The sequence below is a fragment of the Magnetospira thiophila genome, assembly GCF_054657015.1.
Genome location: NZ_BAAHXF010000002.1, coordinates 564944 through 790855, shown reverse-complemented (window position 1 = coordinate 790855; position 225912 = coordinate 564944). Strand labels below are relative to the sequence as shown.

The following is a 225912-nucleotide window of genomic DNA, read 5'->3' as shown; positions in this document are numbered from 1 at the left end:
GACTCATTGCACTTTTACGGCTGGTCCTGCCGCTGGTCATTCTGGTCGGGGCGGGCCTGGTCGGCCTGCAAATGATGCAAACGTCTCCCAAGGCCGAGCGCAAGCCGCCGCAACGGATGGCCCGTCTGGTCGAGGTCCTGCCGGTGGAGGTGACGACACGGCGGGCGGTGGTCGAGGCCACGGGGACGGTTCGGGCGGCGCGCACGATTACCCTGCAACCCCGGATTTCAGGTCCGGTGATCGGGATCAGCCCGGAATTCCTGCCCGGCGGTCTGTTCACGGTCGGCGAAGAGATCCTGCGCATAGATGACACCGATTATGCCCTGGTGGTGCAACAGCGCCAGGCCGCCCTGGCCGAGGCGCAGGCCAACCACAGCATCGAACTGGGGCAACAGGCCATCGCCCGCAGCGAATTCAAGCTGCTCGGCAAGAACATAGGCAAGAATGAAAGCGGCCTGGTGCTGCGTGCGCCGCAATTGAGCAAGGTGGAAGCAGCTCTGCGAACGGCGGAATCCAGCCTCAAACAGGCCCGTCTGGAACTGTCCCGGGCCACCGTCACGGCCCCCTTCGACGCGGTGGTCGAAACCCGCGATGTGAACTTGGGGGCTCAGGTTACCCCTACCACCAAGCTCGCCACGTTGATCGGCACTGACCGTTATTGGGTCGAGGTGCCGGTGCCCACCGACCGCCTGAAGTGGCTGCATATTCCGCGCCGGGGCGAAGACCTGGGGTCCGAGGTCCGTATTTTCGACGAGGCGGCCTGGGGGGCGGGTGCCTACCGGACCGGTCGGGTGATCGGGATGCAAAGCGGCCTGGAAGAACAGGGGCGCATGGCCAAACTGCTGGTGGCGGTGGAGGACCCGCTGTCACTGAAACCGGAAAACGCCGGACAGCCGGTGCTGCTCATAGGGTCCTACGTGCGGGCCGAAATCCAGGGGGTGGAAATCGGCCCGGGAGCCGTCCTGCCGCGCCATCTGCTGCGCGATGACAATACCCTGTGGCTGATGGACGGCGACAACAAGTTGCAGATCCTGCCGGTGGAGTTGCTTTACAAGCAGCGGGACTGGGTGATGCTCAAGACGCCTTTGGATGCCGAAGCGCGGATCGTGTCGACCGATCTGGCCTCGCCAGTGGCCGGAATGCCGTTGCGTCTCCGGGGTGATCCATCATGAGCCATCCGTTACGGGATTCGGGTCCCATCGCCTGGATGGTGCACAATCATGTGACGCCCAATCTTGTAATGCTGGTCATGCTCATTGGCGGCGTGTTGATGGCTAGCCACATCAAGAAGGAAGTATTTCCTGAATTCGACATCGACACGATCCGCATTTCCGTCGCCTATCCCAACGCCAGCCCGGAGGAGGTGGAAAAGGGCATCGTGCTGCTGATCGAGTCCGCAGTGCGCGGTGTCGAAGGCATCAAGGAAGTCAATTCTACGGCCAGCGAAGGATCGGCGTCGGTGAGCCTCGATCTGCTGGAAAGCAGCGATCCCAAAACCGTGCTCGACGATGTGGAGCAGGAAATCAACCGCATCACCACCTTTCCCGAGGACAGCAAGGACCCAGTGGTGGGCCTGCTCTCTCGGCGTCGGGAAGTGTTGAACCTGGTGCTGTATGGAGAGGTGGCCGAGCGGATTCTACGCGACATCGCAGGCACGGTGCGTGACCGACTGCTGCAACAAGAAGGCATCAGCCAGATCGACTTTGAAGGGGCGCGCGACCACGAAGTTCAGGTCGAAATCCCACAGGCCAAGCTGCGCGCCTATGGCCTGACCATCGCCCAGGTGGCCGACCGCATCGGCGATACCGCCGTCGAGGTGCCGGGCGGGACTATCGAATCCCGGGCTGGGGATATTCTACTACGGGTCCAGAACCGTCGGGACTGGGCCAGAGAGTTCGCTGAACTGCCGATTATTTCGACGCCCGATGGGGCGGTGGTGCGCTTGGGTGATTTGGCTACGGTCCGGGATTCCCTGGAGGATTCCAACAGTTTCGCGGTCTACAACGGCAAACCGGCCATCGGCCTTGATATCTATCGGGTCGGCGATCAGACACCGATCAGCGTTTCCGATGCGGTCAAGGAGGCAATGGTCGATATCGCGGCCGAACTGCCGCCCGGGGTAGCCTATGATATCCGGCTCGACCGCTCCGATATCTATAAGCAGCGTCTACACCTGTTGCTGCGCAACGGGTTGGTGGGGCTGGGGCTGGTGCTGGTGCTGCTCGGCGTGTTTCTGGATTTCAAGCTGGCCTTCTGGGTCACCATGGGCATTCCGACGGCCTTTCTCGGCAGTTTCCTGCTGCTGCCGGGGCTGGATGCCTCGATCAACATGATATCCATGTTCGCCTTCATCATCGCCCTGGGGATTGTGGTCGATGATGCGATCATCGCCGGGGAAAACATCTATGAATACCGGCAGCGGGGCATGAGCTTCATCAAGGCGGCCATTCTTGGGGCGCAGGACATCACCGTCCCGATCAGCTTCGCCATTCTGACCAATGTGGTCGCCTTCATTCCGCTGTATTTCATTCCCGGCACCATGGGTAATATTTTCGGCATCATTCCGGTGGTCGTCATCACCACCTTTTTGGTTTCCTGGTTCGAGGCGCTGTTTATCCTGCCGACCCATTTGGCCTATTCCAAACGCGCCGACGGCAATGCGGTCAGCCGCTTCCTGGTGCGCCAGCAGGAAAAGGTGGCGGGCCTGCTGACTCTCTACGTGCGCACCGTCTATCAACCGCTGTTGCGGCTTTGCGTCGCCCATCGCTACATCACCGTCGCGGCGGGACTCTCGCTGCTGTTTCTGGTGCTCACCTATGCCCTGAGCGGTCGCATGGGGTTCATCCTGATGCCCCGGGTCGAGGCCGATTACGCCTATGTCTCGGCCTCCCTGCCGGTGGGCAGTCCGCTGGAAAAGGTGGTCGCCGTGCGGGATCGCCTGTTGACGGCGGCAGAACGCATGAGCGCCGCCCATGGGGGTAAGGATCTGGTCGAGGGCACCTTCTCGCGCATCGACGGCAACGAACTGTGGGTGCGGGTCTATCTGACCGACCCGGACTTGCGCCCGATCAGCACCACCGAGGCCACCAAACTGTGGCGCCAGGAGACGGGGCAAATCCCAGGGCTTGAGTTCATTAAGTTCCAAGCCGACCGGGGTGGGCCGGGGAGTGGGGCCGGGGTGACCGTGGAACTCAGCCATTCGGACGTCGGCGTTCTTGATCGCGCCGCTGCCGATTTGGCCCGGGCGTTGGAGGATTTCCCGGAAATTTCCGACGTCGATGACGGCTCGGCCTCGGGCAAGCGGCAAATCTCTTTTGCCCTGAAGAGCGAAGGGGTCAGCCTCGGACTGACCGATTACGACGTGGCCCGGCAGATCCGTGCCGCCTTTGTCGGGGTCGAGGCCCTGACCCAGCAGCGGGGCGACGACGAGGTCACCGTGCTGGTGCGCCTGCCGCGATCCGAACGCATCGCCGAACAGGATATCGAGGATTTCCTGGTGCGCACCCCGGCCGGAACCGACGTGCCGCTGCGGGAGGTGGCCCAGGTCTCCTGGGGCCGGGCCTATACCAGCATCAGCCGCCGGGATGGCCGCCGGGCGCTCCAGGTCAGCGCCGACGTGACGCCGTTGGATGCCAACCAGAAGATCAAGACCACCTTGAAAGAGGATATTCTGCCCGCCCTGCGTCGGGATTATCCGGGCCTGAGCAGCAGCTTCCAGGGCCGCGCGGCGAGCATGGCGGAAAGCGTCGACAGCCTGAAGGCCAGCTTCGTCTTCGCGCTGATCGCCATCTATGTGCTGCTGGCCATTCCGTTCCGCAGTTACGTGCAGCCGCTGATCGTCATGAGTGCCTTGCCGCTGGGCATCGTCGGGGCGATCCTCGGGCATTTGATCATGGGCTACAGTCTCAGCGTGGTGTCGATCATGGGGGTGATTGCCCTGTCCGGGGTGGTGATCAACGATTCCCTGGTGATGATCGACTATGCCAACCACCAGATGACCAAGGGACTGGATCACCGGGAAGCGATCATCCAGGCCGGGATGCGACGGTTCCGACCGATATTGCTCACCACCCTGACCACCTTCGGCGGCCTCGCCCCGATGATCTTCGAAACCTCCCGTCAGGCCCGCTTCATGGTGCCTATGGCGGTCTCCCTGGGCTTCGGGATTCTGTTCGCCACGGCGATCATTCTGGTCTTCGTGCCCAGCCTGTTCGCCATCGTCGAGGATATTCGGGATTTGCTGGAAGACCCGGCGACCGATCAAGCCCCGGAAATTGGTGCGGACGGCGGGACTTGAACCCGCATGACCCAAAGGTCGAGAGATTTTAAGGAAATAGTGCGAAATTGCAACTAATTGATTTTTAAAGGAAAAATATCCATGCCACGAATTGTGTGTCAAAAAGTGTGTCAGATAAATATAGCATGTGACATCACATATCCCTAAGAGGTATGCTTGACCTTTGAATTTTTACAGATTTCTTTCTATTGCTTACAAGAAACCTCCTTAAGCCTTCCTCACAAATTTCTTGCTCATGCGTAGATCCAATTATCACTTTTTTTATCGGATAAATATATTTTCGCATATTTCTTTTTTCACCAAACGGAATTGTCAAATATGGTACAATATTATTCCCAGAGCACCTAAATATTAAATCGCCATCTGGCCAAACACCAGGATTCTTAGCCTGCTCCTTCTCATTGGAATATCTATGATATACCAGCCTCCACTCCTTTTCTTCGGAATAAGATGGATGTTTAAACTGAGAAATCCAATAATGAAAAGAACCACCTATCATATCTGACATCCTACGTGCTTGTGTATGAGTGCGCATTCCGACGCAAAGCGGCCACTGATTCCGATCCAAAGCGGCCACTGATTCCGATTTAATCCGGCCACAGAGGTGGCCTGGGAAATTCAGACAGGGGGTTAAGTGGATTTTCTGCCTGAGAGCGGCGATGATGCCGTTGATCGGGAGGAACCATGACGAAGCGTACACGGCGGAACCACACAGCGGCTTTCAAGGCGAAGGTGGCTTTGGCGGCGATCAAGGGAGACAAGACGCTGGCCGAGTTGGCGCAGCAGTTTGATGTGCATCCGAACCAGATCACGACCTGGCGAGGGCAATTGCTGGAGGGGGCATCGGGGGTTTTCGGCGCGAGCCGATCCCAGGCGACGGTGCCGGTTGATCTGAAGGAGTTGCATGCCAAGATCGGCCAATTGACGTTGGAGAATGATTTTTTGGCCGGTGCGCTCGACAAGGCCGGCATGTTGAGCGTAAAGCGATGATCGACCGTGACCATGCCCTGCCGCTGAAACGGCAGGCGGAGGTGCTGCGGCTTAGTCGCGCCAGCCTCTATTACCAGCCCCGACCGGTGTCTGCCGCCGATCTGGCCATCATGCGTCGGATCGACGCATTGCACCTGGACTTTCCGTTCGCAGGCAGCCGGATGCTGCGCGATTTCCTGCGCAACGAGGGCGTTGAGATCGGCCGCGATCATGTCATCACGCTGATGCGGCGCATGGGGATCGAGGCCTTGTACCGGCGACCAAACACGTCAAAACCAGCAGCGGGACACAAGATCTATCCGTACCTGCTGCGCGGCCTACCCATCCTGCGTCCCAATCAGGTATGGGCGATGGACATTACCTACATCCCCATGGCGCGGGGGTTCGTCTATCTCTGTGTGGTGCTCGACTGGTGCAGCCGCCGGGTTCTGTCTTGGCGGGTGTCGATCACCATGACCGTGGATTTCTGTCTGGAAGCGGTCGAAGACGCGCTGGCCAAGTATGGCAAGCCGGAGATCTTCAACACCGACCAAGGCAGCCAGTTCACCAGTGCCCCATTCACCGGCCTGCTGCTGGACAACGGCATCGCCCTCAGCATGGATGGCAAAGGAGCTTGGCGGGATAACGTCTTTGTCGAACGGCTGTGGCGCTCGGTGAAGTACGAGGAGGTCTATCTTCGGGCCTACGACAGCGTTGGCGAGGCGCGGACCTCGCTCGGCCGCTATTTTGACTTCTACAATGGCAAGAGGCCACATTCGAGCCTCGGTCGGGTGCCGCCGGATAGGATCTACTTTGACAACCAGCCCCAGGCGGTGGCAGCATGACGTTCACTGCCGATGCGGGGCCCCACTCCAGTCGGGCTACGCCCTCCCTGCGTGAGGCCCCGCATCGGCGATACAACACGGCAACCGGCAGAGGCTCCACTTATCCAACGCCAAAAACTGTCTGAACAATCCCGGCCAGCTCTCCTGATCATTACGGGTCCATGCGGTATCGGCAAATCATGGCTCGCTTGCGCCTTGGGTCAAAAAGCTTGCAGAGATGATTATTCCGTCCTCTACAAACGCCTGCCCCGAATGTTCTCCGAATTGGAAATGGGTCGCGCCGATGGCCGTTACCCGCGTTTGTTTCGCGCCCTGACAAAACCAAACGTGCTGATCCTCGACGATTGGGGCCCGGAAAAACTCAACGCTGATCAGCGCCGCGATCTTATGGAAATCGTCGAAGAGCGTTACCAAAACGCCTCGATCCTGATCACCAGCCAACTGCCCGTCGATAAGTGGCACGACGTCATCGGCGAGCCCACCTTCGCCGACGCCATCCTCGATCGTATCGTCCACAACGCCCACAGGCTCGATCTCGACGGACCCTCAATGCGAAAGACCATGGCCGCCAAAACCATTGACCAGACCTAAGGAAAATGACATCAACAAATTACCCAACGGCGTCGATCACGCCGCCAAAAACGAGCCCAGGATAAAGTGGCCGTTTTGGATCGGAATGGGTGGCCGCTTTCCGTCGGAATCAGTGGCCGGTTTCATCGGAATGCGCATGTATGAGCATGACCACCTCCCTTCTTTATGGACAAGATCATACTGTCGCGCACAATATCAAATATCTCCCTAATTATTTTAAATTGTAAATTTTTATCATATATCATTCTTTGCATAATTGCCGTTTGCGTCAAATTCCTTACTAAGTTTTTATAGTCAAATTCAATAGAATACCCGGCCCCTTTGTTTCCATACCCTCGCCATTGGCTCAACAAATCGGCTTCTTCACAAAAGCAACAAACATATCCCTCTAATAGATGGATACCCTCAATATATCTCATAACAGATTCAAGGGCACACCTAATATCTTCATTATCTGTTTTTTGTAAATACTTTTCATATACGTTTCGGCAAATATCAACACCATAAACAAATTCTGAATAATCATTTAGAAATTTAATGTGCGTTGCCCATAGCTGTCCGGACTGAATAATACCAGTTAGACCTACAGCACTAGTATAATGGTATAAATTTTTTGGCCAATAAGGGTATATATCTTTAGAGAACTTATCAGATAAATACATATTTACCCCAAATGAATGAGGTATATCCAAGACCTTCCCCCTTTGTAATCCCCTAAGCATTTTAAAACCATACAAATAATGGTGCGGGCAGCCGGACTTGAACCGGCAAGACCAATAGGTCGGCAGATTTTCTTACCAACAGAGCTGGCCGGGATTGTTCAGACAGTTTTTGGCGTTGGATAAGTGGAGCCTCTGCCGGTTGCCGTGTTGTATCGCCGATGCGGGGCCTCACGCAGGGAGGGCGTAGCCCGACTGGAGTGGGGCCCCGCATCGGCAGTGAACGTCATGCTGCCACCGCCTGGGGCTGGTTGTCAAAGTAGATCCTATCCGGCGGCACCCGACCGAGGCTCGAATGTGGCCTCTTGCCATTGTAGAAGTCAAAATAGCGGCCGAGCGAGGTCCGCGCCTCGCCAACGCTGTCGTAGGCCCGAAGATAGACCTCCTCGTACTTCACCGAGCGCCACAGCCGTTCGACAAAGACGTTATCCCGCCAAGCTCCTTTGCCATCCATGCTGAGGGCGATGCCGTTGTCCAGCAGCAGGCCGGTGAATGGGGCACTGGTGAACTGGCTGCCTTGGTCGGTGTTGAAGATCTCCGGCTTGCCATACTTGGCCAGCGCGTCTTCGACCGCTTCCAGACAGAAATCCACGGTCATGGTGATCGACACCCGCCAAGACAGAACCCGGCGGCTGCACCAGTCGAGCACCACACAGAGATAGACGAACCCCCGCGCCATGGGGATGTAGGTAATGTCCATCGCCCATACCTGATTGGGACGCAGGATGGGTAGGCCGCGCAGCAGGTACGGATAGATCTTGTGTCCCGCTGCTGGTTTTGACGTGTTTGGTCGCCGGTACAAGGCCTCGATCCCCATGCGCCGCATCAGCGTGATGACATGATCGCGGCCGATCTCAACGCCCTCGTTGCGCAGGAAATCGCGCAGCATCCGGCTGCCTGCGAACGGAAAGTCCAGGTGCAATGCGTCGATCCGACGCATGATGGCCAGATCGGCGGCAGACACCGGTCGGGGCTGGTAATAGAGGCTGGCGCGACTAAGCCGCAGCACCTCCGCCTGCCGTTTCAGCGGCAGGGCATGGTCACGGTCGATCATCGCTTTACGCTCAACATGCCGGCCTTGTCGAGCGCACCGGCCAAAAAATCATTCTCCAACGTCAATTGGCCGATCTTGGCATGCAACTCCTTCAGATCAACCGGCACCGTCGCCTGGGATCGGCTCGCGCCGAAAACCCCCGATGCCCCCTCCAGCAATTGCCCTCGCCAGGTCGTGATCTGGTTCGGATGCACATCAAACTGCTGCGCCAACTCGGCCAGCGTCTTGTCTCCCTTGATCGCCGCCAAAGCCACCTTCGCCTTGAAAGCCGCTGTGTGGTTCCGCCGTGTACGCTTCGTCATGGTTCCTCCCGATCAACGGCATCATCGCCGCTCTCAGGCAGAAAATCCACTTAACCCCCTGTCTGAATTTCCCAGGCCACCTCTAACTACAACTTTCGTTGCCACCTTTCGGCGTTTGTGGTCTGGACTTTCTCTTCACCATAGCATCGCGCATTAGGTGCTGCCCGTCAAGTCTCTACACCTTCCCGCGAGAGGGGCTTGGCTCGAAATTGACACTGACCATGCCTTTAAGAATGGTGCGGACGGCGGGACTTGAACCCGCATGACCCAAAGGTCGAGAGATTTTAAGTCTCTTGTGTCTACCGATTTCACCACGTCCGCGAATCGTTTGGCATGATAAGCGGGCGAAGCGAGGGGGTCACCCCTGTTGATCAAAAAACGGCTTGTCGTAGACGATGATGTGATCGGTGAGCCAGAAGCGCACGAAATCGCGCATCAAAACGCGCGCGTCTTCCATGCTGGGTTCCTTGCGGAAGCGTTCGATGGTGCGGCGCAATTCGGCCAATAACCGGGCGTGGTCGCGGATGTGAGCCTGGGCGATGGCCGGGCTCACCTTGCCGAGTTGGTTTTCCTCATGCTCGAAATGAATTTTGGTGAAGCCGTAGATCTGCATGAAGCCGTCGAGAAATACCGTCTGGTCCATGTTGTCGGAAAGGCTGTTATAAAGTCGGTTCAGCAGATTGACCAGGGCCAGATGATGTTTGTCGATCGCCTCGTCATGGACCAGCAGGGAATCGTCCCAGGAAATCAACACATCCACCGGACTCTGGTCCAGAACCGCCCAATATTCCTGATCGCCGAGCAGTTCATGCTCGAAAACAGTCCGTTCCGCTTCGTCAATGAATTGATACATGAAGTCTTCACCGGGCGTATCGGCCAGCTTGGTCATTTGGCGGATGATGAAATTATGGTCGCTTTCGTGGCGTTCCCATCCGGCGAAACCAGCCGAACGAATGATGCTGATTTCAGTCTCAAAATGATCCTGTAACTGACTGATAAACAGATTTATTGCTGTTTTGAAGGTGTCCATGTCCTGATCCATGATCCAGGCATGGGACAACCTGCTGACCAAGCGAGAGAGTTCCGCATGGTGACGGTCGATGATCGCATTGCCGCTTTGCGGAAAAGTCTGACTGATACTCACGGCGACAAGTCTCCAGGCTACAAGGGCACAATTCCATACTCTTGATGGCCCACGCTAGGGTGGAATTACTCCCCCTGTGCTTCCCCTCATGGGCATGGACTATATGAAAAAAGCCGCGCGTTGTCCTGAAAAAAAATGCTTATTGGAATTAATAGATATAGTGATGGACTTCAGGTCATTGCCCGTAGTGGGATTTGTGGGCTACAAGGGGAGCTCGACAGGAGGCAAAGGGGTCGGACTGTTTCGGCCCCAACGAAAAGGGGAAGGGAACCATGAACGGATTTTTGAAGCTGATTTTCGCCCTGGTGCTGTTGGCCGTGGGGGCTGCCGGCGGTCTGCTGGTCGCCATGAACTCGTTCGAGATCAAGCAGACGGTGGTCATGCAGCAGGTCGCCGAGGGGCTGACGCCGGAGGATATCGAGCAGTCCTTGATGTCCAAGGCGGCCGAATTGAACATGAAATTCGTCGGCCACCAGCCGCTGTCCAAGGAGTTGAACAGTCGGGGCGTGGAGTCGCGGCAGCTTGATATCTACCAGTTCTGCAATCCCGAGGATGCGCGCAAAATGGTCGATGTGGACATGAGCTTCGCCGCCTATATGCCCTGCCGGATCATTCTGGTCGAGGACTCGCAGGGGCGGTTGTGGCTGGAGATGCTTGATCTGGACTTGATGATTCAGTTCGCCAAACTCGAAGGCGAGGTCCTGGAGATCGCCGTGCGGGTGCGCGATACCCTGACCGAGATCATGAATTCCGCCGCCAAGGGTGAATTCTGAGTATTCACACCCCTAAAGGCCAAAATAAAATATTTTATCAGTTGAGAGGGGCTTCGCGTGGCGAGGTCCCTCTTTTTTGTGTTAGACTTGCTGCTGTTCGGAGGAGTGCCCATATAAAAATAATACAGTAATACCGACATCATTTTAGGAGGTTTTACAAAATGCACAGGAAAATCATACCGGACATTGTGTCCTATCAGACGGCCTGCGCCCTGAGTCCCTCGGACAGCGCCATGGCTGCCGCAGAATGCATGTTGGCGCGCAACGTTGCCGCCTCGGTGGTCGTCGAGGAGGGCAAGCTGGTCGGCATCGTCACCGAGCGCGACCTGACCCGCAAGGTTCTGGCCGCCGGAATGGACGCCCGCAACACGCCGTTGCGGGATATCATGACCCCCAATCCCGATACCCTGGCGCCCGACGACTCGGCCTATAGCGCCCTGCGTCTGATGCAGACGCGGCACGTGCGACACCTGCCGGTGGTCGAGAACGGCCAGGTGGTGAGCATGGTCTCGATCCGTGATCTCTATGCCGCCATCACCGACGAGCTGGAGCACGATATCAAGGAAACCGAAGCCTATGTCTTTGGCGACCGCTACGGGGCCTGAGCGATGATCCTCAGGGCCTCGCGGGCGGCGGAGTCGAAGTCGATTTCGCCGCGCGCGACCCGGGTCAGCAGCGCTTCCCAGGTTTCGTTCCGGCTGTCGCGCAGGGCGTCGGTGAGGCGCTGACCGGCCAGCCCGGCGAGCAGGTGGCGGGTGCGGGCCTGCGGGTCGAGGCCGCGCGGGTGGGCTGTCAGCCAATCCCCGTGCGCGTCGATGGCTTCGACCAGTTCGGCCACCCCAGTGCCGTTGACGGCGCTGGTGATCCGCACCGGCGGGCTCCATTCGGCCCCGGTCATGGCCACCATGTCGCTCAGTTGCGCCGCCGTGGCCTGGGCCATCGGCTGGTCGGCCTTGTTGACCACCAGGATATCGGCAATTTCCAGAATGCCCGCCTTGACCGCCTGAATGTCGTCACCCATGCCCGGGGCGAGCACCACCAGACGGGTCTGGGCCAATCCGGCGATTTCCACTTCCGACTGACCGGCTCCGACCGTCTCGACGATGATGATCTCCCGGCCCGCCGCATCCATTACATCGACCACCCGCGCGGTGGTCCGGGACAGGCCGCCCACATGGCCGCGCGAGGCGAGGCTGCGGACGAAGACGCCGGGATCGCCCGCATGATCGGACATGCGCACCCGGTCGCCGAGCAAGGCCCCTCCGGAAAGCGGGCTGCTCGGGTCCACCGCGACCACGCCGACGGTGCGCCCCCGTTGCCGGTAGCGACCGACCAGGGCGGAGACCAACGTCGACTTTCCGGCCCCCGGCGACCCGGTGACGCCGATCACCCGCGCCCGGCCCAAATGGGGCTGAATCGCCGCCAGCACCGCCTGGGCGTCTGCGGTTTCGTTTTCCACCGCCGTGATGGCGCGGGCCAGGGCGGCGCGGTCTCCGGTGGTCAGGGCGGGCAGCCAACTGGGGGTCATGCCAATGTCTCCAACAGGCGGCGCAGGGCCTCGGTGCCGCCGTCCGGGCTGTCCGGATCGACCAGGGCCACCGGCAGGGGCAGGGATTCGTCGAGAGTCACCCCGACCAGGACGATCCCCCGGGCATCCTCCTGCAAGGCCACATCGGCCAATTGGTCCGCCGGCGGCATCCGCCCCAGATACACCACCTCCAGGCCGCCGTCGCGCAACGCCGAAGCCAAGACGCGCAACGCCGGATCATGATCATTACGCCCGGCCAGCAGCAGTTTGAGGGGAAGAGGGGACATGGGGGCTCCGAAGATTGTTCAACCCATTTTAGCGAAAGGGTGGTCGGAGGGCGAGGTCATTGGACCTCCCATCCCCATTCGTCCCGAGGAATCTCCGCCATCATGTCGGCGAAACCGTCCCAGGTGGGACCGCTGGGGTCGATATCCGGGTCGAGCAGGACCCGAAACCGGACGACCTCCTTACGAAACAGGCCGCCCGGAGTGCGTGGCTTTTCGAAGACCAAAGCGCGGCGGGCGTCGGGTTTGACATGGGGGGGGGAAATCCTCGGCCACCTGCACCATGCGCCGGTCCTCGGCGATGCGGATATATCGCGGATGTCCGTCGCGGGATTCCCATTGCCTTGCCGCTGCGACCAAGGCATCAATTTCCGTCAGCGTGAAGGCGGCCCGCCCGGCCGGATCGCAGGCACAGGCGGGACCGCTGATTTGGCGGACCATCAGCCGGGATAGTCGTAGGTCACGATGTCCTTGGCCCGGCGGCAGATTTCGCGCCCGTAATCGGTCCACAGCCCCTGGCCCCAGTAGCGATAGCAACTGGTCTGACTGCTCATCAGGTGGAACAGCGCCTTGCGGTAACGGTTTTCGTTGGTTGGGCTGTTTTTTGCCAGCACCCGTTCGTGGAAGGCGCTGCTGGCTTCCTCCATCGGGCCGAGCACATTGTCGTAGCCGCGCACCCAGGACAAATCGTTGGTCCAGGAGCCACCATCCATGTGGAAGCGGTGATCTTCCTTTTTGCAGGCCTCGATGACCTTGGCCAGTTTGTCCGGGCCGTCACCCGGCTTCATGCGATCCCAGATCATTTTCTGGAATACCGGCTGGGCGGCGGGCAGGTCGGCCTCGCCGATCCCGATGGAGGCCAGATATTCGAGATATTCCGACGGATTGACCATCGGCGTGCGGGAGCCCGAGGCTTCGCGCGCCACCTCCATGAACTTGCCGGGGAATTCGTTCATCATGACGCCGCCGTTCTCGCCGTCGGCAATCTGGGTGACCATCGGCGGCACCGATTTCCCGGCCAGATCCCAGCGCTCCAGGCTCAGGGCCTCGTAATAGGGCTGCATCTGGGCGACCAGCTTGGTATCGGAACCCTGGGTCTTGACGATGGCGATGATGCTCGCCGTCTCGCCCTTCGAGTTGGTGCAATCCAACCGGTGCGGCAGATGTTTCTGTTCCGGTCCCCAGCCGTTGGCCGGTTGCTCGATGGTATGTTCCTGCACCAGAACCCACTGATAGCCGCAATCGCGCAAGGTCTTGACGAATTCATAGGCCACGTCCGGGTGATTGGGCAGGGCCATTTCCGAAGGGGAAAAACCGCGCAACCGCTTCAGGGCATCGAGCCCGAACAGGGCGGCGAAATGATGCTGCCAAGCCTTCACATGCAGCCGATAGTCCTGGGCCGGAGTGGAGGGGGCCACCGCATGGCCCCAGGGCATCCCGAGCCATTCGACGCAGCGGGCGTAGTCCGGGTTGACGGTGATATTCTTCAGCGCATCGAGGACGTCATGGGCGCCCATCTGGCGCAGGCCATGGAACAGGGTGCCGGAATATTCCAGCATGATGCGCGGATTGTGACCCTCGCCCACGAGCTGTGGGATGAACTCCCCGATCCGTTTGTAGCACCACTGGAATCCGGGGGCGTTGTGATTATCGCCGATGTCCTGATGTCCCATCATGTCTTGCAGATTGCCGATGATCTCGGCGGTTTGCAGATCGCTGCCCCCCGCCGGGATCAACGGCTGGTGCATATGCAAGGCATTGGCGCAGCAGGATTTGATGGCCCCGAAATCGATGTGGCTGCTGGGCAGGAACGCAAAGTCGCGGCTGTCGGCGAGGGCCTTCTCGATGGTCGCTTCCTGGCCCGCGATATTGGGCAGGCCATCCACATATTCAGGCATGTGGGTCATGGGGGGCAGTCCTCCGAAGGGTTATTTGTGGCGGATGTGGTGATAGACGTCGATGTAATGTCCGGCCGGTTTGGTCCAGGACAGATCCTGTTTCATGCCGTTTTCGATGATCCAGCGGAACGCCTTGGGGTGATGGTTCCATAGGGCGATGGCGCGGTTGAGGGCTGATTCCACCCCAGGCGGGTCGGCCTGATGAAACACATAGCCGTTGCGATCATCCTGGGGGCGCTCCGAATAGTCCCAGTCGAACACCGTATCCACCAAGCCCCCCACATCGCGCACGATGGGCACCGTCCCGTAGCGCAGGGCGATCATCTGGGTCAGGCCGCAGGGCTCGAAGACGCTGGGCACCACCATCATGTCGGCCCCGGCATAGATCATGTGTGCCGCTTCTTCGTTGAAGGTCAGTTCCAGGTGACAATCCGGATTGTCGTTGATGTGGTTTTTCAGATCCTGGAATTCCCGCTGAATGGCCGGGTCGGGGCTCGATCCCAGAAGCACGAACTGCGCCCCATGGGCCAGCGAATGGAACAGCGCATGACGGATCAGCGGCAGACCCTTTTGCTGATCCAGTCGGCCCACGTAGGCGACGATGGGGCGGTAGGAGTCCTGAAGCATGAAGCGGTCGCGCAGGGCTTTTTTGTTGCCGTACTTACTATCAATATCCTGGGCGTCGTAGGGGCAGTGAATCAGCGGATCGGCGGCCGGATTCCACATCTCGTAGTCGAGGCCGTTGAGAATGCCGCCAAACCGTCCCTGGTGGATATGCAGAGCCTCGCCGAGGCCGAAACTCTGGTCTGTATGACGCACTTCCCAGGCGTGATTGGGCGATACGGTGGCGATGAAGTTGGAATAGACGATGCCGCCCTTGAGGAAGTTCAGGAAGGTCGGGTTGAAATCGCCCATGCGCTGGGGATCGAAATAATACTCGGGCCGACCCAGGCCGGTGGCGCGCAGGATTTCCGCGCCTTCGGTGCCCTGATGCTTGAAGTTGTGGATGGTCAGGCAGACCCGCAGATGCTCCAACCCGTGGTGGGCATAGATCTCGTAGAGCAGGACCGGAATGAGGGCGGTCTGCCAGTCATGCGCATGCAGCACGTCCGGGCGACGACCGCTCTGCAACAGGAATTCGAGGACCGCCTTGGAAAAGAAGGCCCAGCGGAAGGGCTCATCCCTGAAGCCGTAAAAACCGCCCCGATAGAAGTAGTTGTCCTCCGAGTGGGGCTCAATGAACAGACAGTTTCGACCGTGCACCTCGCCGGCCAGCACCGAACAATGGACGGCACCCTCGTACCAGGGAACCCAGAGGTCCGGCCGTTCCATGCGCAGATTGTCGATATGCTCGGTGCCCAGGTTGTCGTATTTGGGCAGGATGATTTCGACGTTGTGGCCCTGCGCCGCCAAGGCCGCGGACAGGCCATAAACCACGTCGGCCAGCCCGCCGACCTTGGCGATGGGGGCGCATTCCGAAGCCGCCATGACGATATCCAGGCTGGCTTTTGGGGGCGGGGGCGCGGCCTTTGCCTTGGGCGCGGCCTTGTGGCGGGGTTTGCGAGGCGTCGTTGTCATGGAGTCTTTCTGGAGGTCATTCGGGATGGATCAGGCTGTCGGCTTGTTTCAGGTGCGACAGGGCTACATCCAGGTCGGCTTCGCAGCGCGCCACCCAGGCCTCGCCCCAATAGACATTGCAACTGGTCTCGGCGCGCAGCAGATGCCACATGGCCTCTTCCAATTCCCGATGCAGGGCCGGGTCTTGCAGTCCCTTTTCGTAGGTGGTCCAGCGGGCGTCGTGAATGTTCTTGCTGATTTCCGGCAGTCGGGCCAGGGCGGCCTTCTGGGCCTCGGAGCCGGTCCATTGCAAGAATCCGTGCCCATGATGCCAGCCGGTGTTCCAGGCGCCGGTCCCGACGTTCACCTCGCCGTGGGTGCCGAAGCGGTCGATATAGTCGTCGATGAAGGTCGGGCGGATGGGGCCTTTGTCGGCGCGCGCTGATTCCATCAGAGGTTCATAGAATGCCCCCCAGAAGTTGGACCCCCAGGTGGTGTTGCGGAACCAGCCGCCGTTGTCGCCGTCGGTGCAGGTGGTGACCAGCGGTTCGAAATCGCACCAGCGGGTGCGTTCGACCAGTTCGTTTTCGAACCAGCCGAAATCCATGCCCGATTCCTGGGCGTCGGAGAGGTCCCGGTCGCGGACCACGACAACGATTTCTTCCCCCTCAAAACGGGCCACATGGGGGCGATAGCGCAGATCCTGCCAGGACATGGGGTCGCCGACCGGAGATACATGATCGCTGTCCACCAGCACATAGCGATAGCCCATGCGCTTGAGCAGCGGGATCAGTTCCATGGAGAATCCCATCTCGGGCGGCCAGAAGCCATTGAATCTGTCACGCCAGAACAGATGCCCGGCCAGCCCCTTCCAGCGTTCCAGATGTTCCTTGCGATCGGCTTCGGGGATCAGCGGCAGCACCGGGTGATAGAAGCCGGTGCCGAGGATATTGATGATCTTTTCGTTTTGCAGGTGCCACAGCAGCGCCCCGCAGTCGACCATTCCATAGACCCGTTCCTGGAAGGCGGCGTTGGACAGGGTTTCGAGCAGTGTGCCCGACAGCGACAGATGCACCCGGCCCACATCCTCCCAGCCCCACAGGGCGCGGGGAATGCGGTCCATGGAGAACAGGATTTCACGCGCCTCCCAGTTGGCCTCATCGAGCAGATGCTCGAGATTGCCGGAGGGCTGATGCAGATTGAGAACCAGGGCGTGATGAATGGTGGTCATGGCTCCCCCTTTCCAATGCGGCGGAATCATCGCATGATTCCGTCTGTTATGGCATTACATATTTTGCCCGTTCTCCAATGCCGTCAACATCGGTGCCAGATGATCGCGGTACTTTTCCCACCGACCGCTGGAACTTGTGAAGACCTTTTGCCGGGCCTGCCACTGGCTGGCCGTGCGAATGGGGCCTTGCGGGGACTTTTCCGCCGGAGTCCCCTCCAGGCCGCAGCGTTGGTAAAGCAAGGCGCTTTGGCCCGCCGGGTCGGCGACCAACTGGTCGTAGTCCACGCGAACGAGTCGACCGGGCAGGGCGCTTGACCAATGCGCCATGAAACGGCTGAAGCGGGCCATGTAGGTTCCGATTTCCGCCAAGTCGTAGCTGAACAGGTTGCCGCGGGCGAACATCTGCTGAAACAGCGACAGCCCCACATCGGGCAGGTCACGGGTGCAATAAATGATCGGGGCGCGTGGAAAGGTGATTGCGAGCAGGGGCAGATGCAGGGCATTGAGCGGCAGTTTGTCGGTGAAGCGACGGCTGCCTTCCGGTTGCGCCCGCTCAAGATAGGTTTCAGCCAGACTCAGCCAGCCGGAGTCGGGAAAGCTCTCGAAGCCCTTGGGATAGGGGTGGTCGATCCCCGATTGTTCGAGCGTTCGCAAGAGTGCGCGCTCGAATTCCACGAGTTCGCCCCCCGCCGTAATCTCGGGATGGCGGGCCAGAATCTGTTCAACCAGGGTGGTGCCGGAACGCGGCAAACCGACGATGAACAGCGGCGCGTCGGACGGGCTGCCCAGGGCGGCCAACCGTTGAATCCGCTCGGCCGGAAAGGCCGCCTCGATGCGCTCCATGTAGTCCATGTCGGAGGCCACGTCATAGCCGATTTGAGGGCGATAGAGGGCGTTGGCCTCCGTCCAGCAGGCCATGGCAAGATCGGCCTCGCCGCGATCATCATGAGCCTTGCCCAGAGCGAACAGGGCCGGGGAACGGATCTGCGGCGGATTTTGTGCCTCGGCCAGATCCCGCAGCGGCGCGATCAGGGAGTCATCCTCGGCAAAACGGGTGATCAGGGCCAGCCGCAGCAGGCACACCGCATGTCGGGGGTCGCGATGCAAGGCGATGGTCATGGCCTGCCGTGCGGCATCGAAGTCGCCCGCCTCGGCCAGCATCTCCCCGAGTCGGAAATGCGCCTCCGCCCAATCCGGGAAATCCTCGGCCAACCGCCGGGCCTCGGCCAGGGCGTCGTCGTGACGCCGGGTATCGGCGAGCAACCCGATCAGGGCAAGGCGCGCCGATGGGCCGACTTTCTGCTGCGAAGCGATGCGGCGCAGCACCGGTTCGGCCTGTTTCGGGCAGCCGATTTGGATCAGACCTTGGGCCAGTCCCAGCAAGGTGGCCGGATCGTCGGCGGCGCGGGCCAGCGCGGCCACGAAGGCCTTCTCGGCGGCCAGTGGTCGGCCCCGCTCGCGGCAGGCATGCCCCAGGCTGGAGTAGGGCAGAACCCACTCCGGGGCATAGATGGCGGCCCGCTGGAAATAGCCGATGCCCTCATCAAGCCGTTTTATCCGTTGTTCCACCTTGGCTTCGGCCAGTTGGCAACAGGCGACTCCGGCCAGATTGAGTATTTCCGGATCATTGGGGGCGCTGCCCAGAGCCTTGACGCAATGACGCAGGGCCTCGCCAGACGCGCCCCTGGCCAGTGCCTTTTGGGCCTGTTCGAACAGCTTGCGCAGCGGACGGGGACGGTCGGGCATAAAGGGGGAACTCCGATTATTTTTTGTTGCTTCTATTTAGACCCTATCGGATGTCATGAAAAGCTCATGGCCGATGCGGCTGGACGAGACCGTATCCTATAGCTTATAACAGCAAAATCTAAATAAGGCCGGTCAAGGGCCTGACTCATTCCGTATCTCTCACAGGGGAGGAGATCCAAACATGTTGAAGGGTAAAGTACTGGTCGCCCAAGGTGGTGGCCCGACCGCAGTGATCAATCAGTCGATGGTGGGCGTGGTGCAGGAAGCGCGGCGCATTCCCGGAGTGGAGCGCGTCTACGGTGCCCTGCATGGGGTGCGCGGAATCGTCGATGAGAATTTTCTCGATCTGACCCAGGAAACCGACGCCAATCTGGAAATGGTTGCCGCGACGCCGTCCTCGGCGCTGGGATCGACCCGCGACAAGCCGGATCTGGAGTATTGCAAGAACATTTTCAAGGTCTGCCAGGCGCATGGCATCGAGTCGTTTTTCTATTGCGGCGGCAATGACAGCTCCGACACCTGCCGGATCGTCGCCGAGGAAGCCGACAAGAGCGGCTATAACCTGCGCTGCGTGCATGTGCCGAAGACCATCGACAACGATCTGGTGATCAACGACCACACCCCGGGCTTCCCGTCTGCGGCCCGCTATGTGGCCTCCGCCTTTGCCGGTCTGAATCTGGACAACAAGGCGCTGCCGGGCGTTTTCTTAGGGATCGTCATGGGCCGTCATGCGGGCTTCATGACCGCCGCCGCCGCCGGTCTGACCCAGAATGCCGCCGATGGGCCGCACCTGATCTATCTGCCGGAGCGGACCTTCGACATGGACAAGTTCGTCACCGACGTGAAGACCACCTATGACAAGCACGGTCGTTGCGTGATCGCCGTCTCCGAAGGCATTCATGACGCTTCCGGCAATCCGATCATCACCCAGTTGATGAAGGAAGTGGAAAAGGACGCTCACGGCAACGTGCAGCTCTCTGGCACAGGTGCCCTGGGCGATCTGTTGGCCGACGCGGTGAAGGAAAAGACCGGCATCAAGCGGGTGCGGGCCGATACCCTGGGCTACATGCAACGCTCGTTCCTCGGCTGTGTGTCCGATGTGGATCAGCGGGAAGCCCGTCAGGTTGGTCAGCGGGCGGTGAATTTCGCCCACTACCTGGACCGCAGCGGCACCGTGACCATTCGCCGGGTTGGCGAATACCGGGTCGATTTCGTGCTCGACAAGCTCACCGATGTGGCCGCCAAGACCAAGGTCATGCCCGATGAATTCATCAATGCCGCCGGCAACGGCGTCACCCAGGAATTCATGCGCTATATCGTGCCGTTGCTGGGCTCCAACATCACGCCGGTGGCCTACCTGTCGCAGGAAAACAAGGTCGCCAAGATTCTCGGCTAATTCCGCGATCATACAAAACCAACGCCCCGTTCCCTCCCAGGAGCGGGGCGTTGTGCTTGGCAAGGCTTGATCTTCCGCGTCTGCTGTGGTCTATGCCGCTGATTGAGACTTCCTGGAGGACGACGGCGATGAATAGCGAGACCCGCAACGGCAATGGCCATCAACGACTGGTCCTGCGCCTGTCGTGCGAGAACCGCGTCGGTATCGTGGCCTCGGTGGCGCGGCTGATTGCCGATGTGGAAGGCAATATCCTCGATTCCTCGCAATTCGACGACCGCTCCACCGGTCGCTTTTTCATGCGCACGGTGTTCGAACTGGTCGGCGAGCACGGGCGTCCGGCGTTTCAGAACCGCTTTGCCCGCGAGGTGGCCAAGACGTTCGACATGTTCTGGTCGCTGCATGACGAGGCGGAAAAAGTCCGCACCCTGATCCTGGTCTCCAAGGGCGACCATTGCCTGGAGGATCTGCTGTATCGCAGCGGCAAGGGGACCTTGCCCATCGAGGTGACGGCGGTGGCGTCCAATCACCAGTCCCTGCGCCCCAACACCCAGTCACGCGGCATTCCGTTTCATTATCTGCCGATGGTCAATGGCGACAAGGCGGGGCAGGAAGCGCAAGTTCTGGGCCTGATGAAGGAAACCAAGTCGGATTTGTTGGTGTTGGCCCGCTATATGCAGATTCTTTCGCCGGAAATGTGCCGCCAATTGCGCGGCCGCTGCATCAATATCCACCATTCCTTCCTGCCCGGATTCAAGGGAGCCAAGCCCTATCACCGGGCCCATGACCGAGGCGTGAAGCTGATCGGGGCGACCGCCCACTACGTGACCGAGGACCTGGACGAAGGGCCGATCATTGCCCAGGCGGTGGAGCCGGTGAGCCATCGGGATTATCCCGAGGATCTGATTGCCATCGGTCGGGACATCGAAATCAAGGTGTTGTCGCAGGCGGTGCGCCTGCATGCGGAACAAAGAGTGTTTCTCAACGGGATCAAGACGGTCGTCCTTTAATTGTCGGGTAACCTTGAGGTGGGCATAATCGAGTTATGCGACTCTCAGCTTTCATAAGCGTGGCGGCATTGCTGCTGCTCGGGGCTTGCGGCACCGTCGATATGGAGCCGCGCCGGTCCGTGCGGGCCATGGGCGCTGTGGATCATGCGGGTTTTATCCATGCCACGGAAGTGAAAGTGGCGCGCGGCGATACGGTCTATGCCATATCCCGGCGGCACAAGGTGCCCATGCGGGCGATTATCGACGCCAATGGATTGCGCCCGCCCTATGCGCTGGCCATCGGTCAATGGCTGAAACTGCCGCGGGTCGCCGTGCATACGGTGGTGCGCGGCGATACCCTGGGCGGCATTTCCCGCATGTACGATACGGAATTGGCGACCGTGGCGCGACTCAACGGATTGCGTCCGCCCTATGTGATTTTTCCCGGCCAGCAACTGGCCCTGCCCAGTGGGGGGGAGGTGCCCGCGCCGACACGGGTGGCGGCGGTGACGGCATCCCGTCCGCCCAGCCTCAAGAGCGTCCCCGAAGCCCGCCCGCAGCCGGGGCAAAAGGTCACCATCACCCGGACCGCCCCGACGGCACCCCGGGCCGTCGAAACGCCGCCGCCGCAACGCTCGGGCAGTTTCATCTGGCCGGTGCACGGCACCTTGTTGTCCGGATACGGGAGCAAGGGTAAGGGGTTGCACAACGACGGCATCAATATTTCCGCGCCGCGTGGCGCACCGGTCAAGGCGGCGGAAAACGGGGTCGTGGTCTATGCGGGCAACGAGTTGAAGGGCTTCGGCAACCTGTTGCTGGTCAAGCATGACAAGGGCTGGGTGACCGCCTATGCCCATAATCAGAATCTGTTGGTCAAGCGCGGCGACAAGGTCACCAAGGGTCAGAAAATCGCCCGTGTCGGCTCGTCGGGCGGGGTCACCCAGCCGCAGCTGCATTTCGAATTGCGCAAGGGTAAGACCGCCATCGACCCGCTGAAATACCTGCCCCAGGCGGTGGCGGCGGTACCCTCCCCATTATTTGGACAGACGCAACTCTGACAGGTCGTTGGCCACCTCGTGAAACACGGCGGTCAGGGCGTCGGCGTTGGGAGCGTAGTGGTAATAGGGGGAGATGGGGCCGCTGGCCACCTGCTGCAACAGCACTTGCAGATCCGAGTTTTCGTAAGCGAATTGGATCACATAGATGATCACGCCGCTGGCCTTGATGTTGTTTGCCAGATCGAGCAGTCGGGCGTCCATGGCGTCCTGGGCCGCGCCGCTGGTGCCGAAGACGGCCTTGTACCCATCCCCATAACCGGCCACGTTTTGTCCGTCGGTCAGCAGCACGATGGCCCTTTGCAATTTGTAGTCGGGATCGGCCACCGCTTCGGTGAAGGGGGAGGCCGGGGTCAAAACGCGCCAGGCCCAGCCGAGACCGCCGGGAATGTTGGTCACCCCGTTGGGATACAGCAGGTCGTTCACCGCGCCCTGGATGGTCGCCTTGTCCTTTTGCAGTTCGGTGATGCCGTGGTTCAGACAGGGCGTGCATTCGCTATAGCCCGACGACATGGAGCAGGTACCGCCCGAGACCGGTTCGCCTTCCGGGCCGATGGGCTGCCAGGCCTCCCATTCGCCATTGGGCAGGATCGACGGCGGGTCCAATACGTCGGCGTCATTGTCGTCCAGCCCGTCATGCAGATAGCGGTTGAACACGCAGCCCTTCCAGTTGGAGGGCGGCGCAGACAGCAATGGTACCGGCGAATTGTTGGCCAGAAACACCTGCGATTGAGAGACCCCGGTTTCCGGGTTGATGAAGCTGGAGACCGCCTGGGTGGTGGTCGATGCGGCGTTAAAGGTTTCGCCATTGCGCATGACGTTGACCTTGCCGTTCCAGGGCACCAGCCCAATGTTGAGCAGATCCTTGCTGGAACTATTGCCGTACAGGATGTCGATCAGGTCGTTGGCGGCATTGCGGGCGGCGGTGATGCGCGTCACCCCACCGGTGTAGTTGCCCATGGAGCCGGACATGTCGATGGCCAACACTACGTCGAGGGCCTGCATCTGGCGGGTCACTTCGGCGAACCCTTCCACCGTCACGGTCTCGAATCCGAGCAGGCGCATGAACGAGGTCGGGACCACCGCAGCGGCGCTGAGGGTCAGTTTTTGCACTTCCTCATTGACGGTGATGACCGGGCCGGAAACCGTGGCATTCATGTATCCATCGGGGAAATTGGCTTTGAAAAACATGTTGATTTCGGCGTCTCGGGTGGTCTTGAAGTAGCTGCGTCCTCCGGCCAGGGCCGAGGCGTCGAGGGCCGAGGACAGTCGCGACTTGACCAGAAAGGCGCGTGAGGAATCGGTCGCCATGCCAACGATGCCGACCAGCGGCACAATGGCGAAGGCGAGAAAAATCACGCTGCCGCCCCGAAGGTCGCGTCCGAAGTGCCATAATTTGCCGAGAAATTTTTTCCACAGGCTCATGATCGCCACCCACACAAAGAGAGTGACTATTTTTTGCCTTATGGAGCACGGCTTCAATATAATTATATATCAATAAGTTAAGTAAAAAGTTGTGGAAAATTTTAGTTAAATCCCACTGTCTGGAATCAGTCGGTGCCGACGCCCAGGAGGGGGCGCGGGCGGGCGTTTGCGAAACAAGTGGATCAGGGCCATCCCGGCGATGAAGCCGCCCACATGGGCCCAGAAGGCGACCTCCGAGCCGCCGTCGCCGCCGGTGGCATTGACGAATTGCAGCAGGAACCACAATCCGAGGACGATCAGTGCCGGCAATCGGGCGGTCCAGAATATGATCACGATGGGAATCAGGACCAGAATGTTGGCCCGGGGATGGAGCATGATATAGGCGCCGAGGACACCGGAAACGGCCCCGCTGGCGCCGATCATCGGCCATTGGGATGTCGGGGCGACGGCCCCCTGCACAGCCGCCGCGAGGACGCCGCAGATCAGATAAAAGGCCAAGAACCTCCTGTGGCCCATGGCATCCTCGATGCTGGGGCCGAACACCCACAGATACAGCATGTTGCCGATCAGATGCCACCAGCCCCCATGCAGGAACTGGTAGGTCAGCAGGGTGACCGGCCAGGGTACAAGACTCAGTTCCGGGGGCAGGGCGCGACCGTCGAAGAACACGCCGGGAATGAATCCGAGTGCAAAGACTGCCTGATGCTCTTTTTGCCCGCTCAAACCCAATTGCCAGACAAACACGCTTACACAGACAACGATCAAAGCCACCGCGACGGCGGGTTTGAGGATTTTCGGCGTGTCGTCCTTCAGGGGAATCATGGCTGGACCTTTGGGATCGTCTCGTTGCCTCACCATAGCATAATGAAAGATATTCAAATAAATTTTAGGTAAATATGTATTCATTTTTTATCCAAAAGTAACAGCAAATAAACATTTTGCAAAATATGGAATATGAAATTATCGTTTATCCAGTAACCAAATGGTTACCGGAACATTCTTTGGAGGTAGACATGAAAACCCTTAGCAAATTCTTCCGTGATGACTCCGGCGCCACCGCCATTGAATATGGTTTGATCGCCGCCCTCGTCTCCGTGGCCGCCATTGGAGCCTTGACCGCCATGGGTGGCTCTCTGTCCGCCATGTTCACATCGGTTTCCGGTGAGCTGCAAACGGCGGTCGGAGGTGGCGTCTGATCTCTGCTGTCTTCCTTCTTCAGGAGGCGTTCCTTCCCGTGCTTCCGCACCCGATCCCCCGATCCCCTGGAGCGCCTCCTCGAAGAAACATTCCAAAAAGGTCTCGCGAGTTGCGAGGCTTTTTTTTGTAAGTATACATGGCATTTTATGTGGTTTTTATTCTTTATGTATTCAAATAAAAAACAATGTTGATCCTAAATAATAGATTCGAGTATCAAGTATTCTGCCTATAAAATATAAACAGTAACCAAATGGTTACCAGAATCCTTTTTGGAGGTAGATATGAAAACCCTTAGCAAATTCTTCCGTGATGACTCCGGCGCCACCGCCATTGAATATGGCCTGATCGCCGCCTTGGTCTCCGTGGCCGCCATTGGGGCCTTGACCGCCATGGGGGGCTCCCTGTCCGCCATGTTCACATCGGTTTCCGGTCAGTTGCAGACGGCCGTGGGCGGCGGCGTCTGATCGTCCAGCACTCCTCATTTCCGCGGCGATGCTCCTGCCCGACCCCGATCCCCCAGGAGCATCGCCCGGAATGAGCCCCCAAGGGCGATTTTCGTTATCAATTCTGGAGCCTCATTCCTTTCATTGAATCCTTTTCCGGCAAACCTCTGACCCCGAGAGACCCCGATGCCGATGTCATTGACCCCCGACTTTTTCATGATTGTCCTGTTTCTGAGCCTGGTGCTTGTGGCGGCGGGGCATGACGTGTCCCGTTACCGGATTCCCAACTGGATTTCGGTGGCCGTGCTTGTGCTTTATCCCGTGCATGTGTGGCTGTCTGTTTCCCCGGTGGACTGGGTCTGGTCCCTGGCCGTCGCCGGGGGTGTATTCGCCGTCGGGTTCGCCCTGTTCGCCTTTGGTCTGCTTGGCGGTGGCGACGTCAAACTGCTGGTCGCCGCCAGCCTGTGGGCCGGACCGCCGCTGATCCTCGACCTGCTGGTGGTGACCGCTTTGGCCGGTGGCGTCATGGCCCTGTTCCTGCTGTCTCCGGCCCGCTTGGTGCTGGCCTGGGGATTTGAGCAAGTCGGCTGGGCCGGGTTGCGCGACAAGATGATGACCGATGTTCTGCCCTATGGACTGGCCATCGCCGTTGGCGCCTTGGCCGTGGCCGTGCAATTGATCGAGGGAGGCCTGTCATGACCCTGCGCACCGTCATTCTGCTGGTTGCCGCGCTCGGCATAGCCACCTTTACCGCGCTGTTTGCCCGGGGCTGGATCAATGCCCAGAAAGCCGCCCTGTCGCCGCAAACCGTGATCGAGCAACAGACCACCGAAGCGGTCAACGTGCTGGTGGCCAAGGATGCCATCCCCGCCGGAACCTTCGTCAAGCCGGATCATTTGACCTGGCAGGCCTGGCCCGAAAGCGGCCTGACCGAGGCTTATTCGGTGCAGGGCAAGGTGGAAATGGCGCATTTCGAAGGGGCCGTGGCCCGCAGTTCCATCGCCCAGGGACAGCCGATCCTGTCCGCCCAGGTGGTGCATCCCGGTGAGCGGGGCTTCCTGGCCGCCGTGCTGACTCCCGGTCAACGGGCGGTTTCGGTGCCGGTCACCGCCACCTCGGGCATTTCCGGTTTCGTGTTTCCGGGTGATCGGGTGGACCTGTTGCTGACCGTCAAGTTCCAGAGCAAGGGCGGCGATGGCGATGTGCAGCGGCGCTTCGCCACCCGCACCTTGCAGGAAGACGTGCGCGTGTTGGCCATCGACCAGAAGGTCGAGCAAGTGGATGGCACGGTCAATGTGGCCAAGACCGCCACCGTCGAAGTCTCCGCCGATCAGGCCGAGCGAATTGCCCTGGCCCTGGAAATGGGGTCGATCTCCCTGAGTTTGCGCAGTCTCGCCAGACAGGATGAGGACGGCCAGCCTTTGGTTCCCCTGGCACGCACCGGCTACACCCTCGACGCCCAATTGTTTGGTGTGGTGGGGGGCAGTGGGCGCGGTCGGGAAGTGCATGTGCTGCGCGGCTCCAAATCCGAAACAGCAGCTTTTTAGAGGAGGGGGACATGAGCGCATTTTTCAAGATTTTCCTGTTGCTGATGTTGATCCTTCTGGGTGTTGAAGCCTCGGCGGCGCAACTGGTCTCGGTCTCCGACCGCCTGGTGGAATTGGAACTGAACAAGGGGCGTCTGATCCGTCTGGCCCGCCCGGCCGCCACGGTGTTCATCGCCGATCCGGAGATTGCCGACATCCAGGTCAAATCGCCGCGCCTGATCTATCTGCTGGCCCGCAAGCCGGGCGACACCACCCTGTATGCGGTGGATGACGCGGAAAAGGTCCTGGTCAACATGGATGTGCGGGTGAACCATAATCTGGAAGGCCTGCGCGATGCCATCACCCGCCTGCATCCGGGACTCGAGGTGACGGTCTCCAGCGTCAACGACTCCATCGTCATGAGCGGCATCGTCGGTTCGGCCTCGACGGCGGAAGATCTGCGCCGGTTGGCCGTCGGTTTTGCCGGGGACGAAAAGAAAGTCATCAACCGGATCGGCGTCAATGCCCCCAACCAGGTGAATCTGCGGGTTCGGGTGGCCGAGGTGTCGCGCGACATCGACAAGCAATTGGGGATCAATTGGAGTCTGCTCGGCAATATCGGCGGCATGGCCATCGGCTTGGCGACCACCAATCCGTTTACCGCCAACGTCACCCAACATACCCTGAATCTCTCCGGAAGCGCCGGACCGTTCAATATGAGCGCCGTTCTCGACGCCCTGGAAGAGGAGGGGCTGGTGACCGTGCTGGCGGAACCCAACCTGACCGCCATGTCCGGCGAGACCGCCAGTTTCCTGGCCGGGGGTGAATTCCCCATCATGGTGCCCCAGGGCACCGACCGTATCGTCATTGAATTCAAGAAGTTCGGCGTTTCCCTGGCTTTTACCCCGACCCTGGTCGGCAGCGACCGGATCAGCATGCACGTACGCCCGGAAGTCAGTCAGTTGTCGTCCACCGGCGCGGTGACCATTCCGGTCGGAACCGGGACCCTGACCGTCCCCGCCCTGACCACCCGGCGGGCCGAAACCACCGTCGAACTGGGCAGTGGTCAGAGCTTCGCCATCGCCGGGTTGCTGAAAAACAACGTCACCCATGACATTTCGAAATTTCCCGGTCTGGGCGATATTCCGATGCTGGGCCGCCTGTTCCAGTCTGACCGCTTCCAGCGCGAAGAGAGTGAGTTGGTGATTATCGTCACCCCCTATATCGTTGCACCCGTATCCCAACACAAATTGGCTTTGCCGACCGACGGCTTCCACGCGCCCAGCGATACGGAACGGATGCTGGTCGGCGGCACCCACAAGCGCAATCCCGAGACCGGTGCGCCGGTTACCGTGACCACCGGCGGTCATTCGCTGATTGGTCCGGTTGGCTTCCAGTTGGATTGAGGAGGGACAGATGAGCCCACAACGGATTTTGATGCGAACCACATGTGCCCTGTCCCTGCTGCTGTTCGGCGGTTGCCAGTCCCTGAAATCCCTGGCCCTGAGCGGGGCGGTCGCCGGGGGAGCCTATCTGATCGACCATGCGGAGACCGAGGATTGGCACAATGTGCCGCCGGAAAAGAAAGTGGCGGTGATCCCGGTGGAGATGGCCCATGACGTGGCTTTCGAAGCCAATGATGCCACCCTGATGGGGGCGGAGTTGGGCGCTCTGGACGATTTCCTCGCCCGTATCCGCCTGCAAGGCACCGATGAAGTCAGCGTCCAACCGGCGACGGCGCATGCCCTGTCGACGCGCCGGGCCGAGGCCGTGGCCGCCTATCTGGGGGCGCGCCGCGTCAATGCCCGCCTGGATGATGACTATGTGCGCCCCGGCGCATTGGATGTGGTGCGGGTGCAGGTGCGCCGTCATCTGGTGAGCTTGCCTGCCTGTCCCGATTGGACCGGCCGACCGGGCAACAATCTGGCCAATGGCAACAGCTCCAACTTCGGCTGCGCCACCGCCTCGAATCTGGGCCTGATGGTGGCCGACCCTCGGGATCTGGTGGCCGGTCGGGCCATCGGTCCGGCGGATGGGGAATATCTGGCTGCCGGTATCGACCGCTATCGCAAAGGGGAAACCACACCTTTGGACGGCAGCAATTCTTCCGCCGACTCGTCGGCCTCTGATTTGACCAGCGCCTTGGGCGGCCAATAGGGGGGGATGTCATGACCATGACGGCACTCAAGAAAACTTCCGCGCCGGAGACGACTTCCTGGATGGCTTTCGTCAGCGACGACGTGACCCGGCAGGCCCTGGTCGGCGTGGCTCGGGACCTGGGTTGGGCCGATGACTCGGTGCGGCGCGGCGATGCCGCCGAGGCGGTGCGGGTGCTGGCCGGAATGGCGACGCCGAAACTGCTGGTGCTCGATTTGTCCGGGGCACCTGATCCCATCGAGGAATTGGCGGCGCTGGCCGATCATTGCGATCCAGGCACCCGGGTCATTGCCCTGGGGACGGTCAATGACGTGAATCTCTATCGCCAGCTCATGGAGATGGGGATTGATGATTATCTGCTCAAGCCGCTGGCCGCCGAGGCGGTGCGGGCGGCGGTCGAGCGGGTCCTGCGGGAGCCGGAAACGCCCGCCGAAGAGGCGGCCAGCGACCTGGCCAGGCTGGTGCTGGTGGTCGGGGCACGGGGCGGCGTCGGGGCGACCACTGTGGCGGTCAATACCGCGTGGATACTGGCCCATGAGAAACAGCGTAAGGTCGCCCTGGTCGATCTGGACCTGTATTTCGGCACCACGGCCCTGGCGCTTGATCTGGAGCCCGGTCGCGGTTTTCGCGAGGCGCTGGAGAATCCCAGCCGCATCGACAGCCTGTTTATCGAGCGCTCCATGGTGCGGGAAAGCGACAACCTGTTCGTGCTCGATACGGAGGAACAGTTGGGCCAGGCCATTCTTCCCGATCCCACGGCCATCGACCAGTTGTTGGAAAAAATGCGCCAGTCGTTCGATCTGGTGGTGGTCGATCTGCCGCGCGAATCCTTGAGCAACACCTCGGCCCTGGCCGAGGCGGCGGAACTGGTTCTGGTGGCCGACCTGACTCTGGCCGGAATCCGCGACACCCTGCGCATTCATGAATTTCTGACCAAGGCCGCCCCGCAGGCCCGGCTGACCGTGGTCGCCAACCGGGTCGGGCTGCTGGGCAAGGGCGAGATGACGCGCGGCGAATTCGAGAAGGGGGCCGAGGTCTCCGTGGACGTGGTCCTGCCGTTCGATATCGGCGGCGTGTTGGAAAGCGCCAATCAGGGCAAGGCGGTGCCGGAGATCACCCACAAGGGCAAGGCGGTGGCCGGATTGCGTGAACTGAGCGCGCGGGTCCTGAACGAGTCCGCAGAGAGCACCGGGGCGGCGCCGGTCTGGCGTCGTCTGCTGGGACTGAAAGGGGGCCAATGATGTTCGGTCGTCGGCAATCGTCTGACAAGGTCGTGCCGTTGCGGATCGTCGGTTCACCGGCACCGGTTACGGTTCCCACGGTGCTCCCGGCGACGGATCGTGACGGACGCATTGAACAGGCCATCGAACTGGTCCTGCCGCGCCTGCGCAAGCGCCTGGAACTGGAAGACGTGAGCGATATGCCGCGCGCCAAGCTGGCCGCTCTGACCACCATCGTCCTGGAAGGCGAGACCACTGAATCGCCGCTGCAGGAAGATGAGATCCGAGATGCGGTGACGGTGCTGATCAATTTGATGCTCGACGAGACGGCGGCCAAACAGGCAGCTCCCAAGGAGGCCGTGGCGGACCCGGTCGGTCAGGCCAAGGAACGGGTGCAGGCCCTGTTGCTGGAGAAAATGGATGTGGGCAAGGCGGCCGAACTGCCGCGGGAGGAACTGGCGGCGCAGGTCAGTGAAATTGTCGGCGAGATCCTGGTCGAACAGAAGCTGCAACTCAATGGCGTCGAGCAGCGCGACCTAGTGACCCTGCTGCTCAATGACATGCTGGGGCTGGGGCCGCTGGAACCCTTGTTGGCCGACGAGGCGGTGACCGACATCATGGTCAATGGGCCGAAACAGGTTTATGTGGAGCGGCGTGGCAAGCTGGTGCTGTCCGATGTGACCTTCCGCGACAACGCCCATGTGATGAACGTGGCCTCGCGGATCGTCTCGCAGGTCGGGCGGCGGGTTGATGAATCGTCGCCGCTGGTGGATGCCCGGCTGGCCGACGGCTCGCGGGTCAACATCATCATTCCGCCGTTGGCCATCGACGGCCCGAGCATCTCCATTCGTAAGTTTGCCAAGCAGAAAATCACCCTCGAAGTGATGGAAAAAAATGGCAATTTGTCGCCCGCCATGGCGACGGTGCTGCGCATTGCCGCCCGCTCAAGGCTCAATATCCTGATTTCCGGCGGCACAGGTTCGGGTAAGACGACCCTGCTCAATGCCCTGTCGCGGATGATCGACCCGTCGGAGCGGGTGGTCACCATTGAGGATGCCGCCGAACTGCAATTGCAGCAGCCCCATGTGGTGCGTCTGGAAACCCGACCGCCGAACCTGGAAGGCCAGGGCGAGATCACCCAGCGGGAACTGGTCAAGAACTGCCTGCGCATGCGCCCGGACCGGATTATTCTCGGCGAAATCCGCGCCGGGGAGGCCCTGGACATGTTGCAGGCCATGAATACCGGCCATGATGGCTCGCTGGGCACCATCCACTCGAACACGCCGCGCGAGGCCCTGACCCGGCTGGAAAACATGGTTGCCATGACCGGCGTCAAGCTGCCCCACGAGGCGGTGCGCTCGCAGATTGCCAACGCGGTGCATCTGGTGGTGCAGATTTCGCGCATGCGCGACGGTATTCGGCGTTTGACCCAGGTCACCGAAATCGTCGGCATGGAAGGGGAGATCATTACCACCCAGGACCTATTCACCTTTGTGTACGAGGGCGAAGACGCCAACGGCAAGCTGTTCGGGAGCTATCAATCCAGCGGTCTGCGGCCGCACTTCCTGCAAAAGGCCAAGTATTTCGGCCTCGACCGGGCGTTGATGGAGGCCATGGGATGAGCGACGGTCTGTTCGTGATCTTTGGCGGTGTGTTGATCCTGGTGCTGCTCCTTGGCATGGCCTTGCGGGGCAACGACAGAGACCGCCTGCGGCGGCTCGATCAGGTGACCCGGCGGGCCAAGGGGGAATCTGTGCGTCGCCCGACCCAGGGCACGGTCAAAAAGACCGACTCCCAGGGCGCGATGCCCGGTCTGGATGGCCTAGTCCGGCGCTTCCTGCCGCGTCAATCCATGTTGCGGGCCCGCCTGGACCGGACCGGAAAAGCGATTTCATTCGGCGGCTATGTGGCGGTCAACATGCTGCTGTTTCTGGTGATTTTCGCCCTGGCGCGGGGTCTGTTCGGATTCTCCCTGGCCATCGCCCTGCCGGCCTCGGTGGCGGCGGGAATATGGCTGCCCCATTGGATGGTCGGACGCATGGCGGCGAAACGGATTGCCAAGTTCAACGCCCTGTTTCCCGATGCCATTGACCTGATCGTGCGCGGGTTGAAGTCCGGTCTGCCGGTCACCGAGTCCATTGGCGCCGTGGGGCGGGAGATGTCCGACCCGGTGGGCTGTGAATTCATCGGGGTGTTCGATTCCATGAAATTCGGGCGGACCCTGGAAGACGCCCTCTGGGAAGCGGCCCGCAAGCTCGATACGCCGGAATTCAAGTTCTTCGTCATCAGTTTGTCGGTGCAAAAGGAGACCGGCGGCAATCTGGCGGAGACCCTGGCCAATTTATCCGAGATCCTGCGCAAGCGGCGGCAGATGCGGCTCAAGATCAAGGCCATGTCCTCGGAGGCCAAGGCCAGCGCCATGATCCTGGGATCGCTGCCGTTCATCATGTTCGGCATCATTTCGGCGATGAACTGGGAGTATGAGCAGGCGCTGTTCACCGATCCGCGCGGCATGCTCATGCTCGGTGTCGGTGTCGGCATGATGGGATTGGGCATTGCCGTCATGGCGAAAATGGTGAGGTTCGAGATATGAACGATCTGAACGCCTTGTTGCCTTTCGCGGCGGAAGACCTGATCACCCTGTTGACCGGGGTGGCCGCCTTTGTTTCCGTGGTCGCAGTGTGGAACAGCCTGCGCATGGCCTCGCCGCTCAATGCCCGGGTGCGGGCCTTGAAGCTACAGCGCGAGGCCCTGAAGGCTGGGCTGCGGGTCCAGCGGGGACGCAAGGAACGTCAGGCCAAACGGGAAAACGCGGTCGGCCTGATGCGCAGCGTGGTCGAAAAGCTGCGTCTGCTGGGCACCCAGGAATCCGAAAAGGTGTCCCGCAAGCTGGCCGCCGCCGGGTGGCGGTCCAAGGACTCGCTGGTCATTTACATGTTCTTCAAGCTGGCGCTGCCGTTCGGTTTCGGGGGTTTGGCCGCCTTTGCCCTCTATGGGTTGGGGATCTGGGAAATGCCGCCGCTGGCCAAGCTGTTCGTCGCCTTGTTGGTCACCGTCATCGGGGCCTATCTGCCGGAAATCTATGTGCGCAACATGACTGATCGGCGGCGCAAGGCGTTGCGCATGGGGCTGCCGGATGCCTTGGACTTGCTGGTGATCTGTGCCGAGGCGGGGCTCAGCCTGGATGCGGCGCTGACCCGGGTGGCGCGGGAACTGCGTCAGGCGGCCCCGGAACTGGCCGACGAATTGAGTTTGACGGCGCTCGAACTGGGATTCCTGCCACAGCGACGCAAGGCCTTGGAGAACCTGGACATGCGCACCGACCTGGAGCAGATCCGCGCAGTGGTCAACACCTTGCTGCAAACGGAAAAATACGGCACCCCGTTGTCCCAGAGTTTGCGCGTGCTGGCCGCCGAATTCCGTGACGAACGGATGCTCCGGGCGGAGGAAAAGGCGGCCAAGCTGCCCGCCACCCTGACCGTTCCGTTGATCGTATTCATCCTGCCGACCCTGTTCATCGTGCTGTTAGGGCCGGCGATCATGAGCACCATCGACGGCCTGAGCGGACTATGACGATATTTCCATCGGGGATCGCGCTGTCGGGGTTGCGTGAACCGAAGACGCCGGGGGGTGAGGGGTCGCCTCCCGGCGTCACTTGTTTTATCTAGGCGTTGGCGGTCGTGCGGATGCAGTTGCGGCCGTCCTGCTTGGCCCGGTAGAGGGCGGCGTCGGCGCGGTCGATGACCGAGTCCATGTTGTCGCTCCCATGGGCCTCGGCGACACCGGCGCTGACGGTGATCGGCAAGCCGTCCGGCAATTGGGTGAGGGTGGCGCGTTCCATGGCCTGACGAATCTTTTCCGCCAGGATGGCGGCGGTTTCGAGAGTGCAGTTGTGGGCCAGCACGATCATTTCTTCACCGCCCCAGCGGCACAGCACGTCGGCCTCGCGCACGGTCTCCCGCATCACCCGGGCGATGCCCTGCAAGACCCGGTCGCCTTCCAGGTGACCAAGGGTATCGTTGACTCGCTTGAAGTGATCAACGTCGAACAGCAGGACGGAAAACGGCACATTGTCCCTCTGGTGGCGGGACAGGGCGCTTTTCAGGCTCTGTTCGAATACCTGGCGGTTGCCGATGCCGGTCAGTTCGTCGGTGGTCGCCATGACCACCAGCCGGGAATGGAACAGGTTCACCGTATAGGTGACGATCAGGATGGTGAGAACAATGACGCTCAGACCGACCAGGGTATTGGTCCATAATCCCCGTCGAAGCGTCTTGAGGGCCTCGGATTCCTGTTGCTCGACGACGACCCGCCAGCCCAGTTCGGGGATGTGGCGGGTGTTGAGCAGCATGGTCTCGCCGTTGCGCTGGTATTCGTAGAACCCGTGGTCAGTGGTCAGGATGTCCTCGGCGATGGCGGCGATTCCCTCGGCGTCGTGGATGTTGTCCTCGGTAATGACGGCCTCGGCGGAGCGCAGAGCGATGTGGCCCGTATCGTCGATGAAATAGATATGGCGCCCGAAGTGTTCCCGGTAGCGTTCCACCACCCGAGCCACCGAATTCAATTCCAGACCGACCCCGGTGGCGGCCAGAAACTGTCCGTCCGGGCCATGGACCTGGTGATTGATGAAGATGGTCACCGCGTCATTCTGTTGGGCGTTGATGTCCACGTTCAGTTCGTAGGGCTGGGTCATGTCGCGGACCCGGAAATACCAGGTATCTCGGGGCTCCTGCTCGGATACTACCTGGGAAATGCCACTGAAATGGTAGTAGTTGCGGGTTTTGTCGGAGACCAGAAAGCTGGTGAACAGGCCGTATTTGCGCCGGATGTCATCCAGATAATGAATGATCTTCCCGGGCTCCTGTTCGCCCTTCAGGAGCCAGTCCTTGACGAATGTATCGGTGGACATCAAGGAGGCGACAAAGACCGGCTGCAACAGATCGCGCTGAATTTCCGAATAGATATTGTTACTGGTCAGCGGCAATTCGTTGTCGATCAGCGCCTGACGCAGGCTGCTTTTGGAAATCTGATAACTGATGACGTTGGTCAGCAGAAAGCCGGCCACCAGAATCAGGGCAATGGTCGTGATGAGCGGCCCGCGGACCGATCCCGTGTTTTTCCACCAGGGCATGGGGATTGTTCAGCCTTATCCAGAAACGTGACTGCTGTACGATAGCCTGTTTGTGACGAAAGAGGAATGATTCATCAGGTTTGGGAGGTATGCGGGGCACGCAAGTCTTGACCTGGGAAGAACGGCCCCCCATGAATCAGTTTCCCGAGGATTCCGGGTCTCTATCCGTGGCACACGAGGCAGCAGGCATGAGCGACGATCTATTCCAGTCCAACCCCGCCACCAGCGGGGAGTATTCGGCCAAGGACATCGAGGTCCTGGAGGGGCTGGAGCCGGTGCGGCGTCGACCGGGCATGTATATCGGCGGCACCGACGAGCGGGCCTTGCATCATCTGGTGGCCGAGGTGCTGGACAATTCCATGGATGAGGCGGTGGCCGGTCATGCCAGCCGCATAGAGCTGGAACTGGGGCTCGACAACCGGGTGACCGTGCGCGACAACGGGCGCGGCATCCCGGTGGATAAACATCCGAAAATGCGCGACAAATCGGCCCTGGAAGTCATTCTCACCACTCTGCACTCGGGCGGCAAGTTCGGCGGCAAGGCCTACGAGACCTCCGGCGGGCTGCACGGGGTGGGCATTTCGGTGGTCAATGCCCTGTCCGAACAGCTGGAGGTGGAGGTGGCGCGGGACCGGGTGCTGTGGGCGCAGAGCTACGAACGCGGCAAACCTCTGACGAAATTGCGTAACGCCGGCGCGGTGCAGAATCGTCGCGGTACCACGATCATTTTTCAACCTGACACGCAGATTTTCGGCCATCGGCTGCATTTCAAGCCGTCCCTGCTGTACAAGCTGGCGCGCTCCAAGGCCTATCTGTTCCGGGGGGTGGAAATCCGCTGGTCCTGTGATCCGTCGCTGCTCAAGGATGAAGATACAACCCCGGCCCAGGCGACCCTGCATTTTCCCGGCGGACTCTCGGATTTTCTGGCTGCCAGTCTCGACGGGCGGGACATGGTCACCGCCACCCCGTTTGCCGGAACCGCCCTGTTCCCCGACGGGGCGGGCAAGATGGAATGGGCCATTGCCTGGCCCGAGGACGAGGACGGCTTTTTCAATTCCTATTGCAACACGGTGCCGACGCCGCAGGGGGGGACCCATGAAACCGGCCTGCGCACCGCCTTGTTGCGCGGCCTGCGCGCTTATGGGGAATTGGTCAACAACCGGCAGGCGGCCAAGATGAGTGCCGATGATCTGGTCGGCGGGGCCTGCATCATGCTGTCCGTGTTCATCCGCGAGCCGCAATTCCAGGGCCAGACCAAGGAAAAACTGGCCTCGGCTGAGGCCGCCCGACTGGTGGAAAATGCGCTGCGCGATCATTTCGACCATTGGCTCTCCGGCGATCCCGACACCGCCAAGGCTTTGTTGGAGCGCATCGTCGATCGGGCCAATGTGCGGCTGCGCAAGCGGCAGGACAAGGAGATGAAGCGGGCCTCGGCGACCAAGCGGCTGCGATTGCCGGGCAAGCTCGCCGACTGCGCGCGCTCCATCCAGCAGGGCACCGAGCTGTTCATCGTCGAGGGCGATTCCGCTGGCGGCTCGGCAAAACAGGCGCGGCGGCGCGATACCCAGGCGGTGCTGCCGTTGCGCGGCAAGATCCTCAATGTGGCCTCCGCCTCCGATGACAAGCTGCGCGGCAATCAGGAACTGTCCGATCTGATGGAGGCCCTGGGCTGCGGCACGCGGGAGGCCTATGACGAGGAAGCCCTGCGCTACGAAAAGATCATCATCATGACCGACGCCGATGTGGACGGCGCCCATATCGCCTCCCTGTTAATGACTTACTTCTTTAGGGAAATGCCGAAACTCATTGAAACGGGCCATCTTTATATTGCCCTGCCGCCATTGTTCCGGATCGCCCAGGGGGGCAAGGTGCTCTATGCCCGCGATGAGGCGCACAAGGAGGAACTGTTGGCCAAGGAGTTTTCCGGGCGCGGCAAGGTGGATATCTCGCGCTTCAAGGGATTGGGGGAAATGCCCCCGGCCCAGCTCAAGGAAACCACCATGGACCCGACCAGCCGGATTCTGCTCAAGGTCACCGTGCCCATGGGCCACAACGTCGAGGACATCGAGGAAGCCAAAGAGACCTCTGATCTGGTCGAACGGTTGATGGGCCGCAAGCCGGAAGCCCGCATGGCCTTCATCCAGGAACAGGCGAAATTCGTCGAGGACCTGGACGTCTAAAGCGTGCACATCCTGCTGACGCAGACCCCCGCTACATACAGGGTTGCCGCAGCTTCCTTTTTTGCGGAAGCTTTTAGACGGGGGGGGAAGTCTCTATGACTAAGCTAGGAGATAACATCAAGAGTATTCTGTGGCTGCAGTCGCCCCCATGCGTAGCGGGAGAAGCAGTCGATGACGGTCTGCAATAGACCCTTGCCGACGCCCTTCAGATGGCCGCCGAAGAAGGTGTCCACGGCCACCAAGTCTCCGGTGTGGCGCTAAGTGTCTGGTGAATACTGTCTCAGCACAGGAGGAAAGGGAAAGACGACCAGTCGTAGAAGAGCATACTTATATTTTTCTATCTCGTTAGATAGTGTCCTGCCCTTCAAAACCTTCAATGGCGCCTGTGGGTCATAACCGGCCGTCAGCATGGCGCGTCGTTGACACCCTATGGAGAGGATGTCTGCCTTAACGTAAGCATCCGCCCTATCTTTCAATTACCCACAAGTGTTTTTCCATTACCATATGCGGCTTCGAAGCCCATAACGAGGTCGGCGAGGCGGGAGAATCCCCGCCACAGGACGGTGGTTCCAGGCGGAGGGTCGTGTCGTCGGGCGAGGTAGCCGCCAAGGCGGGCGACGGCGACGATATAGAAATCGAGGTTACGCGCTTGGCCGGGGCGAGTGGCGGGCGCGGTGCGATCCAGGAGCGCCAATTCCGTGTCTGTGAAGACGGCCCGCGGCGTGCTCGCCGGTTCGGTACGGCGAAGCCACGTCATCCAGGAGATCCTCCAGGCCGTCACGCTGGCAAGCGCGATGCAATTGGCCAATCGGTCGGCAGTGCTGAGACGGATGTCTTCGATCCGGCATCCGGTCTTGAGGGTCTTGAAGAAGGTTTCGATACTCCAGCGCCGAGCGTACCAATCGAGCTTGTGGACGGCCTCCTCGAAGGAGGTTACGGCAAGGTTGGTGATCAGTTTCCACAGCAGCGGTTCCCGGTGGATGGGAGGATCGACCTCGATGGCATGGATGATCTGGAGCCGTTGATGTTCGTACTTTTTCTGTTTCCCAATTGGTGGACACACGGTCATGGTGGAGAACTTGATAGCCAGCTGGGCTTCCTGTGGCTGGCCGGTGGCATCCCGGAAGCGGATGAAATGCGTACCGCTGGGCTCGATCCCCTCCATTACCTGCGCGATCGTCGTCGCCCCGTCTTGGGCAAGCCGGTTGACGCAGGAGCGCACCAGGAAATGGGTGCCGAGTTCCCGGGCGAGGCTGAAGAGCTCATAGATATCGCTCTCCCGGTCACCGATATGGATGCACCGCTCGGGCGCGCCGATCAACTCGGTCGAAAGTCGAAGATTGTCGAGCCAGCGCATGCTCTCCTTCTGTTCGATCGGAACCCGTGTGGGATTGATCTTGCGTTTCAGAGCCTTCGTGCCTTTGAACTTGTCTCGCGACCAAAACCGCGCGGCGGCCAGCCCGAGCGGCAGGCCGTCGGGTGTAACGGCCAGGCTTACGTGCATGAGCATGCCGCAGATCGTATGCTGATGATGGCGCCCTTCCTTGGTTTTATGGCCGCAGGAGGTCTTCGTGAAACCGACTTTCTCGGGCTTGCTCCGTTTGAACGAGAATTCGGTGGTGTCCTGCAGCACGAGAATTGGTCCGTCTATGGCCTGTACCCGCAACGCGGTGGCCGCGAAGTGTCCCGCCAGGATCTTGTCCTCGCTGACATTCTCATTTGCAAAGAAGCGGTAAGCCGCCTTCGTATTCGCCCAGTCCTGGAACGCGGTGGGCAGCGATCCACCCGGTCGCTCTCCCATGGCAGCCAGCATCGCTCCCATCCGCCGGTTCAGCCGCGCATCACCCAGATCACAGCTTGCCGTTTCGTCATCCACCCACGATCCCATGTTTGCACCCTATACTGTGAGGTGCCCAACAACGAATCATGGCCGATTCCTGAGAGTCAAGCCTAAATGTGGCCCATCATCCATCAAGACCCACAAACTGTGGGTAATTTCAAGGGCCGTTACACCCGACGGCCTGCCGCTCGGGCTGGCCGCCGCGCGGTTTTGGTCGCGAGACAAGTTCAAAGGCACGAAGGCTCTGAAACGCAAGATCAATCCCACACGGGTTCCGATCGAACAGAAGGAGAGCATGCGCTGGCTCGACAATCTTCGACTTTCGACCGAGTTGATCGGCGCGCCCGAGCGGTGCATCCATATCGGTGACCGGGAGAGCGATATCTATGAGCTCTTCAGCCTCGCCCGGGAACTCGGCACCCATTTCCTGGTGCGCTCCTGCGTCAACCGGCTTGCCCAAGACGGGGCGACGACGATCGCGCAGGTAATGGAGGGGATCGAGCCCAGCGGTACGCATTTCATCCGCTTCCGGGATGCCACCGGCCAGCCACAGGAAGCCCAGCTGGCTATCAAGTTCTCCACCATGACCGTGTGTCCACCAATTGGGAAACAGAAAAAGTACGAACATCAACGGCTCCAGATCATCCATGCCATCGAGGTCGATCCTCCCATCCACCGGGAACCGCTGCTGTGGAAACTGATCACCAACCTTGCCGTAACCTCCTTCGAGGAGGCCGTCCACAAGCTCGATTGGTACGCTCGGCGCTGGAGTATCGAAACCTTCTTCAAGACCCTCAAGACCGGATGCCGGATCGAAGACATCCGTCTCAGCACTGCCGACCGATTGGCCAATTGCATCGCGCTTGCCAGCGTGACGGCCTGGAGGATCTCCTGGATGACGTGGCTTCGCCGTACCGAACCGGCGAGCACGCCGCGGGCCGTCTTCACAGACACGGAATTGGCGCTCCTGGATCGCACCGCGCCCGCCACTCGCCCCGGCCAAGCGCGTAACCTCGATTTCTATATCGTCGCCGTCGCCCGCCTTGGCGGCTACCTCGCCCGACGACACGACCCTCCGCCTGGAACCACCGTCCTGTGGCGGGGATTCTCCCGCCTCGCCGACCTCGTTATGGGCTTCGAAGCCGCATATGGTAATGGAAAAACACTTGTGGGTAATTGAAAGGCTCGACGAGGGGTTACGGTACAGACGGCGCAGCTTCTTGTGATTGACCTCGATCCCTTCCCGGGCCAGCAGCACATGCAGGCGGCGATAGCCGAACCGGCGGCGCTCCCGCGACAGGGCCCGCAGGCGCTCGCGCAGCGACCCGTCGTCGGGTCGCCGGGACCGGTAGCGGACCGAACTCCGATCCGCGCCAAGGACAGAACACGCCCGCCGCTCGCTCACCCCGTGCTCGGCTCGGAGGTGGGCGACGGCCTGCCGCCGGGCAGCGGGCGTCACCATTTTTTTGACGCCACATCCTTCAACATGGCGTTGTCCAACATCGCCTCGGCGAGCAGCTTCTTTAGCCGAGCGTTCTCGTCCTCCAGCATCTTCAGCCGCTTGGCGTCCGACACCTCCAGGCCGCCGAACTTGGCCTTCCACTTGTAGAACGTCCCCTCGCTGATCCCGTGACGGCGGCAAATGTCCGCTGTCTTCTGACCCGCCTCCTGCTCCTTCAAGATCCCGATGATCTGCTCTTCGCTGAACCGACTGCGCTTCATTGTCCGTCTCCTTCTCGGTCGACGGACTCTACCAAACTTTGGAGGAATTTCCGGGGCTCAGGTCACCTCCAACCCGTTGACCCGAGCCCGCCGGGCCATATAAGTCTGCTCATAACCCCAACCGGCTATTCAGCCGCAGGGATCGTGAAGTAGAACGTCGTTCCCTTTCCTGAGGCGCTTGAAACTCCAATTTTCCCACCGTTCCTCTCGACCAGTTCCTTGCACAAGATAAGACCCAAGCCGGTACCGGATTCTCCGTTGGTGCCATCGGTTGACTTGGCACCACTCATTTTAAATAGGTTCTCCAACCGATTCTCCGGAATCCCCACACCGGTATCAGAGACGGAAATTTTCACGATATCATGCTGTAGGGTTGCATGCACCGTGATGGCCCCACCTGCCTGAGTGAATTTGATGGCATTACTGATCAAATTACGGATTACCGTTTCGATCATGTTGGGGTCGGCAAAGGCCTGTTCTCCCGACAGGGTGGATGTCATTTTGATATGTTTGGTTTCTGCAGATGCGTTGAGGGCGTCCAGACATCGATGGATGATGTCTGCAAGTACGAAAGATTTGGGAGAGGGGTGCACACGTCCCATTTGAACTCTGGCCCATTCCAGAAGGTTTTCCAGAAGCTTGAAAAGCTTTTGACCGGACTGGTGAATGTGCGAGGCGTAGAGGGCAACCTTGCTCCGGTCCAATTCCTGGGCGCGCATTTCGAGTAATGAAGAGAAACCCAAAAGGGCATTGAACGGGCTTCTTAGATCGTGGGCGATAATCGAAAAGAGTTTGTCCTTTTCTGCGTTTAATTCGGTCAGTTCCAAATTCAGCATATTGAGAGTATGATTTTTCTTTGTCAGCTCTCTTTGGGCGTTGGCGACTTCATTATTCAAAGTGGAAAATTCTTTAAGGATGCTATCTTCGTCCTGTCGGGGCACATATTGTCGTTTGCTAAGTGTCCTTATGAAATTCGCCTGATCATTGTTGATTTTCATCAATTCCGCATACAGGTCAAATAGTTCCTCCGGTGCGGGAGAGAGCAGAAAGACGCTCGTGTTCTCCTCTTTATAACCGGAGACAAAAACCGTCTGGAGGGTGTCGTCCGCAACTTGGACATTGAGTTCCTGTGTGAATACGGAATGGCCGCTGAAAAGTTCCATCTGCACACTGAGCGCCTTCTCGACGGAGGTCGACGAGAACAATGTGCCGAACAGTCGACCCGTTATCGGGAAGTCCTCTTCGAACAGTCCCTGGTTTTCCATCGACACAACGATGCCATTCACATCACAGCGCAAGATCGCGCCCCGAGCTTTATGTTTGGCCCCAAAGGTCTTGGTCATCCTTTTCATTTCGTTTCTGCGGCAAGTGCGACGACTGCGCCAACGGCATCCACAGCATATGCATCGGCACCGGTCTTGCGCCAATCGCTCCCCCCCTCACCGAAGGCGTAACCGCCGACGATCACCCTGGTGCTATCGGCTCCGGGCGTGGACCGAACTGCCGCGACAATATCCCTGACGTATCCCACATGAAAAGGAATGGTCGCCGACAGTCCAAGAACATCGGCCTTGTTATCGACTACGGCAGATATGATGTTGTTCGTGGGCAGGTTGGCCCCTAGATAGATGGTATCCCATCCTTCCATTTCAACAAAATCGGCGACCATGCGCATGCCGATTTCATGAAGTTCGTCTCCGACGCAAGAGGCCACGAAGGTCTTGCCGGTCCTTTTACTTGCGAACACATAGGCATACAATTGTGACATCGCGAGTTGGGTCACGGCCGTGCCGTAATGTTCCTGAGCGACATTGATGTGCCCCAACTGCCACAGCCGACCGATTTCGCGCTGGACCGGTTGGAAGACATGCAGGTAAATCTCACGGATCGAGGTTGTGTTTTCCACAGCCGCAAGGATCATCTGCACGGCCTCGTCCCGTCGCCGCTCCAACAGGGCCGATAGATAACGCTGGGCCAGGTCGAGGAGTGGATTGCTATCAAGGAGATATGAGTCAGAACCGTTCGAGAGGTCAGGTAGTTTGGCCAAAGCTTGATCAATGGCGATCCGGGCGTGGGCATGTCTCTCCCCCGATAACATCTCGTCGGTCACTTCGCGCAGGATACGGAGATGCGCCGCCAAATGCTCGACGGTTATGCCCATGCCCTTCAGCAGGCCTTTTGTCCAAGAGGTATAGGAGACAAAGACATCGGGTCTTTCCTGATCGGCGGCTTCGAGTAGATATGCCACATGGAAACAGGCGTCTTGATAACATTTAACGCGACCCTCTGGGCCGAAACGCTTTTCCAGTTCGGGGTTCTGGGCATATTGGAGGTTGACCACAGCTTTGGCGATGGCCTCGCCTAGGTATCCGGAACTAACTAAAGGTTGTACGAGCATCTGACAAAAAACCTTATTGGGGTGCTCCAGCTAAGTCGAAACATGAGCATAGGACCTGATTTTTGTTTTTCCCTGAACCAGCTTCAGTCCCTTGGGGATGCCCAAATGCGCCTCGGCGTAATTGTGACCGTGATGCCAAGTCTCGTAAGACTCCTTGGTTTCCCAATAGGTCACAAGCATGAACTCGGCCGGATTGTCTTCGGCTCTCAACACATCCATGCGAATGAAACCAAGCGCGTCATCCACTTTATGGGGACGGTCTTTGAAGGCTCTCTCCACTTCCTTTTCCATGCCATTGGCCACCTCGAACTGACTCGTCACAATGTACACCACTTCAGTCCCCAGAATGAAAACCCACAATGCGCAATCGGAAGAAAGCGGCCACCCATTCCGACGGCAAGCGGCCACTTATAAGCCTGTAGCAAAATGGGCCATGACCTATCGAATGATGGCTGGATTTGGGCCATTTCGCAATTGTCATCAAATATATCGAACAGATGCCCTCAGTTTCGAGGCTTTTCTGTCGTTTCGCATCTTCCAAACGGACTCCGAGGGCAGGGTTACGGGTTGCGATGAAAGTACATCATTCGACAAACTGGGTGTACAGACATGAGCTGGTCCCACAATGTTGGACAGTTTGGCGGCTCGGTTAAGGTGTATTCCGCATTCTGATCATGCCGCCAATTCCCTATTTATCATATTTCCTTGTTGCTGTTGAGCCTGTGGGGATGTGGGTAAGCCGCGAGGCGTATCCATCATATCCACAGGCCCGCCGTCGCCGCCGATTTGGTAGGCTTCGGCGGGGGTGAGGCCACCCAGCGCCGAGTGGGGGCGCTCGGTGTTGTAGAAGCCGAACCAGTCGCCGATGATACGCTGCGCCTCGAAGCCGTCGGCCAGCTCTTGCAGGTAGACCGCCTCGTACTTCAGGGAACGCCACAGGCGCTCGATGAAGACGTTGTCCATGCAGCGACCCCGGCCGTCCATGGAGATTCTCACGCCGGCGTCCTTCAGAATGCTTGTGAAGGCGACACTGGTGAACTGGCTGCCCTGATCGGTATTGAAGATCTCCGGGGCGCCGTAGCGGGCCATGGCCTCCTTGAGGGTTTTGACGCAGAAGGCGGCATCCATGGTGTTGGACAGCCGCCAAGCCAAGACGTGGCGGCTTGCCCAGTCCATGATGGCGACCAGGTACAAGAAGCCCCGTTGAACCGGAATGTAGGTGATGTCGGCGCACCAGACCTGGTTCGGACGCTCGATGGCCAAGCCTTTCAGCAGGTACGGATAGACCCGGTGCTCCGGATGCGGAATGCTGGTCCTGGGGGCCTGGTAGATGGCCGACAGGCCCATCTTGCGCATCAGGCGGCGCACCCGGTGACGCCCGACGACGATCCCGTCGCGCCGCAGTTGCCGAGCCATCTGGCGGCTGCCGAAGAAGGGATACTTCAGGAACAACGCGTCGATGCGCCGCATCAGAGCCAGATTCTCAGGGCTCTCGCCCTTGGTCCGGTAATAGAACGAGGACCGGCTGATCGACAGGATCTCGCATTGGCGGCTCAAGCTCGGTCCGGGAACGTCGCGGCGCACCATCGCCTTGCGCTCCTCCCGGCTCATCGCTTGAGCCCTCTGGCCAAAAAATCCCGCTCCACCGTCAGTTGGCCGATCTTGGCATGAAGGTCGCGGACCTCTTCCTCATGGTCCCGCTTGTCACGCTCCGATCCATTCGAAAACACCTCGCCCAAACCTTCCACTGCTTGGCGCTTCCAGGTGCTGACCTGGTTCGGGTGGACCTTGTGCCGCGACGCAATCTCCTGGATCGTCTTGTCGCCCCGTAGCGCTTCCAGCGCTACCTTGGCCTTGAATTCCGACGTGAACGTCCGTCGCTTCGTCATCTCGTATTCCTCCGTAACTCGGGGAATACACCTTAACTCACTGTCCGATTTTCCGGGACCAGCTCAACAAGCTCATCCTTCGACAGGCTTCTGTTCGGATTACGGTGGATTACGCGATTACGGTGACGCTGCATTTTTTATCGGATTGCGGAGACGTCACCAGATAGGCGCAAGGCTGTCTGGGGGCTGAAAAAACTTGCCCCCATACTTCGAGACAGCCCTTCGGGCTTCCTCAGCATGAGGAGCCTGCTGTTTTCAGGTGAGGACGCGGCCGCGCGCCTCAGATTGCGGTGAATTACGGTCGTGCATCTCTTTATGCCCAGGGACCAACCCTGCTGGCGGGTCTCGAACCGGGCACACCATCTCGGACGACGGGTTCCGCAAACCATAGGCCTTGAGCGACCGAGAGCCGCTTGGCGGCCAAAATGTCCGCTCCCGGAACCTACCCCCTAGCGGAACTGATATGGACTCTCTATGATACGCCCGCCGCGTCGGAGTTGGGTTCCGGGCGGCGCCTGATTATTTAGGCATTGCAATTACTTCGTTGCGACACGATAAGGGGGTCGTAACACGACAAGCGGACGCGAGGTCATATGTTTTCCAAGCTGTTTGGTTTTCTCTCCGCCGATATGGCCATTGATTTGGGGACCGCCAATACCCTGGTCTACGTCAAGGGGCGCGGCATCGTTCTCAACGAACCGTCCGTGGTCGCCATCGCCGAGGTCAAGGGCCGCAAGCAGGTGCTCGCCGTCGGTGAAGAAGCCAAGCTGATGCTGGGACGCACGCCGGGCAATATCCAGGCCATCCGTCCGTTGCGCGACGGCGTTATCGCCGACTTCGAAATCGCCCATGAAATGATCAAGCATTTTATTCGCAAGGTGCATAACCGGCGCAGCTTCGCCAGCCCGCAGATGGTTGTCTGCGTGCCCTCGGGATCGACAGCGGTGGAACGACGCGCCATTCAGGAATCAGCGGAAAGCGCCGGAGCCCGTCGGGTCTACCTGATCGAGGAACCCATGGCGGCGGCCATCGGTGCAGGTCTGCCGGTGACCGAACCGACCGGCTCCATGGTCGTCGATATCGGCGGCGGCACCACCGAGGTGGCGGTGCTGTCCCTCGGCGGCATCGTCTATGCCCGCTCGGTGCGCGTCGGCGGCGACAAGATGGACGAAGCCATCATCGCCTATATCCGCCGCAATCATAACCTGCTGATCGGCGAAGGCTCCGCCGAACGCATCAAGGAAGAAATCGGCTCCGCCTGCCCGCCCGAAGACGGCGAAGGTGCGACCCTGGAAATCAAGGGCCGCGACCTGATGAACGGCGTGCCCAAGGAACTGGTGATCAGCGAGCGTCAGATCTCCGAAAGTCTCGCCGAACCAGTGGGCGCGATCATCGAGGCCGTCAAATCGGCACTCGAACACACGGCCCCGGAACTGGCCGCCGATATCGTCGATAAGGGGATCGTGCTGACCGGTGGCGGTGCGCTGCTCGGCAACATGGATTATGTGCTGCGCCATGCCACGGGCCTGCCGGTGTCGCTGGCCGATGACCCGCTGTCCTGTGTCGCCCTGGGGACCGGTCGGGCCTTGGAAGAAATGAAAACCTTGAAGAACGTCCTCACCACCATGTATTAAAAGGTATGTTAACGGTCTTCGGCCATAGTGCCCTTTGGTGAGAGGCTTCACCAAACGCAGAAGACGACGACGGGACGTCCATTTACATGGTGGGACAACGGCCGGGTTCGGCTCCTCGCATTATTGCCCTGAGGCATGTGGCTCAACGCTTTACCTACATCGCGTTGATTCTGGCCGCTTTTACCCTATTGATGCTGTCCAAGGCCGATACGGCGCTGGTGGAACGATTCCAGACGCAAGTGATCGACGCCTTCGCCCCCATCCTGGAAACGGTGGCCCGCCCGGTGGATGCGGTCAATAACATGATCGGCGAAATCCGCGAACTGGGTCGGTTGCGCGAAGAAAACGCTCGTCTGCGCGAGGAAAATACGCGCCTGCTGCAATGGCAGATGGTCGCCCGCAATTTGGAAAGCGAAAACCAGAGCCTGCGCGGGTTGGCTGAACTCGTGCCGCCCCCCGACGCCACTTTCGTGACGGCCCAGGTCATCGGCGATCAAGGCGGGGCCTTCGCCCATAGCCTGATCCTCAATGCCGGGGAACGCGATGGCGTTCGCAAGGGGCAGGCGGCGGTGACCGGCGACGGTCTGGTCGGTCGCGTCGCCAGCGTCGGACAACGGTCGTCCCGCATTCTGCTGATCACCGATTTGAACTCCCGCATTCCGGTTTTGGTGGAATCCACCCGCACCCGGGCCATTTTGGCTGGCGACAACCAGGACCGCCCCCGTCTGATGTATCTGCCCAACGGGGCCTCGGTCTCCCCCGGCGACCGGATCATCACCTCCGGCCATGCCGGGGCCCTGCCTCCCGGCGTGCCAGTGGGCATTATCGCTTCGGTCACCGACGGATTGGTTCAGGTCCAACCCTTTGTTGACCGCCATCGGCTGGAATATCTGCGGGTCGTCGATGTGGGGCTGACCGGCATCCTGCAATCCCACACCATCCCAAAGGCACCAGAGGACGAGACCCCATGAAGCCGTCCTTCTGGCAGCGTATGGACCAATTGGCGCGCCATCTGACGCCGTTCGGTTTGACGCTGCTGTTGGTGCTGTTGGGTGTCGTGCCGCTGCAAATCGAGGGCATGGCTCGTATTACACCCCTGTTGGCCTTGGCCTCGATCTATCATTGGGCGGTGTATCGGCCCGAGCTGCTTCCCCCCTGGTCGGTGCTCATTCTGGCGCTGATTCAGGATATTCTTGGTGGCCTGCCCCTGGGATTGAGCGGCCTGGTCTATCTTACCGTTCAGGGGGTGGTGGTGTGGCAGAACCGCTTTCTGGCCGGTAAATCCTTTCTCATCGTCTGGATGGGCCTTTCGTTGATTCTTGGCGCAGCGGCGCTACAGATGTGGGCGCTGCTATCGGCCTTTCATGGGGTGCTGCTGGACATGCAGGCTCTGAGCTACCAATATGTTGTCACGCTCGGTTTCTATCCGCTGCTGTCCTGGAGCCTGATCCGCTGGCAGCAGACCGTGTTGCGGCAGGAATGACGCCATGCATGGGGACAACGACCGCTTCAAGCTGTTTACCCGCCGTGCCGCCGTATTGGGTGGCGGACAGCTCCTGCTGCTCTCGACCCTGGTCGGGCGGATGTACTATCTGCAAGTCATGGAGGCCGAACGCTATGCCACCCTGGCCGAGGAAAACCGCATCTCCATGCGCCTCCTGCCGCCGCCGCGCGGGCGTATCCTCGATCACTATGGACGTCTGTTGGCGGAAAACCGGGAGAACTACCGGGTCCTGGTGGTGGCCGAACAGACTAACGACCTGAATGCCACCCTGGATGCCCTGGCGGCAATCATTCCCATTTCCGATCATGAGCGGCAGCGGGTGCTGCGCGAAGTGCGCCGCAAGCGCAGCTTTGTCCCGGTCACGGTCAAGGAGAACCTGTCCTGGCAGGACATGGCCCGCATTGAGGTCAATACCCCGGACCTGCCCGGTGCCCAGATTGACGTGGGGCAAACCCGTCACTATCCGCACGGCAAGGAACTGGCCCATATGTTGGGCTACGTGGCGGCGGTCTCCGAAGCGGAACAGACCGGCGACCCCTTGCTGCAACTGCCGGGCTTTCGCATCGGCAAGGCGGGACTGGAAAAAGTCTATGATCTGGCGTTGCGTGGCAGCGGCGGCACCAGCCAGGTGGAAGTCAATGCCTTTGGTCGCGTGATCAAGGAAATCGCCCGCAAGGAAGGACAGCCGGGCACCGAGATCTCGCTGACCATCGACATGGAGCTGCAAAAGCTGATGGCCGATCGGTTGGGCGAAGAAAGCGGCTCAGCAGTGGTCATTGATATTCATAGCGGAGCCATCATGGCGATGGTGTCGTCGCCCAGTTTCGACCCCAACGACTTCAACAAGGGGCTCTCGTCCAGCCAGTGGAAGGAACTGGTTTCCGACCCCCGATCTCCGCTCACCAACAAGGCCATTGCCGGACAATATGCACCCGGCTCGACGTTCAAGATGGTTGTTGCCCTGGCGGCCCTGGAACGGGGCATCATTTCGCCGGAGACCGAGGTCTTCTGTAACGGCCATACGACCCTCGGCAACGCCCGCTTCCATTGCTGGAAACGCGGCGGTCACGGCTCGGTCAATCTGCATCATGCGATCAAGCAATCCTGCGACGTCTATTTCTACGAAGTGGCCCGGCGCACCGGTATCGAGCGCATCGCGGCCATGGCCAGACGCCTGGGGCTGGGCAGCCGCCTGGACATCGACCTGCCCGGCGAACGAAGCGGTCTAGTGCCCTCCGACGAATGGAAAAGGGCGACCATCGGTGTGCCATGGCAACAGGGCGAAACCCTGATTTCCGGTATTGGCCAGGGTTACCTGCTGGCGACACCGCTGCAACTGGCCGTGATGACGGCCCGCCTCGCCAATGGCGGGGTAGAAGTGTCGCCGTTCCTGACCCGCTCCATCGTCACCCCGGATAAGATCATCGAGCGCGCACCGCCGAAACGAGACACCCTGGGACTGGTGCCCGGCCACCTGAAACTGGTGCGCGACGCCATGACGGCGGTGGTCAACGACATCCACGGGACGGCTTATCGCTCCCGCATACCCGAGGAAAACATGCAGATGGCCGGCAAGACCGGCACCGTACAGGTGCGCCGCATCAGCAAGGCGGAACGGGAATCCGGCGTCCTCAAGAACGAGGATTTACCCTGGAAAGATCGGGATCATGCCCTGTTCGTCGCCTTCGCCCCCGTCCATGCCCCACGCTATGCCATCAGTGTGGTGGTTGAGCATGGGGGCAGCGGCTCCGGCACGGCGGCCCCCATCGCTCGGGATATCATGCGCGAAACACTGCGCCGCGACCCGGCACGGTCCCTGCCGGTGGCCGGATCGCGCCCCCCGGAGAGCAGCACATGAGCCGCGAATTGTCCCAGAACGCCCGCATGTCCATCGGCGAGAAGCTGCTGCACATGAATTGGATGCTGGTTTTGCTGGTGAGTCTGGCTGCGGCGGCGGGAATCGGCATGCTCTATTCAGCGGCCAATGGGAACTGGAATCCCTGGGCCTCCCGTCAGGCCATCCGCTTTGCCATGGGCATGGCTCTGATGATTTCCGTTGCACTCATTGATATAAGATCCTGGCTGCGCTATGCCTACTGGCTGTATTTCATCTCTCTGGTGATGTTGGTCGCCGTGGAATTCATGGGCTTCATCGGTATGGGGGCGCAACGCTGGATCGACCTGGGCTTCATTACCCTGCAACCGTCCGAGGTGATGAAAATCGCCCTGGTGCTTGCCCTAGCCCGCTATTTTCACAGTATCAGTCTTGAGGATATCGGACGCCTGAGCATCCTGATTCCGCCGCTGCTGATAATCGCACTGCCGGCTGTTTTGGTGTTGCGCCAACCGGATTTGGGCACCACCTTGATGCTCGCCGCCACCGCCATCGTGGTGTTTTTCATGGCCGGGGTTCGAGCCTGGGTGTTCATTGTCGCCGGGCTCGTCACCCTGGGCAGCCTGCCCGTTGCCTGGAATATGTTGCACGACTACCAGCAAAGCCGGGTTCTGATTTTCCTTGATCCGGAACGCGACCCGCTGGGGGCCGGATATCACATCACCCAGTCGAAGATTGCCCTCGGGGCTGGCGGTCTGACCGGCAAGGGATTCATGCTCGGCACCCAGAGCCATTTGAGTTTCCTGCCCGAGAAACAGACAGACTTTATCTTCACCATGCTGGCAGAGGAATTCGGAATGCTCGGCGGCCTGTCGCTGCTGGGTCTGTATGTGATGATCCTGGCTTTTGGATTCGCCATCGCCCTGCGCTCGCGCAATCAGTTCGGACGGCTGGTGGCCATCGGCATCACCTCGACCTTCTTTTTGTACGTTTTTATCAATATCGCCATGGTCATGGGGCTCATTCCGGTGGTCGGCGTTCCCTTGCCGCTGATTTCCTACGGCGGCACGGCCATGCTCACCCTGATGCTCGGTTTTGGGCTGATCATGAGCGTCTATATCCACCGGGACGCGGTGATCGGGCCGCGCGGTTCGGCGTCGGAGTTTTAAGAGAAACGGACCGGCTTTCCCAGGGCGCGGGCCAAGGCGTCGGCCTGTTGTCGCACCTGGGCATGGGACATTTTCATCGTCAGCAGCAACGGCACATGAAACCGGGAGTCTGGATGAGTCAGCTCGACCCGGAAGCCGCGTCCGTCCCTCCTATAATGTACAGAGATGGGAATCACTGTTGCAGTCCACATTAAATGAGACACCTGATTGCGGTTACGCGGCCATGGCCGGTGTTCCGGTTTGTTCGGCCCTGACCTGGGCCGGTGTTTTGTGGCCATGGCGTTCGACGATCCAGCTTGGGCCGGGCGGTGGCGTTGCCGGGGTGGCCGGACTGGAATGAACTGGGCGAGGTCTTGACCTTGAGGGCCTGGGTGGAAGACCAATCCTCCACCGGCACATGGCGCAGGATCTGGTCGGTCCCATGTTGCGGGGTGTCCGGAGGCATCTTCCAGACCGCCTCCGTGTCGGCCTCGGCCTGCTTGAGAAGGTATTCCTGTTGCGCTCGGTCGCTCGGGTTACAGTGACAATGCATTTATTGATGCTTTGCCCGTTACCCCGCCATTCGCCTGGACGCCATGAGGAGTCCACTTGTCGCGTAGATGAGCCAATTTTTTGAAAATTTGCGGATTATTTTGAAAAGGAATTCAACGGAACGGATCAGCTGTTGGGTTTCTCCACCAACAGGCCGTCCTCCAGAGAAATGGTGCGGTCCATGCGGGCCGCAAGGGCCGGGTTGTGGGTGGCGATCAGGGCGGCGAGACCGGCGCCTCGGCACAGCTTCAACAGCATGTCGAACACATGGCCCGCCGTATGGGGGTCCAGGTTGCCGGTCGGTTCGTCGGCCAGCAACAGGCGCGGCGCGTTGGCCAGGGCGCGGGCGATGGCGACCCGTTGCTGCTCGCCGCCGGACAGCCGGGCCGGGCGATGTTCGGCGCGCTCCTCCAGGCCCATCATATGCAGCAACTGCTGTGCCCGTTGCTGGGCCTCGGCAAGCGGGAGATCGGCGATGCGCTGCGGGATGACGATGTTTTCCAGGGCCGAGAATTCCGGCAACAGGTAATGATACTGATAGACAAAGCCCAAATCGGTGCGGCGCAGGCGGGTGCGCTGTTCGTCGTTGAATTGGGCGCAGTCGTGGCCGTCGATGAGGATTTCGCCGCCGTCGGCGCGCTCCAGCAATCCGGCGATGTGCAAAAGGGTGGATTTACCGGCCCCGGACGGCCCGACCAGGGCGACGATTTCCCCCTCTCGGATGGTCAGGTTTGCCCCGCGCAGCACCTCCAGAATTCGCTCGCCCTGGACGAAGGTGCGCTGGATGCCGCGCAGTTCGAGAATGGGGGAAGTGTCATTCATAGCGCAGGGCCTCCACCGGATCGAGGCGGGCGGCCCGCCAGGCGGGGTAGAGGGTGGCCAGGAACGACAGCCCCAGCCCCATCATCACCACCGTGAAGACCTCCCAGTTATCCACCTTGGCCGGAAGCTTGGACAGGAAATAGATCTCGGCGTTGAACAGATCAGCCCCGGTGATGGCTTCGATAGCGCGCCGGATGCCTTCAATGTTCCAGCAGAATAACATCCCGAGCCAGAAGCCGACGAAGGTGCCGATGGTGCCGACGCTGGCCCCGGAGATGAAAAAGATGCGTAGGATCGAGGCGCGGCTGGCCCCCATGGTGCGCAGGATAGCGATGTCGCTGCCCTTGTCCTTCACCAGCATGATCATCGACGACACGATATTGAAGGCGGCGACGATAATAATCAGCGTGAGAATCAGGAACATCACATTGCGTTCGACCTGCAACGCACTGAAAAAGCTGTGATTCGTCTGTTGCCAATCATAGACGCGCCCCTGACCCACGGCGACCGCCGCGACTTCGGCCCGGGGGCGGCGCAGCTCGTAGGGGTCCTGAATCATCAACTCCAGGTGCGACACCCGGTTTTCCAGTTTGAAGTATTTCTGGGCCGCAGCCAGGGGCATGAAGACGAAGCTGGAATCGTATTCGTGCATCCCCACTTCAAAGGTGCCGACGATGCGATAGGCACGCATGCGCGGCACAGTACCAAAGGCGGTCACATTGCCCTTGGGTGAGATGAGGGTGATCCGGTCGCCGGTGGCCAGTCCCATCTTGCCCGCCAATCGGCTGCCGACCAGCACCGCGTCCGGCCCCTGGAAATCATCTAGACTGCCGGTGCGGATGTTATCGACGATCATCTTGCGTTTGCGGATGTCTTCCGGCCGCATGCCCCGGACCAGCGCTCCGTTGGCCAGACCGCGCCCGGTGGCCATGACCTGGCCCTCGATCACCGGGGCGACCAGGGTGACCCCTTCGACACCGGCGATGGCCTTGGTCAATTCGTCGTAGTTGGTCAGACCCTCCGGCCCGGCTTGCACGGTCATATGCCCGTTGAGGCCGAGAATGCGCGACAGCAGTTCCTCGCGGAACCCATTCATCACCGACATGACGATGATCAGGGTCGCCACGCCGAGGGCGATGCCGAGCAGCGAGAACCAGGCGATGACCGAAATGAACCCTTCCTGCCGCCGGGCGCGCAGGTAGCGCAACGCCAGCATCCATTCGAAGGGCTTGAAGATCCGCAGGGCCTGGGGCAGGGGGGGGAGGCGCATGTCAGCCCGCCAACCGGTCAAGCACGGCATCGAGGCTCAGTTCGTCGCGTTCGCCCGTCTTGCGGCTTTTCAGTTCGACCATGCCAGTTTTGAGGCCGCGCGGGCCGACCACTAACTGCCAGGGCAGGCCGATCAGGTCCATGTCGGCGAATTTCACCCCGGCCCGTTCGCTGCGGTCGTCGTACAGCACCTCGACGCCGCGCGCCTGCAAGTCCGTATAGAGTTTGTCGCAGGCGGCATCGCAGTCGGGGTCCCCGGCTTTCATATTGATCAGGCCCACATGGAACGGGGCCACCGCTTCCGGCCAAATGATGCCGTTGTCGTCGTGGGAGGCTTCGATGATGCCGCCGACCAGCCGTGATACGCCGATGCCGTAGGAGCCCATTTCCAGGGTGATTTCCTGACCGTCCGGCCCGGTGACTTTCGCCCCCAGCTTGGCCGAGTATTTGGTGCCGAAATAGAAGATATGACCGACCTCGATGCCACGGGCGCTGACCAGGGCGGCCCCCAGTTCGGCTTCCTTGGCCTTGTCGTGTTTTTCCTCGGTGGCGGCGTATTTGCCGGTATAGGTATCCACCGCCGCTTGCATGGCCGCCGGATCGTCGTAATCCAGGTTCCCGGCGCTCCAGTCCAGATCGAGCAATTCCTGATGGACGAACACCTGACTCTCGCCGGTGTCGGCCAGGATCAGGAACTCGTGCGACAGGTCGCCGCCGATGGGGCCGGTATCGGCCTGCATGGGAATGGCGGTCAGGCCCATGCGCGCAAAAGTCCTCAAGTAAGAGATGAACATCTTGTTGTAAGCATGGCGTGCACCTTCATAAGTGAGATCGAAGGAATAGCCGTCCTTCATCAGGAATTCGCGCCCGCGCATGACTCCGAAGCGGGGACGGATTTCGTCGCGGAACTTCCATTGGATATGGAACAGATTCTTGGGCAGTTCCTTGTAGGAGCGCACATTGTTGGCGAACAGGTCAGTAATCAATTCCTCATTGGTCGGGCCATAGAGCATCTCCCGCTCGTGACGATCCTTGAAGCGCAGCATCTCCGGGCCGTAGTCGTCGTAGCGCTCGGACTTCTGCCACAGTTCGGCCGGTTGGATGGTCGGCATCAGCAGTTCCTGCGCCCCGGCGGCTTCCTGTTCCCGGCGCACGATCTGTTCGATCTTGCGCAACACCCGCAGACCCATGGGCAGCCAGGTATAGATCCCGGCGGCAGACTGGCGCACCAGACCGGCCCGCAGCATCAACCGGTGGGAGACGATTTGCGCCTCGGCAGGGTTCTCTTTCAAGGTGGGGACGAAATAGCTGGACAGGCGCATGATGGTTCTCTTTCCCGCTCGCGGACGTCATTTCTTCGGGACTTATAAGCAAGCGACGGGGGCGTGGCAATGGAGCCTTAACTTCTTTCGGCTAGGGTTGGTCTTCGGTGAGATGTCCGTGTGGAAGGAAAACTGCCATGTCCGATCAAGAATCGCCTGCCGAAAAATGGTCCCCCGGTGCCTGGACAGCGGCCCGCTGCGCCCACTGGCGGCAGTTGGAGGGGGCGGCGCGCAACCGGTTCATGGAATGGGTGCATGACGAAGGTTGGCAGGGTAAATGCCATCCGAGCCAATTGCCCGGGCGCGAAACGGTGGCGGCGTGACTCAGGTCAGGCCGTTCTCCAACAGCAGCTTGCGCATCCGCCGATCTTTCTTGATGTGCCATTCCCGGCTCAGGGCCGCGCCCCGGTCGGGCAGGGACTCGGCATAGAGCAGCACCCACTGCCGCCCGCGGGTGGAACGCGCCCCGCTGCCGTTGTTATGGCGCGCCAGACGGGCGTCGAGGTCTGTGGTCCAGCCCACGTAGCTGCGCGGTCCGCCCGGACCCTCACTTCCCAGCACGTAGACAAAACAGGACAAGGCAAACCTCCCATGAACTGGGGGGGATCTTGCCGTGTTTGGCGGGCAGATTCTACCCATCTGACAGACTGCGAAACCAATGGTTCCGTCTTTGCAGGGGGTTGGAACTGGCACGGCAGATGCTTGAAAGGGAGGTGGGGAGAATCCGACAAGGAGACCGACCATGATCACCACCGGACATATCATCACCCAAGCGGCGCGACAGAATCCGCTGTTCAATCAGGCCAGAGTCCTGAACGGCGGCTGGGGACGTCCGACCCGCAGAAGGAGCCGGATCACCAGCGGACATATCGTCACCCCGGCGGCGCGCCAGAATCCCCTGTATCACCAGGAGCGCCCCAAGCCTGCCCGAAAAATATTGAGTTGGCTGCGCGCCTGTCTGGCTTGACGAGGCCCAGCCAAGAAAAAACCCGGCGAGACGCCGGGCTGAGTTGCTCTTGAGATGTCCGCTTTATGCCCCGATTCGCGCCGACCGGCTGTGACGGTCGTCATAGGGGCGACGGAAAAGCGTTATTTAATATCCAGTGCCTCGCGGACCACGCTGTCCAGCATCCCTTCGATTTCGAGCAGGGCCTGACGTGAGGCCAGATCGCTGCCACCCAGCGGCCGCCGATAGCCCACATGCACCGTGCCGGGCGAGTCGGGCAGGGTGTAGAGAACAATCACATAGGGGCAGAATATGATGTTGCTCGGGTCCGCTTCCATGGCGGCGCGGGAATAGTTGGCGGAACAGAATTGCAGCATTTCGGCCTCGGCGTAGATCTGTTTGCTGCTGCCCATGTCGCTGCCGGTGCGTTTCAGCATATCACCGATGCGGGCCACGTAATCGACCACCAACCCCTTGTTGGTGACGGCATTAACCACGTCCTGCTTGACGTCGGCGAAGCTCCCTTCCGTGCTATAGAACTGCTGTCCGTGTCCGCCCGCCATGGCCCCGTTGGAGATCAGAAATCCCAGAGACATCAGGCTGATGGCGAAAATCATGAGGCTGCGTTGCATTGTGTCCTCCCTTTGTAAGATCAAATTTTTTAGGGCATTTCATTTATTGATGCTTTCCCCGTCGTGTCGAATCTTATACCCGAATCCGCAGGCGTTCCAGGTCAAACCCTGGGGAGTCCCTGCGTTGCCTGCTTTCATGCCCCCATTCCAAAAACGCATGGCTGGTCTGCGGTTCTGTCTCTGGACCCTTTCCAAATACCCTATAAAACACCCGACATTACTGGATCTTAAGGATCGACACTGACGCTCTTTGTCGGTTCCTGAATAGGCGTCCCGTGGTCTTGTTGGCCGGGGAACGCTGTAGGCCCGTTGTTTGTGGGGCTTGACATACATTAGTCACCTCTTATATAAGTGTGTACTAATGTATGGGATCTGATGCTAACGGGAAGAGGCAGGGGAACAATGCGACGCAGCGACGTCAGCCGCATTTTGAGTCGTGCCGCCACCATTTTCGTGGTGATGGCAGCATTGATGGGAACGGAAGGGATTACTCCTGCCGATACCGCCAGTGCGTCAATTCCGACTGGCTTGGAAACCGAACTTCATTGTCTGGCCCTGAACGTTTATTGGGAGGCCCGCTCCGAACCGCTGGAAGGTCAGTTGGCGGTGGCCGGGGTGACTCTGAACCGGGCTCGCAGCGCAGAATTTCCCAGCACCATCTGTGGTGTCGTCATGCAGGGGGTGGGGAAGCGCAATCAGTGCCAGTTCTCCTGGTGGTGTGACGGCAAGAGCGACGAACCGACTGAGGAAAATGCTTGGAAGTTGGCCAAGATGGTCGCTCGCTACGCGCTTCATGCCAATGATCAGGACCCTTCCCGCGGGGCGCTGTTCTATCACGCCAGCTACGTGCAACCGGAGTGGGTCGCCAAGCTGAAACGGGTCCGCCAGATCGGCCATCACATTTTCTATCGCGACCCGACCACCAGCAAGCTGGACAACAGCTAACCGTCCTGGCGTTAAAAAGCGGTCCCACGACCCCCTGCATATTGACCTTCGCGCTCAAGTGACTACTGTATCTTCCCTGCGTACGCCAATTCATTGAGACGAGGGATCATGGTGTCGGGCGGGGCTCCTGTCGAAGACATTCGGGAAACACGACTGGCCGATGCGCTCGGCGAGCGATATCTGTCCTATGCCCTGTCCACCATCATGTCGCGGTCGCTGCCGGATGTGCGCGACGGTTTGAAGCCGGTGCATCGGCGGCTGCTGTTCGCCATGCGTCAATTGAAGCTCGACCCCAACACCGGTTTCAAGAAATGCGCCCGCATCGTCGGCGACGTGATGGGTAAGTTCCACCCGCACGGGGATCAGGCCATTTACGATGCCATGGTGCGGCTGGCCCAGGAATTCGCCCAACGCTATCCTCTGGTCGACGGGCAGGGCAATTTCGGCAATATCGACGGCGATAACGCGGCGGCCATGCGCTATACCGAGGCTCGGCTGACCGAAGTGGCCCAGGCGCTGCTCGAAGGCATCGACGAGGACACGGTGGATTTCCGCGCCACCTACGACGGCGAGGATAGCGAACCGGTGGTGTTGCCGGCGGCCTTTCCCAATCTGCTGGCCAACGGGGCGCAAGGTATCGCGGTCGGCATGGCGACCAACGTGCCGCCGCACAATGCCGGGGAACTGTGCGACGCCTTGATTCATCTGATCAAGCATCCCAATGCGGCGATTGAGACCCTTGTCGGCATGGTGCGCGGCCCGGATTTCCCCACCGGCGGCATTCTGGTCGATGCCCCCGAGAGCATCGTCGAGGCCTATCGCACCGGGCGCGGATCGTTTCGTCTGCGCGCCCGCTGGGACGTGGAGAAGCTGCGTCTCGGGATGTATCAGATCGTCATCACCGAAATTCCCTATCAGGTGCAGAAGTCCCGCCTGATCGAGAAAATCGCCGATTTGATGACCCAGCGCAAACTGCCGTTTCTGGCCGATGTGCGCGACGAATCGACCGAGGAGGTGCGCCTCATCCTGGAGCCGCGCAACCGCTCGGTGGAGCCGGAAGCCTTGATGGAACAGATGTTCCGGCTGACCGAACTGGAAGCGCGGATCGGCTTCAACATGAACCTGCTGGACGCCGAAAACACCCCGCGGGTGATGAATCTGCGCGACGCCTTGCAGGCCTTTCTCGACCACCGTCATGTGGTGCTGGTGCGGCGCTCTACCTATCGCCTGGAGAAGATCGCCCATCGGCTGCATATCCTCGAAGGCTACCTGATTGCCTTTTTGAATCTGGATGAGGTGATCCGCATCATCCGCGAGGAAGACAAGCCGAAACAGGAGCTGATGCGGGTCTTTGAGCTGACCGATATCCAGGCCGAGGCCATTCTCAACATGCGGCTGCGTCAGCTGCACAAGCTGGAAGAGATGGAACTGCGCCGGGAACATGCGGCGCTGTCGGCAGAAAAGGCCGATCTGGAAGATCTGCTCTCGGATGAGGAGCGTCGCTGGAAACGGCTGGCCGACGAGATTGCCGAGACCCGCAAGAAATTCGGTCAGAAAACCCAGTTGGGTCGTCGGCGCACTGAAATCGGCGCGCCGCCGAGCGCCACCGTGGTACCCCTGGAGGCGATGATCGAGCGCGAGCCGATTACCCTTCTGTGTTCCGAGAAAGGCTGGATTCGGGCCATGAAGGGCCATGTGGCCGACGTCTCGGAAGTCAAATACAAGGAAGGCGACCGGGAGAAGTTCGTGCTGCGCTGCGAGACCACCGACAAGCTGCTGGTCTTCGGCACCAACGGGCGATTCTATACCATTGGCTGCGACAAACTGCCGGGCGGGCGCGGCATGGGCGAACCCATGCGGCTGATGATCGACCTGCCCAACGAGCACGATATTTCGACTCTGTTGATTCATCGGGCAGACCGGATGCTGTTGGTTGCCTCCAGTGCCGGGCGCGGCTTTCAGATCGCCGAGAACGATGTGTTGGCGCAGACCAGGTCCGGCAAGCAGATTCTCAATCTGGGCCAGGGGGAAACGGCCCGGTTCTGCCTGCCCATCGAGGGGGACTCGGTGGCGGTGGTGGGCAAGAACCGCAAGCTGCTGGTTTTTGCGCTGGAAGAGTTACCGGTGATGGCGCGCGGGCGAGGGGTGATCCTGCAAAAGTATCGCGAGGGCGGCCTGTCCGACATCAAGACCTTCACCCTGGCCGACGGGCTGACCTGGATTCAGGGGGAGCGCACCCGCACCGAAACCGACCTCACTGCCTGGCGCGGCAAACGGGCGCAGGCGGGGCGTCAGACTCCCCATGGCTTCCCGCGTAACAACCGTTTTTCGTAAACATTGTGCGCTGCAAATGAATTTACCGCGACGGCAAAGACTGGTATGAAGATGGGCTGAGACAACAGCCAACAATCGAGGTTCCCATGCGCGCCGAAGCTCTTCACCCCACGTTGCTGTCCGCTGCTTTCCCGCTCCAGCGCCAGAATGCCCTGCTGCGCGGCCTGTTCCTGGCCTTTGTCGGCAGTCTGCTGCTGACCCTGTCGGCCAAGGTTCAGGTGCCGTTCTGGCCGGTGCCCATGACCATGCAGACCTTCATGGTGCTGCTGATCGGTGCCAGCTTCGGACCGCGCCTCGGCGTGGCGACCATCGGCCTGTATCTGCTGGAAGGTGCCCTCGGCCTGCCGGTGTTTGCCGGAACGCCAGAAAAAGGCATTGGCTTGGCCTATATGACCGGTCCGACCGGGGGGTATCTGCTGGGCTTCGTGCTGTCCGCTGCAACGGTCGGTCTGTTGGCCCAACGGGGCTGGGACCGGAGCTTCCTCGGCACCCTGGCTACCATGACCATTGGCACGGCGATCATTCTGCTGTGCGGAGTCACTTGGTTGAGTTCGTTGATTGGCTTCGAAAAGGCCCTTCAATTCGGCCTGACTCCGTTCCTGCTCGGGGCCGCCGCCAAGATCGCCCTGGCCGCCGTCGTGCTGCCCGGAGCCTGGCGTCTGCTGGCCCGCCTGCGCAGTTAACCGATTGCACATTCTGAAAAAGCCCGGCCTAGTGCCGGGCTTTTTTACGGCTATCCGAAGACCACTTTCGGCAGCCAGGTGGCCAGTTGCGGGAACAGGGCAAGCAGGGCGAGGCCGAGGATCTGGATCAGCACGAAGGGCAGCACGCCGCGATAGATGTGCATGGTCGTCACTTCCGGCGGGGCGACGCCGCGCAAATAGAACAGGGCGAAACCGAACGGCGGGGTGAGAAACGAGGTTTGCAGGTTCATCGCCATCATCACCCCGAGCCATACCGGATCGACGTTCATTTTCAGCAGGATCGGCGCGACGATGGGCACGACGACGAAAATGATCTCAATAAAGTCGAGGAAGAAGCCAAGAAAGAACATCACCAGCATCACCAGCAGCACCGCCCCGAAGGTCCCGCCGGGCAGGCTGGCCAGGAAGTCATGCACCATGTCATCGCCGTGAAAGCCGCGAAAAACCAGGGAAAACAGGGCGGCGCCGATGAGGATGACGAACACCATGGCAGTGATATCCAGGGTCGCCCGCATGACCTCCAGCAGGATGCCGGAGCGATGCACCCGCAGCAGACAGACGCCAGTGCCGTAAGTCACCGCGACCGCGGCGACGATGGCCGCGACGATGGCCAACTGGTCGCCGATGTCAATGATATCGCGTGCCACCCGCAGATCGGTGGTGAGGGACAGCACATACATCAGCGCCAGCGCCAGCACGGCCATCACCACCGGCCAGTTGCTGGTATTTTCCTGCCGCGCCCCGGCCAGCAGCAGCGCGCCGATACTGCCCACGGCGGCGGCCTCGGTGGGGGTCGCCACGCCTGCCAGGATGGAGCCCAGGACGGCGACGATCAAAATGATGGGCGGCAGCAGGGCACTGGCGATAAGGCGGAACATCTGGCCGTAGCTGATATCGCCCAGTTCCTCGATGGGAATGGCCGGCGAGCTTTCCGGTTTCCGCCAGGCCATGTAAATCTGATAGAGGATATAGAGCCCGACCAGCGACAGGCCGGGCAACAGGGCTCCGGCAAACAGATCGCCCACCGACACCGGCTCCGGTGAGTAATTGCCGAGGGTGCGTTGGGCGTCCTGATAGGCGTTTGAAATCTGATCGCCGAGTAGAATCAGGACGATGGATGGCGGAATGATCTGACCCAGGGTGCCTGCCGCTGAAATGGCACCACAGGCCAGTTTGGGGTCATAGCCCCGGCGCAGCATGGTCGGCAGGGACAGCAGGCCCATGGTGACCACGGTCGCCCCGACGATGCCGGTGGAGGCGGCCAGCAAGGCCCCGACGATAATCACCGAAATGCCCAGTCCGCCGCGCAACGGGCCGAACAGCCGCCCCATGGAATCGAGCAGTTCCTCGGCCACCTTCGAGCGTTCAAGCATGACGCCCATGAACACGAACAGCGGCACCGCGATCAGAACCTCGTTGGTCATATTGCCGAAGATCCGCTGCGGCATGAAAGACAGAAAGGAGAAATCCAGCTCGCCCACCCCGGCCCCGAGAGCAGCGAAAATCAGCGCCACGCCGGACAGGGTAAAAGCCACCGGAAAGCCGCCGAGCAGCAACCCGAAGGTGACCAGGAACATCAGCGCCGCGAGGACTTCATTCAGCGCCATAATCGTCCGTCCGCAGGGTGACCAGGGCGCGCAGGACCACCGAGATCCCTTGCAGGATCATCAGGGCCGCGAAGACCAGAATCACGGTTTTTAAGATATAGACCGCCTGGATGCCGCTGGTTTCCTTGGAGCCTTCCCAGACCATCCAGGAATCCACCGCATAGCCCCAGGAGGCCCAGAGAATGAGGCTGCAAACGGGAATCAGCAGAAATATCGTGCCCAGCAGATTGGACCAGGCCTTGAAGCGCTCCGAGGCCCCCCGGTAGAACACATCGACCCGCACATGGCCGTCCCGCAACAGGGTATAGGCGGCACCGGTCATGAACATGATGGCGTGCATGTAGATGATGGATTCCTGCATCCAGATGAAACCCAGGCCGAAAATATAGCGCAGCAGCACGACGACGAACTGCACCAGCACCATGAACAGGGTCAGCCAGGCCACCGTATGTCCGATGGCACGATTACAACGGTCGATCAGATCGGCGAGGGCATGCACCCGAGGGAACTCCTGGGAACGGGAATATACCCGGGGAAAGGCACCCCTTTCCCCGGAAAGACTTAAAAGCGGTCCTTACATGGCCCGGACGCGGCCATAGGGGCCTTCGCCGATGCCGTACCAGGCATTGGCTTTCTCGCGGTAGGCCTTGAAGCTCTGATAGACCTTGCCGGTCGTCTCGTCGGCGGCGGCCACCTCGGCCAAAACTTCCTCGGAGGCCTTGCGGACTTCCATCATGACCTCGTCGGAGAAGCTCTTCAGCACCACCCCATGTTCGTCGATCAGGGTGCGCAAGGCGTCGCCGTTACGGGCGTTGAACTCGGCGAACATGTTGTTGGCCTCGGCCATCATGGCGGCCTCGACGATCGCCTTGTGTTCGGTCGACAGGCTGTCCCAGACCCCCTTGTTCATGCCCGCAGAGAGTACGGTGCCCGGCTCGTGGAAGCCCGGGCTGTAGTAGAACTTGGCCACCTTGTAGAAGCCGAAGGCGAGGTCGTTCCACGGGCCAACCCATTCGGTGGCGTCGATGGCCCCCGATTGCAGGGACGGGAAAATCTCGCCGCCGGGCAGGGAGACCGCTGCCGCGCCAAGCTTGCGCAGCACTTCGCCGCCGAGACCGGGCATGCGGATTTTGAGGCCCTTGTAGTCCTCGACCGAATTGATTTCCTTGTTGAACCAACCGCCCATCTGGACGCCGGTATTGCCGGCGATGAACGGCTTGATGTTGAAGGGGGCGGACAGATCGTCCCACAGTTCCTGACCCCCGGCCTGATAGATCCAGCCACTCATTTCGTTGGCCATCAGGCCGAACGGCACTGCGGCGAAGAAGTTGAAGGCCTTGGACTTGCCCTGCCAGTAATATTCCGCCCCATGGTACATGTCGGCTTGACCGCCCGAGACCGCATCGAAGGAATCAAAGGCCTTGACCAGTTCTCCAGCGGCAAACAGCTTGACCGTCAGTTCCCCGCCGGTCATGGCGGTGATGCGGTCGGCGAGACGCTGCGCGCCGGTGCCCAGGCCGGGGAAATTCTTCGGCCAAGTGGTGACCATCTTCAGTTCGCGCTTCTGCTTCATGACCGCCGGGGCGGCTACCGGTTTTTTCTCTTCGGTTTTCTGTTCGCAGGCACTCAGGGCAAGGGCCCCGGCCCCCACGGCCAAACCGGTGGCGGCACCGGTGATGAATTCACGACGTTTCATGATTAACAACCTCCCAGCAACTGGATTTCAAAAACCCTCTCAGGGGCGGACGACGTTTGTTTTGTGTCGAAATTTTGCCAACACAATCAAACTTGTGCCTTGAGGATATCCGCAGCGGAGGGGAGTCGCAACCGAAAGCCGACGTCTATAGCAGACCGGTTTCCTCAATCCGCTGCCAGCCCTCGCCATACAGGGCTTCAAGCGGGCGGAAATTGGTCTTGTAGGCCATCTTGCGGGTCTCGGCGATCCAGTAGCCGAGATAGATATAAGGCCGCCCGGCAAAGCGGGCCTGCTCGATCAGCCACAACACCATATAGGTGCCCAGGCTGCGGCGTTCTTCCCCTTCGGCAAAGAAGCTGTAAACGGCGGAAAAGCCGTCGCCCATGTGATCGGTCAGGCATACCGCGACCAGACGATCATCTTCCGGGCGACGAAACTCGGCAATGAAGGTGTCGATGGGGCTGTCCTCGACCATCATCCGATAGTCGCGAAAGCTCATCCCCGCCATGTCGCCCTCGCTGTGACGGAGTTTCTGGTAGGCTGAAAACAGTCCGAACTGTTGCAGGGTGCCCTTGGCGGGCAGGATTTCCACATTCAAATCCCTATTGATCCGGATCAGCCGTCGCTGGGTCCGTGACGGCGTGAAATCGGCGACGACGATGCGGACCGGGACGCAGGCGCGGCAGGTGGGGCAGATCGGCGCATAGGCGATATTATGGCTGCGTCGGAATCCGGCCCGGGACAGGGCGTCGTGGAGAATAACGGACCGTTGGCCGGACAATTCGGTCACCAGTCGCCGCTCCATGCGCTCGGGCAGGTAAGGGCAAGGTAACGGTGCCGTGGTGTAAAAGAACTCCGGCCGATGATAGACGTTCTGTTTCATGCTGTTGTCAGAATACTCTGCGCCGGAACTTCTTTCAATCGGGGCCTTTATAGGTAACTGCGGCATAGTCGATCTTGTTGACGATCACCGAACCGGAGAGATAGTCGTGCAGACAGCGCCGCCGATCATTGAACAGCCCGATGACCAGGATCAGGGTCGATGTGGCGGCAATGGAACCGTAAAACAACAGGGTCTGAATGGCCGCCTGGAGGTAGTCGGGACGGCCGCCGTCCCAGCGCCGGACTTCGATTCCCAGGGCACGCATGCCAAGGGTGGCCGAGCGTTCGCCGCCGATCATCAGGGTATGATAGATCAGCGGAATCAGTATCAGGATGGCAAACAGGGGGGACAGCAGGCCGAAGGTGCCGACGGTGGCAAACAATGAAATCACCCAGCCGCCGACCATCAGGCCGACGATGATAGCCCCATCCAGAAAGAAGGCCAGCAGCCGCTTGAACACAATGCCGTCGTAGAAATCCGGATACTTGAGCGGGTCGGGGGCCTGATCGGACCAGCGCGGGTCGGCGCCTTCGAGGCTGGGGAGGGTGGTGGTCATGGTCTGTCCCATTCCAAGTGAGCTTTCCATGGATATATCATGCTTCGAGCGGATTTCCATGGCACAGGGCCGGGCGAGCCGCCTTGACGCGACGGAATCCATATCGCAATGTGCGACGGTCAGGCCAAGGAGCAAACGCATGGACCCGCGGACCTTCCGCAATACCCTCGGGCATTTCGCCACCGGAATTACTGTGGTGACGGCCAAAACCGCCAATGGAACCCCCGTCGGCGTGACCGTCAATGCCTTCAGTTCGTTGTCCCTGGATCCGCCTCTGGTGTTGATCTGTCTGGCCGACAAAACCGCTGACCTGGAGACCTTTCTGGCCGGAGGACCCTTCAACATCAGTATCCTGCGCGACGATCAGGCGGAAATTTCCACCCTGTTCGCCAAGCGGGACCGGGACAAGTTCGAGACCACGTCCTGGACCGAAGCGCCCAACGGCGTGCCGGTGATCGACGGCTGTCTGGCCCATCTGCAATGCCGCATGGTCAGTCACCAGAGCGGCGGTGACCATGTCATTGTCATCGGTCAGGTGGAGGAGACCAGCTACGATCCGGCCGGTCAGCCGCTGCTGTATTTTCGCGCCGGTTACGAACAGTTGGCCTGATTATTCCTCCACCGCATGGGACGCCGGCAGGACCATGGTCGCAGCCACCGCATCCACCGAGGTGTTGGCCAGTTGCCGCGCCGGGCAACCGGCCTCGCGCAGCTTTGCCAATAGGATGCCCGTGTGATCCGGTCCCCGGGTTTCCACCACCACATCCAGTTCCGTGGCCTTGACCGGCACGTCGTGGAACAGCCGTTGGTGCTGGATTTCGATGATGTTTCCCCCTGAATCCCCAATGGCCCGGGCCACCTCGGCCAGTTGCCCCGGGCGGTCGGGAATGCTGATCCGCAGCCGCACCAGCCGTCCGGTGCGGGCCAGTCCGCGCATGAGAATAGAGGCCAGCAGGCGGGAATCGATGTTGCCGCCGGAAATCACCAAGCCGCAACAGAGCCCCTTGAACTGCTCCTTGTATTTGATCAGGGCGGCCAGGGGCGCGGCTCCGGCCCCTTCGGCGACGGTTTTTTCCACTTCAAGAAGGAGCTGCACGGCGCTTTCCATCTCGGCCTCGCCCACGATCAGGATGTCATCGACCCACTGCCGGGCGATTTCGAGGGTCCGTTTGCCTGGAGTCTTGACGGCGATTCCCTCGGCGATGGTGGCACCGCCCTCCGCCGGGGCGCCGCCTTTGAGCGCCGCGTGCATGGAGGGATAGAACGAGGCTTCGACACCGATGATGCGGATGTTCGGTCGCAACGCCTTGGCGGCAATGGCGATGCCCGCGATCAGTCCGCCGCCGCCCACCGGCACGAGGATCACGTCCAATTCCGGCTGGTCATGGAGCATTTCCAGGGCGATGGTGCCCTGTCCGGCGATCACCGCCTCGTCGTCGAACGGATGCACGAAGACCAGATTTTCCGCCTCGGCCATTTGTTCCGCATGGGCCGTGGTCTGGTTCAGGGTGTCCCCGTGCAGGACCACGCGCGCCCCCAGCACTTCAGTCTGGGCCACTTTGACGAAAGGGGTGTCGCGGGGCATGACGATGGTCGCCGGAATGCCCATGAGCTTGGCATGGCGGGCGACGCCCTGAGCATGGTTGCCCGCCGACATGGCAATGACGCCCCTGGCCCGTTGCTCTTCGGTCAGGCTGGTCAGTTTGACCAGCGCCCCGCGCTCCTTGAACGACGCCGTATATTGCAGATTTTCCAGTTTCAGGAACACATTGGCACCGCTTATGTTGGACAACAGCTGCGAATCGACCAGCGGGGTGCGGACGATTTTTCCACTCAGGGTCCGGGCGGCGGCTTGAATGCGGGAGATGTTGAGGGTCACGGGGAATAATCCAGATCTCGTTTCAAGGGGGGCATATTCTGTACATCTTGCAGGGCTTGTTCTAGACTTTAGTCGCAATAAAAAGGCCGGACCAACAACAATAGCCACCGGGGACGTTTGGGAATGGAAGATTTCGCCGACCGTGACGGCAGTGATGTCGAGGCTTCGTTGCGGCATCTGGCGCGCGGAGAGTACCGTCTGGTTCCGTCCGGCAACACCCCGTTCGAGAGGGAAATCCATCACCTGTCCTCGGTCCTGCATGATCGGGCCCAAAGTACCCTGAGAGGGCTTGTTGATGTCTCCGTGGAATGCGGAGATTCCATGATTTCCCTGGCCGAGATGTACCGGGACATGCGCGAGGTGAGCAATCGGGCGCAGGGGATCGCCGCCGCCGCCGAGGAAATGGTCGCTTCCGTTTCAGACATTGCCCATACCTCTGAAGCGGCGGCCCTTGATGCCGCCTCCGTCCGCGAAACTGCCGCCCAGGGCATGAGTGCGGCTCAGCGGGCGGTGGAGACCATGCATAATATTGCCGATGCGGTGGAAGATGCGGCCCGGCAGGTGGATACGCTGGCCCGCGCTTCCGAGGAAATCGGCGATATCGTCCAATCCATTGAAGCCATCGCCAAACAAACCAATCTGTTGGCGCTCAATGCGACCATCGAGGCGGCGCGGGCCGGTGAGGCGGGCAAGGGGTTTGCCGTGGTGGCGGGCGAAGTCAAGAACCTCGCCAATCAAACGGCCCGGGCGACCGACAATATCCGCAGCCGAATCGGAACCCTGCGCGACGAAATGTCCTCCATCGTCAGCTTCATGAAGCAAGGGGCGCAGGCGGTACAGGAGGGGGAAAAGGTCATTCTGGCCACCGGCGACGAAATGCGCAGCATCAGCGACCAAATCGACGGGGTGAATGCGAAAATGCAGGACATTGCCTCGATTCTGCATCAACAACGGGAGGCCTCAAGCGAAGTCTCCGGCGGAATCAACGTGATTGCCGACATGTCGGGGCGCAACACCGGCGAGATCACCAAATTGGTCGGGCTGCTCGACCAGACCAACGACATGCTGTGCGGTCATGTGGCGGCATTTGCCGTGCAGGATATTGATTTCAAGGTGGTTGATCTGGCCCGTTCCGACCATGTGGCCTTCAAGCGCCGAATCATGGATGCGCTGATCGGTCGAATCACCTTGCCGCCGGATTCCCTGGAGGATCATCATCATTGCCGGTTCGGAGCGTGGTATTATGAAGTCACCGATCCGCACATCATGCGGGATCTTGCGTTTCAGGAGCTGGAAATTCCCCATGAGGCGGTGCATCGTTTCGGAGCGCAGTCTCTGGAATTTCTCCAGCAAGGGAACCTGGACGACGCCCTGATTGCGGCGCACAAAATGTTGGAATCCTCGGCTGTGGTGCTGGGTCTGCTGGACCGCTTGGCCGAAAATCTCAGTCGAAGAAAAATATAAAAATATATTATTTTCAATTGAGTGAATATATTATTTGATGTCATATATGAGGTTTGTGAGCCGTGGTGAAACAGAATTCCGAAGGTCGCAGCAACGAGATCGTGCCGGTCACCGGGAGCCGGGAGGTTCAGGTCACGCGGAACGAGGTCAATGAATTCGTCACCTTCTTCATCGGCAAGCAGATGTTCGGCGTGTCGGTCTTTCGCGTGCAGGATATTCTGCATCCGGAAAACATCGCCCGCATTCCCCTGGCGCCGAAAGAGATCGCCGGGGTGATCAATCTGCGTGGACGAATCGTGACAGTGATTGATGTGCGGGCCCGCCTCGGGCTGCCGCCATTGCCTTCGGAGAACGGCGGGACGTCCATGGCGGTGACTGTGGAAGACGGCCCGGATCTGTACAGCCTGCTGGTCGACCGGGTCGGCGATGTCATCAGTCTGCCGGTGGATCGATTCGAACAGAATCCAAGCACCCTGGACAAGGTCTGGCGGACCTATTCAGAAGGTATCTACCGACTGGACGGCCAGTTGATGGTGGTCCTCAATGTGGATGGATTCCTCAACATCGGTCCTGGTGACGGCCTGCGCCGGACCGGATAGCCCATTCTATTTCCCCATCATTTTGTTCAATACGGGGGGCAGGATCAATTCCAGTGCCAGACCCATTTCGCCGCCGGGAATAACCAGGGTGTTGCGGCGCGACATTTTGGCATTGGGGATTTCGTTCAAGAGATGGGGAAAATCCACCGGCACCAGGGGGTCCTTGGGGTCGCGGAATCGAATCACCACTAGGCACTCGGAGTCGCTGGGGACATCGCGGGCGATGAACGGGTCTGATGTATCGACCACGGCAACCTTCTGAAAATTGATATGGCTGTGGTGGAATTGCGGCACGATGTAGTGAATGTAGTCATTCATCCGCCCGAGAATGGTGCTCATGACTTCCTCGGAAGAATAGCCCCGCTGGCTGATGTCCCGATGCAGTTTCTGGGTCCATTCCAGATTGATCACCGGAACCACGCCGATTTTCAGGTCCACATGCCGCCCCACGTCCACATCGGCGGTTTTGACGGCACCGTGCAGTCCCTCATAAATCAAGAAGTCCGAATTTTCCGGCAAATCCTCCCACGGGGTGAACTGTCCAGGAGCACAGTCGGCCTTGCAGTAGGCATCCACATCCTCTTGGGAATGCAGGTAATGACGATGTTGGCCGGTGCCGGTCTTTCCGTAGCGCTCGAACATGGCTTCGAGTTCGGGCCACAGGTTGGCCTCGGGGCCGAAATGGGTCAGCAGCGGCTCGCCATTGTGCACCGCCTTGTCCTGCGCAGCCTTCATTTCCGCCCGGTTATAGCGGTGAAAGCTTTCCCCATCGACGAACGCCGGGTTGAATTCCAGTCGCTGGCAGACCTTGCGAAAAGCGTCTCGGACAACACCACGACCGGCGCCAGAAGCCCCGGTAACGGCCACGATGGGATGGGTTTTGGACATTGTTTCCCCCTGGAAAGATCAAGAATTCACGGGATCATTTTTCGATCCCCGCACCGCCCCGATTGCCAGGGTCGAGCCGACAGTATATTAGAAACAGAAAATATTGCGAGAGGGAACGGATTCGCCCCTGTGCGAATCCCTTGCCGAGGGAGTTGACTACGGAGTTGAACGCTCGGTGGTGGGCTCGGTCCAACAAGGCTATCAATGGAGGAACACAACATGAGCGTCAAAATCGCGCCCAGCATTCTGTCCGCCGATTTTTCCCGTCTCGGGGAAGAAGTCAAAGCCATCGATGACGGCGGCTGCGACTATATCCATATCGACGTGATGGATGGTCATTTCGTGCCCAACCTGACCTTTGGCCCGCCGATCATCAAGTGCATCCGGTCCTGGACCAAATTGCCGTTCGACGTGCATCTGATGATCAATCCGGCGCAGCCTTTCTTGAAGGATTACGCGGATGCCGGTGCCGACATCATCACTGTCCATGCCGAGGCCGATCCGCATATCGACCGCAGCCTGCAATATATCCGTTCCCTGGGCAAGAAGGCCGGTCTGTCGCTGAATCCGGCGACGCCTGAAGGCATTCTCGAATATGTCCTGGACAAGCTGGACCTGATCCTGGTGATGTCCGTGAACCCCGGTTTCGGCGGCCAGAGCTTCATCGAGGCGCAGCTGGAAAAGATCGCCCGCATCCGCAAGATGATCGGCGACCGGCCGATTGAGCTGGAAGTGGACGGCGGCGTCAGCCCGGCGACGGCCAAGTCCGTGGTCGATGCGGGAGCCAATGTGCTGGTCGCGGGGAGCGCCGTGTACAAGGGCGAGGGCATGGCCGCCTACAAGGCCAACATGGATGCCATTCGGGCTGCCGTCGCGGGCTGATTCCCTGCTCGAAGAATTTAACGCCGGGTTCCTATGAGCCCGGCGTTTGCTTTTCTGAATGCCCAGATGGAGTTGCCTGAGAAAAAAAATTCCGCCACACTCTCCCCAAGAAGGAACAATAAAGTGACGAGGAGGGGGAGTTGGCAAAGGCAAAGAAGCCTTCGGTTTCCGCGTCTTCTGCGGATTCTGTCACGGATGAGGATGTGCTGTCCGGCCAGGAATCGGAACATTCACCAGTCCATCGACGGAGCTTGATCGGCGAGTTGTTCCACTACGCCAAGGACGGCATTGTCGTTCTGTTTCAGCTCATATGGGCCGTGCTCAAGGGCATCATGTTGATTCCGATCGGTATCTTCGGGATGCACCGGGAAGCCTATCGCTCCCTGTTCGGGGGTGCCTCCGGGACACCTGAACTGTCCGCCGTCGCCAAGCGCGCCCAGCGCTTGCAACAGGCAAAATCATTCCGCGTTTTCTGGGAAAAACGTTGGTTTATCATTGCGATGGCGGTTGGCGTGGTGCTGCTGTCCATTCCGACCCCCGAGGGTCTGACCACGGCCGGAATGGCGGTGCTGACCATGTCCGTGGTGGCGACGATATTATTTGTCACCGAGCCGGTGCCGTTGCCGACGGTCGCCTTGTTGATCATCGTCGCTCAGGTTTTGTTGCTGGGGCTGGATTCATCTGATGTGGCACGCAGCCTGATGAAGGATTCGGTGCTGTTTATCATGGGGTCGCTGATGCTGGCGGTGGCCGTGGTTAAACAGAAACTGGACAAGCGCATCGCCTTTTTCATCGTCAAGATGACCGGCACCAAGACCTCGCGCATTGCCTTTGGCATCACCGCCGTGTCCGGGCTGCTGGCGTCTTTCATCGGTGAGCATACGGTGGCGGCCATGATGCTGCCGGTGGGGATCACCCTGATCACCCTGACTTCGAATGATCCCAAGAAAGTGCGCAACCTGGCCGCCGTTCTGCTGTTCTCCATTTCCTACGGATGTTCGGTGGCCGGGATCGGCACCCCTTCAGGCGGAGCGCGAAACGCTATCATGATCGGCTACTGGAAGGACTTTTTCTACGATCCGACCAATCCGGAAACCTTCAAATATCTCATCGACTATGTGAAGTGGATGACCTTCGCCTATCCCATGTTCCTCCTGCAAATTCCCTTCGTGACCCTGATTTTGCTGCTTACGTTCAAGCCTGAGTACCGGGATTTGTCCCGAGCGGTGGTCAAATTGCGGGCACAGATCGAGGAACAGGGGCCGATGAAGGGGGCCGACTTCGTCTCCATTTTCCTGTTTACGCTGATCCTGCTGGGCTGGATTACCATTTCCGGCCAGATCGGCATGGGAACGGTGGCTGTGCTGGGAGCCGCCATGTTCCTGGTGGCTGGTCTGGTGAAATGGGAGGATGTCAATTCGGGCGTCAACTGGGGGGTGGTGCTGCTCTATGCGGCAGCCATTTCCCTGGGCGTCCAGATGAAGGACACTGGGGCGGCCAAATGGATTGCCGACAGTTTTCTGGCCATGCTGGAACCCATCGGAGCGGACAAGGGCTATGGCCTGTGGGCGGCGGTCTCTGTTCTGACCACTGGCGTGACCAACACCATGTCCAATGGGGCCGCCGTGGCGGTGCTCGGGCCAATCGTGCTCAATTTAGCCACGGCGGCCGGTGAAAGTCCGATCATCATCGGATTCATTACTGCCGTGTCTTCGGCTTTTGCCTATCTGACAGTGGTCGGAACGCCGGCCTGCACGATCGTCTATGCCTCCGGTTATCTCAAAACCACGGACTTTCTGACAGTGGGTTGGAAAATGGCCCTTATGTCGACCGTTATCATGTTGCTGGCCGCAGCAGTCTATTGGCCGATGCTCGGTGTATAACGCCACTCAAAGGGGTGAACGCATGTTGGAAATAGGAACTGTTGACCACGATCGGTTTCGCATTCTCGTTTGCATCGACGGCTCCGAGGAATCCTATCGCGGCCTCCGCTATGCCGCCAAGCTGGGCTCCGGCATTGATGCGGACATCTGCCTGCTCTATGTCCGGGCCATTGATCAGGGGCTGCGCTCCGGCGGTTTGCAGGTGCGTGTGGCGCGCGAGAACATGCTCGACTGGGGCTTGGAATTGCCCGGTATCAATTATCTCAAAGAGGGTATCAACGTTCTGGCCGAGTTGGGAGTCATGGGCGAAGGCTGGACCAGCGAATCTTTCCATACGGATGTGGAGGGGGACCCGCTCGGCGACAACAAAATCGTCTACCGCAATGCGGGTGACAAAAAAATCATCCTCAAGCTCAAGACCGCCGACAACATTGCCCATGGCATCCTGGATCAATGGGAAATCGGGGAGTACGACCTCATCATCCTCGGGGCGTCCGAACGCTGGCGCGGCGGTCGTCTGGCCAGTTTCTGGGACCCGGAAGTGGCGGAGCATGTGGCGACCAAGGCTCCTTGTTCCGTGTTGGTGGCACGCGGATTGACCGAAGGTCACGGCCATCTGATCTGTACTGATGGCTCCGATATTTCCATCGAGGCGGTGAAGCAGGATGCCCTGCTGGCCAGCCGCTGCGATTGCCCGATTACCCTCATGTCGGTCGCCACCACCGCCGAGGGCGAGGCGGCGTCTCAGGAGGCGGTGGCCAAGGCCAAGGCGGTGCTCAAGGAGATGAAGGTCAAAGTGGTGGAGACCATCGTCAAGGTCGGCGATCCGGTGGAACAGATCATCGAAACCGGCCCGGACTATTCGCTGATTGTGGTTTCGGAGAGCGAGAAATCCGGACTGGAGCGGCTGATCAAGGGCTCCGTGGCCTACAAGATCATGCAGAAGGCCTACAATTCAGTCCTGGTGGTTCGCTGACCGAGCCTAATCGCCACAGATTTCCGGATCGCAAGAGGTGTTCTTGCCGAACAGGGAGTAGAGCGTCTCGATCACCGCCTTGGGGGCCGGTCCGGCCAGGGAATAGAAGATTGACTGGGCTTCGCGGCGGGTTTTGACAAGGTCATTCTGCCGCAGCACGGCTAGGTGCTGGGACAGGGCCGATTGGCTGAGTCCGATGACGTCTTCCAGTTGGCTGACCGTTCGTTCTCCATGCACCAACTGACACAGAATAAGCAGCCGCCGTTCGTTGCTCATGGCCTTCAGCAGCCCACTGGCAATTCGGGCATTGTTTTCGAGATCCTCAAGAACCACTGCCAATGTCCGTTCCCTCCCTGAAGCGGCGTCGCCGCAGCACACCGTCGCGCTGTGATGACAGCAACGTATATGAGGGAGCTATTATATTAGAGGGCGCTGAATAATCAATTCGTGATTCACACAATTTTTGAATGGATTCAGGGTGAGGCGATTTATTGCAGCTCAGCAAAGGCGGAAAACGGCTGTGAAGGTCCGCGAAGAGCGTCTATGGGGGCGAAGTCGTCGGTCAGAACGATGGTCTCGGCGGCGGCGATTCGGGGGTGCAGGTCGGTTTTCGGCCAGCGGACCCAGCCGCTTTCCATCGCCAGGGAAAGGGACGGCGCGGTCTGCCCGGCAATCAGGACATAGGGCTGCACGAAAGGAGACCCCGCCCGGTCGCGACGCATCCATAGATCAACCTCGGGAAACGTGGTTTCCAGGGTCTTGAACAGATGAAACAACAAACGGGGCGTATCGCCGTTGTCCACCACGGGCAGCATGTAAATGCCATCATGGGTCATCCGGGCGGCGAGTTGGTCGTGAAACTCCTGGGTCATCATCGTGCTCGGCAACGTACGACTGCCGACAATCAGGTCGATCCCGCCCACATCGGGCAGGCTCTCGACCAATCGCCGTCCGTCCCGGTGATCCAGCTGAATGGCTGGCGAGGGGCGAAAATTCAGACGCACGGCCGCCATTCGCGACACCACGGGGGTGGGGTCGGAAACCAGGAACATCCCCGGCGGAATGCGCCCAAAGTAGCGCTGCACCCAGGCATGGGGCAGGGGGGATGCGCCGCCATTGAGGATCAGGCTGCGGGGGGGGCGCTCCGCACCGAAATATAATCCTGCGTAGGTGTCAATGAATTGATCGGTCGGGGCCAAAAGGTGCGCGACATTTTCCCGGTCCACGAGGCCCAGGGATTGGTTATCCAGAAGCAGCCGTTTGGCCTCGGGCAGGGTGCGGATGTCGAGGCAGCCGTCGCGGGTCTCGGCGTCGCAATGGGGAAAGCCTTCCCAGGATGCGGGCAGGGCATATCCACCCAGGGTCAGCCCCACCAGGAGCAATGCCCGCCGGGGGGCGGCCAGGGCCAATCCCAAGGCAAGCACGCCAAAAAGCACGGCAAGGGCGATGAAGGTGCCGGAGGTGCCCAGGTGATCGATAAACAGGAACTCGGACAACATCAGGCCCACCGGTACCCCCCAGGCCGCCCGGAGAAGGGGGCGCCTTGCTCCGGTCAGCACGGCCAGGGCGAGACTGCTTTTGCCGAGCAGCCAGAACAGCGGTCCGAACAAGGCACCACCGAGGACCAGGCTGTGCAGCGCCGTGATATCGGCCACCCTGCGCAGGGCGAAGAGGACGTGGGGAAATCCATGGGGCAGGGCGAGCAACCACAGACAGGACAGGGCCAGCCCCCAGGCACTGCGCCATTGCCAAACTTTGGGCTGCGGCGTGGAGCCCGGACGACCGGAAATGCCGAAGATGAACCCCGCCAGAGCCACCGCCAGGACCGGGGTCCAGACGGCAGTGGATGAGCCGAGCGTGGGGGCCACAAGTCGACCTGAAAAAGCCAGCAAAACCGTCTCGCCCGCCACGACCAGCAGGAGAACAATCCCGTAGAGCAGACGCAGGCCCATGGAGCCTCCTCAAAAACCCGTGAATTCATTGTTCGCACGGCGCGGAATGGATTACAGCCCGGAAAACATGGTGTAGGATATCACCGAAGAACACAACCAACCCGGCGGTGGTCGACTGAAATAACGAGGTTCATGATGCTGAAAACCGTATTGGGTGGGCTGATTCTCGCCTTTTCCCTGCTGCTCACATGCCCCGTTCAGGCGCGCATGGACACGGAAATGGCGGACCCGCCGCCGTCCATGGATGAACCGCGGAAAGTTTTGCTGGGACTCAATACCAAGGACCCGCAGGCGGTCAATAATCTGCTCTATAACGCGGTGAATGTGCAGAAATTCTATGGCATGGACAATGTGCAAATCGTCGTGGTCGCCTGGGGGGCCGGGGTGCGCGCCCTGTTGAAGGAAAGCTCGCCGGTGGCCGAACGGGTTTCCAGCCTGCAACAGTATGGAGTCACCTTTTTGGCCTGTGGCAATACCCTAGATACCCTGCACAAAAGCCAAGCGGACTTGTTGGATGATGTCGAGGTGGTGCAGGCCGGCATCCCGGAAGTGGTTGAGCGCCGTCTGAACGGCTGGATCGACATCATTCCTTGAACATATCAAATAATGCCCATTGGGCGATGAAACGGGAGACTTGACTTCATGATGAAAAAAATGCTCTTTGTGGGAATGTTCTTCGCGACCTTGATGATCGGACCGGTCAACGGGGCTCAGGCTCTGGAAGAGAATCTCTTGCCCCTGGCCCCGATGGGCGACGATGGGCTCTACAAGCAGTCCTGGATGCCCGAAACCTTCCTTGATCTGAAAGAGGATTTCATCGACGCGACCAACAAGGGCAAGATGCTGGCCCTGATATGGGAACAGAAAGGCTGTCCCTATTGCAAGGAAACCCATTTGGTCAATTTCCGTCATCCCGACATGGTCAACTACATCAAGGAGAACTTCGTGGTGCTCCAGATGAACATGTGGGGCGACCGTGAAGTGACCGACTTCGACGGCGAGGTGATCAGCGAAAAGGAATATGCCCAGAAGTACGGCATTTTGTTCACCCCGACCATTCAGTTCTTCCCGGCCACCCGCGAGGAAATGGAGGGCAAGAGTGGCCCGGCGATGGAGGCCTTCCGGCTGCCCGGCTATTTCAAGAATTTTCATCTCAAGAGCGCCTTCATGTTCGTCAAGACCGGGCGCTACAAGGAGCAGAATTTCCAGCGTTATATTCTGGAGCGTTCGGCGGAAAACAGCGGCGCGAGCCCACAATAAGACACGTTGCCCGGGGATCGCGAAAGAGGAACGAGACACCATGTCCAAGCGGGCCATTCTATTGGGCGGCGGCGGTCACGGAGTCAGTCTGGCCGATGCCGTGCTGTGTGAAGGCTACACACTCGACGGCGTGTTGGACAGGGAACTGGTGATTGGCAGCGAAATCCTGCCCGGCCTGAAGGTGATCGGTGGCGACGACCGACTGGTCGAATTGCATCGCGACGGCGTGCGGTATGCCTTCATCGGCGTCGGCGGGGCGACCGACAATCGGTTGCGGAAACATCTGTATGAAGCCGCTGTCGCGGCGGGTTATGAATTGCCTGCGGTGATTCACCCGGATTCTTCGGTCGGGCCGGGCTGTCTGCTCGGTCCGGCTGTCCAGATTCTGGCCGGCTCGTCCGTCGGGTCGCGCTGCTTGATCGGGGCCAATGCCATTGTCAACCAGGGGGCCGTCGTCTGCCATGATTGCGTGATCGGGGATCATGCCCATATCGCGCCCGGCAGCACTTTGGGCGGCTCGGTGCACATCGGCCGAGAAGCGACCATCGGCCTGGGCGCGACGGTGCTGCTGGGGGTGATGGTCGGCACGGAAGGTTTCGTTCACATGGGCGTCCGCGTGACGCACAGCGTTCCTGACGGCCATCAAATCAATGGCAGGGGCGAAATTTATCCCTTGAGTGCGTAGCCCCGCCCTGTCAACTCAGGGTCTGTAGCGCCGGGAAGGTTTCCAGAATCCAGTTGCTGATATTGTTCAGGCCACCGGTGAGAATCAACGCTCCGGTGAGTACCAGCAATCCGCCCAGGGCCATTTCGATTTTCCCCAGATGGCGGCGGAACCTGGCCAGGAAGATCATGAAACGTCCGGCAAAGGCGGCGGCTAGCATGAAAGGAATCCCCAGCCCGGCCGAGTAGATGGACAGCAGAATGATGCCGTCCCAGATATTCTCGCCCATGGCCGCCTGCATGAGGATGGTCGACAGTACCGGGCCGACGCAGGGTGTCCAGCCGAACCCGAAGGCCATGCCGATGAGGAACGCGCCGACCACGCCAGCGGGCTTGTTTTCAAGATGGAAGCGCTTCTCGAAATTGAGAAAGCCGATCTTGAACAGGCCCATGTAGTGAAGTCCGAAAATGATGATCAGGATGGCCCCGAAAATGGCGAATTCCCGTTTGTGCTGCCCCAGAAAACCGCCAATGGTGGTGGCTCCGGCCCCCAGACTGACGAAGACGAAGCTCAGTCCGAGCACGAAAAACAGACCTGAAATGATGGCCCGACGGGTGGTTTCGGCGGTTTTTTCCGAGGTGGCGTCGGTCAAATCTTCCAGCGATGCACCGGAAATGAACGACAGATAGGCTGGCACCAGCGGCAGGATGCAAGGTGCCAGAAAGGTCAGGATGCCAGCGACCAGCGCCGTACCATAAGAAACGTCCATGCCCATGTGTGGGAACTCCGGAAACGGGTGGTGGCGCTAGGCGCCGACCACCTTGATGCTGCGGTTGGGGGGCAGGTCGATGACCTTCTTGCGTTCGATGTAGCTGGACACGATGTCCCAGATCGGCGGTCCTTCGGTGCCTTCGTTGACTGACGCCCAGCCGCCGACGGTGTAGCTTTTCGAGGCATCCACCTTCTCACCGCTGGCCAGCAGGGTCATGTCGGAAACCCGGTTGCCGATGCTCTGGTGGATATCGAAGGTGAAGCCCATGCCGCCGACCCGCACCATGTCGCCGCCTTGTTGATAATAGGGGTCCGGATTGAACAGGTTGTCACCCACGTCCTCCAGAATCGCCTTGATCGTCTGGCCGGTCATTTCGGAGCGGTAGCAGGCCGGATAGGTGATGCCGGTCTGGTGATAGACATGCTCAACCAGAATGTCCGAGCCTGGGGGCAGGGACGAGCCCCAGCGGAAGCCCGGAGACAGAGAAATCTGACAATCCCGTTCCTCGATGATCGACTGACAGATCAGGTCATCGAAGGTGCCGTTGAAGTTGCCGCGCCGATAGAGAAGCGATTCAGTCCGACCAAGCACCCGGTTGACGTCCTGCTCATAGGGGGCGCGGATGTTCTGCACCAGGGTGGCGATTTCCGGATCGGGGGTAATGGCGTCGGTGAACACCGGCATCAGCTTGAACCGGTAATCAGAGACCCTTTTGTTCTCCACCTTGACGTCGAGCCGGGCCAGGAACTTGCCGTGCGAGCCGGAAGCCACCATCAGGGTATCGTTGACCTTGATCACGTCGGGAATGGCGTCGTGGGTATGGCCGGTCAACAGCACGTCGATGCCCTTGACCCGTGAGGCCAGCTTGCGATCCACGTCGAAGCCGTCATGGCTGGCCAGGACGATCAAGTCAGCACCTTCATCGCGGGCCTTGTCCACATGCTCCTGAACCCGCTCTTCGCGGATGCCGAAGGACCATTTGGGCATCATGAAACGTGGATTGGCAACCGGCGTATAGGGGAAGGCCTGACCGATGACCGCGACCTTAACCCCGGCGCGGTCGAAATAGGCGTGACTGTCGAATACCGGTTCCTCGAAATCGTTGTCCACCACATTGCCGCACAGGAACGGGAAATTGAGCATCTCCACCAGTTCCTTGACCCGCTCTTCGCCGTAGGTGAACTCCCAGTGGGCGGTCATGGCATCGACCCCCAGGGCGTTCATGGCCTTGACCATATCCTCGCCACGGGTTTTCAGGGCCGTATAGGAGCCCTGCCAGGTGTCGCCGTTGTCGATCAACAAGGTGTTGTTGGGACGCTCGGCGCGGATTGATTTGATCAGGGTCGCCATCTGGGCCAGACCGCCGACCCGGCCATAATCCTTCGACAGGTTGGCGAAGTCGGTGCTGGTCAGGGCATAGGCCGCCGGAGTTCCAGCTTGCAGGCCGAACATCTTCAAAAAGGCCTCGCCGGTAATATGCGGCGGCAGACCGTTCACTTCACCCACACCGAGATTGACGGAGGGTTCACGGAAATACAGCGGCATCAACTGGGCATGAATATCGGTAAAATTGAGCAGGGTGACCTGGCCCAGGGAATCGAACTTCAGTAGCTCTTCCTGAGTGATCTTGCCACGCGCGGCGGCGGCTGAAATGCCCCCCAAGGGGCCGGCAAAAGCCGCTGTAGCAGCGGCGATCTGAAGGAAATCGCGTCGGGTCAGCATGAAAACCTCGTCACTCTGATCGTGAAAGGGAATTTATAAAAAAGAGGCGGCGAGCGCTCGTGGCAATACTCACCGCCCCATTGTCGAAGGACACTCGAACCTTACTTGCGGACCGACGGCGCTTCCGAGGGAAGGTCGTTGGAACGCCAGGCTGTGAACAGCTCCAGGTTGGTGTATTCCTCAGAACCGCGTTCGTAGGGCTCGGCGCGAATGTTGTCGTTGCAGCCCTTGAAGCGGCGATGCAGAGAACCCAGCTTCTGCCACTTCAGACGGTAGGTCGGGAACCCGTTGACCATGCCATAGCTCAGAATCTCGGCACGGATCATGTTGCCCGGATTATCCATGTGGCACATGCTGCACGCCAGATCCATTTGTCCCCGACGCTGGAAGTAGAACTCCCGGCCTTTCTCGAAGAACGGCTTGGCGGGGCCATCAATGGAAACGTTCAATGGCATGCCACGGGATTGCAGCTTGATCAGGGCGATCATGCCGAGCATTTGGTCGGATTCCCATTTCCAGTTCTTGGCTCCCATGCGTTCGGTCAGGCATTCGCTGACCCGATGCTGCAAGGCGGCCATCTTCTTGGTCTTCTCGTAGTAGATCGGATAGGTCACCGACAGACCCTTGAAGCTGGAAACGTCCCCATGACAATCGGCGCAGGATTTACCCACACTGCCATTGGGCTTGCTCCAGTTGACTTCGGCTTCCTCAACCCACTGGAAAGACGGATTTTCAAAATCGTCTTCCTGCATGTTGCGGGTTTCGACGGTCGAATAGACATAGCCGGACCGCTTGTCGCCGACGATGTGGTCTTTGACCCGGGGGTCGTCCATGATGTTGTCGAACGGGCCGGCTTGGGCCGAGGCATTGACCAGCACGAAGCCGGTCAACACACTCAACAGTCCCATTTTAAAATGCCCCATGACGTTATTCCTCCCAAACATTATTATTCTAGGCACGAAAGCTGCTGATATTTCAGTTCACTTCGAGCTTCGCGTCGGCGCTGACACTCTGACCGTTGTCGTCGGACCAAGTCATCTTGAATTCGCCGCTTTCCGTCGCGCGATGAAAGAAGGCGATGTACGGGCTGGCCGAAACGGAGCCCTGCAAAGCCATGCCGAACACCGGCTTGCCATTGAAGGTGCATTCGAACTTGCTGATGATGTCGCGCGGAATCGGCTTGCCGTCCTTGCCCTTGCGCAGACCGCTTTCCATGTCGTGCTTGATCATGGTCTTGATTTGGAAGACCTCATCCTTTTTGGCGCTGCTCGGCACCTTCACACGAGGATTCTCTAAGGGTTTCGCCATTCTCAATGTACTCCTTGACGCAATTTGTTCAATCAAACCGAGGGAAATCAGCCGCCACAGCCGCCGATGGTCACCTTGGTTTCCTTTTTGTTGGAAATCACCGATCCATCGCTCAATTCAGCGACGGCCACGATGTTTTGTGTCTTGGCCATGCGAATGCGCGTGGAAACCTCGGCCTTGCCGCACGACGCGCTCAGTTCGAAGGAGCACACGCCCGGGGTCGGGTTGCCCTCGGCGAGAATGTGGATTTTCTTGACGTAGTTGTCGGCCGTCATGGGGCTCTCGACCTCCACGGTCACCGGCACGGTATTACCGTTTTCGGCAATTTCCGGCAACTTCAGGGAGACGCGCGCATCGCCTTCGGTCGGCGCCTTGCCGGCCCATTTAACAGCAAGCTCGGCGGCGGATTCGGGGGTCGCCAGGGCCGCGCGCGGGGCGAGGGCGGAACCGGCCACGGCCAGGGCGCCTCCGCCAAACATGCCCAGCATACCACGGCGGCTGAACGCCATATCGGTCGAACGCTGATCGGACATTCTCATTCTTCTCCTTAAATACTGCAAAAGGGTGGACGCTGTTATACAGCGATCAATTATCTTTCAATGTTTTCAGGTAAGCCACTACGTCTTCCACGTCCTGAGCGTTCAACATGGGCTTTCCCTGGAATTTTTTGGCGACCCGATGCAACCCATCGACCCGATAAAAAGCCGGCATCATGGTCGAAGGGTTGACGATTTTGGGATCGACCAGACGCAAACGCATGGCGGCCTCGGTCATCCGTGACCCGACACCCGCGAGGTCCGGGCCGATTTCCCCATGAGCCTCTTCTTCAGGAACGGGCATTCTGTGACAGGCAAGACAATTGCCCTTTTTTCGGCCTATGGCGGTCGCCTTGCCTTTGACAGGATCTCCGGCCACACCGGAAAGGTATTCGGGAATACCTTCTCCCACGACAAAAAATTCGACGAGTTCATCCGCCTTCGCACCGGTATGAGCCGATGTCGTGACAGTCAGCGCCAAAACGGCACCAAGAATGATCTTGGATCGCATAATTCCTCCCAGACTGATTTGCGGCTGTTTCAGCCATATGGTTTTTTAAGCAGGCCAGAGACCCTTGATCTGAAGATTAGTCGTCATGAACGTGGCAATCAACCAAAATATTGAAAATCTCGCGTATAATTCAGATAATGCGCAATTGAATGACGTGAGATGAGGGGCGGCAGGTGAATTCCACATTGAATTCATGATAGAATTGTTCAATGGGTCGGAATTCATGAATTCAAGGGGGCATGCACAATTTTCTGGCCCCTTGACCTCAAAATGTATTAGAGTGCGATTAATTAGGAAACACTAAACTAACCGTTAGCTCGGTTGGCAGGGATTTTACGCATTAGGCGCAGAGTGTTAGGGAGAGACGCAATGGGTAACACCGACGGCAAGAAGATGAGCATCATTGTCACCAAGGGGACGCTGGATTGGGCGTATCCGCCCTTTATCCTGGCGACCACGGCGGCCAGTCTGGGGGTCGAGGTGACTCTGTTTTTCACGTTTTACGGCCTGCAATTGCTCAAGAAAGACATGAGCCATTTGAAGATTTCGACCCTCGGCAATCCGGGTATGGAAATGCCGATGATGGGCATGCACATGGCGATGCCGAACATGGTTTCCATGTTGCCCGGCGTCGACGGCATGGCCTCGAGCATGATGAAGAGCCTGATCAAAAAGAAAGGCGTCGCTTCCCTCGAGGAATTGCGCGAAGCCACGGTCGAACTCGAATGCCGGATGATCGCCTGTCAGATGACGGTGGATCTGTTCGAATTGAAACATGAGCAGCTGATCGACGGTCTGGAATATGCCGGGGCCGCCACCTGGGTGGAAGTGGCCACGGAATCCGACATCAACCTGTTCATCTGAGTCAGGACCGGTTCCGGGCCATCCCGTACGGTCGGAGCATGAGGACACGACGGAAAACGTCGTGATGTGAGGGGAGGACGGCTTCATGCCGTCACCGAATAACAGGAAAGAGGAAAAACATGACTGTAGAACTCGACGCCAAAGGCCTGAACTGCCCGCTGCCCATCCTGAAAGCCAAAAAGGCCATCAAGGATCTGCCGGCCGGTGAAACTCTGAAGATCATCGCCACCGACCCGGGGTCGGTGAAGGACTTCGAGGCCTTCTGCCGCTCCACCGGAAACGAGCTGCTGGACAGTTCCGAGGATGGCGGAGTCTACACCTTCATGATCAAGAAGACTTCCTAATACTTTGAAAATCTTGATCTTTAAAAGAGGCGCGACAAGGATGGCCTGGGCTGTCCTGGTCGCGTTTTTTTTGTTTGAAACGGCGCTATCCGCCGCTGAGCTGATCATGTTTCATAAGCCGGGCTGTCCCTGGTGCGAGGCCTGGGAGCGTGAAATCGGCGTCATGTATGACAAGACGGACGAGGCCAAGCGGTTGCCGCTGCGCCGTCTGGATGTCATGGATGATCTGCCCGCGTCGCTGCACTTGAAGAGTCCGGTCAACTTCACACCGACTTTCGTGATTGTCGATCAGGATCGCGAGGTGGGGCGCATCCCGGGTTATCCGGGGGACGAGTTTTTCTGGTTCCTGCTCGCCGAAATGATCAAAAAGCTCGGTCAATAATCTCCTCAGAGTCGGTTTTTTAGCCTCACGCCCCCGTTTCCGAGGTCGGGGCCGCCTTGGGCCATGTTTTTGTGGCATTACGCACTGTTTTTGTGAAATAAATGAATATCATAGTCAGTGATGTCGTTGAACAAAGCGGGGCCTTGGAGGCGGGCGGGGAAAAATGGGCGATAAGGCAGACTCTTGGTCCGGCCAATTGGCCTCGCTTGTTCAGGATCTTGTCCCATGGTTTCGGGATGATGTCGTGGTTGAGGCTAATGGTCATGCCGCCACCGCCCTGGACCGAAGCGAGGCCCGGTATCGTTTTCTGGTCGAAAAATCCATCAGCTTCCTCTGTACCTGTGAAGATGGGGTGATCACCTATCTCAATCCGGCAGGAAGGCGCTTGGTAGGTTCTGCTGAATCCCTTGAGATCATAGGTTCCCCCTTCGCTGAGATCCTGCATCCGGATTACCGGCTCCTGGTGGCTGAAAACCTGTCCGAGCTGGCCGGGGAAGGGGACGTGGTGCCGATGAAGTTCCTGGATCGTCAAGGCCAGACCCTTGATGTGGAGGTGGCCGTGGTCTCCATGGGGCAGCCAGGGGCCTATGTGGTGCAGGCCCGCGATATCACATCGAGACTGCGGGCGGCGGAACGTCTGCGCGAACGCGAGGAGAGCCTGCGCGGCATTGTCGACACGGTGGCCGAGGGCATCATCACCACCAATGCAACAGGCCAGATCAGGGGCTTCAACAAGGCGGCGGAAGTGATTTTCGGATACAGCTCCTATCAGGTCATGGGACAGAACGTTTCCCTGCTGATGGACTCTGGTCACGGGAAGCGGCACCAGGACTTCATGCAGGACTACATCTCGGAGAAGGGGCGTCGTCCCCTGCGCACGGCGGCGCGACTTCTTAAGGGACGGCGCCGGGATGGCTCCCTGTTTCCATTGGAAATCGCCCTGAGCGCCTTGCATCGGGGGCGGGAAGCGCTGTTCACCGCCGTGGTGCGGGATGTGACCGAGCGTTTGCAGGCCGACGAGAGCTTGCGGCAGGCACAGGCGGAATTGGAACATCGGGTTGACGAACGGACCCGGGCACTGACCCAGGAAGTGGCCGAACGGCGGCGGATCGAGGAAAGTCTGCGGCTGACGGCTCGGGTGCTTGAAGCGACCAGCGAAGGGGTGGTGCTGACCGACCCTGAATTCCGAGTCACCAGCGTCAATCCGGCCTTTACCCGAATCACCGGTTTCACGGCCGAAGAGAGCCTCGGCAAGCGTCCGCGATTTCACACCAAACTCAAGCGCGACAAGGCCCTCTATGCCGAGATGCTCGACAGCATCGCCCAGCATGACCATTGGGAAGGGGAGATCTGGAACAAACGCAAAAACGGCGAACGCTATGCCCAACGCTTGTCCATTTCGACCATTCACAGCGACGAAGGGGATATCCACCAATATGCGGTGCTGATTTCCGATATCACCCGACGCAAGGAGGACGAAGAACGCATTCTTTATCAGGCCAACTTCGACGCCCTGACCGGCCTGCCCAATCGCGCCTCGTTCATGGAGCGGCTGGACCAGTCCCTGCAACTGGGGAAACGGCAGCGGCGCAAGGTGGTGCTGATGTTCATCGATCTGGACGGATTCAAGCTGGTCAACGATACCCTGGGGCATGAAATGGGAGATCTCCTGCTGACCCAGGCGGCGTCCCGGCTGCTCGATTGTGTGCGAACCTCCGATACGGTGGCCCGCCTGGGGGGCGATGAGTTCACCATCTGTCTGACCGAGATATCGGACGAATACGACACCCCCATTGTGGCTCAACGGGTGATCGACGCCCTGTCGCGGGCCTTCGATCTCAACGGTCAGGAGGCATTCGTCTCGGCCAGTGTCGGCATCACCACCTTTCCCGACGATGCCGACAATGCGACCGATCTGTTGAAAAATGCCGATGGAGCCATGTACCGGGCCAAGGAGAAGGGCAAGGACAATTACCAATTCTTCACCGCCGATATGAACGAGGAGGTGAAGGAGCGGCTGTTTCTCAAGAATGGCCTGGCCAATGCCTTGGAGCGCCAGGAATTCGTACTCTATTATCAGCCCAAGATGGGCCTGCAAGTGGAGGGGATGACCGGTGTCGAGGCATTGATGCGCTGGAATCATCCGGAGATCGGCCTGGTGCCGCCGGGACGCTTCATTCCGGTGCTCGAAGAAACCGGACTGGTCGTCGATGTGGGAATCTGGATTCTGCGCGAAGCCTGCCGTCAGCATTTGGAGTGGATCAAACAGGGATTGCCGCCGATCAGAATCGCGGTCAATCTCTCGGCCCGCCAGCTTCGCGACACGGCGCTGATCGGCATTTTCGAGGAAATCTTCAAGGATACCGGTCTCGGTCCCGATGCCCTGGAAGTGGAGATTACCGAAAGCATGTTGATGTCCGATCATGGACCGGTGATCAAGGTCCTGGAAGCCCTGCATGAAATGGGCCTGAAGGTGGCCATGGATGACTTCGGCACCGGGTATTCCTCGCTCAGTTACCTGAAACGCTTTCCCATCGACATCATCAAGATCGACCGCTCCTTCGTGTCCGATATCGCCATTGACAGCGACGATGCGGAAATCATCCGCACCATCATCAACATGGCCCAGAGTCTGCGGCGCAAGGTGGTGGCCGAAGGTGTCGAGGACGCCGAGCAGCTTCGAATCCTTCGTGACTACAAGTGCCACGAGGTGCAGGGTTACTTCTTCAGTCCCCCGATGCCGGCGCTGAAAATGAAGGATTATCTGCTGACCCTGGAATCGCCAAAAAAGCAATGAACCTTGTGCTCATCGGGAGGCCTTTTCGAGGAGGGTTTGACTGGCCTTGATGATACGTTGAACCTCCTGCGTGAGATTCAACGCCTTTTGTTGCTCCGAATCGGCCCAGATCACCGCCGCCACGTCGCTGGCTGCCCGGGCAGTTCCAGAGTGCCAGCGGGCGGCCATTTCCGTTACCGTGAAGTGATAATCCTCGCCGATCAGGTCCACCACATCCACCAGACCGCACAATTCGATTTCCAGACCGGTTTCCTCGCGGACTTCGCGTATCGCCGCCTGGGCGATGGTTTCTCCCCATTCCTGGTGGCCGCCGGGCAGGGTCCAGCGCCCCGCGTTGGGCCAATGTCCCCGTTGCACCAACAGCACGCGCGCGGCCTTCCAGACGACGACACCGACGGCGGAAACGGGCGTGGGAGGCATGGAGTCTCCAAGGCAAATTGTAATAACTGATTTTTTCAGGCTATCATGGTGTCCGTCGCCGACGATGACCAGCCCCGGCAAGCAAGAGGACCCTTTCATGCGTGGAGAAGTATTCGAACGGAAAGTGGTCTTTGACAATGACTTCGTGTTCAAGGAAGGCGACCGGGGCGACCGCGCCTATATCGTCCAGGAAGGAAAAATATGTATTTTCAAGGCGCTGGGAGACAAGAACGTTAATGAAGATGGCGAAGAAGAGGATGTGGACAGCCTGATCGGCGAAATTGGTCCCGGCGGGGTTTTCGGCGAGATGGCCCTGGTGGACGACGCGCCGCGCATGGCCAGCGCCCGTTCCGAGGGGACCACCACCCTGGTGGTCATTCCGCGCCGGACCTTTGTCGAGAAATTGTCCAAGGCCGACCCTTTCATCAAAACCCTGATGACCATTTTCGTGCGCACAATCCGTACTTTGAGCCGCGATCGTCGAAATCACACGAAATAAAACAAAACCGCCATCTTCTCGCCATGCTTCCTGCTATGATGGACTTGTCTCACAGAGGGTATGACAACATATCTAGGGACGACGAGGATTGAAAATGGCCAATGGTCCCGACGAACAAACGGAAAGCAAACCTTCCCCTTCGCGCATGAGCTTCGGCAAGCGTATGCGGGCCTATCTTTTGGCGGGAGTGCTGGTCACCGCCCCCATTTCGCTGACCGTTTATCTGGCCTACCTGTTCATCAATTTTGTCGATAGCCGGGTCAGTACGCTGATTCCCGCCAAGTATAATCCGGAATCCTATTTGCCGTTCGGCATTCCGGGATTGGGCCTGATCCTCGTCATTTTGGTATTGATTCTGATCGGGGCCTTTACCGCTGGCATCGTCGGGCGGATGTTTATCAAGCTGTCGGAAAATCTGCTGGCCCGCATGCCGGTCATTCGCACGGTCTATGGGGCGACCAAGCAGATTCTGGAAACCGTCCTGGCGCAGCAATCCCAGGCTTTCCGCGAGGCGGTGCTGGTGGAATATCCGCGGCGCGGGATCTGGGCCATCGCCTTCATCACCGGGCGGACCAAGGGCGAGGTGCAGAACCTGACCCAGGAAACCTGCGTAAACATTTTCCTGCCCACCACGCCCAATCCCACATCGGGCTTTTTGCTGTTCGTGCCCACGGAGGATTTGATCCCCCTCGACATGTCGGTGGAGGAGGCCATCAAAATGGTCATTTCGGGGGGCATCGTGACGCCGCCGGACCGTCGCCCGGAGGCCGAACAGGCCAAGCCTCAGACCTCGGCCAAGGTCTACGAGGATCTGGAGATTTTGCGGGAAAAGGAAAATGCACCGGTGCTGCTGGCGTCGCGGACATTCAAACCCGCTGGCTCCGATGAATCCTGAATTTCTGATCACCTCTTTTGTGGTGGTACTGGCCCCTGGGACCGGGGTGCTCTATACCCTCGCCGTGGGGTTGGGGCAGGGCTCCCGGGCGAGTGTCGCCGCTGCGGTGGGCTGTACATTGGGAATTGTGCCTCATTTGGCGGCCGCCGTGCTGGGTCTGGCGGCGTTGCTGCATGCCAGTGCCGTGGCGTTCCAAACGGTGAAGATTGCCGGGGTCCTGTATTTGCTCTATCTGGCCTGGCAAGCCTTGCGTCGGAAAGGCGGAATACTGGTCGAGGAAAAGACCTCCCGGAGCAGCTCCTTCAGCATCGCGGTCAAAGGCATCCTGGTAAATATCCTCAACCCGAAGCTCTCGTTGTTTTTCTTTGCCTTCCTGCCGCAATTCGTGACATCCGGCGTCGCCTCACCGACCTGGGAGATGGTCGTCTTGGGGGGTGTGTTCATGGCGATGACCCTGGGAGTCTTTGTCATCTATGGCTTGCTGGCGGCGTCGGTGCGAGACCATGTGATTTCCAATCCCCGGGTGCTGGCTTGGATGCGCTACAGCTTTGCGGGCTGTTTTGCGGCTCTGGGTGCGCGGCTGGCACTGGCTGAACGCTAAAGCCCTTAACCGCGCAGAAACCGCACCGCCGCGTCCCGCTCGAACAGGTAGAGCAGGACCCGCAAGGCCGGTCCCCGCGGGCCGGTCAGTTCCGGGTCCTTGTCGATGATCAGTTGGGCGTCATCGCGGGCCGTCGCCAACAGATCGCCATGCACGGTGAGATCGGCCAGCTTGAATTCCGGCAGGCCGCTTTGCCGGGTGCCCATCAATTCTCCGGCCCCGCGCAGCTTCAGGTCTTCCTCGGCGATGCGAAAGCCATCCTCAGTCTCGCGCAGTACTTCCAGCCGCTTGCGGGCGGTCTCGCTCAGGGGCGGGGCATAGAGCAATAGACAGGAGGATTCTCGCCCGCCGCGTCCAATGCGACCGCGCAACTGGTGCAACTGGGCCAGCCCGAAGCGTTCCGCATGTTCGATGATCATCACCGTGGCCTCCGGCACATCCACCCCGACCTCGATCACCGTGGTGGCCACCAGCACCGACAGGCGGCCCTCGGCGAAATCGGCCATGGCTTGGTCCTTCTCGGCCCCTTTCATGCGTCCGTGCACCAGCCCGACGTGTGGGCCGAGACTTTCCTTCAGATGTTCAAAGCGGGCCTCGGCGGCAGCGGCGTCGGTGGTTTCGGAGTCGGCGACCAGCGGACAGACCCAATAGGCCCGCGCCCCGTCGGCAAGGGCGCGGTGCAATCCATTCACCACCTCTTCCAGGCGGGAGTTGGGCAGGGCCCGGGTTTTGATCGGCTGCCGTCCCGGCGGTTTCTCGTCCAGGCGCGACACGTCCATGTCTCCATAGGCGGTCAGCATCAAGGTACGCGGGATGGGCGTGGCGGTCATCACCAGCACATCCACCGCCCGGCCCTTGGCGGCCAGGGTGAGGCGTTGATGGACGCCGAAGCGGTGCTGCTCGTCGATAATCGCCAGCCCCAGGTCGTGAAAGGCCACATCTTCTTGAAACAGGGCATGGGTGCCGATGACCAGCGCGGTCGATCCGTCGGCCAGAGCATCGAGAATCTGTTGCCGCTTGCGGCCCTTTTCCCGCCCGGTGAGCAGCATCACCGGCAGGTTGAGCGCCGCCGCTAGGGGCTCTATGGTTTTCAGGTGCTGTCGGGCCAGAATCTCGGTCGGGGCCATCAGCGCGGCCTGCATGCCACATTCCACCGCATTGAGCATGGCGGCCAAAGCGACCACGGTCTTGCCGCTGCCCACGTCCCCCTGCAAGAGCCGCAACATACGGGTATCGGCGGCCATGTCGGCGGCAATTTCGCGGCCTGCGCGCTGTTGGGCATGGGTCAGTTGGAAGGGCAGGGCCTCGAACAGTTTGTGGCGTAGGTGTCCGTCTCCGGCAATCTTTCGGCCACCCAGGCGACGCATATTCAGCCGCACCAGAGCCAGGGCCAATTGATTGGCCAGCAGTTCATCATAGGCCAAGCGGCGGCGGGGCAGGGCCTCGGGTTCCAGTTCGGGAAGGCTTTCAGGATGATGGGCGGCGAGCAGGGCGGCATGCCACCCCGGCCAACCGGCGCGGGCACAAAAGGTCGGGTCTTGCCATTCGAGGAGTTCCGGAGTCTGCTCCAACGCCCCCTCGATGGCCTGGCGCATTTTTTTCAGGGTCAAGCCGGTGGTCAGCGGATAGACCGGCTCGACGATCCGCAGGCTATCGGCTTCCTCCGGTCGGGCGATGTAATCCGGGTGGGCCATCTGGATTTCCGCCCCGAAGTGCTCGATGCGGCCGCTGATGATCCGGGTTTCACCTTCCGGCAATTGGCGGCGCAGATAGTCCTCATGGGCATGGAAAAAGACCAGGGTCAGACTGCCCGTGGCGTCGGAACAAAGCACCTTGTAGGGGAGCTTGGGGCGCGGCGGTTTGAGATGCTGATCGACGGTGACGGTGAGGGTGGCGATGACCCCCGGCAGGGTGTCGGCGACCGATGGCGCGAAGCGGCGATCAATCAAACCGCTGGGCAGATGCCACAGAAGGTCGGCCAGATGCGGCCCGGCCAAACCTTCGATCAGCTTGCCCAGGCGCGGCCCCACACCGGCCAGGCTGGTCACAGGTTTGAACAGGGGAAACAGGATCTCGGGGCGCATGGGACCATCGGTGGCTGACAGGGGCTCTCGATACGGTTATATCCTAGGACCATCTGAGGACGGCAACACGGATTTTTCACTTGGACCCTCGACGCAAGCGGCTGCTTTTTCGCGCCAACCATATGGGAATGCATGAAACCGATTTGTTGCTCGGCGGTTTTGCGCAGGCCTATCTGGCCGTCCTGGACGAGTCCCTGGTGACTCAGTTCGAGGCCCTGTTGAAAGAGGGCGACAATGATCTGCTCAACTGGATCACCGGCAAGGAACCTCCTCCGGCGGCCCACGACAATGACCTGATGCGCCGTCTTTGGGCGTTCAAAGACAACAGTCTGAAGCCTTGAAAGCACTCGCCTCCCTTTTTGACATGACCGGCCGGGTGCAGTTGGGCGGCGCTCCCGAGGGCTATGACGGCCTGGTGCTGGCCCGCCTCGCCCAGGCCGAGGGGCCCTTGCTGTTCGTCGCCCGGGATGACGCCCATATGGCGCGCATGGCCGATGCCCTGGGTTTTTTCGCGCCGGAGCTTCCCTGCCTGCAACTGCCCGCCTGGGACTGTCTGCCCTATGACCGGGTCTCGCCAAAGGGGGAAGTGGTCGCGCGGCGGCTGGCCACCCTGACCCGGTTGGCCCAGGGCCGTCCGCAACAGGGCGTGATCCTGGCCACAGTGTCGGCGATCCTGCAAAAAGTCCCGTCGCGCGCCGTTTTCGAGGACTGCGCCCTGTCGGTGTCGCCGGGAGACAGCCTGCCGCTGGACAAGCTGACCGGATTTCTGGAGCGCAACGGCTATCACCGCAGCGGCACAGTCATGGAGGCGGGGGAATATGCGGTGCGGGGCGGCATCGTCGATTTGTTTCCGCCGGGCTGTGAGACTCCCTTGCGACTGGATTTCTTCGGCGATGAGTTGGAGAAGATTCGCGCCTTCGATCCGGTCTCCCAGCGCAGCGCCGAGGCCGTCGAGGGGCTGAATTTGCAGCCGGTCGGTGAGGTGGTGTTCGACGAGGCGGCCATCGCCCGCTTCCGCACTGGCTATCGGGATCTGTTCGGGACGGCGGGCACGCAGGATCTGCTGTACGAGGAAATTTCCGCCGGACGACGGGCCGACGGTTTCGAGCATTGGCTGCCGCTGTTCCATCCCCACATGGAGTCTCTGTTCGACTATCTGCCCGATGTGCATCTGGTATTGGATTATCAGACAGACGAGGCCATAGCCGCCCATCTGGAGCAAATTCGAGAGCATTATCAAGCGCGTGTGGACGCCCTGACCATGGAGGGGCTGGGCGGCGGTCCGCCCTATCGGCCCTTGCCGCCAGAAAGGCTGTATCTGGATTCTGACATTTGGCGCGATCTACTAGTAGATAGGCGGTCGGTGCAATTCTCTCCCTTCGAGTTGCCGGAGGGGCCGGGCATCCGGAACGGGGGCGGGCATGTGGGCCGGGATTTCGGCGATGTGCGGGCGCGCCCCGGAGAGAATGTGTTCGACGCCTTGGCCGAGCATCTCAAGAGCTTGAAAAAGAACGCCACGAAAGTCCTGCTGGTGGCCCTGACCGAGGGGGCGGGAGAGCGTCTGCTGCATGTGCTGGGCGACCATGGCATCGAGGGAGTGTCCCGGGGCCGGGGCTGGGAATCGTTTCTGTCCGGCCAGGATGGGGCCTTGGTCTGGGATGTGGCGGGGTTCGAGCGCGGCTTTACCGGCGAGGGATTCGCGGTCATCACCGAACAGGACATTCTCGGTGACCGTCTGGTCCGTCCGGCACGCAAGGTGCGCATCCGGGCAGAGAATTTCATTTCCGAGGCCTCTTCGCTCAATCCGTCCGATTTGGTGGTCCACATGGATCATGGCATCGGACGTTATGAGGGACTGGAAACCCTCGACGTGGCCGGGGCGGCGCATGATTGCCTGAAAGTCATCTATGACGGCGGCGATAAGCTGTTCGTGCCGGTGGAAAATATCGAAACCTTATCCCGTTACGGCTCCGAAACGGATGGCGTGCAGCTCGATAAACTGGGCGGTGTGGGCTGGCAGGCGCGCAAATCCAGGCTCAAGCAGCGCATCCGCGACATGGCGGAAAAGCTGATTGCCGTGGCCGCGCAACGGGAACTGAAAACCGCCGAAGCGATCACCCTGCCTGAGGGGCTGTACGACGAATTCTGCGCCGGATTTCCCTATGTGGAAACCGACGACCAACTCCGTGCAATCTATGATTCCATTGAGGATCTGGGAAAAGGCCGCCCCATGGATCGTCTGGTTTGTGGCGATGTGGGCTTTGGCAAGACCGAAGTGGCCCTGCGCGCGGCCTTCGCGGCGGTCATGTCCGGCAAGCAGGTGGCGGTGGTGGTGCCGACCACTTTGCTGTCCCGCCAGCATTTCAAATCATTTCGGGATCGTTTCGCTTCCTTGCCGGTGCAAGTGCGTCAATTGTCGCGACTGGTCACCCCGAAGGAGGCCCGCGAGACCAAGGCCGGGCTCGCCGAGGGCACCATTGATCTGGTGGTTGGGACCCATGCTGTCTTGGCTAAAGGTGTGAGTTTCAAGGACTTGGGGCTGCTGGTCATTGATGAGGAGCAGCATTTCGGGGTCGTTCACAAGGAACGGCTGAAACAGCTCAAGTCGGATGTGCATGTACTGACCCTGACCGCCACGCCGATCCCGCGCACCTTGCAACTGGCCCTCACCGGGGTGCGTGAATTGAGTTTGATCGCCACGCCGCCGGTGGATCGCTTGGCGGTGCGAACCTTCATCACGCCGGAAGATCCGGTGGTGCTGCGCGAGGCCATCCTGCGCGAACATTACCGGGGCGGGCAGACCTTCTATGTCTGCCCAAGGATCGAAGACCTGGGGCGTCAGCAGCAACGGCTGGCGAGCATGATTCCCGACATACGTGTGGCCGTGGCCCATGGCCGGATGACGCCGACGGATTTGGACGACACCATGACTGCGTTTACAGATGGTGAATACGATCTTTTGTTGTGCACTAATATTGTCGAATCCGGGTTGGACCTGCCTCGGGTTAATACCATCATTATCCATCGCGCCGATATGTTCGGGCTGGCCCAATTGTATCAATTACGGGGTCGGGTCGGTCGTTCAAAAAAGCGGGCCTATGCCTATTTGACTCTTCCGCCGGGCCGAATTTTGACCACTGGTGCCCAAAAACGGCTGGAGGTGATGCAAACTTTGGACACCTTGGGGGCTGGATTCACCCTGGCGAGCCATGATTTGGACATTCGCGGTGCCGGGAACCTGCTCGGCGAGGAACAGAGCGGCCACATCAAGGAAGTGGGCATTGAGCTCTATCAGCACCTGTTGGAGGAGGCGGTGGCCGAGGCCAAGGGGCTGGGGCTGGAAGACATGGAGCGCGACTGGAGCCCGCAATTGAACCTGGGCATCCCGGTTTTGATCCCGGAGACCTATGTCAGCGACCTGTCCTTGCGCTTGAGTCTCTATCGCCGGCTGGCCACTTTGGACACCCGGCAGGCGGTGGAAGGATTCGCGGCGGAGTTGCTGGATCGATTCGGCCCGTTGCCCTCCGAGGTGGAAAACTTGTTGCAGACGGTGGTCATCAAGCAACTGTGCAAGGCAGCCCATGTGGCGAAAGTGGATACCGGCCCCAAGGGCGCGGTGTTGAGCTTTTACGAAAACTCATTTCCCAATCCCGCCGGGTTGGTGGAATTCATCACCCGTCAGACCGGTTCGGCCAAGCTGCGCCCGGACCACAAGCTGGTCTTTCGCCGCAATTGGGAAGATCCAACGTTGCGGGTCACCGGGGTGCGACGGCTGATGATCGGCCTGTCCGAGGTGGCAGAAGTCTAATCGCAATAGGAAAGGGGCGGCGTCGCCGTCAATTCCTTGGCCACGTCGATCAGGCGCAACAGCACCTGCGGCTCATGAGCCCCGGAGAGGGCCGGTCCCCCTTCGAACAGAAACGCCGGAACCCCATTGATTCCCTGTCGGTGCGCCCAGGAATTTTCGGCCAGCACGTCATCCACGCCGGTCATGCCCTGAAGGAATGGTTGGGTTATTGCGGGATCGAAACCAACTTCCGACGCGATATCCACCAAGGTCCAAATGTCGCCAATATCCCGCCCTTCGGCGAAATAGGCGTGATACAGGGCATCGGCCATTTCCCCCTGTCGTCCCAGGTTGGCGGCCAGACGTAGCAGGCGATGGGAATCCAGACTGTTGGGCGCGCGCGTGATGCGTTCGAAAGCAAAGGGGATGTCCTCCCTGCGCCCGACCTCCTCGATGGAGTCGAGTATTCTGGCGATGCGTTGTTCGTTGCCGAAGCGCCGCGCCATGTAGTCTTCCTGGTCCATGCCCTCGCCGGGCATGTTGGGATTGAGCAAAAACGAACGGATGCGGATGCGGATGTCCAATCCGGGCCGTTGCGCCACCGCCTTTTGCAAACGGCTGCGTCCGATATAACACCACGGACAAATGGTATCGATCACCAGATCCACATGCAGGGTCGGCAGGGGAGATTGGCTTTGCGCCGTCACGGGAATTCATCCTTCAATGCAACGTCTGCCTGGATCTTAGGGCATTTTGGCGCTTTGGGGGAGAGGCAATGACATGAAAACCCTAAACAGTGCAATGCAGCAAATTAACTTACATCAAGTAAATGCATAAAAAATGTAATAATAACAGTTGATTACAACAACATAAAAGGTGTTGCCAAGTCTTTCGCGCCTCCTTAGGCTCTGGGAGTCCCTTAGACCTGGAAGGTAACAAAGCCATGGCAACGACGAAACCCGCACCGCGACGGGGCAATGGTCGCAAGCGCGCCACCGCGCCGACCGCCCCGGCGGCCACGCCCGAGGAATTGATCCGCTATTACCGCGACATGCTGCTCATCCGGCGCTTCGAGGAAAAGGCCGGTCAACTCTATGGCATGGGTCTGATCGGCGGCTTCTGCCACCTCTATATCGGTCAGGAAGCCGTCGTGGTCGGCACCCAGGCGGCATCGCAGCCCCAGGACACGGTCATTACCAGCTATCGGGATCATGGACAGATGCTGGCCTTCGGCATGGACCCCAAAGGGGTGATGGCGGAACTGACCGGTCGGCGGGGCGGCTATTCCAAAGGCAAGGGCGGCTCGATGCATATGTTCTCGGCCGAAAACGGTTTTTACGGTGGCCATGGAATCGTTGCGGCGCAGGTGCCCATCGGCACCGGGCTGGCGTTTGCCCATAAATACAAAGGCGACGGCGGGGTCTGTTACGCCTATTTCGGCGACGGCGCGGCCAACCAGGGTCAGGTTTACGAGAGCTTCAACATGGCCGCCCTGTGGCACCTTCCGGTGGTCTATATCATCGAGAACAACAAGTATGGCATGGGAACCTCCATCGAGCGTCACGCGGCGACCACTGAAATGGCACGGCGCGGCGAGGCCTATGACATTCCCGGCGATCAGGTCAACGGCATGAACGTGGTCGAAGTGCGCGATGCGGTGGCCCGCGCCGCCGAACATTGCCGCACCGGCAAGGGACCCTACATCTTGGAAATGAAGACTTACCGCTACCGCGGCCACTCCATGTCCGATCCGGCCAAATACCGGACCAAGGAGGAGGTCTCCAAGGTGCGCGCCGAGAGTGATCCCATTGATCTGGTACGGGCGATGATCGCCGAGGGGCCGCACCTGGACGAAGCCGGGCTGAAAGAAATCGACAAGGAAGTCAAGGCCATCGTCACTCAGGCCGCCGCCTATGCCCAGGAGAGCCCGGAGCCCGATCCTTCCGAATTGTTCACCGATGTGTTGATAGGGGAGGGCTGAGTCATGCCGATCCAAGTATTGATGCCCGCCCTGTCGCCGACCATGACCGAGGGCAAGCTGGCCAAATGGGCCAAATCCGAGGGGGATTCGGTGTCCAGCGGCGATGTGCTGTGCGAGATCGAGACCGACAAGGCGACCATGGAAGTGGAAGCGGTGGACGAGGGCACTTTGGGCAAGATCCTGGTGGCGGCGGGCACTGACAATGTCGCGGTCAATTCCCCGATTGCCTTGATCCTGGAAGAGGGCGAGTCGGATTCGGACCTGGAAGGGGCCGCCTCCAAAGCCCCCGCTGCCGCCGCGCCCGCTGAGGCGCCAGCGACACCCGCTGCGGCCCCTGCGCCAGAAGCCGTTCCTTCGGCCGATGAACCGGCTTTGGGCGAAACCCGCAGCCTGACCGTGCGCGAGGCGTTGCGCGACGGCATGGCCGAGGAAATGCGCGGCGACGAACGTATTTTCCTGATGGGCGAGGAAGTGGCCCAGTATCAGGGCGCCTACAAGGTTTCCCAGGGTCTGCTGGACGAATTCGGCGACAAGCGGGTGATTGATACGCCGATCACCGAACACGGTTTTGCCGGGTTGGGCGTCGGTGCGGCGTTTGGCGGCTTGCGGCCCATCGTCGAGTTCATGACTTTCAATTTCGCCATGCAAGCCATCGACCACATCATCAACTCGGCGGCCAAGACCCTGTACATGTCCGGCGGACAAATGGGCTGTCCAATCGTCTTTCGCGGCCCCAACGGCGCGGCCTCGCGGGTCGGGGCGCAGCATAGCCAGTGCTATGCCTCCTGGTATGCCCATGTGCCGGGCCTCAAGGTGGTGGCTCCCTGGTCGGGTGCCGACGCCAAGGGCCTGATAAAGGCGGCCATCCGCGATCCCAATCCGGTGCTGGTGCTGGAAAACGAGCTGATGTACGGCCAGAGCTTCCAGGTCCCGGTTTCCGACGACTACGTATTGCCCATCGGCTTGGCCAAGATTGAACGGGCCGGGACCGACGTCACCCTGACCGCCTTTTCCCGGATGGTCGGCTTTGCCCTGCAAGCGGCGGATAAGCTGGCCGAGGAGGGCATTCAGGCGGAGGTCATCAACCTGCGCAGCCTGCGTCCGCTGGACACCGCGACCATCCTCGAATCGGTCCGCAAGACCAATCGTCTGGTCAGCATTGAGGAAGGTTGGGGCTTCTCCGGCATCGGTTCGGAAATCAGCGCCGTGGTCATGGAGCAGGCTTTCGACTGGCTGGATGCCCCGGTGGGGCGGGTTTGCGGGGCCGATGTGCCGCTGCCCTATGCCGCCAATCTGGAAGCCCTGGCGTTGCCACGGGTGTCGCAGATCGTCGAGGCCGCCAAGTCGGTCTGTTATCGCTGAGGAGGGCGCGCCATGCCGATCAACATATTGATGCCCGCCCTGTCGCCGACCATGACCGAGGGAAAGCTGGCTTCCTGGCACAAGAAGGAAGGCGATGCTGTCCAATCTGGTGATGTGCTGTGCGAGATCGAAACCGACAAGGCGACCATGGAAGTGGAAGCGGTGGACGAGGGCATCCTGGGCCGTATCGTTGTGCCTGCCGGGACCGACCATGTGGCGGTGAATTCGACCATTGCCTTGTTGCTGGAGGACGGCGAGGACGCTTCGGCGCTCGATCTGGCATCCGTGGCCGCTCCGGTCCAAGCGGCTCCCACGCCGAGCACGCCAGCCCCAACAGCTGCGCCTGCGTCACAAACGGCCCCGGCGGACTCGGGAACTCGTCTGTTCGCCAGCCCGCTGGCCCGCCGCATGGCCGAACGAAAACACCTGGATCTGGCCGCCGTGAAAGGCTCCGGGCCGCATGGTCGAATCGTCAAACGCGACGTCGAAAAGGCGCTGGCCGAGGGCACCGGCAAGGCCGTGGCCGCCGCTCCGCTTTCCAAACCCAGCGCCGCCGTCGCGCCGCCGACCACCCATGTGGGCGATCCGATCTTCGCCTGGATGCCGGAATACGAGGTGCTCCCCAATTCCAACATGCGCAAGGCCATTGCCCGGCGACTGACCGAGTCGGCCCGCGACGTGCCGCATTTCAATGTGACCATGGATGTGGAGATCGACAAGCTGCTGGGTCTGCGCCGCGACCTCAACGCCCGCGCCAAGGCGGACTACAAGCTCTCGGTCAATGATTTCGTGGTCAAGGCGACGGCCCGGGCGCTGACCAACGTGCCCGACTGCAATGTGGCCTATACCGACGACGCCATCCTGCGCTTCAAGCAGGTGGATATCTGTATCGCCGTTTCCATTGAGGGCGGATTGATCACGCCGATTCTCAAGAATGCCGATGCCAAGGGGCTGGCGATTCTGTCCTCTGAAGCCAAAGCCCTGGCCGCCAAGGCCCGCGACGGCAAATTGCAGCCCGAGGAGTACCAGGGCGGCACCTTCACCATTTCCAACATGGGCATGTTCGGGGTCAAGGCCTTCAATTCAATCCTTAATCCGCCGCAGGGGGGCATACTCTCGGTGGGGGCCGGAGAGCCGCGCCCGGTGGTCAAGGAAGGAGCCTTGGGCATCGCCACGGTGATGACCCTGACCCTGGCTGTCGATCATCGCTGTATCGACGGCGCCACCGCCGCAGCCTTCATGCAGGAACTGAAGGGCCTGCTCGAAGATCCCCTGGCGCTGATGTTGTAGTAAGAGACCAAATCCGAACCGAGAACCTCGTGCTTCGACAAGCTCAGCATGAGGTTCCATAGAATATAATTGGAGCCTTGCCCTCATCCTGAGCTTGTCGAAGGACAAAGGGCGAGGCGGGCCGACGAACCCGGCTTCATGATCTTTCCTGGGATGAAACCATGAGCGACAGCAAATTCGAACTCATCGTGCTCGGCGGCGGGCCGGGCGGCTATGTGGCAGCCATCCGGGCGGCGCAATTGGGAATGAAGGTGGCGCTGGTGGAGCGCGAGCATTTGGGCGGCATCTGCCTCAACTGGGGCTGTATCCCCACCAAGGCTTTGCTGCGCTCGGCGGAAATTTATGGGCATATGAAGCACGCCGCCGATTTCGGTTTGGTGGTCAAGGACTTCGGTTTCGATCTGCCGAAGGTGGTCGAGCGGTCGCGCAAGATCGCCGCGCAGCTCTCCGGCGGGGTCAAGCATCTGCTGAAAAAGAACAAGGTCACCGTGTTCGACGGTCAGGGCAAGTTGCTCGGCGGCGGCAAGTTGGCTGTGGACGGGGGGCCAACCCTTGAAGCGCCGCATATCGTCGTTGCCACCGGGGCGCGGGCGCGGGTGCTGCCGGGCCTGGAGCCGGACGGCGAACGGGTCTGGACTTATAAGGAAGCGCTGGTCCCCAAAGATATGCCGAAACGCCTTCTGGTCATCGGGTCCGGCGCGATCGGGATCGAATTCGCCAGTTTTTACAATAGCCTGGGGGCAGAGGTGACGGTGGTCGAGGTGCTGCCTCGGGTGGTGCCGGTGGAAGACGAGGAAATCTCCGCCTTCGCCCAAAAAGCCTTTGAGAAACAGGGGCTGAAGATCCTCACCTCGACCATGGTCAAGGGCCTGAAGAAAGGCCCCCAGGGGGTCACCGCGACCCTGGAAGCGGCGGGCAAAAGCTGGGAGATCACCGTTGACCGGGTGATTTCGGCGGTCGGCGTGGCCCCCAACGTTGAAAACATCGGCCTGGAAACGGCGGGGGTCAAACTCTCCGAGAAGGGCTTCATCGGCGTTGACAAGTGGAATGCCACCTCTGCCAAGGGAATCTATGCTATCGGCGACGTGGCCGGGCCACCCTGTCTGGCCCATAAGGCGAGCCACGAGGGCGTGCTCTGCGTCGAAAAGATCGCCGGGTTCAAGGACGCTCATCCGCTGGACTTCGACCGTATCCCCGGTTGCACCTATTGCACCCCGCAAATCGCCAGCGTCGGCCTCACCGAAGCGCAGGCCAAACAACGCGGCCATACGGTCAAGGTCGGCCGCTTCCCGTTCATGGGCAACGGCAAGGCCATCGCCCTGGGTGAGCCGGAAGGGCTGGTCAAGACCGTCTTTGACGCCCAGACCGGCGAACTGCTGGGGGCGCACATGATCGGTGCCGAGGTGACCGAACTAATCCAGGGCTACGGCATCGCCCAGACCCTGGAAACCACTGAAACCGAACTCATGCAGACCGTCTTCGCCCATCCGACCCTGTCGGAAATGATGCACGAGAGCGTGTTGGATGCCCATGGGCGGGCGGTGCATTTTTAGAAGGTTCCAAAATGGTCCATAATGTTCTATTTTAGATCATTGTAGATAGGAGCCTTTTCATGTCCATCAACGTCAAGCTTTCCGATGAATTCGTTGCCGAAGCCAAGCGGTTGGCGGCGGTGCATCATCGTTCGCTGCCCAAACAAATTGAGTATTGGTCGCGCATGGGAAAAATTGCTGAAGAAAACCCGGATCTGCCGTTCTCGGTGATCCGCGATATCCTGATTGCCCGGGAGGAAGAGGCAACCGAAGAATATACTTTCGACTGATGGCACGGATTGTTCAGACTCCCACCTTCATCCGTTCTGTCAAAAGACTGCACAAGCAACAAAAACAGGACCTGGACAGAGCCGTGCGCGCCGTTGCTGGAGACCCGACCATGGGGGAGACCAAGATCGGAGATCTTGCGGGCGTGCGGGTCCATAAATTCAAAATGAACCGACAGCAGATGCTGTTGGCATATGAGGTGTTCGGTGCGGAGCCGGAGATCAAGCTGCTGGCTTTAGGCAGTCACGAAAACTTCTATCGTGACCTCAAGCGCTGATCCTACCCGGATCGCGCTGCACCGCGGCGGATGCCGCCGAAATTCTTACTGCCGCCGCTCTTGCCAGGGCCTTTGATGGAACTGGCTTCCGGGTTGAAGCGGCCGGGGTGGGCCTGCTGGCTGTTGGGGTCTTCCGGCAGACTGCGTTTGGTGGTCTTGTCGGCGGCTTTCGCCTTGGCCCGTTTGCGGGCTTTTTCCTTGGTCATTTTGTTTGCCCTTTCAGAAGGACTCGTGAGAATACAGGGGACTATTTTGCCATGACTCACGCGGTTCTCCTATGGGCAAACGGAGCGCGGGTATAGGCTGCTGTCGAGGGAGACTCCCATGCTCAAAACCGTGTTCATAAACATCACCGAAATTTACATCCCCATGGAGCGCCGCAAGGAATTGGACCCGCAAAAGGTCGAGGCGGTGATCGGGCAATTGATGAACGAGGAAGCACTGCCACCAATCCAGGTGCGCCGGGATCAGGCCAAGAAGCGCTACGTGTTGGTTCGCGGAGTCAATCGTCTGGAGGCGCGCCGGACGCTCGGCGATGCGACGGTAGAGGTCTATATCGTCGGCGCCCGGTTGCATTGAAGCGCATCCCCAGTTGCCCCGCCCTTTGTCCCTCGACAAGCTCGGGATGAGGGCTCCGGGTGGGGTGATCGTACAGAAATACCTCATACTGAGCTTGTCGAAGTATGGGGTTTGCTCTCTTTGATTACGGCAGTTCAACCCCGTAGCCACCCACCGGCAAGGCTTCGGGGATCAGTCCCCGGTCCTTGAGGAAGGTCGCGAAGCGGACGTAGCGGACGCTGTCCAGAGCCGCCGGACGCAGGGCGAAGCGAGGCAGGGTGTCGGCCCAGGCCCGCTTGTTCAACTCGTCGTCCAATTCCTTGCCCGATTGGGCGAACAAGGCCCAGGCCTCGTCCGGGTGATTGAGCATGAAGGTCACGCCCTGTTCCACGGCATTCAGAAAGCGCCGCAGCCGGTCATCGGCCAGCTTGTCCTTATGGGCGACCAGGATCAATTCGTCATAGAGCGGCACCCCATGTTCTTCGGGATAGAAGGCGCGGCCCGGATGATTCTCGATGGCCATCTGGTTGATCTCGAAATTGCGGAAGGCCCCGATGACCGCATCCACCTTGCCGGACAGAATGGACGGGGACAGGGAGAAATTGACGTTGATCAGGGTCACATCGTCCAGGCTCAGGCCAACACTTTCCAGCATCACGCCAAGCATAGCGTCTTCGAAGCCGCCGACCGAATAACCGACTTTTTTGCCTTTCAAATCGGCGAGGGTCTGGATCGGACCCTCGGCCAGCACTACCAGCGCATTCAGCGGCGTCGCGACGAGCGTGCCAACGCGGACCAGCGGCAGCCCTTCGGCCACATGCATATGCAGTTGCGGCTGATAGGAGACAGCCAAATCGGCCTTGCCCGCTGCGACCAGCTTCGGCGGGTCGTTAGGGTCAGCCGGAGCTACCAATTCCACATCCAAGCCCTGGGCGGTGAAGTAGCCTTTTTCCTGGGCGACAATCAGCGGCCCATGGTCGGGGTTGACGAACCAATCGAGCATGACCGTTATCTTGTCTGCCGCAGCGGCAGGCAGGGCGAGCATAAAGCTAATATTTAAGATTAAAAATATACGATATAGCATTGTATTTCCTTTTTAGTCATCATCTGGATGGGTTTCCGTCTGCCACGGGGCGAGACGACGCAGGCCCGTATCAACGGCGAAATAGAGACTCACGGCGATCAAGGCCAGAACCAGCAGGGCGGCAAACATCACGTCCACCTGCATCCGGGCATTGGCATGCAGCATCAGGTAGCCGAGGCCGCTGGAAGATCCGACCCACTCGCCGACCACCGCCCCGATGGGCGCGACGGCGGTCGCCACCCGCAGGCCGGAGCCCAGGGCGGGCAGGGCAGCGGGCAGGCGTAGTTGGAGCAGAATCGCCCGCCGGGAAGCCCCCATGGTGCGGGCCAGATCCAGCCAACCGGGATCGGTGCGGCGCAATCCGTCGAGAAAGGCCGAGGTGACCGGGAAATAAATGATCAGTACCGCCATGGCGACCTTGGAGGCCATGCCATAGCCCAGCCAGAGGACCAGAATGGGGGCCAGGGCGAATACTGGAATGGCCTGCGACACCACTAAAACCGGCATCAGCCAACGCCGTGCCGGTCGCACCGAGGCCATGACCAAGGCACTACTGCCGCCGAGCAAGGTGCCGAGAATCAAGCCGAGCAGAATTTCTGTGCCGGTGGTCAGGGCATGTTCGCCAATCAGCGCGGCGTGCGACAGCAGTGCCCGGGCCACCCGTTCGGGGCTGGGCAGAATGTAATGGGGGGCGTCAGTGAGCCAAACCACCGCCTGCCACAGTAAGAGTAAGCCGGTAAAGATAATCAAGCCGCGCAGGGGCCGGGTCATGGGGCCGCCTCCGCCAGCAGGGCCAGCAATTGTCCCTGTTGGGTCAGCAGGTTGGGGTCATCAATGTGACGGGGCGCGTCGCCCGAAGGATGCAGGGGTGGACGCAGCAACGCCGGTCGTCCGGCCAGCACCCGCACTTCATGGCCCAGGCGCAGGGCTTCCAGGGGATCATGGGTGACCAGCAAGACTGTGCGCCCGGCCAGCAGTTCGGCGGCCAAGTCCTGTAGCTTCAGGCGGGTCAGCACGTCGAGCGAGGCGAAGGGTTCGTCCATCAGCACCAGCGGCTTGTCTTCCATCAGGGTGCGGGCCAGGGCGACCCGTTGCCGCATGCCGCCGGACAAGGTACCGGGCAGATCCTGGGTATGGTCTCCCAGTCCGACCCGATCCAGCAGATGGGACGCCTTGTCCCGTGCCGTGGTGTCGAGCCGCCCCCGACGCAGGCGCTCCCCCAACGCCACGTTGTCGAGCACGGACAGCCAGGGCAGCAGCAGGTCGGACTGGGCCATGTAGGCCATGCGGCCTTTCAGCGGTAGGCCATCGCCGGTGGTCAGGCGGGTTTCCCCGGCGGTCTGGGTCTCCAGTCCGGCAATCAGCCGCAACAGGCTGCTTTTGCCGACGCCGCTGGCTCCCAGCAGGCAGGTCCATTGCCCTGCCAGAAGATCCATTTCCAGGTTCTCGAACAAAACCATGTCGCCATACACCAAGCGACCGGCGCGAATATGCACCGACAGGGAGGGGGAGGGAGACAGGTCTACGGCCATGAAAGCGTCCCTACGCCGGGTTCAACCGGATCAGGTTCTAGGGGTCGTCTTCCACTCGAAGACCTCTCAGCCGAAACGTCGGCTCCCCCCGCACGAAAAAGGAATGCGGACTATGACCAGAGTGGCCCGCAAAGGCAAGTGCCTTGGGTCATAATTTGTGAGTCGAAAAGTCGCGCGTGGTGTGCCGCAGACGGCGGACCAGCAACTGAATCATGCTTTGAATGATCGGCGGCGTGCGCTCCATGTTTTCGCGGAACAGGGGCTCCGGGAGCACGTAGCAATCAGTATTCTCCAGGGCCGTCGCCGTTGCCGAACGGGGTTCGTTATCGACCAGGGCCATCTCGCCGAACAGGTTCCCCTCGCCCAGAAAGGCTAGGCTGACATGGCCGTCGTTGTCGTCCTTGTGGGAAATTTCCACCAGTCCAGATTTGATGATGAAGACTTCGTGACCGGGATCGCCTTCGCGAAAAATAATTTCACCCGCCGCAACGGTCCTGGTATCCAGAAGCTGATCCATGATTCGATGACACGTCCCTGTGGCTCATAGACTTGTATTATAGGTCAGATTTGCCCTTTAAAAAAGGTAAACTATAGCGTGACAAAGACCCGCCCAATGTTGCACCGTTCCGCCGCTCTGCTTGTGTGTGTGTTGTTTCTGGCGGCCCAGGGCCCCTTGCATTTCGACTGGACCGAAGTGACGATCCTCACCGCGAAGGGCACCCGCACGGTGCAGGTGGAACTGGCGGAGACCCCCGAGCAACGGGCGCGCGGCCTGATGTTTCGTGAGGAACTGCCGGAAGGCACGGGGATGCTGTTCGACTTCGGATCGCCGCGTGGCGTCGCCATGTGGATGAAAAATACCAAGATTTCGCTGGATATGCTGTTCATTGATCAAGTGGGGGAGATCGTTGCCATCGCCCCCCATACCCAACCCGGCTCGCAGCATATGATTGATGCGGGACAGCCGGTCCGGGCGGTGCTCGAACTGCCGGCCGGAACGGCGGCCGCACTGGAGGTGCGGGTCGGGGATCATCTGCGGCACGACATTTTTACCGTCCCCGCTCAGCCCGCCGGTGGCATGTCCGACTGACGCAGGTAAGTATAGTTGGCGAGACAGGATTCATAGAAATCCACCAGCTTTACCCCGTCCCGTGAGCGCAGGTTGCCTTGCGCGACGGTCCGATCAATGCGTTTTTTGAGTTGTCGGGCCATGGCATCGGGGCTGTATTGCATGACCTGAAGCACCTGACCGGCCGAGGAGCCGGCCACGAATTCCTCGATATAGAATCCCGAGGGATCTTTCGGGTCGCAGAAAATATGGGCCTCATTCAGGCGCCCGAACAGGTTGTGCATGTCCCCCATCACGTCCTGGTAGGCTCCGGTGAGAAACAGCCCGATATAATAGCTCTCATCCGGGCGCAGGGGATGCAGGGGCAGGGTGGTTTGATTTCCCTGTTCGCCAATGAACTGGGCGATCCGACCATCGCTGTCGCAGGTGATATCGGCCAGGGTGCAATTGCGCGACGGGGTCTCGTGCAGTCGGGTCAGCGGGGCCACCGGGAGCACCTGCTGGATGGCCCAGCTATCGGCGGCCGACTGAAACAGTGAGAAATTGCACAGATATTGAGACCCGAGCAGGGACTCCACATCACGCATATCTTCGGATACAAACTCCGCCGTTTTCAGGCCCCTCGAGATGTCGCGCATCAGCTTCCAGTAGAGGGATTCCACCCGGGCCAGTTCTTCCAAACCGAGCACGCCGAGCTTGAAGGCGTTCAGGGTGTCATCCAGCAACATGGCGGCTTCGTTATATGCCTCCTGGTGATTTTGCAGAGTCTCCAGTTCGGTCACCAGGGTGCGCATGTTGGTCACCAGAATATGCTCTTCTGCCACCGGATCAGTGCCAATGGGATTGGCATCATTGGCAATTTCGCCGATTACCCGCATGACGACGCAGGAATGATGGGCGGTGATGGCACGCCCGCTTTCGGACACCAGGATCGGATGGGGCACCTCTTCCAGATCGCAAATCTGCATCACACCGTAGACCACGCCACTGGCATAGTCGGTCAGAGCGTAATTCATGGAGGAATGGCCGCTCGACCGGCTGCCGTCGTAGTCCACGGCCAATCCGCCGCCGATATCCAGATAGGTCAGGGGAATGCCCCGCTTGACCAAACGGGCGTAGATCCGCGCCGCCTCCTGCACCGCTTCCTTGACGAAGCGGATATCGGACAACTGACTGCCCACATGGAAATGCAGCAACTGGATGGCGTCGCCATAGCCACGCTGCTGAATCAGCGCCGTGGCATTGAGAATTTCCGAAATGGTCAGGCCGAATTTGGCTCGTTCGCCACTGGATTCGCTCCATCGGCCCTCGGTCTTGACGCGCATCTTGATTCGCAGGCCGATGATCGGCTGTACTTCCATCTCGTCGGCCATGCGGAGCAGGGGGTCGATTTCGCTGAATTTCTCGATGACCACCACCACCTTGCGATTGAGCTTGCGGCCCAACAGGGCCAATCGCATCACGTCCTCGTCCTTGTAGCCATTGCAAATGGTCAGCGCTTCCTCGCCGGTATCGTAGGAGAGCACGGCCAGCAGTTCAGCTTTTGAGCCGGCCTCCAGTCCATAGTGATAGGGGCGACCGGCCTCGACGATCTCATCGACGACCTCGCGCATCTGGTTGACCTTGATCGGATAGACCCCGCGATAGGGTGCGGTGTAGCCGGACTCTGTAATGGCGGCGTCGAAGGACTCGTTGAGCTGTTTGACCCGGTTCTTGAGAATGTCGTGAAAGCGCATGACCACCGGGAACTGGACGTTCTGGGCCAACAGCTCATCGACTACATCCTGCAAGGCGATGGGGATTTCCAGATTGTCCACATCGGGCAGGGCGAGCAGTTTGCCGTCGTCGCTGACCCCGAAATAGCCGCTGCCCCAGCGCCGGATTCGATAGGTTTCCTCAGTATCTTCCATCGTCCAGCCGTGCATGCCGTGGCCCCTTTTCCATTCCCTGAGTCGGTTCCGAAGCTTATAGCAAGACTCGTTGCCCGATGCCCATCGCCATGCGATAAAAGGCGAAATATTCATCAAAGGGCAGGATCATGACCCACAACGACGATGGCGATCAGGCCTTTCGAAAGGCCGACCTGCTCGGACGGCATCCGGAAATGACCTATGGCGGGGCGCTCAGTTTCCTCCGTCGATGCTATAGCCGTGACCTGACCGGAGTCCATGTGGCGGTCAGCGGCGTGCCCTATGACGGGGCGGTTACCTACCGCTCAGGGGCGCGTCTCGGTCCGCGCGCCATTCGGGCCGCCTCGGTGCAACTGGCGGAATTGAAGTCCTTTCCGTTCGGTTTCGATCCCTTCGATAGTCTGGCCGTGGTGGATTATGGCGATTGCTTCCTCGATCCGCACCACCCGGAAACGGTGGTCGAAACCATCGAGCGGCACATTGCCGAGATCTTGGCGGCGGGGGTGTTTCCGTTGACCCTCGGCGGCGATCATTTCATTGCCTATCCGATCCTGCGCGCCATGGCGGCCCATCATGGCCCGGTTGCTCTGCTGCATTTCGATGCCCATTGCGATACCTGGGACGACGACGGGTCGCGGCTCGATCATGGCTCCATGTTCCTGCGCGCCAAGAATCAGGGGTTGATCGACGTCAGCCGTTCCTGTCAGGTGGGCATTCGCACCCACAATGATTCCGACCATGGGTTCGACATTCTGACCGCGCCTTGGGTGCATCATCATGGGGTCGAGGCGACCATCGCTGCCATCCGGCAACGGGTCGGTGCAGGCAAGGTCTATCTGACCTTTGACATTGATTGCTTGGACCCGGCCTTCGCCCCGGGCACCGGCACCCCAGTTTCCGGGGGGCTGACCTCGGCGCAGGCATTGGGGATCGTGCGCGGCCTGTCCGATCTGGATCTGGTCGGTGCCGATGTGGTGGAAGTGGCCCCGGCCTACGACCTGTCGGAAATCACCGCCATTGCCGCCGCCACCGTCGCCCATGACATTCTTTGTCTGCTGGCGGTGAAACGTGGGGCGAGGGGCCTGCCGCTGGGGCGCCCCCTATGACGCAGCCCGCGCTTCCAGAAAGCGCAGGAATTCCTCCTGGGGCAGGGCCTTGCTGAAATAGTAGCCCTGGGCGAATTCACATGCCCGTTCCTGGAGGAAGCGCATCTGCGCCTCGGTCTCCACGCCCTCGGCCACCACCTTGATCTTCAGGTTGTGGGCCATGGCGATGATGGCCTCGACCAGCGCCGCGTCATCGGGATCGTCGGTCACGTCGCGAATGAACGAGCGGTCGATTTTCAACAGATCAACCGGCAGGCGCTTGAGATAGCTCAACGAGGAATAACCGGTGCCGAAGTCATCGAGGGAGATCCGGTAGCCCTCCTGGCGCATTTCGTTGAGATACTCCACATGCGACTGATGATCGGACATCATCAGACTTTCGGTGATTTCGACGATGACGTTTTCCTTGGGAAAATGGGATTTTCGGATGATTGACCGCCAATCGGTGCGGAAGTTCCCCAGCCGGAACTGCTTGGTTGATTTGTTGAGCGCCACATACAAAGGAGCTCCATAGGCCTTGCCCCATTGTTTGGCCGCCTGCGTGGCCACGTCGGCGACCCAGTTCCCCAGTTCGCTGATCATGCCGGTTTCCTCGGCGATGGGGATGAATTCGTCGGGCGAGATATAGCCGCGCACCGGATGCTTCCAGCGCATCAGGGCCTCGGCACCGACCACCGTTCCCGAGTCGAGGGCGAGAATGGGCTGATAATGAACCTCGAACCCGCCGTCCCGATGGGCGTTCTTGATGTCGTTGGCCATGCGGTGACGGCGTTCCGCCTCGTCCTGCATGCTCTTAGTGAAGAAACGGTAGGTGTTGCGACCGGCATCCTTGGCGGAGTACATGGCGCTATCGGCATTTTTCAGCAGACTTTCGATGTCTTCACCGTCGTCCGGGTAGACGGTGGCCCCGATACTGCCCGAGATATGCAGTTCGTTGCCCTCAATATCGAAAGGACGCGAGAGTTCGGCCAGCACCTTGTCGATGGTCGGCGTCATGTCGGTGACCGACACCAGATCGCTCAACAAGATGGTGAATTCATCGCCCCCGAGACGGCCCACCGTATCGGAACTGCGGGTCACCGCGCTCAGGCGGCTCGCTGCTTCCTTCAGCAGACCGTCACCGACGGAATGGCCCAGGGTGTCGTTGATGCTCTTGAAGCCGTCCAGATCCAGGAACAGTAAGCCCACCAGATTGCGCCGACGCTCGCCTTTTTGCACCGCCTGCCTGAGCCGGTCGAAAAAAAGGTGACGATTGGGCAGACCAGTCAATTGATCGAAACTGGCCTGCTTCTTGATGATTTCCTGGGCTTTCTTGTCGTCGCTGATGTCGCTGAATACGGCGATATGGCGCATGATCTTGCCACGGTCATCGCGCAACACGTTGATCGACAACCATTCCGGGTAGACATCACCGTTTTTACGCTTGTTCCAGATTTCTCCCTGCCAATGCCCCGTATCCATCAAGGAAGTCCACATCTCCTTGTAGAATTCCTTGGAATGTCTGCCGGAAGCCAGAAGATCGGGTTTGCGACCGATCACGTCGTCGCGCTTGTAGCCGGTAATACGGGTGAAAGCGGGATTTACTGAAAGAATGGTGTTGCTCTGGTCGGTGATCAGGGTCGCTTCCGAGGCCGCCTCGAAGACTGTGGCCGACAATCGAAGCCGTTCCTCGACGGTCTTTTGCTCGGTGATGTCGTTGATGGTGAGAATAGCCCCCTGAACCGTATTCGACGTGTTGACCACGTAGGGGACGATATGGATGGCGTAATATGAAATGCCCATCGGAAATTCACGGTCGACGGTGACGCCGGTCTGCATCACGGAGCGCACAGAGCCAATAAGATCGTTCAGAACGAAGTGGGTCGGCACGCTGGTCAGATTCTCGCGCGGCCCGGACCGGGTGAGCTTGAAGAATTCCTCGGCCTTTTCGTTGTAGCGGGTCACCACGAGATTCTTGTCGACGACGATCAAGGCCTTGTTGATGCTGGCCTGGATGTTCTCCAGGTCGCTGTTGGCCTCGGAGAGTTCCTGGGTCTTGACGATCAGTTCGTCGTTGACCGTTGTCAGTTCTTCGTTGGTGGCCTGAAGTTCCTCGTTGGAGGTTTCCAGTTCCTCGTTGGATGCCTGCAATTCCTCGTTGGCGGCCTGGGCTTCCTCGTTGAGGGACTGCAATTCCTCATTGGAGGTTTCCAATTCCTCGACCACCGTCTGCAAATTTTCGCGGGTGGAAGTCAGCTCATGTTGCAGCTCGGCGATGCGGTTGGCTGCCGATTCCTCAAGAGTCTCATCATCACCACTCACCGGAATGATCGACTTGTCCGGCTGTTTCTCGAAGCAGACCAGCAGCAGTTCACTGTCGTAATCCTGCGTGCCGACGAAATGCACGGCGAGACGGTACAGGCGGTTTCCGCCATCGACGGACAGCACGCAGGGCTGTCCCGCCGCGCTTTCCTTCTTGCGGCTGACCCGATGGGAAAAAGCCCGCAACTCACTGCGAAAGGCCGGATTGATGATTGAAAACAGATTGAAGTCGGCCTTGCCTTTGTTGATTTTGATGAACGGGGAGCAATCACCGAAAAACTCGATGACGCTGCCATCGCTGGCGATCAGAATGCTGGCCGGGGCATAAAGGTCGAAAATCCGATTATGGCCCATCTCGGACGGCTTGACGTCCTCAGGTGCGACCCTTGATTTTTTGCCGGACCGGGTCAACGGCGCGGCCTTCGCGAAATGCCCGGTCATCGGTGTGGGGACATTGCGGCAGGTGAAAATCTTGTGAGTCCGGTTCTTTTCCGAGAACAGGGCCGAATGGGTGCCGATGGATTCCGATTTGCCGAGGAACATGATTCCATTGGGCCGGAGGGCATAATGGAAACTGCGCATGACCTTGTCTTGCAGTTCCGGCTTGAAATAGATCAACAGATTCCGACAACTCACCATGTCGAGCCGGACGAACGGCGGGTCCTGCACGATGTCCTGGCGGGCAAAGACGACAATGTCCTTCAGCGACTTGTCCACATGATACTGACGGTCTTTCTGAGTGAAATATTTTTTGCGGAACTTCTCATCCATATTGACCAATGAGGCCTCGGGATAGGAGCCCTTGCGGGCATACTGGGTCGACTCGTTGTTGATGTCCGTGGCGAAAATCTGCACCCGGTATTTGTCGATATTGGTCCCCAGTTCCTCGCAGACCAGGATGGCCAGGGAATAGGCTTCTTCGCCGGTGGCGCAGCCCGGCACCCAGATGCGGATGTCGTCTCCCGGTTCCTTGGCCCGGATCAGTTCGGCCAATTCCTTTTTGATGGCGGCGAAGGATTCTGTGTCGCGAAAAAAAGAGGTGACGCAAATCAGGAAGTTGTTGGCCAGTTCCAGCAGTTCTTCATGGTGATCGGTCGTGTACTGGCCGTATTGCTCCAGATCGCCGATTTGCAGCGCGGACATGCGGCGCTGCAATTGGCGAGTGATGGTGGAATCCTTGTAGTTGGAAAAATCCATGCCCGTGTGAGCGCCCACCTGATTGATGATGCCGCGCACCGTCGAAGGGGCGACCCCTTCGTCCTCGGTGATGATGGGCACGCGGGGCAGGGTGGTGATGGAGGCCAACTGCTCTGCTGTCTCGACCGGAGTCAGGGCCAGATCGACGCCGCCCGAGCGAATGGCCGCCTTGGGCATACTGTCGTACTTGGCCGTATCCGGTTCCTGGGCAATGCAAATACCGCCCGCCGCCTTGATGGCCTTGATGCCATGCGCGCCGTCGGACCCGGTGCCGGAGAAAATGACCCCGATGGCCTTCTCCCCCTGATCCTCGGCCAGACTGAGGAACAGGCGATCCACCGAGGGTTTGGGACCGATGGCGGCTTGGGGTTTGGTTAGCCGGATTTTGCCGTGCGAGATGGTGATATCGCTGTCGGGCGGAGCCACATAGACCGTGTTGGCCTTGGGGAAGGTATTGGTTTTGGCTTCAAGAACGGTCAGTTTGGTTTCGCGGGCCAGCAACTCGACCATCATGCTGCGATGATCCGGCGACATGTGCTGCGCCACGATGAAGGTCATGTCGGATTTTTCGGGCAGATTGGCGACAAAGGGGCGCAGGGCTTCCAGTCCGCCGGCGGAGGCACCAATCCCGACATAGAACAGCCCTGCCTTGACTTTTGACTTCGCAGGGGCCGTTGATCGGGTCTTCTTCTTGGGGAGGTCTGGGGACTCTGTGTTCATAGCCTCAATGAAGGAAATCTAACTCAACGATTGAATACTGTGAGAGGAAGTGCGCGAATCATAGTCGCATTGCGACAGATTGTCACTTACATTGTCCGAGGTATTTGCCGCTTGCTCGAACTCCAACGAACCATTAGGTTTCCTGTCCGTCGGGGAGTAGCTCAGCCTGGTAGAGTGCCTGCTTTGGGAGCAGGATGTCGCAAGTTCGAATCTTGTCTCCCCGACCAATTGATACCCACCCAAACAAGTGTGAGTCGATGATACGGGACGCCGGTTTGTCAGATGTCGAGGCTTTGGTGGCCCTTGAGAACGCCTGTTTCTCCATCGACCGTCTGTCGGCGCGCAGTTTTCGGAATTTCCTCAAACAGGGTAAGCCGCAGTTGATTGTCGATGAGCAGGACGGCCAATTGCGCGGCTACAGTCTCATTCTGTTTCACGCCAATACCTCTCTGGCCCGTCTTTATTCCCTTGGGGTGAGGCCGAATTTCAGATCCCAAGGGGTGGCGCGGCAGTTGATGGCGGAGTCCGAACGCCGGGCGCTGGCCGCCTCGGCGACCCGGATGCGGCTGGAAGTGCATCAGAACAACCTCGCGGCCCAGAAACTGTATAAAGATCTGGGCTATCGCGCCTTCGCCGTCTATCCCGATTATTACGAGGATCACGCCGAGGCGGTGCGGATGGAGAAGCATCTGGCGCCACAGTTGTCCCGGGACCTCAATACGGTGCCGTATTTCTCCCAGTCCCTGGACTTCACCTGCGGTCCGGCCTGTCTGATCATGGCGATGGCCCGTCATGATCGCACCATGGTGGCCGACCGGGCCCTGGAAATGCGTTTGTGGCGCGAAACAACGACCATTTTCATGACCCGTGGTCATGGCGGCTGCGGGGCGCTGGGGCTGGCCCTGGCAGCCTGGAACCGGGGCTTCGGGGTCGAGGTCTCGTTGAGCGACGAAACCACCATGTTCGTCGACACGGTGCGCGATGAACGCAAGAAGGAAGTGATCCGGTTGGTCGAGGAGGGCTTCCAAAAAGACGTCGCCCAGACGGGGATCAAGGTCGAAGCCCAGCCGCTGGGGGTTGCCGATCTCTGTGCCGCCTTCGACCGGGGCGGGGTGCCCATCGTGCTCATCAGTTCCTATCGAATGACCGGCGACAAATCGCCCCACTGGGTGGTGGTGACGGCCTACGATGATCGGTTCATCTATATCAACGACCCGTTCGTGGATGTCGAGGAGAACCGCTCAGAAACCGATTGTGTCGGCATTCCCCTGGCTCCCATCGAACTTGAGCGCATGTCCCGGTTCGGCAAACGCAAGCATTTCGCAACGGTTATCGTCTATCCACTTCGTCAGAAAGGGCGACAATGAATGGCGCGTTACACGATCATCACCGACCGGCTGAGCGATTGGCGCTGGAGCACCGACGGGCTCGATCTGATGAGTGCGGATCAGTACATGCTGCACAGCTACCACGAAAAGAAATCACCCCGTTACGTGGTCAATCTGTGTCGCCACTACAGCTATCTCTCGGGCGGCTATTATTGCTCCCTGTTGGCCGAGGCACGGGGGCAGACCCCCATGCCGACGGTCGCCGACGTGCTGTCTCTGGCGCGCAAGCATCTCTACGCCTTCGCGGTGCCGGAACTGGAAGCCATCCTCAACCGCACGGTCAAGCGGTTGGTGACGGCGCCCACCGAGCCCTTTGACCTGACCGCCTGTTTCGGTCGCGCCGACGATGCCCGGTTCAAGCGACTGGCGGAAGAGGTGTTCGATGTGTTCCGCTATCCGTTGCTGCGCCTGCGGTTGATCCCCGGCAGGCACTGGAAAATTGCCACTATCCGGCCGATGGGGCTGCATCAGGTGCCGCGGTCCCTAGATGCCCTGTTCAACGAATCCCTGCGCGCCTACACCCGGGCCCGCAAACCCCTGCGCGGCGGCGCGCCCCCCGCCCTGTACAGTCTGGCCATTCTGTACGATCCGGATGAAGCCCTGCCGCCTTCGGACCGACAGGCGCTGGACAAGTTCGTTTCGGTCGGCCAGACCCTGCGCGTGGACGTGGAGCGCATCACCAAAAAGGATTTTGCACGGCTGCCGGAATTCGATGCCCTGTTCATCCGCACCAATACGGCCATCGACCATTATACCTATCAGTTCTCCCGCAAGGCCGAGCAGGAGGGGTTGGTGGTGATCGACGATCCGACGTCGATCCTGCGCTGCACCAACAAGGTCTATTTGCATGAACTGTTGAAACGTCACCACCTGCCGACGCCCAAGACCGAGTCCCTCAATCGGCTCAATTTCACCGACGCGGTGCTCGACAAATTGGAAAGTACGCTCGGCTATCCGATCATCCTGAAAATTCCCGACGGGTCTTTTTCACGCGGCATGCACAAGGCGGAAAACCGTGACCAGTTGGTGAGGTTTGCCGGGGAACTGTTTGAAAAATCAAGATTGATCCTGGCTCAGGAGTTCGTCTACACGAGCTTCGACTGGCGCGTCGGCATCCTCAACGGCGAAGCGCTCTACGTCTCCCAATATCTGATGTCGCGCAATCACTGGCAGATCGTCAACCACAAGGGCGACGGGACCTTCAAGCAGGGCGGGTTCAAGACGTTCGATGTCAAGGATGCGCCCGCCGAGGTAGTCGAGGTGGCGCTCAAGGCGGCTTCCCATATCGGCAAGGGACTCTACGGCGTCGACCTCAAACAGACCGACAAGGGGTTGTTTCTGATCGAGGTCAACGACAATCCCAGCATCGACCAGGGGGTTGAGGACAAGGTGCTGAAAAACGAGCTGTATGCGCGGATCCTGAAGGAGTTCATCCGGCGCATCGAGTCACGGGGCCGATAATCCAGCCAACGCGCGCCCCACGACGATTTGGGCGCGGCGGAGCACCAGATCCTGCCAGTCGGCGGTGGCGGGATAAAAGAAGCGCCGCAGGTCTGCCTTGATCCGTTGCGTCTCCGGCGCATCCCAATTCGGCAGCCCGTCCCGGTGCAGCACATGATCGGCGCGCAGGGCCCGGAGCATTTCCTCGACACTGAAGGTGCCGAATTCCAGGGTGACAAAGGTCACCGCCGCGCCCAGGGCGGCCTGCCAGCCATAGTCGATCAGCCCGGACTTGGGGGTTGAATAGGAGGTGCCGAGGGCCGGCTCTGTCATCTCGGTGCCGTACCAGCGCCGCCCGCGCGCCGCTTCCGCCGATTGTGGGGGATGGTCGGAAATGATCTCGCCATGGCCGAACGGCCCGAGCCCCGAGTGCAGGTCGATGACGGCGACGGTTTGGCGGTCCTTGAGGTGAAAATCGTCGATCAGTCGTTCCACCCGGAGCCGGGACCAGACCGGTGCCGTGCCGCCGTAAAACAGGCCGCTGGGATGGCTGTATTGTCCCGCCGTCACCACCGTTTCCAGGACCCGTTGGCCGTGTCGGCGTCCATAGTCCCGCAGGATCTGGTCGGCCTCAGCCCACAGGGCCGGATCATTGCGGGGCGGTACCAGGGCTTCGGCCAGCTCATCGTATCCGGGGCTTTCCGGCAGCGGTTGGTCGAAGTCGATGAAATTGCGGTTGAGATCGACTCCCGCCTCGTTGACCCGGCGCAGCCAGGCGAATCCGTGGGGATTGAGCGCATGCAGGAGCAGGGCGGCGCATCCCTCGGGCAGGTCGTCGGGGGAGAGTCGATGCAGAAAATCCAGTTGCACCGCCGATCCCACGAAACCTTCCACCCCGTGGGTGGCCGACATCAGGACCAGCACTTTCGGGGCGTCACTTGGGCCGACCCAGGCGGTATCCAGGGACAGCGGCTCGCCTTGTGGTCCGGTCAACGGATGGTCGTGCCGAGTGAAAGGGACTCCGGCGGCGGCGCAGGTCGCCTGGAAACGCGCCCGGGCCTGGCTGTAGCTGTCGCTGAATAAGGATGAACGATCGTGGGGCACGTTGGACTCGAACGGCAAGCGTCCCGCTTGGACGCCCCGTCTTATAGCCTGAATTCGTCGAGCAGGTCACTCTCTCCGTACATCGGTCGGCAATTCCCTCAGGGCGAGGACTCATGCTGCCGCCGGGAGATGATCTCCGCATAGGCCCCCTGTTGCGGGGAGACAAAGGGGGTGGCCGTGACGCTCCGACGAAAAACGCAGGCCAAAAAGGCTTCAGGAGGAATTTTGTGCGCCTTTTCCAGGTCGTGGAAGGCTGCCAGATCAGCAAACGGCAGATGGACAGGATGTGGGCGGAAAGCGGTGCAGGACAGGTCCAGAATGTCGTAGTCATTGGCCCGGGCGAGATCCACAAAGAGCGTCGGGCTGATCGAATAAAAACCGTGATTGAGGGCGCCAGTCATCGGTTGCACATGCAGCATCAGACCGCCGGGAGTGGTCAGTTCATGCATGGAGCGATAAACCTGGGCAATGTCGAACACATGCTCGGAGGTGCCGATATTGGTGATCACATCGAACGGCCCAGATAGTGGAAGCGGCATATTAAGATCATGGCGCAACCCATTGGGACTGACGAAATCAACCGCTGTATATTCTATGTATCCGAACAGGGCTCCATAGAAAGCCTTGACCAGATCGAAGGCGGCTCGGGGGCCGAAGTTTTTATCCACTGCCGCCATGTCCCGGCCGAATCTCTGCAAGGCCGGAAGGTCGCCTTCAAGGGCCGCCACACACCGGGTGACCAGCTCCGCCACCGGCACGTCGCCCAGCCAATGCTGCTCTCCCATTTCGAGCAGGCGCGGGCGCATCGGAAGAACGCCCGCTTCCCGCAAACGCCACAAAAGTTCGAATTCGGACCGGGTGATGGCCAGGGGAGTCGCCTGTCGGTTGAGGGTGACTGGGATGATGGGAATTCTATGACAATCGGCGGGACGTTGCCAGCAGGGAGGCAAAAAAATGCCGCATCTGCAAGGCTGTTTTATGGACCTTCGGCATCCCATATTTTTTTGTGTGGCCGCAGTGCAGTACCTGCAGTGCAATATTGACATTTCGCTCTTGCGGCATTAGTATATCATAACGTTCTAATGCAAGTGGTCGCTTGGCATTCGCCCGGCGGCAGATCCGGAGGATCGTCAAATGGCTGATGGACAGCATGTTTATCCCCAAACGGTTTGGGAACTCCAGGCCGAAATCAGTGCCCGTGCCTATGAAATCTGGGAAGAAGAGGGACGCCAACCGGATCAAGGCTTGAAAAACTGGGAACGCGCCGAAGCCGAGATACTCGCCCTCAAGGACCAACAGAAACACTGAGGGACAGGTTCCGCTATGACGTCATGCGTGATGCCAAGTTTTTTGGCATCGCGTTTTAGCTTGTCTAGATTCTTTAGATTGGCTTTATTTTCATGATGTTATATCCAAATCTTTTGTCTTGAAGAGGGTCTGCCACTGCTCCATATATGGTACAATATATCATTTATGCAGCAGGAGCACATGATGCAGATAGCCGTAACCAGCCAAGACCGAAAAACAGTCACCGAACATGCTGGTCGATGCCGGAAATTTTGGTTGTACTCGATTGAAAACAATATCGTGAAGGGCAAAACACTGGTGGAACTGGCGAAGGAATCCAGTTTCCACGAGAGTTCGCCCCACGAACATCATGTGCTTGATCCCATGGATATATTGATTACCCGCAGCGTCGGGGCGGGGCTCCGTCAGCGTCTGGCTGCGCGGAGCATAGATGTGGTGCTTACGTCGGAGACTGACCCGGATCTGGCTGTCTCTGGCTTTTTACGGGGGGTGAGCTCAGTTGCCGCGCCAGATGTCTGCGAGGAACATGGGCATCACCAGCATCGGCATGAGGGGCATGGGGATGCGAGCTGCGGATGCGGTCATTAAATGCAGTAGTTCAGACCTGATCTGACACCGCTTCTTGAAAAAGAAGAGGGTTACCGGTTTTGATGGCGGTGCGAACCGGCGTGGCCGATGAGCGGCGGCGAACATATCCACCCGGCGATCGAGCATCATGGGCAGGGTGACCGGTCCCGGTTTCCCTGTTTTCCAATACCGCAACTGACCGCGTCCCCTGCTGGATCGTGCTGCCATCCTCCAGCACCACCCCCGGCAACGACGGGGACTCCCAGTCCTCTGCCCCGATTCCGTCCATTGCCTCTGACCCTGTCCTCGACACCCCGGCACGCCGGACGAACGCCCTCCTTGACGAGTCCCCGAGCGACCGAGCGCAACAGGAAAACCTTCTCAAGCAGGCCGAGGCCGATACGGAGGCGGTCTGGAAGATGCCTCCAGACACCCCGCAGCATGGGCGCGCGGGCCAAGGCGGGGATGCCGACGCCCGCCTCCCAACCGCAAACAAACGGCCCCTCAATGGGCGATGACGGCCAATGGTACGGCCTCGATGGCAACAAAATCGACAATCCGAACCGCGACCCGAACGTTCAAAATGCACAGGCTGTTGTGCCGCTGCCCGGCCCACTGCCGGTGCCCGTGCCGCCGCAGATGATCCCCGGGCACGAGGAGCGGACGCGGCAACTGAACGCGTTAGGAAACAAGGCAATCGAACAGTTACAGCGTAAGCGCCATTTTGACCCCACCTATTTTTTCCAATGAGAAGCGGCGATAATCTTGCCTCGTATTTTTCGAGGGAGGTTTTCTATGCCGGAAGGTTCGGCGCTACATACGGAGTCCACTGTCGTTTCTCAGTTTGTTACGGAGCCGGGTGGTCGGCGCCGGTGGCCCGACGACGTGAAGGCACGGATTGTTGCACAGACCTTGGTTTCTGGCGCGAGCGTAAATGGCGTTGCCAAACGCCATGGTCTGAGAGCCAATCACCTTTCGGATTGGCGGCGGCGGGCGCGGGAGGGTCGTCTGGTTCTGCCGGCGGCCGAAGGTGATATGGCCATGGTGGCGCCTGCACTCACCCCGGCATTTGCCTCTGTCATTGTGCGTGAAGAAAGCCCGCCGGAACCGGCATCGACTTTGGATATGATTGTCGGCCCGGTGACGATCCGGATTGACGCTTCGACCTCGGCGGATCGCTTGGCGGAGATCGTTACAGCCTTGGGACGGGAGCGATGATGTTTTCTTCCGAGGGCGTGCGGATCGTGGTGGCGACCCGTCCCGTGGACTTCCGTAAAGGCCATGATGGGCTGGCGGCCTATGTCTTCAACGCCATGAGACGCGATCCGTTCACCGGCATGGTTTTCGTGTTCCGGGCCAAGCGGGCGGACCGTTTGAAACTTCTCCACTTCGACGGCAGCGGCCTGGTGATGACCTACAAGCGGCTTGAGGATCAAACCTTTGTCTGGCCCGGGATAAAAGACGGGGTGATGGCCCTGTCTGCGGTGCAATTCGAGGCCCTTTTTGCGGGCTTGGATTGGCGCAAGGTTCGGCCCCTGGAAGGGTCTTCGCCGACGGTGGCCTGACCCAGAAAATGCATGTTTTATAATGCATAAGGCCATGGTTTCTGCTAGATTCCAGCCATGTTGAACGCGCCTGAAAGCGAGCCGGAAAGCGGCCTATCCGAAGCGGACCTGCCCGACGATGTCGAGGCCTTGAAGGCCATCATCCGTTCCCAGCACGTCATCAATACGCGGCTGGAGAAGCTGGTCAAGGCGTTCAAACATGCCCTGTTCGGCGCCAAGTCGGAAAGAATAGCCCGGGATCAACTGGAACTGGCGCTGGAGGATATCGAGACCGGAATTGCCGAGGTTCAGGCTGCGGGCGAGGCTTCGAACACGCCCTCATCAAAGTCAACGAAGAAACCACGCCAGACCAATCGGGGCAATCTGCCCAAACATCTGGAGCGGATTGAGGAAGTCATCAAACCCGATGATGTGACCTGCGCGTGCTGCGGCACCGAGCGCCACGTCATCGGCGAGGATGTGTCCGAACGGCTCGATGTCATTCCGGCGCAGTTCCGTGTGATCATCACCCGGCGTCCCAAATATGCCTGCCGGGTCTGCGAGGAAGGGATCGTCCAGGCCCCCGCTCCGGCACGTCTGATCGAGGGTGGGTTGCCGACGGAAAGTCTGGTGGCCCATGTCATCGTTTCCAAGTACGCGGATCACGCGCCGCTCTATCGCCAGGCCCAGATTTATGCCCGGCAAGGGATCGATCTGGATCGTTCGACCCTGGCGGCCTGGGTGGGCAAGGCGGCTTTCGTTCTTAAACCCGTGGTCGATGCTCTGCTGACGGACTTGAAGGGTTCGACAAAACTGTTCATGGACGAAACCCCGGCACCGGTCCTGGACCCGGGAAGGGGCAAGACCAAAACCGGTTACTTCTGGGCCCTGGCCCGTGATGATCGGCCTTGGGGTGGTGACGATCCTCCTGGCGTGGTGTTTACCTATGCGCCGGGGCGCGGTGGCAAACATGCCGAGGATATCCTGGACGGGTTCGGCGGCATTCTCCAGGTGGACGGCTATACCGGCTATAACCGGTTGATCAAGCCCGGACGGCTCGATCCGGCGATCTGGCTGGCCTATTGCTGGGCCCACGCCCGGCGCAAACTCTATAAACTGGTTAAAACGGGAACATCGCCCATCGCCGGGGAGGGCCTGAAACAGATTGCGGCACTCTACAAAATCGAAGATGAAATCCGCGGTCGGTCGCCCGAAGACCGGCTCGCCGTTCGCCAGGAACGCTCCGCACCCTTGGTCAAAGCCTTTGAAACCTGGATCGCCGAACAGCGCAGCCGGGTCTCGGCAAAATCACTGCTTGGCGAAGCCTTGACGTATATTGCCAAGCACTTCGAAGGGCTCTGCCGGTTCCTATCCGACGGTCGCGTCGAAATGGATTCCAATACCGTCGAGCGGACGATCCGGCCCATCACCCTTAATCGCAAGAATGCTCTCTTCGCCGGTCACGACGCGGGCGCCGAAAACTGGGCGGCGATCGCCTCGCTCATCGAAACCTGCAAGCTGAACGGCATCAACCCCTTCGCCTACATCGAGCATACGCTGAAAGCCATCGTCAACGGCCATAAGCAAAATCACATCAAGGAATTGCTGCCCTGGAATTATCAGGCCGGCGTGTAAGCGGGACACCGCTTACGTTACAGCAAGCCTTCCCCCAGGGTCTCAAATACAAGGGCCTGACCATCCTGCCGCGCTCCGACATTGCCGAACCCCAGCCGCCGCTGCCGCCATCGCAACCGGCCCCGTCCCCCGAGCCGTCCACCGCTGAGGGTTATCCCGCCCGCCAACCGGAAAAGGGCGATGGGGTGATCGTTGATAAGGTACCGGAACCTGTCAAAGTCGGTCCGAATGTAAACCCCATCTCTGAGCCTCAGTGGAGTGATTCTATCGTTGAAATCACAACAATCGACCCAGTCAAAATAGAGGAGGAAAAAGACCTTCCGAAACCCACCGCTACAAGCTTGGCAAACAACACCAACCCGAAATTGGGAAGGTCGTTTTACGAACATGGCTTGAAGGGCACGTCTGTCAATGGATCGGACGAAAGAGGAACCCACGCCTTGGCGACCGGAGGTATGGACGCCGCCAAAGCAGACTTCGATGCGATTCTTAGAGAGCATGGGATTGATCCTGCCACCGTGAAACCCCAACCCGAAGAACAGGGAGTAAAGTACACGCAAGAATTTTCAGACGGGAGTGTGTTGACGGTCCGAAGCTTTTCCCGTCCTTACAAAAATCGAGGGTCAACCCCAACGCTCGATGTAAAATTAAACAAAGGAGGAGGAAAAAATCACTGGGCAAAAGTAAGGTATCTGAAATAAGATAGCATCCATGGCGTGTCGGCGTATCAGTGACAAGGAGTACGAGGACGTCTGGAGTCCGATCCGAAGACGTCTTTTTGTCAATGATTCGGTCAGTTTCGATTTCATCGACACCCAAGTGATGAACAATCCGATCTGGCAGCATTTCCCTGTTGGGTGCACTCTCAGTTATGGACTGCACTCAAGTCGGAAGAAAATTGAAAGGGGGCTGAACAACCAGTTCGGCCCCCTGTTCGACACTTGGCAAGAGCTAGGCATCGAATCCGTGTTCGTCGCTTCGCGGCACAAATTCGAAACGACAGAGAGCGGGAAATTTTTCTCCTACTTCGACAAGGATATTTTCCATGAAATCTCTGCCGCCGCAACAGCCCTAAAGGTCGCTCCGGTGGAATTCGATGAGTCCGGCTTCGTCATGTTCGACCAATCGGGGACCTGGGCGCTTTGGCCCTGCACACCTTATTTCACATGGATCAGTGGCGACGACACGTTCGCTGAGACCTATATCCGCCTGTCGGGCGGAATGGAGCGCCTTCAGACAATGTTTTCCAATTCGTTCATTCAATTGTGCGAATTTCTCGTCGGCCCAGGCGGCGAATGGGATGAAATCGATTATTTGTACGAAAAAATCCTCCATTGGCCAATCCCCGACTGGTTCCAAGTGTATGGTCGAGATCTGCCCAAGGCCGAGATGCAAAAATGGTTAAACAAAGAAGAGGGGCGCTGGTCCTGGCCGGAGGTACCGCCGGGTCTTAAATACCTCGAATCAATTTGATACCCTTCACCCCTGTTACGGCGGCCAAGATCCTGCCCAGGTGGGGTTACGGTAATGGATCGATAATTATTTCGACGGCAAGATGGGCCGCTCCGACATAGCAGAACCCCAGCCGCCGCTGCCGCCATCGCAACCGGCCCCGTCCCCCGAGCCCTCCACCGCCGAGGGCTATCCCGCCCGCCAACCGGAAAAGGGCGATGGGGTGATTGTTGATCCGCAGACCCCGCCGCTCGAGGAGGGGATTGTGGACAATCCGGCCCCGGAGATGGCTGCGGAAGACACCGTCTTTACCTACGATCCCATTGATCCGGTCGAGATCAAGGAAGCGGGTGACTTACCGCCGAAAACCCTCGCCGGGTATGAGAATGCCAAGGATGTTCGCGTCCGCGACGCCATCTTCGAACAGGCCCTCAAGGGCAGGACCGGGGATGGTGAAAAGCTTGGCAAAACCCACGTTCAGGCGTCAGGTGGGGTCGATGCGGCCCGCCAGACCATGGAGAATATCGTCCGCGCCGGTGGCGGACGGGTGGAGGATATTGAGCCCACTAAAGATGGCCGCCATGAGTATACATTTAACAGGCTGCGGAAAAACTCTTCCCTTTGACGACCGGGTATGATTCGATTCCTCCTGAAAGCGACAGGGGGGGCGAGATGCGTGGCAGCGACGTTTGGACGGAGAGCCTGTTTTCGTATGTGAGTTGCGAGGCGCGGGTTCCGGCGAGCCATCCGCTCCGACCGATCCGGGCCATCGTCGATGAGGTGCTGGAGGTCCTGTCGACGGATTTCGAGGGGATGTACGCGAAGGTGGGTCGCCCCTCGATCCCGCCGGAGAAGCTGCTCCGTGCCCTGCTGTTGCAAGCCTTCTATTCGATCCGCTCCGAGCGGCAGTTGATGGAGCAGGTCGGCTACAACCTGCTGTTCCGCTGGTTCGTGGGGCTGTCGATGGATGCGCCGGTGTGGGACGTGACGGTGTTCACCAAGAATCGCGACCGGCTGTTGGAAGGCGAGGTGGCGACCAAGTTTCTGTCGGCGGTGGTGGCGCAGGCGCGTGGCCGCGACCTGCTGTCGGACGAGCATTTCTCGGTGGACGGGACGCTGATCGACGCCTGGGCCTCGATGAAGAGCTTCCGGCCCAAGGATGGCGGCGATCCGCCTCCGGGGCCGGGGCGCAACGGCGAACGCGATTTCCGCGGCGAGAAGCGCTCGAACCAGACCCATGCCTCGACCACCGATCCCGACGCCAAGCTGTACCGCAAAGCCAACGGCCAATCCTCGCGCATGGCCTTCATGGGCCACGTGTTGATGGAGAACCGCAACGGCCTGGTGGTCGGCGCCATGGTCACCCGGGCCACCGGCACCGCCGAGCGCGAGGCGGCCCTGTCGCTGGTTGATGGCTTGGCCGCAAAGGGCCGCATCACCCTGGGCGCCGACAAGGCCTACGACGTCCGCGAATTCGTCCGCGATTTGCGGGTCCGCAAGGTCACGCCCCATATCGCCCGGAACGAGCAGGTGACCGAAACCGGTGACGTGCGCCGCCGTAGCGCCATTGATGGCCGCACAACCCGCCATCCCGGCTACGCCATCAGCTTGCGCATCCGCAAGCGGATTGAGGAGGTCTTCGGCTGGGCAAAGACCACCGGAAATTTGCGCAAGACCCGCCACAAGGGCACCGACCGCGTCGACTGGGTCTTCACCCTGACCGCCGCCGCCTACAACCTCGTCAGGCTGCCGAAGTTGATGGCTGCGGCATGACGATACCCGGACTCTGCCTCAAATCGGCAGAGTCCGGGGAAACCGGCCGCAAAAGCGGCCCGCACCCCCTCGCCGAGGCCACTGAATGGCACCGACCGATGGGGAAAGGGGCCGACCTTCCGCGTTTTTCCGCAGCCTGTTAAAGACGGGACTCATATTCAATGGCGCCCCCATTCGAGCGGCAAAGGAGGTCAAAAAGATAGCACTCCGACGGTTGATATAAACCTATCATTGCGCTATGGTAAGGGGCATCAATTGAAATTACGTTTCCCGGATTAAGAAAAATGACTTGCCGACAGATCGACATCGCCGAGTTCGACCGCGACTGGCTGTCGGCCTGTCAGCAAGTGTTTAACGATAATGGTATACTGTATGCCGACATGGGGTCTCCGTTTGCAAATCCCGATTGGCGGGTAACCGCCCTTCCTGGAGACCCCGATGAGGGCTGGGGGTTAAGTGAGTGTGCCCAATGCAGAGACCTTGCCCTTCCCGGTCAAACGAATCATTTCGACAATCTGGTCAAGACATGGGAACGGTTGGGAATTCGCCATATCATAGGGACCGACCGCAGTTGGAATAGCGCGGATGAATATAAAAAATCCTACCAGGCCGTCTGCCGTGCTGAGTTGGACTGTTTCGTTGAACTCTGGGAAGGCAGTCAGTACACAACCCTTCTATTCGACACCACCGGCACATGGGGATTGAATTGTACCAAGAGCGATGACATCTCCTTTCTCGCCGGTGACGACCGATTCATGGATACATTCTATGAGGTCTCCGGCGGTGAGATTGCGGTCCGCAAACGGTTTGATCACCATATGATCGAACATGGCAACTTCTTTGTCCGGCATCCGGAAAACCCTGACCAGTGGGTTTACGACATCATCTACAACGACATCCTCAAATGGCCGCAGCCGGACTGGATCAAGGGCCTTCCACCGGAATATTGAGCGGGCGACCTCGCCCTCTGACAATCTGAGCGGCCTGGACGTTGAAAATCAGATTGAAGGCGAGGCCGGTGACGATCTTTTGCTGGGCGGGTCCGGCCATGATACTCTGGACGAAACGGAAACGACCGATGCGCCGTCGCCATCGCTCGCCATTACCGACGGGGAACGCGCCCTGGCGGAAGCCGGGGACGCGCAAGGATTCTGGGACTCTCGCAAGGCCAAGGGGGATCCCGTTGCCGATATCGCCTTGAAATCCCTCAATCCACCGGGTGGCGTGCTGGACTCGCTGTTTGGCGGCCAGTCGGTCAATAGCCGTCTGGAGGCCTTCTCGCGGGTCTATACCGGCCACAGCGCCGATCAAGAAAAAATCAGGCGGGAATTGATGCAGGCTCATATTGAGGCTGTGAAGAATGATAGCGATGGTACCCACGGCTTGCTTGACCCCCGTGCGCATTCCGATGAAACCGGCCACTGATTCCGACGGAAAGCGGCCACCCATTCCGATCCAAAACGGCCACTTTATCCTGGGCTCGTTTTTGGCGGCGTGATCGACGCCGTTGGGTAATTTGTTGATGTCATTTTCCTTAGGTCTGGTCAATGGTTTTGGCGGCCATGGTCTTTCGCATTGAGGGTCCGTCGAGATCGAGCCTGTGGGCGTTGTGGACGATACGATCGAGGATGGCGTCGGCGAAGGTGGGCTCGCCGATGACGTCGTGCCACTTATCGACGGGCAGTTGGCTGGTGATCAGGATCGAGGCATTTTGGTAACGCTCTTCGACGATTTCCATAAGATCGCGGCGCTGATCAGCGTTGAGTTTTTCCGGGCCCCAATCGTCGAGGATCAGCACGTTTGGTTTTGTCAGGGCGCGAAACAAACGCGGGTAACGGCCATCGGCGCGACCCATTTCCAATTCGGAGAACATTCGGGGCAGGCGTTTGTAGAGGACGGAATAATCATCTCTGCAAGCTTTTTGACCCAAGGCGCAAGCGAGCCATGATTTGCCGATACCGCATGGACCCGTAATGATCAGGTTCTGTTTTTGGGCGATCCATTTCCCCTGGGCCAGTTGCTGGAACAGGGATTTATCGAGACGCCTGGGGCTGCGGTAATCGACGTTCTCGACTGAGGCCCCGGCGTGGCGCAGGCGGGCGTTTCTTAAACGGTAGGTCAATCGGCGGTCGTCACGGACGGCTTCTTCACGATCAAGAAGCAGAGCCAGCCATTGATCATGAGCCAGATCTTCGGCTTGGGGGTTGTCTCTGAGGTCGGCGAAGGCCTGAGCCATACCGGTCAGCTTGAGGAGCTTCAGTTGGTCGTGAGTGGGGTGTTGCAACATGGTTGTTTTCCTCCTTAATGAAAATATCCGGAACCCCGGATGTTGGGATGATCGATGGCGGGACCGTTCTCAGCCTGTTTCGTTTTGCAATCCTCAAGCCTGTTCTTGAGGATGGAATTGACGGAAGAATAGGAATGGGCGCCGATCTCAAGCGCTCTTTCGCAAGCCGCCTCCAGGCGTTCCGGCCCATGAACCTTGGCCAGGCGGAGGATGCCGATAGCGGAACGAAAGCCCTGTTCCGGGTGTGGCTTGCGGCGCAGAATAATGTCAACGAGGGCTTCCGTGTTGGCCCCTTGGGCGGTAGCCATGCGGCGGATTTTCTCCGGCGTCCAACTGGCGTATCGTCGGTGTGATGACGGCATGTGTTCCGGGACCGTGGTATGACGCCGATTGCCGGGGCCGCGCATATGGACGGCGACACGCTTGCCTTTATGGAATATCTCGACACTGCGTTCCGTGATGCGAGCCCACAGGGTTTGTTTGACCAACGCATGCGGGACCGAGTAAAAATGCTTGCCCACTTCCACATGGTAATCGATGCCGGCGCGTCGCTGTTTCCATTCGGCGTATTCGAAGGGCTCGGCGGGCAAGGCTTTGAGGGCCGGGCGGTCCAGTTCTTCGAACAGTTGCCGCCGGGACGCATCCAGATGCTTGCTGACCCGCCTATTCAGAACCTCAAGCTGTTCACGGATTGCCTGATTGAGTTCGGCCAGGGAGAAGAAACGGCGATTGCGCAGGCGGGCCAGAACCCAGCGCTCGACCACCTGAACGCCGACTTCCACCTTCGCCTTATCCCTTGGTTTGTAGGGCCTGGCGGGAATGACCGCCGTACCGTAATGGTTCGCCAGATCGGCGTAGGTCCGATTAACCTCGGGATCATAAATGCAGGATTTGATGACACCGGACTTGAGGTTGTCGGGAACGATCTGCTTGGGAACGCCGCCGAAAAAACTGAAGGCGCGGCTGTGCGAACCGATCCAATCAGGCAGCGCCTAGCTCCAAGTGGCCTCGGCGTAGGTGTAACTGGAGGCTCCCAGGGTGGCGACGAAGATCTGGGCCTCGTGGACCTCGCCGGTCAAGCCGTCAATCACTTCCACGGTTTGACCGGCGTAATCGACAAACAGCTTCTCACCGGCCACATGGTTCTGGCGCATGGTCGGGTTCAGCTTACCCCGCCAGTCCCGGTAAAGATCACAGAACCGGCTGTAACCGTAACCCTCTGGATGCCGCGCCCGGTATTCCTCCCACAAAAGGGCCAGGGTCACGCCGGGCTTCTTTTTCTCCCGGTGCAGCGACGGCCAATCGGGCGGAAGTGGGCGTTCCCTCGTTCGAACCCGCAAGGGCGGAAACAATAGCTGCTCCAGCCCTTCCTCCGAAAGGTCCCCGGGTAAGGGCCAATTCAACCCCGCTTGTTTGGCCCGGGCGATATAATCCCCGACCGTTGTACGGCCAATATTCAAACTGACGGCGATCCGCCGCCTCGACAGGCCCTCGGCATGCAGCCTCAAAACGTCGCGAATCTTGCGCATGGGCAACCTCTCCCTGGGCATCTCCGCTCCTTCCCAAAAGGTGCGAAGGTAACCCTCAAAAGATCACCCAACGAGGTCGATCACAGGCCAGACAAAAGTGGCCGCTTTGCGTCGGAATCGGTGGCCGGATTAAATCGGAATCAGTGGCCGCTTTGGATCGGAATCAGTGGCCGCTTTGCGTCGGAATGCGCATTATTTGAGGTGTTCCTCGAAAAAGGCCGTGGTGCGTGCCCAGGCCAGCTTGGCATCCTCTTCGTCATACCGGGAGCCGGTCGGGTTGGCGAAGGCATGGTTGGCTTCGTACCAGTTGACGGTCAAACGGGTCTTGCCCGCTTCGGCCATGGCTTTTTCGAAACCGGCGACCATTTCCTGGTTGATGTTGGTGTCGAGGGTGCCGAAATGGCCGAGCACCGGGCTGCTCAGGGAAGCCAGCTGCTCAGCGGTCTTGTTGACGCGCCCGTAGTAGATGACCGTGGCATCGACCGGCGTGGCCAGGGAAACATTGAGCGACCAGCCGCCGCCGAAGCACCATCCGATGGTGCCGACCTTGCCGGTGCATTTTTCATTCTTGCGCAGCCAGTCAACCAGGGTCACCAGCTCTTCGGTGCCGGTCTCGGCGTTCACAGCACTCATGAGGGCTTTGGCTTCTTCACCGGAAGTGGCCACGTTGCCGCCATACATATCCACCGCCACGGCGATATATCCCAGCTTGGCGAATTCGGCGGCGACGGACTTGATCTGGTCGTTGAGGCCCCACCATTCGTGAATCAACAGAATCGCCGGGGCCGGAGTGACCTCGGGCATGGCGATAACGCCGCGTGCCGTGCCGCCGGAGGGCGTCGGAATGGAAAGCGGCTGCGTGCCCATGTGGCCGGAGGCCCGGGCCAGTTCCGGATAAGCCAGCACGGTGGCCAGGGGCAGGGCGGCCAGACCTTTTAGAAAATTCCGCCGCTCATCATCGGTCACCCGGGGCAGCGGCTTGTTGGAGGGGGTACTGCCACAACCAAATAAATCGCACATATTGACGTTCTCCTCTATGAGCCCATCCAACCCGACGGTTGGAGGTTTCCCACAAGATAATCACAATTCGCCGGGGGTTAAAGAGGGAATGGCAGTATAAAATTGTTGTATTTGATGTTTTATGGAGCCAGTGGCGGAAATGAGGCTAATCCTTAAGGGGTGCGCATGAAAGATTCTTAATAAGCAGCGGCGTGTCACTTGAAATATCAATAAAACCCGATAGACTAAGCGCAGCCCTGAATCGGTCGGGGATTTCAGATTTGAACGAGAAGAGGTTGTAATGGCATTCCAATTGGCTCCCTTCCTCGCCCAGTCGGTTCCGGGCGTTGGCGTAATCGGCAGCATCGTCGGCGGTTCCGCCGCCCTGGCGCAGGGCCTTCGGGCAAAGAATAAGGGCGAAGCCGACACCCGCGACGTGGCTATTCATACAGTCAAGGAAGCGTCGGGTGCCGGTGTGGCAACTGCTTTCAGTGCCTACACGGTGGGTTTGGTCGGCGGCGGTTTGGCCGTTTCCCTGGGTACGGCTTTCGTGGCGGCGGTGGCCGGCAAGTATGCCTGGGACCGGGGCGTGGAATACTTGGAAGCGCGGGCAGCGGAGCAGCAGCTCGAAGCCTGATTCCAACAAGGTTCAGTCCAAAAAAAACAGGCTTCCCCGTGGGGAGGCCTGTTTTGTTTTGGCGGCAAAGCTTGATCAGGCCGTGCCCTGTTGGGCTTCCGTCTTCGCTTGATAGACCATGGTGGAATTGTAGATATTGCTCAGCAGCGCGCGCAGGACGTAGGCCAGCAACACCACCGGCATGGCGAGCACGGCGATAACCATCAGCGCGGTCAGCAGCGTGATAATGGAGCTAAGAATTGTCATTTCTGAACCTCGTTTGTTTATCAGAAAAATCTAATATGTGGATAATCTAATATATAAACGCGGATCGTGCAAGGGGAGATTTGAAGCGCGGCAAAATGCTGGAACATTGAGGCCAGGGCCTGCCTGTGTTAGGATTGCGGGACAAGCAACCTCGCGAGGGCCCCATGGCTGATCCCGCAATTGCCCTGCCGCAAGTGACCGCCGATACGTCGTTGATGATGCTGCGCCAGCAATTGACGTCCGAGGCGCTGGTGGTCCAGATGATTTCCCAGGTTTCGGCGGCGTCGCCCGCGCCGGCGGTCAACGCCGGTCTGTCCGGGGCCGCTCCGGCGGATCTGAGTACCGCCCCCGGCACTTACCTCGATATCACGGTTTAAGCCGAGACCGCGTCCCAGGTCCGCTGAATGGCATCGGGGCTGACGTCGCGGGTGATGAACACCACGCGGCTCTGTCGGCTGTCGCCCTCGGGCCAGCCGGGCAGGGGGACGGGCGGGTGGAACATATGCTGCACCCCATGCACCGCCACTGGATAAGGTGCGCCGATCAGGTTGAGTACCCCCTTGATGCGCAGGAACCGCTCCCCGTGGGAAGACAGCAATATGTCCATGAACTCGGTAAACCGATCCCAATCCAGCGGCTGGTCGAGGCGCAGGCAGAATGAGCGGATGTGATCGTCGTGCCGGTTGGGGTCATGGGCGTGCCCGTGCCCGTGCCCGTGCCCGTGTTCGCGCCCAGGCTCGTGCCCATGTTCATGATTGGGCTTTTCATAGGCTTCCTCGGCCAGCCAGCGGGCCACGTCGGGATGTTTGCTCCGGGCGTTGAAAAGGCCGCAATCGAAAATCTGGGCCGGGTCCAAATCACCATGGCGCGCGGTCAATAGCGGTGCCGCCGGGTTGATGGCACGCAGACGGGAGGTGAGCCGGGCCAAACTGTCGCTGTCCACCGTATCGGTCTTGGTCAGCACCAGTCGATCGGCAACGGCGGCCTGTTTGACCGATTCCGGGTGATCGTCCAACTGGCCGTCCCCATGCCGGGCATCAATGGTGGTGACGATGCCGTCCAGCCGGTAGCGGGCGGCAATCAGCGGATCGGTCATCAGGGTATGAATAATCGGGGCCGGATCGGCGAGACCGGTGGTTTCGATGATCAGGCGCTGGAATTCCGGAATGTCGCCGCGGACCCGTTGCAGGAACAGGTCGCGCAAACTGTCCACCAGATCCCCGCGCACGGTGCAGCACAGGCAGCCGGAGTTGAGCAGCAGCACAGTTTCGGAAATCTGGCGCACCAACAGGTGATCGATTCCCACCTCACCGAATTCGTTGATCAGAACGACGCTGTCCGCCAGTTCCGGACGGGCCAGCAACCGATTGAGCAAGGTGGTCTTGCCACTGCCCAGAAAGCCCGTGAGAAGGGTGACGGGGAGCATCGTCAAGGGGGTCAGCTCTTGCCGTAAAGATCTTCGGGGGAGACTTCCGGATCGGAGATAATCTGGGTCTTGCCGTCTCGCCAGGCGAGGAAAAAGCAATTGCGGCGTCCCGTATGGCAGGCGACCCCCAACTGATCGACCAGCAGCAGCAGGGTATCGCCATCGCAATCCCAGCGCATTTCCTTCAGATGCTGCACTTGACCGGAGCTTTCACCCTTGCGCCAGAATTTGCTGCGCGAGCGGGACCAGTAGCACACATGGCCGGTTTGCAGGGTCTCCTCGATGGACGCCTTGTTCATCCAGGCCATCATCAGCACCTCGCCGGTGTCATGCTGTTGCGCGATGGCGGGAATCAGCCCATCGGCATTGTATTTCAGGTTCTCCAGAGGGAGCAGGTCGTCGCACATGGGAGCCTCCAAGCTGTTCGGCAAGTACATCGCCCCTGGGAGCGAGACTGTCAAGACTGACCGGCATGGGGAGGAGTCCTGAAAATGATACTTTATCCTTGTATTTCACGGCAAAAGCATACAGTATCACGGGACGTTATATAATACGTTCGAGCCCGGTAGATCCCACGCGGTCACCTAGGGGTCGGACGTCCTGATAAGAGCGCCAACCACACAACCGGTATGGCCCGTTTGGGAGATGAACGCGTGACCAATGCCACCCATGCCTCGGGCAAGGACCTGCCAGCTTTGAGAAGTGAAGACCCCTGGACCATTGAGAATGCCGTGTCGCGGGCGGAAGCTCTATGCAGTCACCGCGGCGTGCGCCTGACACCGTTGCGACGGTGGGTTCTGGAGCGTTTGTGGGAGGATCGCGGGCGTCCCAAGGGGGCCTATGAACTGCTGGAGGAGTTGAAGCAGGAAAAGGGCAACGCGGCCCCGCCGACGGTCTATCGCGCGTTGGATTTTCTGCTCGAACAGGGGCTGATTCACAAGCTCGAAAGCCTTAATGCGTTCATCGCCTGCAATCGTCCGGAAAATCCCCATGTGACCCGGTTCCTGCTCTGCCAGGACTGCGGGGTGGCGGAGGAAATCGACGAGGTTTTGCTGGATGAGGCGCTCAGTTCGGCCGCCGAGCGGGTCGGCTTCGAGATCCAGGAAGGCACCATTGAAATTGTCGGTCGTTGTGTCCGTTTTCACCAGGGCCTGCCGTGCGACAAAAAGCACTCGTCGTAGCCGAAAACATTTCCGTCGTTTTTTCGGGTCGGGCTGTTCTCGATCAGGTTTGCCTGAGCGTCGAACCGGGTCAGGTGGTGACGCTGGTCGGCCCCAATGGGGCGGGCAAGACGACCCTGGTGCGCGTGTTGCTGGGATTGGTCCAGCCCTCCAGCGGCCGCGTTGTTCGTCGTCCCCACCTGAAAATTGGCTATATGCCGCAAAAGGTGCAGGTGGATGACACGCTGCCCCTGACCGTGCACGGCTTTTTGGATCTGGCCAATCCCCGGCGGCGGCGAGAGCGCACGCGGTTGCTGCCCCTGGCCGAGGAAGTCGGCGTCACGGCCTTGCTGGACTCGCCGATCCAGGGAATCTCCGGCGGCGAAATGCAGCGGGTGCTGTTGGCCCGGGCGCTGATCCGGGAACCGGACCTGTTGGTGCTCGATGAGCCGGTGCAGGGGGTCGATGTCAATGGGCAGGCGGAGCTATACCAACTGATCGCCGATATCCGGCGTCATCACGGCTGCGGCGTGCTGATGATTTCCCATGATCTGCATCTGGTGATGGCGGCCACCGACCATGTGGTCTGTTTGAACGGCCATGTCTGTTGCAGCGGTCATCCCGCCATCGTCAGCCGCGATCCTGGCTTTGTGGGGCTGTTCGGCGACAGCGTGGCGTCGTCCATGGCGCTGTATCAGCATCACCATGACCATGCCCATGATTTGCAAGGACATGTGGTGCCGCTGGAGAAGGGCGCCGATGAGTGATCTCTATCTGACCGCGCTGCTGGCTGGAATCGGCGTTGCCCTGGTGACCGGGCCGCTGGGGGCCTTTGTGGTCTGGCGGCGCATGGCCTATTTCGGCGATGCCCTGGCCCATTCGGCGCTGCTGGGCGTGGTGCTGGGGCTGTTCCTGGGGATTGATCCTGGGCTCGGGGTGGCGCTGGTCTGTATCGCGCTCGCCTTGCTGCTGGTCTGGATGCAGGGCAATCGGTCCCTGGCCTCGGATACCCTGCTCGGCATCCTCTCCCATGGGGCACTGTCTCTCGGGCTGGTGGCGGTGGGTCTGCTGGCCGGAACCCGGGTGGATCTGATGTCCTACCTGTTTGGCGATATTCTGGCCGTCGAGATGCTGGATCTGTGGATCATCTGGGGCGGCGGGGCGGTGGTGCTGCTGATCCTGGCCTGGATCTGGCGGCCCCTGCTGTCTTTGACGGTGCACGCGGATCTGGCAGCGGTGGAAGGGGTGCCGGTACGTCGGCTGCGGCTGGTTTTCGTGCTGTTGATCGCCCTGACCGTGGCCCTGGCCCTGAAGGTGGTGGGGCTGCTGCTGGTGACCTCCCTGCTGATCATTCCGGCGGCGGCGGCCCGCCATCTGGCCCGCACGCCGGAGACCATGGCCTTGTTTTCCATGGGTTTGGGGAGTCTTGCCGTTGCGGTCGGCCTATGGGGCGCCTTCACCTGGGATGTGGCCGCCGGGCCGTCCATCGTGGTGGCGGCGTTGGGGGCGTTTGCCGTGACCGCCGCAGTGCCGCGTCGGTAACCCATTGATTTAAGAGGTCCAGCGGTGCAGATTGAAATCCCCGTTCCCTCGAAGGGAGACTCGAACCATGATCCAGACTCCCGTCATTCTCTGCGTGGCCCCGAACGGGGGCCGACGGACCAAGGCCGATCATCCGGCCCTGCCGGTGACGGTGGCGGAAATCGCCCAGACGGCCCGCGAGTGCCACGCGGCGGGGGCCTCGATGATCCATTTGCATGTGCGCGACCGAGACCAGAAACATGTGCTGGACGTGGGGCTGTATCGGGAGGCCACGGCGGCGGTGAAAGACGCCACGAACGGCGATATGGTGGTGCAAATCACCACCGAGGCGATCGGGATTTACGGCCCGGCGGCGCAGATGTCCGTGGTGCGCGACCTGCGACCGGAAGCAATTTCCTTGTCTGTCCGAGAGATCTTATCCAATGGCGAGACGGAATCGGTTCGCGCTTTTCTGCGCTGGCTGGACGAAGAAGGCATTGCACCCCAGTATATTTTGTACTCCCCGGAAGACGTTATGCGCTTTCGTGACCTTCGCCGCCGCCATGTCATTTCTGGCAACCGTCCGGCAGTGCTTTATGTGCTGGGGCGCTACGGCGATGCCAATCCCAGCGATCCGGCGTCCCTGCTGCCGTTTCTGGAAATGGCCGGGGGCGATGAAGGAAGCTGGATGATTTGTGCCTTCGGTCGTTCCGAAGCGGCTTGCGCCGGTCTGGCGGCGATCCTGGGCGGTCATGTTCGGGTCGGCTTTGAAAACAATCTCCTCTCCGCTCAGGGCGAGCCACTCACCAGCAACGCGGACCAAGTGCGAAGCGTGCGCCAAATCCTTGAGGCGATGGGGCGTCATGCCGCGACGGCGGCCCAGGCGCGGGACCTGCTTGGCGTGCATTTATAGCAGCATAATTCTGCGGCGGCCCATATTGTCATTCAGCATTGAATATGCAAGTCTGACACAGCATGGCTTTTTCAAGACATTGGAACGTGCGGGAGACAGCGGGATCGTGAGCGATCAGGAGCATATACTGAGCAGCAAGGATGTGGCGGCGCTGCTGACCGACCCTTCACCGGATGCCCGCGCCGCGACGGCGCAAAAGATCGCCCGGCAATTCGGACTCGCCAGCTTATCGCCCCAGGAGCGACAGATTGCGGAGGATATCTTCCGCGTCATGGTCAAGGATGCCCAAGTCCGGGTGCGCGAGGCCCTGGCTGAGAGTTTGAAGGAAAATCCCGCCATCCCGCTCGATGTGGCGCGAGCCTTGGCCGAAGACGTGGAAACCGTGGCGCTGCCGGTGTTGCAGTTCTCGGAGGTCTTCTCTGACGAGGATCTCATCGAGATCATCCAAGGCCAGAGCGTCGAAAAACAAATGGCTATTGCTCAGCGCAAGCGGGTGTCCGAAGGGGTCTCCGGGGCTCTGGTGGACAAGGGCAACGAAACCGTGGTTGCCACCCTGGTCTCCAATCAGGGAGCCAATATTTCCGAGCAATCCCTGCAAAAAGTCGTCGAGACATTCGGTGACAGCGAGGCCGTGCAGGGGGCCATGGTCGCCCGCAAAGAGATTCCCTCCACGGTGATCGAACGTCTGGTGACCCACCTGTCGGCCCATTATCAGATGGAACTGGCGCAGCGCTACGATCTGACGGACCATATGGCGGCGGATTTATTCCTAGCCAGCCGGGAGCGGGCGGTGCTGGGCATCGGCGCGGAGTCCTCCGATGAGCAGTTGAGCCGCATGGTCGCACAGATGCAGCATACCGGGCGACTGACCCCCTCCATTCTGGTGCGTGCCTTGTGTATGGGAGATTTGCGTTTTTTCGAATTCGCCATGTCGCATCTGGCGCAGGTGCCGCTGGAGAATGCCCGGTTGCTGATCCACGATGAGGGCTACCTCGGACTCAAGGGAATCTTTCGCAAGGCCAAACTGCCGGAGACCTATTATCCGGCCGTTCGGGCGGCCGTTGCCGCCATGCATCAGACGATGCTGGACGGCGGCGAGCGGGACCGCGAACGCTATGCCCGGCGGATCATCGAGCGGGTGCTGACCCAGTACGGCGACTTGGGGGTCCAATTTGAAAGCGATGATCTGGAATACCTGTTGACCAAGATGAGCGAGTTGCCGCTCGAAGGAAAGGCCTCTTCTATGGCGAGGTCGTGAGTTCCTGCCAGATGGCGAAATTGCGCCGAAATCTGGTCAGGGATTTCTGAGCCTGCGCGAACAGGTTGTCGGCGGCGGCCAGTTCCTCGCGATCCATTTCCCACTGCCGTTGCAATTCGTCGAGGATTGGTTTTGGCCATTGGGCAGGGGGAACCTTGCTCATCTGCTGCGCCTTGAGGGCCTGGAACTGATCCATGGAAACGGCCAACCCCTGCCGGACATTGGCATCGCAGGTGGTGCGCACCGCATCTTGAAGGCGTGGCGACAGCGCCTCCCAGGCCTTGGGATTGATGACCAGATCCAAAAATCCGCCCTGGTGGTGCCAGGCCGGCCAATAGGAATAGGGGGCTTGTTGGCCCAATCCCAGGGACTGATCGGCGCTGGGAATGAGGCCGACCACCGCATCCACCACGTTGAGCTTCATGGCGGTGACCATGTCCGCCGGGGTCAGGGGACGGACGTCGGCCCCCAGGTGACGGAACAGCCGCCCTTCCAGGCCGGTGGCACCGATCTTCATGCCCTTGAAATCGTTGACATGAACCAGAGGTCGGCTGAACCAGCCACTGCCCCGGGGGCCATCCAGGCCGCAGATCATCGCCACCACGCCGAGGTTTTTGTAAGCCTGCCGATGAAAGTTCTTGCCGCCCGCGCGATCAAACCAACTGAGCAGTTCCCAGGGGGGCGGTCCGAATGGGGCACCGCCGATCAGCCCCAGGGTCGGGGACTGTTCGGCCCAGAAGGAGGAGGGGGCGAAGGCCGCCTCGATAGTGCCCGAGGCGACGGCTTGCAGGCTGTCGGCTATAGGCACCAGGGCATCGGGTTTGTACAACCGAATTTCCAGATCGCCGTCGAGGATCTTGGTCACATGATCCACCAGATGGGTGACCGCCGCCCCATAGAGCGGGAGATCGGGTGGCAGGGCACTGGCCAGATTCCAGCGGTGGGTCGGGGATTTCAGGGTTTCCGTCACGGCGGTTTCGCCCTCGGCCAGGGGTTTTTCCGGTGCCGGGGGAACGTCGAGCGGCGGAGGAGCCATGGACGGCGCAATAACCGAGGAACCCAGGACCATGCCGAGCACGATGCCGATGATAATGCCGATGATGCCGTTGCGCATGGGAGTGCCTGATCCGCTAGTTCTTGATCCAGTTATAGATATTCACATAGTTGGTGCCGGGATGGTTCCAGGAGTAATCCTGCCGCATGCCATTGAGACGCAACTGGTTGAAATAGCGCGGGAACTGGTGCCATAGCCCGAGGGCGCGACCGAGCGCGCTTTCCAGACCCGCATGGTCGAAATGCTGGAAGGTATATCCGGTGCGTTGCTCATAGGGTTTGTCGGCATGGTTGGCGTCGAACACCGTGTCGGCCAAACCGCCGGTTTCCCGAACCACCGGCACGGTGCCGTATTTCATGGCGATGAGCTGTGTCAGGCCACAGGGCTCAAAGGCGCTGGGCACGACGATCATATCCGATCCGGCGTAAATCAAATGGGCGAGATCGTCATCATATCCAATCTCTAGATGCACATCCGGGTTATCATTAAAGTGATGCTTTAAGCCCCAGAAGTGCTCGTTGATGCCATGATCGGAGCCCGATCCGAGGAGAACGAACTGGCCGCCGTTGGCGATGGTATGGAACAGGGCATGGCGGATCAGGTGGACGCCTTTTTGCGGATCGAGCCGGGCGACCACAGCCACAATGGGCTTGAACTTGTCCTGGAGCAGCAGCCGGTGGCGCAGCGCATCCTTGTTGGCAAATTTGCCCGAAATGTCGCCGGGGCCATATTTTACCGGAATATGGGGGTCGATCTCCGGATTCCAGACGTTGTAATCGACCCCGTTCAAAACGCCGCCGAATTTGACCCCGTGGACACCCAGGGTATGTTGCAGCCCGTGACCCAGGTTGCTGGTGCGGATTTCATCGGCGTAGCGGGGAGAAACGGTGGTCGTGAAGTTGGCATAGACAATGCCGCCCTTCATCATGTTGATGGCATCCGGGTAGCTGTGGTCGCGCAACCGCTCCGGGGTCATCAGATGAGCCGGATTCAAGCCCACCTGACGCAGCACCTGCTCGCCGACCTGACCCTGGTGATGCACATTATGCAGGGTATAGCAGACCCGGGGGTGGGTCATGCCGAGGCCGTTGTAGATTTCGAACAGCAACACCGGCAGCAATCCGGTCTGCCAGTCGTGGCAATGGATGATGTCCGGGTGCTTGTTGGATTTGAGCATGAATTCCAGGGTGGCGCGGGAGAAGAAGGCGAAGCGCGCGGCGTCGTCCGGTGCCCCGTAGAAGGTCCCGCGATCAAAGAAATTTTCGCTCGAATGGGGTTTGATGAAAAAGCACTTGATGTCGTCGACCAGGCCGAAAAAGACGGTGCAATGAATCCAGCGGTCGAAATGCGGCACATACAGATCATCAAACACCTGGGTGAGGCCCCAGATTTTGTCGTACCGCATGCAATCGTACATGGGCAGGATGACTTCCACCGAATTGCCGCGAATGGCCAGTTCCCGGGCCAGACCCGGCACCACGTCCCCGAGGCCGCCAACCTTGGCAACCGGGGCGCATTCCGAAGTGACCATTACGATATACATGGCGGCAAGCTCCGTGTTCAGGCGAAAAGGGCCGGGTCGATGTCGGGAAAGATGGCGTCCATGAATTCCAGGGCCTGAAGACGCCGTTCGTCGATCGTGCCTGCATCAAGGGCGGTGGCCAAATAATGAAACCGCGCCAGATGATTGCGCGTGCGTTCGAGGGCATATTCGACCGAGGTTCCGGATTTCATGATGAAAGCCCAGTCCGAGGCCTGCGCCAGCAGCAGCGACCGGGCGGCCTGTTTCAGGGCGCGCGCGGGAAGCGTTTGCGCCTCCGCATCGGCAAAGCGCTGCGCCAGATCCCGCAGGGTGCGGGCTGCCTCGTGCAAATGCGGATAAATCCAGTCGTTGCCGGGATTGAGCCAGAAATCGTTGTACCCTTTCTCGCCCCAACTGGAAGGCGAGGGGGTGGCCTTTTGCAGCACCGGGTTGGCCCCCAGATAGTCACGCGGGGTTGCCAGGGCGACCGGGCCTTGGCTTTCCGCCAGCTTTCGAATGACCGCTTCCAGCCATTGCGGGCCTTCGAACCACCAATGGCCGAACAACTCGGCATCATAGGGGGCGACCATGATCGGCTTCGGACCGGGGCCGGGGCCGAGACGCACCACCTCGTTACGCCGTTCGCTGACGAAATGCGCGGCATGGGCAGCCACCCGTTCCTGCGCCCTTTCGATGTCGTAGACCTCTTTGTGGGCGTCGGGGCCGGTGATGCGATGATACTTGAAACCGGTATGGACACGGGTCCGGCCATCGAGCATGTACGGCCGGATCAGGTCGATATCCAGATCGAAACCGATATCGCGATAGAAATCCCGATACCAGAAATCTCCCGGATAGCCTTCGTCCCGGCTCCAGACCTGGCGCGAGGCGGTCGGGTCGCGGCCAAACACGGCGATGCCGTTGGGGCAGGCGATGGGCGCCAGAACCCCGTGATTGGGCCGAGGGTTGGCCCGTTCGATGCCGTGGGTATCAACGAAGAAATAGCCAAATCCGGCCTCTTCGATCAACGTTTCCAGGCCGTCGTAATAGGCGCATTCCGGCAGCCAGACCCCCGGCGCGGCGCGTCCGAAGGTGCTGGCGTACATCTGTTGGCCGACCTGCAATTGCGCCCGCACCGCCTGCGGCTCGGTGCGCAACAGAGGCAAATAGCCGTGGGTGGCGGCACAGGTGATGATTTCCAGCAGACCCTTGTCCTGAAAGTCGGCAAAGGCGGCAAGCAGGTCCTGGTGGTAGCGGTTGTCATAGGTTTCCAGACATTCGGCCAATTGGCGCTGATACAGTCGGGCCAGCGGTTGGAAGTGCGGATCACCGGCGGTGCGGGCCACCTCCCGATCAGCCAATTGGCACATTTTGTCCAGGTGGGCGTGGTAGCGCTCCTGCAACAGCGGATCGCGTAGCATCGTTATCAGGGTCGGCGACAGGGAGAGAGTCAGCCGGGTCGGCACCTGGTCGGCGTCCAGGCGCTGCAACATGCGGATCAGCGGTACATAGCACTCGGTAATCGCCTCGAACAGCCACATCTCCTCGAAGAAGCTCTGGTGCTCGGGGTGGCGGATATATGGCAGATGGGCATGCAGGGCCAGGCAAAGATAGCCATAGGCCGGGGGTGACGCGGTGGTCATTCCTCATCCCTTTGTTCTTCAGTCACCAGCAACGGCAGCACCACCGCCCCGTGCGGCAACGGGCGGCGCACGCTGAACGTCCCATCGGGACGCACCGGCACCTCCTTGCCATACAAGGTGAGCCGATGGCCGGGTTTGGTGCGCCCGAAAATATGCAGCTCGGCATTGACTTCCAGGGTCACGTCCTCGCGGCCCAAGACAAAGCTGGATTGAGTCAGGATGCTCTCGACCGGCAGCGCGGAGGGGGGCGTTGCCGGTGCATCGGCAGCGGGCGGCGGGCTTTCGGGCTCGGGCGGCGGACCACCCTCGAACGGATCTCCGCCCATGGCCGAAAGAACCTGGGTTTCCTCATCCAGGGCATGGGAGGTCGAAGAAATCTCGATTTCCGGAAAAGCGTCGATCTCAGACGGCGGCGGCGGCGGTGGGCCTGGCTCGTCCATATGCCCATCCTCGGCCTCCGCCTCGCCCGAATACAGGACCGTGAACACGGAGTCGCTGCTGGGGACCGGAGGTTCCGGCGGCAAGGAGAGGGACGGCGTGGGGAAGTGCACGGCGATCTGTTCCGATGACGTCTCGGCGGCGGGACCGTCCTTGGGCAGATCCACCTGCTGCGACCGGGCCAACCGGGAAAAGTCCCCGCTGGCGTCGCGCAGCCCCAACTCGGCCAGATAGCTCCGCCCATCCTGCCAGAGATCCACGTAGCAGTTGCCGCGCAGACCCTGGACCTGCACATCGAAAGGCGGCGATGGCGGACCCTCGCGGCGGCTGCTCGGGGACACATCGTACAGGCGCAACGCCAATTCGCCGGAGACCGCGCCGTCCTTCAACTGGGCCTTTGCCCGTTCCAGGTCGGCGGGGGTGATGCTCCAATAGGCATGCAGATGGCGCGGGTCCACATCGAGCAGGGTCACATCGCTCTGGGTGATCGGGCCGGGAAAACTCTGATTGATCTCTTCGCTGATGCGGCGCAATTCGGCGGCGGTAAAGGGGGTAGGCGGTGAGGGCGACGGCAGGGGGGCTTCGGGCTCCAGCGAGGTCGTAACCGCTGGATCAGCCAATGGTTTGGAGCGCCGAACACCCTTGGATTTTTTTTTGAGGCTCATTTGGCTTTATCCGGCGTTTTGGATGAACGGCTTGGCGTGCTCTTGGGCTCCGGCCCGGGCTTGGGCACAGGCTTGGGCACAGGCTTGGGCACTGCTTTGGGGGTCGCCTTGGGGGCCGCCTTGGCTTTTGGTTTGGCTTTAGGCTTGGGCTTGGGCGTCGCCTTGGGTTTTTGTGCCGGTTTTACGGTCGGTTCCGATTGCGCAGAGGACGCACTCAGGCATTTCTCCGCCTCGTCCAGCAACGCGATGAGTTGCGCGTCCTCCGAGGCATCGCCCAGCAGCAGGCTGCTTTCTTCGGCTTGCAGCAACAGGTCGCGGGCCGCGTTGGACGATCCGGCGCGGGCGGCGATGTCGAGCAGGCGGCCCAGCAGGGGGCGATGTCCGGCCTCGAATATGGCAGGTGTCTGCGGCAACAGTTTCATCTCTTGCCGTGGGGCCGGGTCGGTCAGCAACTCGGACAGCAAGATGGAACGGGCAGGAAACTCGCCGGTTTCGCAATATTCGGCATAGAGACCGTAAAAATCTCCAAAAAAGCCGCTGTCGTCCCCCTCGTGCAGGAACCAATGGTCGGACGCGCCGTCGGACCATGTGGTGGCCAGCCGGGGCGGTGCCCCATGCACGGCCCGGTCGGTCAGGGTATCCGCCAACTGGAACGGGGATTGCCCGTGCGCCTGTTGGGCACAGAGATCGGCATCGGTAGCAAAAACGGCGAGACTGCTTTTGCCCGAGCGCAGCAGGCCGGGGCTGAACGGATCGACCGGCGTGCCGTCTGTGGCCTTGGCCAGATGCGCCGCATCGAGCACCACATACTCATAACCGGCGGCGACCAGAACCGGAATCATGTCTTCCCGAAGCGCCCCCAGCGGCGGACGGAATCCCTTGGGTGCCTGTCCCAGGACCTTCTGGAACAGGTCTCGTTCACGGCGCAGGTGATCCGGCCAATGGTCGGTGGGAATCAGCGGAAAAATGGGGTGGTGATAGCCACAACCCAGCCACTCGATATTGGACGCCCGTCGCCAGCCGTCCAGGATATCGGGCAGCGAATAAAGATCGGCGTAGGCGGCAATCAACAGCGGATCGCTCAACTGGGCCAGCAGGGAACCGGGCAGGGACACATGCAGGGTGCTGGCTTCGGCGTATTTGGCGGCAAAACGTCCTATACGATCATAGGCGGCCATCACATGACGCGCCGTTGCCGGATCGCTGTGTCGAAGGTGCGCCAGACGACCCGGCGGCTGATGCAAATGCAGGCCCAGGGCATGCAAAATCCGGTGCCGAGACATAACCGAGCCAACCCTCCGAAAACGCGCTACCGTCGCCCCAGCAACGGGGGACTCCCCAATGGCTTGAACAATACGGTGAAACGGTTGAAAAATCCACCGATTTGGGACGTAAAACGGTGAGGGTCAACGCCGCCTCAGTTGGCCTTTCCGACCAGATAAGTATTCAGAACACAGGCAAAGAGGTCGTGGTCGTTTTGCGGCTTGGGACGTTTGACCATGAGAAAAGCCTGGGGATGATTCATGCATTGAGAATCAAAAGTCATCTTGTTGATAATATTTCCCGTCCAGGGATCAAGGCGGAACGGCCAGACGATATCCGCAGCCAGCATCGCGTCGGTTATTTGCTGTGTCGTGGCTTGGGGGGCGAAGGGATTCCCCGGTTGGGGGGACCAACTGTGGCTGGCGGCCGTGTAGAACAGATACAGTTGGTCGCCCCGGGTTTCCGGGACCCGCATATACTGAAGGGCCGCCAGTTCCCGTCCGTCACTGCCCTGGGTGATGATCTGGACCAGGGGGCGCTCCAAATGGCGTTCGCGGGCGATGTCCCGGATCATGCGTCCGGTTTGCATGGCGGCGGCGAAAAAACGCAATTGTGTCGGAGCCGAAAAACGATCCGACATGCGTTGGAGGCGATAGGCGGAATCCTGGTGCAGATGAACCGCCGCCGAAAGGGGCAGGGCCAAGGCCAGTCCGCCGAGGCCCAGGGCAGCCCGTTTGGACAGGGCTTGTCCGAAAGGGGGGGGCATGTCACGCAGCCAGAGACCGAGCAGGAATGCGCTGATCATCAGCGCGGTCTTGTACGGAACGGCCAGGTAGCGTTCCAGGGAGGCGAGTATGGATTGCTCGTATCCCCCAAAACATCCGGCGTAGGAAAAATACAAAACGGTGACATAGGTCGCCCCCCATCCAACAACGACCAGGGCAAAAGGGCGAAGGGACCGAGACAACAGGGAAACCGGGAGCAACATCAGCAGGAAAAAGGCTGGGGGGGACGTGAAGCTTTCGAGGAAAATCAGGCTTTGCTGCCCGAAGTCGCTCAGGGATATGGGCTGCTGCACACCGTCAAGCAGGCTCGCCAGAAAGGCGGTCGGGCTGGTCATGCAGGATTGCTCGGGGGGAAACAACCCCTGCCATATGCTGAAAACGACGAGCAGCGGCGCGAAAGAGAGGAGTCCCAGCATGAACGCCGGGCGGAGCCTGTTTTCAGGTGCCCGGAATACAACCCAGAGCCAAAGCAGTGCCGAGACGGGGGCAAAAAGTATCATCGCTCCCTTGGTGAAATATCCGGCGGCGAGCGCCACTCCCGCGGCTCCGGCCAGCCAATATTGGGAACGGCTGCCGAACGGCGCCTGGGACGACCGGTAGAGCAGGACCAGGAAGCCGACATTCAGGCAAATCTGCATGGGCTCGATCAGCAACTTGGTGAAGATCGGTTCAAGCAGAATTTCCGAGGGGATGATCTCATCAAAGGCTGGAATAAAGAGCAGCCAGAGCAGGGCGCCTGACGCCAGGATGCGCGTAATGACTGAATTTCGGTCGGTCACGATGGCATCATAAATCAGCCCGAGCAGACCTCCGGTCAGGACCACCCCGGCGGCGACGGAGCGGAATTCATTGAACGACGCATGGAACATCTGAGGGAAAACGACTAGCAACGGCCAGCCGGGCGTATAACCGGGCGTCGCGTAGGGCATGCGACTGTCCCAGACCTGCTCGGTGAGAAATTGCAGCTTTGGCCATAACAGCCACCGTGTAAACTCGTCCCAATGCACCGGAATATAGGAATAGCCAGGCTCAGTGGCCAAAACCCCCAGGATCAACAGGGGAAGCCAGAGGGCCGGGGTCGGGAGTTCTCGGAACCAGCGGCGGGCATATTCGGAATCGTCCAGGGCCAGACGAATGGCTTGTTGCAGATGGTACAGAAGTCCGAGGGACGCGAACCCGAGAACGGCCCAGGCGGCGATCGTGAGGCCGAGCCCCAGAATGTCACTGATGAGGAATAAAGGAAAAGGTAGCAGTGCGGTGCCGAGAAACAGGCGAGTCCCCAGCCCCGGGACTCGAAACCACAGGCCCAGTCCCAGGCTTGTCACGAAGAGGATTAAAATGGACAAGGCCATGCCGGTATCCTGAAACGACAAAGGAAAAATTCTGATTGGTGGCTCTGATCAATATCCCGCCTTGCGGCAGGCTTCGGCGATGGCCGCCTGATCGCCTCCGTTCAGCGGCTTGCCGTTCCAGAACGCCTGTCCCCCGCGAACGGAGACCGTGCCCAGGGTGGTGGAGGCACCCATGCCCCGGTCGTCAAATCCGTAGCGTTCCGCCAGATCAATGGTGATCGGAATGTTGATCCGCTCCGGCAATTGGAGGGGGGAGCCGCCATTGAGGTCCGCCGGGGCCACGGGGCGGCCCCGGACATCGACACCGGGCCGATAGGTCACGTCGTCGGAGGGGCGGTGCTCGACGAGGCTTTGACAATCCCGCCGGGAGACCTGCAACGTCGATTGCGCCAGGGCCTGCGAGGCACTGGCGATGGCAAGGAGTATCAACAGGCCGCGCAGAAACATGGGGGTCTCCTATGGGGATCGCTATTGGATCATCATGCCACAGAATTCATTTAATACGTTTTGAAAAGTAAAATTTTCGTGACCTGGGACGAAAGAAGGGCTAATATAATGGCTCCCAATGCGAAATAAAATTTCGCGCAGGGGCCCAAGTAGGGGAGGAAAGTGGCCGTCCCGCCCAAGTTTCGGAAGAGGGGGACCTCGTGACGGATTTGTAGGCTTGGCGGAGTAACCACGCCGGAAAAGACGGATCTCATGGTCCGTCTTTTCTTAACTTGGGGCTCATTCTTCGCGCAGCACCCAGAGGGTGAAATCGTCGGGCATGTAGTCGTGGCGCAGCACCACGTTTCCCGACAGGCGGCGCAGGCAGAAATTCACATAGTCCCCCGGGTCGGCCAGGAACAATGTGCCATCCGATTGACCGAAACGGTTGCTCAACAAATTGAAGGCCATACCTTTCCTGGATTGCGCCCACAGAGCCACTAGGCTGTCTTTGACATAGGCGTCCCACTCCCGGTCGCGGGCGAAAACCTTCAGGTTGAAGGTGCCGGAAACCAGGGAGTAATCGGCCGGGCATGTGGCCTGACTGGCCACTTCCAGGCGGATGGAGTCCGACTCGCCCAGCCGTTGGCGGGCCGAGTCGATCATTTCCGGGCAGGCGTCGTAGCCCTGGTAGCGGCGGAGTCGCAAATCCGTATGGAGGCGCGTGTAATCGAGCAACGCCCCATAGCCGCACCCCAGGTCGTTGATCGTCAGATCGCGCAGCCGGTCGCTCTCGGAAATGATGTCGAGCAGCACCGCGAAACGGTCCGTTTGTCGCCGTTCCGAGCGCCAGACGACGCCGGGCGGGGTGGCGCCGTGGTCGCGAATCCTGGCCCGATAGGCGGCGACCACTGGCTGCAACAGCCGCCCGTCGGGCGGGGGTATGGTCTCGGCGGGGCTCAGAACGAGGCCCAGGCGGGTTTGCGTGGCGTCACCTGGGCTTCTCCGGCCATAAAGGTTCCGTCAGTTTCCAGGGCTTCCAGGCGCATCAGGGCGAGGGCGACGCCGTCCTGTCCGGAGCGGATTTCCCCCACTTCCTTGGCGTCGAGGGTCACCGGGGTTCCCGGTTCAGGCATCGGACCCTCCACTTCCACCGGTATCAGCCGCTTTTTCAAAAGGCCCCGGTAGCGGGTGCGGGCGGTCAGTTCTTGCCCCAGGTAACAGCCCTTGTCCCAGGCGATGCTGCCCAATTCGTCGTAACCATTCTCCAGCAGCAGGGCTTTGTCCACCACCTGATCCCGACTGCCGTCGGGCAGGCCGAGGGCGATGCGGACGCGCTCATAGTCAACCATGGTGCCCAGTGTGAATCCGGCCGCATCCAGAGTGGCGGTGCCGTTGGCGCGCGGCAACAGGGCGCGGGCACCGGCCTGCGCCAGGCGCGGGTCCATGAAGGCGACGCCACGCCCGAAGGCCTTGGCCGCGCCCGGCGCGTCAGCCAGTCCCAGGATCTGCGGCACCTGTGGACCGATGATCGCGGCAACCATGTAATCGGCGCTGACATCGGTCAGATTGACCTGCGAACGCAGCTTGTACATCTTCAGCCGCTTCATCAGGTCCGGCAGGCGTTCCTTCTCCACATCAAGCATCATGACTTCGCCATCGAGGGCGATGAAGAAGTCGTGCAGATATTTGCCTTGAGCGGTCAGAAAGGCGGTATGCAATGCCTTTTCTGGAGCTCCCTTGGTCACGTCGTTGGATACCAACCCTTGCAGGAAGCTCACCCGGTCGGGGCCGGTGAGCAGAACCACCCCCCGGGACTCCAAGGGAACATACAGATTGTCGGCCATGACGGTCGCTCCTTCGTCTTGATCTTTCCAAGTTACCGCAAAGGTGGGCCTGCGGCAGTCTGTTGGCAAGAGGGCAACAGCCCCGTATAACCGCCTGATGCTGATTACCATGATCGACGATTCCGTTCCCTTCGATGGGGCCACCGCGTCGGAACGCCCCCTGGGCGGGCCGGAAAGGGCTTTTGCCGGTCTGGCGGCGGCCCTGGCCCGACGCGGCCATCACGTGACCGCCGTGACCCGCACCGAAGAGACGGTGCAAATCGAAAATGTAACCTGGATACCCTGGGAATTGCCGCGCCCGCCGCAAGCCGATCTGCTGATCGCCTTCCGCCGTCCGGCGCTGCTCGACGAGATGCCCGAGGTCTACAACAAGGTGCTGTGGCTGGCCCATCCGGCGGGATTTCTCAACAAGCCCCGATCACGGGAAACGCTGATCCGGCACAAGCCGAAACTGGTGTTTCTCGGCAAGACCCATCTGGCGACCTTCGACAGTCGCCTGGAACTGCGGAAAACCGTCGTGACGCCGGGGCTTGGCGCGCCGTTCCTGGCCGACGTGGACGGGCTGGCCATCGGACCGACGGCCATTGTCACCACCCATCCTCTGCGCGGCCTGGACCGCATTCTGGAGGTCTGGTGCGGCAAAATCCAGGCCCGCCGTTCCGAGGCCCGGCTGAAGCTCTATTCCGCCTCCCTCTACAAGGCCTTGCAGGGCGCACCGGTGGACAAGGCCCTGGATTCCATTCTGGCCCAGGTGAAAAAGGCCCGAGTGCAGGGGGTCGATGTGGAAATGCCTGGGACCGAGGCGGTGATGGCCGAGGCCTACCGGTCGGCGCGGGTGCACCTTTATCCGCGTGCCGACGATGAAATCTTTCCCTGGACCCTGGCCGAGTCGCAGGCCTGCGGCTGTCCGGCGGTGACGTTTGCCGGACCGGCGACGGCGGAGCGGGTGCGCAATGGCGAGACCGCCTACATGGTGCCCGATGATGAGGCCTTCGCCAATCTGACTCTCGACCTTTTGAGCGGCGGCAGTCTCTATGACTCGCTGCATGCCCAGGCCATCGAACGGCAGCGCCAGCCCGATTGGGATGCGGCGGCGGCGGCGTTCGAAGAGGTCTGGCGGTGAGGGGCGCGTGAGGATCCTTTTCGTCACCTCGACCCGGGTCGGCGACGCCATCCTGTCCACCGGCCTGCTGGAGAGTCTCATTCAGCGCCACCCCGGAGCCAGAATCACCGTCGCCTGTGGTCCGGCGGCGGCCTCACTGTTCGAGGCGGTGCCGGGGCTGGAACGGCTGATCGTGCTCGACAAAATGGCGTTCTCGCTGCACTGGTTGCGACTGTGGGGGCTCTGTGTCGGGCATTATTGGAATGTCTTGGTAGATCTGCGCAATGCGCCGCTGACCTACGCTTTGCTGGCCGGAAAAAGCTTCCGCATGGGGCGCGACAAAAGCGACGATCATCGAATCGTGCAGTTGTCCCGAGTGTTGCGCCTGGAGACCCCCGCCGCGCCGACGGTGTGGCTGTCCGAGGCCCACCTGAATATGGCTAAGTCCTTGATTCCCAGCGGGACACCGGTTCTGGCCTTGGGGCCGACCGCCAACTGGATCGCCAAGACCTGGCCGCCGGAACGGTTTATCCAATTGATCGAGCGCTTGACGGGAAAGGAGGGGCTTTGGCCCGGGGCGCGGATCGCCCTGTTCGGGGCCGACCACGAGCGGATCTCCGTGTTGTCGCTGATTTCCGCCATTCCCGAGGCGCGGCGCATTGATTTGATCGGTCGTCTGGATCTGTTGGGAGTGGCGGCCTGTCTGACCCGCTGTAGCTTCTACATCGGCAACGATTCCGGGCTGATGCACCTGGCTTCGGCGGCAAAGGTGCCCACGTTGGGGCTGTTCGGTCCAACGCCGGAGTATCATTATTATCCCTGGGGCGACCATTGCGCCTATGTGCGGCCGCCCATGGCCTGGGATAAGATGTTTCCCGAGAACTTCGATCATCGCAATACCGGATCTCTGATGGGGCCGTTGAGCGTCGATCTGGTGGAAGAGGCCGTGCGTGAGTTGTGGGAGAAGGTCGGTCATGACCGATAAACCGCAAACCCTGTCCGCCCTGGTGGTGGCGCATAACGAGGAAGCGCGGATTGCCGCTTGTCTGGAGCGTTTGGAGTTCGCCGACGAAATCGTCGTGGTGCTCGATAAATGCTCGGACCGCACCCGCGAGGTGGCCTCCGTCTATACCCGCCACTTTCTCGAAGGAAGCTGGGATCTGGAGGGGGCGCGGCGCAATGCCGGGATCGACGCCTGCCGCTGTGACTGGGTGTTGGAAGTGGATGCGGACGAGCAGGTGCCGCAGGCCCTGGCCGAAGAAATCCGCCGGGTGATCGAGCAGACCGATGCCGATTGGCACGAAATTCCGGTGGATAACTACATCGGCGAACGATTGGTGCGTCATGGCTGGGGGGCCTCGTTCGGCAAGGCGGCCTATCCGGGGCTGTTCCGGCGGACGGTCAAGCGTTGGGGGATGCAGCGGGTGCATCCTTCGCTCATCTGGTCGGGACGGCGGGGCAGGATGCTGACCCAGCGGCTGAACCATTACGTGGACCGCAACATCTCCGATATGATCCGCCGCCTGGATGCCTATTCCACGGCCCGGGCCAAGGATTTGCGCGACAGCGGCCAGATAGGCTCCACGGCCAACAATCTGCGTCGTCTGGTGTCGCGATTTTTCAAATGCTACGTCTCGCGCAAGGGGTATAAGGAAGGGGGCTATGGGCTGATCATCGCCCTGTTCGCGGGCCTGTATCCGCTGCTGGCCCACCTGAAAGCCAAGCTGGAGGACCACTGAGTGGCGCGGATCGTGTTGGCCGACGACGGCATTCAATTCGATGGCACCACGCCAGGTCAAAAGCCCCTGGGCGGGGTCGAATCCTCGGTGGTCAATCTCTGCGAGACCCTGGCGGCGCGCGGCCATGAGGTGTTGGTGCGCAACAAATGCGCCGCGCCGATCCTTCATAACGGCGTCGACTGGGCACCGATCGCTCAAGGACTGCCCGAGACGGCGGATCTCTATATCGCCAATCGCGGCGACAAGTTGATTCCCTTGCTTCCCAGAGCCAAGCGGCGTTTGTTCTGGATTCATAATCCGGCACAATATCTGCTGAAATGGCGCTATCTGCATAAACTCTGGAAATGGCGTCCGGTGATCGTTTTCATCGGCAGCTATCACGCCACCACCTGTCCCGAATGGGTGCCGGACGGCGGGCGGAAGGTCATTCCCTACGGCACGCCGGACGAATTCCGCCTTGCCGCGCCGGGGGCGGGGACGCCGCCGCCGCGCGCCGTCTTCACCTCCAATCCGCTGCGTTCCCTGGACTGGATTCTGGAGCGTTGGGAGTCGGATATCCGGCCCGCCGTGCCCGATGCGGAACTGCATGTATTCGCCGGGGCCGCCACCTACGGGTCGGTGGGCGATGCCAAGGCCGAGGCCATGAACCGAGTGTTGGCCCAGGCCGAGGCCCTGGCGGATCGGGGCGTCGTGCTGCGTGGCCCGGTGCCCAAAAGCCAACTGGTGGAAGAATTCCGGGCCGCCCGCTGTATGCTCTATCGCGGCGATCTCAATGAGACCTACTGCCTGGCGGTCGGCGAGGCGCAGGCGATGGGGGTTCCGGCGGTGGTTGAGGATTTAGGCTCCATGGCCGAGCGGGTGCGTCATGGCACCACCGGCGCCGTGGTCTGTAACGCTGCCGATTTTTCCGCCGCCGCCATCGACCTTCTTTCCAATGTGGAACACTGGCAAACCCAGCATGACGCCGCCTTGGCGCTGCAACGGTCCTGGGGCTGGGTCCAGGCCGCCGAGGCCTTCGAGGAGTTTCTCCCCTGATGCGATTGATCCAAGCCATGGCCGGGGCCAGGGTTGGCGGCGCGGAAGCCTTCTTCGTGCGGCTGGCCCAGGCGTTGCAGAAAACCGGCATTGAGCAGGAACTGCTCATCCGCACCCATCCGCGCCGCGCCGACCGGTTGCGGCAGGCCGGGGCGACGGTCACGGAACTGCCATTCGGCGGGCTGCTGGATCTTCGGACACGACTCGGTTTCCGGCGCAGAATCAATGCCTTTCAGCCGGACATCGTGCTGACCTGGATGAACCGGGCGACCGCCTTTTGTCCCTCCAAGGTGCATGGGGGCGGGTTTGTTCATGTGGCGCGTCTGGGCGGTTATTATGACCTCAAATATTACCGTCAATGCGACCACCTGATCGGCAATACCCAGGATATCGTGGACTATCTGGTGCGGGAGGGGTGGCCCCGGGAGCGGGCCCATTATCTGCCCAATTTCGTCCAGACCGAACGCCAGCCGCCCTTGTCGCGGCGCGAATATTCCACCCCCGAACGGGCGCCGGTGATCCTCGGGCTGGGCCGCCTGCATGAAAACAAGGGGTTTGACGTGTTGATTCGGGCGTTGACCCGGGTGCCCGGGGCCTATCTCTGGCTGGCCGGAGAAGGCCCGGAACGGGCCGCCCTGGAGGCTCTGGCCGGTCATTTGGGGGTCCTGCCGCGGGTCCGCTTCCTCGGCTGGCGGGAGGATATTCCGGCCCTGTTCGCGGCGGTGGATCTGTTTGTCTGTTCGTCCCGTCACGAGCCGCTGGGCAACGTGGTGCTGGAAGCCTGGGCGCAGGGGGTGCCGGTGATCGCTGCGGCCAGTCAGGGGCCGTCCGCCCTGATCGCGCCTGAACGAACTGGGCTGTTGGTCGGGGTCGAAGACGCCTCTTCCTTGGCCCAGGCCATGAACTATCTATTGCAAGAGCCTGAAATTGCACGAGCATTATCCGTGCAGGGCCGTGCGGCATATGAAAAGGATTTCTCTGAGGATTCGGTGGTGGCGCGCTACATGGACTTCTTCCGCAAGGTTAGCGGCTGATGTGCGGGCTGGCCGGCATGATGACCCGACCGGGCCGCGCCGTGAACGAAGGGGTTCTGGCGCGTATGGGGGCCTGTCTGGGGCATCGCGGTCCGGACGGGCAGGGCACCCATGTGGCGGGCAATGTGGGATTGCTGCATACCCGTTTGGCGATTGTCGATCTGGAGACCGGAGACCAGCCGCTGTTTGGGCCGGGTCCCGCTGAGTCCCGCCTGACTCTGGTTGCCAACGGTGAAATCTACAATGACCTTGATCTACGCCGAGATCTGTCTGACGTGGCCTTCTATACGCGCTCAGATTGCGAGCCGCCGCTGCATCTGTATGCCCGTCTCGGGACCGATTATGCGCGCCATTTGCGCGGCATGTATGCCATTGCCCTGCATGATCCGGTCCGGGAATTGTTGGTTTTGAGCCGCGATCCGTTCGGCATCAAGCCGCTCTATGTGTCGGAAACCGAGGAGGGCCTGCTGTTCGCATCGGAGCCCCGGGCCTTGCTGGCCAGCGGCGGGTTGAACGGCCGAGTCGGTGAGCAAAAAATGCGCGAATTGCTGCAATTGCAGTTTACCACCGGGACCGGGACTCCCTGGGGCGGTATCCGGCGGCTGGCACCGGGCGAAACCCTGGTGGTACGCGAGGGGCGGATTGTCGCCCGTCACCATGTGGCGGCACTGCCGTTGCAGCCGCCGCGCCCGGCGGATTCGGACTCGCAAATGCTGGCCCGACTGGATCATCTGTTCGAGGATTCCGTGCGGCAGCACCAACGTTCCGATGTGCCCTATGGGATGTTTCTATCGGGCGGCATCGATTCCTCGGCAGTGCTGGCGATGATGGCGCGGCTCAATGAGCGACCGGTGCGCGCCTATACGGCCTATTTCCCTGGCACGGCGGCCCGTGACGAGCGTGAAAGTGCCAAAAAAGCCGTTGCGGCCACCGGCGCGGAAGCGGTCGAGGTGGGCTTCGACGAGGCGGATTTCTGGTCCCTGCTGCCTGCCGTGGCCGACGCCTTGGACGATCCGGTGGCCGATTACGCCCTCCTGCCGACCTATAAACTGGCCGCCGCCGCCCGGGCTGACGGCCTCAAGGTGGTGTTGAGCGGCGAGGGGGGGGACGAACTGTTCGGCGGCTATGGCCGCTACCGTGCCGCCTGCCGCCCCTGGCCGCTGACCAAACCCATGCGGCGCAAGGGGATTCTCGATGGATTGGGCATTCTGCGCCAGCCGCGCGGCTGGCGGGACGGGTTGACCGCCAGCGAGAACAGCCTGCCGGGCGGACTGAGCGGCCTGCAACGGGCGCAGGCCACCGATGGGGCGGACTGGCTGCCCAATGATCTGCTGATCAAGCTGGACCGCTGCCTGATGGCCCATGGGGTGGAAGGGCGGGTGCCGTTTCTCGATCTGCCGCTGGCCGATTTCGCCTTTCGACTGCCGGACAATCTGAAAACCCGTCGCGGACGGGGCAAGTGGCTGCTGCGCCAGTGGCTGGCCCGGCATTTGCCCGGCAGTGATCCGTTTGCCGCCAAGCGCGGATTTACCGTGCCGGTGGGGGAATGGATTGCTGCGCGAGGGAAACAACTGGCCGAACCGATGGCCCGCCAACCGGGTATCGCCGAATTCTGTCACCCCGAGGTGGTGCGGTCGCTGTTCGCCGCCGCCGATCCGGCCCAGGGCAAGGCGGCCTGGACCCTGTTATTCGCCGCTTTATGGCATCAAAGGCATGTTTTGGGCAGAGAGTCGGGGCCGGATGTGCTGGAGTGCTTGTCAACGGGCTGAGACCCTTGCACAATCAACCTTCATCCGTGCCGAGGGAGGCTGTCCATATGCCGCAACTTCTGTTCACGCTTCGCGTTCAGCGGGAAAACGGGAAACCGCTCAAGAATCCCCGCGAATGCCATGGAGTCTATTTCGAGACTCACAACCAGAGCACCTTCGCCTGGAGCAGTCCCGAGACTCCCGCCGCGCGGCCTCTGCACAACAGCACCATATCGCTGCATCCCAACGGGGTCAGCGTCATCGGCTTTGAGCGCGAGGGGGATACCTACGTCTATCAGGAATGGTGGATGCTGCCGGAAGCCCTGGCCCAGACGGAAGCCCCGGCGGCCCCGATCCCGCAGGCGACTCGTTTCGTCTGGGATGAGGGATTGTCGCTGGGTGTCGAGGCGGTGGACGATGGACATCGTGTGCTGGTGGATCAGGCCTCGCGGCTGGAAGCCCTGGCCGCCGAGGGCGACCGGGAGGGCTTTCAGACGCTGCTTGGCGAGATGATCGAGGACTGCATCTATAATTTCGCCCGCGAAGAGGGGCTGTTGGATTACGGCAACTATCCGGCCAGTGAGGACCAGCAGCGACAGCACGAGGATTTTCTCAACCTGTTGCGCCGTCATCATGGGGCCGATGAAGATCCCGAGGATCTGCTCGATGCGCTGGCCGCCTGGATTGACGGACATATTCGCGACGAGGACCCGGACTGGGTGCCCTATTTGTCGCCGGGGGTGGAGGCCATCCTGCCCATTCGCACCGTCGAATCAGACAGCAACAGCATGTCCGACTGGGACAGCGGTGCCAACCTGACCGAAGGTGCGCCGGACGAACCGGATGAGGTGGCGGACAACGACGACTTTTTCGATGAGGACCTACTTGAAGACACCGATGAGCGCCGCCCCGTGGTAGAGGACGACGACGACGAAACCGAGGAAGACCTGCTGGATGAATCCGATCTCGATCTGGATAGTGACCTGTTCCTGGTCGATGACGACGCGCCCTCGTTGGAGCAACCGGAACCGTTGGAAGCGGAGGACGAGGCCGCCGACGAGGCACTGGATGATGCCCTGATACACTGGAAGGACTCTATGAGTGTCGGGCTGGAATCCATTGATAACGATCACAAAGTGATGATCAGCTTGATCAACGAGTTGCACGAGGCCCAAGACAGCGAGAATGGAGAGGAGCGGGAGAATACGGTCGGCAGCGTGCTCAATGCTCTGGTCGAATATACCGAATACCATTTCGAGCGCGAGCAACGGGTGATGGAAACTGTCGGCTACGAGGGAATCGGGCCTCATCTGAAAAACCACGACGACCTGAAGGATGTGGTGCTTTCGCTTAAGGAGCAGTTCGATATTCAGCCGGAAACGGTTGATCTGAATTTGATGTATAATTTCCTGCGCACTTGGTTGGTGCAGCATATCCTCAAGGAAGACATGGCCTATGCCCCGCTGGTGCGCGGCAATGATCTGGCGGCGATGGCCGCGGAGTCGTTGTTCTTCTCCGATGACGAATTGGAAGATGACAGCGAGAACCTGTTCGAAAGACTGTCCGATTCCGGCGCCGTCGCGGCCTCCGAACGGGCGCGGGCCGACGCCGCGACCTTGGTCCGGGAGGCGGAGGACGACTCCCCGGCGCAGGAAATCCTGGAACCGGAATTCGAGGACTCCCTGGACGATGTTTTGGACCTGGATGCGTCCATGCGACTTGATACGGAAGATGCCGTTCTCCTGGAGGATGATGAGGACATATCCCCAATTGATGACAACGAGTTGGAAGATATTTTAAATCTGTCAGATGAAGAAGATTCCGATTTGGATTCGATCGTCAGGGGGTTTGAGGAGGTGGAATCGGCCACCGGAGATCCGGAGGATTTGGACCATGTTGTGGAAATTTCCGCCGGCGATGATTTGCCGATCGAGGAGGAGCTGCGCCGCGAGGACGACATCGGCGAGCCCCTGGAGCCCATTGAGATGGATGGTTTGGCGGAGCTGGCCGATATGGAATCCCTGATGGTGTCGATTCAGGACCTGGTCCGCCGCACCGATGCCGCCGACGATGCGGAGAAATCATGAGCCCCCCCTATGACTTGATTCTGCACGGCGGCACCTGCGTTCTGCCGGGCGGGGAAGCGCGGGCCGATATCGGCATTCGGGACGGCCGCATTGCCGCCATCGGTGCTCTGGATCAAGACGCAGCGGTTTCGCGCTTTGAAGTGCGGGGATTGCACCTGTTGCCGGGGGTCATCGATTCTCAGGTGCATATGCGCGAGCCGGGCCTGGAGCATAAGGAGGACTTTGCCAGCGGCACCATGGCGGCGGTGCTCGGCGGGGTCACGGCGGTGATGGAAATGCCCAACACCAAGCCCAATACCACCACTGCGGCGGCACTGGCCGACAAGGCGCGGCGGGCCAAGGGGCGGGCCTGGTGCGACATGGCGTTTTTCGTCGGCGCGGCGGCTGAGAACGTGGAACAACTGGCTGAATTGGAGCGGCTGCCCGCTTGTGCGGGGGTGAAGGTTTTCATGGGGTCTTCCACCGGCTCGCTGCTGGTCGAGGACGACGCCACCCTGGCCCAGGTGTTGGCCAATGGCACCCGCCGGGTGGCTGTGCATTGTGAGGACGAGCCGCGCCTGCGCGAGCGTTTTGCCATGGTCGAGGGCGGCGCGCCGGTGTCGCAGCATCCCCATTGGCGGGACGCGGAGACGGCGCGGCGGGCCACCGAGCGCCTGTTGCGACTGGCCCGGGGCACCCAACGACGCGTCCATGTGCTGCATGTGACCACCGCCGACGAGATGGAAATCCTGCCCGATTATCGGGATCTGGCGACGGTCGAGGTGACGCCGCAGCACCTCACCCTCAGCGCCCCGGAAGCCTATGAACGCCTGGGCTCGCTGGCGCAAATGAATCCGCCGATCCGTGAAACGGCGCACCGGGATGCCCTTTGGCGCGCCCTGGATCAGGGGTTGGTGGATTGCATCGGTTCCGATCACGCCCCCCATACCCTGGAGGAAAAGGCCCAGGCCTATCCGAAAAGTCCCTCCGGCATGCCGGGGGTGCAGACCCTGGTGCCGATCCTGCTTGATCACGTGCATGCGGGACGCCTCAGCCTGACCCGATTCGTCGATCTGACCAGCGCCGGTCCGGCCCGTCTTTACGGGGTGGCGGGCAAGGGGCGGATTGCCCTTGGCTACGATGCCGATCTCACCATTGTGGACCTCAAGGCGCAACGGACCATCACCAATCAGTGGATTGTCTCGCGCTGTGGCTGGACGCCGTTTGATGGCATGAAGGTTACCGGTTGGCCGGAGGCGACACTGGTCCGGGGCCATGTGGTGATGCGCGATGGTCAGGTGCTCGGAGATCCCATCGGCGCGGCCATTCGCTATCAGGAATGCCTGTCGTAGTTGGCCTCCGCCTTGCATCTCTCGCAAGGACTCGGACAGGAGGCAGACATGAAAAACGCACTGGGTTGGATCTTGTTGGCGGCGGTCGGCGCACTCGGCGCCTGTGGTTACGTGGATGCCTACGAGGAGGGCGTGGCCGATTTCGAGCCCCTTTATTGTTACCATTCCCTCGGGAAGATTTCCTGCCAGCGGGAGCCTAATTTCAGGGATTCCAGGCAGTTGGTGAATTACTACGGCCCCCATCCCAGCCGCTATGACGCCCCGGAACCGGTTGATGTGCCGGAACCCAAGGCCCCTTATCCGGCGGGCTACTATGTCATGACCCCGGAGCCTGTGCCGGAGGGCGGGACCCTGGTTCAGGTTTATGGGGAGTGACCCGACCTCGGTCAACATTGCCGGGCCTGGGCAATTTCTGCCCTAGTGCGGGTTTTGCATTCCCCTGACTTTCAGGTACATTGAACGCACATGACGATGAGGTCTGCGCGTGACCCGAAAACTCTCCCTGTTGATCGGCCTGTGGGGCGCACTCCTGGGCGCGGTGGCCGAGGCGCAAACGCCGCCGCCGCCTACCGGTCCGTCGGAGGTGCTTGGGTGGTACGCCCGTGCGGCGCAGGGCGGAAATCCCAAGTTGCAGTTTCTCTATGCGGTGCGTCTGGAGCGCGGCGTGCAGGTGCCGGTGGATCTGAGCGCCGCCCTTCATTGGTATGAGGAATCGGCCAATCAGGGCTACCTGCCCGCCCAGAAACGCCTGGCCGCCCTCTATGGCGAAGGGCAGGGGGTGCCCCGGGACGTGGAGCAAGCCGCCCATTGGACCGCCCTTGCGGCGGGCAATGGCGATATCCACTCGGCCTATAATTTCGCCGTGATGCTGGAAAACGGCACGGGCGTGCCGCGCGATGAGGTTGCGGCCCTTTCCTGGTACGAAGCCGCCTATGACGGAGGCCTGGATCAGGCGGCCCTGCGCATGGCCTTCCTGTTGTCGCGCGACCCGGAAGAGCCCGAAAAGTTGATCCAGGCGCTCATGTGGACTCATCTGGCCGGAGCCGGTGTGCCGGGATATCAGGACCTGAACCGCGCCCTGATTGGACTGCTCACACCCGAGCAGCAGGCCCGGGCGCATGAATTGTCCATCCAGCGGCGGGCCCTTCGTCCCTGATCAGGACTCTCCTTCCAGGAACCATTGGGGGAATACCTCCGGGCGCGGCAGTCCCTCGCGAAACACCCAGAAATGCCGTCCGTTCTGATCTTCCAGCCTGAAATAGTCGCGGCTGCGGCGGGGGCTGCCGGATGTTGGTTGTCTGGTGCCGCCGTCCGGGAACGGACCGGCCAGTCCATCGCTGCGGGCAATGCGGTGGATGCGCCCCCGTCGGCGGATCATGACCGGCGGGTCCTGGGGGCGTCGCGCCACGGCCTCGATGGGTTCGGGTTGCGGCAACAAATGGATCGGACAGGGATATGATGCGACTTGGGCCATGAAGGAGTCTCCGACAGACGGCTAAAAACCTCATATGTTCATGCATTGTTCTAAGTGAGGGCGGGCATACAGTCAAGCCCATACTGCGGGCGACGTTCAACCGTCATCGGTTTTCAGGAAGGTGGTGCGGTTGGCGGGAAGACGGACCGTCACCGTGGTGCCTTCGCCGGGAGCGCTGTCGAGGAGCAGGGTGCCTTGGTGCAGTTCAACCAGATTGTTGCTCAGCGGCAGGCCCAGACCCGCACCTTCATAGGGGCGACTGAACGATCCGTCGGCCTGCCCGAACGGCGACAGGACACGCTCCAGATCCTTTTGAGCAATGCCGATTCCGGTATCGGTGACCTGGAAATAGAAACGGCTTTCCCGATCCATTCCGGCGACCAGGGTCACCGTGCCTCCCGAGGGTGTGAACTTGATCGCGTTGTACAGCAAGTTGATCAGCACCTGTTTGAGGCGTCGTTCGTCGCCGAACAGCATTGGCGTGGGCTTCGGCAGGGCATCGACCAATTCCAGAATCAGCCCGGCATGTTCGGCCCGCTCATGGACCATGCGGATGGTGCTCTGCATCAATCGACCCACATCGATTCCGGCCTCGCGCAGCACCATGCCGCCGGATTCGATGCGGGCGATATCCAGGATATCGTTGATCAGGTCGAGCAGGTGCTTGCCGGACTCGTTGATATCCTTGGAATACTGCTGGTAATCCGGCTGTCCCAGGGGGCCGAACATCTCGTTGGCCAGGATATCGGAAAAGCCGATGATGGAGTTGAGCGGCGTGCGCAATTCGTGGCTCATGGTGGCCAGGAACTCGGTTTTGGCCCGGTTGGCCAATTCGGCGGCCTGCATGGCGTGACGCAAGGCCAGTTCGGTCTGTTTGCGATGGGTGATGTCCTCACCGGAACTGAGCGATCCGGCGGTCCGCCCCTCGCGGTCGGGAATGACCGCATTGTGCCAGGCGATCAGCCGTCGCGAGCCGTCCAGGGTCACGATCTCATTCTCGAAATATTCCGGCAGCGCCGACTCCTGACGCATGGCTTGGGTGTACATTTCGGTGAATTTGGACCGGTCCTTTTGCGGCAGCGCCAGATCCCACCATGTCCGGCCAATGATATCGCTTTCCGGGCGACCAAGAATCTCCCGACCCTTGCGGTTGATCAGCGTCACCCGGCCCCAGGAATCGAGGGCCAGGATGATCGTGCCAGCTATCGCCAGGTAGGTTTCCGCCGTTTCCTTTTCCTTGCGGATGCGTTCCGCGGCGACCTTTTCCAGGGTGATATCTGTGTAGGTGGCGGCGATTCCCCCCTCGCGGGTCTTGCGTTCGGTGATGCGCACCCAGCGACCGTTGCTGAGACGGATTTCGTAGGACCCACTGGGCTTGAGATGTTGCTTCAAACGCTCGTGAAGCCATTGCTGCGGTTTGTCGCGGGCGGCGGGGATAAAGCCGCTGGCGATGATCTTGCTGTACAGGGTCTCGAAGGTCTGGCCCAGGGGATCTCCCACCACTTCGCGCGGAAAATAAAAATGCAGGGGGGTATTGCCGAGAACCAGTTTGTCATCGACATCCCACAGGGCGAAGCCTTCCGACAGACTGTTCACCGCATCGACCAGCCGCTGACGGTCTTGTTCCCGCTGCGCCATATGCACCTGGCGCAGGGCGGTGGCCTCTTCCTGGTGGCGAAATTCGCGATTGTAGAGCTTGACCATGAAAAAGATCACGCCGCTGGCGATCACGATCACCAGGGCCACCGGCAACAGGCCGGAGAGTTTGTGGCGGACCCAATGGGAGAGCACGGCGCGTTTGTCGGCGGTCAGGGAAAGGCGAAGCTCGAAATTGCCGAGAATGCGCGAAACCCCAATGACCGGATCGGTGAGCGGAGGAGGCCCCAGCTGCATCAGCGTGCTCCCCTTTGACGTCAGCAAGCGAAGACTGATGTTGTCCTTGATATCCAGGGCTTCGCCCCAGTCCTGCATTTTCTCCAGGGCAAAGCTGTACACATTGAATCGCTCAAGCTCGCCGTCCTGGGTGATGCGCGGCCGGACAACGCCGATATAGGCGGCACCATTCCAGGCGGTCAGCAGACACAAGCTGTCCTGTTGGCTCTGTTGGGCCTCGTCAAAGGCTTTTTTGAGGGCCGGGGAGGGCTGGTCGAACAGGGCCGCCGAACTGAGGTGGCGCCTGCCGGAGGGGGTGTAAATCCCGAGCACGATTTCTGGATTGTAGCCGGCCATGCGGCCCGGGCGACCCCCGAGTTCAAAAAGTTCCGGCAGACTGTTGACCTGTTCAAGCCGGGCCAGTTGCGTGGCGGTTTCATCCAGCAGGATATCGAAGGGCAGGGCGGCCCGATTGGCCAGCTCCTGCATTTCTTTTTGCATCTCCTTTTGCGCCGATATCCAGGTCACCAAACTCCATATGGCCAGGGCGGTGAGCGCAATGGTCACGGTGGTCCCGATCAGCAGTTTGGAATCCGGTCTGATTTTCATGGAGACTCAATGCCATTGGAGAACAACGCGGAAAGTCTACACGGCCCGCCCGCCGGTTGCCAGAGAGGGCTACCTGTGTTCCCATATCCCTGCAACAGAAACCCGAGTGACCCGCATGACCGAAATTCTGACTCTCGCCCAGATGTATGATGCGGACCGTCTGGCCATGGCCTCGGGCATCCCCGGCGTGCAACTGATGGAAGCCGCCGGATGGGCCGTGGCGCGGGTCCTGCGTCAGGGGTGGAAACCCCGTCCGTTGTTGGTGCTCTGTGGGCCGGGCAACAATGGCGGCGATGGCTTCGTGGTGGCCCGCCTGCTGGCCCGACAGGGCTGGCCGGTGCGCGTGGCCCTGCTCGGGGAGCGGTCGGCCCTCAAGGGTGACGCGGCCCGCATGGCCGAGCGATGGACAGGGCCGGTGTCGCCGCTGGGCCCTGAGGCCCTCGACCGTTGTCATTTGGTGGTGGATGCGCTGTTCGGTGCCGGATTGACGCGCCCGCTGGACGCCGCCGCGGCGGCGACGGTCCACGAGATCAACCGCCGAGGTCTGCCCTGTGTCGCGGTGGACATGCCGAGCGGCATTGCCGGGGACAGTGGCGCGGTTTTGGGCTGTGCCCCCCGATGCGTGGCGTCGGTGACCTTTTTTAGGCCGAAACCCGGTCATCTGTTGCAGCCCGGACGGGATTATTGCGGCGCTTTGACCGTGGCCCCCATCGGCATTCCCGACTCCGTCCTGGAAACTCTCAAGCCGCGCCAATGGCACAACCATCCGCGTCTATGGCAGGCGGCGCTGCCCCGGCCCGGGCGCGACAGCCATAAATATACCCGAGGCCACCTGATCATTCAGGGCGGCGGGCGGATGACGGGCGCGGCGCGTCTGGCCGCCGCTGCTGCGCGCCGAGCCGGGACCGGGTTGGTGAGCCTCGCCGTACCGCCCTCAATGCTTTTTCCCTATCTGGCCGACCAGCCGGGGATTCTGGTGCGGTCCTGTCCGGACGACGCGGATTTCGGCGCAATCTTGGCGGATTCCCGAGTAACGGCGGTTTTGCTGGGGCCGGGGGCCGGTGTGGGTGAGGGGACGAGGAGCCGGGTCACTGTCGCCCTGAACAGCGACCGGCCTCTGGTTCTCGACGCGGATGCCCTGAGCAGCTTCGCCGAGCAGCCCGACCGACTGTTCGGCCGCTTGCGGCCGGATGTGGTGTTGACTCCACACGAGGGGGAGTTCAGGCGGCTGTTCGATCTCAGCGGCGACAAGCTGACCCGCGTCCGCACCGCTGCCCGTCACTGCGGGGCAGTGGTGCTGCTGAAGGGGGCCGATACCTGTGTCGCGGCGCCCGATGGCCGGGCGGTAATTTGCACGGCGGGACCATCGAGTCTGGCCACCGGCGGCAGTGGCGATGTGCTGGCGGGTCTCGTGGCCGGGCTGCTGGCCCAAGGCATGCCCGCCTTCGAGGCGGCCTGCGCCGGGACCTGGGTGCTGGGGCAGTCCGCCCGGGCCGTCAGCGGCGGGCTGATTGCCGAGGATCTGCCGCCGTCGGTCGGAAACATCCTCTGCGACCTGCGTTAAAATTGGCGCAGATCTTCCAGGAAATGGCGCACTTCCTGGGTCAGGGACTCGGCCTGGGTGGAAAGTTCCCGAGAGGCGTTGAGAACCTGGGAGGCTGAGTGGCCGGTCTCATCAGCGGCCGTGGTCACTTCGACAATATGGGAGGTGACTTCCATGGTTCCGGCGGCGGCCTGTTCCACGTTGCGGGCGATTTCCTGGGTGGCCGCGCCCTGCTCCTCCACCGATGCGGCGATGGAGGCACTGATGCTGTTGATTTCTCCGATGGTATTGCCGATCCCCTGGATGGCCCCGACGGCCTCGCGGGTGGCGGCCTGAATATCCGCGATCTGGCGGGCGATTTCATCGGTGGCCTTAGCCGTCTGGCTGGCCAGATTCTTGACTTCCGAGGCGACCACGGCGAATCCCTTGCCCGCTTCTCCGGCCCGCGCCGCCTCAATGGTCGCGTTGAGGGCGAGCAGATTGGTCTGACTGGCGATGTCATTGATCAGATTGACCACTTCGCCGATTTTCTGGGCCGCGCTGGCCAGTCCGCGCACCTGTTCATTGGTCCTGTCGGCCTCGATCACCGCCGAGCTGGCAATCTGCGAGGACTTGTCCACCTGCGCGCTGATTTCGCCAATGGAACCGGAAAGCTGTTCGGCCGCAGCGGCCACGGTCTGCACGTTGGTGGCGGCTTCCTCGGCGGCGGCGGCGACGGCGGTCGCCCGTTCAGAGGTCAACTGGGCGGTGCCCGTCATGGCCTGGGCCGTGGCCTGCAATTCGGTTGCCGCCGAGGCCACCACCTGGACCATGCCATGGACATTGCTTTCGAAGCGGTCGCCATGGTTGGACAAGGTGGAATCGAATTTATGGCGCGTGGAATCCGTATAGACGGAAATGGGCAGATCCAGGTCCAGCATCACCACCTTGTTGATGGCTTGCAGCACTTCAATCAGTTTTTCCGGCTTTTTGCGATAGGTTCGAACGGCAACGGCCGTCAATTCGTTGAGAATTCGGCAGTAGCCCCCGATGTGCCAGCGAAAATTCAGACCAATCCGCTCGTGGGCATGACTGATGGCAACGACTTCCTTGAGATACTTTTCTCCAAAATCCCCATTGAAGATATTGCCCACCCAATGGGCCCGCTGGCCGCCTTGGGCACGTTTCTGATGCTCCGGCGTTTTGAACAGGGCCGCCAGTTCGGGCCAGGTGAACACATGGGCGTAGAATTCATCGAGGATCCCGTCGATGTGAAATTCCATGACAGGCTTGAATTCGCGTAGGGTCTCCTTGGTCTTTTCGTCCAGCCCAATAAACGCCATGCGTTCGTCGCATTCTTCTTTGGTAACAAAAACGGGCTGCTCGGTCATGCCGATGAAACTCCTCGAAATTCAATTTCATGCACCTTGTCCATGTCCCGTGATCCACGAGACAAGGCCTGTATACTCTTTTTTCATGACCCTTGGTAAGTCCCTTGTGCCCATTGCCGTCTCGGTCGTTGACAGGGGCGGCGGTTCGTATAGATTGGCCCCCCCGGACCGGCGGGCGTGGCGAAACTGGTAGACGCGCGTGGTTTAGGTCCACGTGACGCAAGTCGTGGGGGTTCGAGTCCCTTCGCCCGCACCAGTCCCGCTGATCCCTAGACCGGCGACCACCAAGAGGGCCATCGCAGGCCAACATTGACAAACATATCGTGAGCGTCCCAGATGCGCCGCGTTCACTGAGAGAAATATTGTCCCACCCAAAATCATAGAGATCTCGATGCAGGTAACAGAAACCCTCGCCGAAGGCTTGAAGCGGGAATACAAAATCGTCGTTCCCGTGGCCGAGCTGGACCAGAAAGTCAACATCCGCCTGAAGGATGCCGCCAAGACCATATCGCTTCCCGGGTTCCGCCCCGGCAAGGTGCCGGTGTCGCTGCTCAAGCAGCGGTTCGGCAAATCGGTGCTCGGCGAAGTGCTCGAAGAAGCGGTCAACGAAAGCTCGCAGCAGACGGTGCGCGATAATGACTTGCGTCCGGTGATGCAGCCGAAAATCGAAATCGTCAGCTTCGATGAGGGCAAGGATCTGGAATACACCATGGCGGTGGAACTCTTTCCCGAGTTCGAGCCGGTGGATTTTTCCACCCTGAGCCTGGAACGTCTCGTGGTCGAGGTGGATGAGGCCGACGTGGATAAATCCCTGGAACGGCTGGCCGAGGCCCACAAAAGCTCACAGCCGGTGACCAGCAAGGCCCGCAAGGCCAAGAGCGGCGATATCCTGGTCATCGACTTCACCGGACGTCTCGATGGCGAGGAATTTCCGGGCGGCAAGGCCGAGGATTACAATCTGGAACTCGGAAGCGGCACCTTCATTCCTGGTTTCGAGGATCAGTTGATCGGTGCCAAGGCGGACGAGGACAGGGAGGTCAAGGTGACCTTCCCGGCGGAATACGGTGCCGAGAATCTGGCCGGCAAGGACGTCGTGTTCGAGGTCAAGGTCAAGGAAATCCGTGAGTCCGCTCCGGCGGCCATTGATGACGAACTGGCCAAGAAGGCGGGCATCGACAGTCTCGAAGATCTCAAACAGCGCATCCGCGACGAGCAGAGCAAGGAATTCAGCACGATTTCCCGCATGCGTCTGAAGCGGACCCTGCTCGACAAGCTGGCTGAAAGCCATTCGTTTGCCGTGCCCGAGGGCATGCTGGAGGCGGAGGCCAATGCCGTGGCCAAGTCCCTGGCTGACGAGGCCCGGGCCGAGGAAGACGCGGAAGTTCCCGCCGAGGGTGAGCCGGAAGCCGAGGTCGAAGTGACCGCCGAGCATCGGGACATTGCCGAGCGCCGGGTCCGTCTGGGTCTGCTGCTGGCCGAGGTGGGGCGTCGCAACCACATCGAGGTGACCGCCGATGACGTGACCAAGGCCTTAATGAGCGAAGCCAGCCGTTATCCGGGACAGGAAAAAATGGTGATGGATTTTTATCGCCAGAACCCCCAGATGATGGAGCAGATCAAGGCTCCGATCTTCGAAGACAAGGTCTGTGACTTCGTTATTGAGCTGGCCACCGTGGTGGACAAGCCCGTTTCGGTGGAAGAACTGCTGCGCGACCCGGACGAGGACGAGACGCCCAAGGCCGAGAGCAAGCCGAAGAAAAAAGCGGCACCACGCAAAAAGAAGGCGGATGAAGACGGGGCGGAAGAGTCCTGAGGACGGTTCCCCAAGGACTTGGGAGTGGTGATGATGGCGCCGAAAAGGAGTGTGTTCCGTGAGCGACCCTGTTGAAATCTATATGAATAACCTGGTCCCGATGGTCGTTGAATCGACCAACCGGGGCGAACGGGCCTACGACATCTATTCGCGGCTGTTGAAGGAACGCATCATTTTCCTCACCGGCACCGTGCATGATGACGTGGCCAGCCTGATCTGTGCCCAGTTGCTGTTTCTGGAATCCGAAAACCCGAAGAAGGACATTTCCTTCTACATCAACTCGCCGGGTGGCGTGGTGACCTCGGGTCTGGCGATCTATGACACCATGCAGTATATCCGCCCGTCGGTGTCCACGGTCTGTATCGGTCAGGCGGCCTCCATGGGGTCTTTGTTGTTGACCGCCGGGGCCGCTGGTCGGCGCTATGCCCTGCCCAATGCCCGGATCATGATTCACCAGCCCTCCGGCGGTTTTCAGGGGCAGGCGGCGGACATCGAAATCCAGGCCCGCGAAATCCTCGCTTTGCGTGAGCGGTTGAACAAGATCTATGTGACTCATACGGGGAAAACCCTTGAAGAGATCGAACACTCCATGGATCGCGACAACTTCATGACGGCGGCGGATGCCCAGACTTTCGGCCTGATCGACGAAGTGGTCAGTCAGCGTCCGGCGACCGATGACGAAAACGGCTCCGGTGCCTGATCGACCTTTGGGGGCTTAAAAAAGGCATCGGCCCTTCCCATTTGAAGAGGATCTTCCGGGCTTCGGTCCGGGAGTCTCTTTCAAGGAGGAGGTCCTCGGCCTGATTTTTGCGTTGTATCCCAAGGGGAACAACGGCTAACATAAGCACTCGCTTCCGAAATCGGAGATCCCATGTCCAAGACGACCAACGGCAACGATTCCAAGAACACCCTCTATTGCTCCTTCTGCGGCAAGAGCCAGCACGAGGTGCGCAAGCTCATCGCGGGTCCGACGGTGTTTATCTGTGACGAATGCGTCGAATTGTGCATGGACATCATTCGCGAGGAGAACAAGTCCAGCCTGGTGAAATCCAGTGAAGGCGTCCCGGCGCCGCAGGACATCTACGATGTTCTGGATGATTACGTAATCGGTCAGTCGCGCGCCAAGCGGGTGCTGTCGGTGGCCGTCCATAACCATTACAAACGGCTCCACCACGGCTCCAAGAGCAATGATGTGGAATTGGCCAAATCCAATATTCTGCTCATCGGGCCGACCGGTTGCGGCAAGACCCTGCTGGCCCAGACTCTGGCCCGGATCATCGACGTGCCCTTCACCATGGCCGACGCCACCACCCTGACCGAAGCGGGCTACGTGGGCGAGGACGTGGAAAACATCATTCTCAAGCTGTTGCAGGCCGCCGACTACAACGTCGAACAGGCGCAACGCGGCATCGTCTATATCGACGAAGTGGACAAGATCTCGCGCAAGTCCGACAACCCCTCCATCACCCGTGACGTCTCGGGCGAGGGGGTGCAGCAGGCGCTGCTCAAGATCATGGAAGGCACCGTGGCCAGCGTGCCGCCGCAGGGCGGACGCAAGCATCCGCAGCAGGAATTCCTGCAAGTGGATACCACCAACATCTTGTTCATTTGCGGCGGCGCATTCTCTGGCCTGGACAAGATCATTTCCTCCCGGGGACAGGGCTCGTCCATCGGCTTCGGTGCCGATGTGCGCTCGCCCGATGACCGCAAAACCGGCGAAGTGCTGGCCGATGTGGAGCCCGAGGATCTGTTGAAATTCGGCCTAATTCCGGAGTTCGTCGGTCGTTTACCGGTGCTGGCAACGCTGGAAGACTTGGACAAAACGGCCCTGATCCGCATTCTGACCGAACCGAAAAATGCGCTGGTCAAGCAGTATCAGCGGCTGTTCGAGATGGAAGATACCCGCCTCGACTTTTCCGACGGGGCGCTGGATGGCATCGCCGAGAAGGCCGTCGAACGCAAAACCGGGGCTCGCGGCTTGCGTTCGATCATGGAAGGGATTCTGCTTGATACCATGTTCGATCTGCCGTCCCTGGAAGGGGTCGGAGAGATCGTGGTGAACCGGGAGGTCGTGGATTCCGGCGCCAAGCCGCTTTACATCTATGCGGACCGCCAGGACGAGGTGGAAACCAGCGCCTGATCCGCTTTTTGCGGCTCTTTTGTGATGCGCAGCCTTGAAGCCTCGGCTCAACAACGCCATTTCTTTGTGAGTGATATACTTCAATGCGGGCGCGGACCCTTGAGGTTCGGGCTCGGAAGATAAGGATTTGAGAACAGTGACAGCTTCAGGCGTGATTTATCCCGTTTTGCCGCTCCGCGACATTGTTGTTTTTCCCCACATGATCGTCCCTCTGTTCGTTGGCCGCGACAAGTCCGTGCGGGCGCTTGAGGACGTAATGAAGGACGACAAGCAAATTCTGCTGGTCACTCAGAAGAACGCCGCTGAAGACGATCCGCAGCCCAAGGACATCTACGAAGTGGGCACCATTGCCACGGTGCTGCAATTGCTCAAATTGCCCGATGGCACGGTCAAGGTCCTGGTCGAGGGCGGACAGCGGGCCGAGGTGGTGCGCTATACCTCCCAGAAGGACTTTTTCCAGGCCGAAGCGGTCGTTCGCGAGGAAATCGAGGAATCCGAAGAGGAAACCGAGGCCCTGTCGCGGTCGGTGATCGCCCAGTTCGAGCATTACATCAAACTCAACCGGAAAATCCCGCCGGAGGTTCTGGTGTCGATCAATCAGATCGACGACGCCAGCAAGCTGGCCGATACGGTCGCCGCCCATCTGGCGTTGAAGATTTCCGAGAAACAGGAATTGCTGGAACTGGTCTCGGTGGCCGATCGCCTGGAGCAGGTGTTCGCCCATATGGAGTCCGAAATCGGCGTCTTGCAGGTGGAAAAGAAAATCCGCAACCGGGTCAAGCGTCAGATGGAGAAGACCCAGCGCGAGTATTATCTGAACGAGCAGTTGAAGGCGATCCAGAAGGAACTGGGTGAGTCCGACGACAGCAAGGAAGAGATCGTCGAGCTGGAGGAACGGATCAACAAGACCAAGCTGTCCAAGGAAGCCGAGGAAAAGGCGCGCGGAGAGATGAAAAAACTCCGCTCCATGAGCCCCATGTCGGCGGAAGCCACGGTGGTGCGCAACTATCTCGATTGGATGCTGTCCATTCCATGGAAGAAGCGGGCTCGGGTGAAAAAGGACATTCGGGAAGCCAAGCGCATTCTGGATGCCGATCATTACGGCCTGAACAAGGTCAAGGAACGGATTCTGGAATATCTTGCCGTGCAGCAGCGCACGGTGAAGATGAAGGGGCCGATCCTCTGCCTCGTCGGACCTCCGGGTGTCGGCAAGACCTCCTTGGGTAAATCCATCGCGCGGGCCACGGGACGCAATTTCGTGCGCATGAGCCTGGGCGGCGTGCGCGACGAATCCGAGATTCGGGGGCATCGGCAGACCTATATCGGCTCCATGCCGGGCAAGGTCATCCAGAGCATGAAAAAGGCCAAAACCTCGAATCCGCTGTTCCTGCTCGACGAGGTGGACAAGCTGGGCTCCGATTGGCGCGGCGACCCGTCCTCGGCGCTGCTCGAAGTGCTCGACCCGGAACAGAATGCGACCTTCAACGATCATTACCTGGAAGTCGATTACGACCTTTCCGACGTCATGTTCGTGACCACGGCCAACACCCTGAACATGCCGCAGCCGTTGCTCGACCGCATGGAGATCATCCGCCTGTCCGGTTATACGGAAGACGAAAAGGTGGAAATCGCCAAGCGCCACCTGATCAAGAAACAGATGGACGCCAATGGTCTGAAACGGGGCGAATGGTCGATCACCGACGAGGCGCTGCACGATATCATCCGCTACTACACCCGCGAGGCCGGGGTGCGGAATCTGGAGCGCGAGATCGCCAATCTGTGCCGCAAGGGGACCAAGGATATCCTCATGCGCGGCCTGAAGCGCATCCGCATCACCCCGAAGACCCTGGGCAAGTACGCTGGTATTCGGAAATACCGATTCGGCGAAATTGAAGACGACGACATGGTCGGCGTGGTGACCGGACTGGCCTGGACCGAAGTGGGCGGGGAACTGCTCAACATCGAATCGGTGATGGTCCCCGGCAAGGGCAAGATGACCATCACCGGCAAGCTGGGCGACGTGATGCAGGAATCCATCCAGGCGGCGCGTTCCTATGTGCAGTCCAACGCGGTGCGTTTCGGCGTCAAACCCTCGGTGTTCGACAAGCGAGACATCCATGTGCATGTTCCGGAAGGGGCGACCCCGAAGGATGGCCCCTCGGCCGGTGTCGGCATGGTGACCTCCATCGTTTCGGTGCTCACCGGCACGGCGGTGCGCAAGGATGTGGCCATGACCGGCGAAGTCACCCTGCGTGGCCGGGTGTTGCCCATCGGCGGCCTGAAGGAAAAATTGCTGGCCGCCCTGCGCGGCGGAATAAAGACGGTGCTGATCCCACGGGACAACGAGAAGGATCTGGCCGATATCCCGGACAATGTCAAAAAGGGCATGACGATCATTCCCGTGGCGATGGTCGAGGAAGTCCTCCAGCATGCCCTGGTCAAGCCGTTGACTCCCATCGAGTGGACCGAGGAAGACGAGGCGGCGCTGGATTCCCTGACCTCAACGGCGAAGGATGGCGAACGCGGCGATGTGATCACCCATTGATCACGGCCCTCTCAAAAACAAGAACGGAGCGGTTTTGCGCTCCGTTTTTTTTGTCTGTGATCGCCAGTCCCTTCCAGAGGCGCTCACGGCTCGAATTAACCCACATGAATAATGATCCGGGGCGCTTAACCCGTGAGAAATCGTAAAAAAACTGGAGAAATCAGCCGTTCTTGGATTGACGGCACGCGCGGGAGCACTCTAAACTCCGGGCGTCTCGCAAGTTTTATCACATGGCATGCGTTTTTTCTGAAACATCGTTATAGGGGGCTTCAAGTGAACAAAAATGATCTCGTGGCGGCCGTCGCCAGCAGCACCGGTTTGTCTAAGGCTGATGCCGGCAAGGCAGTGGATGCCGTTTTCGGTGCCATTACTTCTTCCCTCCAGGGCGGCCAGGAAGTCCGTCTCGTGGGCTTCGGAACCTTCAGTGTCGCGGCCCGTGCCGCCAGCGAAGGCCGCAATCCCCGGACCGGCGAGAAGATCAAGATTCCCGCTTCCAAGCAGCCGAAGTTCAAGGCGGGCAAGAGCCTCAAGGACGCCGTCAACGGCTAATTCCTCTTGACGTTCCTTACGATACCGGTCACGGAATACCGTGGCCGGTATTGTCGTTTCCGGCCCTAAATCCGTTGCGCCAGACCCGGAAATCTGGGAAAACATCTGTGGGCGGTTAGCTCAGCTGGAAGAGCATCTCGTTTACACCGAGAGGGTCGGCGGTTCGAACCCGTCACCGCCCACCAAATCTCCTTCACAGGGCGTCCCCTTGAACAACATGGCGTCTGCATTTTCCTAATGGAGATGAGACGTTGAGCAAATCCTCATTTGAACAATTGATCGAGTCCTTGGGCATTTGGCCCGGCTATCGTCATGCGGCGGGACATCAGGTGACTCTGCCGCGCGATGTGGCGGAACAGTTGGTGCGCGCCTTTGGGGTCGATCCGAGCGATCCTGAAGCGGCGCTGACCGAACTGGAAAACCGCCCCTGGCAAAGGTCGCTGCCGCCGGTGCGCGTCCTACAGGTGGGGACGCCGCGTCTTGATTTGCCGGTCGTCCTGCCCTCTGATTCGCCGGGCGACACCCTTTCCCTGACTCTGCACGAGGAGCAGGGAACGGCGCGCTCCCTGGTGGTACCCTTGACGGCCCTTGATCAGAGGACCGTGGACGGGCGGAGGCTGACCCGCTATGTCGCTGCCGTCCCGCTTCCAAAGCAGCCGGGCTATCATCGGCTCAGTCTGGCGACGGGGCAGAGCATGGCGCTGATTGTCGTGCCCAAGGCCTGTTTCCTGCCCGAGAGTCTGGCCCGGGGCGTGCGTTCCTGGGGCTTTTCGGTACAGCTCTATGGTTATCGGTCCACGCAGAACTGGGGCATCGGTGATTTTACCGACCTGTCCCGGCTGGTGGAAACGTCGGCCCGGTTGGGGGCGTCGTTTGTCGGATTGAACCCCTTGCACGCTCTGTTCCTCGACCGTCCAGAACGTTGTACTCCCTATTCGCCGAATAGCCGCGCCCAACTCAATGTGCTGTATCTGGATCTGCTGGCGATCCCCGACATGGCTGAGAACGGGCCTGTTCAGGCGCTGGTCAACGATTCCGCATTTCAGCAGCGTCTGAGCGCGCTCCGGGATGCGGCGCAATTGGACTACCCGGAGGTGGCGGCGCTCAAGCTGCCGTTGCTGGAGCGGCTGTTCGAAGGGTTTCAGAAGCGCCATTTGTCGACCGGTTCGGCGCGGGCCAAGGCGTTCGAGGCCTTTGTCCAGGCGCGCGGCGACAGCTTGCGGCAGTTTGCTCTGTTCGAAGCCTTGCGTGAACGAATGGCCGTCGCGCCCGCAGGCGGCGGCTGGACCCCCTGGCAGAACTGGTCGGCACCGTTTCGCCGCCCTGACAGCCCGGAGGTGCGGCAGTTCGCGGCTCAACACGGGGATCGAATTAACTTCTATCTCTATCTGCAATGGGAAGCCGATCGTCAGTTGGCGGCGGCGGCGCGGCTGGCCGAAACCCTGCCGTTGGGGCTGTACACGGATCTGGCGGTGGGGTTCGACCGCGACGGTGCCGATTGCTGGGTCCATCAGCAAGCGGTGCCGCAGGGGATTTCCGTCGGCTGTCCGCCGGATTTGCGCAATCCCCTGGGCCAGGATTGGGGGGTGGTGCCATTCTCCCCGGTGTCCCTGGCCGACAGCGCCTATGCGCCGTTCATCGAGATGCTGCGCGCCACCATGCGCCATGCCTCGGTGATTCGCCTGGATCATGCGTTCCAATTGCTGCGCCAGTACTGGGTGCCGCTGGGACGGACGGCTCGCGAGGGCGGCTACGTGAGCTACCCCATGGATGATCTGATGGGGCTGATCGCCCTGGAAAGCCATCGCAATCAATGTGCCGTGGTGGCCGAGGATCTGGGTACCATCCCCGAGGGTTTCCGGGAGCGCATCATGGACAAGCAGGCCTTGTCGTTCCGGGTGCTGCACCGGGAGCGCAATGCCGACCGCAGCTACAAGGCCCCGGCGGATTATCCACCCTTCGCCTTGGCCGCCCCGGCCACCCACGATCAGGCGACCCTGGCCGGGTTCTGGATCAGCCGAGACTTGCAACGGCGCCGGGAGCTGTCTCTGTATCCGTCGCCGGAAGCGGAGGTTCTGGCGGTGGAAGGGCGGCAGGAGGATCGGGTGCGATTGGCCGAGGCGCTGAATCAATATGCGGACCTGAGCGACACCCTGGAAAATGATCAAAAACGGCCTTCGGACGCCATGATTCTGGCCGTGCACCGCTTTCTCGCCCGTACCCCCAGCCTGATGACCGTGGTCCAGTTCGAGGACCTGTTCAATCAGGAGGAACAGGCCAACATGCCCGCCACCATCGACCAGCATCCCAACTGGCGCAGGCGTTATCCCCGCGAGGTGGAAACCCTGGCCGAACAGAAGATCGTCCAGGTCGTGGCCCGGATGATGGCGGAGGAGGGACGGGGCCTTGAGAGCACGTCCAAGTGACTCAATCCCGCCCCAACACCAGCCGACTCAGGCCATTCAACGGAATGGGCAGCCAGTCGGGGCGGTTGGAGGCTTCGTAGCAGATTTCATAGAGCACCTTTTCCAAAATGAATAAGTTCAGCAACCGTTTGAAATGGCGCTGGTTCTTGGGCATGGCACAGCATTGACCGATGGTTTCCTGGTAAGCCTGGATGAAGGCCCCAGTGGTTTCCAGTTGCCATTGGTCGATCCAGGCATGTTCCGTTTCCTGTGACATATGGGCCAGGGCGTCGCGGGACATGCGGGTGGTCCAGGCGGCATAGTCGAAGGATCGAATCATCCCCGCCACATCCCGCAACGGGGTGCTCTTATGCCGCCGTTCGGGCAGGCTGCGGGCCGGTTCGCCCTCGAAATCCAGAACATGGATGTCTTCGTGAATGACCACCACCTGACCCAGGTGCAAGTCGCCATGAATGCGACTCTTGGACATTTTGAGGCCGTCCAGGCCGCTTTTTTCGATGGCCGCTTCCACCCGATCCCAGCGCGCCAAAAGGTCGTCGATCTGACGAGCGACGTCGGGAGTCACGGCATGAAGCACCTGTTCCAGGGCGGCGCGTGCTTTTACGGCCTGCTTGGCGATGCGTTGCAGCCAGTGCTGTTGATCGTCCTCGGTCACCGGCTCAGGACGAAAGTCCGGGTCCTCGGTCGGCAGGGCAAGGGCCAGATGCAGTTCGGCGATGCGCTGCCCCATGGTGGTGGCCAGAAGCAGATAGCGCCGGTAACTCTCGATGACTGACGGATCGCCGCGTTCCTCCTCCGGCAACAAGGCGCGTTCCTCGATATGGCGCTCCAGATGATCGAGGGTGACCGTCCAGCCGTCGCCCTGATTGGGGATGAATGCCTGCAAAATGGCAACGGCTGAGGGCGTTCCCGTGCTGTCGATCCATTCCACCGACCCCAGCATGGCCGGGACATGGGTGAAATGCGCCACCTCAGTCAGGTAGCGATTCATCTCCAGTTCTGGATGAATGCCGCTCTCGATCTTTCTGAAAACCTTGAAGATCATGTCTTCACCGACGCGGATCGAAGTGTTGCTCTGTTCGCGCCCCATATGGCGGATGTAAAAATCATCCTCGACGGCAAAATTCTGGAGCAACTCGGTTGCCCGGAAACGGAGCTGCCCGCCGTTGACGGTTGGAACGTCCTCGTTGTTGCGCAGCGCCGACATCATCCGGGTGCTGAAGCGGTCACCGCCCAGGGCGTCATAGACCATGCCGATCTTGTTGAAGCGGCGGACCTGGGCAAATCCATAGGCTTGCAGGCTGGGCGGGAAGGCGGCTCCCGAGAGTTGCTCCCAGACAATGGCCATGGGCAGCAGGTAGCGATGGATCGCCCCATCCTCCGATTCCACGTCGTAAAAGGTGATCTGGTAGCCTTCCTCGGTGCCGTCCAAATCGACCCGATCGACCAACCGACAATCGAGCACCCCTTGACCCTTGCCGGCGAACCAGCGTTGCAGGGGCAGAAACTTGGGCATGATATGGGTGGTCAGGATGCCGCCGCCGCGCAGGGTCAACAGATCGCTCCAACCGCTCGTCCAAACCAGGGTGTCGAGCAGTTGCATGACTTCCTGTGGCGCTTCGTGCCAAGCCGGGGAATCGGATTCCTCGGCCAGCAGGAACCAGTAGAAGCCATAGGCGGGCAGGGTGACAAAATACGGCAATTCGCCAATCGGCGGGAAGGGACTGCGTCCGGTCAATTCGATGGGAATGCGGCCCTGGAAGCGGCTCAGGTCCAGTTCCACCGCCTGCGGAGCGCGTGACAGATTGGCGACGCACAGGATCACTTCCGAGCCGTCCTCGAAATCCCGTAAATAGGCCAGCACCTTGCGATTGCCGGGATAGAGGAAGTTCAGTTGTCCGCGACCGAACGCCAGATGGTTTTTGCGGATTCCAATCAGCCGTTTCATCCAGTTGAGCAGCGACGAAGCGCTGCGGCTCTGGGCTTCCACATTGACCCCTTCATAGCCGTAAACCGCATCCATGATCGGCGGCAGGAACAAGGACTGCGGATCGGCTTTGGAGAAGCCGCCATTGCGGTCCGGTGACCATTGCATGGGGGTGCGCACGCCGTTGCGGTCGCCAAGAAAGATATTATCGCCCATGCCGATCTCGTCGCCGTAATAGACGATGGGGGTGCCGGGCATGGACATCAACAGGCTGTTGAGCAGTTCGATCTTGCGCCGGTCGTTGTCGAGCAGCGGTGCCAGACGGCGGCGAATGCCCATGTTGATGCGAGCCCGGGTATCGGCGGCGAAATACTGCCACAGGTAATCGCGTTCCCGATCGCTGACCATTTCCAGGGTCAGTTCATCGTGATTGCGCAGGAAAATGGCCCATTGGCAGCCGTCGGGGATATCCGGCGTCTGGCGCATGATATCGGTGATCGGGTGGCGGTCTTCCTGGGCCAAGGCCATGTACATGCGCGGCATCAGCGGAAAATGGAACGCCATGTGGCATTCATCGCCGTCGCCGAAATAGGGCAGCACGTCTTCCGGCCATTGGTTGGCCTCGCCGAGCAGCATGCGGTCGGGATAGTTCGCATCCAGCCAGCCGCGCAATTTTTTCAGAATGTCATGGGTTTCCGGCAGATTCTCGTTGTTGGTGCCTTCGCGCTCACACAGATAGGGAATGGCGTCCAGGCGCAGCCCATCGACGCCGGTGGACAGCCAGTGTTTCATCACCTTGGTGACCTCTTCGAGCACTCGCGGATTGTCGAAATTAAGGTCCGGCTGATGGTGGAAGAAGCGATGCCAGTAGTAGGCCCCGGCCACCGGGTCCCAGGTCCAGTTGGAGGGTTCGGTATCGCAGAAAATGATGCGCGTTCCGTCGTATTTCTCGTCGCTGTCACTCCAGACATAGAAATCGCGCGCCGCTGAATTGGGCTTGGCCTTGCGCGCCTTCTGGAACCAGGGATGTTGGTCGGAGGTATGATTGATGACCAACTCGGTGATGACCTTCAGGTTCCGCTTGTGGGCCTCGCCGACCAGTTGCTTGAAATCCCGCAAGGTGCCGTAGGACGGATTGATGTTGCGGTAATCAGCGATATCGTAGCCGTCATCGCGCAACGGGGAGGGATAGAACGGCAGCAGCCAGATGGCGGTTACGCCCAGGTCGGCAATGTAATCGAGCTTGCGGCACAGTCCGACAAAGTCGCCCACACCATCGTCATTTGAATCGAAATAGGCTTTGATATGAAGCTGATAGATAATGGCGTCTTTGTACCAGGAGGGCTCATTGCGGGGCATCGACAGGCCTTTTGTCAGTCAGAAGGAGAGGGCGGTCGTCAGTCATCTTGAAAGTCGCCGTCGGCCAGACGCTTGCGCCAGTTGGAGACGGTTTGCGGCGAGACCCCCACTTGGCGGGCGATCTCCCGATCAGACAGGTCGCTTTTTTCTGGGTCGCGCAGAAACTCCAGCACGGCCTCCCGTTTTTCCGCATTGGTGCGCGGTCCTCCTGCGGGAGCAGCGGCAGCCGGGGCGGCAACGGGAGCAGGGCCATTATGGCGAAATTGCTGCAATTCGGTTTTGAGGCGCACGATTTCGTCGTTCTTTTCCGACAGCACCAGAAGCGCCTTGTCGAGAAAGGAGCCGCCCTGACCATTTTGAGCACTCACCTTGCTCAGGATCTCGGCCTCCACTCGGGCGCGAATTTGGGCTTCCTGAATTTCGTTGGTGCCGGTCGGAGATGTGTGGCTGGAGGCTTGGGATTCAGCCTTGTGCAGGGCTTCTTCCAACTCGGCGCGGGTGGTTTCGGAGGCTTCCAGTTCCCGCTCGACAGTCGCCAGTTGCTGGGCCAGTTTCTCCTTGGCCGCCGTCTGTTGGGTGATCTGCTGTTGCAGGTCGGCAATGCGGTCCTGATTGGCCTTGGACGCGGGGGCGCTCTTGCCGCGGGCCGCCAGGATGGAACGCAGATTGCGCACCTCGGCCGCCGATCTCTTGAGGCTGTCCATTTGGGCGCGCATCTCGGTGATTTCCGTGGCGGCGGCGGCGGCCTCGCGGGTCTTTTGCGCCAGGAGCGTTTTCAAATGTTGGGATTCGGCCTGAATCTGGGCTGATTTGGCGCTGTCCTGGCGGCGCTGCTCCTTGTGCGCTGTCCGCAGGTCGGCCAGTTCGGTTTCCAGTTCGCTGACCCGGGAGTCGCGCCCCGCCAGGACGGCCCGAAGCTCCACCGCCTCGGCCTCCAGTTTGGCCAGATGCAATACGGCCTCGGCATTCTCCGGCGCGGCCGGGGGATGGTCCACCTGGCCGCCTTTCCCTTCGGCCCGGGTCAGGACCTGGGCGGTTTCATCGCGGTAGCTCCGCAAAGCGGTTGCTTCCGCGTCCAGACGAAGCACCGCCTCGCGCAACCGACGCTCCATCACGCCGCGCTCTTCGCCAGTGTCCTGGAGAGCCAGCCGCAGGGTATTGACCTGGTTGCGCAGATCCTCGGCCTCCCGGGCCTGGCGATGCAGGCTCTCCTGGGTCTGGTGGAGGCTGTCGCGGGTCTGGTCGAGGGTTTCCTCACAGCGTTCGAGGTCCAGCCGCAGGTCGGCCACCGGAGCCGGTTCGCCGCTCCGCAGCACGCCGATGCTTTGTTGCAGGTTGCCAATCCGCCGCCGCAGATCGCTGACCTGCTCATTGCGTTGGGTAAGCACCAACAGTGCTTCATCGCGAAACCGGCGCAGGGCGGCGGCTTCGGCGTCAAGGCGCGCGATGGCGGTGCGCGTTTCGGTGGCCTGATGCGTGGCCTGCTCGACCGGGCGCCGGTGAGATTCGCTCTCGCGCAGGCGGAGGGTGAGGGAGGCGATTTCGCTCTCCCGGCGGGACAGCAGCACCGTTTCCGCCTGGCGTTCGGTGCGCAACTCCTCGATCTGATGGCGCGCTTCAGCCAATTCCTGACGGAGTTGAATGGCGTCCTCGGGCAGGTCCACGCCTTGCGCGGCGGTTTTTTTGCGCAACTCCAGCAGATCCCGCTTCAAGGCCATGATCTTGTTGTTTTTGTCGGCCAGAACATGGAACGATTCGTCGCGGAAGTTACTGAGGGAGGAGACTTCCATGTCGCGGTTTTGCAGCGCCGAGCGCAAGCCGTCGATCTCGATGCGCAGATTCTGAATTTCCTGGGCCGCGTCCATGTCGATGACCGGGCGCTGGGCATGGGGGCCGCCATAGACCGAGGTCGAAGGCGCGGGCTCGCTGTAATTCAGCAGGTCCTGCATGGACAGGCCGGAGCGCGACAACAAAATACGCGCCTTGCGCAGGGCGGACAGGGCTTCGCCGTCGCGGTCGCTGTCGAGCAGGGCCAGAACCTTGGCCAAACGCTCGGATTCCATTTTCGTCAGGGCCATGGCTTTGTCCAGAAGTGAGCGGCTGTCCAAAATGGACGGCCCATCTTGCGCCAGCTCCCGGCGCGGGTCAACGGCACCGTATCGGCGGGCCTCAGAATATTCAAATGGGGCGGCAACAGCGCTTGACAGTCACCGGGGGAGGCTTTAAATCAAAGCTTCCCGAGCGGGGCAACTCCAGGTTTTTCAAGGGGTCTAGCTCTATGGGGGCGTAGCTCAGTTGGTTAGAGCGCTGGCCTGTCACGCCAGAGGTCGCGGGTTCGAGTCCCGTCGCTCCCGCCATCCTTGCTCCCGCAAGGGGAACCAAAGGATCAGACCGCCGGATAAACGGCGGCATCAGGGGCGTGAGCCAAGGAGACAGTCGCCATGGAAGCGCTGCTTCAACAATACCTGCCCATATTGATCTTTTTGGGCATTGCCATTGCCATCGCCGTGATTGCCGTCGGAGCCTCCTATATCGTCTCCCGCCAGCGTCCGGATGTTGAAAAGAATTCCGCCTATGAATGCGGATTCGATGCCTTTTCCGATTCCCGGACGCGCTTTGACGTGCGCTTCTATCTGGTGGCCATCCTGTTCATTATCTTTGATCTGGAAGTCGCCTTTTTGTTTCCCTGGGCGGTCAGTCTAGGTACCCTCGGGATGTTCGGATTCTGGTCAATGGTGGTGTTTCTTGGGATTCTGACCATCGGCTTCATTTATGAATGGCGGAAGGGAGCGCTCGAATGGGAGTAGACGGACAGGGGGATTATCCCGGACTGGCACCGATTCCGCCCGGTGCCGAGCAGGACGAGATTCTCAGCCGGGTTACCCACGAGCTGACCCACAAGGGTTTCGTGGTGGCCAATCTGGACAAGGTGGTGAACTGGGCGCGGACCGGTTCCATGTGGCCGATGACCTTCGGGCTGGCCTGTTGCGCGGTGGAGATGATCCACGCTTATTGCTCGCGCTATGATTTGGACCGTTTTGGCGTGGTGCCGCGTCCAAGTCCCCGCCAATCGGATCTGATCATCGTCGCCGGAACGCTGACCAACAAGATGGCCCCGGCTTTCCGCAAGGTCTATGACCAGATGGCCGAGCCCCGCTGGGTCCTTTCCATGGGCTCCTGCGCCAATGGCGGCGGCTACTACCACTATTCCTATTCGGTGGTGCGGGGCTGCGACCGGGTGGTTCCTGTCGATGTCTACGTACCGGGGTGCCCGCCGACCGCCGAGGCGCTCGTCTACGGCATTCTCCAGTTGCAAAAGAAAATTCGCCGCACTGGAACCCTGTGGCGCTGAGGCGTGTTTGGGGATCGGTTGATCGGCAGGGGAAGCGAGGGGTTTCATGAGGGTGGATAAGGATATTCTGGCAGGGCTCGAAGAGGTCCAAGCCCGCGTCGATCTGGCGTTGTCGGAAGACGTGCTTGATACCGAGATCGCTCTGGGCGAGTTGATGATCACCGCACGCCGCGACCGCATCTGCAAGGTCCTGACCTTCCTGCGTGACGATAGCGGCTGCCTGTTCAAGCAATTGCTCGATCTCTGCGGGGTCGACCATCCGGAACGCGAGAACCGTTTCGAGGTGGTCTACAATCTTCTCAGTCTGGTGCATAACCGCCGCGTGCGGGTCAAGGTGCATACGGACGAGGAAACCCCCGTGCCATCCTCGGTTTCCGTTTTCAGCACCGCCAATTGGTTCGAGCGCGAAGCCTATGACCTGTTTGGCATTCTGTTCGCCGGTCATCCGGACCTGCGCCGCATCATGTGCGACTATGGATTCGAGGGGCATGCCCTGCGCAAGGATTTTCCGCTGACCGGATATGTGGAATTGCGCTATGACGACGAACTCAAGCGGGTGGTCTACGAGCCGGTCAAGTTGACTCAGGAATTCCGCACATTCGATTTCCTCAGCCCCTGGGAGGGGCCTGGGCCGTTGCCCGGGGACGAAAAAGCAGCGCAAGCGGAGGGCGACGGCAAATGACCGAAACCCATATCAAGAACTACAATCTGAATTTCGGTCCCCAGCATCCGGCGGCCCATGGCGTGCTGCGTATGATCCTGGAAATGGACGGTGAAATCATCGACCGGGCCGACCCCCATATTGGTCTGTTGCATCGGGGCACCGAAAAGCTGATCGAGTACAAGACCTACGCCCAGGCGACGCCGTATTTTGATCGTCTGGATTACGTGTCGCCGCAGAATCAGGAACACGCCTTCGTGCTGGCGGCGGAAAAGCTGCTCGGGCTCGAGATCCCCAAGCGGGCGCAATACCTCCGGGTGCTGTTCGCCGAGATCGGTCGGGTGCTCAACCACACCTTCAACGTCACCGCCTTTGCCATGGACGTGGGCGGCATGACGCCCATGCTGTGGGGGGTCGAGGAGCGCGAAATCCTGATGGAGTTCTGCGAGCGGGTCAGTGGGGCGCGCCTGCATATGAACTACTTCCGTATTGGTGGCGTATCGCAGGACATGCCGGCCGGTCTGGCCGAGGATATCATGGCCTGGTCGGAGCGCTTTCCCCAGGTGATTGACGATATCGAGACCCTGCTCGACGAGAACCGTATTTTCAAGCAGCGCACGGTGGATATCGGGGTTATCAACGCTGAGCAGTGTTTCGACTGGGGCTTCACCGGTCCCAATCTGCGGGCTTCCGGGGTGCCGTGGGATCTGCGCAAGGCGCAACCCTATGACGCCTATGCGGAGATGGATTTCGACATCGCCGTCGGCAAGCATGGGGACTGCTACGACCGCTATCTCATTCGCATGGCAGAGCTGAGGGAAAGCCTGAAGATCATCCGTCAGTGCATTGAAAACATGCCGGATGGACCTTCCATTGCTGACGACCGCAAGGTCGCGCCGCCGCCTCGGGCCGAAATGAAGCATTCCATGGAAGCGCTGATTCATCATTTCAAGCTGTTCACCGAGGGGGTCAATATTCCAGCCGGTGAGACCTATACGGCGGTCGAAGCGCCGAAGGGCGAGTTCGCCGTCTATCTGGTCGCCGATGGCACCAACAAGCCCTATCGTTGCAAAATCCGGGCACCGGGATTCGCCCATTTGCAGGCCATGGACTTCCTGTCCAAAGGGCACATGCTGGCCGATGCGGTATCCAACATTGGTTCCCTGGATATTGTTTTCGGGGAGATCGACCGATGAGCGCGGGGGGAATGGACAAGGTGCAGCAGCCGGAAAGTTTCGAGTTCTCGGCCGATAATCAGGCCAAGGTCAAGGAGATCCTCGCCAAGTATCCGGAAGACCGGGCCTACAGCGCGGTAATGCCTTTGCTCGATCTGGCGCAGCGTCAGCATGACAACTGGCTGCCCATCGCGGCCATGGACCATGTGGCGGGGATCGTCGGTTTGGCCCCCATTCGTGTTTACGAAGTGGCCAGCTTCTACACCATGTACAACCGGGCGCCGGTGGGCAAACACCATGTCCAGGTCTGCACCAACATCTCCTGTCTGCTCAAGGGCTCCGACGAGGTGATGCACACCTGCAAGAAAAAACTCGGCGTCGCCCCCGGCGAGACCACCGCCGACGGTCAGTTCACCTTGAGCGAGGTGGAATGCCTGGGAGCCTGCGTCAATGCGCCGATGATGCAGGTCAATGACGACTATTACGAAGATCTGGACGCCGAGAGCACCGAAAAGGTTCTCAATGCCCTGGCAAAGGGCGAGACACCCAAGCCGGGACCGCAGAGTGATCGCAAGGGCTGCGAGCCGGCGGGGGGGCTGACCAGCCTGAACGAGGGAGGGAAGTCCTGATGCTCAGTGACAAGGATCGGATTTTCACCAATCTCTATGGCTTTCACGATGTCGGGCTGAAGGGCGCCCAGTCCCGGGGCGACTGGGACGGCACCAAGGGTTTGCTTGAAAAGGGTCGCGAATGGCTGGTCGAGCAGGTCAAGGCGTCTGGACTGCGCGGGCGCGGTGGGGCCGGGTTCTCCACCGGCATGAAATGGTCGTTCATGCCCAAGGAAATCGGTGAGCGTCCGCATTTCCTGGTCATCAACGCCGACGAGGGTGAGCCGGGGACCTGTAAGGACCGGGAGATCATGCGCAACGATCCGCACAAGCTGGTCGAGGGCGCGCTGATCGCCAGTTTCGCCGTCGGGGCCCATGTGTCCTATATCTATATTCGTGGTGAGTTCTACCGTGAGGCGGAAGCCCTGCAACAGGCCATCGACGAGGCCTATGCGGCGAAGCTGATCGGCAAGGGCAATGTCCATGGCTGGGACTTCGACCTCTATCTGCATCGCGGCATGGGAGCCTATGTCTGCGGTGAGGAAAGCGCGCTGATTCAGAGCCTGGAGGGCAAGAAGGGTCAGCCACGCTTGAAACCGCCGTTCCCTGCCAATTGCGGTCTCTATGGCTGTCCGACAACGGTCAACAATGTGGAATCCATCGCTGTGGTGCCGACTATCCTGCGCCGGGGGGCAGACTGGTTTGCCGGGATCGGTCGTCCCAACAATGCGGGCACCAAGGTCTATGGCATTTCCGGGCATGTGAACAACCCCTGCGTGGTCGAGGATGCCATGAGCATTCCGCTCAAGGAGTTGATCGAAAAGCATTGCGGCGGCGTGCGCGGCGGCTGGGACAATCTGTTGGGGATCATTCCCGGCGGCTGTTCGGTGCCGGTGATTCCCAAATCCGCCTGCGACACGGTGCTGATGGATTTTGACAGCCTGCGCGAAGTGCAATCGGGCCTCGGCACGGCGGCGGTGATCGTCATGGACAAATCTACCGACATTGTCCGCGCCATTACCCGGCTGTCGCGTTTCTATGCCCATGAAAGCTGCGGCCAGTGCACCCCCTGCCGGGAAGGCACCGGCTGGATGTGGCGGGTCATGGAACGGCTGGGGACGGGCGATGCCACACTGGACGAAATCGACATGCTGGATGAGGTGACCCGCCAAGTGGAAGGGCACACCATTTGCGCCCTGGGCGACGCGGCCGCATGGCCGATTCAGGGACTGATCCGTCATTTCCGGCCGGAACTGGAACGTCGGATCAAGGCAAAAACCGGGGCTGCGGCCTGAGCGGGTTGGGAGAAGAGGACAGACAATGCCGAAGTTGACCATCGACGGCATGGAAATCGAAGTGGAGCCCGGCCTGACCGTGCTTCAGGCGTGCGAGCAGGCGGGAATTGAGATTCCGCGCTTTTGCTATCACGAACGGCTGTCCATTGCCGGAAACTGCCGCATGTGCCTGGTGGAGATGGAGCGGGCCCCGAAGCCGGTGGCCTCCTGCGCCATGCCGGTGGGCGAGGGCATGGTGATCAAGACCAACACCGAAGCCGTGCGCAAGATGCGCCAGGGGGTGATGGAATTCCTGCTCATCAACCATCCGCTGGACTGCCCGATCTGCGATCAGGGCGGCGAGTGCGATTTGCAGGATCAGGCCATGGCCTATGGCTGTGACCGCAGCCGCTATGCGGAAAACAAGCGTGCCGTGGCCGACAAGGACTTCGGACCGCTGGTCAAGGGCATCATGACCCGCTGCATTCATTGCACCCGCTGCGTGCGCTTCGTCACCGAGGTGGCCGGGGTGCCCGACATGGGCGGCATCGGGCGCGGCGAGCACATGGAAATCTCCACCTATGTGGAAAAAGCCCTGGGCTCCGAATTGTCCGGCAACGTGGTTGATCTGTGCCCGGTCGGCGCGCTCACCTCGCGGCCCTATGCCTTCACCGCTCGGCCCTGGGAATTGCGCCGCACCGAGAGCATCGACGTGCTGGACGCCCTGGGCAGCAATATCCGCATCGACGCCCGGGGGCCACAGGTGCTGCGCGTCCTGCCACGGGTCCATGAGGATATCAACGAAGAATGGCTCGGCGACAAGAGCCGCCATGCCTGCGACGGCCTCGGCAAGCGTCGCCTGGACCGTCCCTATGTACGCGGTGCCGATGGCAAGCTGGCCCCGACTTCCTGGGATGACGCCCTGGCGGCGATCAAGGCCCGGCTGTCCGGTCTCGACGGATCGAAAATCGCTGCCATCGCCGGAGATCTGGTGGATTGCGAATCGGTGTTCGCGCTGAAGGGGTTGATGGAGGCCCTGGGGTCGCCACACATGGACTGCCGCCAGGACGGCGCAGCCCTGGATGGGACCGTTCGGGCGAGCTATCTGTTCAACAGCACCATCGCCGGGATCGAGCAGGCCGACGCGGTGCTGCTGGTCGGCTGCAATCCGCGCCGGGAGGCTCCGGTGCTCAATGCCCGACTGCGCAAGCGCTATCTGATGGGCGGTTTCGCTGTCGGCGTGCTCGGCGAGGCCATGGACCTGACCTACAAGACCACCCATCTGGGCGACGATCCGTCGTTGCTGGGCAAGCTGGATGGTCGCAATCCGTTTGGCAAGATCCTCAAGGATGCCAAAAAGCCGATGATCATTCTCGGCATGGGGGCGCTGGCCCGTCCGGATGGGGCTGCCATCCTGGCCGCCGCTCACGAGTTGGCCGACAAGATGGGCATGATCACCGCCGACTGGAACGGCTTCAATGTGCTGCATACCGCCGCCGGACGGGTCGGGGCAATGGACCTCGGTTTCCTGCCGGGGGACAAGGGCCTTGATGTGGCGGGAATGTACCGCGCGGCCCAGGACGGTAAGATCGAAGTGCTGTTTTTGCTTGGTGCCGACGAACTGGACATGAATCGTCTCGGTCGGCCCTTCGTGGTCTATCAGGGGCATCATGGGGACGCCGGTGCGGCGCGCGCCGATGTGATCCTGCCCGGGGCCGCCTATACGGAAAAAGACGGCACCTACGTCAACACCGAGGGCCGCCCGCAGCGTGGTCGCCGGGCCGTGTTCCCGCCGGGCGAGGCGAAGGAAGACTGGGCCATCCTGCGTGCCCTGTCGGGGGTGCTGGGTGTGGCCCTGCCATACGACGATCTGCCTGCCCTGCGCAAGGCCATGGTCGCCGCCTGTCCGAACCTGGGCAATCTGGATCAAATCAGCGCCGCCGAATGGGCCGCTTTCGGAACCGCCGGCAAGATCGCCACGGCGGCTTTGACGTCGTCGGTGGACAACTACTACATGACCGACCCGATCAGTCGGGCCTCCGAGACCATGGCCCGCTGCACGGACGTTTTCGGCACGGCAAGCCTGGAGAGGACCGGCACCGATGGTTGACTTCTTCATGGAATATATTTGGCCGACCTTGTGGATCATCATCAAGATCGTCGCCATTGTCCTGCCGGTGCTGATTGCGGTTGCCTATCTGACCTATGCCGAACGCAAGGTCATCGGAGCCATGCATCGGCGTAAAGGCCCCAACGTGGTCGGTCCGTTCGGCCTTTTGCAGCCCATAGCAGATGGTCTGAAGCTGTTCCTCAAGGAAACGGTCGTGCCGTCTGGAGCCAGCCCGGTGGTGTTCATTGCCGCGCCGATGGTGACCTTCATTCTGTCGCTGATTGCCTGGGCCGTGGTGCCGTTTGGTGAAGACATGGTGCTGGCAGACATTAATGTCGGGGTGCTTTACCTGTTTGCCATTTCGTCGCTCGGGGTCTACGGCATCCTGATGGCCGGTTGGGCTTCCAACTCGCGCTACGCTTTCCTCGGCGGGCTGCGGTCGGCGGCGCAGATGGTGTCCTACGAAGTCTCCATGGGATTTGTCATCATCACCGTGTTGCTCTGCGTCGGTTCGTTGAACCTGACCGATATCGTGATGGCGCAGAAGGGCGGATTGGGCCTGTTCAATTGGTATTTCCTGCCGCTGTTTCCGATGTTCGTGATTTTCTTCATCTCCACGGTGGCCGAGACCAATCGCCATCCGTTCGACCTGCCAGAGGCCGAGGCGGAGTTGGTGGCCGGATTCAACGTGGATTATTCGGCCATGACCTTCGCCCTGTTCTTCCTCGGCGAATATGCCAACATGATCCTGATGGCGGGCATGACCTCGATCCTGTTCCTCGGCGGCTGGCTGCCGCCGTTCGATTTCGCGCCCTTCACCTGGGTGCCGGGACCGATCTGGTTCGCTTTGAAAATCTGCTTCGTGCTGTTTTTCTACCTGTGGATTCGGGCGACCTTCCCGCGCTATCGCTACGATCAGCTGATGCGCCTGGGGTGGAAGATCTTTCTGCCGATTTCGCTCGCCGCCGTGGTGATTGTGGCCGGGTTCCTGTTGGCATTCGACTTGGTTCCGGGGGCGTAGGAGGAAGATATGGGATTCATTGATCGCACCGCGCGCGCCTTTTTGCTGGTCGAGTTGGTCAAGGGCATGGCCCTGACCTTCAGCTACATGTTCAAGCCCTGCGTGACCCTCAACTATCCGATGGAAAAGGGGCCGTTGAGCCCGCGTTTCCGGGGCGAACATGCCTTGCGCCGCTATGCCAACGGCGAAGAACGCTGTATCGCCTGCAAGCTGTGCGAGGCCATCTGTCCGGCCCTGGCGATCACCATTGAGGCCGAGCCGCGGGCCGACGGCAGCCGTCGTACCAGCCGCTACGACATCGACATGACCAAGTGCATCTATTGCGGCTTCTGTCAGGAAGCCTGTCCGGTGGATGCCATTGTCGAAGGTCCGAACTTTGAATATGCCACCGAGACCCGCGAGGAGCTGTTCTATGACAAGAGCAAGCTGCTGGCCAATGGGGATCGCTGGGAAACCGAACTGGCGGCCCGCATCCGGGCCGACGCGCCGTACCGATGAGCGCACAAGGAAAATCCCTGAAGGGGGGGATGGCAACGATATGATACAGGCCTTGGCTTTCTACCTGTTTGCCGCATTCACGGTGTTTTCCGCCGTGATGGTGATCTCGTCGCGCAATCCGGTCCATGCGGTGTTGTTCCTGATCCTGGCGTTCTTCAACTCGGCGGCGCTGTTCCTGCTGTTGGGGGCGGAATTCCTGGCCATGATCCTGGTCATTGTCTATGTGGGCGCGGTGGCCGTGCTGTTCCTGTTCGTGGTGATGATGCTGGACGTGAACTTTGCCGAAATGCGCGCCGGATTTCAGCGCTATCTGCCCATCGGCGGGGCGGTTGGCCTGATCCTGCTCATTGAACTGGTGGCCATTCTGGGCGGACTGCATCTGGATCCGGAGCTGATCGGCAAGGGCCTGTCGCCCATACCTGATATGGCCTCTGTGACCAATACACAGGCCATCGGCAACGTCATCTATACCGACTACATCTATCTGTTCCAGGCGGCGGGCATGGTGCTGTTCGTTGCCATGATTGGTGCTATCGTGCTGACTCACCGCAAACGGCCGGGGGTGCGCAAACAGAAAATTGCCGACCAAGTGGCGCGCGGCAAAGACGTGGAACTGCGCAAGGTTCCGACAGGGGGGGGGGATCTGACATGGACATCGGCCTGGGCCATTACCTGACGCTGTCGGCGATCCTGTTCACCATCGGGGTGTTCGGCATTTTCCTCAACCGCAAGAACATCATCGTCATCTTGATGTCGGTTGAACTGATGCTGCTGGCGGTGAACCTCAACATGGTCGCCTTTTCGGCCCATCTTCAGGACTTGGTGGGGCAGATCTTCGCCATGTTCATCCTGACCGTGGCCGCCGCCGAGGCCGCCATCGGGCTGGCCATCCTGGTGGTTTATTTCCGCAACCGCGGTTCCATCGCGGTCGAAGATATCAACGTGATGAAGGGGTAGGCCAGATGTACGCTGCCATCGTCTTCCTGCCGTTTCTGGCCTTTCTGATCGCCGGGGCTCTGGCCTTTGTCACGCCGCGCGACAAGGAACACAAGCATAAGATCGACCAGAAGGCGCAATGGGTGACCAGCGGTGCCTTGGTGATTTCCTGGGTGCTGTCCATGCAGGCCTTCGCCGATGTGGCGCTGGGCGGTCATCCGGTGACCATCGAACTGTTCCGCTGGATTCAATCGGGCACCATGGACGTGTCCTGGGCCTTGAAGGTCGATACCCTGACCGCCGTCATGCTGATCGTGGTGACCACCGTGTCGGCGATGGTGCATATCTATTCCATCGGTTACATGCACCATGATCCGGACGTGCCGCGTTTCATGGCCTATCTGTCGTTCTTCACCTTCTGCATGTTGATGCTGGTGACCGCCGACAACCTGTTGCAGATGTTCTTCGGCTGGGAGGGTGTCGGTGTGGCGTCCTATCTGCTGATCGGCTTCTGGTACGACAAGCCCTCGGCCAATGCGGCAGCGATCAAGGCCTTCATCGTCAACCGGGTCGGCGATTTCGGTTTCGCTCTGGGCATATTCGGCACCTTTTTGCTGTTTGACACCATCAGCCTGGACGCTATCTTCGCCGCCGTGCCCGGTCAGGCCGACGCCACCATGAATGTGTTCGGCATGGAAGTGCATGCCTTGACCGCCTTGTGCCTGCTGTTGTTCGTTGGGGCCATGGGCAAGTCGGCGCAGTTGGGGCTGCATACCTGGCTGCCCGATGCCATGGAAGGCCCGACACCGGTCTCCGCCTTGATCCATGCGGCGACCATGGTCACCGCTGGAGTGTTCATGGTGGCCCGCCTGTCGCCGATGTTCGAATATTCCGACACCGCCTTGATGGTGGTCACCTATGTGGGGGCCTTCACCGCCTTTTTCGCCGCCACCGTGGGGCTGGTGCAAAACGACATCAAGCGGGTGATCGCCTATTCCACCTGTTCCCAGTTGGGCTACATGTTCTTCGCCTGCGGCGTTTCGGCCTATTCGGCGGGCATTTTCCATCTGATGACCCATGCCTCGTTCAAGGCGTTGCTGTTTCTCGGGGCGGGGTCGGTGATCCATGCCATGTCCGACGAACAGGATATGCGCCGTATGGGCGGGATCTGGAAGATGATCCCGATGACCTATATCCTGATGTGGATTGGCTCGCTGGCCCTGGCCGGGGTGCCGCCGTTCGCCGGATTCTTCTCCAAGGACATGATCCTGGAAAGCGCCTGGGGGGCCCATTCCTCCATCGGCTATCTGGCCTTCTGGCTGGGTGTCGCGGCGGCCTTCATGACCGCGTTCTATTCCATGCGGCTGCTGATGATGACGTTCCATGGCAAGCCGCGGGCCGACGAAACCACCATGGCCCATGTGCACGAAAGCCCGAAAGTGATGATTCTGCCCCTTCTGGTGCTTGCCGCCGGGGCCATTGCGGCGGGCTGGCTGGGTTATGAGTACTTCGTGGGACACAACGCCGTGGCTTTCTGGGGCAACGCCATTTTCGTCGCCGAGCATCATCAGGCCCTGGAAAATGCCCATCATGCGCCCGGTTGGGTGAAGCTGCTGCCGTTGGTCATGGGGGTGAGCGGGTTGCTCCTGGGCTTCCTGTTCTATGGCCCGTTCAGTGCCATGCCGGGCTGGATGGTGGCCAATTTCCGCTCCGTCTACGACCTGCTGCTCAACAAGTGGTGGTTCGACGAACTGTACGATGTGCTCTTCGTGCGTCCGGCCTTCAAGCTGGGGCGGGCCTTCTGGAAGGGCGGCGACGGGGCCTTGATCGACGGGGTCGGCCCCGACGGGGTGGCGGCCAATGTCCTGAGCTGGGTGCGCCGCGCCTCGGCGCTGCAAACCGGCTTCGTTTTCCATTATGCCTTCGCCATGTTGATCGGGGTCGCCGGACTGGTGACCTGGTATCTGTTTACGCAGGGGTGAGCTGACTGATGCAACACGTTCCAATCCTGTCCATCGTCACGTTCCTGCCCCTGGTGGGTGTGTTCCTGATTCCGTTCATCCACGACAAGAGCGTCGAGGTTGAAGCCCGCAACGCGCGCCGGGTGGCGCTCTGGACATCGGGCATTACTTTCCTGCTGTCCTTGTTCCTGTGGCTTGATTTCGACAACAGCACGGCGGCCTTCCAGTTCGAGGAAAACGTCGTCTGGATGGAAAGCTCCGGCATCGCCTATCACATGGGAATTGATGGTATTTCCCTGTTCTTCGTCCTGCTTTCGACGGCCCTGAGCCCGATCTGCATCCTGGCCAGTTGGGAGAGCATCAAGGAACGCACCAAGGAATACATGATTGCCTTCCTGGTGCTGGAAACCATGATGGTCGGTACCTTCTGCGCCCTTGATATCGTAGTCTTCTACGTGTTCTTCGAGGCGGTGCTGCTGCCCATGTTCCTGATCATCGGCGTCTGGGGCGGCCAACGGCGGGTCTATGCGGCGTTCAAGTTCTTCCTCTATACGCTGCTCGGATCGGTGCTGATGCTGCTGGCCCTGCTGGCCATGTATGCTGAGGCGGGCACCACCGATATTCCTGCGCTGATGGCTTACGACTTCCCCATGTCCATGCAGACCTGGCTGTGGCTGGCCTTTTTTGCCTCGTTCGCGGTGAAGGTTCCCATGTGGCCGGTGCATACCTGGCTGCCGGACGCCCATGTGGAGGCCCCGACGGCGGGCTCAGTGATCCTGGCCGGGGTGCTGCTGAAGTTCGGCGGTTACGGGTTCTTACGTTTCTCGCTGCCTATGTTCCCGGAAGCCAGCCTCTATTTCACGCCCTTTATTTTCAGCCTGAGCATCATCGCGGTGATCTATACCTCGCTGGTCGCCCTGGTGCAGCAGGACATGAAAAAGCTGATTGCCTACAGCTCCATCGCCCACATGGCCTTCGTGACGGCGGGGACCTTCTCCATGACCGTTCAGGGCGTGGAGGGCGCGATCTATCAGATGCTGTCTCACGGGGTGGTTTCGGCTGCCCTGTTCCTCATCGTCGGCGTGGTCTATGACCGCATCCACAGCCGCGAGATCGACGTCTATGGCGGTCTGGTGCATCGCATGCCGGTCTATGCCTTTGTGTTCATGATTTTCATGCTGGCGTCGGTGGGCCTTCCGGGGACCGGGGGATTCGTCGGTGAGTTCCTGGTGTTGATGGGGTTGTTCCAGGTGGATACGCTGGTTGCTGCCCTGGTCACCACCGGTGTGGTGCTTGGCGCGGCCTATATGCTGTATCTCTATCGGCGGGTGATCTTCGGCAAGCTGACCAAGGATCATCTGAAGGAAATCCTCGACCTGAGCCCGCGCGAGGTGTTCATTTTTGCCCCCCTGGTCCTGGTTGTGCTGTGGATGGGCATTTATCCCAGCACCTTCCTCGATCCCATGCATGCCTCGGTGGAACATCTGCTCTCCCAGGTTCATGTTCAATCGGCACAAATCCAGACTTCCGGCCTCGTGGCCGGGCTCGGACAGTAAGGAGCGATGCCCGCCATGCATACGATGAGCCCGTCCTTCAATCTCATCCCGGTGATGCCGGAACTGTTCCTGGCCTGTGCCGCCATGGCCCTGCTGATGCTCGGCGTGTTCCAGAAGGACACCCCGTCGGAACACGGCAAGACGGTCCATCTGCTGTCCCACCTGTCGGTCATAACCTGTCTGCTGACCATTTTGCTGGTCTGGGTCTATGGCAGCCATGCCGGGGAGACTCTGCATGGCTTGTTCCTGGCCGATGGCTATGCGGCTTTTCTTAAAACGCTGATTCTGGTGGCTTCCGGGTTGACCATCATCGTTTCCCAAACTTACCTGAGAACCCAGCATATCCAGCGCTTCGAGTATCCGGTGCTGATCCTGCTGGCGACCCTGGGCATGTTGATGATGGTCTCGGCCGGGGACATGATGTCCCTGTATCTGGGCCTCGAACTGCAAAGTCTGAGCCTTTATATCCTGGCCGCCTTCAGCCGCGACAACCTGCGTTCCACTGAGGCCGGGCTGAAGTATTTCGTCCTCGGGGCGCTGTCTTCCGGGTTGCTGCTCTATGGCATGTCCCTGGTCTATGGCTTTACCGGCACCACCAACTTCGCGGGATTGGCACATTTCTTCGAGCATGGGGCGGCCCATGGCCCGTCTGTCGGGGCGATTGTCGGCATCGTGTTCATTCTGTCCGGTCTGGCCTTCAAGATTTCCGCCGTGCCGTTCCATATGTGGACGCCGGATGTCTACGAAGGGGCCCCGACGCCGGTCACCGCGTTTTTCGCCGTCGCCCCGAAGATTGCCGCCCTGGGTCTGATTCTGCGACTCATGACCGGGCCGTTCGGCGATCTGGTGGCGCAATGGCAGCAGATCGTGACCTTTTTTGCCGTGGCCTCCATGCTGCTTGGGGCCTTTGCCGCCATCGGTCAGCGCAATATCAAGCGTCTGATGGCCTATAGCTCCATCGGCCACATGGGCTATGCCCTGGTCGGTCTGGCTGCGGGGACCGAGGCGGGTGTCAGTGGGGTGCTGGTCTACATGGCCATCTATCTGTTCATGAATGCCGGGGCGTTCACGGCGATCTTGTGCATGAGCCGCAACGAGCGGATGGTTGAGAACATCGACGATCTGGCCGGACTGGGCAAGCGGCAGCCGATGATGGCGTTGGTCATTGGGTTGTTCATGTTTTCCCTGGCCGGGATTCCTCCGCTGGCCGGGTTCTTCGGCAAGTTCTATGTATTCATGGCGGCCATTGACGCCCAGCTTTACGGGCTGGCGGTGATCGGCGTGCTGGCCAGCGTGGTCGGAGCCTATTATTACGTCCGAATCGTCAAGATCATGTATTTCGACGATCCCGCCGAATCCTTTGACCGGCCCATCGGCGTGGAAATGGGCGGCGTTCTCGCGGTCACCGGATTCTTCGTGCTCTGTTTCTTCCTCTATCCGGCCCCCATCCTCAGCGGTGCGGCACAGGCGGCTTCCGTTCTGTTCGGGTCCTGATCGGCGCGGATGTCGGTTCCTTCGCCTTTTCAGGTGGTGAGTCTGGAGCGGGTGGACAGCACCAATGACGAGGCCCGTCGCCGGGTCCTGGCCGGTGCCCCGCATCTGACCGTGATCCAGGCAAGTGAACAAACATCCGGGCACGGTCGACGCGGGCGAACCTGGGTTTCCCGGCCGGGAAATCTGTATGTGTCGTTCATTCTGCGGCCGCAATGCGCCGTCGCCACGGCGGGGCAGGTCAGTTTCCTGGTCGCCCTGGCCCTGGCCGATGCCTTGTACGAGGTGAGCGACGGCCTGTTGCGGGCAACCTGCAAATGGCCCAACGACCTGTTGCTGAACGGCAGGAAGGTGAGCGGGATTCTGCTGGAAAGCACGGCTACGGCTCAGGGAAATGTGGATTGGTTGATTGCCGGAGTTGGAGTCAATCTGGCCCATGCCCCGACGGGAACGGACTTTCCCGCCACCTGTCTGGCCGATGAGGGGGCCGGTCAGGTGACTCCGGAACGGCTGCTGGAGGCATTGTGCCAACAACTTCTGGTCCGCTGGACCGCCTGGGAAAGCCATGGGTTTCAGTCCTTGCGCAAGGATTGGTTGGCCCGCGCCCACGGGCGGGGGGAGATCCTGACCGTGCGGCTGGCCCGGGAAACCCTGCGCGGTCGCTTCGTGGACCTGGACGAGCAGGGGGCATTGGTGCTGGACAGTGGTCAGGGGCAGCGCCATATAAATGCCGGGGATGTGTTTTTCGATTAGGCTTTGGTCCCGATCTGGGGCCGACAAGGATGTTTGCTGATGCTGCTCGCCATCGATTCCGGCAATACCAACACCGTGTTCGCCGTGTTTGACGATGATCACGTGGAGCGGGGCGAGTGGCGTTGCGCCACCGATGCCAACCGCACTGCCGACGAATACGGCGTCTGGCTCGACCGGCTCATGATCTTGAAGGGTTTGAGCCGGGAGGATGTGGATGCGGCGATCATCGCCACCGTGGTGCCAGCCAATCTGTTCAATCTGCGCATGCTCTGCCGGGCCTATTTCCAATGCGAGCCGATCGTGGTCGGCGCCGAAGATGTGGACTTGGGCATTCAGGTCCTGGTCGACCGTCCGGAAGAGGTCGGCGCGGACCGACTGATCAACGCCATTGCCGCCTTCCAGTCGTGGCCAGAACCGCAGATCATCATTGATTTCGGCACCGCCACCACCTTCGATGTGGTCGACGGGGATGGCAATTATCTGGGTGGGGTCATCGCGCCGGGCATCAACCTTTCGCTGGAGGCTCTGCACAAGGCGGCAGCCCAGTTGCCCCGGGTCGCTATCGGCCGCCCCAAAAGGGTGATCGGCAAGGGCACCGTGGAAGCCATGCGGTCGGGCATTTTCTGGGGCTATGTGGGGATGATCGAGGGGATGGTACAGCGCATCCAGACGGAATTCGGCGCCCCCATGCGGGTGGTCGCCACCGGCGGATTAGCCAATCTTTTTACCGAAGCAACGGACTGTATCGACGCGGAAGATGGGGACCTGACCATGCGCGGTTTGTTGATCCTCCATGCCCGTCAAATGAAAAAACCAAAAATCAACACTGCTTGAGGAGATCGCCGTGAGCGAGGGTGTGTACTGGCTACCCCTGGGGGGGGCCGGAGAAATCGGCATGAATGTCTACCTTTATGGGCTGGGAGCGGAAGAAGACCCGGAATGGCTGATGGTGGATTGCGGCATCACTTTCGGCAACGGCACGGTGCCCGGCGTCGATGTGATTCTGCCTGAAATCGCCTGGATCGAGGAGCGCCGGCATCGTCTGTCCGGTCTGGTGTTGACCCATGCCCATGAGGATCATCTGGGCGCGGTGCATTATCTCTGGCATCGGCTGCGCTGTCCGGTCTACGCCACGCCCTTCGCGGCGGCGGTGCTGCGCAGCAAATTGACCGAGGCGGGCCTGCAAAACCAAGTGCCGTTGCACGTGATTCCACTGTCGGGAAAATTCGAGGTCGGGTCGTTCAAGCTGCAATACGTGACCATGACTCATTCCATCCCTGAGCCCAATCTGTTGATGATCGACACCCCCCATGGCCGTATCGCCCACAGCGGTGATTTCAAGTTCGATCCGCGCCCGGTGATCGGTGAACCGGTGGACAAGGCGACACTGAAGGCCTACGGGGATGCCGGAGTGACGGCCTTGATTGCCGATTCCACCAATGTGCTGACCGAAGGCGACGGGGAATCGGAATCCGATCTTCTCAAGGATTTGACACGGATCATCGACGCCGCCACGGGGCAGGTGGCGGTGACCTGCTTTGCCACCAACGTGGCCCGCTTGCGCACCATTTGCGCGGCGGCGGCGGCCACCGGGCGGCATGTCTGCCTCGTCGGGCGGTCGCTGCACAAAATGTCGGGAATTGCCCGCCAAATGGGGCTGCTCAACGGCGTCGAGGATTTCATCGGGGAAAAAGAGGCGGGTTTTATCCCCGAAGACAAGCTGCTGTATATCTGCACCGGATGCCAGGGGGAACCACGCGGGGCCTTGTCGCGCATCTCCCATGACGGGCACCGGGACGTCAAGCTGAAGCCCGGAGCGCTGGTGATTTTCTCCTCGCGTATTATTCCCGGCAACGAACTGTCGGTGCAGCGGATTCAGAATGCCCTGGTGCGCCACGGCATGACGGTTCTGACCTGGCGCGATGCCCATGTGCATGTGTCCGGCCACCCGGCACGCGGTGAATTGAAAAAGCTCTATGATCTGTTGCGCCCGGAGATTCTGGTGCCGATGCACGGCGAATCCATTCATCTGCGCGAACAGGCCAAATGGGCCGAAACCTGCGGCATTCCCAAGACTCTGGTGGCCGAAAACGGCAGCATGGTGCGATTGTCTCCCAATGGCCCGACCGTTGTGGATAACGTGCCGGTGGGGCGTTATGGCTTGGATGGGCAACGGTTGATCGCCTTTGACGGCGATGTGATTCGCGGGCGCAATCGGGTGATTTTTAATGGATCGGCCCTGGTCACTGTGGTGCTGGATGGCAAGGGACATCTGGTGGCCACGCCTCAGGTCTCGGTGCAGGGCCTGATCGAGGAAGCGGAGCAGGGGTTGCTGGAAGAGGCCGAGGCGGCGGCGGCGGGCGCGGTCAACGAGGTTCCGCGCTCCTGTCTGAAAAATGACGACGAGGTCAGCGATGCGGTCAAGGTTGCCGTCCGCCGGGTTTTCCGGGGCGCCATCGGCAAGAAACCGGCCATGCAGGTGCATCTGGTGAGGGTCTGAACGTCCAAAGCCCTATACAGCAAGCCCCGGATGACAGCGTCGCCCGGGGCTTGGCTTTTCGCGATGCAGCGAGGGTCAGGCTTTCCGGCGGCCGCCCTTTTTGCCTAGGCCGATCTGTTTGGCGAACGCCGAGCGCTGGGCCGCGTAGTTCGGGGCCACCATCGGATAGTCGGCGGGCAGGTTCCATTTGGCGCGGTATTCTTCAGCAGTCATGCCATAGGTGGTGCGCAGGTAGCGCTTGAGCATTTTCATCTTCTTGCCGTCTTCGAGGCAGATCAGATAGTCCGGTGTGATGGATTTCTTCACCGTCACGGCGGGTTTTTGGGCTTCCTCCATCACCACTTCACCGCCTTCCAAAGACTTCAAGGCGCTGTAAACAGTGGTGATGACTTCGGAAATCTGCGCGGCAGGCAGCGAGTTGTTGCTCACATAGGCGGCAACCACATCAACAGACATTTGCAGAAGGTCTTCGTTCGACACGGTGTCGGAATTTTCTTTGCTCATGATATTTCAATTTTCCAATCTGAATTGAGTGACTAAGCTTGAAAGTTTTATTATATAAATCACCTTGACTGTCAATTGGGATTTTATTTCATATCATGAAATACAATCAGCATACCAAACAAAAGTATAAGTAAAATCTGCATATCATGGTTTACGAATAATGATTGCTTCTGAATCTCCCTGTTTCTTCCGCGACTATTCAGATGCCGTCTCGGGGAAGGTCCAGCGCGCCATCTCAGGGCTAAATTTTCATCAGCTCTAGGTGATGGCTGACAAGCGACACCAACATATGGTACCAAGATCGCGGTTTTTCCCGTCCATGGATCTCGTTGCGTTGTCATGTCGTTTAACGCCGTTGCCCTTGCCTGCGATCACGCCGGATACCCCCTCAAGGCCTCCCTGGTGGACGCCTTGCGGCGGCTGAACTGCGACCCCCTGGATTTGGGAACCCATGGCCTGGAGCGGGTCGATTATCCGGATTATGCCTTTCGTCTGGCCGAGGCCCTGCGCCAGGGACAGGCGTCAAGGGGCGTGCTGATCTGCGGCAGCGGCATCGGAATCAGCATGGCCGCCAATCGCTTTCCCTGGGTCCGTGCGGCGCTGATTCATGATTCCCTGGGGGCGCGCATGAGCCGCCAGCACAACGATGCCAATGTCATTGTTTTCGGCAGCCGGATGATCGGCCCCGATACCGCCGTCGATTGCCTGGAAACCTTTCTCGCCACGAATTTCGAGGGCGGCCGCCATACCCGGCGGGTCGCCATGCTCTCCACACCCTTGACCCCTTTGCCGTCCCATGAAGGAAAGACAGCCCCATGACCTCTGCGACCTTTTTCGCGGCCTCCCTGGCCGATGCTGATCCTGAAATTTACCGTTCCATTCGTCAGGAGCTGGAGCGCCAGCAAACCCAGATCGAATTGATCGCGTCGGAAAACATCGTGTCGCGGGCGGTGCTGGAAGCCCAGGGGTCAGTGCTGACCAACAAATACGCCGAAGGCTATCCGGGGCGGCGCTATTACGGCGGTTGCGAGTTTGTCGATGTCGGGGAAAGTCTGGCCATCGAGCGGGCCAAGAAGCTGTTCCATTGCGAGTATGTCAACGTGCAGCCCCATTCCGGGGCGCAGGCCAATGGCGCGGTTTATCAGGCGCTGCTGTCGCCGGGCGATACCCTGATGGGCATGTCCCTGGCCGCTGGCGGGCATCTGACCCATGGGGCGGCTCCGGCGCAGTCCGGCAAGTGGTTCCACGCGGTTCAGTATGGCGTGCGGCGCCAGGATGGTCAGATCGACTATGATGAGTTGGAAACTCTGGCCATCGAGAACAAGCCGAAACTGATTGTCGCCGGTGGCTCGGCCTATCCCCGCATCATCAACTTCGAGCGCATGCGCCAGATTGCCGACAAGGCGGGAGCCCTGTTGATGGTCGATATGGCCCACTTCGCCGGTTTGGTGGCGGCGGGCATCCATCCCAGCCCGTTGCCCTTTGCCGACGTGGTGACCACCACCACCCACAAGACCCTGCGCGGGCCGCGTGGCGGCATGATCCTCAGCAACAATCCGGATCTCGGCAAGAAATTCAATTCCGCCGTGTTCCCGGGCTTGCAGGGCGGGCCGTTGATGCATGTGATTGCCGCCAAGGCGGTGGCCTTCGGCGAGGCGCTGAAACCGGAATTCAAGACCTACGCCACGAACGTCGCCCACAATGCCCGGGTCCTGGCCGAGGTGATCATGCAGCGGGGCTGCGACGTGGTGTCCGGCGGCACCGACACCCATCTGATGCTGGTCGATCTGCGGCCCAAGAAACTGACCGGAAATGTGGCCGAGGCCAGCCTGGAACGGGCCGGGATGACCTGTAACAAGAACGCCATTCCGTTCGATCCGGAAAAGCCGATGGTCACGTCGGGGTTGCGTTTCGGCACGCCTGCGGGAACCACGCGCGGCTTCGGGGAGGCGGAATTCCGCCGGGTCGGTGAACTGGTCGGCGACGTGCTCGATGGTCTGGCCGCCAATCCCGACGATAATTCGGCGGCAGAATTGAAAGCCCGGGAGGAAGTGACCGCGCTCTGCCAGCGGTTCCCCATCTATTCCGACATGTGATTCAACCCCAACTCAGGGAGGAGGCGGGCCATGCGCTGTCCGTTTTGCGGTAACGACGATACCCAGGTCAAGGACTCGCGGCCGACCGAAGACAACGCGGCCATCCGACGGCGGCGCTATTGTCCGGCCTGCGAATCCCGTTTCACCACCTTCGAGCGGGTGCAGTTGCGGGAACTGACGGTGATCAAGAAAAATGGCGACAAAGCCCCGTTCGAGCGGGAAAAGCTGATCCGCGCCTTGAAAATCGCCCTCCGCAAACGGCCCGTGGAGGCGGAAAAGATCGACCGCATCGCCAACTCGATCCAACGCCGCCTGGAGAGCCTGGGGGAGAGCGAGGTGCATTCCAAGGTGATCGGCGAAATGGTCATGGATGTGCTCGCTCAGTTGGATAAGGTGGCCTACGTCCGCTACGCCTCTGTCTACAGAAATTTCCGTGAAGCCAAGGACTTCGAGAAGTTTATTGGAACCTTGGGTGAAGAGTGATCCAGAGACGGATCGGGAGTTTATGCGGGCCGCCCTGGCCCTGGCTGGGCGCGGTTTGGGGCATGTTTGGCCCAATCCGGCGGTCGGTTGTGTGATCGTCAAGGACGGCCATGTGGTCGGTCGGGGGTGGACCCAGCCCGGCGGTCGTCCCCATGCGGAAACCGAGGCGCTGGGGCGGGCCGGAGAGGCGGCGCGCGGGGCCACTGTTTATGTGTCCCTGGAGCCCTGCAATCACCACGGACAAACCCCGCCTTGTTCCGAGGCTCTGGTCCGGGCGGGGGTGGCGCGTGTTGTCGTCGCCCATCGGGACCCGGACCCGCGTACGGCGGGGCAGGGACTGGATACCCTGCGTCAGGCCGGTATCGTGGTGACCGAGGATGTCTGCATCGACGCGGCGGCGGAGTTGAATGCCGGGTTCTTTCTGCGCCTCAACGAAGGTCGCCCGCTGTTCACCCTCAAGACGGCGACCAGCCTGGATGGGCGCATCGCCACCGCGAGCGGTGACAGCCAGTGGATCACCGGGGATCAGGCACGCGCCCTGGGCCACCTTTTGCGGGCCAAACACGACTCCATTCTGGTCGGCATCGGCACCGCTTTGGCCGACAATCCGACGCTGACCTGCCGTCTGCCTGGGTTGGCCGACCGTTCGCCGGTGCCGGTGGTGCTGGATAGTCATCTGCGACTGCCCCTGGACAGCGCCCTGGTGGCCCGGGCCAGCAGCGGCAAGGTGGTTGTGATTTGTCACCATCAGGCCGCGCCGGGCCGCGAAAAAGCTTTGCAGAATAAAGGGGTGGATGTGCTGCGGGTGAAGGCTGACACAGACGGGCATCTGTCACTCCCAGAGGCGGCACAGGCCCTGGGCGGGCTGGGGTTGACCCGGGTTCTGGTGGAAGGCGGTGGCACTGTTGCCGGGGCGTTCATCCGCCACGGGCTGGCGGACCGTCTGATCTGGTTCCGGGCGGCGCGGCTGATCGGAAGTGACGGGACTCCGGCCTTCGGCACCTTGGGAGTGGACAAACTGTCCGACACCCCTTATTTCCAACCCTCCGGGGCACGTCAGGCGGCACCGGACTGGATGGAAACCTACCGCGCGGGCGATCATTAAACATGTTTACCGGAATTATCACCGATCTGGGACGGGTCAAGGCGGTCGAACCGGGGAACGGAGATACCCGTTTCACCTTCGAGACGTCATTCGACATGTCGACCGTCGAAATCGGCGCTTCCATCGCCTGCAATGGCGGTTGCATGACGGTGATCGACAAGGGCGACGGCTGGTTTCGCATTTCAGCTTCCGACGAGAGTCTGACCAAGACCACCATGCGCACCTGGAAAGTCGGCGATCCGGTCAATCTGGAACGCCCCCTGTGCATCGGGGCCGAACTGGGCGGCCATGTGGTCTCCGGTCATGTGGATGGGATCGGCCATGTGGTGTCCATCACCCCCGACGGTGAATCCATGCGATTCGTCTTCGAAGCCCCGGAAGAGCTGAAACGCTTTATCGCCCCCAAGGGCTCGGTGACCATCGACGGTGTTTCGCTGACCGTCAACGAAGTGGATGACCGGCAATTCGGCGTCAACATCATCCCCCATACCCAGACCGCCACCAACCTGGGCAGTCGGCGGCCGGGGGACCCCGTGAACCTGGAAATTGATATGCTGGCCCGCTACGTGGCGCGCCTCCTGGAGTGCCAATGACCACCGAATATCATCAATATTTGTCGTCCATTGAGGAGATCATCGAAGATGCCCGCAATGGCCGCATGTTCATCCTGGTCGATGACGAGGAACGGGAGAACGAGGGAGACCTGGTGATTCCGGCCCAGATGGCGACTCCGGATGCGGTCAATTTCATGGCCACCCATGGGCGCGGCCTGATCTGTTTGACCCTGACTCAGGAGCGGGTCAAACACCTGGGACTGGGCCTGATGAGCCAGACCAATACCTCGCGCCACGAAACCGCCTTCACCACCTCCATCGAAGCCAAGGAAGGGGTGACCACCGGCATTTCCGCCTCCGACCGGGCGCGCACCATTGCCGTGGCCATCGATTCCACCAAAGGCCGAGAGGATATCGCCACGCCGGGGCACATCTTTCCCCTGGCGGCGCGCGACGGCGGCGTCCTGGTGCGCACCGGCCATACCGAAGCGGCGGTCGATGTGGCGCGTCTGGCCGGATTGACCCCGGCCGGGGTGATCTGCGAGATCATGAACGACGATGGCACCATGGCCCGGTTGCCGGATCTGGTGAAATACGCCCAGCGCCATGGCCTCAAGATCGGCACCATCGCCGATTTGATCGCCTATCGCCTGCGCCATGACCGGATCATCGCCAAGGCCCAGGAATGCGACCTTGAAAGCATCTACGGCGGCAATTTCCGTCTGCATGTCTATGTCAACAAGGTGGCCTACGCGGAACATATCGCGCTGGTCAAAGGGGATATCTCCGGCGATGCGCCGGTGCTGGTGCGCATGCACTCGCTGAATGTGCTGGATGACGTGCTGGGCGACCACCGGGCGGGCAAGGCGGCGGAGTTGCATCAGGCCATGCGCAGCATCGGCAGGGAAGGGCGCGGCGTCGTCGTGCTCATTCGCGAGCCCCAGCGGACCAGCCTGTCCGACCGGGTCTGCGCCCGCTTGTCCGGCGAGGCCCCGCCCAGCGGCGAATTGCGGGATTATGGCATCGGAGCGCAGATTTTGTTGGATTTGGGCGTGCGCGAAATGGTGTTGCTGTCCAACACGCAAAAGAACATCATCGGTCTCGAAGGTTACGGTCTGAAGATCGTGGACCAGAAACCGATTCCAGTCGAAGGAGCGCCGGAATGATCGACGGACCGCGCATTTTGATCGTCGAAGGCCGCTTTTACGAGGACATCGGGGCCGAACTGCTCAAGGGAGCCTCCAAGGTTCTGGAAGAGGCCGGGCTACCGTTCGACCATATCCTGGTGCCGGGGGCTCTGGAAATCCCCTCAGTCATCAGATACGCGCTACAGAGCATGGTCGATTGTACCAGCACCTGTCACTATGTGGGCGTGGTTTCCCTGGGCTGCGTCATTCGGGGCGAAACCAGTCATTACGATGTGGTCTGTGCCGAGTCGTTCCGCGCCATGTTGGAGTTGACCATCGGTCATGCCATGCCCCATGGCTACGGCGTCCTGACGGTGGAGAACCGGGAGCAGGCGCGCCTTCGCGCCGATAGCACAGGCAAGGATTTCGGCGGTCGTGCGGCCAAGGCCTGCCTGCGTCTGCTTGAAATCAAACAGGGTTTCAATCTCGCATGAGCCGAGCCTCCTCCCAGGTTTCGGGCTCTGACGACGGCGGTGGTCGCCGACGCAGCGCGGCCCGTCTGGCGGCGGTGCAGGCCCTGTATGAAATCGACATGACCGGAGCGGCCCTGGAGCCGGTGCTCGACGAATTCTTTCACAAGCGCTGGACCGATGCCGATCTGAGCGATGGCGACGGGGTGCCGCTGCCGGAGCCGGACGGTGACTATTTTGGCCTGTTGCTTCGCGGCACCCACGCCCGGCGCGCCGAATTGGACAACATGATCAACGGCGCCTTGCAAGGGGGCTGGGTAGTGGATCGCCTGGAGACGGTCCTGCGCGCCACCCTGCGGGCCGGGACTTATGAATTGCTGGCCTGTCCCAAGGTTCCGGCGCGGGTGGTGATCAGCGAATATGTGGATCTGACCGGGGATTTCTTCCTCAACAATGAACCGGGTCTGGTCAATGGCGTGCTCGATCGGCTGGCGCGCACCTTGCGGGACGACGAATGGGACTCGAAAGGCGAGGGGAGCCGTGACCCGGGGTGACGAATTCAGTCTCATCGCCCGCCATTTCGCCCCACTGACTGCGGCGGCGCCCGGTGCCTTCGGGCTCACCGACGATGCGGCCCGGCTGGACGTCCCGGCGGGTCAGGAGGTTGTGGTGACCTCCGATGCGCTGGTCGCCGGGGTGCATTTCTTGATCGATGATCCCCCTGGCGATGTGGCGCGCAAGGCCTTACGGGTCAACCTGTCCGATCTGGCGGCTATGGGCGCGGCCCCTCTGGGCTACGTGCTCGCCGTCTGTCTGCCCCGGGAGACGGACGACGACTGGCTTGCCGCCTTCGCCGAGGCGCTGGGACAGGATCAAAAAACCTTCGGACTCTCGTTGCTGGGGGGCGATACGGTCGCCACGCCGGGACCGCTGACCCTCACCGTGACCGCCTTCGGGGCCGTCGCGCCGGGGGCCATGCTGCGGCGCAACGGGGCAAAGGTCGGCGATGGACTCTATGTCAGCGGCACCATTGGCGACGCGGCGCTGGGCCTGCGGGTGGCCCGGGGAGAGATGCCGGATTTGGCGTCGGAGCATCGGGATTTTCTGCTCGACCGCTATCGCTGCCCGCGTCCGCGGCTGGCCCTGGGTCGTCACTTGGCCGGTCTGGCCAGTGCCGCCCTGGACATTTCCGATGGCCTGCTGGCCGACCTGGGCCATCTGGCCCGGGCGTCGGGTTTGGGGGCCGACCTGGAGGCGGCATGGGTGCCCCTGTCTGCCGCGACTCGGGCCGCCCTGGCGCGCGGTCCCTGGGCTTTGGATCTGTGTCTGAGTGGCGGGGACGACTACGAACTTTGCTTCACCTTGCCGCCGTCGTCGCAATCTCTGGTCGCTCGATTGGCGCAGGCGGGAATGATTGAGGTGACTCGCATCGGCACCATGACTGCCAACCCCGGGGTCCGTGTCCGGGCCGAAGACGGACGGGACGTCTCGCCGCAAACAAAGGGATACCGCCACTTTTGAAGCCGTCGCCAATTGGCTCTTTCCTAGTATCGGTTGCCGGGGAATAATGGGCCGCTCAGGGGAGGATCATACTTATGAAAATACTGGCGATTGTTCTCGCGGCATTGATTGTATTGGCAGGCGGCACCTTTGCCGTGGCCTCTTGGATGGGTTACGACCTTTTGGCCCTGATCATGGGGGACGAGCAGCCCGCGCCCCAGGAGGAGCAGGCGCCGGTCATGGAGCCCAAATATGTGGATCTGGAACCCCTCATGGTGCCGTTGATCGAGGGGGACCGCATGGTCGCCACCGTTGCCGTGGAGATCAAGTTCGAGTGCATGGGCGATGCCAACGAAGCCACACTCAAGCGTCTGGCACCCAAAATATCGGATGGATTTTTGCGCGACCTCTATGGCTATCTGCCCCGTATGCTGCGAAAATCAAAGGAAGTTGATCTGGCACTGCTGAAGGACCGGCTGTTGTTGCTGGCCGCCAAGGCCACCGGCGATGCGGATCTGGTCAAGGATCTGACCGTGACCGCCGACATTCGTCAAAACAAGTAAAAAAGTCGTCTTGATCGCTGGTATTGCGCCGAACGAAGGCTCGTGGCAAAGTCCCCCCCGACTCACGGCCACCAGTGACTAGGGGATCCGTGTATCTTTTTGCAACCAGTCATCCGTCCAATTTAGGGGGAAACGGAATGTCATCTTTGTATATCCTGGTTCTGGCGATGGGGCTGTTGGCCCTTCTCTATGGAGCCTACGCCGTCCGCTCGGTCCTTGCCGCGCCGGCTGGCAATCCGCGTATGCAGGAAATTGCCGCCGCCGTCCAAGAAGGCGCCAGCGCTTACCTCAATCGACAATACACCACCATCGCCGTTGTCGGCGTGGTCATCGGTATTCTGCTTGGCGTGCGCCTGGGCATGCATGTGGCCATTGGTTACACCATCGGCGCGGTGCTGTCCGGCCTGGCCGGCTATATCGGCATGAACGTGTCGGTGCGCGCCAACGTGCGGACCGCTGAGGCGGCTCGCCTTAAAGGTTTGGCCGGAGGTCTGGAAATCGCCTTCAAATCCGGTGCGGTCACCGGCATGCTGGTGGTCGGCCTGGGTCTGCTGGGTGTGGCGGGCTACTATATCTTCCTGCGCAACATTTTGGGGACCGAGGATATGCGGCCGATCCTGGAGGCCCTGGTGGCCTTGAGCTTCGGGGCTTCGCTGATCTCCATCTTCGCCCGTCTGGGCGGCGGCATTTTCACCAAGGGTGCCGACGTGGGTGCCGATCTGGTGGGTAAGGTCGAAGCCGGTATTCCCGAAGATGATCCCCGCAACCCGGCGGTGATCGCCGACAACGTGGGCGACAACGTGGGCGATTGCGCCGGTATGGCCGCCGATTTGTTCGAGACCTATGCGGTGACCATCGTCGCCACCATGCTGCTGGGCAGCATCTTCTTTGTCGGTGCGATCCAGGAATCCATGATGCTGTTCCCGCTGGTCATTGGCGGCGTTTGCATCGCGGCTTCGGTCATCGGGACGTTCTTCGTCCGCCTGGGCGGCTCCCAGAACATCATGGGGGCGCTCTACAAGGGATTGATTGTCACGGCAATCATCTCCGCCATCTTCATCGCAGTGATTATCAGCCAGATGTTCGGCTTTGATCAGGAAATCGCGATGGGGGCCAAAATGATCACCGGCATGGATCTGATGATCTGCGCCCTGACCGGACTCGTAGTGACCGGCTTGATCGTTTGGGTGACCGAATACTATACCGGCACCCAGCATAAGCCGGTGTTGAGCGTTGCCAAGGCGTCGGTGACCGGCCATGGCACCAACGTTATTCAGGGGCTCGCCGTGTCTATGGAATCGACGGCGCTGCCGGTGCTGATCATCTGCGCCGGTATCCTGGTCGGCTTCTTCTCCGGCGGCCTGTACGGCATCGCCATTGCCGCGACCACCATGCTGGCCCTGGCCGGGATCGTAGTGGCTCTGGATGCCTATGGTCCGGTGACCGATAACGCCGGCGGCATTGCCGAAATGGCCGATCTTCCGGCCGACGTGCGCAAGACCACCGACGCTCTTGATGCGGTGGGCAATACCACCAAGGCCGTCACCAAGGGCTATGCCATCGGTTCCGCCGCTCTGGCCGCGCTGGTGCTGTTTGCCGCCTACACCGAAGACCTGCATCACTATTTCCCGGATCTGGATGTTCAGTTCCGGTTGCAGGACCCCTTCGTGGTGGTCGGTCTGTTCTTCGGCGGTCTGATGCCGTTCCTGTTCGGGGCCATGGGTATGATGGCCGTCGGTCGCGCCGCCGGTTCGGTGGTGTTGGAAGTGCGGCGTCAGTTCAAGGAAATCCCGGGCATCATGGAAGGCACCGGCAAGCCGGAATACGGCACCTGTGTGGACATGCTGACCAAGGCGGCGATCAAGGAAATGATCCTTCCGTCCCTGTTGCCGGTGTTGTCGCCGATCGCCCTCTACTTCGTGGTGTCCAGCTTCGCCGGTCAGGCTGCGGCCTTCACCGCACTGGGCGCCATGCTGCTGGGCACTATCGTGACCGGTCTGTTCGTGGCCATCTCCATGACCTCCGGTGGTGGGGCCTGGGATAACGCCAAGAAGTACATCGAAGACGGTAACTACGGCGGCAAGGGCTCCGATGCCCACAAGGCCGCGGTGACCGGTGACACGGTCGGCGATCCCTACAAGGATACCGCCGGTCCGGCCGTCAACCCGATGATCAAGATCACCAACATTGTCGCCATTCTGCTGCTCGCCCTGCTGGCTGGCTAAGACGGCACAATTCAGACAAGACAAAGGCCCCGGGGAGATCCTCCGGGGCCTTTCTTTTTGCACGGACTTACTTCTTCGGCGAGAAGCGCCCCAGGTTGCCGAACAACTGCTCGATGAGGGTCAATTCGTGACCGGCGGTCGGGGTCACCCGATCCACCAGGATCACCCGATTGCCTTCGTCCAAGGTGACTTCGTGCAGTTCCGCCACATGTCCGGCCTGATCGAAGCGCAGCACGACAACCGTCCGCTCCTTGACCTCGGGAGCCCAGAACGCCGTGGTTTCCGTACGCTTGGAGATATAGTACCAGACCTCGTCGCCGAAGGCCGAGGTGCTGGAGGGCGACCCCAGCACGTCGATGACGTCATCGCGGGTGAATTCCCCGATGCGCACCTCAGAAAGCCGCTCGCGGTCCGGCAGATTGCCCCGGGTATCTATGCGCGGCGCGCAGGCGGTGACCAGCAGGCCCGAGAGGGCGGCGGTGGCCAGCAAACGGGACGTGAGGGTAAAAATTTTCATGGCTGAGCTTGACTGTTCCTGTGTTTATCGGCATGTCAGCTTGATCAGGAGATACATCGCACCGCCAACCGGCCATTGTCAACAAGGGCGCTTCCCATGGGCTTGTTCAATCTGTTTCGACGCAACGCGCACGCGGAGGCGGCCCGGGCCCTTTATGGCGCGGTGGTGGAGCAGGCCCGGCAGCCGGGATTTTACACCTCGCTCGGCGTCCCCGATACGGTCGACGGTCGCTATGACATGGTGGCCCTGCATGCCTTTTTGGTCATGCGCCGACTGAAGGCGGAGAGCGCCGGGGCGGAAGAACAGGCGCTGTCCCAGGCCCTGTTCGATATCATGTTCGTGGATATCGAGCGCAATCTGCGCGAACTGGGAGTCAGTGACATTGCCGTCGGCGGGCGCGTGAAGTCGGTCGCCAAGGGGTTTTTCGGACGAGTGGCTGCCTATGACGGGGGACTGGCGGCTCCGGACGATGGCGTGCTGATCGCCGCCCTGCGCCGCAATGTCTATCGCAAGCAGCAACCGGATGACGACCATCTGGCGGTGCTCGCCACCTATGTGCGACGGCAGGCCGCCCACCTGGATCAACAGTCCCTGGGCGACCTGCGTCAGGGGCAGGTGCAGTTTACCGGATTGCCCGACGTGATCGAGGTGCGCGAATGAATGATGTCACTCCCGAACTGTCGCGTCCCATGCGTCTTTCCGAAATTTTGGAAGCAGGACGTCAGTTGACAGTCACGGCCTCGGCGGAAGAATGTCAGGCCCTGGCGCGACGATTCGAGGTGGACGCAATCCCCGAATTGTCAGCGGAAATTCATTTGTCGCTTCAAACCCGGGGGCGAGAGGTTCGCCTCACCGGCCATGTCTCCGGGCGCGTGATACAGCCCTGCGTCGTGACCCTTGAACCCGTAGAGACCCCCATAGAACAGACAATGAATGTGGTTTTTAGAAATCCCGTCGAGGCGGAACCTGTCAATGAGGTGGATCTCTCTTTGGAGTCGGAAGACGACGTTTTTCCGCTTTTTGATGACCAAATCGACATAGGTGAGGCCATTGCCGAGTGTTTCGGGGCTCAGATCCCGATCTATCCCAAGGCCCCGGGGGTGCATTTCGACAGTTTTTCAACGGAGGCCACGTCGGATTCCGACAGAAAAAGTGATCGTCCGAATCCCTTCTCCGTGCTGGCAAAGTTGAACAAAAACCGCTAAACATAGCGCCGACCATGAGAGCAGGGCAGGGTAATGGCTTGCCCTTCGTTTCATTTTTGTTTAAACAGAGCGCCCTGCACCGGCAGGGTGAACGTGCCGCTTTTTGCGGACCTTAGAGAAAGAAGATTTCGAGATGGCTGTACCTAAGAAGAAAGTCTCCAAGTCACGGCGCAACATGCGTCGGGCTCACGATTCCCTGAAGGCTTCCAGCTACCAGGAATGCCCGAACTGCGGAGAACTCAAGCAGCCGCATCACGTTTGCGGTTCCTGCGGCCAGTATGATGGCCGTGAAGTCGTCGAGACCGACGCGGCTTGATCATTGGGCCTTGTTGTCATCGCCCACTCCTTTTCGCAGGGGAACTGAAGCTTGAACGCCCGTATGACCCTCTCTATCGACGCCATGGGTGGGGATAATGCTCCCGACATGGTCATTGAGGGGATCGAGTTGGCCCATGCGCGCCTCCCGAACACCCGTTTTTTGCTGTTCGGCGATGAGTCGCGTCTGGCCCCTTTGCTCGCCAGCCATCCCGTGGCTGCCGGGTGCAGTGAAATTCACCATGCGGAAGGGGTCATCACCAACGAGATAAAGCCCTCCGTGGCCCTGCGCACGGGGCGCAACTCCAGCATGTGGAAGGCCATCGCCGCGGTCAAAAGCGGCGACGCCGACGGGGTAATTTCGGCTGGCAATACCGGCGCCTTGATGGCGATGTCGGTGATTCAACTGCGCACCTTGCCGGGCGTCAGCCGTCCGGCTATCGCCACCTATTTTCCGACCCAGCGCGGACGTTCGGTGATGCTCGATCTGGGGGCCAACGTCACCTGCGATGCGGAAAATCTGGTGCAGTTCGCAGTCATGGGCGAAGTGTTTGCCCGTCAGGTGCTGGACCTGGAACAGCCCTCGGTGGGCATTCTCAATGTCGGCGTGGAAGACCTCAAGGGGCATGAGGAAGTCAAACAGGCCTCGGCCCTGCTCAACAAGGCCAATCTGCCGATCAAGTTTCATGGTTTCGTTGAAGGCGACGATATCGGGGCCGGTACGGTCGATGTGGTGGTCACCGACGGGTTTACCGGCAATGTGGCCCTGAAGACCGCAGAAGGTACGGCGCGCATGTTCGGGACGTTCCTCAAGGAAGCCCTGAATTCCTCCCTGCTCAGCAAGGCCGGTGCGGCCCTGGCCATGCCCGCCCTCAAAAAATTCAAGCAGCGGGTCGATCCGCGGCGCTACAACGGGGCCATGCTGCTCGGTCTCAACGGCATCTGCGTCAAGAGCCATGGCGGGACCGACGGCCTGGGCTTTTGCAACGCCATCCGATCAGCTGACCGTTTGATTCGCCACGGTTTCAATGCCCGTATCAAGGAAGACCTGGAACGTTTGATGGCCCAGCGGGAACGGGATGAAACCATGCGCATTATCGAGGACCCGGCCCCATGAGCCTCAAAGAATCTCCCTATATTTCCCGCATCATCGGCTGTGGCTCCTTTCTTCCTGAAAAAGTCGTCAGCAATGTGGATCTGGAAAAGACCGTCGAGACAGACGATTCATGGATTGTCGAACGCACCGGAATCCGGCAACGCCACATCGCCGAAGAGGGGGTCAACACCTCTGACTTGGCGACCGCTGCGGCGCGCCGGGCCATGGATCATGCGGGGGTGTCTGCCGACGATGTGGATCTGATCATCGTCGCCACCACGACGCCCGACGATACCTTTCCGGCCACCGCCACCAAGGTTCAGGCCCAGTTGGGGGTGACCCGAGGGGCTGCCTTTGATGTGCAGGCGGTTTGTTCCGGCTTCATCTATGCCCTGGCGACGGCGGATAACTTTCTGCGCGCCGGACAGTTTCAGACCGCCCTGGTCATCGGGGCCGAAACCTTCACCCGCATTCTCGATTGGAACGATCGCTCCACCTGCGTGCTGTTCGGTGATGGCGCGGGCGCGGTGGTGCTGCGCGCCGAGGAACGCCAGATCGGCGCACCGACCGTTGCCGATTCCCTGCAACAGCAAGGCATTCTGTCCAGTCATCTGCATGCGGATGGCCGTCTGCACGACCTGCTTTATGTGGATGGCGGCCCGTCTTCCACCGGCACGGTGGGCAAGGTCCGCATGTTGGGACGGGAAGTGTTCCGCCACGCAGTGACCAATCTGGCCGGGGTGGTCAAGGAAGCCCTGGAAAAAAATGGATACCAGGCCAGCGATCTGGACTGGATCGTGCCCCATCAGGCGAATATGCGAATCCTCGACGGCACGGCCCGCAAATTGGGCATTGCCCCGGAAAAAGTCGTGGTCACGGTGGATCATCACGCCAATACCTCGGCGGCGTCGGTGCCGCTGGCGCTGGACGAGGCGGTGCGAGATGGCCGCATCCAACCGGGCCATCTGGTGTTGATGGAGGCCATGGGCGGCGGCATCACCTGGGGGGCCTGTCTGGTCCGCTGGTGAGATCTGAGGGCGCTCTTGCATCCCTTTGATATTGACGGTTTTCCCTCGGCAATGTAGGCTCTTTACGTCAACTCTTGGGAGAGTGCCGCAGCATGTCAGGTAAAACGATTACACGCGCCCAACTCAGCGAGGCCGTTTATCAGGAAGTCGGTCTGTCCCGAAACGAATCGGCCGATCTTCTGGAGGCCGTTCTGAACGAAGTGACGGACGCTCTGGGTCGCGACGAGACCGTCAAGATTTCCTCCTTCGGGAGCTTCTCCATTCGCAGCAAGGGCGAGCGAATCGGACGCAATCCCAAAACCGGCGAGGAAGTTCCCATTCTGCCCCGCAAGGTGCTGGTCTTCAGGCCCTCGCAGGTGCTGAAGGCGCGAATCAACGAACGCAAGGCGTGACGGTCGCGGATTTTCCCATGACGGATGCGGATTCAGACGGCGATTCCGGCTTCCGGCAAAGCGGCAAGTCTGTCACGGCCTTCCGCACCATCAGCGAGGTCGCGACGGAACTGGGACTGCAACAACATGTGCTGCGGTTCTGGGAAACCAAATTCACCCAGATCACCCCGGTCAAACGGGCCGGTGGACGGCGTTACTACCGCCCGGAGGATGTGGCGATCCTGCGTCGGATTCGCGACCTTCTGCACGGCGAAGGCTATACCATCAAGGGCGTGCAGAAACTTCTCCGCGAGGAAGGACAGCCGCTCAAGGTCAGCGAATTGTTCGAAAACGAGCAGCCCACCCGTCCCAACGAAAGCATCGTGCTTGATCCCTTGAAACGAGCCGAACTGGAAGCGGTACTGGAAGATCTGGGCGAGTTGCGCAACATGCTGCGCAATCCCGCTTAAAGCCTTGAACCCCATGCCGCAACAGCGTACATTCCCGGTCCCCGACGCCCCTTGCGGGCGTCACCCCCGATTGCCGGAGCGTAGCGCAGCCTGGTAGCGCACTATACTGGGGGTGTAGGGGTCGTGGGTTCGAATCCCGCCGCTCCGACCAAGCAGATCAAGGGCCTGGCTTTTCTGAGCCAGGTCCTTTTTCGTCGCTCCGAAGACGGCTCCATTGCAGGGGGACGTCGGGAGTAAGGCTCTGAAGCCGGGCCGCCACATTTTCGTGCAGGATTTCGATTCGCGGAACCAGTGTCTCGTCGCGGCTCAACAGATAGACCCCGATGGCCCCCTGTACGAATGCGCAGCGCAAGGCCGGAAAGCTGGACAAGATCTCGGGATGGGACCAGTCGTCCTTGATATGGCGTTCGAAGGGGTTGTCCTCTATAGGCCCCTGCTTGTAGCGCACGATGGGAATGGAGATCAGCACCAGCCTGCCGACCGCCAGGGACCGATCAATCAACGCCTGAGCCTCCTGTTTTTCCATGTGTTCCAACACATCACCGAACACAATCAAGTCGAAAGACCCCAGGGATTGCAGATCCACAGACCGCGCATCGGCGAGCACCAAGGCATCATATAGGTGCCGCAAATGATATTTTTCCACATAGGGTGCCCAGACTTCGAGCCCCGTCCAGTGGGCCCCTGGCGTGTAGGGGCGCAGGAGTTCCGCGTAGGTGCCGCAACCGACCCCCACATCCAGAATCCGTGTGATTGCGCCGGCTTGGTGCAGGGCCGCGATGATCAGAGCCGAATACTGCTTTCCTTGGGCGCTGCTGCTGGGCATGGTCAATCGGCCCTTGAGGCTAGGGGCAGGCCAGGATCGGCCATTTCATCGAGAAGTTCATCCAAATCATGGCGTTGCGGGGCGAACAGAAACCGACCGCCCGGCACCCGTCGCACCGTCGGACCTTTCTGGCAATGACCCAGGCAGATGATCCGTCGAACGGAAGCCGGAAGACCCCGGCGCGCCACTTCGGATTCCAGATAGTCGGCCAAGGCTACGCTGCCGCGACCGGCACAGGAGGCTTGGGGCGGCAGACGGCGGTTCGTGCAAACCACGATCTCCGAATCGCCGGGGGGCTGAGGCCGCTCCGCATCTTGTTCAGCCATGCCCAGGTCTCCCAGCTCTTGAATGCGGCGACAACAATATCCGAGATCCGTTGCCCATAAAGCGGAAAAGAGGGCTCAGCAGCGTTCGTTTTGATATCAAATCAAAAAAACCGAGGCCCTCGATCTGGGAATTTGATGAAACGATTTCCAGGACTTCTCACGCGACCAGATGGCCCGTCTCGAAGTACGGGGCGGTCCGAGCCGGATGGCAAACGAATGGGCCGTGTCAAACATGGACAGTGCGCTTTTGTGCCGGGAAATTGTATAAATAAATTGCGATAACAATAGCATAGGGGGCCAGTTGATCGCATCTGCGTATGAAGGTACAGGGGGGGCGGGTGCCCCTTTGGGGGGGAAGGAGTCAGTGTTTCAGCAGGGCGGCGCGGCCGGCCTCGGTGATTTTGCAGACCAGCCAGTCGGGCTTGAGAGGGTTGGCGAACCAGGGTTCGGCCCAGCCATGATGGATACAGGAGCGGATCGTTCTCTCACTGACCTTCTGTCCTTGATCGTCGAACAGCGGCAGTTTGCCCCCCGGTTCGTCGAGGCCGCGCTTGAGCCAGCGCCGTTGCGGTCCGGTCGGCTTGATCTCTCCCTCGGCCTCAGCCACTGCGGGCAATCGCTCATCCTGGTCCGTCGTGTGGGACATGAACCGGGCTCCCCTTTTTTCGCCTCCCTGGTATGGTAGAGGGGAAATCAGTGGCATCGCAAGCACCAGAATGAATCATGGGGGTAAAGCTCGTGTCTCAGGTCCTGATCTACATCACCACCGCCGACGAGCAGGAGGCCCGGACCATCGGTCGGGCGCTGGTCTCTGAACGACTGGCCGCCTGCATCAATATTCTGCCCGGCATGACCTCCCTATATTGGTGGGAGGGCAAGCTTCAGGAGGAGGGCGAATGCGTGCTGCTCGCCAAAACGATCCCCGCCCATGTGGAGGTCCTGATCGCGCGGGTCAACACCCTGCATGGCTATGACTGCCCCTGTGTGGTGGCGCTGCCCATCGTCGACGGCAACCCGGCCTTCCTGCATTGGATTGAGTCCCAGGTTTCCTAATGCCCGGGACGCCGCCCCGAAACGGTATCGGTGATCTGGCGGGCCATGTCGGCCTGCTCCGGGGTGCCGGTGAAGGCGGTTTCGATGGCCTTTGAGATGGGTTCGAGCAGTTTCAGGTCCTTCTGATTGGGATCTTTCCAACTGGCATAGATGTCATTGCTCACCTGGACCAGACTGTTGCAGAGATCGGCCACATGGCTGTATTCGGTGTCCACCAGACGGCGCGCTGTATCCTCGGCCACAAATACAAGGTGGTGCAGCTTCTGGCGGACCGTGAGGTCGACCCGGCCCTCCCGATAGGCGGGAAGGATGTCGGCTACCAATTGGCTGACCTTGACCGCATGACCTTCCAGCTTGCGGCTGTTGATGGATTTCAGGGCCTCGTTGATGGATTGCTGGATCTCGGCAGAGGAGGCTTCACCCAATGCCTTGGCGCGCAGGGCGTTGGGCACTTCGAGGGGCTTAATCTGCTCTTCGCCTTCTTCCTCGGGGCGCCCCTTGTCCCGCCGCCGGTCCGGCCCGATGTAATCGGAGGTGACCATGAATCCCTTGCGGTTCTTGATCAGGGCCCCGACCCGCTGAATGACCTGTTTGGCCGACAGGGGTTTGACCAACAGGTCGTCAGCACCGGCATTGATGATCTTACCCACCAGTTCCGCCGAGGGCTTCCAGGTCATCATCACCACCACCAGGAAGGGATCGTTGCCCAATTCATGGTGACGGATATCGCGAATCAGCGCGCCGGGGTCGCCGTCTGGAAATGTCGTCTCGCAGAACAGCAAATCCGGCGGGCGCATGGACATTTCAGTGCGCACGGCCTCCAAAGTGGTGCCATGTTCCACGTTGCGGAATCCACAATTGCGCAAAACGGTCAGGGTTGTCGTCCGGACATTCTGATCCGGGCAACCGACGAAAACGCGGATATCTTCGAGGTTGAGACCCGCCATTCCCCCCCCGTCAGCCGTCGATCCGCAAGGTGGCCACGGCCTGGGCGGCAATGCCTTCGCCCCGGCCGGTGAAACCCAGCTTTTCGGTGGTGGTGGCCTTGACGCTGACCCGATCCAGGTCAAGGGCGAGAATCTCGGCCACCCGGCGGCGCATGGCCTCCCGGTGGGGACCAATCTTGGGACGCTCGCAAATCAGGGTTACGTCCACATGGGTTATGGTGCCGCTCCGTTGTGCCACCTCCGCGTTGGCATGGCGCAGAAAGACCTCCGAGGCGACGCCCCGCCATTGGGGATCGGAGGGCGGGAAATGGGCGCCGATATCGCCCGCCCCGAGTGCCCCGAGCAGCGCATCGGTCAGGGCGTGCAGCGCCACGTCGGCGTCGGAATGGCCTTCCAGAGCGGCATCATGGGGAATGCGTAGGCCGCACAGAGTGACCCCATCACCCTCGGTGAAGCGATGCACATCGAAGCCGAAGCCGGTCCGGATGTCCCACGAGGGACGCCCGAGCAACCGTTCCGCCTTGTCCAGATCTTCGCGCGTGGTCACCTTGAAATTATCCTCGCTCCCCAACACCAGGGCCACCTTATGGCCCACAAGCTCAGCCACAGCAGCATCGTCCGTCAGATCGTCCCGACCTGCCGCCGTGTGGTGTGCCGACATAATAGCATTAAAATGAAAGCCTTGGGGGGTTTGTGCCCGCCATAACCCGGCCCGATCCACGGTACCATGGCAATTCTGCGCGTCGTCAGCCTGTTTCAGGGTATCGGCCACCGGCACAGCGGGAATGGCGCCCGGGGTATGCTGCAATTGATCCATCACCCGATCAATGAGGGCGGGGGAGGGAAAGGGGCGGGCCGCATCATGAATCAGCACCAGATCCGGGGCCAGAGGGGCCAGGCTTTCGAGGCCGAGACGCACCGAATCCTGACGGGTCGCGCCGCCAAAGGCCGGGGCCGGGAGCTTGAGTCCCTCAACCGCCTGATCGTAAAGGGATTGGTCGTCGGGATGGATCACCACCCGCACCGAGGTGACTCGGGGGTGATCGAGAAAGACCCGCAAGGTGCGGCGCAGCAACGGCTGTCCACCCAGGGTTTCGTACTGCTTGGGCCGTGCGCCGCCAAACCGGCGACCGCGCCCCGCACTGACCACCAGGGCCACACAGCCACTCATATCCAAACCTCGTTTCATACCAACGGCAAAAGCTATCTCCCTTGCCAAGCCCCGCGCAAGGGCGTATCTCACCCATATCACCATAGTCGCAAAGTATTACTGGTCCATGAGTCATAATCTGACGATCGCCATCGCCGCCATTTTGTCGTTGTTGCCACTCGGCCTGCTCGGGCGCGGCGAAAAAACCACCAGTCTTGCCGTCTTGTGGGGCGGGCTGTTGGTCGCCCTGACCGGCACCACGGCTTGGGTCGCGGTGCATCTGTCCGGCAACTGGACAGGCGACCTCTCGACCACCCTTTGGGTGACCGTTTGCGCCTCCTTGTGGGTCTATGGATTTCTCGCCATTTTCATGGATGAGATCTGGAAGTTGCGGCTGCTGCTGGTGCCCTATCTGATCTTTCTGGCTCTCATTGCCACCGTCTGGATCGGTTTGGCGGCGCGGCCCTTGACCGGCGACGCGCCGTTGCGCTGGGTCGAGGTGCATATTGTTGTGTCGGTGTTGACCTATGCCCTGGTGACCCTGGCCGCCATCGCCGCCTTCGGGGCCATGCTGCAAGCCCAGGCCCTGAAACGCAAACGCCCCAATGCCCTGACCCGGCATTTGCCGTCGGTGGCCGATTGCGAATCCCTCCAGGTCAAACTGCTGCTGGCCGGAGAACTGGTCCTGGCCCTCGGCCTGATGACCGGCGTTGCCACCCTGTACGGCAGCAGCGGCACCTACTTCAGCCTTGATCATAAATCCCTGTTGTCGATCACCGCCTTTCTGGTCATTGCCGGCCTGCTGTTCGCGCAGTTTCAGTCCGGGGTGCGGGGGCGGGTGGCGGCGCGCCTGGTCCTGGTCGCCTACCTGTTGCTGTCCCTGGGATATCCCGGCGTGAAGTTCGTCAGCGACGTGCTGTTGGGTTGACCTTCCCGACGTTTTGCCTATTATGCAGGCAAAAATATCCTTTATGCATAACAATTACTCAAGCAAGGATCGTGGCCCCATGGCCCTGAGCATCGGTAAAGTGGTGTTGGAGAGCCCGGTGATTCTGGCCCCCATGTCGGGGGTGACGGATTTGCCGTTTCGGCGTCTGGTCAAGCGCTTCGGAGCGGGGCTGGTGGTCTCGGAGATGATTGCCAGCGAGGCGATGATCCGGGCCAATCAAAAGACCCTGCGCATTGCCACCCTGGGCGATGAGGAACAGCCGATCACCGTCCAACTGGCGGGCCGGGACCCTCAAGTCATGGCCGAGGCGGCGCGCATGAATGCCGACCGGGGGGCCTATATCATAGATATCAACATGGGCTGTCCGGTGAAGAAGGTGGTCAAGGGCGACGCCGGGGCCGCCTTGATGCGCGACGAGGATCTGGCGCAACGGATTCTCGATGCGGTGGTGGCGGCGGTGGAGATCCCGGTCACCCTGAAGATGCGTACCGGGTGGGACGCCGAACACCGCAACGGCGTCAGTCTGGCCCGCAAGGCCGAGGCCTGCGGCGTCCAAGCGATCACCGTGCATGGCCGGACCCGCAATCAGTTCTACTCCGGTCAGGCCGACTGGACCTATATCGCCCAGGTCAAGCAGGCGGTGTCCATACCGGTCATTGGCAACGGCGACATCATAACCGAGGAAGACGCGGCGGAAATGCGTCGGGTGGCCGGGGTGGACGGGGTGATGATCGGGCGCGGTTGTTACGGTCGGCCCTGGTTTCCGTCCCAGGTGGCGCATTATCTGGCCACCGGCCAGCATCTGCCCGCGCCCTCCATCGAGGTTCAGAGGGAAACCCTGCTCGATCACCTCGATGCCATGATTGCGTATTATGGGGAAAGGGCCGGGGTGCGCGTGGCGCGCAAACACATCGGCTGGTACAGCAAGGGGATGATTGATTCGGCGGAATTCCGAGGCGCGGTCATGGCGACCCCCGACGCGGCGACGGTGCGACGGCTGATCGACGATTTCTACAAGGCTCACACGAGCCGGATGGCCGCCTGATGCCGACCCAGAACGATGATCCGGGGTCGGCGGAGTCCATTCTCAACGCCCTGGCCTCTACGGTTCTCATTCTCAACCGGCAGAACAGGATCTGCTATCTGAATAACGCGGGCGAGATATTTTTCGCCACCGGCATCGACCATATTCTGCATCAACCGTTGCGCCACTATATTCCCGAGGACAGTCCGCTCTACCAGGCCATCGCGCAGGTGCAGGCTGGCAGCACCCGGGTTTCGGAATATGCGGTCACCCTGGAATCCCCCCGCATCGGTCGCCATTTGGTGGACATCCACGCGGTCCCACATCATGACCGTCCCGGTCAGGTCATCCTGACCATGCATGAACGCTCCATGGCCGATCAACTGGACCGCCGTCTGGCGCAACATCGCAGCGCAGTCCGTTCGGTGACCGGCATGGCCTCGCTGCTGGCCCATGAGGTGAAGAACCCGCTATCTGGCATTCGCGGCGCGGCGCAGTTGCTGGAACTGGATGTGGAGCCGGAGCAGCGCAAACTGACCCGCCTGATCTGCGACGAAACGGACCGCATCGTCAATCTGGTTGATCGCATGGATGTGTTCAGCGAGAATCCCAACCTGGAACGGGGAATTATCAATATCCATGAGGTGCTTGAGCGGGTCCATCATGTGGCGCGCACGGGCTTTGGTCAGAAGGTCACCTTCATCGAACGCTACGATCCGTCCCTGCCGCCGGTGTTCGGCCATTTCGACAGTCTCGTCCAGGCGTTGATGAATCTGGTCAAGAATGCCGCCGAGGCGGTACCGGAGGAGGGCGGGGAAATCACCCTGACCACGGCCTATCGCCATGGGGTCCGCCTATCCATGCCGGGGCGCTCCGAACGGGTGCACCTGCCCCTGACGGTCAGCATCAAGGATAACGGCCCGGGCATTCCGGAGCATATCCAGGCCCATCTGTTCGAGGCTTTCGTGACGTCCAAGCCCAAGGGAACCGGCCTGGGGTTGGCCTTGGTGGCGAAGATCATCGACGACCACGGCGGGGCGATCCAGTTCGAAAGCCGTCCGGGCCGCAGCCTGTTTCGCATCATGCTGCCCATGGTGTCCGGCGAGGATCGCAGCAAGACCTTGTCTCTCGGTAAAGGAAAGCGGATATGAGCGCTCCCCCCACCATCTTGATCGCCGATGACGATGCCGCCATCCGGACCGTCCTGCATCAGGCACTCAGTCGGGTCGGATACGACGTGCGCACCACCGGCAACGCCACCACTTTGTGGCGTTGGGTGAGCGACGGCGAGGGCAATCTGGTGATTACCGATGTGGTCATGCCGGACGGCAACGGCCTTGATCTGATTCCCCGCATGCGGCAGATCCGGCCCAATTTGCGGATCATCTGCATGAGTGCCCAGAACACCCTACTGACCGCCGTCAAGGCGACCCAAAGGGGGGCCTTCGAATACTTGCCAAAACCATTTGATCTCAAAGAGATCATAGCTGTTGTTAAGAGGGCGCTCGAAGCGTCTGTCGAGAGCGAGGCGGCGCCAAATCCAGCGGTGGACGAGGACGAGGAAAAACTGCCGCTGATCGGACGGTCGGCGGCCATGCAGAACATCTACCGCACCCTGGCGCGGCTGATGAACACCGATTTGACGGTGATGATTGCCGGTGAATCCGGCACCGGAAAGGAACTGGTGGCCCGGGCGCTGCACGAAATGGGGCCGCGCCGGGATGGTCCGTTCGTCGCCATCAATATGGCGGCCATTCCCCGCGACTTGATCGAAAGCGAATTGTTCGGTCACGAGAAAGGGGCCTTCACCGGGGCCACGGCGCGCGGCATGGGGCGCTTCGAACAGGCCGAGGGCGGTACCCTGTTTCTCGATGAAATTGGCGACATGCCCCTGGAGACCCAGACCCGGCTGCTGCGGGTCCTGCAGGAGGGGGAGTATACTACTGTCGGCGGCCGCACCCCGATCCGGGCCAATGTGCGGATTGTCGCCGCCACTCACCGGGACCTCAATGTGATGATCGCCCAGGGGCAGTTTCGCGAGGATCTCTACTACCGTCTCAACGTGGTCCCCATTCGGTTGCCGCCGCTGCGTGAACGGAGCGAGGATATTCCCGAGCTGGTACGCCATTTTCTCTCCCAGGTGGCCCGCGAGGGCCTGCCGACCAAAGTCATTAACGGCCCGGCCATGGAACGCCTGTCCGTGCATCGTTGGCCGGGCAATGTCCGCGAACTGGAAAATCTGGTTCGACGGCTGGCCGCGCTCTATTCCCAGGAAACCATTGGGCTGGACGTGATCGAGGCGGAATTGTCGAGCACCTCCCCGCTGCCCGCCGAGGTCGTCGATGAGGAGTCGGAGGGGCTGTCCCAATCGGTGGAGCGCCATCTCAAGGGGTACTTCGCGGCGCATGGGGGAGAATTGCCCAATCCGGGACTCTACGAGCGGGTGCTCAAGGAACTGGAACGCCCGTTGATCCAGCTGACCCTCGAAGCGACGCGGGGCAATCAGATCAAGGCGGCTCATGTGCTCGGCCTCAACCGCAATACGTTGCGCAAGAAAATCAAGCTGCTGGATATTCCGGTCGTCCGGGGTGGATCATGAAATGGCAGCGCAGATGGCGGCGTACTCTGGCCTGGACCCGACGGACCCGGCTCAGTCGTAAACTCACCCTCGCCCTGGTGGTGGCGTCGGTGGCCTCCGGGCTGACCACCTTTGCCACCATGTCGGGATTCGGGTCGCTCTATGGTCCCGATCCCGGGATGGTCATCGGGCTGCTCTATCTGGACGTGATCTTGTTGTTGTTGCTGGGCGGCGTGGTGGCGCGGCCCCTGACCCGCATGTGGGTGGCGCGACGGCGCGGACGGGCAGGTTCACGCCTGCATGTGCGACTGGTCATGATGTTTTCCCTGGTAGCGGTATTGCCAGCCATCCTGGTGGCCGTTTTCACGGCAATATTTCTCAATTTTGGCATTCAGGCCTGGTTCGGGGAACGGGTGGGAACGGTGGTTGACAATTCCCGTTCGGTGGCCCGGGCCTATCTGGAGGAACACCAAAAGACCATCCGCGCCGAGATCCTGGCCATGGCCAATGACATCAATCGGGAAGCGCCTAAACTGGCCGGCAAGACGGCTCGATTCAGCCGTTATCTGGAAACCCAGGCCATGTTACGCAATCTGGCCGAAGGAATCGTCATTGATGGGGCCGGTAATGTCTTGGCCCGCACCTCCTTGAGCCTCAGTCTGTCCCTGGAAAGCATCCCACGCGATTCCTTGCGTCAGGCCGACCTGGGGCATGTGGTGATATTGGACACGGATAGCGATGACCGGGTTCGAGCCATGGTCGCTCTGGAGCGTTTCGTCGATACCTATCTGCTGGTCGGGCGCTTCGTCGATCAGGAGGTGATGACCCATATCGAGCGCACGGAGGGAGCCTACAAGGATTACAAGGAGGTGGAAAAGCGCCGGGAGAGCATGCAGATCACCTTCATTCTGGTGTTCATCGTGCTGGCCCTGCTGCTGCTTCTGGCCTCCATCCGGGTGGGACTGACATTGGCCTCGTCATTGGTGCAGCCCATCGCCGGGCTGATCGCCGCCTCGGAACGCATTCGGCATGGGGATTTGACGGCCCGCGCCGACGCCAGTAGCAGCGCCGACGAAATCGGCACCCTGGGGCGGGTGTTCAATCGCATGGCCCTGCAACTGGAAAATCAGCAACGGGGGCTGATGGAAGCCAATCACGAGCTGGATGAACGACGGCGATTCACCGAAACGGTGCTGGCCGGGGTTTCGGCCGGAGTCATCGGCCTGGATTCTGCGGGTCGGATCAGCCTTTCCAACCGGTCCGCCGCGCAGTTGCTGGCCCAGGACCTGGACCGGGCGCTGGGCTTCCAATTGTCGGAGTTGGTGCCCGAAATGGCGGAGCTGTGCGACGAGGTGAAACAACGTCCAGAACGCTTGCGCCAAGGACAGATCAAGGTGGTCGCCAATGGGCGGCAGCGGGTGTTTCTGGTCCGCATGGCGGCGGAGACCCTTGGCTCAACCATCCTCGGCTATGTGGTGACGTTCGACGATATCACCGACCTGCAAAATGCCCAGCGACAGGCGGCCTGGGCCGACGTGGCCCGGCGCATCGCTCATGAAATCAAGAATCCGCTGACCCCCATCCAGTTGTCCGCCGAACGGTTGAAGCGCAAATATCTGAAGCAGATCAGCTCCGACGCCGAAACCTTTACCCTGTGCACCGACACCATCGTGCGGCAGGTCAAGGATATCGGTCGCATGGTCGATGAATTTTCCTCCTTTGCCCGCATGCCCGAACCGACCATGAAGGCGGAGAACCTGGGTGAGTTGGTCAGCCAGACGGTGTTCATGGAGCGGTCGCGCAGCGAGTCGGTCCGGTTCGAGCTTGCGCTTCCCGAGACGCGCAGCGAGGTGCGCTGCGATCCGCACCAGATCCGTCAGGCGCTGACCAACTTGTTGAAAAATGCCGCCGAGGCGCTGACCGAAAATCCCATCGAAGGACGTGCGCCCCGAATCCTGGTCACCCTGACACCGGAGACTCCGGAAGAGCCAGGGCGGGGTCCACAGTTGACAGTCGAGGATAACGGTCCCGGCCTGCCACCCGAGTATCGGGACAGGCTGACCGAGCCCTATGTGACCTCACGGCCCAAGGGCACCGGCCTGGGGCTGGCTATTGTCCGAAAAATCATGGAAGATCATGGCGGTGAGTTTGCTCTCGCAGATCTTCCCGAAGGCGGCACACGGGCATCCTTGGTTTTTCCGCCCTCGGGCGATAGGCTACGGGACGGGGCAGGGGAGGGCGACTCCAGAGACCCCATGCAGGTAGCATTAAGGTTGACCACCGATGGCCCTTGATATTCTCATTGTCGATGATGAAGCCGATATCCGGATGCTGACCGCCGGTGTCCTGGAAGATGAGGGCTTTCATACCCGTGAAGCCGCTGATTCCACGTCCGCTCTGGCCGAGGTACAGTCCCGTATTCCCGGATTGGTGCTGCTCGATATCTGGCTCCAGGGCAGCGTCCTGGACGGCCTCGGCATCCTGAAGGAAATCAAGGCCCAGAATCCCCATGTGCCGGTGGTCATGATGAGCGGCCACGGGACCATCGAAACCGCCGTGGAGGCCATCCGCGAAGGGGCTTA

General features: G+C 60.4%; 218 protein-coding genes, 6 tRNA genes, 3 pseudogenes and 1 riboswitch (3 of these 228 cut by a window edge). Of the genes and pseudogenes, 143 read left to right on the top strand and 84 right to left on the bottom strand.

The window, feature by feature from the left end:
- Position 1, top strand: a 1-nt sliver of a protein-coding gene (locus ACYQ1P_RS13460) for an efflux transporter outer membrane subunit (protein ID WP_460020849.1). It extends 1427 nt beyond the left edge of the window; just 1 of its 1428 coding nucleotides falls inside the window; its start codon lies beyond the left edge, outside the window; only part of the stop codon is in view: it crosses the left edge, with 1 base visible at position 1.
- Positions 1–1172, top strand: the 3' portion of a protein-coding gene (locus ACYQ1P_RS13455) for an efflux RND transporter periplasmic adaptor subunit (RefSeq protein WP_460020848.1). It extends 13 nt beyond the left edge of the window; 1172 of the gene's 1185 nt are visible here — the last part of the coding sequence; its start codon lies beyond the left edge, outside the window; it ends in the stop codon at positions 1170–1172. The genes ACYQ1P_RS13460 and ACYQ1P_RS13455 overlap by 14 nt, the downstream gene beginning before the upstream one ends.
- Positions 1169–4297 (top strand): efflux RND transporter permease subunit, encoded by a 3129-nt coding sequence (locus ACYQ1P_RS13450; RefSeq protein ID WP_460020847.1) that lies wholly within the window; start codon positions 1169–1171, stop codon positions 4295–4297. The genes ACYQ1P_RS13455 and ACYQ1P_RS13450 overlap by 4 nt, the downstream gene beginning before the upstream one ends.
- Positions 4298–4430: 133 nt before the next feature.
- On the opposite strand, the gene ACYQ1P_RS13445 is transcribed toward ACYQ1P_RS13450, so the two are convergent.
- The gene (locus ACYQ1P_RS13445; protein WP_460020846.1) at positions 4431–4796 is read right to left on the bottom strand and encodes a hypothetical protein; all 366 of its coding nucleotides are present in this window, start codon (positions 4794–4796) and stop codon (positions 4431–4433) included.
- Between the two features lie 185 nt (positions 4797–4981).
- Here ACYQ1P_RS13445 and ACYQ1P_RS13440 point away from each other — a divergent pair.
- Positions 4982–6111, top strand: a protein-coding gene (locus ACYQ1P_RS13440; RefSeq protein WP_460018929.1) for an IS3 family transposase whose coding sequence is annotated in 2 segments (ribosomal slippage) — positions 4982–5243 and positions 5243–6111 — 1131 coding nt in all. Because the reading frame shifts where the segments join, the coding sequence is not laid out codon by codon here.
- Positions 6112–6123: 12 nt separating this feature from the next.
- The gene (locus ACYQ1P_RS13435) at positions 6124–6702 is read left to right on the top strand and encodes an ATP-binding protein (protein WP_460020845.1); all 579 of its coding nucleotides are present in this window, start codon (positions 6124–6126) and stop codon (positions 6700–6702) included.
- 122 nt (positions 6703–6824) lie between these two features.
- On the opposite strand, the gene ACYQ1P_RS13430 is transcribed toward ACYQ1P_RS13435, so the two are convergent.
- The 4 genes from ACYQ1P_RS13430 to ACYQ1P_RS13415 all read right to left on the bottom strand — a co-directional run bounded on the left by ACYQ1P_RS13430 (position 6825) and on the right by ACYQ1P_RS13415 (position 9921).
- Positions 6825–7394 carry a DUF2971 domain-containing protein gene (locus ACYQ1P_RS13430; RefSeq protein WP_460020844.1) on the bottom strand — a complete coding sequence of 190 codons (570 nt, stop codon included), beginning with the start codon at positions 7392–7394 and terminating at the stop codon, positions 6825–6827.
- 253 nt (positions 7395–7647) lie between these two features.
- A protein-coding gene (locus ACYQ1P_RS13425; protein ID WP_460018929.1) for an IS3 family transposase occupies positions 7648–8777 on the bottom strand; the annotation gives its coding sequence in 2 pieces (ribosomal slippage) (positions 7648–8516 and positions 8516–8777; 1131 coding nt in all).
- Between the two features lie 234 nt (positions 8778–9011).
- Positions 9012–9098, bottom strand: a tRNA-Leu gene (locus tag ACYQ1P_RS13420).
- A gap of 37 nt (positions 9099–9135) precedes the next feature.
- Entirely contained in the window at positions 9136–9921 is a 786-nt protein-coding gene (locus ACYQ1P_RS13415; protein WP_460020843.1) for a hemerythrin domain-containing protein, read from the bottom strand.
- 272 nt (positions 9922–10193) lie between these two features.
- Between ACYQ1P_RS13415 and ACYQ1P_RS13410 the strand changes: the two genes are divergently transcribed.
- Complete coding sequence (locus ACYQ1P_RS13410) at positions 10194–10694, top strand: DUF302 domain-containing protein (protein ID WP_460020842.1); 501 nt, start codon at positions 10194–10196, stop codon at positions 10692–10694.
- A 161-nt stretch (positions 10695–10855) separates the two neighbouring features.
- On the top strand, positions 10856–11299 hold the full coding sequence (locus ACYQ1P_RS13405; RefSeq protein WP_460020841.1) for a CBS domain-containing protein: 444 nt from the start codon (positions 10856–10858) through the stop codon (positions 11297–11299).
- Here ACYQ1P_RS13405 and meaB read toward each other — a convergent pair.
- The 7 genes from meaB to ACYQ1P_RS13370 all read right to left on the bottom strand — a co-directional run bounded on the left by meaB (position 11287) and on the right by ACYQ1P_RS13370 (position 18938).
- Positions 11287–12222, bottom strand: a complete 936-nt coding sequence (gene meaB / locus ACYQ1P_RS13400) for a methylmalonyl Co-A mutase-associated GTPase MeaB (RefSeq protein WP_460020840.1) — start codon at positions 12220–12222, stop codon at positions 11287–11289. The two genes, ACYQ1P_RS13405 and meaB, sit on opposite strands and share 13 nt — an antisense overlap.
- Entirely contained in the window at positions 12219–12509 is a 291-nt protein-coding gene (locus ACYQ1P_RS13395) for a hypothetical protein (protein WP_460020839.1), read from the bottom strand. Before ACYQ1P_RS13395 ends, meaB begins: the two co-directional genes overlap by 4 nt.
- Positions 12510–12689: 180 nt before the next feature.
- Complete coding sequence (locus ACYQ1P_RS13390) at positions 12690–12947, bottom strand: hypothetical protein (protein WP_460020838.1); 258 nt, start codon at positions 12945–12947, stop codon at positions 12690–12692.
- The gene (locus ACYQ1P_RS13385) at positions 12947–14413 is read right to left on the bottom strand and encodes a hypothetical protein (protein ID WP_460020837.1); all 1467 of its coding nucleotides are present in this window, start codon (positions 14411–14413) and stop codon (positions 12947–12949) included. Before ACYQ1P_RS13385 ends, ACYQ1P_RS13390 begins: the two co-directional genes overlap by 1 nt.
- 21 nt (positions 14414–14434) lie before the next feature.
- On the bottom strand, positions 14435–15982 hold the full coding sequence (locus ACYQ1P_RS13380; RefSeq protein WP_460020836.1) for a glycogen synthase: 1548 nt from the start codon (positions 15980–15982) through the stop codon (positions 14435–14437).
- Positions 15983–15998: 16 nt separating this feature from the next.
- Entirely contained in the window at positions 15999–17192 is a 1194-nt protein-coding gene (locus tag ACYQ1P_RS13375; RefSeq protein WP_460020835.1) for a hypothetical protein, read from the bottom strand.
- A 54-nt stretch (positions 17193–17246) separates the two neighbouring features.
- Positions 17247–18938, bottom strand: coding sequence for a tetratricopeptide repeat-containing sulfotransferase family protein (locus ACYQ1P_RS13370; RefSeq protein ID WP_460020834.1), 1692 nt, complete (start codon positions 18936–18938; stop codon positions 17247–17249).
- A gap of 181 nt (positions 18939–19119) precedes the next feature.
- Between ACYQ1P_RS13370 and ACYQ1P_RS13365 the strand changes: the two genes are divergently transcribed.
- The 3 genes from ACYQ1P_RS13365 (at position 19120) to ACYQ1P_RS13355 (ending at position 22378) form a co-directional block, all read left to right on the top strand.
- Positions 19120–20334 (top strand): 6-phosphofructokinase, encoded by a 1215-nt coding sequence (locus ACYQ1P_RS13365; protein ID WP_460020833.1) that lies wholly within the window; start codon positions 19120–19122, stop codon positions 20332–20334.
- 128 nt (positions 20335–20462) lie between these two features.
- The gene (gene purU, locus ACYQ1P_RS13360) at positions 20463–21341 is read left to right on the top strand and encodes a formyltetrahydrofolate deformylase (RefSeq protein ID WP_460020832.1); all 879 of its coding nucleotides are present in this window, start codon (positions 20463–20465) and stop codon (positions 21339–21341) included.
- 35 nt (positions 21342–21376) lie between these two features.
- A complete protein-coding gene (locus ACYQ1P_RS13355) occupies positions 21377–22378 on the top strand; it encodes a peptidoglycan DD-metalloendopeptidase family protein (protein ID WP_460020831.1) in 1002 nt (333 codons plus the stop codon).
- Here ACYQ1P_RS13355 and ACYQ1P_RS13350 read toward each other — a convergent pair.
- Both ACYQ1P_RS13350 and ACYQ1P_RS13345 read right to left on the bottom strand, forming a co-directional pair.
- Positions 22355–23800 (bottom strand): pilus assembly protein TadG-related protein, encoded by a 1446-nt coding sequence (locus tag ACYQ1P_RS13350; protein WP_460020830.1) that lies wholly within the window; start codon positions 23798–23800, stop codon positions 22355–22357. The genes ACYQ1P_RS13355 and ACYQ1P_RS13350 overlap by 24 nt on opposite strands.
- Positions 23801–23905: 105 nt before the next feature.
- Positions 23906–24622: a rhomboid family intramembrane serine protease gene (locus ACYQ1P_RS13345; RefSeq protein WP_460020829.1), complete on the bottom strand. Its 717-nt coding sequence runs from the start codon at positions 24620–24622 to the stop codon at positions 23906–23908.
- A gap of 191 nt (positions 24623–24813) precedes the next feature.
- Here ACYQ1P_RS13345 and ACYQ1P_RS13340 point away from each other — a divergent pair, with 191 nt between their 5' ends.
- The 10 genes from ACYQ1P_RS13340 to ACYQ1P_RS13295 all read left to right on the top strand — a co-directional run bounded on the left by ACYQ1P_RS13340 (position 24814) and on the right by ACYQ1P_RS13295 (position 33916).
- The gene (locus tag ACYQ1P_RS13340) at positions 24814–24996 is read left to right on the top strand and encodes a Flp family type IVb pilin (RefSeq protein ID WP_460020828.1); all 183 of its coding nucleotides are present in this window, start codon (positions 24814–24816) and stop codon (positions 24994–24996) included.
- A 282-nt stretch (positions 24997–25278) separates the two neighbouring features.
- Entirely contained in the window at positions 25279–25461 is a 183-nt protein-coding gene (locus tag ACYQ1P_RS13335; protein ID WP_460020827.1) for a Flp family type IVb pilin, read from the top strand.
- Between the two features lie 165 nt (positions 25462–25626).
- Positions 25627–26139 carry an A24 family peptidase gene (locus ACYQ1P_RS13330; protein ID WP_460020826.1) on the top strand — a complete coding sequence of 171 codons (513 nt, stop codon included), beginning with the start codon at positions 25627–25629 and terminating at the stop codon, positions 26137–26139.
- Entirely contained in the window at positions 26136–26987 is an 852-nt protein-coding gene (gene cpaB / locus ACYQ1P_RS13325; RefSeq protein ID WP_460020825.1) for a Flp pilus assembly protein CpaB, read from the top strand. Before ACYQ1P_RS13330 ends, cpaB begins: the two co-directional genes overlap by 4 nt.
- 11 nt (positions 26988–26998) lie before the next feature.
- Positions 26999–28372, top strand: coding sequence for a type II and III secretion system protein family protein (locus tag ACYQ1P_RS13320; RefSeq protein WP_460020824.1), 1374 nt, complete (start codon positions 26999–27001; stop codon positions 28370–28372).
- 10 nt (positions 28373–28382) lie between these two features.
- Positions 28383–29123 (top strand): CpaD family pilus assembly lipoprotein, encoded by a 741-nt coding sequence (locus ACYQ1P_RS13315; protein WP_460020823.1) that lies wholly within the window; start codon positions 28383–28385, stop codon positions 29121–29123.
- Positions 29124–29134: 11 nt separating this feature from the next.
- A complete protein-coding gene (locus ACYQ1P_RS13310; RefSeq protein WP_460020822.1) occupies positions 29135–30364 on the top strand; it encodes a CpaE/TadZ family protein in 1230 nt (409 codons plus the stop codon).
- Positions 30361–31965 carry a TadA family conjugal transfer-associated ATPase gene (locus ACYQ1P_RS13305; protein ID WP_460020821.1) on the top strand — a complete coding sequence of 535 codons (1605 nt, stop codon included), beginning with the start codon at positions 30361–30363 and terminating at the stop codon, positions 31963–31965. Before ACYQ1P_RS13310 ends, ACYQ1P_RS13305 begins: the two co-directional genes overlap by 4 nt.
- Positions 31962–32936 carry a type II secretion system F family protein gene (locus ACYQ1P_RS13300; protein ID WP_460020820.1) on the top strand — a complete coding sequence of 325 codons (975 nt, stop codon included), beginning with the start codon at positions 31962–31964 and terminating at the stop codon, positions 32934–32936. Before ACYQ1P_RS13305 ends, ACYQ1P_RS13300 begins: the two co-directional genes overlap by 4 nt.
- Entirely contained in the window at positions 32933–33916 is a 984-nt protein-coding gene (locus ACYQ1P_RS13295) for a type II secretion system F family protein (RefSeq protein ID WP_460020819.1), read from the top strand. The genes ACYQ1P_RS13300 and ACYQ1P_RS13295 overlap by 4 nt, the downstream gene beginning before the upstream one ends.
- A gap of 91 nt (positions 33917–34007) precedes the next feature.
- Here ACYQ1P_RS13295 and ACYQ1P_RS13290 read toward each other — a convergent pair whose 3' ends face one another.
- Entirely contained in the window at positions 34008–35474 is a 1467-nt protein-coding gene (locus tag ACYQ1P_RS13290; protein ID WP_460020818.1) for a sensor domain-containing diguanylate cyclase, read from the bottom strand.
- Positions 35475–35662: 188 nt separating this feature from the next.
- Here ACYQ1P_RS13290 and parE point away from each other — a divergent pair, with 188 nt between their 5' ends.
- Entirely contained in the window at positions 35663–37654 is a 1992-nt protein-coding gene (parE, locus tag ACYQ1P_RS13285) for a DNA topoisomerase IV subunit B (protein WP_460020817.1), read from the top strand.
- Positions 37655–37791: 137 nt separating this feature from the next.
- Here parE and ACYQ1P_RS13280 read toward each other — a convergent pair.
- Positions 37792–37908: pseudogene (locus ACYQ1P_RS13280) on the bottom strand (IS481 family transposase); the annotation flags it as partial.
- Positions 37909–38126: 218 nt separating this feature from the next.
- Complete coding sequence (locus ACYQ1P_RS13275) at positions 38127–39542, bottom strand: IS4 family transposase (protein WP_460018917.1); 1416 nt, start codon at positions 39540–39542, stop codon at positions 38127–38129.
- On the opposite strand from ACYQ1P_RS13275, the gene ACYQ1P_RS13270 reads away from it, so the two are divergent.
- Positions 39454–40674 carry an IS4 family transposase gene (locus ACYQ1P_RS13270; protein ID WP_460021653.1) on the top strand — a complete coding sequence of 407 codons (1221 nt, stop codon included), beginning with the start codon at positions 39454–39456 and terminating at the stop codon, positions 40672–40674. The two genes, ACYQ1P_RS13275 and ACYQ1P_RS13270, sit on opposite strands and share 89 nt — an antisense overlap.
- A gap of 18 nt (positions 40675–40692) precedes the next feature.
- Here ACYQ1P_RS13270 and ACYQ1P_RS13265 read toward each other — a convergent pair.
- The 5 genes and pseudogenes from ACYQ1P_RS13265 to ACYQ1P_RS13245 all read right to left on the bottom strand — a co-directional run.
- A pseudogene (locus ACYQ1P_RS13265) lies at positions 40693–41216 on the bottom strand (transposase); the annotation flags it as partial.
- Between the two features lie 125 nt (positions 41217–41341).
- Positions 41342–42559: a sensor histidine kinase gene (locus ACYQ1P_RS13260; RefSeq protein ID WP_460020816.1), complete on the bottom strand. Its 1218-nt coding sequence runs from the start codon at positions 42557–42559 to the stop codon at positions 41342–41344.
- A gap of 5 nt (positions 42560–42564) precedes the next feature.
- Entirely contained in the window at positions 42565–43614 is a 1050-nt protein-coding gene (locus ACYQ1P_RS13255; RefSeq protein WP_460020815.1) for a cobalamin B12-binding domain-containing protein, read from the bottom strand.
- Between the two features lie 30 nt (positions 43615–43644).
- Positions 43645–43944, bottom strand: a complete 300-nt coding sequence (locus tag ACYQ1P_RS13250; RefSeq protein ID WP_460020814.1) for an antibiotic biosynthesis monooxygenase family protein — start codon at positions 43942–43944, stop codon at positions 43645–43647.
- Between the two features lie 342 nt (positions 43945–44286).
- A protein-coding gene (locus ACYQ1P_RS13245) for an IS3 family transposase (RefSeq protein ID WP_460019886.1) occupies positions 44287–45503 on the bottom strand; the annotation gives its coding sequence in 2 pieces (ribosomal slippage) (positions 44287–45230 and positions 45230–45503; 1218 coding nt in all).
- 593 nt (positions 45504–46096) lie between these two features.
- Here ACYQ1P_RS13245 and ACYQ1P_RS13240 point away from each other — a divergent pair.
- The 5 genes from ACYQ1P_RS13240 to rodA all read left to right on the top strand — a co-directional run bounded on the left by ACYQ1P_RS13240 (position 46097) and on the right by rodA (position 51644).
- The gene (locus tag ACYQ1P_RS13240) at positions 46097–47137 is read left to right on the top strand and encodes a rod shape-determining protein (RefSeq protein WP_460020813.1); all 1041 of its coding nucleotides are present in this window, start codon (positions 46097–46099) and stop codon (positions 47135–47137) included.
- An 86-nt stretch (positions 47138–47223) separates the two neighbouring features.
- On the top strand, positions 47224–48108 hold the full coding sequence (gene mreC / locus ACYQ1P_RS13235; protein WP_460020812.1) for a rod shape-determining protein MreC: 885 nt from the start codon (positions 47224–47226) through the stop codon (positions 48106–48108).
- Entirely contained in the window at positions 48105–48620 is a 516-nt protein-coding gene (locus tag ACYQ1P_RS13230) for a rod shape-determining protein MreD (protein WP_460020811.1), read from the top strand. The genes mreC and ACYQ1P_RS13230 overlap by 4 nt, the downstream gene beginning before the upstream one ends.
- Positions 48621–48624: 4 nt before the next feature.
- Positions 48625–50499 (top strand): penicillin-binding protein 2, encoded by a 1875-nt coding sequence (mrdA, locus tag ACYQ1P_RS13225; RefSeq protein WP_460020810.1) that lies wholly within the window; start codon positions 48625–48627, stop codon positions 50497–50499.
- Positions 50496–51644 carry a rod shape-determining protein RodA gene (gene rodA / locus ACYQ1P_RS13220; protein WP_460020809.1) on the top strand — a complete coding sequence of 383 codons (1149 nt, stop codon included), beginning with the start codon at positions 50496–50498 and terminating at the stop codon, positions 51642–51644. Before mrdA ends, rodA begins: the two co-directional genes overlap by 4 nt.
- Here the strand turns inward: rodA and ACYQ1P_RS13215 are convergent.
- The 5 genes from ACYQ1P_RS13215 to proS all read right to left on the bottom strand — a co-directional run bounded on the left by ACYQ1P_RS13215 (position 51641) and on the right by proS (position 55588).
- The gene (locus tag ACYQ1P_RS13215) at positions 51641–51835 is read right to left on the bottom strand and encodes a hypothetical protein (RefSeq protein WP_460020808.1); all 195 of its coding nucleotides are present in this window, start codon (positions 51833–51835) and stop codon (positions 51641–51643) included. The two genes, rodA and ACYQ1P_RS13215, sit on opposite strands and share 4 nt — an antisense overlap.
- A complete protein-coding gene (locus ACYQ1P_RS13210; RefSeq protein ID WP_460020807.1) occupies positions 51835–52176 on the bottom strand; it encodes a hypothetical protein in 342 nt (113 codons plus the stop codon). The genes ACYQ1P_RS13215 and ACYQ1P_RS13210 overlap by 1 nt, the downstream gene beginning before the upstream one ends.
- 125 nt (positions 52177–52301) lie before the next feature.
- On the bottom strand, positions 52302–52997 hold the full coding sequence (locus ACYQ1P_RS13205; protein WP_460020806.1) for an ABC transporter ATP-binding protein: 696 nt from the start codon (positions 52995–52997) through the stop codon (positions 52302–52304).
- Complete coding sequence (locus ACYQ1P_RS13200; RefSeq protein ID WP_460020805.1) at positions 52990–54267, bottom strand: lipoprotein-releasing ABC transporter permease subunit; 1278 nt, start codon at positions 54265–54267, stop codon at positions 52990–52992. The genes ACYQ1P_RS13205 and ACYQ1P_RS13200 overlap by 8 nt, the downstream gene beginning before the upstream one ends.
- 1 nt (position 54268) lies before the next feature.
- Positions 54269–55588, bottom strand: coding sequence for a proline--tRNA ligase (gene proS / locus ACYQ1P_RS13195; RefSeq protein WP_460020804.1), 1320 nt, complete (start codon positions 55586–55588; stop codon positions 54269–54271).
- Positions 55589–55725: 137 nt separating this feature from the next.
- Here proS and ACYQ1P_RS13190 point away from each other — a divergent pair, with 137 nt between their 5' ends.
- Positions 55726–55911, top strand: coding sequence for a hypothetical protein (locus tag ACYQ1P_RS13190; protein WP_460020803.1), 186 nt, complete (start codon positions 55726–55728; stop codon positions 55909–55911).
- Between the two features lies 1 nt (position 55912).
- On the opposite strand, the gene ACYQ1P_RS13185 is transcribed toward ACYQ1P_RS13190, so the two are convergent.
- Complete coding sequence (locus ACYQ1P_RS13185; protein ID WP_460020802.1) at positions 55913–56167, bottom strand: GIY-YIG nuclease family protein; 255 nt, start codon at positions 56165–56167, stop codon at positions 55913–55915.
- A gap of 163 nt (positions 56168–56330) precedes the next feature.
- Between ACYQ1P_RS13185 and ACYQ1P_RS13180 the strand changes: the two genes are divergently transcribed.
- Positions 56331–56555: a hypothetical protein gene (locus ACYQ1P_RS13180; protein WP_460020801.1), complete on the top strand. Its 225-nt coding sequence runs from the start codon at positions 56331–56333 to the stop codon at positions 56553–56555.
- Positions 56556–56677: 122 nt separating this feature from the next.
- Here ACYQ1P_RS13180 and ACYQ1P_RS13175 read toward each other — a convergent pair whose 3' ends face one another.
- Positions 56678–57166 (bottom strand): DUF302 domain-containing protein, encoded by a 489-nt coding sequence (locus ACYQ1P_RS13175; RefSeq protein ID WP_460020800.1) that lies wholly within the window; start codon positions 57164–57166, stop codon positions 56678–56680.
- A gap of 402 nt (positions 57167–57568) precedes the next feature.
- On the opposite strand from ACYQ1P_RS13175, the gene ACYQ1P_RS13170 reads away from it, so the two are divergent.
- The 3 genes from ACYQ1P_RS13170 to ACYQ1P_RS13160 all read left to right on the top strand — a co-directional run bounded on the left by ACYQ1P_RS13170 (position 57569) and on the right by ACYQ1P_RS13160 (position 61128).
- A complete protein-coding gene (locus ACYQ1P_RS13170) occupies positions 57569–58111 on the top strand; it encodes a cell wall hydrolase (protein ID WP_460020799.1) in 543 nt (180 codons plus the stop codon).
- A gap of 108 nt (positions 58112–58219) precedes the next feature.
- The gene (gene parC / locus ACYQ1P_RS13165) at positions 58220–60445 is read left to right on the top strand and encodes a DNA topoisomerase IV subunit A (protein WP_460020798.1); all 2226 of its coding nucleotides are present in this window, start codon (positions 58220–58222) and stop codon (positions 60443–60445) included.
- Positions 60446–60531: 86 nt separating this feature from the next.
- The gene (locus ACYQ1P_RS13160; protein ID WP_460020797.1) at positions 60532–61128 is read left to right on the top strand and encodes a biotin transporter BioY; all 597 of its coding nucleotides are present in this window, start codon (positions 60532–60534) and stop codon (positions 61126–61128) included.
- Positions 61129–61178: 50 nt separating this feature from the next.
- Here ACYQ1P_RS13160 and ACYQ1P_RS13155 read toward each other — a convergent pair whose 3' ends face one another.
- From ACYQ1P_RS13155 to ACYQ1P_RS13135, 5 genes are all read right to left on the bottom strand, one after another.
- Positions 61179–62756, bottom strand: coding sequence for a TRAP transporter large permease (locus tag ACYQ1P_RS13155; protein ID WP_460020796.1), 1578 nt, complete (start codon positions 62754–62756; stop codon positions 61179–61181).
- Positions 62743–63255, bottom strand: coding sequence for a TRAP transporter small permease subunit (locus tag ACYQ1P_RS13150; protein WP_460020795.1), 513 nt, complete (start codon positions 63253–63255; stop codon positions 62743–62745). The genes ACYQ1P_RS13155 and ACYQ1P_RS13150 overlap by 14 nt, the downstream gene beginning before the upstream one ends.
- 75 nt (positions 63256–63330) lie before the next feature.
- Positions 63331–64452 carry a TRAP transporter substrate-binding protein gene (locus ACYQ1P_RS13145; protein WP_460020794.1) on the bottom strand — a complete coding sequence of 374 codons (1122 nt, stop codon included), beginning with the start codon at positions 64450–64452 and terminating at the stop codon, positions 63331–63333.
- A 145-nt stretch (positions 64453–64597) separates the two neighbouring features.
- Positions 64598–65335: an arginyltransferase gene (locus ACYQ1P_RS13140; protein ID WP_460020793.1), complete on the bottom strand. Its 738-nt coding sequence runs from the start codon at positions 65333–65335 to the stop codon at positions 64598–64600.
- A 34-nt stretch (positions 65336–65369) separates the two neighbouring features.
- The gene (locus ACYQ1P_RS13135; RefSeq protein ID WP_460020792.1) at positions 65370–65891 is read right to left on the bottom strand and encodes an RDD family protein; all 522 of its coding nucleotides are present in this window, start codon (positions 65889–65891) and stop codon (positions 65370–65372) included.
- A gap of 139 nt (positions 65892–66030) precedes the next feature.
- Between ACYQ1P_RS13135 and ACYQ1P_RS13130 the strand changes: the two genes are divergently transcribed.
- Entirely contained in the window at positions 66031–66501 is a 471-nt protein-coding gene (locus ACYQ1P_RS13130) for a flavin reductase family protein (protein ID WP_460020791.1), read from the top strand.
- On the opposite strand, the gene ACYQ1P_RS13125 is transcribed toward ACYQ1P_RS13130, so the two are convergent.
- The gene (locus tag ACYQ1P_RS13125) at positions 66502–67770 is read right to left on the bottom strand and encodes a threonine ammonia-lyase (RefSeq protein ID WP_460020790.1); all 1269 of its coding nucleotides are present in this window, start codon (positions 67768–67770) and stop codon (positions 66502–66504) included.
- Positions 67771–67893: 123 nt separating this feature from the next.
- Here ACYQ1P_RS13125 and ACYQ1P_RS13120 point away from each other — a divergent pair, with 123 nt between their 5' ends.
- Positions 67894–69234 carry a methyl-accepting chemotaxis protein gene (locus ACYQ1P_RS13120; RefSeq protein WP_460020789.1) on the top strand — a complete coding sequence of 447 codons (1341 nt, stop codon included), beginning with the start codon at positions 67894–67896 and terminating at the stop codon, positions 69232–69234.
- A 65-nt stretch (positions 69235–69299) separates the two neighbouring features.
- On the top strand, positions 69300–69833 hold the full coding sequence (locus ACYQ1P_RS13115) for a chemotaxis protein CheW (protein WP_460020788.1): 534 nt from the start codon (positions 69300–69302) through the stop codon (positions 69831–69833).
- Between the two features lie 6 nt (positions 69834–69839).
- On the opposite strand, the gene ACYQ1P_RS13110 is transcribed toward ACYQ1P_RS13115, so the two are convergent.
- Positions 69840–70721, bottom strand: a complete 882-nt coding sequence (locus ACYQ1P_RS13110) for a phosphoribulokinase (RefSeq protein ID WP_460020787.1) — start codon at positions 70719–70721, stop codon at positions 69840–69842.
- Between the two features lie 219 nt (positions 70722–70940).
- On the opposite strand from ACYQ1P_RS13110, the gene rpe reads away from it, so the two are divergent.
- The 3 genes from rpe to ACYQ1P_RS13095 all read left to right on the top strand — a co-directional run bounded on the left by rpe (position 70941) and on the right by ACYQ1P_RS13095 (position 74462).
- Positions 70941–71603 carry a ribulose-phosphate 3-epimerase gene (rpe, locus tag ACYQ1P_RS13105; RefSeq protein WP_460020786.1) on the top strand — a complete coding sequence of 221 codons (663 nt, stop codon included), beginning with the start codon at positions 70941–70943 and terminating at the stop codon, positions 71601–71603.
- A 140-nt stretch (positions 71604–71743) separates the two neighbouring features.
- On the top strand, positions 71744–73486 hold the full coding sequence (locus ACYQ1P_RS13100; protein WP_460020785.1) for an SLC13 family permease: 1743 nt from the start codon (positions 71744–71746) through the stop codon (positions 73484–73486).
- 22 nt (positions 73487–73508) lie between these two features.
- Positions 73509–74462, top strand: a complete 954-nt coding sequence (locus ACYQ1P_RS13095) for a universal stress protein (protein ID WP_460020784.1) — start codon at positions 73509–73511, stop codon at positions 74460–74462.
- Positions 74463–74468: 6 nt separating this feature from the next.
- Here ACYQ1P_RS13095 and ACYQ1P_RS13090 read toward each other — a convergent pair whose 3' ends face one another.
- On the bottom strand, positions 74469–74795 hold the full coding sequence (locus ACYQ1P_RS13090) for an ArsR/SmtB family transcription factor (RefSeq protein ID WP_460021652.1): 327 nt from the start codon (positions 74793–74795) through the stop codon (positions 74469–74471).
- A gap of 155 nt (positions 74796–74950) precedes the next feature.
- Entirely contained in the window at positions 74951–76414 is a 1464-nt protein-coding gene (locus ACYQ1P_RS13085) for a fused MFS/spermidine synthase (protein WP_460020783.1), read from the bottom strand.
- Positions 76415–76549: 135 nt separating this feature from the next.
- On the opposite strand from ACYQ1P_RS13085, the gene ACYQ1P_RS13080 reads away from it, so the two are divergent.
- Genes ACYQ1P_RS13080 through ACYQ1P_RS13070 form a run of 3 tightly spaced genes read left to right on the top strand, consistent with a single transcriptional unit; the run spans position 76550 to position 78359 of the window.
- Entirely contained in the window at positions 76550–77008 is a 459-nt protein-coding gene (locus ACYQ1P_RS13080; RefSeq protein ID WP_460020782.1) for a DsrE family protein, read from the top strand.
- A 48-nt stretch (positions 77009–77056) separates the two neighbouring features.
- Positions 77057–77674: a thioredoxin family protein gene (locus ACYQ1P_RS13075; protein WP_460020781.1), complete on the top strand. Its 618-nt coding sequence runs from the start codon at positions 77057–77059 to the stop codon at positions 77672–77674.
- Positions 77675–77714: 40 nt separating this feature from the next.
- Positions 77715–78359 carry a DapH/DapD/GlmU-related protein gene (locus tag ACYQ1P_RS13070; RefSeq protein WP_460020780.1) on the top strand — a complete coding sequence of 215 codons (645 nt, stop codon included), beginning with the start codon at positions 77715–77717 and terminating at the stop codon, positions 78357–78359.
- A 10-nt stretch (positions 78360–78369) separates the two neighbouring features.
- Here ACYQ1P_RS13070 and ACYQ1P_RS13065 read toward each other — a convergent pair whose 3' ends face one another.
- The 6 genes from ACYQ1P_RS13065 to soxX all read right to left on the bottom strand — a co-directional run bounded on the left by ACYQ1P_RS13065 (position 78370) and on the right by soxX (position 83187).
- Positions 78370–79113 carry a cytochrome c biogenesis CcdA family protein gene (locus ACYQ1P_RS13065; RefSeq protein WP_460020779.1) on the bottom strand — a complete coding sequence of 248 codons (744 nt, stop codon included), beginning with the start codon at positions 79111–79113 and terminating at the stop codon, positions 78370–78372.
- Positions 79114–79143: 30 nt separating this feature from the next.
- On the bottom strand, positions 79144–80832 hold the full coding sequence (gene soxB, locus ACYQ1P_RS13060; protein ID WP_460020778.1) for a thiosulfohydrolase SoxB: 1689 nt from the start codon (positions 80830–80832) through the stop codon (positions 79144–79146).
- A 101-nt stretch (positions 80833–80933) separates the two neighbouring features.
- A complete protein-coding gene (gene soxA, locus ACYQ1P_RS13055) occupies positions 80934–81755 on the bottom strand; it encodes a sulfur oxidation c-type cytochrome SoxA (RefSeq protein ID WP_460020777.1) in 822 nt (273 codons plus the stop codon).
- Positions 81756–81807: 52 nt separating this feature from the next.
- Positions 81808–82140, bottom strand: a complete 333-nt coding sequence (gene soxZ / locus ACYQ1P_RS13050) for a thiosulfate oxidation carrier complex protein SoxZ (protein ID WP_460020776.1) — start codon at positions 82138–82140, stop codon at positions 81808–81810.
- A gap of 47 nt (positions 82141–82187) precedes the next feature.
- Complete coding sequence (gene soxY / locus ACYQ1P_RS13045) at positions 82188–82673, bottom strand: thiosulfate oxidation carrier protein SoxY (RefSeq protein WP_460020775.1); 486 nt, start codon at positions 82671–82673, stop codon at positions 82188–82190.
- A gap of 52 nt (positions 82674–82725) precedes the next feature.
- Positions 82726–83187, bottom strand: a complete 462-nt coding sequence (gene soxX, locus ACYQ1P_RS13040) for a sulfur oxidation c-type cytochrome SoxX (RefSeq protein ID WP_460020774.1) — start codon at positions 83185–83187, stop codon at positions 82726–82728.
- A gap of 369 nt (positions 83188–83556) precedes the next feature.
- Here soxX and dsrE2 point away from each other — a divergent pair, with 369 nt between their 5' ends.
- The 4 genes from dsrE2 (at position 83557) to ACYQ1P_RS13020 (ending at position 87574) form a co-directional block, all read left to right on the top strand.
- Positions 83557–84051 (top strand): sulfur carrier protein DsrE2, encoded by a 495-nt coding sequence (gene dsrE2, locus ACYQ1P_RS13035; RefSeq protein WP_460020773.1) that lies wholly within the window; start codon positions 83557–83559, stop codon positions 84049–84051.
- A 119-nt stretch (positions 84052–84170) separates the two neighbouring features.
- Positions 84171–84395 (top strand): sulfurtransferase TusA family protein, encoded by a 225-nt coding sequence (locus ACYQ1P_RS13030; RefSeq protein WP_460020772.1) that lies wholly within the window; start codon positions 84171–84173, stop codon positions 84393–84395.
- Positions 84396–84501: 106 nt separating this feature from the next.
- Positions 84502–84777 carry a thioredoxin fold domain-containing protein gene (locus tag ACYQ1P_RS13025; protein WP_460020771.1) on the top strand — a complete coding sequence of 92 codons (276 nt, stop codon included), beginning with the start codon at positions 84502–84504 and terminating at the stop codon, positions 84775–84777.
- Positions 84778–85021: 244 nt separating this feature from the next.
- A complete protein-coding gene (locus tag ACYQ1P_RS13020; protein WP_460020770.1) occupies positions 85022–87574 on the top strand; it encodes a sensor domain-containing protein in 2553 nt (850 codons plus the stop codon).
- A 9-nt stretch (positions 87575–87583) separates the two neighbouring features.
- On the opposite strand, the gene ACYQ1P_RS13015 is transcribed toward ACYQ1P_RS13020, so the two are convergent.
- A complete protein-coding gene (locus ACYQ1P_RS13015) occupies positions 87584–87994 on the bottom strand; it encodes an NUDIX hydrolase (protein WP_460020769.1) in 411 nt (136 codons plus the stop codon).
- Between the two features lie 97 nt (positions 87995–88091).
- Here ACYQ1P_RS13015 and ACYQ1P_RS13010 point away from each other — a divergent pair, with 97 nt between their 5' ends.
- From ACYQ1P_RS13010 to ACYQ1P_RS13000, 3 genes are all read left to right on the top strand, one after another.
- Positions 88092–88493 carry a cyclic nucleotide-binding domain-containing protein gene (locus ACYQ1P_RS13010; protein WP_460020768.1) on the top strand — a complete coding sequence of 134 codons (402 nt, stop codon included), beginning with the start codon at positions 88092–88094 and terminating at the stop codon, positions 88491–88493.
- Positions 88494–88587: 94 nt separating this feature from the next.
- Entirely contained in the window at positions 88588–89388 is an 801-nt protein-coding gene (locus tag ACYQ1P_RS13005) for a DUF502 domain-containing protein (RefSeq protein ID WP_460020767.1), read from the top strand.
- A complete protein-coding gene (locus ACYQ1P_RS13000) occupies positions 89378–89989 on the top strand; it encodes a LysE family translocator (RefSeq protein WP_460020766.1) in 612 nt (203 codons plus the stop codon). Before ACYQ1P_RS13005 ends, ACYQ1P_RS13000 begins: the two co-directional genes overlap by 11 nt.
- A gap of 5 nt (positions 89990–89994) precedes the next feature.
- On the opposite strand, the gene recG is transcribed toward ACYQ1P_RS13000, so the two are convergent.
- Positions 89995–92073 (bottom strand): ATP-dependent DNA helicase RecG, encoded by a 2079-nt coding sequence (gene recG, locus ACYQ1P_RS12995; protein WP_460020765.1) that lies wholly within the window; start codon positions 92071–92073, stop codon positions 89995–89997.
- An 80-nt stretch (positions 92074–92153) separates the two neighbouring features.
- On the opposite strand from recG, the gene ACYQ1P_RS12990 reads away from it, so the two are divergent.
- Both ACYQ1P_RS12990 and mfd read left to right on the top strand, forming a co-directional pair.
- Complete coding sequence (locus ACYQ1P_RS12990; RefSeq protein ID WP_460020764.1) at positions 92154–92414, top strand: FAD assembly factor SdhE; 261 nt, start codon at positions 92154–92156, stop codon at positions 92412–92414.
- Between the two features lie 23 nt (positions 92415–92437).
- Complete coding sequence (gene mfd / locus ACYQ1P_RS12985) at positions 92438–95881, top strand: transcription-repair coupling factor (protein ID WP_460021651.1); 3444 nt, start codon at positions 92438–92440, stop codon at positions 95879–95881.
- On the opposite strand, the gene ACYQ1P_RS12980 is transcribed toward mfd, so the two are convergent.
- Entirely contained in the window at positions 95878–96567 is a 690-nt protein-coding gene (locus tag ACYQ1P_RS12980) for a DsbA family oxidoreductase (RefSeq protein WP_460020763.1), read from the bottom strand. The two genes, mfd and ACYQ1P_RS12980, sit on opposite strands and share 4 nt — an antisense overlap.
- A gap of 236 nt (positions 96568–96803) precedes the next feature.
- Between ACYQ1P_RS12980 and pdhA the strand changes: the two genes are divergently transcribed.
- The 6 genes from pdhA to ACYQ1P_RS12950 all read left to right on the top strand — a co-directional run bounded on the left by pdhA (position 96804) and on the right by ACYQ1P_RS12950 (position 102590).
- On the top strand, positions 96804–97841 hold the full coding sequence (gene pdhA / locus ACYQ1P_RS12975) for a pyruvate dehydrogenase (acetyl-transferring) E1 component subunit alpha (protein ID WP_460020762.1): 1038 nt from the start codon (positions 96804–96806) through the stop codon (positions 97839–97841).
- 3 nt (positions 97842–97844) lie between these two features.
- On the top strand, positions 97845–99203 hold the full coding sequence (locus ACYQ1P_RS12970; protein ID WP_460020761.1) for a pyruvate dehydrogenase complex E1 component subunit beta: 1359 nt from the start codon (positions 97845–97847) through the stop codon (positions 99201–99203).
- A gap of 12 nt (positions 99204–99215) precedes the next feature.
- A complete protein-coding gene (locus ACYQ1P_RS12965) occupies positions 99216–100493 on the top strand; it encodes a pyruvate dehydrogenase complex dihydrolipoamide acetyltransferase (RefSeq protein ID WP_460020760.1) in 1278 nt (425 codons plus the stop codon).
- Between the two features lie 161 nt (positions 100494–100654).
- A complete protein-coding gene (gene lpdA / locus ACYQ1P_RS12960) occupies positions 100655–102046 on the top strand; it encodes a dihydrolipoyl dehydrogenase (protein WP_460020759.1) in 1392 nt (463 codons plus the stop codon).
- 59 nt (positions 102047–102105) lie between these two features.
- Positions 102106–102315, top strand: a complete 210-nt coding sequence (locus ACYQ1P_RS12955; RefSeq protein WP_460020758.1) for a TA system antitoxin ParD family protein — start codon at positions 102106–102108, stop codon at positions 102313–102315.
- Positions 102315–102590, top strand: a complete 276-nt coding sequence (locus tag ACYQ1P_RS12950) for a type II toxin-antitoxin system RelE/ParE family toxin (RefSeq protein ID WP_460020757.1) — start codon at positions 102315–102317, stop codon at positions 102588–102590. The genes ACYQ1P_RS12955 and ACYQ1P_RS12950 overlap by 1 nt, the downstream gene beginning before the upstream one ends.
- A gap of 2 nt (positions 102591–102592) precedes the next feature.
- Here the strand turns inward: ACYQ1P_RS12950 and ACYQ1P_RS12945 are convergent, their stop codons facing one another.
- Positions 102593–102796 (bottom strand): hypothetical protein, encoded by a 204-nt coding sequence (locus ACYQ1P_RS12945; RefSeq protein ID WP_460020756.1) that lies wholly within the window; start codon positions 102794–102796, stop codon positions 102593–102595.
- A gap of 118 nt (positions 102797–102914) precedes the next feature.
- Here ACYQ1P_RS12945 and ACYQ1P_RS12940 point away from each other — a divergent pair, with 118 nt between their 5' ends.
- Positions 102915–103169: a ParB N-terminal domain-containing protein gene (locus ACYQ1P_RS12940; protein ID WP_460020755.1), complete on the top strand. Its 255-nt coding sequence runs from the start codon at positions 102915–102917 to the stop codon at positions 103167–103169.
- Between the two features lie 124 nt (positions 103170–103293).
- On the opposite strand, the gene ACYQ1P_RS12935 is transcribed toward ACYQ1P_RS12940, so the two are convergent.
- The 4 genes from ACYQ1P_RS12935 to ACYQ1P_RS12920 all read right to left on the bottom strand — a co-directional run bounded on the left by ACYQ1P_RS12935 (position 103294) and on the right by ACYQ1P_RS12920 (position 106281).
- Positions 103294–104193, bottom strand: a complete 900-nt coding sequence (locus ACYQ1P_RS12935; protein ID WP_460020754.1) for an ABC transporter substrate-binding protein — start codon at positions 104191–104193, stop codon at positions 103294–103296.
- 51 nt (positions 104194–104244) lie between these two features.
- Positions 104245–105003: an ABC transporter permease gene (locus tag ACYQ1P_RS12930; protein WP_460020753.1), complete on the bottom strand. Its 759-nt coding sequence runs from the start codon at positions 105001–105003 to the stop codon at positions 104245–104247.
- Positions 105000–105764 (bottom strand): ABC transporter ATP-binding protein, encoded by a 765-nt coding sequence (locus ACYQ1P_RS12925; protein WP_460020752.1) that lies wholly within the window; start codon positions 105762–105764, stop codon positions 105000–105002. The genes ACYQ1P_RS12930 and ACYQ1P_RS12925 overlap by 4 nt, the downstream gene beginning before the upstream one ends.
- A riboswitch (TPP riboswitch) is annotated at positions 105755–105863 on the bottom strand. Its footprint overlaps the gene before it by 10 nt.
- Positions 105864–105912: 49 nt before the next feature.
- A complete protein-coding gene (locus ACYQ1P_RS12920; protein WP_460020751.1) occupies positions 105913–106281 on the bottom strand; it encodes a Crp/Fnr family transcriptional regulator in 369 nt (122 codons plus the stop codon).
- Between the two features lie 96 nt (positions 106282–106377).
- Here ACYQ1P_RS12920 and ACYQ1P_RS12915 point away from each other — a divergent pair, with 96 nt between their 5' ends.
- Entirely contained in the window at positions 106378–106854 is a 477-nt protein-coding gene (locus tag ACYQ1P_RS12915; protein WP_460020750.1) for a DUF192 domain-containing protein, read from the top strand.
- Here ACYQ1P_RS12915 and speA read toward each other — a convergent pair.
- Positions 106827–108758, bottom strand: a complete 1932-nt coding sequence (speA, locus tag ACYQ1P_RS12910; RefSeq protein ID WP_460020749.1) for a biosynthetic arginine decarboxylase — start codon at positions 108756–108758, stop codon at positions 106827–106829. The genes ACYQ1P_RS12915 and speA overlap by 28 nt on opposite strands.
- Positions 108759–108871: 113 nt before the next feature.
- On the opposite strand from speA, the gene speB reads away from it, so the two are divergent.
- Complete coding sequence (gene speB / locus ACYQ1P_RS12905; protein WP_460020748.1) at positions 108872–109849, top strand: agmatinase; 978 nt, start codon at positions 108872–108874, stop codon at positions 109847–109849.
- Here the strand turns inward: speB and ACYQ1P_RS12900 are convergent.
- The gene (locus tag ACYQ1P_RS12900) at positions 109844–114067 is read right to left on the bottom strand and encodes an EAL domain-containing protein (RefSeq protein ID WP_460020747.1); all 4224 of its coding nucleotides are present in this window, start codon (positions 114065–114067) and stop codon (positions 109844–109846) included. The genes speB and ACYQ1P_RS12900 overlap by 6 nt on opposite strands.
- Positions 114068–114217: 150 nt before the next feature.
- On the opposite strand from ACYQ1P_RS12900, the gene ACYQ1P_RS12895 reads away from it, so the two are divergent.
- From ACYQ1P_RS12895 to ACYQ1P_RS12885, 3 genes are all read left to right on the top strand, one after another.
- A tRNA-Pro gene (locus tag ACYQ1P_RS12895) sits at positions 114218–114294 on the top strand.
- A gap of 30 nt (positions 114295–114324) precedes the next feature.
- A complete protein-coding gene (locus ACYQ1P_RS12890) occupies positions 114325–115434 on the top strand; it encodes a peptidase C39 family protein (protein ID WP_460020746.1) in 1110 nt (369 codons plus the stop codon).
- On the top strand, positions 115435–116916 hold the full coding sequence (locus ACYQ1P_RS12885; RefSeq protein WP_460020745.1) for a RimK family ATP-grasp domain-containing protein: 1482 nt from the start codon (positions 115435–115437) through the stop codon (positions 116914–116916).
- On the opposite strand, the gene ACYQ1P_RS12880 is transcribed toward ACYQ1P_RS12885, so the two are convergent.
- Both ACYQ1P_RS12880 and ACYQ1P_RS12875 read right to left on the bottom strand, forming a co-directional pair.
- The gene (locus ACYQ1P_RS12880) at positions 116902–117999 is read right to left on the bottom strand and encodes a M14 family metallopeptidase (protein WP_460020744.1); all 1098 of its coding nucleotides are present in this window, start codon (positions 117997–117999) and stop codon (positions 116902–116904) included. The genes ACYQ1P_RS12885 and ACYQ1P_RS12880 overlap by 15 nt on opposite strands.
- A gap of 98 nt (positions 118000–118097) precedes the next feature.
- Positions 118098–118805 carry a class I SAM-dependent methyltransferase gene (locus tag ACYQ1P_RS12875; RefSeq protein ID WP_460020743.1) on the bottom strand — a complete coding sequence of 236 codons (708 nt, stop codon included), beginning with the start codon at positions 118803–118805 and terminating at the stop codon, positions 118098–118100.
- 328 nt (positions 118806–119133) lie between these two features.
- On the opposite strand from ACYQ1P_RS12875, the gene ACYQ1P_RS12870 reads away from it, so the two are divergent.
- The 11 genes from ACYQ1P_RS12870 to ACYQ1P_RS12820 all read left to right on the top strand — a co-directional run bounded on the left by ACYQ1P_RS12870 (position 119134) and on the right by ACYQ1P_RS12820 (position 127228).
- Positions 119134–119307, top strand: a complete 174-nt coding sequence (locus ACYQ1P_RS12870; RefSeq protein WP_460020742.1) for a DUF2934 domain-containing protein — start codon at positions 119134–119136, stop codon at positions 119305–119307.
- 180 nt (positions 119308–119487) lie between these two features.
- Positions 119488–119895, top strand: a complete 408-nt coding sequence (locus ACYQ1P_RS12865) for a NifB/NifX family molybdenum-iron cluster-binding protein (RefSeq protein ID WP_460020741.1) — start codon at positions 119488–119490, stop codon at positions 119893–119895.
- Between the two features lie 420 nt (positions 119896–120315).
- Entirely contained in the window at positions 120316–120624 is a 309-nt protein-coding gene (locus ACYQ1P_RS12860; RefSeq protein ID WP_460020740.1) for a hypothetical protein, read from the top strand.
- Between the two features lie 45 nt (positions 120625–120669).
- The gene (gene tnpA / locus ACYQ1P_RS12855; RefSeq protein WP_460019129.1) at positions 120670–121092 is read left to right on the top strand and encodes an IS66-like element accessory protein TnpA; all 423 of its coding nucleotides are present in this window, start codon (positions 120670–120672) and stop codon (positions 121090–121092) included.
- Positions 121089–121439 carry an IS66 family insertion sequence element accessory protein TnpB gene (gene tnpB / locus ACYQ1P_RS12850; protein WP_460019126.1) on the top strand — a complete coding sequence of 117 codons (351 nt, stop codon included), beginning with the start codon at positions 121089–121091 and terminating at the stop codon, positions 121437–121439. The genes tnpA and tnpB overlap by 4 nt, the downstream gene beginning before the upstream one ends.
- A 57-nt stretch (positions 121440–121496) precedes the next feature.
- Entirely contained in the window at positions 121497–123053 is a 1557-nt protein-coding gene (tnpC, locus tag ACYQ1P_RS12845) for an IS66 family transposase (protein WP_460020739.1), read from the top strand.
- Positions 123054–123238: 185 nt separating this feature from the next.
- Positions 123239–123754 carry a hypothetical protein gene (locus tag ACYQ1P_RS12840; protein ID WP_460020738.1) on the top strand — a complete coding sequence of 172 codons (516 nt, stop codon included), beginning with the start codon at positions 123239–123241 and terminating at the stop codon, positions 123752–123754.
- Positions 123755–123764: 10 nt separating this feature from the next.
- On the top strand, positions 123765–124526 hold the full coding sequence (locus ACYQ1P_RS12835; protein WP_460020737.1) for a hypothetical protein: 762 nt from the start codon (positions 123765–123767) through the stop codon (positions 124524–124526).
- 82 nt (positions 124527–124608) lie between these two features.
- Entirely contained in the window at positions 124609–125130 is a 522-nt protein-coding gene (locus ACYQ1P_RS12830) for a hypothetical protein (RefSeq protein ID WP_460020736.1), read from the top strand.
- Positions 125131–125177: 47 nt separating this feature from the next.
- On the top strand, positions 125178–126278 hold the full coding sequence (locus ACYQ1P_RS12825) for an IS5 family transposase (protein WP_460018622.1): 1101 nt from the start codon (positions 125178–125180) through the stop codon (positions 126276–126278).
- 284 nt (positions 126279–126562) lie between these two features.
- Positions 126563–127228 (top strand): hypothetical protein, encoded by a 666-nt coding sequence (locus tag ACYQ1P_RS12820; RefSeq protein WP_460020735.1) that lies wholly within the window; start codon positions 126563–126565, stop codon positions 127226–127228.
- On the opposite strand, the gene ACYQ1P_RS12815 is transcribed toward ACYQ1P_RS12820, so the two are convergent.
- The 4 genes and pseudogenes from ACYQ1P_RS12815 to ACYQ1P_RS12800 form a co-directional block, all read right to left on the bottom strand.
- Positions 127203–127826: a hypothetical protein gene (locus ACYQ1P_RS12815; protein WP_460020734.1), complete on the bottom strand. Its 624-nt coding sequence runs from the start codon at positions 127824–127826 to the stop codon at positions 127203–127205. The two genes, ACYQ1P_RS12820 and ACYQ1P_RS12815, sit on opposite strands and share 26 nt — an antisense overlap.
- Positions 127813–128565: an IS21-like element helper ATPase IstB gene (istB, locus tag ACYQ1P_RS12810; protein ID WP_460019056.1), complete on the bottom strand. Its 753-nt coding sequence runs from the start codon at positions 128563–128565 to the stop codon at positions 127813–127815. The genes ACYQ1P_RS12815 and istB overlap by 14 nt, the downstream gene beginning before the upstream one ends.
- Before the next feature lie 14 nt (positions 128566–128579).
- Positions 128580–130094: pseudogene (gene istA / locus ACYQ1P_RS12805) on the bottom strand (IS21 family transposase).
- 192 nt (positions 130095–130286) lie between these two features.
- On the bottom strand, positions 130287–131114 hold the full coding sequence (locus tag ACYQ1P_RS12800; RefSeq protein ID WP_460020733.1) for a dienelactone hydrolase family protein: 828 nt from the start codon (positions 131112–131114) through the stop codon (positions 130287–130289).
- 280 nt (positions 131115–131394) lie between these two features.
- Between ACYQ1P_RS12800 and mamC the strand changes: the two genes are divergently transcribed.
- Positions 131395–131730: a magnetosome protein MamC gene (gene mamC, locus ACYQ1P_RS12795; protein ID WP_460020732.1), complete on the top strand. Its 336-nt coding sequence runs from the start codon at positions 131395–131397 to the stop codon at positions 131728–131730.
- Between the two features lie 75 nt (positions 131731–131805).
- Here the strand turns inward: mamC and ACYQ1P_RS12790 are convergent, their stop codons facing one another.
- Positions 131806–131976, bottom strand: coding sequence for a hypothetical protein (locus ACYQ1P_RS12790; RefSeq protein WP_460020731.1), 171 nt, complete (start codon positions 131974–131976; stop codon positions 131806–131808).
- A gap of 164 nt (positions 131977–132140) precedes the next feature.
- On the opposite strand from ACYQ1P_RS12790, the gene ACYQ1P_RS12785 reads away from it, so the two are divergent.
- Positions 132141–132353: a hypothetical protein gene (locus tag ACYQ1P_RS12785; protein ID WP_460020730.1), complete on the top strand. Its 213-nt coding sequence runs from the start codon at positions 132141–132143 to the stop codon at positions 132351–132353.
- Here ACYQ1P_RS12785 and ACYQ1P_RS12780 read toward each other — a convergent pair.
- Complete coding sequence (locus ACYQ1P_RS12780; RefSeq protein ID WP_460021650.1) at positions 132350–133402, bottom strand: CobW family GTP-binding protein; 1053 nt, start codon at positions 133400–133402, stop codon at positions 132350–132352. The two genes, ACYQ1P_RS12785 and ACYQ1P_RS12780, sit on opposite strands and share 4 nt — an antisense overlap.
- Before the next feature lie 11 nt (positions 133403–133413).
- Complete coding sequence (gene hisI / locus ACYQ1P_RS12775; protein WP_460020729.1) at positions 133414–133809, bottom strand: phosphoribosyl-AMP cyclohydrolase; 396 nt, start codon at positions 133807–133809, stop codon at positions 133414–133416.
- Positions 133810–134055: 246 nt separating this feature from the next.
- Between hisI and ACYQ1P_RS12770 the strand changes: the two genes are divergently transcribed.
- The 5 genes from ACYQ1P_RS12770 to spbR all read left to right on the top strand — a co-directional run bounded on the left by ACYQ1P_RS12770 (position 134056) and on the right by spbR (position 138254).
- Positions 134056–134583 (top strand): transcriptional repressor, encoded by a 528-nt coding sequence (locus ACYQ1P_RS12770; RefSeq protein ID WP_460020728.1) that lies wholly within the window; start codon positions 134056–134058, stop codon positions 134581–134583.
- Positions 134559–135329: a zinc ABC transporter ATP-binding protein ZnuC gene (gene znuC / locus ACYQ1P_RS12765; RefSeq protein ID WP_460020727.1), complete on the top strand. Its 771-nt coding sequence runs from the start codon at positions 134559–134561 to the stop codon at positions 135327–135329. The genes ACYQ1P_RS12770 and znuC overlap by 25 nt, the downstream gene beginning before the upstream one ends.
- Entirely contained in the window at positions 135322–136104 is a 783-nt protein-coding gene (locus ACYQ1P_RS12760) for a metal ABC transporter permease (RefSeq protein ID WP_460020726.1), read from the top strand. Before znuC ends, ACYQ1P_RS12760 begins: the two co-directional genes overlap by 8 nt.
- A gap of 67 nt (positions 136105–136171) precedes the next feature.
- Positions 136172–136996, top strand: coding sequence for a beta-keto acid cleavage family enzyme (locus ACYQ1P_RS12755; RefSeq protein WP_460020725.1), 825 nt, complete (start codon positions 136172–136174; stop codon positions 136994–136996).
- A 106-nt stretch (positions 136997–137102) separates the two neighbouring features.
- A complete protein-coding gene (spbR, locus tag ACYQ1P_RS12750) occupies positions 137103–138254 on the top strand; it encodes a SpbR family protein (RefSeq protein ID WP_460020724.1) in 1152 nt (383 codons plus the stop codon).
- Here spbR and ACYQ1P_RS12745 read toward each other — a convergent pair.
- The 9 genes from ACYQ1P_RS12745 to ygfZ all read right to left on the bottom strand — a co-directional run bounded on the left by ACYQ1P_RS12745 (position 138238) and on the right by ygfZ (position 149249).
- Positions 138238–139368, bottom strand: coding sequence for a hypothetical protein (locus tag ACYQ1P_RS12745; protein WP_460020723.1), 1131 nt, complete (start codon positions 139366–139368; stop codon positions 138238–138240). The two genes, spbR and ACYQ1P_RS12745, sit on opposite strands and share 17 nt — an antisense overlap.
- Before the next feature lie 16 nt (positions 139369–139384).
- Entirely contained in the window at positions 139385–140851 is a 1467-nt protein-coding gene (locus ACYQ1P_RS12740) for a glycogen synthase (RefSeq protein WP_460020722.1), read from the bottom strand.
- A gap of 17 nt (positions 140852–140868) precedes the next feature.
- Positions 140869–142473: a glycoside hydrolase family 57 protein gene (locus tag ACYQ1P_RS12735; RefSeq protein WP_460020721.1), complete on the bottom strand. Its 1605-nt coding sequence runs from the start codon at positions 142471–142473 to the stop codon at positions 140869–140871.
- Positions 142470–143576 (bottom strand): DUF4912 domain-containing protein, encoded by a 1107-nt coding sequence (locus tag ACYQ1P_RS12730; RefSeq protein WP_460020720.1) that lies wholly within the window; start codon positions 143574–143576, stop codon positions 142470–142472. The genes ACYQ1P_RS12735 and ACYQ1P_RS12730 overlap by 4 nt, the downstream gene beginning before the upstream one ends.
- Positions 143573–144859: a polysaccharide deacetylase family protein gene (locus tag ACYQ1P_RS12725; protein ID WP_460020719.1), complete on the bottom strand. Its 1287-nt coding sequence runs from the start codon at positions 144857–144859 to the stop codon at positions 143573–143575. Before ACYQ1P_RS12725 ends, ACYQ1P_RS12730 begins: the two co-directional genes overlap by 4 nt.
- Positions 144860–144993: 134 nt before the next feature.
- Positions 144994–146976: a hypothetical protein gene (locus ACYQ1P_RS12720; RefSeq protein WP_460020718.1), complete on the bottom strand. Its 1983-nt coding sequence runs from the start codon at positions 146974–146976 to the stop codon at positions 144994–144996.
- Positions 146977–147024: 48 nt separating this feature from the next.
- Entirely contained in the window at positions 147025–147423 is a 399-nt protein-coding gene (locus ACYQ1P_RS12715) for a hypothetical protein (RefSeq protein WP_460020717.1), read from the bottom strand.
- Positions 147424–147702: 279 nt separating this feature from the next.
- Positions 147703–148323, bottom strand: a complete 621-nt coding sequence (locus ACYQ1P_RS12710) for a class I SAM-dependent methyltransferase (RefSeq protein ID WP_460020716.1) — start codon at positions 148321–148323, stop codon at positions 147703–147705.
- A 38-nt stretch (positions 148324–148361) separates the two neighbouring features.
- The gene (gene ygfZ / locus ACYQ1P_RS12705) at positions 148362–149249 is read right to left on the bottom strand and encodes a CAF17-like 4Fe-4S cluster assembly/insertion protein YgfZ (protein WP_460020715.1); all 888 of its coding nucleotides are present in this window, start codon (positions 149247–149249) and stop codon (positions 148362–148364) included.
- Positions 149250–149358: 109 nt separating this feature from the next.
- On the opposite strand from ygfZ, the gene ACYQ1P_RS12700 reads away from it, so the two are divergent.
- The 10 genes from ACYQ1P_RS12700 (at position 149359) to ACYQ1P_RS12655 (ending at position 160481) form a co-directional block, all read left to right on the top strand.
- Entirely contained in the window at positions 149359–150372 is a 1014-nt protein-coding gene (locus tag ACYQ1P_RS12700; protein ID WP_460020714.1) for a glycosyltransferase, read from the top strand.
- 7 nt (positions 150373–150379) lie between these two features.
- Positions 150380–151336 carry a glycosyltransferase family 9 protein gene (locus ACYQ1P_RS12695; protein ID WP_460020713.1) on the top strand — a complete coding sequence of 319 codons (957 nt, stop codon included), beginning with the start codon at positions 150380–150382 and terminating at the stop codon, positions 151334–151336.
- Positions 151326–152090, top strand: a complete 765-nt coding sequence (locus ACYQ1P_RS12690) for a glycosyltransferase family 2 protein (protein WP_460020712.1) — start codon at positions 151326–151328, stop codon at positions 152088–152090. Before ACYQ1P_RS12695 ends, ACYQ1P_RS12690 begins: the two co-directional genes overlap by 11 nt.
- A complete protein-coding gene (locus tag ACYQ1P_RS12685; protein WP_460020711.1) occupies positions 152091–153125 on the top strand; it encodes a glycosyltransferase in 1035 nt (344 codons plus the stop codon).
- Complete coding sequence (locus ACYQ1P_RS12680) at positions 153125–154159, top strand: glycosyltransferase (protein ID WP_460020710.1); 1035 nt, start codon at positions 153125–153127, stop codon at positions 154157–154159. Before ACYQ1P_RS12685 ends, ACYQ1P_RS12680 begins: the two co-directional genes overlap by 1 nt.
- Positions 154159–155928, top strand: a complete 1770-nt coding sequence (asnB, locus tag ACYQ1P_RS12675) for an asparagine synthase (glutamine-hydrolyzing) (RefSeq protein WP_460020709.1) — start codon at positions 154159–154161, stop codon at positions 155926–155928. The genes ACYQ1P_RS12680 and asnB overlap by 1 nt, the downstream gene beginning before the upstream one ends.
- A 47-nt stretch (positions 155929–155975) precedes the next feature.
- Positions 155976–157994 carry a bacteriohemerythrin gene (locus tag ACYQ1P_RS12670; protein ID WP_460020708.1) on the top strand — a complete coding sequence of 673 codons (2019 nt, stop codon included), beginning with the start codon at positions 155976–155978 and terminating at the stop codon, positions 157992–157994.
- Positions 157991–159325 (top strand): dihydroorotase, encoded by a 1335-nt coding sequence (locus tag ACYQ1P_RS12665; protein ID WP_460020707.1) that lies wholly within the window; start codon positions 157991–157993, stop codon positions 159323–159325. Before ACYQ1P_RS12670 ends, ACYQ1P_RS12665 begins: the two co-directional genes overlap by 4 nt.
- Before the next feature lie 48 nt (positions 159326–159373).
- Entirely contained in the window at positions 159374–159700 is a 327-nt protein-coding gene (locus ACYQ1P_RS12660; RefSeq protein WP_460020706.1) for a hypothetical protein, read from the top strand.
- 109 nt (positions 159701–159809) lie between these two features.
- Positions 159810–160481, top strand: coding sequence for a tetratricopeptide repeat protein (locus tag ACYQ1P_RS12655; RefSeq protein WP_460020705.1), 672 nt, complete (start codon positions 159810–159812; stop codon positions 160479–160481).
- Here the strand turns inward: ACYQ1P_RS12655 and ACYQ1P_RS12650 are convergent, their stop codons facing one another.
- Both ACYQ1P_RS12650 and ACYQ1P_RS12645 read right to left on the bottom strand, forming a co-directional pair.
- Positions 160482–160799 (bottom strand): hypothetical protein, encoded by a 318-nt coding sequence (locus ACYQ1P_RS12650; protein WP_460020704.1) that lies wholly within the window; start codon positions 160797–160799, stop codon positions 160482–160484.
- A gap of 96 nt (positions 160800–160895) precedes the next feature.
- Positions 160896–163280 (bottom strand): PAS domain-containing sensor histidine kinase, encoded by a 2385-nt coding sequence (locus ACYQ1P_RS12645; protein WP_460020703.1) that lies wholly within the window; start codon positions 163278–163280, stop codon positions 160896–160898.
- A 115-nt stretch (positions 163281–163395) separates the two neighbouring features.
- Here ACYQ1P_RS12645 and ACYQ1P_RS12640 point away from each other — a divergent pair, with 115 nt between their 5' ends.
- Positions 163396–164844 carry an NAD(P)H-hydrate dehydratase gene (locus ACYQ1P_RS12640; RefSeq protein WP_460020702.1) on the top strand — a complete coding sequence of 483 codons (1449 nt, stop codon included), beginning with the start codon at positions 163396–163398 and terminating at the stop codon, positions 164842–164844.
- Here ACYQ1P_RS12640 and ACYQ1P_RS12635 read toward each other — a convergent pair.
- Positions 164841–166193: a protoglobin domain-containing protein gene (locus tag ACYQ1P_RS12635; RefSeq protein ID WP_460020701.1), complete on the bottom strand. Its 1353-nt coding sequence runs from the start codon at positions 166191–166193 to the stop codon at positions 164841–164843. The two genes, ACYQ1P_RS12640 and ACYQ1P_RS12635, sit on opposite strands and share 4 nt — an antisense overlap.
- A 171-nt stretch (positions 166194–166364) precedes the next feature.
- Between ACYQ1P_RS12635 and ACYQ1P_RS12630 the strand changes: the two genes are divergently transcribed.
- The 8 genes from ACYQ1P_RS12630 to malQ all read left to right on the top strand — a co-directional run bounded on the left by ACYQ1P_RS12630 (position 166365) and on the right by malQ (position 175666).
- Positions 166365–166449, top strand: a tRNA-Leu gene (locus ACYQ1P_RS12630).
- Positions 166450–166584: 135 nt separating this feature from the next.
- The gene (gene tig, locus ACYQ1P_RS12625; RefSeq protein WP_460020700.1) at positions 166585–168006 is read left to right on the top strand and encodes a trigger factor; all 1422 of its coding nucleotides are present in this window, start codon (positions 166585–166587) and stop codon (positions 168004–168006) included.
- Positions 168007–168088: 82 nt separating this feature from the next.
- Positions 168089–168706, top strand: a complete 618-nt coding sequence (clpP, locus tag ACYQ1P_RS12620; RefSeq protein WP_460021649.1) for an ATP-dependent Clp endopeptidase proteolytic subunit ClpP — start codon at positions 168089–168091, stop codon at positions 168704–168706.
- A gap of 171 nt (positions 168707–168877) precedes the next feature.
- On the top strand, positions 168878–170146 hold the full coding sequence (gene clpX / locus ACYQ1P_RS12615) for an ATP-dependent Clp protease ATP-binding subunit ClpX (RefSeq protein WP_460020699.1): 1269 nt from the start codon (positions 168878–168880) through the stop codon (positions 170144–170146).
- Between the two features lie 199 nt (positions 170147–170345).
- On the top strand, positions 170346–172691 hold the full coding sequence (lon, locus tag ACYQ1P_RS12610) for an endopeptidase La (RefSeq protein WP_460021648.1): 2346 nt from the start codon (positions 170346–170348) through the stop codon (positions 172689–172691).
- 273 nt (positions 172692–172964) lie between these two features.
- Positions 172965–173240 carry an HU family DNA-binding protein gene (locus ACYQ1P_RS12605; protein ID WP_460020698.1) on the top strand — a complete coding sequence of 92 codons (276 nt, stop codon included), beginning with the start codon at positions 172965–172967 and terminating at the stop codon, positions 173238–173240.
- A 109-nt stretch (positions 173241–173349) separates the two neighbouring features.
- Positions 173350–173425: transfer RNA gene (locus tag ACYQ1P_RS12600), tRNA-Val, on the top strand.
- Between the two features lie 66 nt (positions 173426–173491).
- On the top strand, positions 173492–175666 hold the full coding sequence (gene malQ / locus ACYQ1P_RS12595) for a 4-alpha-glucanotransferase (protein ID WP_460020697.1): 2175 nt from the start codon (positions 173492–173494) through the stop codon (positions 175664–175666).
- A 1-nt stretch (position 175667) separates the two neighbouring features.
- Here the strand turns inward: malQ and treS are convergent, their stop codons facing one another.
- Positions 175668–178952 carry a maltose alpha-D-glucosyltransferase gene (treS, locus tag ACYQ1P_RS12590; protein WP_460020696.1) on the bottom strand — a complete coding sequence of 1095 codons (3285 nt, stop codon included), beginning with the start codon at positions 178950–178952 and terminating at the stop codon, positions 175668–175670.
- Positions 178953–178990: 38 nt separating this feature from the next.
- A complete protein-coding gene (locus ACYQ1P_RS12585) occupies positions 178991–181030 on the bottom strand; it encodes a helix-turn-helix domain-containing protein (protein WP_460020695.1) in 2040 nt (679 codons plus the stop codon).
- A gap of 202 nt (positions 181031–181232) precedes the next feature.
- On the opposite strand from ACYQ1P_RS12585, the gene ACYQ1P_RS12580 reads away from it, so the two are divergent.
- The 18 genes from ACYQ1P_RS12580 to ACYQ1P_RS12495 all read left to right on the top strand — a co-directional run bounded on the left by ACYQ1P_RS12580 (position 181233) and on the right by ACYQ1P_RS12495 (position 198848).
- Positions 181233–181309, top strand: a tRNA-Asp gene (locus tag ACYQ1P_RS12580).
- Between the two features lie 84 nt (positions 181310–181393).
- Positions 181394–181759, top strand: coding sequence for an NADH-quinone oxidoreductase subunit A (locus ACYQ1P_RS12575; protein ID WP_460020694.1), 366 nt, complete (start codon positions 181394–181396; stop codon positions 181757–181759).
- Positions 181750–182304: a NuoB/complex I 20 kDa subunit family protein gene (locus ACYQ1P_RS12570; RefSeq protein ID WP_460020693.1), complete on the top strand. Its 555-nt coding sequence runs from the start codon at positions 181750–181752 to the stop codon at positions 182302–182304. The genes ACYQ1P_RS12575 and ACYQ1P_RS12570 overlap by 10 nt, the downstream gene beginning before the upstream one ends.
- A gap of 46 nt (positions 182305–182350) precedes the next feature.
- Complete coding sequence (locus tag ACYQ1P_RS12565; RefSeq protein ID WP_460020692.1) at positions 182351–182986, top strand: NADH-quinone oxidoreductase subunit C; 636 nt, start codon at positions 182351–182353, stop codon at positions 182984–182986.
- Positions 182983–184161: an NADH-quinone oxidoreductase subunit D gene (locus tag ACYQ1P_RS12560; RefSeq protein WP_460020691.1), complete on the top strand. Its 1179-nt coding sequence runs from the start codon at positions 182983–182985 to the stop codon at positions 184159–184161. Before ACYQ1P_RS12565 ends, ACYQ1P_RS12560 begins: the two co-directional genes overlap by 4 nt.
- On the top strand, positions 184158–184769 hold the full coding sequence (gene nuoE, locus ACYQ1P_RS12555; RefSeq protein ID WP_460020690.1) for an NADH-quinone oxidoreductase subunit NuoE: 612 nt from the start codon (positions 184158–184160) through the stop codon (positions 184767–184769). The genes ACYQ1P_RS12560 and nuoE overlap by 4 nt, the downstream gene beginning before the upstream one ends.
- Positions 184769–186043 (top strand): NADH-quinone oxidoreductase subunit NuoF, encoded by a 1275-nt coding sequence (gene nuoF, locus ACYQ1P_RS12550; RefSeq protein WP_460020689.1) that lies wholly within the window; start codon positions 184769–184771, stop codon positions 186041–186043. The genes nuoE and nuoF overlap by 1 nt, the downstream gene beginning before the upstream one ends.
- Positions 186044–186068: 25 nt before the next feature.
- Positions 186069–188132, top strand: coding sequence for an NADH-quinone oxidoreductase subunit NuoG (gene nuoG, locus ACYQ1P_RS12545; RefSeq protein ID WP_460020688.1), 2064 nt, complete (start codon positions 186069–186071; stop codon positions 188130–188132).
- Positions 188125–189153 carry an NADH-quinone oxidoreductase subunit NuoH gene (nuoH, locus tag ACYQ1P_RS12540; protein WP_460020687.1) on the top strand — a complete coding sequence of 343 codons (1029 nt, stop codon included), beginning with the start codon at positions 188125–188127 and terminating at the stop codon, positions 189151–189153. The genes nuoG and nuoH overlap by 8 nt, the downstream gene beginning before the upstream one ends.
- A gap of 9 nt (positions 189154–189162) precedes the next feature.
- Entirely contained in the window at positions 189163–189651 is a 489-nt protein-coding gene (gene nuoI / locus ACYQ1P_RS12535) for an NADH-quinone oxidoreductase subunit NuoI (protein WP_460020686.1), read from the top strand.
- A 40-nt stretch (positions 189652–189691) separates the two neighbouring features.
- Positions 189692–190327, top strand: a complete 636-nt coding sequence (locus ACYQ1P_RS12530; RefSeq protein ID WP_460020685.1) for an NADH-quinone oxidoreductase subunit J — start codon at positions 189692–189694, stop codon at positions 190325–190327.
- Positions 190300–190608 carry an NADH-quinone oxidoreductase subunit NuoK gene (nuoK, locus tag ACYQ1P_RS12525; protein WP_460020684.1) on the top strand — a complete coding sequence of 103 codons (309 nt, stop codon included), beginning with the start codon at positions 190300–190302 and terminating at the stop codon, positions 190606–190608. The genes ACYQ1P_RS12530 and nuoK overlap by 28 nt, the downstream gene beginning before the upstream one ends.
- A gap of 5 nt (positions 190609–190613) precedes the next feature.
- Complete coding sequence (gene nuoL / locus ACYQ1P_RS12520) at positions 190614–192569, top strand: NADH-quinone oxidoreductase subunit L (protein WP_460020683.1); 1956 nt, start codon at positions 190614–190616, stop codon at positions 192567–192569.
- Between the two features lie 8 nt (positions 192570–192577).
- A complete protein-coding gene (locus tag ACYQ1P_RS12515) occupies positions 192578–194104 on the top strand; it encodes an NADH-quinone oxidoreductase subunit M (RefSeq protein WP_460020682.1) in 1527 nt (508 codons plus the stop codon).
- Positions 194105–194128: 24 nt separating this feature from the next.
- Positions 194129–195598: an NADH-quinone oxidoreductase subunit NuoN gene (nuoN, locus tag ACYQ1P_RS12510; protein WP_460021647.1), complete on the top strand. Its 1470-nt coding sequence runs from the start codon at positions 194129–194131 to the stop codon at positions 195596–195598.
- A 9-nt stretch (positions 195599–195607) separates the two neighbouring features.
- The gene (locus ACYQ1P_RS12505; protein ID WP_460020681.1) at positions 195608–196348 is read left to right on the top strand and encodes a biotin--[acetyl-CoA-carboxylase] ligase; all 741 of its coding nucleotides are present in this window, start codon (positions 195608–195610) and stop codon (positions 196346–196348) included.
- A 39-nt stretch (positions 196349–196387) separates the two neighbouring features.
- The gene (locus ACYQ1P_RS12500; RefSeq protein ID WP_460020680.1) at positions 196388–197182 is read left to right on the top strand and encodes a type III pantothenate kinase; all 795 of its coding nucleotides are present in this window, start codon (positions 196388–196390) and stop codon (positions 197180–197182) included.
- Between the two features lie 10 nt (positions 197183–197192).
- Positions 197193–198848 carry a ribonuclease J gene (locus tag ACYQ1P_RS12495; protein WP_460020679.1) on the top strand — a complete coding sequence of 552 codons (1656 nt, stop codon included), beginning with the start codon at positions 197193–197195 and terminating at the stop codon, positions 198846–198848.
- A 75-nt stretch (positions 198849–198923) separates the two neighbouring features.
- On the opposite strand, the gene ACYQ1P_RS12490 is transcribed toward ACYQ1P_RS12495, so the two are convergent.
- Positions 198924–199352 carry a Ros/MucR family transcriptional regulator gene (locus ACYQ1P_RS12490; protein ID WP_460020678.1) on the bottom strand — a complete coding sequence of 143 codons (429 nt, stop codon included), beginning with the start codon at positions 199350–199352 and terminating at the stop codon, positions 198924–198926.
- Between the two features lie 339 nt (positions 199353–199691).
- On the opposite strand from ACYQ1P_RS12490, the gene rpiB reads away from it, so the two are divergent.
- From rpiB to ACYQ1P_RS12435, 11 genes are all read left to right on the top strand, one after another.
- A complete protein-coding gene (gene rpiB / locus ACYQ1P_RS12485) occupies positions 199692–200171 on the top strand; it encodes a ribose 5-phosphate isomerase B (RefSeq protein ID WP_460020677.1) in 480 nt (159 codons plus the stop codon).
- A complete protein-coding gene (gene glyA, locus ACYQ1P_RS12480; protein WP_460020676.1) occupies positions 200168–201448 on the top strand; it encodes a serine hydroxymethyltransferase in 1281 nt (426 codons plus the stop codon). The genes rpiB and glyA overlap by 4 nt, the downstream gene beginning before the upstream one ends.
- A 30-nt stretch (positions 201449–201478) precedes the next feature.
- Complete coding sequence (nrdR, locus tag ACYQ1P_RS12475; protein ID WP_460020675.1) at positions 201479–201931, top strand: transcriptional regulator NrdR; 453 nt, start codon at positions 201479–201481, stop codon at positions 201929–201931.
- A complete protein-coding gene (ribD, locus tag ACYQ1P_RS12470) occupies positions 201921–203036 on the top strand; it encodes a bifunctional diaminohydroxyphosphoribosylaminopyrimidine deaminase/5-amino-6-(5-phosphoribosylamino)uracil reductase RibD (protein WP_460020674.1) in 1116 nt (371 codons plus the stop codon). Before nrdR ends, ribD begins: the two co-directional genes overlap by 11 nt.
- Before the next feature lie 2 nt (positions 203037–203038).
- On the top strand, positions 203039–203629 hold the full coding sequence (locus ACYQ1P_RS12465; protein WP_460020673.1) for a riboflavin synthase: 591 nt from the start codon (positions 203039–203041) through the stop codon (positions 203627–203629).
- The gene (gene ribB, locus ACYQ1P_RS12460; RefSeq protein ID WP_460020672.1) at positions 203626–204756 is read left to right on the top strand and encodes a 3,4-dihydroxy-2-butanone-4-phosphate synthase; all 1131 of its coding nucleotides are present in this window, start codon (positions 203626–203628) and stop codon (positions 204754–204756) included. The genes ACYQ1P_RS12465 and ribB overlap by 4 nt, the downstream gene beginning before the upstream one ends.
- A complete protein-coding gene (locus tag ACYQ1P_RS12455; RefSeq protein WP_460020671.1) occupies positions 204753–205211 on the top strand; it encodes a 6,7-dimethyl-8-ribityllumazine synthase in 459 nt (152 codons plus the stop codon). The genes ribB and ACYQ1P_RS12455 overlap by 4 nt, the downstream gene beginning before the upstream one ends.
- Entirely contained in the window at positions 205208–205741 is a 534-nt protein-coding gene (nusB, locus tag ACYQ1P_RS12450) for a transcription antitermination factor NusB (RefSeq protein WP_460020670.1), read from the top strand. Before ACYQ1P_RS12455 ends, nusB begins: the two co-directional genes overlap by 4 nt.
- Entirely contained in the window at positions 205728–206708 is a 981-nt protein-coding gene (gene thiL / locus ACYQ1P_RS12445) for a thiamine-phosphate kinase (protein ID WP_460020669.1), read from the top strand. The genes nusB and thiL overlap by 14 nt, the downstream gene beginning before the upstream one ends.
- 74 nt (positions 206709–206782) lie before the next feature.
- Complete coding sequence (locus ACYQ1P_RS12440) at positions 206783–207250, top strand: hypothetical protein (RefSeq protein WP_460020668.1); 468 nt, start codon at positions 206783–206785, stop codon at positions 207248–207250.
- 137 nt (positions 207251–207387) lie between these two features.
- Complete coding sequence (locus ACYQ1P_RS12435; RefSeq protein ID WP_460020667.1) at positions 207388–209475, top strand: sodium-translocating pyrophosphatase; 2088 nt, start codon at positions 207388–207390, stop codon at positions 209473–209475.
- Positions 209476–209542: 67 nt separating this feature from the next.
- Here the strand turns inward: ACYQ1P_RS12435 and ACYQ1P_RS12430 are convergent, their stop codons facing one another.
- Positions 209543–209992: an outer membrane protein assembly factor BamE gene (locus tag ACYQ1P_RS12430; RefSeq protein WP_460020666.1), complete on the bottom strand. Its 450-nt coding sequence runs from the start codon at positions 209990–209992 to the stop codon at positions 209543–209545.
- 96 nt (positions 209993–210088) lie between these two features.
- Between ACYQ1P_RS12430 and ACYQ1P_RS12425 the strand changes: the two genes are divergently transcribed.
- From ACYQ1P_RS12425 to ACYQ1P_RS12390, 8 genes are all read left to right on the top strand, one after another.
- The gene (locus tag ACYQ1P_RS12425; RefSeq protein WP_460020665.1) at positions 210089–210652 is read left to right on the top strand and encodes a ubiquinol-cytochrome C chaperone family protein; all 564 of its coding nucleotides are present in this window, start codon (positions 210089–210091) and stop codon (positions 210650–210652) included.
- Complete coding sequence (locus ACYQ1P_RS12420) at positions 210649–211197, top strand: YceD family protein (RefSeq protein ID WP_460020664.1); 549 nt, start codon at positions 210649–210651, stop codon at positions 211195–211197. The genes ACYQ1P_RS12425 and ACYQ1P_RS12420 overlap by 4 nt, the downstream gene beginning before the upstream one ends.
- 133 nt (positions 211198–211330) lie before the next feature.
- A complete protein-coding gene (gene rpmF / locus ACYQ1P_RS12415; protein ID WP_460020663.1) occupies positions 211331–211513 on the top strand; it encodes a 50S ribosomal protein L32 in 183 nt (60 codons plus the stop codon).
- Positions 211514–211564: 51 nt separating this feature from the next.
- A complete protein-coding gene (gene plsX / locus ACYQ1P_RS12410) occupies positions 211565–212629 on the top strand; it encodes a phosphate acyltransferase PlsX (RefSeq protein ID WP_460020662.1) in 1065 nt (354 codons plus the stop codon).
- A complete protein-coding gene (locus ACYQ1P_RS12405; protein WP_460020661.1) occupies positions 212626–213636 on the top strand; it encodes a beta-ketoacyl-ACP synthase III in 1011 nt (336 codons plus the stop codon). The genes plsX and ACYQ1P_RS12405 overlap by 4 nt, the downstream gene beginning before the upstream one ends.
- Before the next feature lie 92 nt (positions 213637–213728).
- A complete protein-coding gene (locus ACYQ1P_RS12400; protein WP_460020660.1) occupies positions 213729–214028 on the top strand; it encodes an integration host factor subunit alpha in 300 nt (99 codons plus the stop codon).
- A gap of 17 nt (positions 214029–214045) precedes the next feature.
- Complete coding sequence (locus tag ACYQ1P_RS12395) at positions 214046–214477, top strand: MerR family transcriptional regulator (RefSeq protein ID WP_460020659.1); 432 nt, start codon at positions 214046–214048, stop codon at positions 214475–214477.
- Positions 214478–214551: 74 nt separating this feature from the next.
- Positions 214552–214628 (top strand) — tRNA-Pro (locus ACYQ1P_RS12390).
- Between the two features lie 6 nt (positions 214629–214634).
- Here ACYQ1P_RS12390 and ACYQ1P_RS12385 read toward each other — a convergent pair.
- The 3 genes from ACYQ1P_RS12385 to ACYQ1P_RS12375 all read right to left on the bottom strand — a co-directional run bounded on the left by ACYQ1P_RS12385 (position 214635) and on the right by ACYQ1P_RS12375 (position 216275).
- A complete protein-coding gene (locus ACYQ1P_RS12385) occupies positions 214635–215303 on the bottom strand; it encodes a class I SAM-dependent methyltransferase (RefSeq protein ID WP_460020658.1) in 669 nt (222 codons plus the stop codon).
- Between the two features lie 2 nt (positions 215304–215305).
- On the bottom strand, positions 215306–215629 hold the full coding sequence (locus tag ACYQ1P_RS12380; RefSeq protein ID WP_460020657.1) for a hypothetical protein: 324 nt from the start codon (positions 215627–215629) through the stop codon (positions 215306–215308).
- 361 nt (positions 215630–215990) lie between these two features.
- The gene (locus ACYQ1P_RS12375; protein WP_460020656.1) at positions 215991–216275 is read right to left on the bottom strand and encodes a hypothetical protein; all 285 of its coding nucleotides are present in this window, start codon (positions 216273–216275) and stop codon (positions 215991–215993) included.
- 92 nt (positions 216276–216367) lie between these two features.
- Here ACYQ1P_RS12375 and cutA point away from each other — a divergent pair, with 92 nt between their 5' ends.
- The gene (gene cutA / locus ACYQ1P_RS12370) at positions 216368–216682 is read left to right on the top strand and encodes a divalent-cation tolerance protein CutA (RefSeq protein WP_460020655.1); all 315 of its coding nucleotides are present in this window, start codon (positions 216368–216370) and stop codon (positions 216680–216682) included.
- On the opposite strand, the gene ACYQ1P_RS12365 is transcribed toward cutA, so the two are convergent.
- Entirely contained in the window at positions 216679–217629 is a 951-nt protein-coding gene (locus ACYQ1P_RS12365) for a response regulator (protein WP_460020654.1), read from the bottom strand. The genes cutA and ACYQ1P_RS12365 overlap by 4 nt on opposite strands.
- Before the next feature lie 10 nt (positions 217630–217639).
- The gene (locus ACYQ1P_RS12360) at positions 217640–218800 is read right to left on the bottom strand and encodes a bifunctional 2-C-methyl-D-erythritol 4-phosphate cytidylyltransferase/2-C-methyl-D-erythritol 2,4-cyclodiphosphate synthase (protein ID WP_460020653.1); all 1161 of its coding nucleotides are present in this window, start codon (positions 218798–218800) and stop codon (positions 217640–217642) included.
- Between the two features lie 106 nt (positions 218801–218906).
- On the opposite strand from ACYQ1P_RS12360, the gene ACYQ1P_RS12355 reads away from it, so the two are divergent.
- The 6 genes from ACYQ1P_RS12355 to ntrX form a co-directional block, all read left to right on the top strand.
- Positions 218907–219707, top strand: coding sequence for a cytochrome C assembly family protein (locus tag ACYQ1P_RS12355; protein WP_460020652.1), 801 nt, complete (start codon positions 218907–218909; stop codon positions 219705–219707).
- Between the two features lie 79 nt (positions 219708–219786).
- Positions 219787–220773 carry a tRNA dihydrouridine synthase DusB gene (dusB, locus tag ACYQ1P_RS12350; RefSeq protein WP_460020651.1) on the top strand — a complete coding sequence of 329 codons (987 nt, stop codon included), beginning with the start codon at positions 219787–219789 and terminating at the stop codon, positions 220771–220773.
- The gene (locus ACYQ1P_RS12345; RefSeq protein WP_460020650.1) at positions 220773–221903 is read left to right on the top strand and encodes a two-component system sensor histidine kinase NtrB; all 1131 of its coding nucleotides are present in this window, start codon (positions 220773–220775) and stop codon (positions 221901–221903) included. Before dusB ends, ACYQ1P_RS12345 begins: the two co-directional genes overlap by 1 nt.
- Complete coding sequence (gene ntrC, locus ACYQ1P_RS12340; protein ID WP_460020649.1) at positions 221900–223351, top strand: nitrogen regulation protein NR(I); 1452 nt, start codon at positions 221900–221902, stop codon at positions 223349–223351. The genes ACYQ1P_RS12345 and ntrC overlap by 4 nt, the downstream gene beginning before the upstream one ends.
- A complete protein-coding gene (locus ACYQ1P_RS12335) occupies positions 223348–225624 on the top strand; it encodes a sensor histidine kinase NtrY-like (protein ID WP_460020648.1) in 2277 nt (758 codons plus the stop codon). Before ntrC ends, ACYQ1P_RS12335 begins: the two co-directional genes overlap by 4 nt.
- Positions 225614–225912, top strand: the 5' end (the start) of a protein-coding gene (gene ntrX, locus ACYQ1P_RS12330) for a nitrogen assimilation response regulator NtrX (protein ID WP_460020647.1). Its footprint extends 1096 nt past the window's final position; only the first 299 of its 1395 coding nucleotides appear in the window; it begins with the start codon at positions 225614–225616; the stop codon falls past the right edge of the window. The genes ACYQ1P_RS12335 and ntrX overlap by 11 nt, the downstream gene beginning before the upstream one ends.

Excerpts from the sequence above, each read along its gene's own strand:
- ACYQ1P_RS13450 (WP_460020847.1), top strand. The coding sequence starts at position 1,169 with ATGAGCCATCCGTTACGGGATTCGGGTCCCATCGCCTGGATGGTGCAC.
- ACYQ1P_RS13445 (WP_460020846.1), bottom strand. The coding sequence starts at position 4,796 with ATGATAGGTGGTTCTTTTCATTATTGGATTTCTCAGTTTAAACATCCA.
- ACYQ1P_RS13435 (WP_460020845.1), top strand. The coding sequence starts at position 6,124 with ATGCGGGGCCCCACTCCAGTCGGGCTACGCCCTCCCTGCGTGAGGCCC.
- ACYQ1P_RS13410 (WP_460020842.1), top strand. The coding sequence starts at position 10,194 with ATGAACGGATTTTTGAAGCTGATTTTCGCCCTGGTGCTGTTGGCCGTG.
- ACYQ1P_RS13405 (WP_460020841.1), top strand. The coding sequence starts at position 10,856 with ATGCACAGGAAAATCATACCGGACATTGTGTCCTATCAGACGGCCTGC.
- meaB (WP_460020840.1), bottom strand. The coding sequence starts at position 12,222 with ATGACCCCCAGTTGGCTGCCCGCCCTGACCACCGGAGACCGCGCCGCC.
- ACYQ1P_RS13395 (WP_460020839.1), bottom strand. The coding sequence starts at position 12,509 with ATGTCCCCTCTTCCCCTCAAACTGCTGCTGGCCGGGCGTAATGATCAT.
- ACYQ1P_RS13390 (WP_460020838.1), bottom strand. The coding sequence starts at position 12,947 with ATGGTCCGCCAAATCAGCGGTCCCGCCTGTGCCTGCGATCCGGCCGGG.
- ACYQ1P_RS13385 (WP_460020837.1), bottom strand. The coding sequence starts at position 14,413 with ATGACCCACATGCCTGAATATGTGGATGGCCTGCCCAATATCGCGGGC.
- ACYQ1P_RS13380 (WP_460020836.1), bottom strand. The coding sequence starts at position 15,982 with ATGACAACGACGCCTCGCAAACCCCGCCACAAGGCCGCGCCCAAGGCA.
- ACYQ1P_RS13375 (WP_460020835.1), bottom strand. The coding sequence starts at position 17,192 with ATGACCACCATTCATCACGCCCTGGTTCTCAATCTGCATCAGCCCTCC.
- ACYQ1P_RS13370 (WP_460020834.1), bottom strand. The coding sequence starts at position 18,938 with ATGCCCGACCGTCCCCGTCCGCTGCGCAAGCTGTTCGAACAGGCCCAA.
- ACYQ1P_RS13365 (WP_460020833.1), top strand. The coding sequence starts at position 19,120 with ATGTTGAAGGGTAAAGTACTGGTCGCCCAAGGTGGTGGCCCGACCGCA.
- purU (WP_460020832.1), top strand. The coding sequence starts at position 20,463 with ATGAATAGCGAGACCCGCAACGGCAATGGCCATCAACGACTGGTCCTG.
- ACYQ1P_RS13355 (WP_460020831.1), top strand. The coding sequence starts at position 21,377 with ATGCGACTCTCAGCTTTCATAAGCGTGGCGGCATTGCTGCTGCTCGGG.
- ACYQ1P_RS13350 (WP_460020830.1), bottom strand. The coding sequence starts at position 23,800 with ATGAGCCTGTGGAAAAAATTTCTCGGCAAATTATGGCACTTCGGACGC.
- ACYQ1P_RS13345 (WP_460020829.1), bottom strand. The coding sequence starts at position 24,622 with ATGATTCCCCTGAAGGACGACACGCCGAAAATCCTCAAACCCGCCGTC.
- ACYQ1P_RS13340 (WP_460020828.1), top strand. The coding sequence starts at position 24,814 with ATGAAAACCCTTAGCAAATTCTTCCGTGATGACTCCGGCGCCACCGCC.
- ACYQ1P_RS13335 (WP_460020827.1), top strand. The coding sequence starts at position 25,279 with ATGAAAACCCTTAGCAAATTCTTCCGTGATGACTCCGGCGCCACCGCC.
- ACYQ1P_RS13330 (WP_460020826.1), top strand. The coding sequence starts at position 25,627 with ATGCCGATGTCATTGACCCCCGACTTTTTCATGATTGTCCTGTTTCTG.
- cpaB (WP_460020825.1), top strand. The coding sequence starts at position 26,136 with ATGACCCTGCGCACCGTCATTCTGCTGGTTGCCGCGCTCGGCATAGCC.
- ACYQ1P_RS13320 (WP_460020824.1), top strand. The coding sequence starts at position 26,999 with ATGAGCGCATTTTTCAAGATTTTCCTGTTGCTGATGTTGATCCTTCTG.
- ACYQ1P_RS13315 (WP_460020823.1), top strand. The coding sequence starts at position 28,383 with ATGAGCCCACAACGGATTTTGATGCGAACCACATGTGCCCTGTCCCTG.
- ACYQ1P_RS13310 (WP_460020822.1), top strand. The coding sequence starts at position 29,135 with ATGACCATGACGGCACTCAAGAAAACTTCCGCGCCGGAGACGACTTCC.
- ACYQ1P_RS13305 (WP_460020821.1), top strand. The coding sequence starts at position 30,361 with ATGATGTTCGGTCGTCGGCAATCGTCTGACAAGGTCGTGCCGTTGCGG.
- ACYQ1P_RS13300 (WP_460020820.1), top strand. The coding sequence starts at position 31,962 with ATGAGCGACGGTCTGTTCGTGATCTTTGGCGGTGTGTTGATCCTGGTG.
- ACYQ1P_RS13295 (WP_460020819.1), top strand. The coding sequence starts at position 32,933 with ATGAACGATCTGAACGCCTTGTTGCCTTTCGCGGCGGAAGACCTGATC.
- ACYQ1P_RS13290 (WP_460020818.1), bottom strand. The coding sequence starts at position 35,474 with ATGCCCTGGTGGAAAAACACGGGATCGGTCCGCGGGCCGCTCATCACG.
- parE (WP_460020817.1), top strand. The coding sequence starts at position 35,663 with ATGAGCGACGATCTATTCCAGTCCAACCCCGCCACCAGCGGGGAGTAT.
- ACYQ1P_RS13270 (WP_460021653.1), top strand. The coding sequence starts at position 39,454 with ATGGCAGCCAGCATCGCTCCCATCCGCCGGTTCAGCCGCGCATCACCC.
- ACYQ1P_RS13275 (WP_460018917.1), bottom strand. The coding sequence starts at position 39,542 with ATGGGATCGTGGGTGGATGACGAAACGGCAAGCTGTGATCTGGGTGAT.
- ACYQ1P_RS13260 (WP_460020816.1), bottom strand. The coding sequence starts at position 42,559 with ATGACCAAGACCTTTGGGGCCAAACATAAAGCTCGGGGCGCGATCTTG.
- ACYQ1P_RS13255 (WP_460020815.1), bottom strand. The coding sequence starts at position 43,614 with ATGCTCGTACAACCTTTAGTTAGTTCCGGATACCTAGGCGAGGCCATC.
- ACYQ1P_RS13240 (WP_460020813.1), top strand. The coding sequence starts at position 46,097 with ATGTTTTCCAAGCTGTTTGGTTTTCTCTCCGCCGATATGGCCATTGAT.
- mreC (WP_460020812.1), top strand. The coding sequence starts at position 47,224 with ATGGTGGGACAACGGCCGGGTTCGGCTCCTCGCATTATTGCCCTGAGG.
- ACYQ1P_RS13230 (WP_460020811.1), top strand. The coding sequence starts at position 48,105 with ATGAAGCCGTCCTTCTGGCAGCGTATGGACCAATTGGCGCGCCATCTG.
- mrdA (WP_460020810.1), top strand. The coding sequence starts at position 48,625 with ATGCATGGGGACAACGACCGCTTCAAGCTGTTTACCCGCCGTGCCGCC.
- rodA (WP_460020809.1), top strand. The coding sequence starts at position 50,496 with ATGAGCCGCGAATTGTCCCAGAACGCCCGCATGTCCATCGGCGAGAAG.
- ACYQ1P_RS13215 (WP_460020808.1), bottom strand. The coding sequence starts at position 51,835 with ATGTGGACTGCAACAGTGATTCCCATCTCTGTACATTATAGGAGGGAC.
- ACYQ1P_RS13210 (WP_460020807.1), bottom strand. The coding sequence starts at position 52,176 with ATGCATTGTCACTGTAACCCGAGCGACCGAGCGCAACAGGAATACCTT.
- ACYQ1P_RS13205 (WP_460020806.1), bottom strand. The coding sequence starts at position 52,997 with ATGAATGACACTTCCCCCATTCTCGAACTGCGCGGCATCCAGCGCACC.
- ACYQ1P_RS13200 (WP_460020805.1), bottom strand. The coding sequence starts at position 54,267 with ATGCGCCTCCCCCCCCTGCCCCAGGCCCTGCGGATCTTCAAGCCCTTC.
- proS (WP_460020804.1), bottom strand. The coding sequence starts at position 55,588 with ATGCGCCTGTCCAGCTATTTCGTCCCCACCTTGAAAGAGAACCCTGCC.
- ACYQ1P_RS13190 (WP_460020803.1), top strand. The coding sequence starts at position 55,726 with ATGTCCGATCAAGAATCGCCTGCCGAAAAATGGTCCCCCGGTGCCTGG.
- ACYQ1P_RS13180 (WP_460020801.1), top strand. The coding sequence starts at position 56,331 with ATGATCACCACCGGACATATCATCACCCAAGCGGCGCGACAGAATCCG.
- ACYQ1P_RS13175 (WP_460020800.1), bottom strand. The coding sequence starts at position 57,166 with ATGCAACGCAGCCTCATGATTTTCGCCATCAGCCTGATGTCTCTGGGA.
- ACYQ1P_RS13170 (WP_460020799.1), top strand. The coding sequence starts at position 57,569 with ATGCGACGCAGCGACGTCAGCCGCATTTTGAGTCGTGCCGCCACCATT.
- parC (WP_460020798.1), top strand. The coding sequence starts at position 58,220 with ATGGTGTCGGGCGGGGCTCCTGTCGAAGACATTCGGGAAACACGACTG.
- ACYQ1P_RS13160 (WP_460020797.1), top strand. The coding sequence starts at position 60,532 with ATGCGCGCCGAAGCTCTTCACCCCACGTTGCTGTCCGCTGCTTTCCCG.
- ACYQ1P_RS13155 (WP_460020796.1), bottom strand. The coding sequence starts at position 62,756 with ATGGCGCTGAATGAAGTCCTCGCGGCGCTGATGTTCCTGGTCACCTTC.
- ACYQ1P_RS13145 (WP_460020794.1), bottom strand. The coding sequence starts at position 64,452 with ATGAAACGTCGTGAATTCATCACCGGTGCCGCCACCGGTTTGGCCGTG.
- ACYQ1P_RS13140 (WP_460020793.1), bottom strand. The coding sequence starts at position 65,335 with ATGAAACAGAACGTCTATCATCGGCCGGAGTTCTTTTACACCACGGCA.
- ACYQ1P_RS13135 (WP_460020792.1), bottom strand. The coding sequence starts at position 65,891 with ATGACCACCACCCTCCCCAGCCTCGAAGGCGCCGACCCGCGCTGGTCC.
- ACYQ1P_RS13130 (WP_460020791.1), top strand. The coding sequence starts at position 66,031 with ATGGACCCGCGGACCTTCCGCAATACCCTCGGGCATTTCGCCACCGGA.
- ACYQ1P_RS13120 (WP_460020789.1), top strand. The coding sequence starts at position 67,894 with ATGGAAGATTTCGCCGACCGTGACGGCAGTGATGTCGAGGCTTCGTTG.
- ACYQ1P_RS13110 (WP_460020787.1), bottom strand. The coding sequence starts at position 70,721 with ATGTCCAAAACCCATCCCATCGTGGCCGTTACCGGGGCTTCTGGCGCC.
- rpe (WP_460020786.1), top strand. The coding sequence starts at position 70,941 with ATGAGCGTCAAAATCGCGCCCAGCATTCTGTCCGCCGATTTTTCCCGT.
- ACYQ1P_RS13095 (WP_460020784.1), top strand. The coding sequence starts at position 73,509 with ATGTTGGAAATAGGAACTGTTGACCACGATCGGTTTCGCATTCTCGTT.
- ACYQ1P_RS13085 (WP_460020783.1), bottom strand. The coding sequence starts at position 76,414 with ATGGGCCTGCGTCTGCTCTACGGGATTGTTCTCCTGCTGGTCGTGGCG.
- ACYQ1P_RS13080 (WP_460020782.1), top strand. The coding sequence starts at position 76,550 with ATGCTGAAAACCGTATTGGGTGGGCTGATTCTCGCCTTTTCCCTGCTG.
- ACYQ1P_RS13075 (WP_460020781.1), top strand. The coding sequence starts at position 77,057 with ATGATGAAAAAAATGCTCTTTGTGGGAATGTTCTTCGCGACCTTGATG.
- ACYQ1P_RS13070 (WP_460020780.1), top strand. The coding sequence starts at position 77,715 with ATGTCCAAGCGGGCCATTCTATTGGGCGGCGGCGGTCACGGAGTCAGT.
- ACYQ1P_RS13065 (WP_460020779.1), bottom strand. The coding sequence starts at position 79,113 with ATGGGCATGGACGTTTCTTATGGTACGGCGCTGGTCGCTGGCATCCTG.
- soxB (WP_460020778.1), bottom strand. The coding sequence starts at position 80,832 with ATGCTGACCCGACGCGATTTCCTTCAGATCGCCGCTGCTACAGCGGCT.
- soxA (WP_460020777.1), bottom strand. The coding sequence starts at position 81,755 with ATGGGGCATTTTAAAATGGGACTGTTGAGTGTGTTGACCGGCTTCGTG.
- soxZ (WP_460020776.1), bottom strand. The coding sequence starts at position 82,140 with ATGGCGAAACCCTTAGAGAATCCTCGTGTGAAGGTGCCGAGCAGCGCC.
- soxY (WP_460020775.1), bottom strand. The coding sequence starts at position 82,673 with ATGTCCGATCAGCGTTCGACCGATATGGCGTTCAGCCGCCGTGGTATG.
- soxX (WP_460020774.1), bottom strand. The coding sequence starts at position 83,187 with ATGCGATCCAAGATCATTCTTGGTGCCGTTTTGGCGCTGACTGTCACG.
- dsrE2 (WP_460020773.1), top strand. The coding sequence starts at position 83,557 with ATGGGTAACACCGACGGCAAGAAGATGAGCATCATTGTCACCAAGGGG.
- ACYQ1P_RS13030 (WP_460020772.1), top strand. The coding sequence starts at position 84,171 with ATGACTGTAGAACTCGACGCCAAAGGCCTGAACTGCCCGCTGCCCATC.
- ACYQ1P_RS13025 (WP_460020771.1), top strand. The coding sequence starts at position 84,502 with ATGTTTCATAAGCCGGGCTGTCCCTGGTGCGAGGCCTGGGAGCGTGAA.
- ACYQ1P_RS13015 (WP_460020769.1), bottom strand. The coding sequence starts at position 87,994 with ATGCCTCCCACGCCCGTTTCCGCCGTCGGTGTCGTCGTCTGGAAGGCC.
- ACYQ1P_RS13010 (WP_460020768.1), top strand. The coding sequence starts at position 88,092 with ATGCGTGGAGAAGTATTCGAACGGAAAGTGGTCTTTGACAATGACTTC.
- ACYQ1P_RS13005 (WP_460020767.1), top strand. The coding sequence starts at position 88,588 with ATGGCCAATGGTCCCGACGAACAAACGGAAAGCAAACCTTCCCCTTCG.
- ACYQ1P_RS13000 (WP_460020766.1), top strand. The coding sequence starts at position 89,378 with ATGAATCCTGAATTTCTGATCACCTCTTTTGTGGTGGTACTGGCCCCT.
- recG (WP_460020765.1), bottom strand. The coding sequence starts at position 92,073 with ATGCGCCCCGAGATCCTGTTTCCCCTGTTCAAACCTGTGACCAGCCTG.
- mfd (WP_460021651.1), top strand. The coding sequence starts at position 92,438 with ATGACCGGCCGGGTGCAGTTGGGCGGCGCTCCCGAGGGCTATGACGGC.
- pdhA (WP_460020762.1), top strand. The coding sequence starts at position 96,804 with ATGGCAACGACGAAACCCGCACCGCGACGGGGCAATGGTCGCAAGCGC.
- ACYQ1P_RS12970 (WP_460020761.1), top strand. The coding sequence starts at position 97,845 with ATGCCGATCCAAGTATTGATGCCCGCCCTGTCGCCGACCATGACCGAG.
- ACYQ1P_RS12965 (WP_460020760.1), top strand. The coding sequence starts at position 99,216 with ATGCCGATCAACATATTGATGCCCGCCCTGTCGCCGACCATGACCGAG.
- lpdA (WP_460020759.1), top strand. The coding sequence starts at position 100,655 with ATGAGCGACAGCAAATTCGAACTCATCGTGCTCGGCGGCGGGCCGGGC.
- ACYQ1P_RS12955 (WP_460020758.1), top strand. The coding sequence starts at position 102,106 with ATGTCCATCAACGTCAAGCTTTCCGATGAATTCGTTGCCGAAGCCAAG.
- ACYQ1P_RS12950 (WP_460020757.1), top strand. The coding sequence starts at position 102,315 with ATGGCACGGATTGTTCAGACTCCCACCTTCATCCGTTCTGTCAAAAGA.
- ACYQ1P_RS12945 (WP_460020756.1), bottom strand. The coding sequence starts at position 102,796 with ATGACCAAGGAAAAAGCCCGCAAACGGGCCAAGGCGAAAGCCGCCGAC.
- ACYQ1P_RS12940 (WP_460020755.1), top strand. The coding sequence starts at position 102,915 with ATGCTCAAAACCGTGTTCATAAACATCACCGAAATTTACATCCCCATG.
- ACYQ1P_RS12935 (WP_460020754.1), bottom strand. The coding sequence starts at position 104,193 with ATGCTCGCCCTGCCTGCCGCTGCGGCAGACAAGATAACGGTCATGCTC.
- ACYQ1P_RS12930 (WP_460020753.1), bottom strand. The coding sequence starts at position 105,003 with ATGACCCGGCCCCTGCGCGGCTTGATTATCTTTACCGGCTTACTCTTA.
- ACYQ1P_RS12925 (WP_460020752.1), bottom strand. The coding sequence starts at position 105,764 with ATGGCCGTAGACCTGTCTCCCTCCCCCTCCCTGTCGGTGCATATTCGC.
- ACYQ1P_RS12920 (WP_460020751.1), bottom strand. The coding sequence starts at position 106,281 with ATGGATCAGCTTCTGGATACCAGGACCGTTGCGGCGGGTGAAATTATT.
- ACYQ1P_RS12915 (WP_460020750.1), top strand. The coding sequence starts at position 106,378 with ATGTTGCACCGTTCCGCCGCTCTGCTTGTGTGTGTGTTGTTTCTGGCG.
- speA (WP_460020749.1), bottom strand. The coding sequence starts at position 108,758 with ATGCACGGCTGGACGATGGAAGATACTGAGGAAACCTATCGAATCCGG.
- speB (WP_460020748.1), top strand. The coding sequence starts at position 108,872 with ATGACCCACAACGACGATGGCGATCAGGCCTTTCGAAAGGCCGACCTG.
- ACYQ1P_RS12900 (WP_460020747.1), bottom strand. The coding sequence starts at position 114,067 with ATGAACACAGAGTCCCCAGACCTCCCCAAGAAGAAGACCCGATCAACG.
- ACYQ1P_RS12890 (WP_460020746.1), top strand. The coding sequence starts at position 114,325 with ATGATACGGGACGCCGGTTTGTCAGATGTCGAGGCTTTGGTGGCCCTT.
- ACYQ1P_RS12885 (WP_460020745.1), top strand. The coding sequence starts at position 115,435 with ATGGCGCGTTACACGATCATCACCGACCGGCTGAGCGATTGGCGCTGG.
- ACYQ1P_RS12875 (WP_460020743.1), bottom strand. The coding sequence starts at position 118,805 with ATGCGCCCGCGCCTGCTCGAAATGGGAGAGCAGCATTGGCTGGGCGAC.
- ACYQ1P_RS12870 (WP_460020742.1), top strand. The coding sequence starts at position 119,134 with ATGGCTGATGGACAGCATGTTTATCCCCAAACGGTTTGGGAACTCCAG.
- ACYQ1P_RS12865 (WP_460020741.1), top strand. The coding sequence starts at position 119,488 with ATGATGCAGATAGCCGTAACCAGCCAAGACCGAAAAACAGTCACCGAA.
- ACYQ1P_RS12860 (WP_460020740.1), top strand. The coding sequence starts at position 120,316 with ATGGGCGCGCGGGCCAAGGCGGGGATGCCGACGCCCGCCTCCCAACCG.
- tnpA (WP_460019129.1), top strand. The coding sequence starts at position 120,670 with ATGCCGGAAGGTTCGGCGCTACATACGGAGTCCACTGTCGTTTCTCAG.
- tnpB (WP_460019126.1), top strand. The coding sequence starts at position 121,089 with ATGATGTTTTCTTCCGAGGGCGTGCGGATCGTGGTGGCGACCCGTCCC.
- tnpC (WP_460020739.1), top strand. The coding sequence starts at position 121,497 with ATGTTGAACGCGCCTGAAAGCGAGCCGGAAAGCGGCCTATCCGAAGCG.
- ACYQ1P_RS12835 (WP_460020737.1), top strand. The coding sequence starts at position 123,765 with ATGGCGTGTCGGCGTATCAGTGACAAGGAGTACGAGGACGTCTGGAGT.
- ACYQ1P_RS12830 (WP_460020736.1), top strand. The coding sequence starts at position 124,609 with ATGGGCCGCTCCGACATAGCAGAACCCCAGCCGCCGCTGCCGCCATCG.
- ACYQ1P_RS12825 (WP_460018622.1), top strand. The coding sequence starts at position 125,178 with ATGCGTGGCAGCGACGTTTGGACGGAGAGCCTGTTTTCGTATGTGAGT.
- ACYQ1P_RS12820 (WP_460020735.1), top strand. The coding sequence starts at position 126,563 with ATGACTTGCCGACAGATCGACATCGCCGAGTTCGACCGCGACTGGCTG.
- istB (WP_460019056.1), bottom strand. The coding sequence starts at position 128,565 with ATGTTGCAACACCCCACTCACGACCAACTGAAGCTCCTCAAGCTGACC.
- ACYQ1P_RS12800 (WP_460020733.1), bottom strand. The coding sequence starts at position 131,114 with ATGTGCGATTTATTTGGTTGTGGCAGTACCCCCTCCAACAAGCCGCTG.
- mamC (WP_460020732.1), top strand. The coding sequence starts at position 131,395 with ATGGCATTCCAATTGGCTCCCTTCCTCGCCCAGTCGGTTCCGGGCGTT.
- ACYQ1P_RS12790 (WP_460020731.1), bottom strand. The coding sequence starts at position 131,976 with ATGACAATTCTTAGCTCCATTATCACGCTGCTGACCGCGCTGATGGTT.
- ACYQ1P_RS12785 (WP_460020730.1), top strand. The coding sequence starts at position 132,141 with ATGGCTGATCCCGCAATTGCCCTGCCGCAAGTGACCGCCGATACGTCG.
- ACYQ1P_RS12780 (WP_460021650.1), bottom strand. The coding sequence starts at position 133,402 with ATGCTCCCCGTCACCCTTCTCACGGGCTTTCTGGGCAGTGGCAAGACC.
- hisI (WP_460020729.1), bottom strand. The coding sequence starts at position 133,809 with ATGTGCGACGACCTGCTCCCTCTGGAGAACCTGAAATACAATGCCGAT.
- ACYQ1P_RS12760 (WP_460020726.1), top strand. The coding sequence starts at position 135,322 with ATGAGTGATCTCTATCTGACCGCGCTGCTGGCTGGAATCGGCGTTGCC.
- ACYQ1P_RS12755 (WP_460020725.1), top strand. The coding sequence starts at position 136,172 with ATGATCCAGACTCCCGTCATTCTCTGCGTGGCCCCGAACGGGGGCCGA.
- ACYQ1P_RS12745 (WP_460020723.1), bottom strand. The coding sequence starts at position 139,368 with ATGCGCAACGGCATCATCGGCATTATCATCGGCATCGTGCTCGGCATG.
- ACYQ1P_RS12740 (WP_460020722.1), bottom strand. The coding sequence starts at position 140,851 with ATGTATATCGTAATGGTCACTTCGGAATGCGCCCCGGTTGCCAAGGTT.
- ACYQ1P_RS12735 (WP_460020721.1), bottom strand. The coding sequence starts at position 142,473 with ATGACCACCGCGTCACCCCCGGCCTATGGCTATCTTTGCCTGGCCCTG.
- ACYQ1P_RS12730 (WP_460020720.1), bottom strand. The coding sequence starts at position 143,576 with ATGAGCCTCAAAAAAAAATCCAAGGGTGTTCGGCGCTCCAAACCATTG.
- ACYQ1P_RS12725 (WP_460020719.1), bottom strand. The coding sequence starts at position 144,859 with ATGTCTCGGCACCGGATTTTGCATGCCCTGGGCCTGCATTTGCATCAG.
- ACYQ1P_RS12720 (WP_460020718.1), bottom strand. The coding sequence starts at position 146,976 with ATGGCCTTGTCCATTTTAATCCTCTTCGTGACAAGCCTGGGACTGGGC.
- ACYQ1P_RS12715 (WP_460020717.1), bottom strand. The coding sequence starts at position 147,423 with ATGTTTCTGCGCGGCCTGTTGATACTCCTTGCCATCGCCAGTGCCTCG.
- ygfZ (WP_460020715.1), bottom strand. The coding sequence starts at position 149,249 with ATGGCCGACAATCTGTATGTTCCCTTGGAGTCCCGGGGGGTGGTTCTG.
- ACYQ1P_RS12700 (WP_460020714.1), top strand. The coding sequence starts at position 149,359 with ATGATCGACGATTCCGTTCCCTTCGATGGGGCCACCGCGTCGGAACGC.
- ACYQ1P_RS12690 (WP_460020712.1), top strand. The coding sequence starts at position 151,326 with ATGACCGATAAACCGCAAACCCTGTCCGCCCTGGTGGTGGCGCATAAC.
- ACYQ1P_RS12680 (WP_460020710.1), top strand. The coding sequence starts at position 153,125 with ATGCGATTGATCCAAGCCATGGCCGGGGCCAGGGTTGGCGGCGCGGAA.
- asnB (WP_460020709.1), top strand. The coding sequence starts at position 154,159 with ATGTGCGGGCTGGCCGGCATGATGACCCGACCGGGCCGCGCCGTGAAC.
- ACYQ1P_RS12670 (WP_460020708.1), top strand. The coding sequence starts at position 155,976 with ATGCCGCAACTTCTGTTCACGCTTCGCGTTCAGCGGGAAAACGGGAAA.
- ACYQ1P_RS12665 (WP_460020707.1), top strand. The coding sequence starts at position 157,991 with ATGAGCCCCCCCTATGACTTGATTCTGCACGGCGGCACCTGCGTTCTG.
- ACYQ1P_RS12660 (WP_460020706.1), top strand. The coding sequence starts at position 159,374 with ATGAAAAACGCACTGGGTTGGATCTTGTTGGCGGCGGTCGGCGCACTC.
- ACYQ1P_RS12650 (WP_460020704.1), bottom strand. The coding sequence starts at position 160,799 with ATGGCCCAAGTCGCATCATATCCCTGTCCGATCCATTTGTTGCCGCAA.
- ACYQ1P_RS12645 (WP_460020703.1), bottom strand. The coding sequence starts at position 163,280 with ATGAAAATCAGACCGGATTCCAAACTGCTGATCGGGACCACCGTGACC.
- ACYQ1P_RS12640 (WP_460020702.1), top strand. The coding sequence starts at position 163,396 with ATGACCGAAATTCTGACTCTCGCCCAGATGTATGATGCGGACCGTCTG.
- ACYQ1P_RS12635 (WP_460020701.1), bottom strand. The coding sequence starts at position 166,193 with ATGACCGAGCAGCCCGTTTTTGTTACCAAAGAAGAATGCGACGAACGC.
- tig (WP_460020700.1), top strand. The coding sequence starts at position 166,585 with ATGCAGGTAACAGAAACCCTCGCCGAAGGCTTGAAGCGGGAATACAAA.
- clpP (WP_460021649.1), top strand. The coding sequence starts at position 168,089 with ATGAATAACCTGGTCCCGATGGTCGTTGAATCGACCAACCGGGGCGAA.
- clpX (WP_460020699.1), top strand. The coding sequence starts at position 168,878 with ATGTCCAAGACGACCAACGGCAACGATTCCAAGAACACCCTCTATTGC.
- lon (WP_460021648.1), top strand. The coding sequence starts at position 170,346 with ATGATCGTCCCTCTGTTCGTTGGCCGCGACAAGTCCGTGCGGGCGCTT.
- treS (WP_460020696.1), bottom strand. The coding sequence starts at position 178,952 with ATGCCCCGCAATGAGCCCTCCTGGTACAAAGACGCCATTATCTATCAG.
- ACYQ1P_RS12585 (WP_460020695.1), bottom strand. The coding sequence starts at position 181,030 with ATGGCCCTGACGAAAATGGAATCCGAGCGTTTGGCCAAGGTTCTGGCC.
- ACYQ1P_RS12575 (WP_460020694.1), top strand. The coding sequence starts at position 181,394 with ATGGAAGCGCTGCTTCAACAATACCTGCCCATATTGATCTTTTTGGGC.
- ACYQ1P_RS12570 (WP_460020693.1), top strand. The coding sequence starts at position 181,750 with ATGGGAGTAGACGGACAGGGGGATTATCCCGGACTGGCACCGATTCCG.
- ACYQ1P_RS12565 (WP_460020692.1), top strand. The coding sequence starts at position 182,351 with ATGAGGGTGGATAAGGATATTCTGGCAGGGCTCGAAGAGGTCCAAGCC.
- ACYQ1P_RS12560 (WP_460020691.1), top strand. The coding sequence starts at position 182,983 with ATGACCGAAACCCATATCAAGAACTACAATCTGAATTTCGGTCCCCAG.
- nuoE (WP_460020690.1), top strand. The coding sequence starts at position 184,158 with ATGAGCGCGGGGGGAATGGACAAGGTGCAGCAGCCGGAAAGTTTCGAG.
- nuoF (WP_460020689.1), top strand. The coding sequence starts at position 184,769 with ATGCTCAGTGACAAGGATCGGATTTTCACCAATCTCTATGGCTTTCAC.
- nuoG (WP_460020688.1), top strand. The coding sequence starts at position 186,069 with ATGCCGAAGTTGACCATCGACGGCATGGAAATCGAAGTGGAGCCCGGC.
- nuoH (WP_460020687.1), top strand. The coding sequence starts at position 188,125 with ATGGTTGACTTCTTCATGGAATATATTTGGCCGACCTTGTGGATCATC.
- nuoI (WP_460020686.1), top strand. The coding sequence starts at position 189,163 with ATGGGATTCATTGATCGCACCGCGCGCGCCTTTTTGCTGGTCGAGTTG.
- ACYQ1P_RS12530 (WP_460020685.1), top strand. The coding sequence starts at position 189,692 with ATGATACAGGCCTTGGCTTTCTACCTGTTTGCCGCATTCACGGTGTTT.
- nuoK (WP_460020684.1), top strand. The coding sequence starts at position 190,300 with ATGGACATCGGCCTGGGCCATTACCTGACGCTGTCGGCGATCCTGTTC.
- nuoL (WP_460020683.1), top strand. The coding sequence starts at position 190,614 with ATGTACGCTGCCATCGTCTTCCTGCCGTTTCTGGCCTTTCTGATCGCC.
- ACYQ1P_RS12515 (WP_460020682.1), top strand. The coding sequence starts at position 192,578 with ATGCAACACGTTCCAATCCTGTCCATCGTCACGTTCCTGCCCCTGGTG.
- nuoN (WP_460021647.1), top strand. The coding sequence starts at position 194,129 with ATGAGCCCGTCCTTCAATCTCATCCCGGTGATGCCGGAACTGTTCCTG.
- ACYQ1P_RS12505 (WP_460020681.1), top strand. The coding sequence starts at position 195,608 with ATGTCGGTTCCTTCGCCTTTTCAGGTGGTGAGTCTGGAGCGGGTGGAC.
- ACYQ1P_RS12500 (WP_460020680.1), top strand. The coding sequence starts at position 196,388 with ATGCTGCTCGCCATCGATTCCGGCAATACCAACACCGTGTTCGCCGTG.
- ACYQ1P_RS12490 (WP_460020678.1), bottom strand. The coding sequence starts at position 199,352 with ATGAGCAAAGAAAATTCCGACACCGTGTCGAACGAAGACCTTCTGCAA.
- rpiB (WP_460020677.1), top strand. The coding sequence starts at position 199,692 with ATGTCGTTTAACGCCGTTGCCCTTGCCTGCGATCACGCCGGATACCCC.
- glyA (WP_460020676.1), top strand. The coding sequence starts at position 200,168 with ATGACCTCTGCGACCTTTTTCGCGGCCTCCCTGGCCGATGCTGATCCT.
- nrdR (WP_460020675.1), top strand. The coding sequence starts at position 201,479 with ATGCGCTGTCCGTTTTGCGGTAACGACGATACCCAGGTCAAGGACTCG.
- ACYQ1P_RS12465 (WP_460020673.1), top strand. The coding sequence starts at position 203,039 with ATGTTTACCGGAATTATCACCGATCTGGGACGGGTCAAGGCGGTCGAA.
- ribB (WP_460020672.1), top strand. The coding sequence starts at position 203,626 with ATGACCACCGAATATCATCAATATTTGTCGTCCATTGAGGAGATCATC.
- ACYQ1P_RS12455 (WP_460020671.1), top strand. The coding sequence starts at position 204,753 with ATGATCGACGGACCGCGCATTTTGATCGTCGAAGGCCGCTTTTACGAG.
- nusB (WP_460020670.1), top strand. The coding sequence starts at position 205,208 with ATGAGCCGAGCCTCCTCCCAGGTTTCGGGCTCTGACGACGGCGGTGGT.
- ACYQ1P_RS12440 (WP_460020668.1), top strand. The coding sequence starts at position 206,783 with ATGAAAATACTGGCGATTGTTCTCGCGGCATTGATTGTATTGGCAGGC.
- ACYQ1P_RS12435 (WP_460020667.1), top strand. The coding sequence starts at position 207,388 with ATGTCATCTTTGTATATCCTGGTTCTGGCGATGGGGCTGTTGGCCCTT.
- ACYQ1P_RS12430 (WP_460020666.1), bottom strand. The coding sequence starts at position 209,992 with ATGAAAATTTTTACCCTCACGTCCCGTTTGCTGGCCACCGCCGCCCTC.
- ACYQ1P_RS12425 (WP_460020665.1), top strand. The coding sequence starts at position 210,089 with ATGGGCTTGTTCAATCTGTTTCGACGCAACGCGCACGCGGAGGCGGCC.
- ACYQ1P_RS12420 (WP_460020664.1), top strand. The coding sequence starts at position 210,649 with ATGAATGATGTCACTCCCGAACTGTCGCGTCCCATGCGTCTTTCCGAA.
- rpmF (WP_460020663.1), top strand. The coding sequence starts at position 211,331 with ATGGCTGTACCTAAGAAGAAAGTCTCCAAGTCACGGCGCAACATGCGT.
- ACYQ1P_RS12405 (WP_460020661.1), top strand. The coding sequence starts at position 212,626 with ATGAGCCTCAAAGAATCTCCCTATATTTCCCGCATCATCGGCTGTGGC.
- ACYQ1P_RS12400 (WP_460020660.1), top strand. The coding sequence starts at position 213,729 with ATGTCAGGTAAAACGATTACACGCGCCCAACTCAGCGAGGCCGTTTAT.
- ACYQ1P_RS12395 (WP_460020659.1), top strand. The coding sequence starts at position 214,046 with ATGACGGATGCGGATTCAGACGGCGATTCCGGCTTCCGGCAAAGCGGC.
- ACYQ1P_RS12385 (WP_460020658.1), bottom strand. The coding sequence starts at position 215,303 with ATGCCCAGCAGCAGCGCCCAAGGAAAGCAGTATTCGGCTCTGATCATC.
- ACYQ1P_RS12380 (WP_460020657.1), bottom strand. The coding sequence starts at position 215,629 with ATGGCTGAACAAGATGCGGAGCGGCCTCAGCCCCCCGGCGATTCGGAG.
- ACYQ1P_RS12375 (WP_460020656.1), bottom strand. The coding sequence starts at position 216,275 with ATGTCCCACACGACGGACCAGGATGAGCGATTGCCCGCAGTGGCTGAG.
- ACYQ1P_RS12365 (WP_460020654.1), bottom strand. The coding sequence starts at position 217,629 with ATGGCGGGTCTCAACCTCGAAGATATCCGCGTTTTCGTCGGTTGCCCG.
- ACYQ1P_RS12360 (WP_460020653.1), bottom strand. The coding sequence starts at position 218,800 with ATGAGTGGCTGTGTGGCCCTGGTGGTCAGTGCGGGGCGCGGTCGCCGG.
- ACYQ1P_RS12355 (WP_460020652.1), top strand. The coding sequence starts at position 218,907 with ATGAGTCATAATCTGACGATCGCCATCGCCGCCATTTTGTCGTTGTTG.
- dusB (WP_460020651.1), top strand. The coding sequence starts at position 219,787 with ATGGCCCTGAGCATCGGTAAAGTGGTGTTGGAGAGCCCGGTGATTCTG.
- ACYQ1P_RS12345 (WP_460020650.1), top strand. The coding sequence starts at position 220,773 with ATGCCGACCCAGAACGATGATCCGGGGTCGGCGGAGTCCATTCTCAAC.
- ntrC (WP_460020649.1), top strand. The coding sequence starts at position 221,900 with ATGAGCGCTCCCCCCACCATCTTGATCGCCGATGACGATGCCGCCATC.
- ACYQ1P_RS12335 (WP_460020648.1), top strand. The coding sequence starts at position 223,348 with ATGAAATGGCAGCGCAGATGGCGGCGTACTCTGGCCTGGACCCGACGG.